General features: G+C 63.1%; 155 protein-coding genes, 1 pseudogene and 2 riboswitches (1 of these 158 running past the window's edge). Of the genes and pseudogenes, 91 read left to right on the top strand and 65 right to left on the bottom strand.

Annotated features, from left to right (window positions below; all coding sequences use genetic code 11):
- From uvrA to rfbC, 19 genes are all read left to right on the top strand, one after another.
- Positions 1-236: the 3' portion of an excinuclease ABC subunit UvrA gene (gene uvrA, locus NE850_RS16325; protein WP_310698924.1), read on the top strand. The gene continues 5650 nt to the left of window position 1, outside the view; 236 of the gene's 5886 nt are visible here — the last part of the coding sequence; its start codon lies off the left edge, out of view; its stop codon occupies positions 234-236.
- 973 nt (positions 237-1209) lie between these two features.
- A complete protein-coding gene (locus NE850_RS16330) occupies positions 1210-1920 on the top strand; it encodes an energy transducer TonB (RefSeq protein WP_007182475.1) in 711 nt (236 codons plus the stop codon).
- Positions 1921-1996: 76 nt separating this feature from the next.
- Entirely contained in the window at positions 1997-2902 is a 906-nt protein-coding gene (locus NE850_RS16335) for a MotA/TolQ/ExbB proton channel family protein (RefSeq protein ID WP_007182474.1), read from the top strand.
- A gap of 12 nt (positions 2903-2914) precedes the next feature.
- A complete protein-coding gene (locus NE850_RS16340; protein ID WP_007182473.1) occupies positions 2915-3337 on the top strand; it encodes a biopolymer transporter ExbD in 423 nt (140 codons plus the stop codon).
- A gap of 107 nt (positions 3338-3444) precedes the next feature.
- Positions 3445-3873 carry a biopolymer transporter ExbD gene (locus tag NE850_RS16345; RefSeq protein ID WP_007182472.1) on the top strand — a complete coding sequence of 143 codons (429 nt, stop codon included), beginning with the start codon at positions 3445-3447 and terminating at the stop codon, positions 3871-3873.
- A 9-nt stretch (positions 3874-3882) separates the two neighbouring features.
- Positions 3883-5067: a lipopolysaccharide assembly protein LapB gene (locus NE850_RS16350; RefSeq protein WP_165185498.1), complete on the top strand. Its 1185-nt coding sequence runs from the start codon at positions 3883-3885 to the stop codon at positions 5065-5067.
- Between the two features lie 301 nt (positions 5068-5368).
- Positions 5369-5944 carry a helix-turn-helix domain-containing protein gene (locus tag NE850_RS16355; protein WP_007182470.1) on the top strand — a complete coding sequence of 192 codons (576 nt, stop codon included), beginning with the start codon at positions 5369-5371 and terminating at the stop codon, positions 5942-5944.
- Positions 5945-6249: 305 nt separating this feature from the next.
- Positions 6250-8991 carry a TonB-dependent siderophore receptor gene (locus NE850_RS16360; RefSeq protein ID WP_007182469.1) on the top strand — a complete coding sequence of 914 codons (2742 nt, stop codon included), beginning with the start codon at positions 6250-6252 and terminating at the stop codon, positions 8989-8991.
- A gap of 276 nt (positions 8992-9267) precedes the next feature.
- Entirely contained in the window at positions 9268-11184 is a 1917-nt protein-coding gene (locus tag NE850_RS16365) for an extracellular solute-binding protein (protein ID WP_035518209.1), read from the top strand.
- Positions 11185-11192: 8 nt separating this feature from the next.
- The gene (locus NE850_RS16370; protein ID WP_007182467.1) at positions 11193-12245 is read left to right on the top strand and encodes a microcin C ABC transporter permease YejB; all 1053 of its coding nucleotides are present in this window, start codon (positions 11193-11195) and stop codon (positions 12243-12245) included.
- A complete protein-coding gene (locus NE850_RS16375; protein ID WP_007182466.1) occupies positions 12199-13314 on the top strand; it encodes an ABC transporter permease in 1116 nt (371 codons plus the stop codon). Before NE850_RS16370 ends, NE850_RS16375 begins: the two co-directional genes overlap by 47 nt.
- Positions 13311-14990, top strand: a complete 1680-nt coding sequence (locus NE850_RS16380; protein WP_310698925.1) for a dipeptide ABC transporter ATP-binding protein — start codon at positions 13311-13313, stop codon at positions 14988-14990. Before NE850_RS16375 ends, NE850_RS16380 begins: the two co-directional genes overlap by 4 nt.
- The gene (locus tag NE850_RS16385) at positions 14983-16419 is read left to right on the top strand and encodes a TldD/PmbA family protein (RefSeq protein ID WP_310698926.1); all 1437 of its coding nucleotides are present in this window, start codon (positions 14983-14985) and stop codon (positions 16417-16419) included. Before NE850_RS16380 ends, NE850_RS16385 begins: the two co-directional genes overlap by 8 nt.
- The gene (locus NE850_RS16390; protein ID WP_165187412.1) at positions 16419-17780 is read left to right on the top strand and encodes a TldD/PmbA family protein; all 1362 of its coding nucleotides are present in this window, start codon (positions 16419-16421) and stop codon (positions 17778-17780) included. The genes NE850_RS16385 and NE850_RS16390 overlap by 1 nt, the downstream gene beginning before the upstream one ends.
- Positions 17781-17784: 4 nt before the next feature.
- Positions 17785-18366 (top strand): GNAT family N-acetyltransferase, encoded by a 582-nt coding sequence (locus NE850_RS16395; RefSeq protein WP_007182462.1) that lies wholly within the window; start codon positions 17785-17787, stop codon positions 18364-18366.
- A 4-nt stretch (positions 18367-18370) separates the two neighbouring features.
- Entirely contained in the window at positions 18371-18919 is a 549-nt protein-coding gene (locus NE850_RS16400) for a GNAT family N-acetyltransferase (protein ID WP_007182461.1), read from the top strand.
- Between the two features lie 13 nt (positions 18920-18932).
- Positions 18933-22139, top strand: coding sequence for a multidrug efflux RND transporter permease subunit (locus NE850_RS16405; protein ID WP_007182460.1), 3207 nt, complete (start codon positions 18933-18935; stop codon positions 22137-22139).
- Between the two features lie 676 nt (positions 22140-22815).
- Complete coding sequence (locus NE850_RS16410) at positions 22816-23811, top strand: GlxA family transcriptional regulator (protein ID WP_007182459.1); 996 nt, start codon at positions 22816-22818, stop codon at positions 23809-23811.
- Between the two features lie 112 nt (positions 23812-23923).
- Complete coding sequence (gene rfbC / locus NE850_RS16415; protein ID WP_007182458.1) at positions 23924-24475, top strand: dTDP-4-dehydrorhamnose 3,5-epimerase; 552 nt, start codon at positions 23924-23926, stop codon at positions 24473-24475.
- Positions 24476-24538: 63 nt separating this feature from the next.
- Here the strand turns inward: rfbC and NE850_RS16420 are convergent, their stop codons facing one another.
- Positions 24539-25429: a DMT family transporter gene (locus NE850_RS16420; protein WP_007182457.1), complete on the bottom strand. Its 891-nt coding sequence runs from the start codon at positions 25427-25429 to the stop codon at positions 24539-24541.
- A 103-nt stretch (positions 25430-25532) separates the two neighbouring features.
- Here NE850_RS16420 and NE850_RS16425 point away from each other — a divergent pair, with 103 nt between their 5' ends.
- Both NE850_RS16425 and NE850_RS16430 read left to right on the top strand, forming a co-directional pair.
- Positions 25533-26447 (top strand): LysR substrate-binding domain-containing protein, encoded by a 915-nt coding sequence (locus NE850_RS16425; protein WP_007182456.1) that lies wholly within the window; start codon positions 25533-25535, stop codon positions 26445-26447.
- Positions 26448-26551: 104 nt separating this feature from the next.
- The gene (locus tag NE850_RS16430; RefSeq protein ID WP_007182455.1) at positions 26552-27181 is read left to right on the top strand and encodes a GNAT family N-acetyltransferase; all 630 of its coding nucleotides are present in this window, start codon (positions 26552-26554) and stop codon (positions 27179-27181) included.
- Between the two features lie 31 nt (positions 27182-27212).
- Here the strand turns inward: NE850_RS16430 and NE850_RS16435 are convergent, their stop codons facing one another.
- From NE850_RS16435 to NE850_RS16460, 6 genes are all read right to left on the bottom strand, one after another.
- Entirely contained in the window at positions 27213-27974 is a 762-nt protein-coding gene (locus NE850_RS16435; RefSeq protein WP_007182454.1) for an ABC transporter ATP-binding protein, read from the bottom strand.
- Positions 27971-28837, bottom strand: a complete 867-nt coding sequence (locus NE850_RS16440) for an ABC transporter permease (protein WP_165185513.1) — start codon at positions 28835-28837, stop codon at positions 27971-27973. Before NE850_RS16440 ends, NE850_RS16435 begins: the two co-directional genes overlap by 4 nt.
- Before the next feature lie 54 nt (positions 28838-28891).
- Positions 28892-29950, bottom strand: coding sequence for an aliphatic sulfonate ABC transporter substrate-binding protein (locus NE850_RS16445; RefSeq protein WP_165185516.1), 1059 nt, complete (start codon positions 29948-29950; stop codon positions 28892-28894).
- A 221-nt stretch (positions 29951-30171) separates the two neighbouring features.
- Positions 30172-30333, bottom strand: coding sequence for a DUF1328 domain-containing protein (locus NE850_RS16450; RefSeq protein ID WP_007182451.1), 162 nt, complete (start codon positions 30331-30333; stop codon positions 30172-30174).
- Between the two features lie 174 nt (positions 30334-30507).
- Positions 30508-31365, bottom strand: coding sequence for a spherulation-specific family 4 protein (locus tag NE850_RS16455; RefSeq protein WP_007182450.1), 858 nt, complete (start codon positions 31363-31365; stop codon positions 30508-30510).
- A gap of 56 nt (positions 31366-31421) precedes the next feature.
- A riboswitch (cyclic di-GMP riboswitch) is annotated at positions 31422-31501 on the bottom strand.
- 724 nt (positions 31502-32225) lie between these two features.
- Positions 32226-33251 carry an IS110 family transposase gene (locus NE850_RS16460; RefSeq protein ID WP_310698927.1) on the bottom strand — a complete coding sequence of 342 codons (1026 nt, stop codon included), beginning with the start codon at positions 33249-33251 and terminating at the stop codon, positions 32226-32228.
- Positions 33252-33570: 319 nt separating this feature from the next.
- Between NE850_RS16460 and NE850_RS16465 the strand changes: the two genes are divergently transcribed.
- The 7 genes from NE850_RS16465 (at position 33571) to pelG (ending at position 46381) form a co-directional block, all read left to right on the top strand.
- Positions 33571-36255: a sugar ABC transporter gene (locus NE850_RS16465; RefSeq protein ID WP_310698928.1), complete on the top strand. Its 2685-nt coding sequence runs from the start codon at positions 33571-33573 to the stop codon at positions 36253-36255.
- Positions 36256-36274: 19 nt separating this feature from the next.
- Positions 36275-40276 carry a tetratricopeptide repeat protein gene (locus NE850_RS16470; RefSeq protein ID WP_310698929.1) on the top strand — a complete coding sequence of 1334 codons (4002 nt, stop codon included), beginning with the start codon at positions 36275-36277 and terminating at the stop codon, positions 40274-40276.
- A gap of 37 nt (positions 40277-40313) precedes the next feature.
- Complete coding sequence (locus NE850_RS16475) at positions 40314-40865, top strand: hypothetical protein (protein WP_007182447.1); 552 nt, start codon at positions 40314-40316, stop codon at positions 40863-40865.
- A gap of 78 nt (positions 40866-40943) precedes the next feature.
- Positions 40944-42356, top strand: a complete 1413-nt coding sequence (locus NE850_RS16480; protein WP_405044846.1) for a PelD GGDEF domain-containing protein — start codon at positions 40944-40946, stop codon at positions 42354-42356.
- Entirely contained in the window at positions 42349-43359 is a 1011-nt protein-coding gene (locus NE850_RS16485; RefSeq protein WP_007182445.1) for a hypothetical protein, read from the top strand. Before NE850_RS16480 ends, NE850_RS16485 begins: the two co-directional genes overlap by 8 nt.
- Complete coding sequence (gene pelF, locus NE850_RS16490) at positions 43356-45008, top strand: GT4 family glycosyltransferase PelF (RefSeq protein WP_007182444.1); 1653 nt, start codon at positions 43356-43358, stop codon at positions 45006-45008. Before NE850_RS16485 ends, pelF begins: the two co-directional genes overlap by 4 nt.
- Complete coding sequence (gene pelG, locus NE850_RS16495; RefSeq protein ID WP_007182443.1) at positions 45008-46381, top strand: exopolysaccharide Pel transporter PelG; 1374 nt, start codon at positions 45008-45010, stop codon at positions 46379-46381. The genes pelF and pelG overlap by 1 nt, the downstream gene beginning before the upstream one ends.
- A gap of 159 nt (positions 46382-46540) precedes the next feature.
- Here pelG and NE850_RS16500 read toward each other — a convergent pair whose 3' ends face one another.
- The gene (locus tag NE850_RS16500; protein ID WP_232064129.1) at positions 46541-46813 is read right to left on the bottom strand and encodes a hypothetical protein; all 273 of its coding nucleotides are present in this window, start codon (positions 46811-46813) and stop codon (positions 46541-46543) included.
- Between NE850_RS16500 and NE850_RS16505 the strand changes: the two genes are divergently transcribed.
- The 5 genes from NE850_RS16505 (at position 46803) to NE850_RS16525 (ending at position 54068) form a co-directional block, all read left to right on the top strand.
- Positions 46803-47687: an endo alpha-1,4 polygalactosaminidase gene (locus tag NE850_RS16505; RefSeq protein WP_232064130.1), complete on the top strand. Its 885-nt coding sequence runs from the start codon at positions 46803-46805 to the stop codon at positions 47685-47687. The genes NE850_RS16500 and NE850_RS16505 overlap by 11 nt on opposite strands.
- A 38-nt stretch (positions 47688-47725) precedes the next feature.
- On the top strand, positions 47726-48643 hold the full coding sequence (locus NE850_RS16510; protein WP_165185530.1) for an endo alpha-1,4 polygalactosaminidase: 918 nt from the start codon (positions 47726-47728) through the stop codon (positions 48641-48643).
- 44 nt (positions 48644-48687) lie between these two features.
- Positions 48688-49710, top strand: a complete 1023-nt coding sequence (galE, locus tag NE850_RS16515; RefSeq protein ID WP_310698931.1) for a UDP-glucose 4-epimerase GalE — start codon at positions 48688-48690, stop codon at positions 49708-49710.
- Between the two features lie 85 nt (positions 49711-49795).
- Positions 49796-51613 carry a glutamine--fructose-6-phosphate transaminase (isomerizing) gene (gene glmS, locus NE850_RS16520; protein WP_310698932.1) on the top strand — a complete coding sequence of 606 codons (1818 nt, stop codon included), beginning with the start codon at positions 49796-49798 and terminating at the stop codon, positions 51611-51613.
- Positions 51614-51812: 199 nt separating this feature from the next.
- Positions 51813-54068 (top strand): copper-translocating P-type ATPase, encoded by a 2256-nt coding sequence (locus tag NE850_RS16525; RefSeq protein ID WP_165185534.1) that lies wholly within the window; start codon positions 51813-51815, stop codon positions 54066-54068.
- Positions 54069-54166: 98 nt separating this feature from the next.
- Here the strand turns inward: NE850_RS16525 and NE850_RS16530 are convergent, their stop codons facing one another.
- Positions 54167-54310: a hypothetical protein gene (locus tag NE850_RS16530; RefSeq protein ID WP_197740219.1), complete on the bottom strand. Its 144-nt coding sequence runs from the start codon at positions 54308-54310 to the stop codon at positions 54167-54169.
- 151 nt (positions 54311-54461) lie between these two features.
- Here NE850_RS16530 and NE850_RS16535 point away from each other — a divergent pair, with 151 nt between their 5' ends.
- Entirely contained in the window at positions 54462-55943 is a 1482-nt protein-coding gene (locus tag NE850_RS16535) for an HD domain-containing phosphohydrolase (protein WP_007182437.1), read from the top strand.
- 93 nt (positions 55944-56036) lie between these two features.
- On the opposite strand, the gene NE850_RS16540 is transcribed toward NE850_RS16535, so the two are convergent.
- A complete protein-coding gene (locus NE850_RS16540; RefSeq protein ID WP_310698933.1) occupies positions 56037-56654 on the bottom strand; it encodes a LysE/ArgO family amino acid transporter in 618 nt (205 codons plus the stop codon).
- A gap of 97 nt (positions 56655-56751) precedes the next feature.
- Between NE850_RS16540 and NE850_RS16545 the strand changes: the two genes are divergently transcribed.
- Positions 56752-57645 (top strand): LysR family transcriptional regulator ArgP, encoded by an 894-nt coding sequence (locus NE850_RS16545; protein WP_007182435.1) that lies wholly within the window; start codon positions 56752-56754, stop codon positions 57643-57645.
- A 64-nt stretch (positions 57646-57709) separates the two neighbouring features.
- Here NE850_RS16545 and NE850_RS16550 read toward each other — a convergent pair whose 3' ends face one another.
- The 4 genes from NE850_RS16550 to NE850_RS16565 form a co-directional block, all read right to left on the bottom strand.
- Positions 57710-59116: a heavy metal sensor histidine kinase gene (locus NE850_RS16550; RefSeq protein ID WP_165185538.1), complete on the bottom strand. Its 1407-nt coding sequence runs from the start codon at positions 59114-59116 to the stop codon at positions 57710-57712.
- Between the two features lie 47 nt (positions 59117-59163).
- A complete protein-coding gene (gene irlR, locus NE850_RS16555; protein WP_007182433.1) occupies positions 59164-59847 on the bottom strand; it encodes a heavy metal response regulator transcription factor IrlR in 684 nt (227 codons plus the stop codon).
- 23 nt (positions 59848-59870) lie between these two features.
- Positions 59871-60251, bottom strand: a complete 381-nt coding sequence (locus tag NE850_RS16560) for a hypothetical protein (protein WP_165185540.1) — start codon at positions 60249-60251, stop codon at positions 59871-59873.
- 222 nt (positions 60252-60473) lie between these two features.
- Positions 60474-61862, bottom strand: coding sequence for an NAD(P)/FAD-dependent oxidoreductase (locus NE850_RS16565; RefSeq protein ID WP_007182431.1), 1389 nt, complete (start codon positions 61860-61862; stop codon positions 60474-60476).
- Between the two features lie 158 nt (positions 61863-62020).
- On the opposite strand from NE850_RS16565, the gene NE850_RS16570 reads away from it, so the two are divergent.
- Positions 62021-62992, top strand: a complete 972-nt coding sequence (locus NE850_RS16570) for a LysR family transcriptional regulator (protein ID WP_007182430.1) — start codon at positions 62021-62023, stop codon at positions 62990-62992.
- Positions 62993-63038: 46 nt separating this feature from the next.
- Here the strand turns inward: NE850_RS16570 and NE850_RS16575 are convergent, their stop codons facing one another.
- Positions 63039-63989: a LysR family transcriptional regulator gene (locus NE850_RS16575; protein ID WP_007182429.1), complete on the bottom strand. Its 951-nt coding sequence runs from the start codon at positions 63987-63989 to the stop codon at positions 63039-63041.
- A gap of 118 nt (positions 63990-64107) precedes the next feature.
- Here NE850_RS16575 and NE850_RS16580 point away from each other — a divergent pair, with 118 nt between their 5' ends.
- Together NE850_RS16580 and NE850_RS16585 are read left to right on the top strand one after the other, a co-directional pair.
- The gene (locus NE850_RS16580; RefSeq protein WP_007182428.1) at positions 64108-65280 is read left to right on the top strand and encodes a M20 aminoacylase family protein; all 1173 of its coding nucleotides are present in this window, start codon (positions 64108-64110) and stop codon (positions 65278-65280) included.
- Positions 65281-65351: 71 nt separating this feature from the next.
- Positions 65352-66728 (top strand): MFS transporter, encoded by a 1377-nt coding sequence (locus NE850_RS16585; protein ID WP_007182427.1) that lies wholly within the window; start codon positions 65352-65354, stop codon positions 66726-66728.
- Positions 66729-66789: 61 nt separating this feature from the next.
- Here the strand turns inward: NE850_RS16585 and NE850_RS16590 are convergent, their stop codons facing one another.
- The gene (locus tag NE850_RS16590; RefSeq protein ID WP_007182426.1) at positions 66790-68043 is read right to left on the bottom strand and encodes an MFS transporter; all 1254 of its coding nucleotides are present in this window, start codon (positions 68041-68043) and stop codon (positions 66790-66792) included.
- Positions 68040-69029, bottom strand: a complete 990-nt coding sequence (locus NE850_RS16595; RefSeq protein ID WP_007182425.1) for a PRC-barrel domain-containing protein — start codon at positions 69027-69029, stop codon at positions 68040-68042. The genes NE850_RS16590 and NE850_RS16595 overlap by 4 nt, the downstream gene beginning before the upstream one ends.
- A 464-nt stretch (positions 69030-69493) precedes the next feature.
- On the opposite strand from NE850_RS16595, the gene NE850_RS16600 reads away from it, so the two are divergent.
- Positions 69494-70876, top strand: coding sequence for an NCS2 family permease (locus NE850_RS16600; protein ID WP_007182424.1), 1383 nt, complete (start codon positions 69494-69496; stop codon positions 70874-70876).
- A 126-nt stretch (positions 70877-71002) separates the two neighbouring features.
- Here the strand turns inward: NE850_RS16600 and NE850_RS16605 are convergent, their stop codons facing one another.
- Positions 71003-71185, bottom strand: coding sequence for a hypothetical protein (locus NE850_RS16605; protein WP_007182423.1), 183 nt, complete (start codon positions 71183-71185; stop codon positions 71003-71005).
- Positions 71186-71369: 184 nt separating this feature from the next.
- Entirely contained in the window at positions 71370-72293 is a 924-nt protein-coding gene (locus NE850_RS16610; protein ID WP_035518672.1) for an NAD-dependent epimerase/dehydratase family protein, read from the bottom strand.
- Positions 72294-72399: 106 nt separating this feature from the next.
- On the opposite strand from NE850_RS16610, the gene NE850_RS16615 reads away from it, so the two are divergent.
- The 8 genes from NE850_RS16615 (at position 72400) to hutG (ending at position 81925) form a co-directional block, all read left to right on the top strand.
- Positions 72400-73296 (top strand): LysR family transcriptional regulator, encoded by an 897-nt coding sequence (locus NE850_RS16615; protein ID WP_007182421.1) that lies wholly within the window; start codon positions 72400-72402, stop codon positions 73294-73296.
- 368 nt (positions 73297-73664) lie between these two features.
- Complete coding sequence (gene hutH / locus NE850_RS16620) at positions 73665-75188, top strand: histidine ammonia-lyase (RefSeq protein ID WP_007182420.1); 1524 nt, start codon at positions 73665-73667, stop codon at positions 75186-75188.
- A gap of 24 nt (positions 75189-75212) precedes the next feature.
- Positions 75213-75908: a histidine utilization repressor gene (gene hutC, locus NE850_RS16625; RefSeq protein WP_007182419.1), complete on the top strand. Its 696-nt coding sequence runs from the start codon at positions 75213-75215 to the stop codon at positions 75906-75908.
- Positions 75909-75970: 62 nt separating this feature from the next.
- Positions 75971-77659: a urocanate hydratase gene (hutU, locus tag NE850_RS16630; RefSeq protein WP_007182418.1), complete on the top strand. Its 1689-nt coding sequence runs from the start codon at positions 75971-75973 to the stop codon at positions 77657-77659.
- A gap of 2 nt (positions 77660-77661) precedes the next feature.
- On the top strand, positions 77662-78300 hold the full coding sequence (locus tag NE850_RS16635) for a HutD family protein (RefSeq protein ID WP_007182417.1): 639 nt from the start codon (positions 77662-77664) through the stop codon (positions 78298-78300).
- Positions 78301-78385: 85 nt separating this feature from the next.
- A complete protein-coding gene (hutI, locus tag NE850_RS16640; protein ID WP_007182416.1) occupies positions 78386-79621 on the top strand; it encodes an imidazolonepropionase in 1236 nt (411 codons plus the stop codon).
- Positions 79622-79653: 32 nt separating this feature from the next.
- Positions 79654-81042: a formimidoylglutamate deiminase gene (locus NE850_RS16645; protein WP_310698935.1), complete on the top strand. Its 1389-nt coding sequence runs from the start codon at positions 79654-79656 to the stop codon at positions 81040-81042.
- A gap of 67 nt (positions 81043-81109) precedes the next feature.
- Complete coding sequence (gene hutG / locus NE850_RS16650; protein ID WP_165185548.1) at positions 81110-81925, top strand: N-formylglutamate deformylase; 816 nt, start codon at positions 81110-81112, stop codon at positions 81923-81925.
- 276 nt (positions 81926-82201) lie between these two features.
- Here the strand turns inward: hutG and NE850_RS16655 are convergent, their stop codons facing one another.
- Positions 82202-82342 (bottom strand): hypothetical protein, encoded by a 141-nt coding sequence (locus NE850_RS16655; RefSeq protein WP_165185551.1) that lies wholly within the window; start codon positions 82340-82342, stop codon positions 82202-82204.
- 334 nt (positions 82343-82676) lie between these two features.
- Between NE850_RS16655 and NE850_RS16660 the strand changes: the two genes are divergently transcribed.
- A complete protein-coding gene (locus NE850_RS16660; RefSeq protein ID WP_007182412.1) occupies positions 82677-83342 on the top strand; it encodes a hypothetical protein in 666 nt (221 codons plus the stop codon).
- Between the two features lie 290 nt (positions 83343-83632).
- Entirely contained in the window at positions 83633-85546 is a 1914-nt protein-coding gene (locus NE850_RS16665) for a DUF3857 domain-containing protein (RefSeq protein ID WP_035518670.1), read from the top strand.
- 56 nt (positions 85547-85602) lie between these two features.
- Here the strand turns inward: NE850_RS16665 and NE850_RS16670 are convergent, their stop codons facing one another.
- The 5 genes from NE850_RS16670 to glgC form a co-directional block, all read right to left on the bottom strand.
- The gene (locus NE850_RS16670) at positions 85603-86754 is read right to left on the bottom strand and encodes a branched-chain amino acid ABC transporter substrate-binding protein (protein ID WP_310698936.1); all 1152 of its coding nucleotides are present in this window, start codon (positions 86752-86754) and stop codon (positions 85603-85605) included.
- 450 nt (positions 86755-87204) lie between these two features.
- Positions 87205-87666, bottom strand: a complete 462-nt coding sequence (locus NE850_RS16675) for a hypothetical protein (protein WP_007182409.1) — start codon at positions 87664-87666, stop codon at positions 87205-87207.
- Positions 87667-87893: 227 nt separating this feature from the next.
- Positions 87894-88760, bottom strand: coding sequence for a pyridoxal kinase PdxY (gene pdxY, locus NE850_RS16680; RefSeq protein ID WP_007182408.1), 867 nt, complete (start codon positions 88758-88760; stop codon positions 87894-87896).
- 328 nt (positions 88761-89088) lie between these two features.
- On the bottom strand, positions 89089-90549 hold the full coding sequence (gene glgA / locus NE850_RS16685; RefSeq protein WP_007182407.1) for a glycogen synthase GlgA: 1461 nt from the start codon (positions 90547-90549) through the stop codon (positions 89089-89091).
- Between the two features lie 49 nt (positions 90550-90598).
- Positions 90599-91864 carry a glucose-1-phosphate adenylyltransferase gene (glgC, locus tag NE850_RS16690; protein ID WP_007182406.1) on the bottom strand — a complete coding sequence of 422 codons (1266 nt, stop codon included), beginning with the start codon at positions 91862-91864 and terminating at the stop codon, positions 90599-90601.
- 461 nt (positions 91865-92325) lie between these two features.
- On the opposite strand from glgC, the gene NE850_RS16695 reads away from it, so the two are divergent.
- A complete protein-coding gene (locus NE850_RS16695; protein ID WP_007182404.1) occupies positions 92326-93441 on the top strand; it encodes an alpha/beta fold hydrolase in 1116 nt (371 codons plus the stop codon).
- A gap of 130 nt (positions 93442-93571) precedes the next feature.
- Here NE850_RS16695 and NE850_RS16700 read toward each other — a convergent pair whose 3' ends face one another.
- The gene (locus tag NE850_RS16700) at positions 93572-94567 is read right to left on the bottom strand and encodes an LLM class flavin-dependent oxidoreductase (protein ID WP_007182403.1); all 996 of its coding nucleotides are present in this window, start codon (positions 94565-94567) and stop codon (positions 93572-93574) included.
- A 303-nt stretch (positions 94568-94870) separates the two neighbouring features.
- Between NE850_RS16700 and NE850_RS16705 the strand changes: the two genes are divergently transcribed.
- On the top strand, positions 94871-95020 hold the full coding sequence (locus NE850_RS16705) for a hypothetical protein (RefSeq protein WP_007182402.1): 150 nt from the start codon (positions 94871-94873) through the stop codon (positions 95018-95020).
- Positions 95021-95030: 10 nt separating this feature from the next.
- Positions 95031-95864 carry a class II aldolase/adducin family protein gene (locus NE850_RS16710; protein ID WP_007182401.1) on the top strand — a complete coding sequence of 278 codons (834 nt, stop codon included), beginning with the start codon at positions 95031-95033 and terminating at the stop codon, positions 95862-95864.
- A 72-nt stretch (positions 95865-95936) separates the two neighbouring features.
- Here the strand turns inward: NE850_RS16710 and NE850_RS16715 are convergent, their stop codons facing one another.
- Positions 95937-96419, bottom strand: coding sequence for a hypothetical protein (locus NE850_RS16715; protein ID WP_232064131.1), 483 nt, complete (start codon positions 96417-96419; stop codon positions 95937-95939).
- A gap of 139 nt (positions 96420-96558) precedes the next feature.
- On the opposite strand from NE850_RS16715, the gene NE850_RS16720 reads away from it, so the two are divergent.
- The 15 genes from NE850_RS16720 to NE850_RS16790 all read left to right on the top strand — a co-directional run bounded on the left by NE850_RS16720 (position 96559) and on the right by NE850_RS16790 (position 112934).
- Positions 96559-96858 (top strand): hypothetical protein, encoded by a 300-nt coding sequence (locus NE850_RS16720; protein ID WP_051059024.1) that lies wholly within the window; start codon positions 96559-96561, stop codon positions 96856-96858.
- A 16-nt stretch (positions 96859-96874) separates the two neighbouring features.
- Complete coding sequence (locus NE850_RS16725) at positions 96875-98476, top strand: rhodanese-related sulfurtransferase (protein WP_007182399.1); 1602 nt, start codon at positions 96875-96877, stop codon at positions 98474-98476.
- A gap of 756 nt (positions 98477-99232) precedes the next feature.
- The gene (locus NE850_RS16730; protein ID WP_007182397.1) at positions 99233-99784 is read left to right on the top strand and encodes a hypothetical protein; all 552 of its coding nucleotides are present in this window, start codon (positions 99233-99235) and stop codon (positions 99782-99784) included.
- A gap of 22 nt (positions 99785-99806) precedes the next feature.
- Entirely contained in the window at positions 99807-100760 is a 954-nt protein-coding gene (locus NE850_RS16735) for a patatin-like phospholipase family protein (RefSeq protein WP_007182396.1), read from the top strand.
- A 287-nt stretch (positions 100761-101047) separates the two neighbouring features.
- Positions 101048-101737, top strand: a complete 690-nt coding sequence (locus NE850_RS16740; protein ID WP_007182395.1) for an ABC transporter permease — start codon at positions 101048-101050, stop codon at positions 101735-101737.
- Between the two features lie 4 nt (positions 101738-101741).
- Positions 101742-102455: an ABC transporter permease gene (locus tag NE850_RS16745; RefSeq protein ID WP_007182394.1), complete on the top strand. Its 714-nt coding sequence runs from the start codon at positions 101742-101744 to the stop codon at positions 102453-102455.
- A gap of 45 nt (positions 102456-102500) precedes the next feature.
- Positions 102501-103328 carry an ABC transporter ATP-binding protein gene (locus tag NE850_RS16750; RefSeq protein WP_007182393.1) on the top strand — a complete coding sequence of 276 codons (828 nt, stop codon included), beginning with the start codon at positions 102501-102503 and terminating at the stop codon, positions 103326-103328.
- 37 nt (positions 103329-103365) lie between these two features.
- Positions 103366-104415, top strand: coding sequence for a GlxA family transcriptional regulator (locus NE850_RS16755; RefSeq protein WP_007182392.1), 1050 nt, complete (start codon positions 103366-103368; stop codon positions 104413-104415).
- Positions 104416-104654: 239 nt separating this feature from the next.
- Positions 104655-105890: an aspartate aminotransferase family protein gene (locus tag NE850_RS16760; RefSeq protein WP_007182391.1), complete on the top strand. Its 1236-nt coding sequence runs from the start codon at positions 104655-104657 to the stop codon at positions 105888-105890.
- A 41-nt stretch (positions 105891-105931) separates the two neighbouring features.
- Positions 105932-106990: an arginine/ornithine succinyltransferase subunit alpha gene (aruF, locus tag NE850_RS16765; protein ID WP_007182390.1), complete on the top strand. Its 1059-nt coding sequence runs from the start codon at positions 105932-105934 to the stop codon at positions 106988-106990.
- Positions 106987-108018 (top strand): arginine N-succinyltransferase, encoded by a 1032-nt coding sequence (gene astA / locus NE850_RS16770; RefSeq protein ID WP_165185569.1) that lies wholly within the window; start codon positions 106987-106989, stop codon positions 108016-108018. Before aruF ends, astA begins: the two co-directional genes overlap by 4 nt.
- A gap of 2 nt (positions 108019-108020) precedes the next feature.
- Positions 108021-109484, top strand: coding sequence for a succinylglutamate-semialdehyde dehydrogenase (gene astD / locus NE850_RS16775; protein ID WP_007182388.1), 1464 nt, complete (start codon positions 108021-108023; stop codon positions 109482-109484).
- Between the two features lie 9 nt (positions 109485-109493).
- Positions 109494-110834, top strand: coding sequence for an N-succinylarginine dihydrolase (astB, locus tag NE850_RS16780; RefSeq protein WP_007182387.1), 1341 nt, complete (start codon positions 109494-109496; stop codon positions 110832-110834).
- Positions 110818-111870 (top strand): succinylglutamate desuccinylase, encoded by a 1053-nt coding sequence (astE, locus tag NE850_RS16785; RefSeq protein WP_232064132.1) that lies wholly within the window; start codon positions 110818-110820, stop codon positions 111868-111870. The genes astB and astE overlap by 17 nt, the downstream gene beginning before the upstream one ends.
- 269 nt (positions 111871-112139) lie before the next feature.
- Positions 112140-112934, top strand: coding sequence for an ABC transporter substrate-binding protein (locus NE850_RS16790; RefSeq protein WP_007182385.1), 795 nt, complete (start codon positions 112140-112142; stop codon positions 112932-112934).
- Between the two features lie 130 nt (positions 112935-113064).
- Here NE850_RS16790 and NE850_RS16795 read toward each other — a convergent pair whose 3' ends face one another.
- Entirely contained in the window at positions 113065-113823 is a 759-nt protein-coding gene (locus NE850_RS16795) for an acetoacetate decarboxylase (RefSeq protein WP_007182384.1), read from the bottom strand.
- Positions 113824-114086: 263 nt separating this feature from the next.
- Here NE850_RS16795 and NE850_RS16800 point away from each other — a divergent pair, with 263 nt between their 5' ends.
- Positions 114087-115463 (top strand): EAL and HDOD domain-containing protein, encoded by a 1377-nt coding sequence (locus NE850_RS16800; protein ID WP_007182383.1) that lies wholly within the window; start codon positions 114087-114089, stop codon positions 115461-115463.
- Positions 115464-115601: 138 nt separating this feature from the next.
- Here NE850_RS16800 and NE850_RS16805 read toward each other — a convergent pair whose 3' ends face one another.
- Positions 115602-117059, bottom strand: coding sequence for an HDOD domain-containing protein (locus NE850_RS16805; protein ID WP_007182382.1), 1458 nt, complete (start codon positions 117057-117059; stop codon positions 115602-115604).
- 91 nt (positions 117060-117150) lie between these two features.
- Positions 117151-118965: a sensor domain-containing phosphodiesterase gene (locus NE850_RS16810; protein ID WP_310698937.1), complete on the bottom strand. Its 1815-nt coding sequence runs from the start codon at positions 118963-118965 to the stop codon at positions 117151-117153.
- A 302-nt stretch (positions 118966-119267) separates the two neighbouring features.
- Here NE850_RS16810 and NE850_RS16815 point away from each other — a divergent pair, with 302 nt between their 5' ends.
- The 5 genes from NE850_RS16815 to NE850_RS16835 all read left to right on the top strand — a co-directional run bounded on the left by NE850_RS16815 (position 119268) and on the right by NE850_RS16835 (position 123990).
- The gene (locus NE850_RS16815) at positions 119268-120605 is read left to right on the top strand and encodes an EAL and HDOD domain-containing protein (RefSeq protein ID WP_007182380.1); all 1338 of its coding nucleotides are present in this window, start codon (positions 119268-119270) and stop codon (positions 120603-120605) included.
- 263 nt (positions 120606-120868) lie between these two features.
- Positions 120869-121432 (top strand): peroxiredoxin, encoded by a 564-nt coding sequence (locus NE850_RS16820; protein ID WP_310698939.1) that lies wholly within the window; start codon positions 120869-120871, stop codon positions 121430-121432.
- A 99-nt stretch (positions 121433-121531) separates the two neighbouring features.
- Entirely contained in the window at positions 121532-121996 is a 465-nt protein-coding gene (locus tag NE850_RS16825) for a hypothetical protein (RefSeq protein ID WP_007182378.1), read from the top strand.
- A gap of 519 nt (positions 121997-122515) precedes the next feature.
- Positions 122516-123214, top strand: coding sequence for a serine O-acetyltransferase (locus NE850_RS16830; protein ID WP_007182376.1), 699 nt, complete (start codon positions 122516-122518; stop codon positions 123212-123214).
- A gap of 5 nt (positions 123215-123219) precedes the next feature.
- On the top strand, positions 123220-123990 hold the full coding sequence (locus NE850_RS16835) for an alanyl-tRNA editing protein (RefSeq protein ID WP_007182375.1): 771 nt from the start codon (positions 123220-123222) through the stop codon (positions 123988-123990).
- 95 nt (positions 123991-124085) lie between these two features.
- On the opposite strand, the gene NE850_RS16840 is transcribed toward NE850_RS16835, so the two are convergent.
- The 4 genes from NE850_RS16840 to NE850_RS16855 form a co-directional block, all read right to left on the bottom strand.
- Positions 124086-125000, bottom strand: a complete 915-nt coding sequence (locus NE850_RS16840; RefSeq protein ID WP_310698940.1) for a PLP-dependent cysteine synthase family protein — start codon at positions 124998-125000, stop codon at positions 124086-124088.
- A gap of 22 nt (positions 125001-125022) precedes the next feature.
- A complete protein-coding gene (moeB, locus tag NE850_RS16845) occupies positions 125023-126198 on the bottom strand; it encodes a molybdopterin-synthase adenylyltransferase MoeB (protein WP_197740245.1) in 1176 nt (391 codons plus the stop codon).
- 242 nt (positions 126199-126440) lie between these two features.
- Positions 126441-126911 carry a Mov34/MPN/PAD-1 family protein gene (locus NE850_RS16850; protein WP_310698941.1) on the bottom strand — a complete coding sequence of 157 codons (471 nt, stop codon included), beginning with the start codon at positions 126909-126911 and terminating at the stop codon, positions 126441-126443.
- Between the two features lie 7 nt (positions 126912-126918).
- Entirely contained in the window at positions 126919-127875 is a 957-nt protein-coding gene (locus tag NE850_RS16855; protein ID WP_007182371.1) for a DMT family transporter, read from the bottom strand.
- 89 nt (positions 127876-127964) lie between these two features.
- On the opposite strand from NE850_RS16855, the gene NE850_RS16860 reads away from it, so the two are divergent.
- On the top strand, positions 127965-129404 hold the full coding sequence (locus NE850_RS16860) for a PLP-dependent aminotransferase family protein (protein WP_007182370.1): 1440 nt from the start codon (positions 127965-127967) through the stop codon (positions 129402-129404).
- A gap of 2 nt (positions 129405-129406) precedes the next feature.
- Here NE850_RS16860 and NE850_RS16865 read toward each other — a convergent pair whose 3' ends face one another.
- From NE850_RS16865 to NE850_RS16880, 4 genes are all read right to left on the bottom strand, one after another.
- Positions 129407-132727: an efflux RND transporter permease subunit gene (locus NE850_RS16865; protein WP_007182369.1), complete on the bottom strand. Its 3321-nt coding sequence runs from the start codon at positions 132725-132727 to the stop codon at positions 129407-129409.
- 3 nt (positions 132728-132730) lie between these two features.
- On the bottom strand, positions 132731-135853 hold the full coding sequence (locus tag NE850_RS16870) for an MdtB/MuxB family multidrug efflux RND transporter permease subunit (RefSeq protein ID WP_007182368.1): 3123 nt from the start codon (positions 135851-135853) through the stop codon (positions 132731-132733).
- Positions 135854-135871: 18 nt separating this feature from the next.
- A complete protein-coding gene (locus NE850_RS16875) occupies positions 135872-137269 on the bottom strand; it encodes an MdtA/MuxA family multidrug efflux RND transporter periplasmic adaptor subunit (protein ID WP_310698942.1) in 1398 nt (465 codons plus the stop codon).
- Positions 137270-137640: 371 nt separating this feature from the next.
- Positions 137641-138477 carry an IclR family transcriptional regulator gene (locus tag NE850_RS16880; protein ID WP_310698943.1) on the bottom strand — a complete coding sequence of 279 codons (837 nt, stop codon included), beginning with the start codon at positions 138475-138477 and terminating at the stop codon, positions 137641-137643.
- 1335 nt (positions 138478-139812) lie between these two features.
- Here NE850_RS16880 and NE850_RS16885 point away from each other — a divergent pair.
- A complete protein-coding gene (locus NE850_RS16885) occupies positions 139813-140238 on the top strand; it encodes an IclR family transcriptional regulator C-terminal domain-containing protein (protein WP_165185574.1) in 426 nt (141 codons plus the stop codon).
- 462 nt (positions 140239-140700) lie between these two features.
- Here NE850_RS16885 and NE850_RS16890 read toward each other — a convergent pair whose 3' ends face one another.
- The 13 genes from NE850_RS16890 to NE850_RS16950 all read right to left on the bottom strand — a co-directional run bounded on the left by NE850_RS16890 (position 140701) and on the right by NE850_RS16950 (position 153326).
- The gene (locus NE850_RS16890) at positions 140701-142071 is read right to left on the bottom strand and encodes an MFS transporter (protein WP_405044848.1); all 1371 of its coding nucleotides are present in this window, start codon (positions 142069-142071) and stop codon (positions 140701-140703) included.
- A gap of 46 nt (positions 142072-142117) precedes the next feature.
- Positions 142118-143824 (bottom strand): GMC family oxidoreductase N-terminal domain-containing protein, encoded by a 1707-nt coding sequence (locus NE850_RS16895; protein WP_310698945.1) that lies wholly within the window; start codon positions 143822-143824, stop codon positions 142118-142120.
- Between the two features lie 14 nt (positions 143825-143838).
- Complete coding sequence (locus NE850_RS16900) at positions 143839-144243, bottom strand: metal-sulfur cluster assembly factor (protein ID WP_007182362.1); 405 nt, start codon at positions 144241-144243, stop codon at positions 143839-143841.
- Complete coding sequence (locus tag NE850_RS16905; RefSeq protein ID WP_310698946.1) at positions 144240-145352, bottom strand: amidohydrolase family protein; 1113 nt, start codon at positions 145350-145352, stop codon at positions 144240-144242. Before NE850_RS16905 ends, NE850_RS16900 begins: the two co-directional genes overlap by 4 nt.
- Positions 145353-145397: 45 nt before the next feature.
- On the bottom strand, positions 145398-146417 hold the full coding sequence (locus NE850_RS16910; protein WP_007182360.1) for a fumarylacetoacetate hydrolase family protein: 1020 nt from the start codon (positions 146415-146417) through the stop codon (positions 145398-145400).
- Entirely contained in the window at positions 146414-146752 is a 339-nt protein-coding gene (locus tag NE850_RS16915; RefSeq protein WP_310698947.1) for a NifU family protein, read from the bottom strand. The genes NE850_RS16910 and NE850_RS16915 overlap by 4 nt, the downstream gene beginning before the upstream one ends.
- Positions 146749-147807 carry an amidohydrolase family protein gene (locus tag NE850_RS16920; protein ID WP_310698948.1) on the bottom strand — a complete coding sequence of 353 codons (1059 nt, stop codon included), beginning with the start codon at positions 147805-147807 and terminating at the stop codon, positions 146749-146751. Before NE850_RS16920 ends, NE850_RS16915 begins: the two co-directional genes overlap by 4 nt.
- Before the next feature lie 33 nt (positions 147808-147840).
- The gene (locus tag NE850_RS16925) at positions 147841-148194 is read right to left on the bottom strand and encodes an NIPSNAP family protein (RefSeq protein WP_007182357.1); all 354 of its coding nucleotides are present in this window, start codon (positions 148192-148194) and stop codon (positions 147841-147843) included.
- Positions 148191-149099 carry an NAD(P)-dependent oxidoreductase gene (locus NE850_RS16930; protein WP_310698949.1) on the bottom strand — a complete coding sequence of 303 codons (909 nt, stop codon included), beginning with the start codon at positions 149097-149099 and terminating at the stop codon, positions 148191-148193. The genes NE850_RS16925 and NE850_RS16930 overlap by 4 nt, the downstream gene beginning before the upstream one ends.
- Before the next feature lie 125 nt (positions 149100-149224).
- Positions 149225-149986 carry a prolyl oligopeptidase family serine peptidase gene (locus NE850_RS16935; RefSeq protein ID WP_310698950.1) on the bottom strand — a complete coding sequence of 254 codons (762 nt, stop codon included), beginning with the start codon at positions 149984-149986 and terminating at the stop codon, positions 149225-149227.
- Entirely contained in the window at positions 149958-151715 is a 1758-nt protein-coding gene (locus tag NE850_RS16940; RefSeq protein WP_007182354.1) for a GMC family oxidoreductase, read from the bottom strand. Before NE850_RS16940 ends, NE850_RS16935 begins: the two co-directional genes overlap by 29 nt.
- Before the next feature lie 37 nt (positions 151716-151752).
- Positions 151753-152541 carry an SDR family oxidoreductase gene (locus NE850_RS16945; protein ID WP_007182353.1) on the bottom strand — a complete coding sequence of 263 codons (789 nt, stop codon included), beginning with the start codon at positions 152539-152541 and terminating at the stop codon, positions 151753-151755.
- A gap of 86 nt (positions 152542-152627) precedes the next feature.
- A complete protein-coding gene (locus NE850_RS16950) occupies positions 152628-153326 on the bottom strand; it encodes an SDR family oxidoreductase (protein ID WP_310698951.1) in 699 nt (232 codons plus the stop codon).
- Positions 153327-153577: 251 nt separating this feature from the next.
- Between NE850_RS16950 and NE850_RS16955 the strand changes: the two genes are divergently transcribed.
- A complete protein-coding gene (locus NE850_RS16955) occupies positions 153578-154312 on the top strand; it encodes a class II aldolase/adducin family protein (RefSeq protein WP_007182351.1) in 735 nt (244 codons plus the stop codon).
- A 39-nt stretch (positions 154313-154351) separates the two neighbouring features.
- Here NE850_RS16955 and NE850_RS16960 read toward each other — a convergent pair whose 3' ends face one another.
- A complete protein-coding gene (locus NE850_RS16960; protein ID WP_007182350.1) occupies positions 154352-155005 on the bottom strand; it encodes a GntR family transcriptional regulator in 654 nt (217 codons plus the stop codon).
- 401 nt (positions 155006-155406) lie between these two features.
- Here NE850_RS16960 and NE850_RS16965 point away from each other — a divergent pair, with 401 nt between their 5' ends.
- The 3 genes from NE850_RS16965 to NE850_RS16975 all read left to right on the top strand — a co-directional run bounded on the left by NE850_RS16965 (position 155407) and on the right by NE850_RS16975 (position 158054).
- A complete protein-coding gene (locus NE850_RS16965; protein ID WP_007182349.1) occupies positions 155407-156450 on the top strand; it encodes a porin in 1044 nt (347 codons plus the stop codon).
- Positions 156451-156479: 29 nt separating this feature from the next.
- Positions 156480-156845: a BON domain-containing protein gene (locus NE850_RS16970; protein WP_007182348.1), complete on the top strand. Its 366-nt coding sequence runs from the start codon at positions 156480-156482 to the stop codon at positions 156843-156845.
- Positions 156846-157076: 231 nt separating this feature from the next.
- Positions 157077-158054, top strand: coding sequence for a helix-turn-helix domain-containing protein (locus NE850_RS16975; RefSeq protein ID WP_232064133.1), 978 nt, complete (start codon positions 157077-157079; stop codon positions 158052-158054).
- A 99-nt stretch (positions 158055-158153) separates the two neighbouring features.
- Here the strand turns inward: NE850_RS16975 and NE850_RS16980 are convergent, their stop codons facing one another.
- The 4 genes from NE850_RS16980 to NE850_RS16995 all read right to left on the bottom strand — a co-directional run bounded on the left by NE850_RS16980 (position 158154) and on the right by NE850_RS16995 (position 160778).
- A complete protein-coding gene (locus tag NE850_RS16980; RefSeq protein ID WP_007182346.1) occupies positions 158154-158951 on the bottom strand; it encodes an SDR family NAD(P)-dependent oxidoreductase in 798 nt (265 codons plus the stop codon).
- Between the two features lie 54 nt (positions 158952-159005).
- Positions 159006-159821 carry an SDR family NAD(P)-dependent oxidoreductase gene (locus tag NE850_RS16985; protein ID WP_007182345.1) on the bottom strand — a complete coding sequence of 272 codons (816 nt, stop codon included), beginning with the start codon at positions 159819-159821 and terminating at the stop codon, positions 159006-159008.
- A gap of 83 nt (positions 159822-159904) precedes the next feature.
- Entirely contained in the window at positions 159905-160261 is a 357-nt protein-coding gene (locus NE850_RS16990) for a nuclear transport factor 2 family protein (RefSeq protein WP_165185585.1), read from the bottom strand.
- A 79-nt stretch (positions 160262-160340) separates the two neighbouring features.
- On the bottom strand, positions 160341-160778 hold the full coding sequence (locus NE850_RS16995) for a 2,4'-dihydroxyacetophenone dioxygenase family protein (protein WP_007182343.1): 438 nt from the start codon (positions 160776-160778) through the stop codon (positions 160341-160343).
- A 567-nt stretch (positions 160779-161345) separates the two neighbouring features.
- Here NE850_RS16995 and NE850_RS17000 point away from each other — a divergent pair.
- Together NE850_RS17000 and NE850_RS17005 are read left to right on the top strand one after the other, a co-directional pair.
- Entirely contained in the window at positions 161346-161621 is a 276-nt protein-coding gene (locus tag NE850_RS17000) for a hypothetical protein (RefSeq protein ID WP_310698953.1), read from the top strand.
- Positions 161622-161691: 70 nt separating this feature from the next.
- Positions 161692-162024, top strand: coding sequence for a superinfection immunity protein (locus tag NE850_RS17005; RefSeq protein WP_310698954.1), 333 nt, complete (start codon positions 161692-161694; stop codon positions 162022-162024).
- A 26-nt stretch (positions 162025-162050) separates the two neighbouring features.
- Here the strand turns inward: NE850_RS17005 and NE850_RS17010 are convergent, their stop codons facing one another.
- From NE850_RS17010 to NE850_RS17030, 5 genes are all read right to left on the bottom strand, one after another.
- Positions 162051-162269: a hypothetical protein gene (locus NE850_RS17010; protein ID WP_007182340.1), complete on the bottom strand. Its 219-nt coding sequence runs from the start codon at positions 162267-162269 to the stop codon at positions 162051-162053.
- A complete protein-coding gene (locus NE850_RS17015) occupies positions 162269-162658 on the bottom strand; it encodes a hypothetical protein (RefSeq protein WP_157187837.1) in 390 nt (129 codons plus the stop codon). Before NE850_RS17015 ends, NE850_RS17010 begins: the two co-directional genes overlap by 1 nt.
- 264 nt (positions 162659-162922) lie before the next feature.
- Complete coding sequence (locus NE850_RS17020; RefSeq protein WP_310698955.1) at positions 162923-164278, bottom strand: alkaline phosphatase family protein; 1356 nt, start codon at positions 164276-164278, stop codon at positions 162923-162925.
- Positions 164279-164682: 404 nt separating this feature from the next.
- A complete protein-coding gene (gene crcB, locus NE850_RS17025; RefSeq protein WP_007182337.1) occupies positions 164683-165063 on the bottom strand; it encodes a fluoride efflux transporter CrcB in 381 nt (126 codons plus the stop codon).
- Positions 165064-165138: 75 nt separating this feature from the next.
- Positions 165139-165200: riboswitch (Fluoride riboswitch) on the bottom strand.
- A gap of 164 nt (positions 165201-165364) precedes the next feature.
- Positions 165365-166552, bottom strand: a complete 1188-nt coding sequence (locus NE850_RS17030; RefSeq protein WP_007182336.1) for an ammonium transporter — start codon at positions 166550-166552, stop codon at positions 165365-165367.
- Positions 166553-166955: 403 nt separating this feature from the next.
- Here NE850_RS17030 and NE850_RS17035 point away from each other — a divergent pair, with 403 nt between their 5' ends.
- Positions 166956-168716 carry an ATP-binding protein gene (locus NE850_RS17035; RefSeq protein WP_310698957.1) on the top strand — a complete coding sequence of 587 codons (1761 nt, stop codon included), beginning with the start codon at positions 166956-166958 and terminating at the stop codon, positions 168714-168716.
- Between the two features lie 5 nt (positions 168717-168721).
- On the opposite strand, the gene NE850_RS17040 is transcribed toward NE850_RS17035, so the two are convergent.
- Together NE850_RS17040 and NE850_RS17045 are read right to left on the bottom strand one after the other, a co-directional pair.
- The gene (locus tag NE850_RS17040) at positions 168722-169048 is read right to left on the bottom strand and encodes a hypothetical protein (protein ID WP_310698958.1); all 327 of its coding nucleotides are present in this window, start codon (positions 169046-169048) and stop codon (positions 168722-168724) included.
- Between the two features lie 143 nt (positions 169049-169191).
- Positions 169192-169773, bottom strand: a complete 582-nt coding sequence (locus NE850_RS17045) for a DJ-1/PfpI family protein (RefSeq protein ID WP_310698959.1) — start codon at positions 169771-169773, stop codon at positions 169192-169194.
- A gap of 318 nt (positions 169774-170091) precedes the next feature.
- Between NE850_RS17045 and NE850_RS17050 the strand changes: the two genes are divergently transcribed.
- The 4 genes from NE850_RS17050 to NE850_RS17065 all read left to right on the top strand — a co-directional run bounded on the left by NE850_RS17050 (position 170092) and on the right by NE850_RS17065 (position 174685).
- A complete protein-coding gene (locus tag NE850_RS17050) occupies positions 170092-170562 on the top strand; it encodes a hypothetical protein (protein ID WP_007182332.1) in 471 nt (156 codons plus the stop codon).
- Between the two features lie 87 nt (positions 170563-170649).
- A complete protein-coding gene (locus tag NE850_RS17055; protein WP_007182331.1) occupies positions 170650-171105 on the top strand; it encodes an Rrf2 family transcriptional regulator in 456 nt (151 codons plus the stop codon).
- 155 nt (positions 171106-171260) lie between these two features.
- Positions 171261-171908, top strand: coding sequence for an NAD(P)-dependent oxidoreductase (locus tag NE850_RS17060; protein WP_007182330.1), 648 nt, complete (start codon positions 171261-171263; stop codon positions 171906-171908).
- Between the two features lie 143 nt (positions 171909-172051).
- Positions 172052-174685, top strand: coding sequence for a mechanosensitive ion channel domain-containing protein (locus tag NE850_RS17065; protein ID WP_310698960.1), 2634 nt, complete (start codon positions 172052-172054; stop codon positions 174683-174685).
- On the opposite strand, the gene NE850_RS17070 is transcribed toward NE850_RS17065, so the two are convergent.
- Complete coding sequence (locus tag NE850_RS17070) at positions 174682-175257, bottom strand: cysteine dioxygenase family protein (RefSeq protein ID WP_165185601.1); 576 nt, start codon at positions 175255-175257, stop codon at positions 174682-174684. The two genes, NE850_RS17065 and NE850_RS17070, sit on opposite strands and share 4 nt — an antisense overlap.
- A 238-nt stretch (positions 175258-175495) precedes the next feature.
- Between NE850_RS17070 and NE850_RS17075 the strand changes: the two genes are divergently transcribed.
- The 5 genes from NE850_RS17075 to NE850_RS17095 all read left to right on the top strand — a co-directional run bounded on the left by NE850_RS17075 (position 175496) and on the right by NE850_RS17095 (position 187238).
- Positions 175496-175963 carry an Lrp/AsnC family transcriptional regulator gene (locus NE850_RS17075; RefSeq protein WP_011487821.1) on the top strand — a complete coding sequence of 156 codons (468 nt, stop codon included), beginning with the start codon at positions 175496-175498 and terminating at the stop codon, positions 175961-175963.
- 158 nt (positions 175964-176121) lie between these two features.
- Positions 176122-185700, top strand: a complete 9579-nt coding sequence (locus NE850_RS17080; protein WP_310698961.1) for a hemagglutinin repeat-containing protein — start codon at positions 176122-176124, stop codon at positions 185698-185700.
- Positions 185697-185966: a hypothetical protein gene (locus NE850_RS17085; protein WP_165184126.1), complete on the top strand. Its 270-nt coding sequence runs from the start codon at positions 185697-185699 to the stop codon at positions 185964-185966. The genes NE850_RS17080 and NE850_RS17085 overlap by 4 nt, the downstream gene beginning before the upstream one ends.
- Positions 185963-186340 carry a hypothetical protein gene (locus NE850_RS17090; protein WP_165185623.1) on the top strand — a complete coding sequence of 126 codons (378 nt, stop codon included), beginning with the start codon at positions 185963-185965 and terminating at the stop codon, positions 186338-186340. The genes NE850_RS17085 and NE850_RS17090 overlap by 4 nt, the downstream gene beginning before the upstream one ends.
- A complete protein-coding gene (locus tag NE850_RS17095; RefSeq protein ID WP_310698963.1) occupies positions 186327-187238 on the top strand; it encodes a hypothetical protein in 912 nt (303 codons plus the stop codon). The genes NE850_RS17090 and NE850_RS17095 overlap by 14 nt, the downstream gene beginning before the upstream one ends.
- A 383-nt stretch (positions 187239-187621) precedes the next feature.
- On the opposite strand, the pseudogene NE850_RS17100 reads toward NE850_RS17095, so the two are convergent.
- Positions 187622-187738, bottom strand: a pseudogene (locus NE850_RS17100) (IS5/IS1182 family transposase); the annotation flags it as partial.

Consider the following 187738-nt stretch of genomic DNA (forward strand, 5'->3'; position numbering starts at 1 on the left):
ACGGCGGCCATAGCGTCGTCGTCATCGAGCACGATCTGGACGTGATCGCCGAGGCGGACTGGATCATCGATCTCGGTCCGGAGGGTGGCGTGGGCGGCGGGTCGATTGTCGCCGCCACGGATCCCGAAGGACTCGCCCGCGTTGACGCAAGTCATACAGGCGCCGCGTTGCGGCCCGTTCTCGCGCGATCGCGGGACAACCACACCATCGTTGCGGGCGAAGGCACGAACGGTTGATGTAGCAGGGAGCGGCGCAATCAACGTTGCGCCGCTCCTTTCCTGTTTATTGCACCTGGCAGGTTGCGCGCTCGCCAGGCGACCGCCGACACGCGCATGCGGTCGATGAGAAGTTGTTCTGCTCCCCCTGCTAAGTCCACTCACGCTCGGCGTTATTCCGTCTGTTAGCTTTATGTAATTTAATTGAATTGTTTTGTAATTAACTATAAGACGTCATTGAGATGCGTATTTAAAGTGTCGTAAATACCGCTAAAAATATTTTCGAACGCGGTTTTCCTTCTGCTATCGTCTCGCCTTCGGCGGCGGTCTCACTCCGGCGTCCCGATCATCCCGGCACACATACTGTTGGCGGTCCGCCCGATCAAGCGGCGACCGCGCGAAAAGGCGCGCCCGACTGGCCTTCCGTTTGGTCGGGGCGTTCGGTCAGTTGAGAGTTTCGAGTGCATTCTTGCACGTCACGAGTGCAGTGAAATCCCATTCTCGTGCAGAAAAAAAGCCGAATGCTTATCTGCTCCACACACGCTTATTCTTTTAAAGCGGCGCCAATTCGGTATGAGTTAGAGTCATCTCTCTAAACTAAGTATGCCGCCATCAAAAAAAGTTTGACCGTACATTTTTTGTCCTGCTATCTTTGCGTCCCATGAAACGCATGTGACGTTCGCGCAAAAAGTTCCAGGCGCTACGACCCACATCGATCAGGTTGTCTCGATCGTGTATGCAAGGCGGAAGTGAGTGGGTCAAATTTAATCTATTAGTAGTTCTACTTAGATCGGCTACTGGGCTCGCATGACCTGCGGCCGCAGTCCTCCTGAGTCACGTCCGTGCCATCGGAACGAGGTTTGGCAGTTCTGCGTCCGTTTTGGACTACGAATCAAAAAGTGGTCGATCACCAGATGGCTGAAGTGAATGTGGTTTGCGGTATGTAAGCGCACTGCAGTTACAGAAATGAACGGTTCACGCCGGAGGAGTAAAGGTGGGTACGAAAGTCGAAGGGCAATTTCCGGCAGCAGCGGCCCGTATGGAGAGGCCAGGGCGCCCGCGTGAGTTTGGGCGCAAGCAGCAAAACCCAGTACGTCGCTTCGGCGGTATCGCAGTCGTTCTGCTCTTGCATATCGTGCTGATCTACGCACTGATCAATGGCCTCGCCACCAAGGTCGTGCAGGTCATTCAGCATCCTATCGAAACGAAGATCATCGAGCCGGTAAAGCCGCCGCCTCCGCCGCCGTTGCCCACGGTGCAATTGCCGCCGCCGAAGTTCGCGCCGCCGCCGCCGCCGTTCGTGCCGCCGCCGGAAGTGCAGGTGCAGACGCCGCCGCAGCCGACCATTACGCATCAGGCCGCACCGGTTGTGTCGGCACCCGCCGTGGCGCCGCCCGCACCACCGGCGCCGCCCGCGCCGAGCAAGCCTGTGAGCACTGAAGTCGGGGTTGTGTGCCCGAACTCGGATCAGATCCGTTCGTCGATCCGCTACCCGAAAGAAGCTCAGGAAAACAACGCAACGGGTGATGTTCTCATTGAATTCGTTGTCGACCCGCAGGGCCATATTACGAATGAACGCGTTGCCAAATCCGCAGACGACTCCTCACTGGATCGTGCTGCATTCAACGCGGTCAAGCAGTTCACGTGCGTTTCCCAAGGCCAGGCTGTCCGTGTGCAAGTTCCGTTCTCGTTTAACCTGAACTGAAGTCACCGGCTGTTCGGTACCGGTAGCGATTTATCAGTGTTAGTTTTGAAGTTGTACTAATGAACTTGGAGCAGGCATGAAGAAGCGTACTCTCGCCGCACTGGCGGCAACCATGTTGATCGCCGTAACTACGGTGGATACCTTTGTTGCACCGCAAATGGCCCATGCACAGGCCAGCGACGCTACGGCGTCGGCCGCAGCGCCTGCCACCGCTGCGCCGCAAACGGCGAGTTCCGTCGCTGACGAAGCCGTGCCGCCGCCGGCACCGGCCACGTCCGAAACCGTCAATAACCCGTACGGCCTCGGCGCACTCTGGAAGAACGGCGACTTTGTCGCGCGCTTCGTGCTGATTCTGCTGGTGCTCATGTCGATGGGCAGCTGGTACATCATGGTCACCAAGTTCGTCGAGCAGTTCCGTGCGAACCGCCGCGCGAAGAGTGCCGATGAACAACTCTGGACTGCGCCGTCGCTGGTCGAAGGCGCGAAGCTTCTCGACGAAGCGTCGCCGTTCCGCTTCATCGCGGAAACGGCGATCGAAGCTGGCGAGCATCACGAAGAAGCGCTGCTCGAAGCCGTGGACCGCAACACGTGGATCGATACCTCGGTCGAGCGTGCCATCACAAACGTATCGAATCGTCTGCAAGACGGCCTGGCGTTCCTCGGCACGGTGGGTTCGACGGCGCCGTTCGTCGGCCTGTTCGGCACGGTGTGGGGGATTTATCACGCGCTGACGGCAATCGGCATTGCCGGCCAGGCTTCGATCGATAAGGTCGCGGGTCCGGTGGGCGAGGCGCTGATCATGACCGCCATCGGTCTCGCGGTGGCCGTGCCCGCGGTGCTTGGCTACAACTTCCTGGTTCGCCGCAACAAGTCGGTGATGGAGCGTGTGCGCGCATTCGGCGCGCAGCTGCATACCGTTCTGCTGGCGGGCAGCCGCCGCCCGGCGCGCGCCGCGGCTCGCGAAGCGTCGCTGGTTCAATAAGCGGAGTCTGTCATGGCAATGAGCGTTGGGCAGGACGACAACGACGAGGTCATCTCCAGTATCAACACTACGCCGCTCGTCGACGTGATGCTGGTTCTGCTGATCATCTTTCTGATCACGATTCCGGTCGTGACGCATACGGTGCCGGTGCAATTGCCGAAGGAGACGATCCAGCCGCTGCAGACCACGCCGAAAAGTATCGTCATCGCGGTCAATCGCGACGGCGACTTCTTCTGGAACGAGAAGCAGGTCGACGCGCCGACGCTGCTGGCACGCCTGAAGACCGTGTCGGTCATGACGCCGCAGCCGGAAGTGCATGTTCGCGGCGACCAGAACGCGCGTTATGAATTTATCGGTCGGGTCATTACCGAGTGCGAACGCGCCGGTATTGCGAAGGTTTCGTTTATTACCGAGCCACCCGCGCGCGGGGGGTGACTTTGCATGGGATCAGACTAAGTGCTGAAGCACCAAGTCTGATCGACAGCTTTGCATGGGATCAGACTAAGTGCTGAAGCACCAAGTCTGATCGACAGGAGCCGATAATGGGAATGAACGTATCGTCGGGCGGCGGCAGTGAACCGGATGTGATGGTGGACATCAACACCACGCCGCTGATCGACGTGATGCTGGTGTTGTTGATCATGCTGATCATCACAATTCCGATCCAGACGCATGCCATCAAGATGAATCTGCCGGTCGGCAATCCGCCGCCGCCGATCACGCAACCTGAAATAGTGCAGATCGATATCGATTTCGACGGCACCACCACTTGGAACGGTCAGCCCGTGCCGAACCGTGCCGCGCTCGAATCCAGACTTGCTCAGGTGGCGGCTGAACCGGTTCAGGCCGAAATCCATCTGCGGCCGAACAAGCTGGTGCCGTACAAGGATGTCGCCGAGGTGATGGCGTCCGCGCAACGACTGGGCGCGACGAAAATCGGCCTGATCGGCAATGAGCAGTACATGCAATAGGGAAGGGCAATGCAAACGATTCATCAACGGTTCAAGCGTGCCGTCGTCGCGGCCGCTCTCGTGCTGCCGCTCGCCGCTCACGCCGCCGACACCCTGCGGCCGGATGTGGCGAAGCCGCTGAATGCCGCACAGGATCTGTATCGCGCGCACAAGTACAAGGACGCGCTGACGAAGATCGATCAGGCGGCGGCCGTGCCCGGCAAGACGCCGTATGAAAGTACCATGATCGAGGAGATGCGTGGCGCGGCTGCGGCGGCGGCTGGAGAATCCGGCGTGGCTGCTCAGTCCTACGAAACGTTGCTGGGTTCCGGCAAGTTGAGTGGTGCGGACGAACAGCGCACGTCGGCGGCTCTGGCCGGCATCTACTTCCAGCAAAAAAACTATGCGCAGGCCGCTAAGGTCGCGCAGCGTTATCTGAAGTCGGGCGGTAGCGATCCTGACATGCGCACGCTGCTGGTTCAGTCTTACTATCTGTCGAACGATTGCGCGAGCGTGGTGAGCCTGCTCAAGCCGGGCATCAACGCGCAAGTGCACGCCGGTCACGCGCCTGACGAGTCGCAACTGCAATTGCTCGGCACGTGCGCACAACGCGTGAAGGACGACGCTACGTATCGCAGCACGCTTGAAAAGCTGGTTGCCTATCATCCGAAACAGTCGTACTGGGACGATCTGTTCTCGGCGATTCGCAATAAACCTGGCTATTCGTCGAAACTCGATATCGACACGTATCGGTTGCGCCGTGCAACAGGCGCATTGTCCACCGCCGACGATTACATGGAAATGACCCAGCTTGCAATCGTGGCGGGCACCGCCGCCGAAGGCAAACAGGTCATCGATCAGGGTTTTGCTTCGGGCGTTCTGGGACATGATGCGCAGGCGGACCGCGAGAAGCGTCTGCAGGCACTCGCTGCAAAACGGGCGCAAGCGGCGGCCGATCCGGCGAACCCTGTCGCACCGGTCGATCTGGGCTTCAACCAGGTTTTTGCCGGGCAGGTGAAGCAGGGTTTGGCCGCGATGGATAGCGCGATCGCCAAGGGTGGTCTGGATCATCCGGACCAGGCGCAACTGCATCTCGGCGAGGCGTACTACGTGGCGGGCGATAAGGCACGCGCGGTGCAAACTTTTCGTGCCGTGAAGGGCACCGATGGCTCGGCGGATCTCGCCCGCTTGTGGGTGCTGGTGGCGTCGAAGTAAAAGCATTCTGTTCCCGTTACGTCCCATCAGACGAGGCGCGCTCGCGGTTTCCTCATGGCGGGCGCGATGGGGTGCTCGTCGCGGCGAAGGTGGACCGTTTCCAATGCCGGAGCGTGGTTGCACTCGCAACTATCGCCTGGCCTCCGGAGGAGGCGGACATCTTCCGGAAAACACATTGATCGAGTTATCCATGACGGCATCCCGACAGGCGTATCGGGGACGCTTGAGGAGGGGTGTAGCGCTAGATGAAACTTAATTTGCTTATATCAAACTATTTTTGACTACAGGATTCTGTCTTGCTATGGTTTTGCCACTCAATAACAAGGCACACGTTGCAGTCTCTATAGGAAGCAAAATCCGCGCGCTTCGCCAACGGCTCAAGCGCACGCTGGATGAAGTGGCAAAGACTGCGGGCATTTCCAAGCCCTTTCTGTCGCAGGTGGAACGGGGTCACGCAACACCTTCGATTACATCGCTAGTTGGTATTGCTCGAGCTTTAGGTGTCACGGTGCAGTACTTCGTCGACACGCCGACCGAAGACAAGTCGGTGCGTAGAGGGAGTGATCTGAAGTACTTCGGTTTTGACGGAAGCGCCAATCTGTTTGGGCGGCTCACGAATCTGTCGGTTGGCAGCAAGCTGGAAGTCATTCTCGTCAGGATGCCGGTGGGACAGAATCCGTCGGAGGTCACGACGCACGCGGGGGAAGAGTTTCTATATGTAATGAGCGGTCAGATCTCGCTCACGCTGGAAGGTACGACGTTCGTGTTGCAGGCGGGCGACACTGCGCATTACGAGTCTACCGTGCCGCACTCCTGGTCCAATACCGCACGTGAAGAAGCGGTGGTCGTGTGGGTGGGGACGCCAAGATTGTTTTAGTGCTTCAGGCCATGCTTTCGAAAAAATAGGTCAAGCCGTATTTGTAAGCATAACTTAAGTCTATTTTCAGGATTTGGGGAAATCAGGCTGGCAAATAGCGGAATCCACTTGCGTGGCGGCAGAGATGACAGCAATTGGGCAAGCGCTACGCGTTCCGATTGCAATAAATTAGTAGTCCGACACTGAGTTATTTGATGTTGCTTTAACGGAGCGCGGCGCAAGATCGCCGTATATCGAGTGGAGGGGTTCACAAGACCTCTCATCACATACTGCTGTGGCCTTACTGACGAGCGAGAAGGGGAAAAATGAAACAACGGGCATTGGCGCTGGCCATTAGAAGAATAGTCTGGGCTGAACTGGCATTGTCGGCCGCAATCGCCGTACCGGCGTTTGCGCAAAGCCAGCCGGCCGCTACCGGCACTGCGGCGGCCGCAACGACGGAAAGCGCACCGGCAACGGGCGCTGCTGCGACACCGTCCACGGATAACAATACTGCCACGGCTACCGGCAAAGGGGTTCAGCAACTCAAGAAATTTGAAGTGACCGGTTCGCTGATCCGCACGTCGGACAAGGTCGGCAACACGGAAGTCCAGACCATCACGCCCAAGGAAATCCAGCAAAGCGGTTATACGACCGTGGCCGACTTCCTGCGCGGCACGTCCGCCAACTCGGGGAGCAGCTGGGGCCAAACGACAATGAACAGCTCCGCGCAAGGCGGTGGCGGCATTGCATTGCGCGGTCTGAGCGAGAAATACACGCTGGTGCTGGTGGACGGGCAACGGGTGGCGAATTACGGCAAGGCGGTGAACTTCACCGACACGTTCTTCGACGTGAATTCGATCCCGCTCAACATGATCGACCACATCGACATCGTGAAGACCGGTGCGGTGTCGGTGTATGGTTCGGATGCAATTGCAGGCGTGGTCAACATCATCACGAAGAAGGACTTCCAGGGCCTGCAGATCGACGGCCAGCTCGGCAAGGCGCAGCATCCGGGCGACGCGCAGGGCAACTTCAGCGTGCTCGGCGGTATCGGTGATCTGAACGGCGACCGCTTCAACGTGACGGCCGCCGCGAGCTATTACCGCGACACCGGCTCGTCGCTCGGCGATCGCGACATGACCGCGAATCAGGACTTCAGCCAGTTCCCGGGCGGCCTCGCGGGCCCGCTTGGTCCGAACCAGCAGTCGTACTGGACGACGGCCGACGGCACCAACATGGCACTCAGCCCCTGTCCGCCGGGCAGCGTGTCGGCGAACGGCGCATCCACGTGTAAATCGAATCCGGCCAGCACCACCTCGCTGGTGCCGGCGATCACGCGCCTGAATGCGAAAGTGCGCGGCACTTTCAAAGTCAACGACGATGTGCAGGCTTACGCCGACCTCTGGGTGAGCCGCAACGAAACCGTGCAGAACGAAGGTCCGGCGGTGCTGAGCAGCCAGACCAACGCATTCAACCCGGCCACCGGTTCGGCGTTGCCGCTGTCGCGCACGGTCTCGGGCACCAACCCGTACAACCCGTTCGGTGTGCCCACGTTGATCAACTACACGTTCCCGAATACCGTTTCGGCGGATACGGTGTCGACGTTCTGGCGTGCCATGACCGGTGTGAAGGGTTCGTTCACCACCGCCAAGTTCGGCGATTGGGATTGGTCCGCGGATTACGGCCATTCGCAGAGCACGGTCGACACGACTTACGGCAATGCGCTGAATGTGGCTGGCGTCGAGAACATTCTGCAGAACGGCGTGTTCAATTTCTCGAATCCGTCGGCCACGCCGAACGGCTTGAACGGCGTGTTCCAGAACGACTATGAGCAGGCGATCTCCAAGCTCGACAGCGTCACTGCGAAAACCTCGACGGGCAACCTGTTCAATCTGCCTGGCGGCCCGGTCGGTGTCGGCTTCGGTACGGAATTCCGTCACGAGAGCAACCTGATCAACTCGCGCACCGATAGCGCGCTTGGGATTACGGCGCCGGCCAACGTGCAGACGGTCGACGGCGAGCGCAACGTGGCCGCCGTGTACTATCAGGTCGATATTCCGATCATCCACAACCTGACGTTCACGCAAGCGGGCCGTTACGACCACTACAGCGATTTCGGCGGCGCCTTCTCGCCGAGCTTCGCGTTGCGCTTCCAGCCGGTCAAGATGCTGACGACGTACGCATCGTACAGCCGCGGCTTCCGCGCGCCGACGCTGGTCGAGAACTCACAGGCAACGTATCTCGCCCACCAGAACCTGGTGGACCCGAACGACCCGAGCGGCACGCCGACCAAGCACTTCACGACGGAACAGGTCAACGGCAATCCGGCACTGCAGCCTGAGCATACGAAGAACTACAACATCGGCTTCGAGCTCTCGCCGGATTCGTCGACGGATATCGGCGCGGCGTTCTACAAGATTCACATCGACGGCGTGATCGGCACGAACGATCCGAACGCGGTGATGGATGCGAACAACCCGTCGAACGTGATTCGCAATCCGGACGGCACGGTGGCCTACATCAAGGAACAGTTCGTCAACCTCGGTTCGCTCGATACCGACGGCTTCGATATGAACTTCCGCAAGTCGGTCGGCACGAAGTACGGCACGTTCACGCTGGCCGGCGACTGGGCCTACGTGTGGCACTTCAAGCTGAACAGCCCGGGTGCGCCCACGCAGGATTTCGCCGGCAACAACCTCGCGCTGCTGCAGCCGTTCGGTGCATCCAATCCGCGCTGGAAGGGTAATACCAGCCTCTCGTGGGATTACCGCAAGCTGACCACCACGCTGACATGGCAGTACACTGGCCCGTACACGAACGCGGTGGCGACCGAGTTCGGCGACGGCGGCACGCTGTCGGTGGCGTCGTACAGCCAGTTCAACCTGATGGCCACGTATCGCGGCTTCAAGAACTGGACGATCTACGGCGGCATCAACAACATCTTCGATCGCAAGCCGCCGTTCGACGTCGAGTGGCAGGCCACCCCGGATATCACGGGTTACGACCAGTCGCTTTACACCAACATCGGCCGCTTCTTCCAGGTTGGCGCGTCGTACCGCTTCTGAAGTCTTTGATGTTCGTGACTTACCGGCGGTCTGTCCAGTCGGTCGGCCGCTCCGGTTTCCGTTCAACGGTATCGGGGCGGCGCAGTTTTGTTAGGGACGTACTTTGGAGTTCCCCGTGCACAATGCTCGTTCAGAAGCACCGCGAGCGAGGGCAGCCGGCCAGCGCAGCGCTAGCGGGGAAAGCTACGGGAGCGACGGCGTCACGCCGTCACTCGCGCCGATTCGACTTATCGCGCACCGGCTTGAGGCCGGCGCGCGTCCTTACGCATTCCGAAGATGAGACTTGTGAAGTTTCGCTGGCCACGCGCCGCGCGGACGGCAGCGTCCATGCCGCGGCTTCGCACCGCCGCACGAATCGCGCTGTACGCCGGTGCGTGTCTGGCATTGAGCACGGTCTGCGCGCAGGCCCGGCCCTCGATTGCGCAATACGACGAGCCTAAATATCCCGCCGATTTCACGCATTTCGAATACGCGAATCCCGACGCACCGGCCAACGGTACGCTCAGTTTCGAGAACTACAACGAACTGCAGACTTACGATTCGCTGAATCCGTTTCTGGTGCGTGGCGCGCCCGCACCGGACATTCTGAATCTGATGTTCGACACGCTGATGCAGCGGAGTTGGGACGAACTCGCGTCCGAGTATCCGTTGATTGCTAACGACGTCGAGGTCGCGTCCGACCTGAGCTCGGCGACTTTCCATATCAATCCTGCCGCGCGCTTTTCGAACGGCGATCCGATCACCGCTGCCGACGTCAAATACTCGTTCGACACATTGACGGGTCCGAAAGCGTCGCCGCTCTTCAATGCGCAGTTCTCGGTCATCAAGAATGCGATCGTGATCGACAAAAACACAATCCGCTTCGATTTCAAACACGCGGAGCGAGACGCCCCGTTGATTGCCGGTGATTTGCCGATCTTCTCGCCGAAGTGGGGCATGCAGCCCGACGGCAAACGTCCGCCATTCGACCAGATCGCAGTCGCCCCGCCGATCAGCAGCGGCGCATATCTGATCGAAGCGCGCAAGAACGACAAGGAGATCGTGTATCGCCGCAACCCGGACTACTGGGCTGCCAATTTGCCGTCGCGGCGCGGCATGTTCCGTTTCGAGCGCATCACCTTCAAACTGTATCGCGACCACTACACGCAACTGGAAGCATTCAAGGCTGGCGATGCCGATGCTGTCGTCGAATACAGCGCAACGCAGTGGGCACGCAAATACGTCGGCAAGAACTTCGACAATGGACTATTGAAGAAGGGCGAATTCGCCGACGGTCCCGCGCAGATGCAAGGCATGCTCATGAACCTGCGCAAGCCGATGTTCCAGGATCCGCGCGTGCGGCACGCGTTGACGATGGCCTTCGACTACGACTGGATGAACCGCATGATGTTCTACGGTCAATACCGTCGCACGAGCAGTTATTTCGAAGCGAGTCCGTTCGGCGCGACCGGCATGCCCGGACCGAAGGAACTGGCTTTGCTTGAACCGTTGAGAGCGAGCGTACCGCCAGAAGTGTTCGGTCCCATGCTGAAGCAGCCCGACACGATCGCACCGAACTCCTTGCGCGGCAATCTGCGAGTCGCGCGCGATCTGCTGGCGCAGGCTGGCTGGCACTATCGTGACGGCGCGCTGCGCGACGCCCACGGCACGCCCATGACGATCGAAATCATGGACGACCAGCCCGGCATGGACCGCCTGATCCTGCCGTATATGCAGGCGCTCGGCATGCTCGGCATTCAGGCGCATATGCGCGAGATCGACAGTGCGTTGTACCAGAAGCGGCTGGACAACTTCGAATACGATATGACCACCTTCATCTATCCGCCGGTCACGATTCCAGGCGCTGAATTGACGCGCCGTTTCGGCAGCGCGGCGGCGTCGGAGATCGGTTCGGAAAACTATCCGGGCATTCGTTCGAAAGCGGTCGACTCGCTCATTCATTCGGCCCTCTCTGCCGACAATCTCGACGACCTGGAAGCAGCGACGCGTGCACTGGATCGCGTGCTGATCTATTCGTTCTACCTCGTGCCGGAGTACTACGCTCCGGGGGCACGAATCGGCTACAAGTCGACGCTGGGTCATCCGGACAAAGTGCCCATGTCGTATCAATACGAAGACTGGGTGATCGACTACTGGTACAACAAGGCGCCGACCGCCCAGGGCGCATCTTCCACCACGGCTACGGCCCACTGAGGCATCGCATGCTCGCCTACATTCTCAGACGATTACTGTTGATGGTGCCGACCCTGCTCGGCGTAGTCACACTGACCTTTGTCGTCACGCAGTTCGTGCCGGGTGGGCCGGTCGAACAGGTGATGACGCAACTCCGCCACGGCGCCGGCCGTGGCGGAGAGGCGGGGGCGGGCGGCGGCGGCTATCACGGCAGCCAGGGCGTCGATCCGCAGCAGATCGAGCAGATCAAGAAGCAGTTCGGCTTCGACAAGCCACCGCTCGAACGCTATCTGCTGATGCTCAGGCGCTACGCGACGTTCGATCTCGGCCAGTCCTACTATCAGCACGACAGCGTGTGGGACGTGATCAAATCGAAGCTGCCCGTATCGATCACGCTAGGTTTATGGACGGTACTGCTCACCTATCTGATATCGGTGCCGTTGGGGATCGCGAAAGCGGTGCGCAACGGCTCGCGTTTCGATACCGTCACGAGCGTGCTGGTACTCGCCGGCTATGCAATTCCCGGCTTCGTGCTCGGCGTATTGCTGCTGATGTTATTCGGCGGCGGCACATTCTGGCAGGTGTTTCCAATGCGCGGTCTCACATCGGATAACTTCAACGATCTCAGCGCATTCGGGAAGGTACTCGACTATCTCTGGCACATCGTGCTGCCGGTCACGGCTTCGGTGGTCGGCAACTTCGCGATCGTCACGATTCTGACCAAGAACACGTTTCTGGAGGAAATCGGCCGTCAGTACGTGTTGACGGCACGCGCCAAGGGCGCACCGGAGCGCGACGTACTGTGGAAACACGTGCTGCGCAACGCTGCGATTCCATTGCTCACGGGTTTGCCGGCGGCCTTCGTCGGCGCGTTTCTGAACGGCAATCTGCTGATCGAAACGTTGTTCTCGCTCGACGGCATGGGCCAACTGTCGTACGACTCGGTGATCCGCCGTGATTATCCGGTCGTGCTCGGATCGCTCTTTCTCTTCACGCTGATCGCCCTTGTAACCAAACTCATTGCTGACGTCTGCTATGTCCTCGTCGACCCCCGCATCCAATTCAACCGCCTGGACCGCTGACGCGGCCGGCGCGGCGCACGCGGCGTCGCCGTCTCCGTGGCGGCGTACGTGGCTGCGCTTCAGGCAGCAGCGTCTGGGCTACTGGAGCCTCGTGATTTTCGTGTCGCTGTTCGCGATCAGCCTGCTCGGCGAGGTGCTGTCCAACGACCGTCCGTTGATTGTTCGTTACGACGGGCATTACTACTTTCCAATTGTGAAGGACTATCCGGAGACGCTGTTCGGCGGCGACTTTCCGGCGCGTGCGAACTACCTCGATCCGTATATCCGTTCGCGGCTCGAATCGAACGGCAACTTCGCGATCTATCCGCCGAATCATTTCCACTACGACACGATCGACTATTTCGCCGCGCACCCGTATCCTGCGCCGCCTACTACGAGTAACTGGCTCGGCACGGATCAGTTCGGGCGCGACGTGCTGGCGCGGCTGCTCTACGGGTTCCGCTTGTCGGTGTTGATGGCACTGGCGCTCACGGTGTCCGGTGTCGTGGTCGGCGTGTTGACTGGCGCGATACAGGGCTTTTATGGTGGACGTACGGATCTGATCGGCCAGCGTCTGATCGAAATCTGGAGTTCGATGCCTGACCTGTATCTGCTGATCATCTTTGCGTCGATCTTCGAGCCCACGCTCTGGCTGCTATTCATTCTGCTGTCGATGTTCGGCTGGCTCGTTCTGTCGGACTACGTGCGCGCCGAATTCCTGCGCAATCGTTCGCTTGATTACGTGAAGGCGGCGCGCACCATGGGGCTTAGCAACTGGCAGATCATGTGGCGCCACGTTCTGCCGAACAGCCTGACACCGGTGATTACCTTTCTGCCGTTCCGCATGAGCGCCGCGATCCTGTCGCTGACCAGTCTCGACTTTCTCGGCCTCGGCGTGCCGCCGCCCACACCGAGCCTCGGCGAACTGCTACAGGAAGGCAAGAACAATCTCGACGCGTGGTGGATCTCGATGTCGGCGTTTGCCGCACTGGTGATCACGCTGCTGTTGCTGACCTTCATGGGCGACGCTTTGCGCAACGCATTGGACACGCGCTCGCGTGGTTCGGCTTTCGGCGGAGGTCCGCGATGACGACTATTCAGGCGCCTACCCAGGCACCCGTCGGCCGGCCGCTACTGGAAATCGACCGTTTCTCCGTGCGTTTCGGCGACAAGGTCGCCGTGCATGAACTCAGTCTTTCCATTGCACGCGGCGAGCGCGTTGCACTGGTCGGCGAATCGGGTTCCGGCAAGAGCGTCACCGCGTTATCGATTTTGCGGCTCGTCGAGCACGCCGAATTGAGCGGCCGCATGCTGCTCGACGGCGAAGATCTGCTGCAGAAAACCGAGCAGCAGATGCGTGGCCTGCGCGGCGCGGACGTGGCGATGGTGTTTCAGGAACCGATGACCGCGCTCAATCCGCTCTTCACGATCGGCAAGCAGATTGCCGAGAGTTTGCGTCTGCATGAAGGTCTACGGCCGAATGCGGCGCGCGAGCGCGGCATCGAGTTGCTCAGGCGCACCGGTATTCCCGAACCGGAGCGGCGTATCGACAGCTTTCCGCACCAACTGTCCGGCGGCCAGCGGCAGCGCGCGATGATCGCGATGGCGCTCGCTTGCCGCCCGCGTTTGCTGCTTGCCGATGAACCTACCACGGCGCTCGACGTCACCGTTCGCCAGCAGATCGTCGATCTGTTGATCTCCTTGCAGGAGCAGGAAGCGGCCGAACGCGGCATGGCCGTGCTGCTGATCACACACGATCTGAATCTGGTGAAGCGTTTTGCGCAGCGCGTCGCGGTGATGGAAAAGGGCGTACTGGTCGAAACCAATACGACCGAGGCACTGTTCGCGAACCCGCAGCATCCATACACGCGGCGCCTGCTGGACAGCGAGCCGCAACGCGCGGTGGCGCCGGTCGAGCAGGGCGCGCGCCGGCTGCTGGAAGTGCAGGGGCTGGCTGTCGACTACCGCACGTCGGCGAAAGGCTGGCGTTCGCTGTTCGGCCGCTCGACATTCCGCGCGGTGCATGACGTCGATCTGAGCGTGCGGCGCGGCGAAACGCTCGGCATTGTGGGCGAATCCGGTTCGGGCAAATCGACGCTGGCGGCAACGGTGCTTGGTCTGCAACAGCCGGCTGCCGGCCATATCCATATCGACGGCTTGCCGCTTTCCACGCTCAAAACAGCGAAGTCGCGCCGCGCGTTGTATTCGCGCATGCAAGTCGTGTTTCAGGATCCGTTCGGCTCGCTGTCGCCGCGCATGACGGTCGAGCAGATCATCGGCGAAGGCCTTGCCGTGCATCGGCCAGAAGTGGATGCGAGGGCGCGGCGCGCGCGCGTCGGCAGCCTGCTCGAAGAGGTCGGCATGCCCGCCGATGCGATGCTGCGTTATCCGCATGAGTTCTCCGGCGGCCAGCGTCAACGCATTGCGATTGCGCGCGCGCTGGCGGTCGAACCGGAGTTGCTGGTGCTCGACGAACCGACCAGTGCGCTCGACGTCTCTATCCAGAAGCAGGTATTGAATCTGCTGACAAATCTGCAGAAAAAGTACAAGCTAAGCTATTTGTTCATTACGCACGATCTGGCGGTGATGCGAGCCATGGCGCATCGTGTGATCGTGATGAAGTCGGGACGCATAGTGGAAGCCGGCGACATACTCGACGTGTTGCATGCGCCGTCGCATCCTTACACCCAGTCGCTGCTGGCGTCGTCGCTCAATGTGCCGGAGCCGGGCGCCGCCGCGACTCATACGGGAAAAGCCAATGATTGACGAACGTTGGGCGCAGGCCGCCCGTACGCTGAAGAGCCGCGCGGCATTCTGGTCGCTGCGCATAGTCGACGAACAGATCGACGATCACGAGATCCGCAACGATATCGCGCAACCGCTGCGCACGGTGCGGGATCGCGGGGCGATGCTGATCGCCTGGGTGGGTGCGGGCGCGGGCTATGCCGCAACCGCGAATCTGTCCGCGGCGGGTTTGCAGGCGGCGCTCGACATGGCCACCGCACGCGCGGAAGCGAGCGCCGCCTTGTCGTTGATCGACCACCGCGAAGTCGCGCGTCCGGCGGCAAGCGGTGAATACGTGTCGCCGAATGCGCAACATGCGTTGCCGAGCCGCGCCGAATGGCTCGACCGTTTGAGTGCGGAATGCACTGCGGCCAATCTCGACGAAAGAATCGTGGAGCGTGTGGCGGCGGTGCAGATCACGCATACGGATCAGCTCTACATGACGGGCGACGGCGTGCGGATCGACCAGCAGTTCCGCTTCGTGATGCCGCAATTGAGCGTGGCCGCGCACGCGAACGGCGATACCCAGGTGCGCACGCTCGGTGGCAACTACGGCACGCTCGGGCAGGGCGGCATGGAAGTGCTGGCGCGTTTTGGCTTCGAAGGTTCGGGCGCGCGCGTCGCTAACGAAGCGTTGCAATTGCTGGCCGCGCCGAATTGTCCCTCGGGCAAGCGGGATCTGTTGCTGATGCCCGACCAGATGATGCTGCAGATTCACGAATCGATCGGCCATCCGCTCGAATTAGACCGCATTCTCGGCGACGAACGCAATTTCGCGGGCTGGAGCTTCGTCAAGCAGGACATGTTCGGTTCATACCGTTACGGTTCCGAATTGCTGAACGTCACCTTCGACCCGGAGTTGCGCGAGGAAGCGGCAGCCTACGCCTTCGACGACGACGGCTCCGAAGCGCACAAGCAATACCTTATTCGCAACGGCGTGCTGGAGCGTCCGCTCGGCGGCGCGCTGTCGCAGCAGCGAGCCCGCATGCCGGGCGTGGCGAATTCGCGCGCGTCGAACTGGAACCGGCCGCCGATCGACCGCATGGCGAATCTGAATATCGAGCCTGGCGAGAGTTCGCTGGAAGAGATGATCGGCAACATCGAACACGGCATTCTGATGCGCACCAATACGTCATGGTCGATCGACGATCATCGCAACAAATTCCAGTTCGGCTGCGAGTTCGGTCAACTGATCGAAAACGGCAAGCTCACGCAGATCGTCAAACAGCCGAATTATCGCGGCATTTCGGCGAATTTCTGGCGCAGCCTGAGCGCGGTGGGCAATGCGGCCACGCGTGAAGTGTATGGCACGTCCATGTGCGGCAAGGGCGAACCGGCGCAGATCATTCGCGTGGGCCATGCGTCGCCGGCCTGCGTATTCAGCCATATCGACGTATTCGGAGGCGCATGATGAGCCAGTTCATCTCTTCGCGCGCGGCCACGTCGGTGGACTGGCAACGGCATTTCACGGCGCTCGCCGATGCAATCGGGCGCCTGCAGCACGGCGGCGAAACCACGCTCAGTTCGTTTGCCGGCGAGCAGTCCGATTTCATTCGTTTCAATTCGGGCAAGGTGCGACAGACCGGCAGCGTGTCGCAAGGCAAGCTGACCTTGCGTCTGATCGACGGTGCACGTCAGGCGTATTCCACGCTGACCGTGTGCGGCGATCTGCAACAGGATCTCGACGAAGTGAGCGCCACGCTCGTCACCTTGCGAGAGGGGTTGCGCGACGCGGCGGACGATCCGCATCTGCTGTTCGACACGTCGAAATGGGAGCGGACCACGCAGCGTTCAGGCAAGCTGCCGGACCCTGACGGCCTCGCGAGTGTCGTCGCGCAATGCGCGCAAGGGCTGGATTTCGTGGGGTTTTACGCCGGCGGCACGATCGTGCGCGGCTTCGCATCCACGAGCGGCAGCCGCGGCTGGTATGAAGTGGATAACTTCAATTTCAGCTGGTCGCTGTACGACCCGAGTGGCCGCGCGATCAAAACGACCTACGCCGGCGACGACTGGAGCGACGCCGTGTTCGCGCGCAAAGTCGAGCAGGCCGCGACCCGCCTTGCCGTGCTCGCGCGCGCGCCGCGCGCGTTGGCGCCGGGACGCTACCGTTCCTATCTGGCGCCCGCGGCGTTGTCCGAACTGCTCGGCGTCACCGCGTGGAGCGGCTTTTCCGCTCGCGCGCAGGCGAGTTCACGCAGCGAGTTGTACAAGCTGCATGTGGGAGAAGTCGTAGTCGACCCGCGCGTAACGATCAGCGAAGATCTGAGTCTCGGCATCACGCCCGGCTTCAACGACGACGGCTATCTGCGCGACAGCGTCCCGTTGATCCAGGCTGGCCGCAGCGCAGAGCGGCTGACCAACGCACGCAGTGCGCGCGAATACGGCTTGACACCCAATGGTGCGCTCGCCGGCGAGTCACCGGCCGCGCTCTCGATGCAAGCAGGCGATCTGCCTGAAGAAGACGTGCTGGCGAAACTCGGTACCGGGCTCTACATCGGCAATCTCTGGTACGTGAACTTCTCGGACCGCATGAATTGCCGCCTCACCGGCATGACGCGCTTCGCGACTTTCTGGGTCGAGAACGGAGAAATCGTCGCCCCGCTCGAGGCCATGCGTTTCGACGACAGCCTGTACCGTTTGCTAGGCAGCGAACTCGAACAACTCGGCGCGCAGGCCGAACTGCTTTTGAGCGACTCGACGTGGGGCGAGCGCGCCACGGGCGGCATGCAATTGCCCGGCATTCTGGTGAAGTCATTCGAATTGACGTTATGAGCCTATGGATCGACACGAAAAAATAGAATCAAAGCCTGAGAGCTTGCCCGAGGGCCTGACGCTGCGCGCCTTGCGCGTGGCAGACACGGAACAGTTTCACGCCATGCTGCAAATGCCCGTGGCGATGAACGGCAATCCGCAGATGCCGTTTCGGACTGTTGCCAGCACACGAGAGCACCTGGAAGAATTCGAGGCCCCCGGAATTGCGATCGCTGCGACGGTGGGCGACACGCTGGTCGGGGAGGCGAGCCTCAGTCCATTCAAGGGGCGCCGCGCGCATGCCGCTTCGATCGGCATTGGTGTACACGACGCATGGCAGCGGCGCGGCATCGGACGTGCGCTGATGACCGAACTGCTCGATCTGGCCGACAACTGGCTTGGTCTGCGCCGAGTCGAGTTGCATGTCTACACCGACAACCATGCGGCACTCGCGCTCTATCGCAAGTGCGGCTTCGAGATCGAAGCGCATCAGCGCGGTGCGGTATTGCGTCGCGGCGTTTTGATCGACTGTTATTTCATGGCGCGGCTGCGCGAGCCGGCACCGTGGATGTCGCCGCTATCGGCCACCCATCTTGCAGTGGAATAAGACCATGAAAGAAACAAGGTCGCCGGACGGCGCCGTGCACGAGAAATGTATTATGGTTCGCGCGCTCGAATCGTCTGACATGGACGCGTTCGCCGAGATCATGAGCCTGCCCGGTGTGCGGCGCGGCACGCTGTCGGTCGGCTATCGCAGTCCTGAACAACTCGCGGCGTGGTATGAGCGGCGCCTAAAAAGCGGTGTGAACGTGTGCGCGATTATCGACGAACGCGTGGTCGGCCACGCCGGTCTCGAGGTTCACCGGCCGAGCCGCGCGCACTGTGCGCATATGGGGCTGGCCGTGCACGACGCGTATCATGGGCGCGGTGTCGGCTCGGCGCTTCTGCAGGGTTTGATCGACTGCGCGGACGGTTCGCTCGGTTTGCGCCGCATCGACCTGACGGTGTTTTCCGACAACGCGCCGGCCATCGCGCTGTATCGCAAGTTCGGCTTTGTCGAAGAAGGTTATTCGCGCGGTTTCGCGCTGCGCGACGGCATCCTGGCCGATGTGCTGCATATGGCCCGTCTCGTCGAAGCACCGCGCCTCCAGACAATCTGAATGGATTCTTTGAGTGCCATTTTTCTTCATCGACCGCCCGGTCTTCGCATGGATCGTCGCGCTCGCCCTTGTCGTGGCGGGCGCGCTGGCTATTCCGCAACTGCCGGTGGCGCAGTATCCGCGTCTTGCGCCGCCGCGCGTCGTGATATCCGCCACGTATCCGGGTGCTTCGACTGAAGTCGTGGACGCCAATGTCGGCAGCATCATCGAGGAGAGTCTCGATGGCGCCGACAATATGCTGTACTACGAAACGACGAGCGACAGCCTGGGCGAGCTCGAAATCGACGCGACCTTTGCACCGGGCACCAATCCCGATCTCGCGCTGGTGGATATCCAGAACCGGCTCAAGCAGGTCGAGCCGCGCTTGCCACAGCAGGTCGTGCAGCAGGGCATCAGCGTGTTCAAGGCCGCCAACACGTTCCTGATGCTGGTGGCGCTCACCTCCACCGACGGCACGCGCGACTCCGTGCAACTGAGCGATTACCTGAGCCGCTACGTGTTGCGTGAATTGAAGCGAGCGCCAGGAGTGGGCTCGGCCCAACTCTGGGACGCGGACGAAGCGCTGCGCATCTGGCTCGATCCGATGAAGCTGCGCGAATACGGCCTCGGCGCCGCCGAAGTGAACGCCGCCATTGCCGCGCAGAATGCGACCGTCACGGCCGGCACGCTGGGTGACGCGCCATTCGTGCCGGGCCAGCAACTCACCGCCTCGGTGAGTGTGAAGGGGCAATTGATCTCGCCGGCCGAATTCGGCCAGATCGTGCTGAAGGCGCGGCCGGACGGCTCGGCCGTGCGCCTGCGCGACGTCGCGCGGGTTGAAGTGGGGCGCGACAATTACTCGTTCTATTCGCGCCTGAACGGCAGGGCCGCGGCGACGGTCGGGATTCAACTCGGGCCGCGCGGCAACGCGCTCGAAACGTCGAATGCGATTCGTGCGCGGCTTGCCGAGTTGTCGAAAGGATTGCCGTCGGGCGTCTCCATCGAAATCCCGTTCGACAACGCGCATTTCGTGCAGATTGCAATTCACGAGGTGCTCGTCACACTCGCGGAAGCGGTGGTGCTGGTGTTCTTCGTCATGTGGCTGTTTCTGCGCGATCTGCGCTACACGCTGGTGCCGACCGTGGTGATTCCGGTCACGCTGATGGGCGCGTTTCTCGCCATGTACGCGTGCGGTCTGTCGATCAACGTATTCACTCTGTTCGGCCTCGTGCTCGCCATCGGGATTCTCGTCGACGACGCGATCGTGGTGGTGGAGAGCGTGCACCGCGTGATGGAAGAAGAGGGCCTGCCGCCACGCGAGGCTACGCGCAAGGCGATGTCGCAGATCGGCGGCGCGATTGTCGGCGTGACGGCGGTGTTGACGGCCGTGTTCGTACCAATGGCGTTTTTCCCCGGCGGCGTCGGCGGCATTTACCGGCAGTTCGCGGTGGCTATGATCGCGTCGATGCTGGTGTCGTCGTTCATGGCCTTGTCGTTGACGCCCGCGCTGTGCGCGAATCTCTTGAAGGCGCACACGCAATCGGTTCGTCAACGTGATGCGCGCCGCGGCGTTCTGGGTTTCGCGGCGCGCGCGGCAAGCCGCTTCACATCCGGTTTCGATCGGGCCGCGCGTGGCTATCGCGGCTTGACCGCGCGCACGCTGCACCGCATCGGCCCGATGCTGGCGGTCTACGCGGTGCTGGTCGGCGTGTGCGGTTTGCTCTACTGGCAGATGCCCGGCGGTTTTCTGCCGAGCGAAGACGAAGGCCAGTTGCAGGTGATGGTGCAATTGCCCGCGGGTGCCACGCAGGCACGCACGCTGGCCGTAGTGGAGCGGGTGGAAAAAATCCTCCACGCGGAGCCCGCCATCGCCAACGTGACGAGTGTGATCGGCTGGAGTTTTTCCGGCAGCGGCCAGAACGTGGCGATGGGGTTTGTCGAACTCAAGGACTGGGGCAAGCGTGATGTCGACGCGCTGGCTCTGCGAGACCGGCTCAATGCAAAGTTCGACAGGATTCTGGACGGCAACGTAGAGGCGCAATTACCGCCTTCGGTGCCGGGCGTCGGGCATTCGGACGGTTTCGTGTTTCGTCTGGAGGATCGCGGCGGAGTGGGGCTCGACGCGCTGAAGGCCGCGCGCGAGCAACTGTTCACGCAGGCCAAAGCGAGTCCTGTGTTGGCTTCCGTGCACTCCGAGGATCTGCCTGACGCGCCGCGCGTCGAGCTGATCGTCGACCGCGCGAAAGCGTATGCGCTCGGCGTGTCGTTCGATCGCATCGCCGACGTGCTGGGCAGCACCTTCGGCTCGACCTATATCGACGATTTCCCGGCGGGCGGCCGCATGCGCCGTGTGATGATCGCCGCCGAGGCCGCCACGCGCATGACCGAAGACGACCTGCTGGCGCTCGCGGTGCCCAACTCGACGGGCGGCATGGTGCCGCTCTCGGCTATCGCGACGCGCCAGTGGACGATCGGCCCGGTGATGCTGACACGCTACAACGGTTATCCGTCGCTCGACGTGAGCGGTCACGCGGCCCCCGGCTACAGTTCCGGCGCGGCGATGGCGGAGATGGAACGGCTCGCCGCCGCGTTGCCGGTTGGCGTCCAGTACGACTGGGTCGATGCGGCGCGCGAGGAAACCGCGGCCGCGAAACTCACGCCGCTACTGATCGGCCTTTCGTTGTTAGCGGTCTTCATGGCGCTGGCGGCGCTCTACGAAAGCTGGACGATCCCGTTAGCGGTGCTGATGGTCGTGCCGCTCGGCGTGATCGGCGCGGTCGCGGCCGTGCTGTTGCGCGGCATGCCCAATGACGTGTACTTCAAGGTCGGCATGATCACGGTGATCGGCCTCGCGGCGAAGAATGCGATTCTGATCGTGCAATTCGCCCGCGATCTGTATCAGCGTGGCCTGCCGTTGACGCGTGCCGTGACCGAAGCCGCGGGCGCGCGCTTCCGCCCGATCGTGATGACCTCGGCGGCGTTTCTGCTCGGCGTCGTGCCGCTGGTGGTGTCGAGCGGCGCGGGCGCCGAAAGCCGCCGCTCGATCGGCACCGGCGTGTTCGGCGGCGTGCTGGCTGCCACGCTGTTCGGATTGGTGTTCGCGCCGGTCGCGTTCCATGCGGTCGCGTCGCTCACGCACGGCCGGCGCCGGCTTGCGCAACTGCATCGCAAGAGGGAGGAGCGGCGGGTACGCCGTGCCACGGTCGAACGCGCGCCACTCGACGAATCGCCCACGGCCTGACGGCGTTCCGCCCGCCACCTGATTCACGCGCGCCACGGCCACGAGGCGCGCGTATTCCCCTGAAGGTTGCGCTTGCCGCACGTGAAGAAACCTTTTCAGATCAGACGTATAAATACGCGATGTTTCAATATAGAAACGTTTTCAGATGTTCGAGAAAAGCGTTTCTAAATATTTAATCGGTATCGGTTCTATAAATACTGCTTGGATGGCATTCTGGCGGATGTTAAATTCCCGGTTTGCGAATAAAGCCGCTATGGAACGGTCATTATCTGCGAGGTTTGGAGTTCAGGTTTGAAACACTTTCTTGTGCCGACGCGACACCCGCAGGTCACAAAGCAGCCGGCTCTACAGAGGCGCGAGCAGTGCGTGACGATGGCTCGGGAGCAAGGCTACAAGCCGTTCCGGCACCAAGGCGGAAAATTTCGCCGGCATGATTCGCTGCCGCGCCGGAACGGCCGGCGTGAGACATATGAAACGCGAGATAACGGTTTTCTTCATACATTCCGTATCTCGATAGTATTTGTTTTTCAAATTTACTATAGCGAGGTGTTCGGCTAACATCACGCTTAATCCGTTAAGTGGCATGGTTCGAAATCACCCTCGTCATAATCATCGCGTTCATATCGGCCGCTAACGGGATCGGGGTCCACAATGTACGACAGTCTGGGGAAATATCATGCCGCACATGCACCTTGATACTGCGAGGATCACCTGGTTGCATACGCCGACGCTGAGCGCGCGCAGTGCAACGCGGCGAATCGGCGTGTTGCTGTTCGACGGCTTCTGGCTGCTCGGGCCGGGCACGGTGGTGGAGATGTTCCAGACCGCCAACGAACTGTCGAGCTCGCGAGCCGGCGAAGAGCAGCCTTACGAAGTGCAATTCCTTTCAATGGACGGCGGCAGCGTCGCCAGTTCTTCTTCGGCCCGCATCTGGACCGACCGTATCGACGCGCGTTTCGGCAGCGGCTTCGACGTGCTGTTTATCGCCGGCGGCTACGGTGCGCATGTGGCTGCGCGCGACGAGCGGGTACTCGGCTGGCTGCGTTCGGTGCAATCGCGCACTCGCGCGATCGAAACGATCGGTGAAGGGCGACTCGTTCTGGAAGCGGCCGGCCCGTCGGATCACGACGCACCGCAGGTGAACCGCTATCTGAACGGCATCACGAGCGAGTCCGCTCTCAGCGCATCCAATGATCGTCATGACTGTGCGCGCAGCGCGCTCATGTTCATCAAACGCGACCTTGGCGCTGAACTCGCCCGCAGCGTCGCCGATCGCGTGATGCCCGGCATGGCGGCCAACTGGGTGCCGCTGCCGGCGGAAGGCGGCACACTCAGCGTGGCCGAAAAAATCCGCGCCGCAGCGCGCTGGATGGAAGCGAATTGCGACCGTCCGGTTTCGGTGGCGGACGCCGCGCAGGTCGCGGCGATGAGCGAGCGCAATTTCCTGCGGCGTTTCAAGCATGAAATGCAACTCACGCCGTCGGACTATCTGTTGCAGATACGGCTGCGCATTGCCTGCAACTTCCTCACCGAGACCGAATTGCCGGTCGACAAGATCGCGCGCCGCAGCGGAACGGGCAACGGCGATCGTCTCGCGAAGATTTTCCGCAAGCGCATGGCGCTGTCTCCAACCGAATATCGCGCCCGCAGCCGGATCACGACGCGGGCGTAGTATTCGTGGAGGCGCTCGTGCCGGCAGAAGAGGCGGCGCCTTACGAGAATTGAACGCGTCCGTCGTGGCGGCCGCGTTTTTGCCGGTCAGGATACTTACGAGTGCGGCGGCCATGGGCAACAAGGTGATCGCGACGGCATTGCCGGAGGTGAAACTCATCGAGCCCGAGGTGTTCTGCGACGAATTCGGCTTCTGCTTCGAAAGCTTCAGCGAGGACGAGTTTATCGCCGACCTCTCGCCAGCTTTCCAGTTCGTGCAGGACCGGCATTCGAGCGCGGTGCACGGCGTGTTGCGCGGGCTGCACTATCAGGTGCAGCGTCCTCAAGGGCGGCTGATGCGGGTCGTGGTGGGCGAAGTGTTCGGCGTCGCGGTGGACGTGCGGCTCAATTCGCCGAACTTCGGCAAGTGGTGCGGGGCGGATCTGAGCGCGGCCAATCACCGCCAGATCTGGGTGCCGCCAGGCTTTGCGCACGGTTTCGTGGTGCTGTCCGAGGTCGCCGAGTGTCTGTGGAAGACCACGGAGTACTGGTTTCCCGAACTGGAGCGCTGCATTCTGTGGCGCGATCCCGACATCGGCATTGAATGGCCGATCGATTTCGAGCCGATTCTCGGCACGAAGGACGCCGCGGGCCGGCGTCTTTACGAGGCGGAAAACATCGCCTGAGCGCTCGGGTGGCGTTGTGTGCCCTGACGGCCGTGCACTGCCGGTGCTGTGCTGCAACGGGAATCAGCGCGTCGCGACCACCGCGCCGACGCTTGCGGTCACCACCAGCAGCGTGCCGGCGATCTGTAAAACCCCCATCGGCTGATGCAGCACGACGAAGCCCGCCAACGCGCCGATTGCCGGTTCGACACTCATCAGGATCCCGAACGAAGCAGCCGGCATGTGGCGCAATGCCACCATTTCCAGCGCGTACGGCAGCAGCGGGACCAGCAGCGCGAGGCCTGCCGTTGCCGCGATCTGAGCGCCCGCCACGTGCAGCCCGCTTTGCGCCAGTCCGAACGGCGTGGCCGCGAGCGCAGCCGCGATTAGCGACACCGACAGTCCTTCGAGTCCCGCGAACAGGGTGCCGGTCTTTTTCATCAACACGATATAGCTGCCCCAACCGAGCGCCGCGCCGCACGCGAGCAACACGCCGAGCGGTTCGCCGATCCAGCCGGCGCGATCGCGCGAAAGCAGTATGACGCCAGCAATCGCCAGCGCGGGCCAGAGCAACGCTCGCGCGCGGCGCACCGCGAACGTGGCCACGGCGAGCGGCCCGAGAAAGTCGATCGCGACGGCAAGCCCTAACGGAATACGCTGGAGCGCTGCGAAAAAGCACAATGTCATGCCGGCCATCGCCGCGCCCAGCACGCCGGCGGCAAGCCAGTGCGAGCGCGAATAGGTCCGAAAGCGCGGGCGCACCAGCACGGCGAGCACCAAAGCCGCCCAGCACAACCGCAGCCACGTAGTGGTGAGCGAACCGTACGCGGCCATGGTCGGTGCGGAGAGCGCGGCGCCGAATTGCACGCTCGACATCGACAGGACGCACAGCAACGCCGCCCCGGCTGCGGTGCGGGCCGGTTTCACGTTGTTCTGCACGGGAGTCAGCGTAGGTTGAATGGTCGTGTCCTGCATAGGGGATTGCCTGATGCCCGATTGGAATTCGTTGACGCTATCTTATCGGTGCAGGCGGTATTAAGATAAGTTGATATTTCTTATGCCGACTTCAAAAACCCTTATGAGCCGAGATCTCGACAGCAGCTTGCTGCGGGCCTTCGTCACCGTGGCGGAGACGGGTGCGGTGGGCGTCGCGGCAACGCGGCTCGCACGCACTCAGGCCGCGGTGAGCATGCAATTGCGCCGGCTCGAGGAAGAACTCGGGCAGCGTTTGCTCGACCGCTCACCGCGCGGTGTGCAACTCACCGAAGCCGGGCATCTGCTGCTGCCCTATGCGCACACCATTCTCGGCGCGGGCGCCGATGCGCGTCGCGCGTTGAGCGCCGGGCAGGTGTCCGGCATCGTGCGGCTCGGTATGCTGGAGGACATTGCGGTCGGTCGTTTGCCGCGCGCGTTGCGGCGTTTTTCGATCGCTTATCCGCAAGTGGCGCTGGAAATCGTGGTCGACAGCAGTGTCGCGCTGTCGAACCGGCTCGCGGACGGCAGCCTCGATGTCGTGGTCGGCGATCCCGCGCTGGTCGACGCGGCGCCGCTGCTGACCTGGCGGCAGCCGCTCTTCTGGGTCGGCGCGCGCGGCTTCAGCCGCGAAGCGGAGGCGCTCTTGCCGGTGGTGGCATTCGGCGGTGCGTGTCTGTGGCAGCAGCAGGTTCTGACGGCGTTGCGGCGCGCGGGGATTGCGTGGCGCATCGTGTGCACCAGCACCAGTCTGCCGGCCGTGCAATCCGCGGTTGAAGCCGGGCTTGGCGTGTCGGTGCTGCTCGACGGCAACATCCGCTCGGAATCGATGCGCGTGCTGGGTCAAGCCGATGGTTTGCCCGACGCGCCCACCGCGGACTTCGGGCTTTTCACGCGCGAAGTGTCGGGCGCTCAGGCAGCGGCCGTGCAAACCTTGCAAACGTTCCTCTGCGAGGAATTGCATCTCGGCCTGCGCGAAGGCGAACCTTCGCTAATGCCGGTTTCGTCCGCGTTGGGATGATGCGCGGGCCGCTCCTTCTACGTGAGTTTTTACGACATTTTTTCTTGAGACGTACCCACGCGAAATCTACACTTCGGGCATCCTGATACCGCGAGGTGCTCAACGTGAAGCGACGTGCAACGACACAACAATCCGTTCGTATCGACTACGTGTGTCACGGCGTGGGCCGCGTCGAATTGCGCCGCTTCGACCCGGCTCGCGATTCGTACGTTGCGTTGACGGCATTGTTGCATCGCGCCTTCACACCGCTCGGCGCGATGGGCCTCAACTGCACATGCGTCGATCAGACCGTCGAGACGACACGGCTGCGCGCCACGCGGGGCGATTGCTATGTGGCGGCGTGCGACGGACGCATCGTCGGCACGATGACGCTCTATGCGCAGGATCGTGAATCGGCTTGCGAGCTATACCGTCGCGACGATATCGCCAGCTTGCGGCAGTTCGCGGTCGAACCGGTGTGGCAGGCGCGCGGCATCGGTACGCTGCTGCTCGCATTCGCCGACCATTGGGCCGCGACGCGAGGTTATGCCGAGCTCGCGCTCGATACGCCGCAACCGGCTGCGCATCTGATTGCGTTTTATCGCGGCCAGGGGTTTCGTATCGTCGATTTCGTGCGCTTCGACGGCAAGCGTTACGACAGCGCGATCCTGAGCAAGCCGCCGGTGGCGACGCGTACGCTCGCCAACTGGTCGCACCGATTGAGCGCGCGGGCGCCGATCGCGTGCGCGGCGTGAACAGGGTGACGGCCTGCCGATTGACGCGGATTCATTCGTCATCCTCAAGTCTGCCGTAGGCAATCCCCTCCAGCAAGACATCGCGCAGCGGGTCCAGCGCGGGATCGCGCAGGTTACGAGGCCGTGGCGCAGTAACGCGGATCTCGCGCGCGATGCGGCTCGGACGGTCGTCACCGGGCGGTGACAGCAACAGAACGCGATCGGACAGGTAAAGCGCTTCATCGAGATCATGCGTGACGAGCAGCGCGGCTGTTCCGTGGGCGCGCGTCAACGAGAGCAATACCTGTTGCAGCCGTGAGCGCGTGATGGCGTCGACGGCGCTGAACGGCTCGTCGAGCAACAGCAGGTCGGGCTCCGCGAACAGGCCGCGCGCCAGCGCAACGCGTTGCGCCATGCCGCCGGACAGCCGTTTCGGCAGCGTATCGCGGATACCCGGCAGACCGACTTCGGCGAGCAGCGCATCCACACGCGGATCGTGTCCCCGTCGCGGGCCGGCGGCGAACGCGATATTGTCGGCTACGCTTAGCCACGGCAGCAGCCGGGGCTCCTGGAAGATCACGCCGATCCTCCCGGACGGTCCGCGCTGCGGTTGATTCTCCAGCACCACTGAGCCAGCGACGTCCCGGTCGAGACCCGCAATCGCCCGCAGCAGCGTGCTTTTTCCGCATCCGCTGGGACCGACCAGACTCAGAATTTCGCCGCGCGCGAGTTCGAACGATACCTGTTCGAACACCGTGCGTTGCCCAAAGCGCCGGGTGAGCCCGCGCACTTCGAGCATGGGTGGCTGGGTCATTGTCCGTCTCCCGTCCCAACGCGTGCGTCGCGCCAGGACAGCACGCGCGTCTCGATTGCCTTGAATGCGCCGTCGCTCAGTTTGCCGAGCAGCGCCAGCAGCAGGATCGCGCCGAACACCACATCCGGCCGGCCGGTCTCGCGTCCGTCGCTCAGCAGATAGCCGAGTCCACGTGTCGCGGCGATCAGCTCCGCGGCGACCATGAACATCCACGCGAGACTCAGGCCGGTGCGCAAACCCGTGAAGATCTGCGGCATCGAAGCGGGCAGGAGGATGCGCGTGAACAGCGCGCGTTGCGTCAGCCGGTTGACCTCGCCGAACTCGATCAGCTTGCGGTCGACGCCGTGTATGCCGGCCACGACGCCGAGCTGCACCGGAAAGAATGCACCGATCGCGATCAGCGTGATTTTGGGGGCTTCGTCGATACCCATCCAGAGCAGAAGGATCGGCACCCATGCGAGCGAAGGAATCGCGCGCAGCGCCTGAAACGCGGGGTCGAGCAGTGCATCGGCGCGGCGGCTGAGTCCCATCGCGGCGCCGATCAGCAACGCGAGCGCGGAGCCCAGCGCAAAGCCTGCGCAGACCCGCGCGACGCTCGCGCCGACATGCCGTGCGAGACGTAGACCGCCGAGATCCCATAATGTTTGCGCGATGGCGCTCGGCGCGGGCACGAGATGCGCGGGCAACACGGACGCTCGGACCAGGACTTCGATCACGGCGAGAAACAGAACCGGCAGCGCAAGCCCTGCATAACGCCACGGACGCAACGGGTCGCGTATGCGCTGATTCTGCGCGGGATTGCTCGCGGCGAGCCGTTGCGAAGCGCGCCTTGCCGGCGCGAGCGTCTCTTCAGTCGCGGCCATGATTCCGGCCGCCCGTGCAGGCACTGACTGCTTGCGAAATTCGTATTGAGCGCATTATTTCGCGTTGGAGTTTGCGGACGCGATGACGGGTTGAGCGATTTTCGAATCGATCAGCGCGTCGATGACCTGATTGAGATCGGTGCCGCTTTTCACCAGTTGCTCGTCGACGAGAATCGGCGCAGCGGTTTTGAGCGCGGCGATCTGCTGCGCGCCGGGCTGCGGGTGGCTGAAATCGTTACGACTGAGTTGCAGCTTCGCGACCGCGAGCGACACCTTCGATTCTTCAGCGACGATCTTCGCCGTATCGTCGGGATGCGCGGCGATCCACGCGCGCGCTTTTTCATAGACCTTCAGCACGCGGGCCAGCGCATCCGGATGTTCGCGAATGAAGTCGTCGCGCGCGTTCAGGAAGCCCCACGTGTTGAAGTCGACGTTGCGGTACAGCAGGCGCGCGCCGTCGTCGACCTGCGCGGCGGCCATGTGCGGATCGAGACCGGCCCATGCGTCGACCTGTCCGTTCGCCAAGGCGGTGCGGCCGTCCGGATGCTGGAGGTTTACGAGTTCGACGTCGTCGCGCGACAGTCCCACCGTATGCAGCGCGCGCAACGTGAAGAGGAACGGGTCGGTGCCCTTGGTCGCGGCGATCTTCTTGCCTTTCAGATCGGCGAGACTCTTGATGGGTGAGTCCTTGCGCACGACGAGCGCGGTCCACTCGGGGCGCGAAAAGATATAGACGGCGCGGATCGGATTACCGTTCGCCTTGCCGAGCACGGCGGCGAGCCCCGCTGTCGAGCCGATATCGATCGCGCCGCTGTTCAGATACTCGAGCGCACGGTTGCTGCCGAGGCTGAGCACCCACTTGACGGGGGTGTGGTCGGCGGCGAACTCCTGTTCCAGCCAGCCGTTGCGTTTGATAACGAGGCTTTCCGGCGAGTAATACGCGTAGTCGAGCTTCAGTTCGGCGAGCGGCGCGGCCTGCGTGGTGCCGACGCCGGCGACGCACAGCGCGAGCGCGGCCGCTGCCGCCGACATGAAGTCGCGCAGAACGCGCGCGCGGCGCGCGGGCGACGTGCGTGCCCGAGCGAAGAATGCAAAGCCCCGAACCAGTGCCATTGATTGTCCTTATGGTTGCGTGTGATCTGAACGTCCAATGTAGCGAAAGCGTTCACGCATGCGAACCAATTAAAGTTCAGAATCAAAGCAGTTCTGGCGCTATTGCAGAGCAAAAAAACCGGCACCAACAGCAACAATTGCAATACCGTGTGGCAAGTATTGCAACCGCATGCCGATTTCGTGCCGGGCCTGTATGTCCAACTGAACGGTCGAAGCGCTAATCAGCGTCGCATCACGCCCATCAGCAAGGTGACGAGGAAGATCACCACGAAGATGAAGAACAGCACCTTGGCGATTTCCGTGGCGCCGGCGGCAATGCCGCCAAAGCCGAATACCGCGGCGATGATGGCGATGATGAAAAAGATTGCAGCGTATCGAAGCATGGGGCCTCCCACCGATGGATTGCTGGATTGAAGCTGGAAACGGCGACTCGTTGTGGGCACTGCGTGCTTTGACGGGTTATTTGCCGGCTAGCGCAATACAGCAATAGGTGTGCCCAGCGGCCGGCGGTCCAAGTGGCGCCGGCCGGGCAAGATGGGTGTCGACGGCTGTGCCCGTCAAGGTGCGGCGGCGTCCGCCACTTCGTCGTTCCAGTAGGGCGGCAGCGCCTTATACGGATTGCCGCCGGCAAGCGACGTGACATACACGCCGCCCGCGCCATGCGCTTTTGCGTATTGCACGACGCCTGGCAACTGCGCAGCGGTCGCGCCGTACACCATGTGCACGAAGCGGTTCTTCGGATAGCCGGCTTGCCAGCTCATCGGCTGGTATTTCGCGTAGCTCTTCGCCGTGCTTTCGAATACGACGAACTGGTCGGCCGTCGGCAGGCTTGCGTAGAGTTCGGGAATGTTGGTGCCCGGATTGGCCGTCACCGAGTAGGCGGCGTTCAGTCCTTTGATGTAGTTGTAGATCGACTGGTAGAACTGGATGTGCGACATCTGGCTGTCGGACGTCATCTCGTCGATGAAGAAGCCGTCCACCTTATACAGCGCGACATACGTGTTGATATCGGTCACGACCGCGGACAGCGAGCGCTTGCCGTACGACGTGGACACGTAGCCCAATACCTTGCCGCCTGCGGCGCGAAGCCTGGTGGCAGCCGCGGCATAGTTCGGATCTTCCTTCACGCCGGGGCCGCTGTTCGGATTCAGGATGGCGGTAGTCGGCACCTTGCGCGCCGTGGTCGTGAGACTGTTCCAGTTCGCGACGCTGCCGGTGGCATTGAAGTAGGAGGGTACGACGAGGCTGGTTGCCGTGCTGCCCGCGAAGGCCGTGCCGTCGATGCATCCCAGCAGCAGGCCCGCAATGAGTCCCGCTCGCCCCAGATACCTGCCGGTGCGGCCCGCAACGCGGGTTCCGCGCACCGATTCCGAAGCAGCAGCCGAAACCGCACCCATTCCCCGATTTTTCCGCATGTAGCCTCCTGACGCGGTTCTTCGAAACCGCTGTCGATTGGCCCGCCGTGGATACGGCGGGCAACTGGCAAACTCCCGCAAGGGAGTCCCTATAGTTTTGCGTCGCCGGATCGCTCCGGGTTTGCCCAAACTGCGCTAACGGCATCCTCTCGCATTTTCTTTAGGGAGCCAGTTTAATTTTTTTGTCGCGTTTTGAGGCGGGTGCGCTTACGGGCCTTCCCGGAATGATTTTTATTTTTCATTCCGGTATCTGTTGCCACACTCGCGGTCTTGTCCGCCCGATTTAAACCCAATCAAACTTTTTTAGAAAAACGCACGATAGTGCATTTTTATCCGATGATTATTGATCAGAAGATTGGCGCTCAGCGGAGTTTGACTCGAACTGGATGCGGCGATTTTCCAACACATTTTCGAACCGCTTGACGACTCGATTTTCCAGCCAGGGATCGGTGAGTATCGCTTGCGCTCGGGCGCGCAATCGTTTGCCTTTGAATTCAAGCGGATGCGTTTTTCACTATTTAACTGTCCGGAATCGCGCAATGGCATAACTCAGCTTGAGACCGCCCCATCTGATGTGCTATCTTCCACGGCCTTAGCAGGAAACAAACAAAATGTATGGTCAGCCCAAGTTTTGCAACCTGAATGTGTGACCTGAGATAAAAGGGCTTGCGCAAATGTATCCGGGCTCGAAATGGGCGCGGATTAATAGCGCCCGGCCCTCGATGAGGAGCCGCGCCCGACTGTCCTTTAAAAAGTCGTCAGTCTGCGAGACTGGATTGTTTGTCAGGTTTTCAGTCGGGCCGTGTGCCATTTATCTTCATCACAGATTGGTGGTCGCAAAAGCAGGCAGGTTGAGCTGATCAGGCGGGGCGCGGATGCGCTTGATATTCGCCCCCCCTGGCCAGAATTGCCCACACGATTCTGGCCATTTTGTTGGCCAGCGCGCAGGCAACGACATTGGTGTGACGGCGTCGCAGCAGGTCCTGCACCCATGCGCCGAGCGCATCGGTGCGCCTCTGGACGCAGCGCAGGACGGCACGCGCGCCCTGCACCAGCAAGCTGCGCAGATGTTTATCGCCGCGCTTGGAAATGCCCAGTAGCGTCGCGCGCCCTCCGGTCGAATGCTGTCGTGGCACCAGACCCAGCGAGGCGGCGAAATCGCGGCCTCGCCTGAATCCATGCACGTCACCGGCCATCGCAAGCAGGCTGCTCGCGGTCATCGGGCCGATACCCGGAATGGTAAGCAGTCGCTGGCCGGCTTCGTTCCCGGCCAGCTGACGTTTGAGTTCGGTTTCGAGTTCGACGATTTCGTTGCTGAGTTGGCCGAAGCGATGATACAGACGCAGCAGCAGGGCCACCATCGGCGGCGGCAGCGCATGAGCCGGATCGTCGAGTAGTATGGGCAGGCGCGTGATGGCGACAGATCCGATCGGCAGGCTCACGCCGAACTCCAGCAAAAAGGCATGAATCTGATTACCCGTCGCCGTACGCTCACGCACCAGCGCTTCGCGCATCCGGTGCAAGGCCAGCAGCGTCTGCTGCTCAGGCGTCTTGATGGCGACAAAGCGCATTGATGGACGCGAAGCGGCTTCGCAGATTGCCTCGGCGTCGGCGAAGTCAGTCTTGTTGCCCTTGACGAATGGTTTGACGAACTGGGGGGCAATCAATCTCACCTGATGGCCAAAGCCCTGGAATTTGCGAGCCAGCCAGTGTGCGCCAGCACAGGCTTCCATGGCAACGGTGCAGGCCGCGCAGTTTGCCATCAACGTATACAACTGGGTCCGTGTTGCCTTCTTGCGCCAAACCTCGTGCCCATGAGCGTCTTGCGCATGAAGGAAGAAGCAGTGTTTGCCCAGATCGATACCCACCAACGTCGCGTTTGCCATGATGGCCTCCCGGAAAAGGAAACGGCCCGATCAGCGTACGCCGATCGGGCCGTTTCGGTCAGGCTGACCATCTCATTAAGTCGGTTTCGCATCCGGCGCAACGTCGAATTTGCGCCGTGTAAATAATGCAAAATGGGCCGGCTCAAAAATCAGCTAGCGGGACATCTCTTCATACGGGATAACGCCGCTCGCGTTCAGACAGAACGGGGAAAAGATTTTGGCGATGAAGAAGCGGACCCGGGCACGCGCCGGCGGGGACTCTTGCGGGGTTGTCGAAAGGGCGAACGAACGATTTCTCACGCGTACCTTGATTGCGGTAATGCTCGGCACGGCCGGTATCGTACCGCTCGTGACGCATGCCGAGCTTGCGCCGCCGCAGTCCGCTGCCGCGGCCGCCCATTCTGCTTCCTCTCAGCCGAACCTCGCTTTCTTTTACGCGGCCAATCCGCCTGTCGGCGAATTGCAGGCCTTCGACGCCGTCGTGGTCGACCCGGCCACCGGTTTCGATCCGGCGGCTCATCCGCTGGCTCATACCACGTGGATCGCGCGCACTTACGCCGAGTCCGCTGGTTCGGCCGACGCATTCCTCTCCAGCCAGATCGAACCGCTGTGGCAGCGTGGCTATCGGGGCTTTCTGCTCGATACGCCCGCCGCCGTCGCCGCCGCCGGCCGCATTCATGACGCGCATCCGGACGCACGCCTCGTGGCGGGCGGCGCCGACGTCATGCGCAATGCGCTGCCGTATGCGAAGTCGCTCTACGCGGTGGTGGGCGAGTCGCTGGTTCGCGGTGTGGATGACAGCGGCCAGCTTCTCGACGTCCCTGAATCGTTGCGCGCACAACGCATTGACGAGGCGCGCGCGTTCACGCAGCAAAGCGGCGTGCCCGTTGTGTCCGTGGAGTATTGCGGGCGCACCGACCGGCAGTGCGCCCGCGAGACGGCCGCGCGCGTCGTGTCGGCCGGCATGCTGCCCTATGTGACGAGCAAGGCGCGCGACGTGGTCGGCATCGGCAAGATAGAAGTGCTGCCGCGCAAGATTTTGATTGTGCAGGACCGCGACACCCAGGATCCGCTCGACCTGAGCGCCGGTGTACGCGATCTGGCCATGCCGCTCAACTATATGGGCTACGACGTCGAGTATGCCGATTTCTCGTCGCGTCTGCCGGACGCCATCACGCCGGATCGCTACGCGGGCGTCGTCGCGTGGATCCAGCGCGGCGCGGTGCCCGATCCCGAGGCATGGCAGCGTTGGGTCACCGCGCGCATGGCCGATCACATTCCTGTCGCGTTTCTCGGTCAGTTCGGCTTCGACGCGGCCGGTTCGGCCGGCGCGGCGCTCGATCTGCAAGCCGTGGGCGGCACGCTGGCCGCACCGGTCACGGTAGTCAAAAGCGATCCGATGGTCGGCTTCGAAATCAGCCCGAAGCCCGAACCGCGCGATCTGCAAGGCGTGCGTGTGGGTTCGCGCAGCCAGCCGTTGCTGCGCGTGTCGGCCAATGGCGTGCTGCTCGATCAGGTCGCGCTCACGCCGTGGGGCGGCTATGCGCTCAGTCCCTACACCGTGGCCTCGCTCGACAGCATCGAGCAGGAGCGCTGGGCGATTCAGCCAATGACCTTCATGAAAGCGGCGCTGCATTTGCAGGACATGCCGTCGCCGAGCGTCACCACGGAGAACGGCCGGCGCCTGTTGATGTCGCACGTGGATGGCGACGGTTTCGCGTCGCGCGCCGAATTCCCCGGTCCCGACTATTCCGGCGAGGCGCTGTACCAGCAGATCTTCACCCGCTACCCGGTGCCGATGACGCTCTCGGTGATCGAAGGCGAGGTGGGTCCGAAGGGCCTGCATCCGGATATCTCGCCGCGTCTCGAAGAGATCGCACGCAAGATGTTCGCGCTGCCGCACGTCGAGATCGGCACGCACACCTATTCGCATCCGTTCCAGTGGGAGCAGGTGGACAGCAAGACCGGCGCACAAGTGGATCGCGGAGGCGGCGACGCGGCGTTCTCGCTGAATATTCCGGGTTATCACTTCAATATCGACCGTGAGATCACCGGTTCGATCGACTACATCAACACGCGTCTCGCGCCGGCCGGCAAGAAGACCGTGATCCTGCAATGGTCGGGCGACTGCCGGCCGCCGGGTTTCGTCGTGCGCAAGGTGTACGAGGCGGGCGTCTACAACTTCAACGGCGGCGACACGGTCATCACGAAGTCGGCCAATAGCTGGACCAATATCGCGCCGATCGGCGTGGACAAGGGGCCTGGCGCTTATCAGGTGTACGCACCGAATCAGGACGAGAACGTCTATACGAACGACTGGCAAGGCCCGTTCTATGGCTTTACCCGTGTGCTCGAGACCTTCGCAATGACCGACCGGCCGCTGCGTTTCAAGCCGATCGACATTTACTATCACATGTACAGCGGCACCAAGGTGGCCTCGTTGCGCGCGCTCGACCAGATCTTTTCGACGGTGCTCAAGCAGCCGGTGATGCCGGTCTACGTGAGCGAGTACATCCGCAAGGTGCTCGACTGGCACACGTTCGCGGTGGCGAAAGAGGTGGGTCCGCAGGCGAACGACTGGATCGTGCGCGGCAATGGCGAAGTGCGTGAGTTGCACTGGCCGCAGGCGGCGAGACCGTCGCTCGATAACGCCTCGGGCGTGACCGGTTTTGCAAACGGTCCTGACGGCACCTATATCCATATCGACGGCGGCAGCGCCCGGTTTGCGATCGGCAGCCCCGTAACAAGGGAAGCGGCGCCGTATATCGGCGAAGCCAACGGTTTCGTGCGCAACTTCCGGCGCACGCCGCAGGGCGTGCGTTTCGAATTCGCCGGTCACTACCAGCCGTTCGTCAAGCTGGCCAACGCTCAGCAGTGCAAGGTCAGCGTGAACAATCAGGCAGTAGTCACGCGTCGTGACGGCGATTTCCTGCGTTTCGACACGCCGGCCGAGGTCGGACCGAAACTGAACTACAAGTCAGTCGAGGTCGCCTGTGGCCGATAATCGCCCTCGCATCGCGCCTATGTGGCTGGTTCTGCTGCTCGCGGGCGTGGTGTTGATCACACTCTATCTCGTGCATCCGCGCGGCGGCCTGCGCAGCCGGATGACGTCCACCGACGCGCCGAGCGATCTCAGCATCGCCTATCTCGAAGCATGGTTGCGTGTGCAGCCCGACAACACGGAAATCCTCTCGGTGCTCGGCACGCAGTATGTGCGTCTGGGGCGCAACCAGGACGCGCTCCGTATGGCTGCCCGCATGGAGGCGATTCCCGGCGAACAGATGCGCCGCGCGGCGCAGTTGCTGCGTCTGACCGTCGAGACGCGCGAGACGTTCGCGCTGCCCGCCAACGACCCGGGCCGCGATGCCGCGCTCGCGCGGTTGCGCACGCAGCTCGCCAATGCGGCGGCCCTGTCCGGGGCGAATGCCGATCTGCAGATGCTGGCTGAAGCAGCCGCTTCGGTGAACGCGCAACAACTCGCCGGGCAACTCTATGCGCGCCTTGCCGCGCAGGATCCGGCGCAACAAACCCGCTGGAACCGCGAAGTGGTGCGCTTCGCCATGTACGGCGGCGACTATCGTGGCGCGGCGAACGCCTGGTTCCGCCTGCAAGCGGCCTCGGCGACGTTCGATGCGCAGCGTCAGTGCTTCATCGCAGGTATTCGGGCCTTGCAATCGGGCAATCTGCTCGACGAAGCGCTCGCTGCCGCCAACGACCACGGCGCCGCGTTTGCCCACGATCACGAGACGCTCGTCGTGCTGCTGAACCTGGCGCGCGCGGCGCATCGCCCGGATCTCGTCGACCGTTATGCGAAGGCGCTGGCCGGCTATGCGCAGGCACGGCCTGATGAAGACGGCGCGCTGCGTCTCGTCGACTTCATCCGCCAGCGTGCGCGTGAAGACGGTTCGCAGGGGCAGTACGCCTATATGGACGGCCCGCAGGCCGGAGCGGCGCTCGCGATGCGCACCCGCACGCAGGGTTGGGGCGATGTGCATCTCGTGCGTGTCGCGGCGTCCACCGCGGCATCGGCGCCTGCCGCAACGGCGTCGAATCCGGCAGCGAATACGGCGCCGGCAGCGGCATCGAGCGCCGCAGCGAATGCAGCAGCGAATGCAGCAGCGCCCGCAGCCGCATCAAACCCTACAGCCACGTCGAACGACGTGCCGAGTCTCCTCTATCAGTCGTTCCTCGAATCGAACGATCTGCCGAACGCACAGCGCGTGGCGACCGAGCAGGTCGGCAAGAATCCGGGCTCGCCGGTCTGGACCAAACGCCTCGCTCAGGTCTCCGAATGGAACCATGCGTCGCCGCTCGCCTTGCAGATGTGGCTCGCGTACGCGCAGGCCACGCACGATCCGGAAGGCTGGAAAAACGTCATGCGCCTCGCGCCCATGCTCAACGACGACAATGCCTATCTGGCGGCGTTGATCCAGGCATCGAACGCGGCGCCCGGCGACCTCAAGCTGGTCGACTCGGTGGTTGCGGCCTACGAGCGTCTCGGCCGCCCGGACGACGCGCTGGCTTTCCTGCGCAGCCGCCAACGCAATTCGCCGGCTGAAGCGATCGATACGCGTCTGGGTCAGCTCGCCGAGCGCTCCGGTCACGACGACGAAGCGCTGGCCTACTACCGCAAGCTGAATCAGCTGTATCCGTCGAACACGCAATACGCGCTGCGCACGGCGAGCCTGCTATATCGTCACGGCGACTACAAGGGCGCGCTCGACACGCTGCTCGCCGCGCGCAAGGGCGCCAAGGACGACGATGTGCTGTTCTGGCGCAATGCCGCGCAACTCGCGCGTCTTTTGCAGCGTGACGACATTGCGAACGACGCCTACAGGCATCTGCTTGCCAGCGGCAAGGCGGCGCCCGAAGATCTCGCCGCAATGACGTACTTCTACGACGCATATCCGGTCGACGCGGCCCGCACGTCCGAGTTGCAGTTCCGCCGCGACCAGTCGCAGCGCGCGCTGCAGAGTGCGATTCACTATTACACCGATGCCGAGCAATACGATCGCGTCGACGCGTTGCTGAAAAGCCTGACGCCCGAGCAACTGGCCACCGCTGAAGGCGACCCCGCGTTTCTGCGCGTGCGCGCCGAATACTATCGCCAGACCGACCGTCCGCTCGACGCGCTGCACGACTTGCAGCACGCGGTGGCGCTGCCGGGCGCGACGCTCGACTTGCGCGCCGCGCTGCTCTGGACGCTGGTGGACTACGGCAGCGAAGCGCAACTGCGCGAGGCGGTGGCCGAATGGCGCGATGCGCCCGCGCAGGCGCCGGCTTTGTGGGGGCCGCTGGCCGCCGCGCTGATGCGCCTGAACCGGCCTGAAGCCGCGCTCAAGTATCTGCGGCTGCAATCGGCGGCCATGTCGCGCGATCCGCTCTGGCAACTGACCTACGCCGAAGCGCAGGAAATGGCGGGGCGCAGCGATCTCGCGTGGTCGATCCGCCGCAACGTCTGGCGTCAGATGCAGCAGGAAGAGGCCGCCGTTCGCGCCAACAGCGCACAAGGACAGATCGTGCTGCGCACGCGCGCCTCGCAGGGCAGCGAAGTGCGTGAGCAGATGCTGGGCCGCCGCGTGACGCTCGCGTCGATCTTCGAAAACGCGGACGTGTCGAAGGCTTTCCTGATCGATCTGCTCGCCAGCGACGCCGGCCGCAACGACAACACCGAAGCGCGCCGCACGCTGCTCGGCGACGCGGCCGGCCTGCCGCCCGCGCAGCCCGTGAAGGCGCACGCTGCCGCGGCGTTGCCGGATCAGGCGCAGTTGAGTTCGTCGGTGGCGCGCGACGTGGCGCTCGCCTGGGCGATGTCGCATGAAGCGAATCCGTTGGCGAAGCGCTGGCTGGCTCGTCAGTACGCCAATGTTCTCGTGCAACCTTCGGAGCAGTTGATCGCGTTCGCGCTCGCCGACAACGACAAGCCCGCGATGGAGCGGCTGCTCGACCAGCAGGGCGCGCGCTTGCCGCTCTATAACCGTATCGATGCGTCGATCGCGGTGGATCGTCCGGGCGCGGCCGAAGACCTCGCGTTTCAGGGGCTGGAAGGCGCGCCTTACGATTCGGAACTGCATAGCCGCCTCGAGCAGACCGCTCTGACGTGGCCGCAATCGCTCGATGCGACCGTGACCAGCTACGTCGAGCATCCGCTCGATTACATCGAACAGACGCTGGCGGGCAGCATCAAGATCGCCGATCTGTATATGGTCGGCGTGAACGGTATCCAGCGCTTCCAGCACTCCACGGATCAGGGGCAACTCACCAACGTGCCGTCGGTGGATCGTTCGGTGGAATTTTTCGCGCGGCGTCAAACGTACGACACCGCGTTCATGGTCACCGTGGGACGCCGCGAAGCGCTCGACAGTTTCTACAGCGTGTCGGTGGCTGCGGAGTGGGGCAGGAATTCGCCGTTGTCGATCGCCTTGAAAGCGGGCCGCAACCAGACCGCGCGCGAGTCGCAGGCGTTGCAGGTGGGTGGCATGAAGGACAACGTGGTCGGCACGATTACGTACCGCGCGACGCAGAGTCTGTATGCCACGGGCACCGTCGAGGCCGATCGCTTCTACAGCCAGGCGCGCAGCTATCTTGGCAGCGGTGTGCTGTCGAGCGGTGAAATCGGCTATCGCATCCGCACGAACTATCCGGACTACACGCTGCGGCTGATCGGCGCGCATGGCGACTACGGCGCGAGCGGCGAGGCCGACGGCCTGATCTCGCGGCTGATTCCCGTGAGCGCCGGCCCGGTCAGCGCGTCGACGTTCATCCCGCAGACCTACTCGCAATACGGCGTTTTCTTCGGCTTCGGCAACGATCTGATCGACCAGTACACGCGTGCATGGCGGCCGTTCCTCGACGTCGGCGTGCTGCATGATTCGTTCCAGGGTTGGGGTCCGTCGCTCAGTCTGGGCCTCGCGGGCACGGTGTTCGGCGGCGATCACGCGGCGCTCTTTTTCTCGCATCAGCGCGTCTCGCGTCTCGGCACGCCGGTGACCCAGATCGGCGCTCGCTATAGCTGGTTTTATTGAACCGGATTTCGCATAGTTATCCCAAGGAGAATTCTTCATGTACGGCATTAAACGATTGGCTCGCACGAGCGCCTGGTGTGTCGCGGCAACCGCGCTGGCCCTGCTGGTGAGCGCATGCGGCACGGTGCGCCAGACCTCGGGCCCCGCGCTCGCACGCGGCGACAAAGTGGCGGTGGTGTCGATCGCCAACTACACTGAAACGCCGGATGCGGGCCATAGCGCCGAATCGATCGCGGCCAATACGCTGCGCGCGGGCGGTATCGCCGATGTGCGCATTGCCCCGGCCGATTCGAACCGCAATTCGCTGTTCGACACGACGCAGCGGGCCGACAGCGACAAGGCGCTGGAATGGGCGCGTTCGCAGAACGCCCGCTACGTCCTCTCGGGTGCGGTCGAAGAATGGCGCTACAAGACGGGTGTGGACGGCGAGCCGGTGGTCGGCGTGACCTTCGAGCTGATCGATGTGTCGAACGGCGCCGTGGTGTGGAGCGCGACGGGTACGCGCACGGGCTGGAGCCGCTCGGGTCTGTCGAGCGTGGCGACCTCGCTGATCGCCAAGGTCCTGTCGCCGTTGCAAGCGCGTCAGTAAGCTTATCCCCAAGGTTGCCGGTCGGCGCCCGAAACGCGGGCCGCGAACCGACACCCGACATGTGAAAAGGAAATGGCCGTGAATACCGCAGCCGTGGAAAACAATCCGGGCGCATCCAAGCCGCGCCACGCGCATCCGTTCGGCAATCTCGGACGTGTGCGCCGCTTTCTGGCGCCCGCGGTGGCGCGGCCGTTCGCGATCGTGGAGACTGTCGTGCTCGTGCTGGTCGTACTGGCCGTGGCGCGGTGGCTTCATCCGGAAGACCCGTTGCTGCTGCGCTCCGGTTTTCCGTGGCTATGGCTGGTGTCCTTGCTGGTGGCCTTGCGGTACGGCAGCCTGCTTGGTTTGCTGAGCGGGGCTTTCATACTCGGCGCATGGGCGCTCTTCTATCCGCATGGCGGCCCGTTCCCCGCGCTGTATTTCGCCGGCGGCCTGATCCAGACGATTCTCGCCGGGCATTTCGGCGATACCTGGGGCAGCCGCGCCGAACGCGCCTCCTCGCTGAACGATTACCTGAACGACCGTCTCGTTGCGTTGACCAACAGCCACTACCTGATGCGGCTGTCGCACGAGCGGCTCGAAAAGGATCTGCTTTCCCGGCCCACCACGCTGCGCGATTCGATTACCGAATTGCGCCGGCTGTCGGTCTCTAGCGAGACGGCGCTTGCAGTGCCGGCGGTTGCCAAAGAGGGACATCCGCTGGGCGGCGCGAGCGGCTTGCTCGAATTCGTCGCGCAGGCCTGCCAGATCGAAGTCGCGGCGCTGTATCCGGTGCGCGACAACAAGCTCGACAGCGAGGCGATCGGCCGGATCGGCGATCCGTTCGAACTCGAAATGCACGACGAACTCGTGATGCATGCGCTCAACACGCTGAGCGTCGCGCATCTGAAGAACGAAGACACGGTCGTGCCGGTCAGCCAGTACCTGGTCTGCGCGCCGCTGGTGTCGGCGGACGGTGAGCTGCGCGCGCTGCTCGTCGTCAAGCGCATGCCGTTCCTGTCGCTCAACTTCGACAACCTGCAATTGCTGCTGGTGTTGCTCGGCTATTACGCCGACGGCGTCGAGCATTCCGCCTTCGTGCAGCGCATTCTCGATAGCGTGCCGAACTGCCCGTACGAATTCGCGCTCGACCTGAGCCGTCTCGCGCGTCTTCAGCAGAAGACGGGCGTGGCGTCGTCGCTCGTCGCGCTGGCTTTTCCGCGCGACGAAGAGGGCGACTCGCTGTTCGAGCATGTGATGCGCCGCCGCCGCTCACTCGACGTGATGTGGCCGGTGCAAACGGCGAAGCAGTCGGTGCTGGTGAATCTGATGCCCGCCACCGACACGACCGGCATCGACGGCTATCTGGCACGGATCGAAGCCAGCCTGACGGCACAGTTCAACACCGACCTGGAGCGTGCGCGCGTCGGCGTTCATACGCTCCACCTGGAGGGCGACGAGCCCGGCGCGGCGCTGATGCGCCTTCTCAAACGAAGCGGCCTCGATGTCTAAGACCCTTTCTTTCATCGTCGGCGCGCTGGCGGCCGTGGTGGCCGTGATCGTGCAATACCTGGCGATCGCGAGCCTGCTGCAACCGGCCGGCGCGACCGATCCGCTGCTGCGCTTTTTCGCGCTGCAGGCATTGGCCGGACTCGCCGAAGCCGTCGCGTTCCGCTCGTGGCTGCCGCTGAATTATCGCGAGCCCCGGGCGCTCTCGTTGCTGTTCCTGTGGCTCGCCTGTACTTTCGTGCCGCTGTTCGGCGGCCTCGTGGTGCTGAGTAGCTGCATCTGGGCTGCGCTCTTTCCGGCCAGCAAGGACAGCGATCAACTCGCCGACGTGCCGCGCCCGGAATTCGTCACGTATCTGGTGTCGCGCGTTTCGCACGGCGGCGGCGCGCGGTTGCAGGCGCGGCTCGCGAATACCCAGGTATCGCCCACCGACCGGTTGTCGGCGCTCGTGGCGATCCAGAGCATGCCCACCCGCACCACCGGCACGTTGCTGCGCGAGCTGCTGGCCGATCCGCTCGAAGACATCCGCCTGATCGCTTACGGCACGCTCGACCACGCCGAAAACGAAATCATGCAGAAGATCTTCCGGACCAGCAAGGCACTGGAAGTGACCGGCAACGACACCGAGCGGCACGCGCTCAACCGCATGCTGGCCGAACTGTATTTCGAACTCGTGTACCAGAACCTCGTGCAGGGCGCGGTCTACCGCCACACGCTGCAACAGGCCGATCGCTACGCGCAGACGGCGCTCGAAACCGATCCGACCGATGCGGCGCTATGGCTGATTCGCGGCCGTCTCGCACTGGCGAATGCGTTGCCCGATGCCGCGCACGAATACATTGCGCACGCGCTCGAACTGGGCTTCCCGCGTGAGCGGCTGGTGCCGTGGCTCGCGGAAGCCGATTTCCTGCGCGGCGACTACGCTCGTGTCTCGCAGCTTCTCGCATCGCTGGGCAATGCGGCCGCGTTGCCCACACTCAAACCGGTTGTGAAGTACTGGTCATGATGAAAGAACTCCCGATCCGACGTGCCGCCGATGCCGATGTCTGCCTGCTGCTGGAAGGCACGTTCCCGTTCGTGCGTGGCGGCGTGTCGAGCTGGGTCAACGAAATGATCCGCTCGTACCCGGAGATCCGTTTCGCGATTGTCTTTATCGGCAGCCGGGAACAGGACTACGCCGGGGTTGCCTATGCGCTGCCGGAAAACGTCGTGCATCTCGAAACGCATTATCTGTACGAGCAGGCGGTCGCGGACTTTCAACCGCGTGCCGTGGATGGCGACGCCGCCGCGTTCGCGCACTCGCAGGCATTGCACGACGCGCTGCGCGATCCGCGCAACGGCCGGGACGCCGGCGAGCTGATGGCCAGCATGATCCCGATGCTCGGCGCACACGGCGCGCTGAACGAGGAACAGTTCCTGTCGAGCCGTGCGGCGTGGGACACCATTGTCGATCAGTATCAGAAGTACTGTACCGATCCGTCGTTTACCGATTACTTCTGGACCGTGCGGATCATGCACAAGCCGCTGTGGCAACTCGCGCGCGTCGCCGAGAAACTGCTGCCGGCGAAGGTTTATCACACGGTATCGACAGGTTATGGCGGCTTTCTCGGCGCCTTGATGCATTACCGCACGGGCCGCCCGCTGCTGGTTTCCGAACACGGCATCTATACGAAGGAACGCAAGATCGACTTGCTGCAGAGCCAGTGGATTCGCGACAACCGTGGTGTGTTCGAACGCGATATTTCGCGCGTCAGCTATTTCCGCGAGCTGTGGGTGCGTTTCTTCGAAGCGATCGGCAAGCTCGCTTACGACGCCGCCGACGACATCGTCGCGCTGTACGAGGCGAACCGCCAGCGCCAGATCACGGACGGCGCGCGCGCCGAGCGCACGCAATGCATACCGAACGGTATCGACGTCGACGCGCTGGGGCCGCTGGTGGCCGAGCGCAAACCGCGCTCGCACCGCGTGGTGGCGCTGATCGGGCGGGTGGTGCCGATCAAGGACATCAAGACCTTCATTCGCGCGATCTTCATTGCGTCGCGGACCATGCCGAATCTGGAAGGCTGGATCATCGGGCCGGAAGAGGAAGATCCCGCCTACGCGCTCGAATGCCGCGCGCTCGTGGAGAGTCTCGGGCTCGGCCGCAATGTGAAATTCCTCGGTTTCCAGCGCATCGACGACATGCTGCCGCAAGTGGACGTGATCGCGCTGACCTCGATCAGCGAGGCGCTGCCGCTGGTGGTGCTGGAGGGCTTCGCGGCCGGCGTGCCGGCCATCACAACGGATGTGGGCTCGTGCCGCCAGCTGATCGAAGGCATGGATGCGGAAGATCGCGCGCTCGGTTCGGCCGGCATGGTGGTTCAGCTCGCGGACCCGGCGGCGTTTGCCCAGGCGGTGCTGTCGCTGCTCGCCGACGAGACCCGCTGGCACGCCGCGCAGCAGGCCGGACTCGCGCGCGTGCGCCGCTATTACACCAGGAAGCAGATGATCGACCGCTATCGCACCCTGTATGACCGGCTTTCCGCCATGCCGGATCGCGAGCGCAACGGCACGGCCGCCGACGCGGCGCGCTGCCCGATGCACCACGCCACTCAATCCGGGGCGGAGCCGCGCGTGCAGCCGGCGCAGTCCGTTCAATCGCGGGAGACACGCTGATGGCGGGTATCGGCTTCGAATTGCGCAAGATCATGCGCCGCGACACGCTGACCGGCGTGGCGCGCGCCTATGCCTACGCGGGCCTGATCAGTTCCGGGCCGCTGATCCTGTCGATCTTCGGGATCCTGATCATCGGCCTGATCAGTCTCACCTCGGTGATCCCGACCTTCGCGATCGTGCAGTTTCAGGTGTCGGTCACCTATCTGATCGCGCTCAGCCTGATTCTCACCGGGCCGCTGCAGTTGTCGTTCACGCGGTTCATTTCCGACCGGCTGTTCGAAAAACGCGATGACCTCGTGCTGTCGAACTATAACGGCGTGGTGCTGGTGTCGTCGATTCTCGCCAGCGTGGTCGCGGTGATCGCGATGCTGGTGGGTTTCCGCGAGGAACCGCTGATCTATCGCTTGCTGATGATTACGGGCTTTGTCGTGGTCAGCAACATCTGGATCGCCGTGATCTTTCTGTCGAGCGTGAAGCAGTATCGGCAAATCCTGCTGGTGTTCGCCGTGGGCTATGCGTGCGTGGTGTGCCTCGCGCTCGCGTTGAACGGTTATGGACTTGTCGGATTGCTCGGCGGATTCGTGGCGGGGCACATCGTGCTGCTCGCCGGCTTGTCGGGTCTGATCTACCGCAATTACCGCAGCGAGCGTTTCGTTTCGTTCGAAGTGTTCGAGCGGCGCTTCGCCTATCCGAGCCTCGCGCTGGTCGGCCTGTTGTTCAACATCGGCGTGTGGCTCGACAAGTTCATGTTCTGGTATGCGCCGGGTACGGGCACCCGGGTCATCGGCCCGCTGCACGCGTCGGTGATTTACGACATTCCGATTTTTATCGCCTACGTGTGCGTGATGCCCGGCATGGCGACCTTCCTCGTGCGCATCGAGGCGGATTTCGTCGAGTACTACGACGCTTTCTACGACGCCGTGCGCAGCGGCGCGACGCTGCGCCATATCAACGAAATGCGCGACATGATGGTGGGCAGCGTGCGGGCCGGTCTGTATGAAATCATCAAGGTGCAGGCGGTGGTGCTGTTGCTGATCATCGCCTTCGGCGAGCGCGTGCTGGGCTCGCTGGGCATTTCGCCGCTCTATATGCCGCTGCTGGTGGTGGACGTGGTGTCGGCGAGTCTGCAGGTGCTGCTGCTGGGGCTGCTCAACGTGTTCTTCTATCTCGACGGGCGGCGCGTCGTGCTGCGGCTCACCGGCGCATTCGTCGTGCTGAACGGACTCTTCACCGGCATCACGCTCAGACTCGGGCCGGATTTCTACGGCTATGGATTTGCGCTGGCGCTGCTGGTCGTGGTGGTGGCGGCAGTGAAAGTGCTCGACCACAAATTCATGTCTTTGGAATACGAAACGTATATGTTGCGGGGTTGAAGCGAAAGCGTTGCTGTTTTTGATCCTGCCTCATGCGAGGCCTGCCGTTCTGTAACGGTGGTGCCTCGCGCGTGGGGAGGCGAACCGGCGCGCCCGCGCCCTCGGCCTGACACCGTTCGACTTCGGATTCCACATGCCTCAGTATGACTTTGGCCCGCTTCAGCGGGCCGCTCGCGCGCGCCTTGCTTTCAATGTCCAATGTGCCGGCCGGCTGGCGCGTCGATGGATCGGCGCGGCTGTCGCTATCGCCGCTACTGGCTCGATGGCCGCTTGCGGAGGTGGGTCGGGCGGCAGCGGGGCTAACTCCGCTAACGTTTCCAGCTCTTCCACCTCTTCTAACTCGAACAATTCGGCGAATTCGACCGGCTCGGCGAATCCCGCGACGAACGCGAACAGCAACGCGAATACCAACACGCAGCCGATGAGCCCCACGCCGGCGATCTCCGCGGCTCGCGCGTTGCCGGCCCAGCCGGTGTGGGCGGCCTATTACGGCCTGGGCAGCGCGCTCGACATCGCCCAGGCCGCGGCCACGTTCAAATTGATCGTGATCGACGCGGATCCCGGTAACGGCACGCCTGCCTTCTCCGCGGCGCAGATCGCGGCGTTGAAGGCGGATGGCGCGAAAGTGCTCAGTTATCTGAATTTCGGCGCGTGCGAGAAATCGCGCACTTACTGGAACACTGTCCCCTCGGGCTTCGTGTCGTGTGGCGCGAATACGTCGGCGCAAATCAGCAAATATCAGGGCTTCCAGGAATACTGGATGAATCCCGCCAATGCCGACTATCAGAATCTGCTCGTCAACTACGTGGCGGCGCGGCTCGCGGCAACCGGTGTCGACGGTTTCATGCTGGATAACTTCGAGATCGTCGGGCACGGCGCCGGTTCGTCCACCGCTCCGTGCGATGCGGCCTGTGCGCAAGGCGGCCTCGATCTCGTCAAGCAACTACGCGACCGCTTTCCGGACCTTGTGCTGGTGCCCAATGCCGCGCCGGTGCAGGCTATCGGCGGGACGACGGGAGGCGTATCGTTTCCGTGGCTGATCGACGGCGTGATAGCCGAGCAGGTCTTCCTGCCGTCGACGAGCACGTCGGTGGTGCAGCAGTTGAAGTCGTGGCAAAGCACCGAGCAGAACCTCGGGCGCAACGGGTTCTTCGCAGGGTCGCTCGACTATGTGTCGTCGTGCACGGCGAGTTCGACCGCGCAAACCGCGTGGACGGCCGCGCAACAGGCGGGGTTCAGTCCGTCGATCTCGATTGCGTCGCTCGATAGTATCTGCTGGTGGTCGTTCCTGCCGGTGGGCAGTTAGCACCAGCCGCCTGAAGCGGGCCGGCTGGCCTGCACAACATGAAAGAGGAGCCGGGCTTGCCTGAGCACGATCACGACCGATGTTCCACATTGCGCGCGCTGCTGCGCCGTGTGAGCCGGCTCGCGCGCATGGCCGCATTCAGCGCGCTGGCTTCGGTGGCGCATGCGCAGGGCGCGGCGGACGCTCCGGTGGGACCGTCGGTGGCGCTGTACTACGGCGCGAATCCGCCGGTAGAAGAACTGTCCGCATTCGATGTCGTGGTGGTCGATCCCGACGCGCACTTCAATCCGCGTGCTCACGCGAAAGCGCATCCCGCGTGGTTCGCCTACGTGAGCGTGGGTGAAGTGAACCCGCATCGCGCGTATTACAGCGCAATGCCGTCTGCCTGGCTGCTGACTGTCAATGAAGCGTGGGCTTCGCATGTGGTCGATCAGACGGCCGCCGATTGGCCGGCGTTTTTCGTGGACAAGGTGATCGCGCCGCTCTGGAAAAAAGGCTTTCGCGGCTTTTTCCTCGACACGCTCGATTCCTATCACCTGGTCGCCAAAACCGCTGCCACGCGAGCCGCGCAGGAAGCAGGGCTGGTGCGGGTGATCCGCGCGATCAAGACGCGCTATCCACGAGCGAAGCTGATCTTCAACCGGGGCTTCGAAGTGTTGCCGCAGGTCCATGATCTTGCCTACGTGGTCGCATTCGAATCGCTGTATCGCGGTTGGGACGCCGGCAAGCAACGCTATACGGAAGTGCCGCAGGCCGATCGCGACTGGCTGCTCGCGCAGGCGGCGACCGTCCGCGGTCAGTACAGGCTGCCGGTGCTGGCCATCGACTATTGCTCGCCCGCGGACGACGCCTGCGCAACCGAAACCACCGCGCGCATCGCGCAAGCCGGAATCATGCCTTACGTGACCGACGGCGGACTCGCGACGGTCGGCGTGGGTCTGACCGGGCGGCAATGAGCGGCGAGCCGCTCGAGTTGAATCGATAGAAAGGGGAAATTCGCATGGTCTTGAAGGGCACGATTCTGGTAACCGGCGGTGCCGGCTTTATCGGTTCGCATACCTGCGTGGAATTGCTGAACGGCGGTTACGACGTGGTCGTGGTCGACAACCTCGTCAACAGCAACCGCGAGTCGCTCAAACGCGTGGAGCAGATTACCGGCAAGCGCGTGGCGTTCTACGAAACGGATTCACGCGACGAAGCCGCGTTGCAGCACATTTTCGACGCGCACCCGGTGACCGGCGCGATTCACTTCGCGGCGTTGAAAGCGGTGGGTGAATCGGTCTCCAGGCCGATCGAGTACTACGACAACAATCTCGGCAGTCTGCTTACGCTGCTCGCGGTCATGCGCGCACGCAATGTGAAGCAGTTCGTGTTCAGTTCGTCGGCCACGGTGTATGGCCTGCCGAAGACCTCGCCGATCGACGAATCGTTTCCGTTATCGGCCACGAATCCGTACGGCCAGACGAAGCTGATCGCCGAACAGGTGCTGCGCGACCTGGAAGTGTCGGATCCGTCATGGCGTATCGCCACGCTGCGTTATTTCAATCCGGTCGGTGCGCACGAGAGCGGTCTGATCGGCGAAGACCCGGGCGGCGTTCCCAATAACCTCATGCCGTATGTCGCGCAAGTGGCGGTCGGCAAGCTGGCGAAGCTGCGCGTATTCGGTGGCGATTACGACACGCCGGACGGCACCGGCGTGCGCGATTACATCCATGTGGTGGACCTGGCGCGCGGACACCTGGCCGCGCTCGACGCGCTGGTGAGGCGCGATGCGAGCTTTGTGGTGAATCTCGGCACGGGGCAGGGCTATAGCGTGCTGGACGTGGTGCGCTCGTTCGAAAAGACATCGGCGAGGCCGGTGCCTTATGAAATCGTGGCGCGCCGTCCAGGCGACGTCGCGTCCTGTTTTGCCGATCCGTCCGCCGCTGAAAAGCTGCTCGGCTGGCGCGCGCAGTACGGCATCGAACGGATGTGCGCGGACCACTGGCGCTGGCAGTCGACCAATCCTGCCGGTTACGCCTGAGACTCAACTCGAACTCAGCTCGAACTCAGCTCGATCCGGGGCGGCTCGCCCCATCCGGTACAACATCACGTGGGAAAGCAATTTTATGTGTGGCATTGTCGGCGCGGTAGCGCAACGTAACATCGTCCCGGTTCTGATCGAAGGACTGCGTCGTCTCGAGTATCGCGGTTACGACTCGTGCGGCGTCGCCGTGCTGGCCGCCGCCGGCCCGCGCCGCGCGCGCAGCACGGCGCGGGTCGCGGATCTCGACGCGCAGGCGCGCGAGACGCATCTCGAAGGCGGCACGGGCGTCGCGCACACCCGTTGGGCGACGCACGGCGCGCCGGTCACGGACAACGCGCATCCGATCTTTTCGAAGGATGAGTTGGCGCTGGTGCATAACGGCATCATCGAAAACTACGAGCCGTTGCGCGAGATGCTGCGGGCCAAGGGCTACGTGTTCGTTTCGCAAACCGACACCGAAGTGGTCGCGCACCTCGTGCACAGCCTGTATCGCGGAGATCTGTTCGAGGCCGTTCGCGAAGCCGTGAAGCAACTGGACGGCGCGTATGCGATCGCGGTCGAACACAAGGATCATTCGCATCTCGTGGTGGGCGCACGGCAAGGCTCGCCGTTGGTGGTTGGCCTCGGCGAAGGCGAGAATTTCCTCGCCTCCGACGCGTTGGCGTTGGCCGGCGAGACCGAGCGCTTCATCTTCCTGGAAGAGGGGGACGTGTGCGAGTTGACGCTGGAGTGCGTGCGGGTCGTGAGCCGCGAGGGCGCCGACGTACAGCGCGAAGTGCGCACCGTGGCGGCGTATGGCGGCGGCGTCGAACTCGGACCATACCGCCACTTCATGCAGAAGGAAATCTTCGAGCAGCCGCGCGCTATCGCCGACACGGTGCCGCAAGGCGAGTCGCTCGACGCTTCGCTGTTCGGCGCGGGGGCAGCCGCCGTGTTCGCGGATATCGACAGCCTGTTGATTCTCGCTTGCGGCACGAGCTATTACTCGGGACTGACGGCCAAGTACTGGCTCGAATCGATCGCGAAGATTCCGACGCAGGTCGAAATCGCCAGCGAATACCGCTACCGCGATTCGGTGCCCAATCCTAAGGCGCTGGTGGTCGTGATTTCCCAATCCGGCGAAACGGCCGACACGCTCGCCGCGCTGAAGCATGCGCAGTCGCTGGGACATGCTCATACGTTGTCGGTCTGCAATGTGGCGACGAGCGCAATGGTGCGGTTGACGTCACTGTCGTTTCATACGCACGCGGGCCGCGAGATCGGCGTGGCATCGACCAAGGCGTTCACCACGCAACTGGTCGGCCTGTTCGTGCTTGCCGTGACGTTGGGGAAGATCCGCGGCACGGTGAGTGCGGAGCAGGAAGCCGATTATGTGCGCCAGTTGCGCCATCTGCCGGCCGCGTTGAACGCCGTGCTGGCGCTGGAGCCGCAGATCATCGCGTGGTCGGAGAAGTTCTCCGGCAAGGAAAGCGCGCTGTTCCTCGGGCGCGGCTCGCATTATCCGATCGCGCTGGAAGGGGCGCTCAAGCTCAAGGAGATTTCCTACATTCACGCAGAGGCTTATCCGGCCGGTGAGCTCAAGCATGGCCCACTGGCGCTCGTTACGGATGCGATGCCGGTCGTGACGGTCGCGCCGAACGACGCGCTGCTCGAAAAGCTGAAATCGAATCTTCAGGAAGTGAAGGCGCGAGGCGGCGAACTGTATGTGTTTGCCGACGCCGACACGCGGATCGGCAGTGAGCCCGGTATTCACGTGATCAGAATGCCGGAGCATTACGGCCCGTTGTCGCCGATTCTGCATGTGGTGCCGTTGCAACTGCTTGCCTATCATACAGCGTGCGCGCGCGGGACTGATGTCGACAAGCCAAGAAATCTGGCGAAGTCCGTTACAGTAGAGTAAAAGCGTAAACGCGTAAGCGCCGCTTCGTGGACTCCGGCGAAGCGCGCGCGCCTTGTGCGAGGTGCTTTTCGTCGCCGCTCGCTTTGCCCGCCGTAAATATTCGCGTCGACGCTTCTTCCTTGCGTCAGGTCAAATGGACCCGGAAGTTATCCAGCAACGATACGGCGCATGTCCAATAGCGCATCGCGGAGGGCTTTTCATGTCTGAATCGCACGGCCACGTCCACGCCCACGCTCACTCACCGGGTTCCGTAACCATCGATTCCGCTCAAGCGTCCGGGCCGCAACGCGGGGGCGAGACGGGCGTCGTCTACACTTGCCCGATGCACCCGCAGATACGGACATCGGCGCCGGGCAATTGCCCGATTTGCGGCATGACACTCGAACCCGTGACCCCGCCCGCGGTCGAGGAGCGGAACGTCGAACTCGAGTCGATGACGCACCGGTTCCGGGTTGCGCTCGCGCTGTCCGTGCCGCTGCTGGTGATGACGATGGGGCCGATGGTTTCATCTTTCGACCTCGGCGCGGTCGTGGATCAAATCGGAGCCCGCCTGGCACGGCCACACTGGATGTCTGCATCGTGGGCACAGTACGTCCAGGCAGTACTCGCCACACCGGTCGTCCTGTGGGCAGGATGGCCTTTTCTGCAGCGCGGCTGGACATCCTTCAGGACGTGGCAACTGAACATGTTCAGTCTTATCGGACTGGGCGTGGCCGCGGCGTACGGGTTCAGCCTGTTCGCGCTGTTCTTTCCCGATACGTTGCCGCAGGCGTTCCGGCGCGGCCATGAGTTGCCGCTGTATTTCGAGGCCGCATCCGTCATCGTCACGCTTATTCTGCTCGGGCAGGTGCTCGAACTTCGCGCGCGTTCACGCACGTCGAGTGCTATCAGGGATCTGCTCAAACTGGCGCCGCATACGGCGATTCGCGTTAGGTCTGACGGGACCGAGGAAGCGGTGCCGCTGGAAGATGTCGCCGTGGGCGACTTGCTGCGCGTCAAACCGGGCTCCAAGGTTCCGGTCGACGGCGTTGTCACGGACGGCAGTTCGAGCGTCGACGAATCCATGATTACCGGGGAATCCATTCCGTCGGAAAAGGGTACCGGCAGCAAGGTGACGGGCGCGACCGTCAATCAGACCGGCACGTTCCTGATGCGTGCGGAGAAGGTCGGCTCGGATACGCTGCTGGCCCGAATCGTTCAGATGGTCGCGCAGGCGGGTCGCTCCCGCGCTCCCATCCAGAAGCTGGCTGACAAGGTGTCGGGCTGGTTCGTGCTGACGGTGCTCGCAGTCGCGCTCGCTTCGTTTGTGGTGTGGGCTGCCGTCGGGCCGGCTCCTGCGCTTGCGAACGCGCTGGTCGTCGCCATCAGCGTGCTCATCATTGCGTGCCCCTGTGCGCTCGGATTGGCAACGCCTGTTTCTATCATCGTAGGAGTCGGCCGCGGCGCCAAGGAAGGAGTTCTGATCAAGGACGCGGAAGCCCTCGAACTGATGGAGAAAGTCGATACGCTGGTGGTCGACAAAACCGGCACGCTGACCGAGGGCAAACCTCGCGTGCAAACGGTCGTGGCGCTGGCGGAGCAGTCGGAGTCCGTCGTGCTGAGCTATGCGGCCAGCCTTGAAGGGCCGAGCGAGCATCCATTGGCGCAGGCCATTGTGGCCGAGGCGCGGGAGAAAAACGCGCAGACCAGGCCGGTTGAAGCATTCAATGCGATTGTCGGCAAGGGTGTGAGCGGCCGGATCGACGGTCACGGCGCAGTGCTGGGCAATACGGCGCTCATGGACGACACGAAGGTCGATTGCGCCGCCGTACGCACGGAAGTGGACCGGCTGCGCGAAGCCGGCCAGACCATCATGTACCTCGCAATCGAGGGCACGCTCGCGGGCTATATCGGCGTCGCCGACCCGGTCAAGGAAACCACCGCCGAGGCGGTCCGGTTGCTGAGGGCGTCGGGTATCCGGATCATCATGCTGACCGGCGACAACCCCGTCACCGCCAACGCAGTGGCAAAAACGCTGGCGCTCGACGGCGTCAAAGCCGGCGTGCTGCCGCAGGACAAGTACAGGCATGTTCAGGAGTTGCAGCAGCAAGGGCATATCGTTGCAATGGCGGGAGACGGTGTCAACGATGCGCCGGCTCTTGCTCAGGCCAATGTGGGCATTGCGATGGGTACCGGCACCGACGTGGCGATGAACAGCGCCCGCGTGGTGCTGGTCAAGGGCGACCTGCGAGGCATCGCGCGAGCCCGGGCCCTGAGCGTCGCGACGATGAAAAACATCCGCCAGAACCTGTTCTTCGCCTTTGCGTACAACGTGATTGGAATCCCGGTCGCCGCGGGCGTGCTGTATCCGTGGCTAGGCGTGCTGCTGAGTCCGGTTCTCGCGAGCGCCGCGATGGCATTGAGCTCGGTCTCGGTGATCGGCAACGCGCTTCGTTTGCGGGCTGTGCAAACGTAGAGACACCGATAAAGCCGCTGACAAGGCACTGACATTCAGCGCACCGGCACATCGGGCGATCGGCGCGATTACCGTGATCGCCCGACAGCCTGTCGTCCTCACTTCGCCGTGCGAGCCGCCGTGATAATGGCTGCCGCGACTTCGGCCGGCTGCGACAGCATGACGACGTGGCTCGCGTCGACCTTGACCACCGTCGCGCCGATCTGTTGCGCCATGGCTGCCTGCAAGGGCGCGGGGATCATGCGATCCTTCTCTGTCCGCACGTACCACGACGGCCTCGTGTAACTTGCGGACTGGAGGATGCGCCATTCGGGCCGCTTCCTGGAGCGGTCGAATGACCGATTCGACGCAGCCCGGCTGGACGGGCGGGTACTGACAACAAGGTCGAAAGCCATGCATGACATTTCTGCAATCCGGGTGCTGGACGCTGTCAAGGCGCTGGCGTTCATTGGCGACCTCAGCATGGGGCAGCCAACCGACCATTCGCCGCGCACCGGCTGGCTCGCGGCGCGGCTCGCGGCGGAGGCCGGTCTTGACGGCGCGCAATGCGATGTCGTCAGGGAAGTGTCCCTTCTGAGGTGGTCCGGTTGCACCGCGAACGCAACCGGTTTTTCCGACTGGCTCGGCGACGACATCGGCGGGCGTGCGGCGATGCTCGCCATGCGGCCGGACTGGGCCGGTGTCGGCGAATCACCGGCGCAAGTCGGCGCCGCGATCATGCCGCTCGCCCAGATCCACTGCGAAGTCTCCGGCGAGGTGGCTCACATGCTCGGGCTGGCTGATGCGACTCAGGAGGCGCTTCGGCGGATTTTCGAAAGTTGGGATGGCGGAGGTTTTCCGGGCCAGATGCCGGGCGGCGACGTACCGTCCGCGGTGTTCATGGTCGCGGTGGCCGGGGATCTCGAGATCCTGAGCCGGGTCTACGGTCTGGAGCGCGCGCAGATGTTGATCGCGCAGAAGGCGGGCCGGCAATATCCGGCGGAGTTGGCGCGGCTTGCCGCGGTTCGCGGAGCGGCATGGCTCGAAGAACTCGACCGTTCGGTCGCGCAACGTCGTGATGAGCCCATCTGCACGGACGCGATGCAGCTTGTCAGCGCGCCCGAGATCGTCGCCGATGTGATCGACCTGAAGCTGCCGTGGATGACCGGCTATTCGCGGCGAGTGGCCGGGACGGCCGCCGCCTGCTGCGCAAGTCTGGGCACCGGTGAGGAAACGCGGCGCCGCACGTATGTGGCGGGCCTGCTGCATGGCATGGGACGCATGGCGGTCCCCAACGCGATCTGGAACACGGCGGGCGGGCTTTCCCCTGCCGCATGGGAGAAGGTGCGCCTCGTGCCCTACTGGACCGCGCGTGCCGGCAAACAGATCGAAGGGCTGGCCCGGGAATCGGAGATCGCTTCTTTCGCGTACGAGCGCCTCGACGGTTCAGGCTATTTCCGAAGCAGTGCCGGCGATGCGATTGGACGCGAAGCGCGTATTCTCGCGGTCGCCGCCGCGTGGGTCGCGTTACGCTCGGCTCGCCCCTGGAGGCCGGCGTTCTCGCCGGATGAGGCTGCCGCTCTGCTCACTGAGCAGGCGCGGGCAGGGCGCTTCGACGCGGAAGTGGTCAAGGCAACAGTGTCCGCGGAACTCGGGGATTGCCGGGCGTCCGTTGAGGATGACCGGGCACGGAGTCCGAAAACAGGATTGCTTTCGCCACGGGAAGCCGAAGTGCTGAAACATATCAGTCTCGGTGCAAGCAACAAGGAGGTTGCCCGCGCGCTCGAGTTGAGCCCCAGTACCGTGCGAACGCATGTGGAAAGCGTCTTCCGGAAGCTCGAATGTTCCACTCGGGCAGCGGCTACATTGAAGGCATCCGCGCTTGGGTACATCTAGGCGTATGGCGGAAAACAGTGAAGAGCCGACAGCACGCTTTGCCGTCAGCGAACCAGAATGCGGTAGCCGTAACTGGCCGGAACGACGCGGCCTTCACCGCAGTTGCGTTACCGCGAGCAGCAATACCATGCTGCCGATTGCACCATCCAGCACGCGCCATGCCGTTGCCCGCTTGAAGAGCGGCGCGAGGGCGCGTGCGCCGTAACCCAGGCCGATGAACCAGATACCGCTGACCGCCATCGCGCCCAGCGCGAAGGCAACCCGCGCGCCTTCCGGCTCGCGCGCGCCGGCCGTGCCGATCAGCAGGAACGTGTCGAGATACACATGCGGATTGAGCCACGTGAAGGCGAGCGTCATCAGAATGATCGGTACGGCGCGCTGCACGGGCGCCGCGCTGCCGGCCTCGCTTTCCAGCACCGCGTGTTCCGGCCGCACTGCGCGGCGCAGCACGTTGATCCCGAACCAGGCCAGATACGCGAGCCCGACATACAGCATGGCGTGGACGAACACGGGATAACGCTCGACCAGTACCGAAGCGCCGCCGACGCCCGCGCCGATCAGAATGAAGTCCGACAGCGCGCACAGCGCGACGATCTTGCCGACGTGCGAGCGCATGATGCCCTGCCGCAACACGAAGGCGTTTTGTGCGCCGATGGTGACGATCAGAGATGCGCACAGGGCGGCGCCGTGAGAAAAAGACAGCCAGTTCATAGTCGATCCAGTAGACGGGAGAAGCGAACGGGGCTAGTCTGCGGGTTCGCTTGTCATAAGAGAAGCTAATTCACTTAATGCCGATTAAGGAAAGCTAATGCTCGACTATGCGTTGCTCGACGCGCTGGCCGCCGTGGTGCGCCACGGCTCGTTCGACCGTGCCGCCAGCGAGCTCAACGTGACGCCGTCCGCGGTGTCGCAGCGGGTCAAGCTGCTGGAAGAGCGCGTGGGGAGCGTGCTGGTGAAGCGCGGCCAACCCTGCGTCGCGACCACTTCGGGTGCGCTGCTGTGTCGCCACACCGAGCGCGTGCAATTGCTGGAAGCGGAGCTGACCGGCCGCCTGCCGGCGCTGCCCGGCGCGCTGGTCGAGCCGTGGCCGGCGCTGCGCGTGGCCGTCAACGACGACAGCGTGGGCACCTGGTTTATCGACGCGGTCGCGCAATTCTGCGTAGAACGGGAAATGCTGCTCGATCTGGTGATCGACGATCAGGACCATACCGCGCAGCGGATTCGCGACGGCAGCGTGCAAGGCGCGGTCACCACGCAGGCCGAGCCGGTGCAGGGCTGCCGCTCCACGCGTCTTGGGCGGATGCGCTATCTGGCGGTCTGTTCGCCGGACTTCCTCGCACGTCACTTTGCCGGCGGTGTTACGCGCGAGAGTTTGCGGCGCACGCCGTGCGTCGACTTCAATCCGAAAGACCAGTTGCAAAAGCGCTTCATGCGCCGCATCACGCGCGCGGAACTCGATCCGCCGTTGCACTGGATTCCGCATGTCGCCGGCTTTTTGCGCGCCTGCGTGACGGGCCTCGGCTGGGGCATGTGCCCGGAGCGCATGATCGCCCCGCATCTGGCGAGCGGGGAGCTGGTGGAAATGGCGCCCGGCAAGCCCATCGATGTCGATCTGTACTGGCAGAGCTGGCGTTTGTCGATCGGCTGGCTCGACGATTTCGGCGTGGTGCTACGCAAGCGGGCAGCGGAGTTTCTGGACTGAGAGTCCGCCATGCACGATCAGGTTGCCGCTCGATCTCTCCCATACGTGCCGGGCCGAGCTTCGCTCAACTGCCGGGCACATGCTTCGGAAACCGCAGACTGAATGTGGTGCGCCTGTGTGCCACGCTTTCCACGCTGCATTCGCCTCGATGTTCGTCCATGATCGATTTGACGATGGCGAGCCCGAGGCCCGTGCCGCTTGCCGAGTTGTGCCGCGATGGATCGACCCGGTAGAAACGGTCGAAGATGCGCTCCAGATGCGGACTGTCGATGCCCGCACCGGTGTCCGACACCGACAGCTGAGCGTAGTGCCGGTGCTCGCCGCACTGTATGTTGACGGTGCTGCCGCGCGGCGCGTGGCTCAATGCGTTCGAAATCAGATTGTTCAGCGCCCGTTGCACCAGCGGCACATCGCCTTCGAAGCACGCATTGCCCGATACGACGATCTCGACGCCGGCATCCGCGGCCATGATTTCGTAGTAGCCGGCGATCCGCATCGCTTCGCTGCGTGCATCGACGGACTGCAGCGTCAGCCGGCGGTGACCGCTGTCCGCACGCGCGAGGAACAACATGCTGTCGATCAGGCGCGCGAGCCGCTGGAATTCGTCCACACTCGATTCGATCACGCCGCGATATTCATCCGCTGAGCGCGGTTGCGACAGGGCGACCTGCGCTTCGGCGAGTAAATTGGTGAGCGGGGTGCGCATGTCGTGTGCAAGATCAGATGAAAATTGCGTGAGCCGTGTGAACGATTCATGCAGGCGTGCAAGCATCCGGTTGAAGGCGCGGCTCAGTTCCTTCAGTTCGCCGGGCATGTCGTGCTCGGGCAGCGGCTGCGCAAGGTGGCTGCTGGAGATCCGCTCGGCACGCGCTGTCAAACAGGCCAGCGGCCGCAGCCCGAGGCGGGCAATCGACCATGCAAGCAGCGCGTTCACCAGCGTCCCGGCCGTGATCACAACGAGCACGTTGAGTGCATAAGCGCGCAGCAACGCGCGTTCGCCGCGCGTGTCGTATTGCACGACCACGCGCACCTGAGTGCCGGACAAGCCGCCAAGCGGCGCCATCGCCACCAGAAAACGCAGCGGCTGTGTCCCGGCCGATACGCTCACGGGTACCAGGCCGGCGCGCACGGTCATCGTCTCCGCGTTCGGCCAATAGCCGCTAGTGCGGATGAGCGGCGCGCTTCGCGTGTCGAACAGGGCGATATCGAAGTTCTTGTGGCCGTACACCTGCTTGTGCCAGGTCTCACGATCGGCGCTGACCGCTGTAATGCTGGGCATGGTCAGGAGGCGCGTTTGCAGCGATGCGAGGATGGTGGCCATTTCACGCGCCGACGTGACCTCGAGACGCGTTTGCAAGCCGCGGTGCAGCAGGACGCCGTTGAATATCAGCAGCGTCGAGGTCGAAAGCGCGAACAGGACCGATAGCCTTGCGCGCAAAGTGCGCAGCAGGGGGCGCACGGGCTGCTTCATGGACCGGGCTTTCGCGCGCAAACGCATTGCCGTGAGCAGACTTCGCATCAAGACTGTGACAGGCCGCGCTCTTCCAGCACGTAGCCCATGCCGCGCACGGTGTGTATCAGCCTGGGTTCGTAGTTGTCGTCGACTTTCGCGCGCAGGCGCCGGATCGCGGCATCCACGACGTTCGTGTCGCTGTCGAAGTTCATGTCCCACACCTGGGAGGCGATCGTCGAGCGAGGCAGGATTTCGCCCTGACGACGCATCAGCAGCCAAAGCAGCGCGAATTCCTTGGCCGTGAGCAGGATCGTGTCGCCCTGGCGCGTGGCCTTGCGGCGCGTCAGATCGAGTACCAGGTTCGACACCTGCAGCGAGGCGGCGTCGCGGGGTTGTCCGCGTCGCAGGATGGAGCGGACACGGGCCAGCAACTCGGCAAAGTCGAACGGCTTGCCGAGATAGTCGTCGCCGCCCATTTCGAGGCCGCGCACCTTGTCGTCCACCTCGTCGCGCGCGGTGAGCAGCAGTACCGAGGTCGAATGGGTGCGGCGTAGATTTTTCAGCACTGTCCAGCCGTCCTGGCCGGGAAGCATGACGTCGAGGATGATCAGGTCGTAGTCTTCCGTCAGCGCGCGATGCTGGCCCGTCACGCCGTCCGCCACCCAGTCGACGGTAAAGCCCGCTTCGGTCAATCCCTTTCGAAGGTACGTGCCGGTTTTGATTTCGTCCTCGACGATCAGGATACGCATGGTTTTCTCTCCGGTGACGCTTTTCAGCGGCCGATACGCGTAGCGGGACTGCACGACATGGGGACGCGGGGTGCTTCGAGGCTGTGATCGTCGGCGGGCAGCTGGCTCGATGTCTGCGAGCGTGGCGATGTGCGTATGATCGCGGAAGACACTTCAAGCGATAGCAGGCCGCGTGTAAACAATGGGCCGTTCTGGCCTCCCGGCTTGCCGGAAGCCGATGCGGCTGCGGATACGGCTGCGCAGGACGGTTCGCCGCCGTCGAACAGCCCGTCAGGCTGATTCCACCAGAACGCCAGAGAGCTGATCGCAATGACAACCAGCGCGGCTGCCAGTGAGACGGGCTGTTCGATCTGAAGTCGCTCCCATTGCGCGGGGAAGCCCGTGCCCAAATGGGTGATGCGCATTGTCAGGCTTCGCATTCTTTGAAAATGCCGCATACCGTACGAGTCGAAAGTGAAACGGTTTCATCGTACGTTGACCTGATCGATATCAACATGAGAGCAAGATGACAATTTCGTCATATATGGCGCGTGCATATTTTGTTTCGGTATTCGACGCGCATGCTCGGTTTCGCATGGCTCGCTCATGCTCATGCTTAGCGAGCCGCGCGAGTGGCCATGCGTCCCTCAGTGCAGACGGATCACCGGATGCACGCGCCTGCGCAGCCAGTGGCTCGCCGTATCGAGCGCCATACGTGCGAAACCGGTCAGCGTCATGACGTGCCGGCGATAAATCAGCTTGTAGATCGCGCTAGCGAACCAGCCGTCGACGAACACCGGCTGCGTGAGCAAGCCGCTGCTGAGGTTGCCGATCGCGCCTTCACGCCCGAAGCCGACCAGCGTGCCGGCGTCGCGATACACGAACTCGGGCAGCGCTTTGCCTGTCACGCGGCACTTCAATGCACGCGCCAGAAACAGTGCCTGCTGATGCGCGACCTGCGCACGCGGCGCGAGGAAGGTGCCTGCGTCGTCGGCGGGACAGGCTGCGCAATCGCCGAGACCGAATACGTTCGCGTCGTTCGTGCATTGCAGGGTGCGATTCACGTTTATCTGTGCGTTGCGGTTTACGGCGATACCGTCCAGCGTGCGCAAAACCGGCGGCCCCGCGATACCCGCCGTCCAGATCGCGATGTCGCTGGCGAGCGGCGTACCGCCGTCGGTTAGCACGGCATCCGCTCGCACTTCGGTGACGCGCGTCGCGCTCAACACTTGCACGCCGAGGCTCTCGAGCATCTGCTCAGCGCGCGCCGAGATCGATTCGGATAGCGCGGGCAGTACGCGCCCACTGATTTCGATCAGACGGATGCGAAAATCGCGCGCGGGATCGAGCGAAAACGGACTGTAGCGATTCAGCAAACGCACCGTGTCGCGCAGCGCGGCGGCAAGTTCGACACCGGTCGCACCCGCACCGACGATGTTGATCGACACCGGTGTGTCCGCATGCGCGGTGCGTGCGCGGCGCGCGTGGCTCGCGCGCAGGCAGGCGTCGAGCAGCTTGCGGCGGAAGGCTTCCGCATGCGCGACCGATTCGAGCGGCAACGCATGTTCGGCGGCGCCGGGCACACCGAAATACTGCGTGACGCTGCCCATGGCCAGCACCAATGTATCGAAGGCGATCTGACGTGCTGGCAGGATTTCGCGGCCGTCCGCATCACGCAGCGCGCTCACGGTGATATGGCGTTGCGCGCGATCGAGCGCGGTGAGTTCGCCCTGTTCGAATTCGAAGCCGTGCCGTTGCGCTTGTACCGCGTATTGCAACTGATGCGTGGCGGGATCGAGCTGGCCCGAAGCGGCTTCATGCAACAGCGGCTTCCAGAAGTGCGTGGGCCAGCGATCGACCAGCACGATCCGCGCGAGGCCGGCACGCCCGAGCGATGCGGACAGGCGCGTGGCGAGCCCGAGTCCACCCACGCCGCCACCGACGATGACGATCCGATGCCCCGCCGTGTTTTCGTTTCGCTGCGCACGTTGCGCGCGTTGTGTCGTTGCGCCTGCCTGCTGATCGATTTGGATCATGATCGCTACCCTCCTGACGTTGTTCGCACCGGGGCCGGTGATGGCGCGGCGTGGAGCGCGCTACCGAAGATTCCCCGGCTCATCTGTCAGGCCAGTATAAAATCGGCGAAAACCGCAGCACAATTTAATGTTTATGCGGAACATATAGGTTTTCACTTATGTTAAAAGCCGCTACGTTTCGTCAGTTGAAGGCCTTGCATACGGTGGCGAAGCTCGGCAGCGTGTCGCGCGCGGCCGAAGAATTGCGGCTCACGCAGCCGGCTGTTTCGCTACAGGTGCGTTTGCTGGAAGAGGCTGCGGGTGCGCCGCTATTGCAGCGCGTAGGGCGTGGCGTGCAGTTGACCGCGGCCGGTGAGATTCTCGCCCGCTATGCGCTGGAAATCCTCGACCTGTGGAACGGCGCGGCGGACGATCTGGCCGCGTTGCACGGCGAGCAGGGCGGCACGCTGCGCATCGGCGCGATCACCACGGCCGAGTATCTGATCCCGCCGTTTCTCGTGCGTTTCACCGAATCGCGTCCGCAGGTGAAGGTGCAGTTCAAGGTCGGCAATCGCGCCGACATCATCCGTATGCTGGCTACGCATGAAATCGATCTCGCGGTAATGGGCAGCGCGCCGCGCGAATTGCGCACGGTAGCGACCGCGTTCGCCAAACATCCGATGGCGTTCGTCGCCTCACCCGCGCATGCGCTGATGAAGAAGAAGCGCCTGTCGCTCGACGATCTGCAAAGCGCCAATCTGTTCGTGCGGGAGCGCGGTTCGGGCACGCGTTCCACCGTGGAGAATCTGTTTCGCCTCGCGGGCCTCAAGCTTCATATCGGCTCCGAACTGTCGAGCAACGAGGCGATCAAGCAGTTGGTCGAGGCCGGCCTCGGCATTGCGTTTCTGTCGCTGCACGCATGTTCGCTGGAGTTTCAGGCAGGCCTGCTCGCGTTGCTGCCGCTGTCAGCCAATCCGATCGAACGCGACTGGTATGTGATGCATGTATCGGATAAACGGCTGCCGCACGTGGCCAGTCTGTTCCGCGATTTTCTGATCGAGCACGGCATGTCCGGCGCGGTGCCGGTGCCGCTGCCGACCGTCGCCGCTGCAAGGAAGCGCCGCCAGGCGCGTCAGGCAGACGGCGCGTAAGCCGTGTGAAAGGCGCGTGAATTCTCGCTATTAATCCATGCCGCAACTAAAGCAGCAATTCGATCGAATGAAACAGGCGGCGCTGCTCGGGGTCTTGCGAGCGCGCGCCTTCGTCGATCACTTCGCGCAGGCATTCGAGAAAGCACGCGGCCGCCGGACTCGTCGGCGCGCCGCGGCGTGACGTGATGCTGACGATGGTTTCATCCACTGTCTCACGCAGCGGCAGCGCCCACAATTGCTCCTTCGCGAGCGTCACTTCCACGAGCGGCCACGGAAAAATGCTGAGCATGTCCGTGTGCGCGAGCAGACCCAGCACGACCGCCAGCGAATGCGCGAGATGGATGGTGTGCGGCACCTGCATGCCGCGCTTGCGGAACACATTGTCCGAGATCGACTCGCGGCTCGCCGGATCCCAGTTCAATACCCACTCCGCGTCTTCCAGTTCGAGCAGTGTGCGGCAACCGGCTTTCGGATGATCGCGCCGCGCGACTACTGCCGAATGCGTGGAAAACAGCGGCACGTTGTGGAATTCCGATTGCGGCGATGCGGGCGGCGGCCGGCCGATCGAAAAGTCGAGGCTGCCGTCGCGCAATCGCGGCTGCACGACCGCCAGCAGTCCTTCGAAAAACTCCAGTTGCACGTCAGGCATGCGCAGCCGGAACCGTTGCACGGTGGGCGGCAGAAACGTCAACGCGACCCACGGCGTGACGCCAATCGACAGTTTGCCGGCCGCGGCGCCGCGTAACGCTTCGATCTCCGCGTGCGCGCGCTGCAATTGCCCGAGCACCACGCGCGCATGCACGACCAGCGCGCGGCCGAACTCGGTAAACGCGATGCCGCTCGCACTGCGCACCAGCAGCGGCGCTTGCAGATCGGCTTCCAGTTCGCGCATGGCCTTGGTCACCGCGGCGGGCGACAGATCCAGCGAGCGGGCGGCGGCCCGGATACTTCCAGTATCGGCAATCGCCGCCAAGGTGCTGAGCTGATGCAGTTTCATCTGACGAGGCGGAGATAAGGTGGCAACCAACGGTTGCTGCCGCAACGATTCTACGCCTGCCGCTGGAAAATCGGCGTCGTTATGCTGGGTTCACGCTTTTCATCGACGGAGACACCACGTGAACACTATGGCCATTCCGGCGGGCATCGCCGAACTCGAAGACGAAATGATCGCGCTACGGCGCCGTATTCACGCGCAGCCCGAACTGGCTTACGAAGAGTTCGCAACCGGTGATCTGGTGGCCGAACGCTTGCAGGAGTGGGGTTACAGCGTGCATCGCGGGCTAGGTCAAACGGGTGTGGTCGGGCAACTGAAAGTCGGCACCGGCACGCGCAAACTAGGGCTGCGCGCCGACATGGACGCGCTGCCGATTCACGAAACCACTGGCCTGCCGTACGCGAGCAAGGTGCCCGGCAAGATGCACGCGTGCGGCCACGACGGCCACACGGCCATGCTGCTCGCCGCAGCCAAACATCTGGCGCGGGAAAAGTGCTTCGACGGTACGTTGAATCTGATTTTCCAGCCCGCCGAAGAGGGCTTGGCCGGCGCGAAAAAAATGCTCGACGATGGTCTCTTCGACAGGTTTCCGTGCGACGCCGTGTTTGCGATGCACAACATGCCGGGTTTTCCGACCGGCAAGTTCGGTTTTTTGCCGGGCTCGTTCATGGCTTCGTCGGATACGGTGATCATCAAGGTGACCGGCCGCGGCGGTCATGGGGCGGTGCCGCACAAGGCGGTCGATCCGGTGGTGGTGTGCGCGCAGATTGTGTTGGCTCTGCAATCCATCGTCTCGCGCAACATCGCGCCGCTCGATATGGCGATCATCACCGTCGGCGCGATTCACGCGGGCGAAGCGCCGAACGTGATTCCGGAGACGGCCGAGATGCGTCTTTCGGTGCGCGCATTGAAACCCGAGGTTCGCGATTACTTGCAGGAACGCGTCACGGCAGTGGCATGCGGCCAGGCGGCCGTGTTCGGCGCGCAGGCGCATGTCGATTATCAGCGTCGCTATCCGGTTCTCGTCAACGATGCGGGCATGACCGTTCTTGCGCGGCAAGTCGCGCTCGACTGGCTCGGCGAAGGCGGCCTGATTGCCGATATGCAGCCGCTCACCGGCAGTGAAGATTTCGCGTTTCTGCTGGAGCGTTGTCCGGGCAGCTACCTGATCATCGGCAATGGCGACGGTGAAGGCGGCTGCATGGTCCACAACCCCGGCTACGACTTCAACGACGATTGCCTCGCCACCGGCGCGGCCTATTGGGTGAGACTCGCGCAGACGTTTCTGGTCTGAGGCCGGAGCTTCTGCATAAGCGGGCAGAGCAGCGCCTGCGCATCAGCAGCAAGAACATCACGGAGACACAGATGGATTATTCCGCCACATCGCGGCCCGCCGGCACTCAAGCGTTGGGCATGCAGAGCGCGTCGGCAGCACAGCCTGCAAGGCGCACGAGCCACGCCAAAGCGATTGCCGCGATTACACTCGGCAACGGCCTCGAGTTCTTCGACTTCACAATCTATAGTTTCTTCGCGACCATTATCGGCAAGCTGTATTTCCCGGTGGAAGGGCAACTCGCGCAACTGATGCTGGCGGTCGGCACATTCGGCGTCGGTTTCATCATGCGTCCGGTGGGCGGCATCGTGCTCGGTGCGTATGCCGATCGCGCGGGTCGCAAGGCCGCAATGAGCCTCACGTTGTGGCTGATGACGCTCGGCTCCGCGATCATCGCGTTCGCGCCGACTTACGCGGCGATCGGCATTGCCGCACCGCTGCTGGTGATTCTGGCGCGGCTGATTCAGGGTTTTGCGCTGGGCGGCGAGATCGGTGCGTCGACGTCGCTGTTGCTGGAGTACGGCAGCAACAAGACGCGCGGCTTCTATGGCAGCTGGCAGTTCGTGAGCCAGGGCTTGAACACGGTGTGCGGATCGCTGCTCGGTGTCGCGCTGGCGGCGGCGCTCTCGACCGCGGCACTGGAGAGTTGGGGCTGGCGCGTGCCGTTCGTGATCGGTATGGCGATGGGGCCGATCGGCATCTATATCCGGCGACATCTCGATGAGACGCTGCCGGGCGTCGAAGACGGCCCGGCGCCGCAGTCGGGCGACGGTGTGACGGCGGCTTGGCAGCCTGGTTCGCAGCCGGTGCGCACGCTATTTCGCGAGCATTCCCGCGTCATCACGACGGGCGTTTTGACGACGATCGGCGGCACGGCGGCAAACTATATCGTGCTGTTTTATCTGTCCACTTACGCGATCAGGATCTTGCATCTGCCGATGTCGTCGGCACTCTGGGCCGCGTGGACCGCCGCGATGGTGACGGTGATCTGTTCGCCTTTTGCGGGCGCGTTGTCGGATCGCGTTGGACGCAAGCGAGTGTTGTGGGTTTCTCGCGTGCTGCTGATCGTCGCCGTGTATCCGGCGTTCATGACGATCAATGCATCGCCGACAGTGCCGGTTCTGCTGTCGGTAGTTGCCGGACTGGCCGTGCTGGTTGCGTTTACCGCCGTGCCCAATATCGTCATGTTGCCGGAGATGTTTCCTCGCGAAATTCGCGCGACTGGCATGTCGATTGTCTATTGTCTCGGGGTTTCTATTTTCGGCGGGTTCGCGCAGTTTTTTGCTACCTGGCTGATTCAGGTTTCAGGGAGTCATCTCGCGCCGGCGTGGTATCTGATCGGGTGCGGGATGGTTTCTTTGTTGCCGTTGCCGTTTATGCAAGAGACTGCCGGGCGAGATATCGGGTAGTGGTTTTTTTTGCCCGCGCGGCCGTGTTCTTCCGGATGCCGCGCAGGCAAAAAGGCGGCGGTCACCGAGCCGCCGACTTTCCCCCATCTGCCACCGGCGCTTCGTCTTCAGCCGCGGCGTCCCGAGTCTCCGGCATGGCGGCCCACACCAGCAAAACCGCCAGCGCGCCGGCCGTGGCCAGACCAAAAAAGCTCACCGCATTGCCGAAATGATCGGCCACAAACCCGGCGGCGGTGGTGCTCAACGTAGCCCCGATCCCGGCTGCCAATCCGAACAGGCCGATACACAGGTTATAGCGTCCCTTGCCGCCCGCCACATCGGCGGCAATCAGCGGCAGCATCACCCCGAACACAGCAGCGCTCAAACCGTCGAGCATCTGCACCGGCACGAGCAAATAGGGGCTGCTGATTCCGGCAAACAACAACGCCCGTATCGGCAGCGCTGAAAAGCCGAGCAGCAGAATTGGCCGGCGTCCCCAACGCTCTGCCGAGCGCCCGACCCACGGCGACATGATCGCCACGATCGCCTGCGGCACGATGATGCACGCCGCGATCACGAGCTGCACGTTGTCGCCCATGCCGGCCGTCACTTCGCCGGCGGCGAGATTGAGCATCGCCGCATTCGACAGATGGAACAGCACGATGCACGCCGCGAACAGCAGCATCCGTTTGTCGCGCAACAGCTCGCGCAGACTCTCGCGCCGCTCGATCTGCTGCGGCGTCGGCGCGGCCTTCGGCAATTCGACGGTGTCCGTGCGCTGGATCATCGTCAGCGCGAACAGGGCGGGCACGGCGAGCGCGGCTGTCAGCCAGAACACCGCGCGCGGCGAATAGTACTCGCCGAACACGCCCATCAGGCCGGCTGCGACCGCGCTGCCGATCGACGCCCAGCGCGCATTGCGCCCCAGCCGGTCGCCGAGATTCGCGCGTCCCACCAGCGCGAACGAGATCGCGGCGAGCGCCGGCGTCAGCATGCAACTCGCGAAGCCGTGGAACACCTCGGCGGCGATCACCGGCAGCACCGTCGGACTGACGGCCAGCAGCACCGCGCTAAGAATGATCGCGATGATTGCCCAGGCCGCCGCGCCTTTCTTGTTGCGCAACGCATCGACAGCGGCGCCGCCGGGCACCTGGCTCACCATCGCGCTGATCGTGCCCACGGAGAGCGCCATGCCGATCTCGCCTTGGGTCCATTTATGCGAGGCGAGATAGGACGCGATGAACGGTCCAAAACCTGTTTGCACGTTGGCGACGAAAAAATTCAGCCAATCGAGCGCGCGCAAGCTGCGCGCCGTTACCAGAGTGCGGCCTGTCATCGGGCCGCCCGTGCGTTGGAAGCCGTCGTGGTCGTGGCTGCGGCGGCAGGCGCCGCGACGGCGGGCGCGGAAGCAGGGGCGGGCGCTGGCGCTGGCGCGGGAGGCGGCGCCGGCGACACCGCGCGGATCGGCTTGTCGCTGGCATAAGGAGGCGACGCGTTGATCTGCGCGTCGCTCAATTCGAGCAGCGGATGCAGCTCCTTGTCTTTCGTGACGAAGCGCAGCGCCGACCAGTTGGCGGCAATCGTGCGCCGTTCGGGGCTCACCATGCCGTTGACGTCGAGCACGACCGCCTGCGGCTGCGCGTTGGCGTCGACCAGCACGTCGATCACGCGGCCCACCTTGGCCCCGTTCGAGCGTTCGACCGTGGCGTCGATCAGCGGCAATTGCAAGGCGGCCGCGGCCGCCTTGGCCGGGTTCGCCGGAACCGCGGCGGCATTGAGTGTAATGGGAGCGGTTTTCGCGGTCGGCGTGAAGCGGAACGCGCTCCAAGGGAAGTTCACCTTGCGGTCGCCGACGCCGAGGAAACCCTGCAGATTCACGACCATCTCACGCGGCTTGCCGCCGGCGTCCGCGATCAGATCCACTGCGCGTCCGACCACCTTGCCGTCGGGCTTCTGCACTTCGCTATCGAGCAGTGCGCGCGCCTCGTTGCGCTCGATCGTGCGCAGCACGATCAGCGGCGGGGGCGGTGGAGGCGGTGGCGCAGGCGTGACGACGGGCGGCGGAGGCTCGACCTTGTGCGGCTTGACGACCGGTTTCCTCGGCTTTCTCGGCTGCTCGGGCTCGGCCGCTTCGGTCTCGACCGGTTCGGGCGCGGAGGCGGCCACCGGCGCGCTGGCGGGTTCGACGGGCATCACCGTGGCGTCGACGATCGGCGCCTGCTGCGGACCCCACAGCAGGCTGCTGCAACCGGACAGCGCGAACAGTGCGAACACGGCAAGAATCAGGTGACGCCAGGCAGGACGCGAAAAACCGCCGCTCATCAAGAAGGACTCCAAGGGCCGGTGCGGACGGGCGCAATGGGCCGCCGCGGTTAAAACGGGTACGGGCCAGAGTGTAACCCGCGACGTTGGGCGGCTGCGGTTTTGCAGGCAATCTGACAGGTGGCCCCAAGCATGGTTCATGCCGCTGCGCCGGTGTGTCGATGTGTCGGCGGGTCGCGCGCTTCATTGGCATGTGCCGAAACTCTCAAAACCCTTTCATCTCTTCGTGACGGACCGTAGGTGTAAACGCGCGGGCTGTGAGGCTGATTTGCCGTGCCTTAAACGATATAAGCGTCGCGACATGCCGGGCATGCCATTCATGCGATGGGAGACATATTTGTGTTGCCCTACATTTCGAGACAGCAAAAAAGACCCCATCCCACATTAAACCAACGCAACGAGACGAACCTGACGACGACCGTATCGACGGCCGTTTCAGCACGCTGATAAAGGAGGCACTCATCATGATGGAACCCCACGCCCAACCGATTTCTGAAGTCGGCGCCGAATCATTCGACGCAAAGGGCTTTCTCGACCGCTACTTCGAAATCTCTTCACGCGGCAGTTCTCAGCGTCAGGAAATCGTCGCGGGTATCACGACCTTTCTGGCGATGGTCTATTCCGTGTTCGTCGTGCCGGGCATGTTCGGCAAAGCGGGCTTCGACACCAGCGCGGTGTTCGTCGCCGTGTGTCTGACCACGGCCTTCGGCTCGCTGCTGATGGGCGTGTGGGCGCGTTTGCCGATTGCGATCGGCTGCGCGATTTCGCTGACGGCCTTCACGGCGTTCGGCCTCGTGCTCGGCAAGGGCCTGCATCCGAATGTCGCACTCGGCGCGGTGTTCCTGATGGGTGTCGTGTTCACCGCAATCTCGGTGACGGGCGTGCGTTCGTGGATTCTGCGCAATCTGCCGACAGGTATCGCGCACGGCACGGGCATCGGCATTGGCCTCTTCCTGCTCCTGATCGCCGCCAACGACGTGGGTCTCGTCGTGAAGAATCCCGGTGCGGGTTTGCCGGTGTCGCTCGGCAACATCACGGCGTTGCCGGCGCTGATGTCGGTGGCGGGACTCGCGGCCATCTTCGGTCTGGTGCGCCGCCGCGTGCCGGGCTCGATCCTGATCGTGATCGTGGCGATTTCGGCGATCGCGCTCACTATCGATCCGGCTGTGTCGTTTCACGGCGTGTTCGCCGTGCCGTCGCTGAGCGCGCCGGGTCATGCTTCGCTGATCGGCGCGATGGACCTCAAGGGTGCCTTGTCGATGGCGGTGCTGCCCAGCGTGCTGGCTCTCGTGATGACCGCGGTGTTCGATGCCACGGGCACGATCCGCGCCGTCGCGGGACAAGCGGGGCAACTCGATGAAAACGGCTGCATCATCAACGGTGGTCGCGCCTTGACGGCCGACTCGCTGAGTTCGATTTTCTCGGGCCTGCTCGGCGGCGCGCCGGCGGCGGCGTATATCGAATCGACGGTCGGCGTGGCGGCAGGCGCGAAGACCGGCATGGCGGCCGCGGTAGTCGGTCTGCTGTTTCTCGTGGTGATGTTCTTCTCGCCGCTCGCCGGCCTCGTGCCTTCGTATGCGACGGCTCCCGCGCTGATGTATGTTGGTCTGCTGATGCTCTCGAACGTCAGCAAGCTGCACATGGACGACATGGTCGACTCGATGTCGGGCCTGATGTGCGCGGTGTTCATTGTGCTGACCGCCAACATCGTGACGGGCATCATGCTCGGCTTCGCGACGCTGGTGATCGGCCGCGTGGTCAGCGGCGAGTATCGCAAGCTGAACGTGGGCACGGTGGCTATCGCGATCGTGCTGGTGGGTTTTTATCTCGGCGGCTGGGCGATCTGATGGTTGTGGGTAGGAAGCAGGACGTCATGCATTCCGGCGTCCCGCTTCGTAGAACAGCGCGAATAGTTCCGATTGCGAGTTGACGTTCAATTTCGCGTGCGGCGTCGAGCTCGAAGCGTCTACGCTTCAAAGCGCCATGTCGAAGGCCGGCTTGAGGAACAACTCGATCGCCATTACGGCGAGTCCCATCGCGGCCGCTGACAGCGTCAACGTGCCGTATTCGTCGTAGCGTGCATCGTAGAGACACGCCACGATGAAAAGAATCGCCAGCAGATTGGTTAGCCAATCGAAATTCAGCGCGTAAGTCATCGATCAAATCCGGGCTCATGCGCGACTCGGACTGTCGAATCGCGCGATCAGGTGAGCGCGATTCTATCGAGTTGAGCTTACGGATTCGCAACGGCTGCGCTTACATGGATTACGCTCTGGAGGGCGTCTTTGGGTGCCCGGAAGAAGCCCTCTTTGGGCCCGCTTCGACGCGAGCCCCCTTGGTTCACGCTTCGGACGAAGCACCCTTCGGCGACATCAACTCCTGCTCGATCCAGTCGATCACCGAAGTACGCCTGGGTTGCCAGCCGAGCAGCTTGCGGGCGCGCTCGCCGCGCACGCGGCTGTTCGAACCGAGCCCATACGAAGCCATTTCGTAGCCCCATTCCTTTTGTGCTTCTTCGAGCGGCCAGTCTTGCGGTTCGCCGAGCTTCATCGCGCGCGCAATCGCGGCGCTCATGTCGCGGAACGACGCCTCGCCGCTTTCGACGAAATAGAACGTGCCCGCGGGCGTTTTCTCGAGTGCGAGGCGATAGAGTTCGGCCACGTCGTCGATATGCACGTTCGACCAGATGTTGCCGCCGCTGCCCACGTGACGCACCACGCCGCTCTTCTGCGCCTGACGCACGAGGCGCGGCAATTGCACGCTCGCGCTGCCGGGGACCGCGCCGTGGCCGTAAATCAGCGTGTTGCACAGTACGGCCGAGCGGATGTTCTGCTGCGCGGCGTCGAGCACGAGTTGATCGATCGCCACGCGCGCGGCCTTGTCGGCGGTCGGCTCGGGCAACGCGTCTTCGTGATAGATGCGCGCCTGACCCGCTTCGCCGCCCGACGCATCGCCGACGATGCTCGAACCGCTCGTGTGCAGAAACGTTTTGCCGGACCCGGCGAGTCCTTCGATCAGCGCCTTCACCGCGCCTTCATGGTCGCTGCTCGCGGCATTGATGACGGCGTCGGCGGCTTTCGCTTCGGCGATCAGCAGCGCGCGGTCGTCGAGTGTGCCGATCACGGGTTCGATACCGAGCCGCTTCAGTTCGGCGCTATGTTCGGGGTTGCGAATCAGACCGCGAACGCTGTGGCCGGCACGCGCGAGATGCGCTGCAATGGATCCGCCGATAAAACCGCTTGCGCCTGTGATGAAAATCTTCAAGTCGTTCTCCTTGTTGAGAAACACGATGACATGCACGCAGTATCCGCCTTCTTGATTCTCGCAAAAAGCGTGTTAGTCTCAAATCAAACTTGATTTGAAATCAACAATGAAAACTTCGACCGACGAGTTGCTGGTGTTCGTCACGGTGATCGACAGCGGCTCGATCACCGCGGCCGCTGAGAAGCTGGGCCAAACCGTTTCCGGCGTGAGCCGCGCGCTCACACGCCTTGAAAAGAAACTCGATACCGCGCTGGTGCGGCGCACGACACGCCGTCTGCAGCTCACCGAAGAGGGCGAGACCTTCCTGCAGCGTGCCCGCGCGATTCTGCACGCGATGGAAGAAGCCGAAGAGTCCGTCACGCGAGGACGCGAGCGGCCGTCGGGGCGCCTGCGTGTCGATGCCGCGTCGCCCTTCATGCTGCATTGCGTGGCGCCGCATATGACGGCGTTTTCTGCGCTGTATCCGGAGATCAGGCTGGAATTGACCAGCAACGAACGGATCGTCGATCTGCTGGAGCAGAAGGTGGACATCGCGATTCGCATCGGCGAGTTGCAGGATTCGACCTTGCATGCGCGTGCGTTGGGCACCAGCAAGCTGCGGGTGCTCGCGAGTCCGGCGTATCTGGCCGAATATGGCGAACCCAGATCGGTGGAAGCCTTGCGCGAGCATCGGCTGATCGGCTTCACGGCGCCGGAGCATCTGAACCGCTGGCCGTTGCGGGAAGGGCGCAAGGGCGGGGCCGCAGCGCTGAAGATCGAACCGGCGATCACTGCATCGAGCGGCGAGACATTGCGGCAACTGGCGTTGTCGGGATGGGGCATCGCGTGTCTGGCCGACTTCATGAGCGCGGCCGACGTGCGCGAGAAGCGCCTCGTGCCGATTCTCGGCAATGTGCTGGTGGATGAGCGGCAACGGGTGAGCGCCGTGTATTACCAGAGCGCGTCGCTGGCGGGGCGCGTGCAGTGTTTTCTGGATTTCATCGCGGCGCGCGTGAGGCTTTAGCGGCGTTGTTCGATTCGTTCGCCCGAAACGAAGCCCGCGGCTTGCCTGAGCCCGCGGGCTTTTTTTGCGCCGTCAGCGGCCTCGCCTATAACGCTCCTATGAGCACGGAGCGGCGGCCGGTCAGAGGCGGAATTTTTTTGTCCGCGTGGCGCCTGCTATTTTGAAGGTGTATATACAAGTTAAGTCCGCCGGACGGGAAGTGCGATACGTAGCGGGCGACCGCTGGAGGTGTTGGCATTGGCAAGATCCACGCCAAGCATGCGTTGCAACTTAATGGAAACTCCCAGGCCGAATCCTCAAAAAACAAGTTGTATATACAAGGAGGCGCCGCTAGACTTCTCTCGAATTGTATAGACAGGACGACAACCATGATGAATCTGAAGCCCGGCCACCTGACTCTCCCGCAACTGCGCCAGATCGCGCGCGAACACGTCGCGTTGCAGCTCGATCCCGCCAGCCATGCCGCGATCGACGCCTGCGCGCAAGCCGTCGCCGATATCGCCGCGAAGGGCGAGCCGGCCTACGGCATCAACACGGGCTTCGGGCGCCTTGCCAGCACGCATATTCCGCACGACCAGCTCGAACTGCTGCAGCGCAATCTGGTGCTCTCGCACGCGGTCGGCGTGGGTGAGCCGATGTCGCGTCCGGTCGTGCGTCTGCTGATCGCGCTGAAGCTCTCGAGCCTCGGCCGCGGCCATTCGGGCATTCGCCGTGAGGTGATGGACGCGCTGATCACGCTGTACAACGCGGACGTGCTGCCGGTGATTCCGGTCAAGGGTTCGGTCGGGGCATCGGGCGACCTTGCGCCGCTCGCGCATATGTCGGCGGCGCTGCTCGGCGTCGGCGAAGTGTTCGCGAAGGGCGAGCGCATGCCGGCCACCGAAGGTCTCGCGCTCGTCGGCCTCAAGCCGCTCACGCTGCAAGCCAAAGAAGGGCTGGCGCTCCTGAACGGCACACAGGCTTCGACGGCGCTCGCGCTGTACAACATGTTCGCCATCGAAGACCTGTACCGCACCGCGCTGGTGTCGGGCGCGTTGTCGGTAGATGCCGCAATGGGTTCGGTCAAGCCGTTCGACGCGCGCATTCACGAATTGCGCGGCCATCAAGGTCAGATCGACGCGGCGGCGGCATACCGCTCGCTGCTGGAAGGTTCGGCAATCAACGTCTCGCACGCCGATTGCGACAAGGTGCAGGATCCGTACAGCCTGCGCTGCCAGCCGCAAGTAATGGGCGCGTGTCTGGATCAGATGCGCCACGCGGCCAACGTGCTGCTGCTCGAAGCGAACGCGGTCTCCGACAATCCGCTGATTTTCCCCGACACCGGCGAAGTGCTGTCGGGCGGCAATTTCCACGCGGAGCCGGTCGCCTTCGCGGCCGACAACCTTGCGCTCGCCGCCGCGGAAATCGGCGCGCTGGCCGAACGCCGCATCGCGTTGCTGATCGACGCGACGCTGTCGGGTCTGCCGCCGTTTCTCGTGCGCGATGGTGGTGTGAATTCGGGCTTCATGATCGCTCACGTCACGGCTGCGGCACTCGCCTCGGAAAACAAGACGCTCGCGCATCCGGCTTCGGTCGATTCACTGCCCACTTCGGCGAATCAGGAGGACCACGTGTCGATGGCGACGTTCGCCGCGCGCAAGCTCGGCGACATTGCTGAAAACACCGCGAACATTCTGTCGATCGAACTGCTGGCCGCCGCGCAAGGCGTCGATCTGCGCGCGCCGCACAAGACCAGCCCGAGCCTGCAGAAAGCGATGGACGTAGTGCGCAAGGACGTCGCGCACTATGAGCTCGACCATTACTTCGCACCGGATATCGCGGCAGTTACGCGTCTCGTGCAGAACGGCACGATCGCGAAGCTGAGCCCGTTCTCCTTCGCGTCCGAACAGTAAGTTTCAAGCACGCATATCAAGCCAATGAACGCACCGGCCTATCAGGGCATCAAGGACTTCATCCTCGCGCGCATCCATGCGGGCGAATGGGGTGAAGGCGACCAGGTGCCCTCCGAAAACGAGCTTGCGCGCGAATTCAACGTGGCGCGCATGACGGTCAACCGCGCGTTGCGCGAGCTGACCTCGGAGCAGGTTCTCACGCGCGTGCAAGGTTCGGGCACTTTCGTAGCCCGTCCCAAGTACGAATCGACGCTGGTGGCGATCCGCAGCATCTCCGACGAAATCGTCGCGCGCGGTCATCGTTATCAGGCAAAGGTGCTGCACATCGGCGCGAGCATCGCCGACGAAGCGCTCGCCGAGGAAATGCAGGTGAGCGCGGGCAGCCCGGTGTTTCATTCGCGCGTGCTGCATTTCGAAAACGACGAGCCGGTGCAGCTCGAAGAGCGGTGGGTCAATCCGGCGGTCGCGCCCGAGTACGCGCTCCAGGACTTCACCAACACCACGCCGAACCAGTATCTCGTGCGCGTCGCGCCGTTGCAGCGGGTCGAGTACCGCATCGAGGCGCTAGCCGCCGACGCCGATACGCGCGAACTGTTGACGATGGACGAGATGGAGCCGTGCCTCGTGCTGCATCGGCGCACGTGGTCGCAAAGCCAGGTCGCTTCGATCGCCAATCTCTGGCATCCCGGCAGCCGCTATCGCTTCACCGGACATTTCTGACTACGCCGTCTTTTCCGAACCCGAATCTTTTTCGACCATCTTCAAGCATTCCGAGGGCCATCATGAACAACCCGAAACACATCGACCCGCGTCTCGATCCGACCCGCACGATCCGCGCACCGCGCGGCGCGGAAAAGACCTGCAAGACCTGGATCGCGGAAGCCGCGTACCGGATGATCCAGAACAATCTGGACCCGGAAGTCGCCGAGCATCCGCATGCGCTGGTCGTGTACGGTGGCATTGGCCGTGCGGCGCGCAACTGGGATTGCTTCGATCAGATTCTCAAGTCGCTGAAGGATCTGAACGAAGACGAAACGCTGCTGATTCAATCCGGCAAGCCGGTCGGTGTGTTCCGCACGCATGCCGACGCGCCGCGCGTGCTGCTGGCGAATTCGAATCTGGTGCCGCATTGGGCGACGTGGGAACACTTCCACGAACTCGACCGCAAGGGCCTGATGATGTACGGCCAGATGACGGCGGGCAGCTGGATCTACATTGGCAGCCAGGGCATTGTGCAGGGCACCTACGAGACGTTCTTCTCGGTGGCGAACCAGCATTTCAACGGCGAGCCGAAGGGTCGCTGGATTCTGACCGGCGGCCTCGGCGGCATGGGCGGCGCGCAGCCGCTCGCGGCCACGATGGCCGGTTTCTCGATGATCGCGGTGGAATGCGACGAGACGCGCATCGACTTCCGCCTGAAGACGCGCTACGTCGATAAGAAAGCGAAGACGCTCGACGAAGCGCTCGCCATGCTCGACGAAGCGAAGCAGGCCGGCAAGCCGGTGTCGATCGGCCTGCTGGGCAATGCCGCCGACGTGTTCGCCGAGTGCGTGACGCGCGGCATCACGCCGGATTGCGTGACCGATCAGACCAGCGCGCACGATCCGATTCACGGCTACCTGCCGCAAGGCTGGCGCGTCGAAGACTGGCGTGAGCGCATGAAGACCGCGCCGGATTCGATCATCACGCCGGCCAAGCAGTCGATGGCCAACCAGGTGCAAGCCATGCTGACGCTGCAGGAACGCGGCGCCGCCACGCTCGACTACGGCAACAACATCCGTCAGATGGCGCTGGAAATGGGCGTGCAAAACGCGTTCGATTTCCCGGGTTTCGTGCCGGCGTATATCCGGCCGCTGTTCTGCGAAGGCAAGGGTCCGTTCCGCTGGGTCGCGCTGTCGGGCGATCCTGAGGATATCTACAAGACCGATGCGAAGGTCAAGGAATTGATCCCCGACGACCCGCATCTGCACAACTGGCTCGACATGGCGCGCGAACGCATCGCGTTCCAGGGGTTGCCCGCGCGGATCTGCTGGGTCGGCGTGAAGGATCGCTATCGTCTGGGTCAGGCGTTCAACGAAATGGTCAGGAACGGCGAACTGAAGGCGCCGATCGTGATCGGCCGCGATCACCTCGACACCGGTTCGGTGGCGAGCCCGAATCGCGAAACCGAATCCATGAAAGACGGCTCGGACGCAGTCAGCGACTGGCCGCTGCTCAACGCGCTGCTGAATACGGCGGGCGGCGCCTCGTGGGTGTCGCTGCATCATGGCGGCGGAGTCGGCATGGGCTTTAGCCAGCACTCGGGCGTCGTGATCGTCGCCGATGGCACGGATGCCGCAAAAGAGCGCCTCGGTCGCGTACTGTTCAACGATCCGGCTACCGGCGTGATGCGTCACGCGGATGCGGGCTATGAACTCGCGCAGCAAACGGCGCGCGAGGCAGGTCTCAATCTGCCGATGCTGGGCCGCTGATCGTGGCGCTTCACGGCACGCTCGTCGTCGGCGGGGCAACCCTCACGCTGATTCGCGGCGCCGAACTCGTGGCGGCGCCGTGGAAGAACGGCGGCGGCGTCACGCGCGAGGTGGCGGCGTTTCCCGAAGGCGCGGGGCTCGATGCTTTCGTATGGCGGGTGAGCGTGGCCGATGTCGCGCAAGCCGGGCCGTTCTCGCGCTTTGCCGGCATTGATCGCACGCTCGTGTTGTTGTCCGGCGCGGGCATGTTGCTCGACGAAGCCGGCGACGGGAGCAGCGCGCACGGCGTGAAGACCTACGCGTTGACGCAAGCGCTCGACATGGCCCATTTCACCGGCGAGGCGCGCATCGAGGCACGCCTCGTCGACGGCGCAACGCGCGACTTCAACCTGATGGTGCGTCGCGACGCGGCGCAGGGGGAAGTGCAAGTATGGCGCGGGCCAACGCAACGCACGCTTTCTGCTGACGCGGTTCTGCTGTATTGCGCGCAAGGTGCCGTGCGGGTCACGCCCGGCGACGCGCAACCGCTGCCGCTCGATACCGGCGACACGCTGCGCATCGATTCGCCGCACGCGCTGTCATGCGCGGTGGAAGGCGAGGGCGCCTTGCTCGCGATCAGCATCCGCTACGCAAAAAGATGACGACGATTCGCGTGCATACTCGCCAATGTCACGGCGCACGCACGCGAACCACCACAGACACGCAACAAGCTGCAAAGAGCACGCGATGAAGCAAACCGTCTGGCATCACCTGAAACTTTGCCCGCAGGGCGATCCCCAACACACGCTGCCCGATGCCGCGATCGCCGTTGAAAACGGCACGATCGTGTGGCTCGGCGCGGCCTCCGCATTGCCCGCCGGCTACGCCGCATGGCCGCGCGAAGATCTGCACGGCGCGTGGGTGACGCCCGGTCTCGTTGATTGCCATACGCACCTGGTGTACGGCGGGCAACGCGCGGACGAGTTCGCGCAGCGCCTCGCGGGCGTCAGCTACGAAGAAATCGCGCGGCAGGGCGGCGGTATCGTCTCCACGGTGCGCGCCACGCGTGCCGCGGACGAAGCCTCGCTGCTGCGTCAGTCGGCTGCGCGGCTCGAACCCTTGCTCGCTGAAGGCGTGACGACCGTCGAGATCAAATCCGGCTACGGCCTCGATCTCGCCAGTGAGCGCAAGATGCTGCGCGTAGCGCGTCAATTGGGCGAGCGTTATCCCGTGACGGTCTACACGACGTTTCTCGGCGCGCACGCGCTACCGCCTGAATTCGCCGGCCGCGCCGATGCGTATATCGACGAAGTCTGCAACACGATGCTGCCGACGCTCGCGGACGAAGGTCTCGTCGACGCGGTCGATGTGTTCTGCGAGCGCATCGGCTTTTCGCTGGAACAGAGCGAGCGCGTCTTCAAGGCGGCGGAGCGTTACCAACTGCCGGTGAAAATGCATGCCGAGCAGTTGTCGAACGGCGGCGGCACGGCACTCGCGACGCGTCATCATGCGCTGTCCGCCGACCACCTCGAATTTCTCGACGAAGCCGGCGTTGCCGCGATGAAGGAAGCCGGCACGGTGGCCGTGTTGCTGCCGGGCGCGTATTACTTCATCCGCGAGACGCAGTTGCCGCCGTTGGAATTGCTGCGGCGCTATCAGGTGCCGATTGCGATTTCGACCGACAGCAACCCCGGCACGTCGCCCGCCACGTCGCTGCTGCTGATGATGAATATGGCGACCACACTCTTTCGCATGACCGTACCCGAAGTGCTGCAAGGCGTGACGTCGCACGCGGCGCGCGCGCTCGGCAAGGCGGATCGGCACGGCTCGCTGGAAGCAGGGCGCGCGGCCGATTTCGCGGTGTGGTCGGTCGACTCGCTGGCCGAGCTGGCTTACTGGATTGGACGCCCGTTGTGCGCGCGAGTGGTGCGTGCGGGCGAGACCGTTTATGCGCGGCGTGAATCGAGCCAGGGCCTGAGATGACGCAATCGCAATCGCAATCGCAGAAGCAACCCATGAATCAATCGCTATTCGCCGGGCACGCGTATCTGCCGGATGGCTGGCGCCGCAACGTGCTGCTCGAGTGGGACGCAAACGGCACGCTGACGGCCGTCACGCCTGATACTTCCACGGTGCCCGCCGGCGTGCAAAAAGCCGCCGGTCCGGTATTGCCTGGCATGCCGAATCTTCATTCTCACGCGTTTCAGCGCGCGATGGCCGGCCTCACCGAATATCGCGCTGCCTCCGGCGCGGGCGCCACGGATAATTTCTGGAGCTGGCGCGATCTGATGTATCGCTTCGCCGCGCGCATCACGCCGGAGGGTCTGGCGAGCGTCGCACAGTGGCTGTACATCGAGATGCTGAAGGCGGGCTATACGTCGGTGTGCGAGTTTCACTATGTACATCACATGCCGGGGGGCGAGCGCTATGCGAATCAGGCGGAACTCGCGCAGCGTGTCGTGGATGCGGCATCAACGAGCGGGATCGGCATGACGATGCTGCCGGTGCTGTATCAGTACGGCGGCTTCGGCTCACGTGCGCCGCGTGACGATCAGCGGCGTTTCATCAACACGCCGGAGAGTTTGCTCGATCTGCTCGGCACGTTGCGCGCGGCGCGCCCTGAAAGCGCCGCGTTGCGTTATGGCGTGGCGCCGCATTCGCTGCGCGCGGTTTCCGCGGATTCATTGCGCGCGCTGCTCGGCGGTATCGACGGCACCGCGCCCGTGCATATTCATATTGCCGAACAGACCGCCGAAGTCGACGCGTGCCTCGAAACCGAAGGGGCGCGTCCGGTGCAATGGCTGCTCGATCGGTTCGATGTCGACAGCCGCTGGTGCCTCGTGCATGCCACCCATGTGGATACCAACGAAACGCTGGCGCTCGCGAAGAGCGGCGCCGTCGCCGGCTTGTGCCTGACGACCGAAGCCAATCTCGGCGACGGCATTTTTCCGGCGCAGGACTATCTCGACGCGCAAGGGCGCATTGGCGTGGGCTCGGATAGCCATATCGGCGTCGATTGGCGCGCGGAACTGCGGTTGCTCGAATACGGGCAGCGCCTCACACGGCGGCAGCGCAACGTGCTGGCGTCGGCGCAAGCGACGCATGTCGCCGACCGTCTGTACGACGCCGCGCTGGCAGGCGGCGCGCGCGCGACGGGCCGCGCGGTCGGCGCCTTGCAGCCGGGCCGCCGCGCCGATTGGCTCGTGCTCGACGCGGATCATTCGAACATCGCCGAGCATGTGCCGGACACGTGGCTCTCGGGCGTTGTATTCTGCGAGCATGGCAATACGCCGATTCGCGATGTCTATGCCGGTGGCGAGAAGGTCGTCGACAACCGCCGGCATCGCGATGAAGAGGGCGCGTACGCGCGCTATCGCGTGGCGCTTGCGGAACTGCTCAAATAAAGCGCGCGAGCGGGCCTTTGCACGATCTGCTGAACTGATTCTTCGATCCTATCGATTCCGGACTGACATGACTGCTTCGAATACACCGCCGGTTTTCTCGCTGCATCAGGGACGCCTGCCGCTCCTTGTTTCGATTCCACATCTCGGCACGCAAATTCCCGCCGACATCGCCGCGACCATGACGCCGGTCGCGCAACGCACCGACGATTGCGACTGGCATCTGGATCGTCTCTACGCGTTCGCGACACGCATGGGTGCGTCGGTTCTTTCGCCGACCTACGCGCGTTACGTGATCGACCTGAACCGTCCGCCCGACGGCGCGAACCTCTACCCGGGTCAGGACACGACTGGCCTGTTGCCGGTCGATACCTTCGACAAGGAACCGTTGTATCTCGACGGCCATCTGCCCACCGAGGCCGAAGTCGCGCGTCGTCGCGATGCTTACTGGAAACCGTATCACGAGGCGCTGCAGGGCGAGCTCGCGGCATTGAAAGCGAAACACGGCAGAGTGCTGCTGTGGGAAGCGCATTCGATCCGCTCGCACGTGCCGCGTTTCTTCGAAGGACGTCTGCCCGATTTCAACTTCGGCACGGCCAATGGTGCGAGCGCGGTGGCGGGATTGGCCGAGGAAATGGCCGCTATCGTCGAGCGGCATGACGGCGGCTATTCGGCTATCGCCAACGGCCGCTTCAAGGGCGGGTACATCACGCGCGAGTACGGGCAGCCGTCGCAAGGCGTGCATGCCTTGCAACTCGAACTGTCGCAGATCACGTATATGGAAGAGCACATGCCGTATGCGTATGACGAAACGCTGGCTGCGAAAGTCGAGCCCTTGCTGGAAGCGCTCGTCGTCAATGCATTGGAGCGCGTCGAGGCGGCGTGACGCCGGCGTTATACGTTGTAGCCTGCACTGCGGGCTCTCTCTCTTCTCTTCCACGCGGTTCACGACGCTGCGCAAGTTGCGCAACGCCGTGTCCGCGTCGGCTTACGCCGCAAAGGTGTAACAGCATGTGTCCGTGATTGCATGCTGCCGTGTTCGCGCAGAACGTATGGAACGCGTATGGCGCGTTGCTCCGTGCCCAACCTTGCCGGCGAAAAAAAGCCCCGCTTCTAGCGGGGCTTTGCAGTGTGCCGTGCCGGTCAGGGCATGGCGCCACCCTTAATGGCAGCGGTTTTCCCAGTGATGATGAACGCGTACCTTGTGGCACTCGCGATGATGATGATGCTCATACGCTTGTGCGGGAGCGATGGCGCTCAGTGCGGCGACGGCAGCCGCGATGGCGAGGACGATCTTCTTCATTACAGAATCCTTAACTCAGTGTTGGGGTACTAACGCTGCAGCACGGGGCGTACCGCAGCGGTTTGCAAGCATGCCACATTGCGCGCGTGGTGCGGAGGAACGCTGACCAGACGCACGTGTCAATTCACAACGGCGAGCGCCGCGAACCGCCTCTGGCGGTGAAGGGCGGCTGACGGTGTGCATTGGCGCGGTGGCGTGTAATTACGACAGATCGACGCTCACGCGCTGAGATGCCGGGATTGCGCGTTATGCGGTGAAGCGGCTACCCTTTCAAAACGATGACGCGCGCGAGCGCGTGATCACTACATCGGGCAAAAAGATGGAAGACCCAGCGATGGAAGATTCCGACGAATTGCTGCTCCCGGTCTGGCGAGCGAACCTGGTGCTGTTGACCCGCGAGGTCGGTGCGGCGACGCGTCTCGCGCGCATGATGACCTTTTCCGCGAGCTACCTGAAACTGATGTTGTCCGGTCAACGCGAATTCAGCGAGGAATTCGTGCGGGGGATCGAAGCGGTCACCGGATTGCCGGGTGGCTGGATGAACGTCCCGCACACCGAGCAGGACATACCGCTCAACGCACGCGAAGCGATCGACAACGAACAGCCGCTCGCGCGCTTTCGCGGTACGGCGCATCCCGTGCGAAAGAAGACGGTGCTGCGCCCGCCTGAGCCGATCTTCGGCCAGCCGGGACCGGCCAGACGTGTCGAAGAAGAAACCCTCGACGCTGAAACGCACCGGCGGCAGGCGCATTTTCGCAAGGTCCGCGACGTGGCGATTCAGGAGGTGCGGCGTTTCGAGCGGCATCTGAGTCATGCGCCGGTGGAACTGGCGTCGGTGCGCGCCAAGGTGGAAGACGTGATCGCCGCCGCCGATCTCGAGGATCCGATCCAGGCCGATCTCGCGGGGCGGCTGGAGCAGATCGAAAAACATCGCCATCTGCTGCTCAGGCACGTGGAGCGGTTGCAGGCTTTACTCGGGCAGCTCGGCGAAACGGAGTAATGGCGCGCTGCTGTCCGTTCATTATGTGTGCTTCTTCGATTCCAAGTAGTTGGATCGGGACTAGTGAAACGGGTGGAAACAACGAAAACGCGCGCCGGCTGCCAATGTGCTAAAACCACGCTACGAACTGAGCCGGGGTGCATCTTGGGGAAAATAGCCGTCACGTTGCAGCGGGCGCTCGCCGGCGTCACTGTCTCGCCATGCGTCGCGCGAACGGTGCGGCGCATGTTTCGTGTTGCATTCGCTTCGAGTCCGCGAGCCACGCGCGCGCCGGGCAGGGCGCGGTGCACATGAGGCGGTGCCCGGCGGTTTTTCTCAGGCTGGCCTTCTGGCTGACGCTTGGCGCACTGTCGCCGGCTATCGCATGGGCCGACGACAGCGCGTCCACCGTATCCGGCGACGACCTCGCGCCCTCCACAATCGAGCGCGACGTCCATCTCTTCACGATCCAGAAAGACGGCTCCATCGAGGAACACGACGACACGGTTCTGCGCGCCAACACGACGAGCGGCGTCGACGATATCGCGCAACGCTATGTGTGGTTCAACAAGGACATCGAGCAGGTGCAGTTGCTGGCCGCGGAAACGATCGATCCGGGCGGCGTCGCGCATCCCGTCGGTCCCGAGGCGATCCGCGACGTGCAGGAGCCGCGCTCCGCAGGCGCGCCGAGCTTCGAGGACGGTGTGTTGCGCACGGTGATTTTCCCCGGCGTGGAGCCGGGCTCACGCGTGCATCTGGCGTTTCGCAAGACCCGCACGAAACCGTTGCAGGCGGGCACCTTCGCGTATCTCGTCGAACCGACGCGCGACCCCGTCGAACTGCAGCGCCTGATTTTCGATCTGCCCGCCGACGTGCCGCTTTATGCCGACGCGCGCGGCTACGTCGCTGTGCCGCCGGTCACGGCCAACGGCCGTACCCGCTACGAGTTCGACTATCGGCACGGGCCGTATGCGCCGCTCGAAGCGGGGTCGGTCGGCTATGCGAACTGGGGCGACCGCCTGATGGTATCGACGGTGCCGGACTTCGCGAATTTTGCCGCGCGGTATCGCGGGCCCGCGCTCGACGCGACGATTGGCGATCCGGCGATCGTCCGCCTCGCGCAAGCGCTGACCGCCGGCGCCGCCGACCCGCGCGCGAAGGCGCAGTTGCTGTACGACTGGATGCGTTTGAATATCCGCTACGTGGCCTTGTTTCTCGGCGAGACGGCGGCGATTCCGCACAAGGCGATCGATATCCTGCGCAACCGTTATGGCGACTGCAAGGATCATGTCGCGCTCTATGGGGCATTGCTCGCGGCGGTCGGCATCCGCAGCGAGGCTGTGTTGCTCAACCTCGGGCCGTACTACAGTTTGCCCGACGTGCCCGGCTACGGCGCAAGCGCAATCAATCACGCGATTGTCTGGATTCCTGAGTTGTCGTTGTATGCGGATACGACCGCCGGCGGCACGGCATTCGGTTATCTGCCGCCGAGCGTGATGGACAGGCCGGTGCTGCTGGTGGACGAGGGCGTCCTCTCGCGAACGCCGGCCACGCAGTTGCGCGAACGCAGCGCGCGCGTGCAGATCGACGTCGATGAAAGCGGCGCGGCGCATTACGCCTACCGCGCGGAAGACGCGGGTTTTACCGCCGAAATAGAGCGCAACACGTTTCGGCGGGCGACGCGGCAACGCACGCAGCAAATCGCCGCGAACCGTTTATTACAGACGGGTCTGCACGGCACCGCGCAATTGCACACGGCGGATCTCATCGCCACAAATGGGCCGTTTGCCACGTCGATGCAGGGAAAAGTGGAGCATTTCGTCTGGACCGACGGCACCACTGCAATACCGGCGTTGACGAGTTTCTCCGGCGGCATGGGCTCGCAGGTGCAGGCGTGGCTTGCGGAGCCTCTGAGGACTCAGCCGTGGACTTGCATAGGTGGAGAATTCGACGAGACGCTGGAAATGACGCTGCCGCGCTTCGCGCGGGTGACGGATTTGCCGGCCGACACCGCGGTGCAGAGCCGCTTCGTGACGTTTTCATCCAGCTACGTGTTCGATCCCGCCGCGCGGCTCCTGCAGGTCAGGCGGCACCTGCGCGCCGCCTTTGGCCATCAGATGTGTTCTGCTAATGAATTCGCCGAAATGCACGACGACCTCGTGCGAATCGAGCGGGATCTCGATGCCGGACTGGTCGTCAAGGTTACGGATTCTAAGAACCGGTAGCGATGTTGCCGGCACGGGCGCAAACAACGAAACCCGTGCCGGAACCGGAAAGTACCTTAGCTGCCCGTCTTCGTCACGATGGGCACCCACGCTCCGCTCTTGACCTGATAGAGCGTCGATGCGCCGCTCTTCAACGCGCCGGTGCTGTCGAACGAAATCTTGCCGGTCACGCCGTCGAAATCGATGGCCTTGAGCACGGGCCGGTAGACGTTCGGCGAGGCGGATTTGGCCTGCTGCATGGCCTTGATCGCGGCCCATGCGCCGTCATAGCCGAACGGCGCGTAGGACAGGATATCCACGCCAAAACGCTTCTTGAACTTCGCGGAGAAATCCTTGCCGCCGGGCAGTTGGGCGAGCGGCCGTCCATATTCCCAGGCCATCACGCCCTCAGCCGAATCGCCGGCTAGCTTGATGAAATCCTGATCCATCACGCCGCCGCCGCCCACCAGTTGCGCGTTCATGCCCAGTTGCTTCATGCGCTTCGCGAAGCCGGCGGCCTGCGTGTCCAGTCCGCCGAAGAAAATCAGATCGGCGTTGGTCGATTTGAGCTTGGTGATCTGCGTGCTGAAATCGACTGCTTTATTGTCGGTGTACTCACGCGCGATGATGCTGCCGCCATGTGCTTTCACCGCCTTCTCGAATTCGTCGGCCTCGCCCTGGCCGAACGCGGTCCGGTCGTCGATGATCGCGATGCGTTTGGCCTTGGTCACCTGAACGGCATACACGCCCGCATTGCCGGCGTTTTGCCCGTCGGTGGAAATCACCATGAAGGTGTTCGCGAAGCCGCGTCCCGTGATGACCGGATTCGTGGCCGCCGGGTCGATCACCGGAATGCCGGCCTGCTCGTAGATCTGCGAGGCGGGAATCGTCGTGCCCGAGTTGAAGTGGCCCACCACGGCCGACACGCCCGAGTCGACCAGCTTCTGCGCGGCTTGCACGCCGATGCGCGGGTCGGCCTGGTCGTCTTCGGAAACGATCTGGAATTGCGCGACTTTGTCGCCGATCTTGATCTTCTGCGCGTTGGCTTCCTCGATCGCGAGCCGGACACCGTTCTCCAGATCCTTGCCGTAGCCGGCGTTGGCGCCCGTCAGCGGCGCGGCAAAACCGACCTTCACCGGCAGGTCGTCGGCGAACGTGGCCGGTGGCGCGACGGCGAAGATAGCGCCAACGAACAGGGCAAGCGGTTTCAGCGTATTGCGAAGACTCATGGTCTCTCCTTCCATCGACAGTTCAGGGTGTGAAAGCGGCAAGGCAGTAACGCTGGATTTCGACGCACGAGCGTGCACATTGCACGGCGCGCATCGGGAGACTCGGATGATCGGTCGCCATAAACAATAGTGGAATACGCCCGAGGGAAGCCCCCTGGGGACGCACCGGCGCGTTCATCCGTCCGTCAATCTGGCCCGAATATAGAAAGCCAATTTGCCGTCGTCTTGGCAGTTCAAGGCGTTTTGAATGAGCATTTCGGCATAGCCGACGCAGCGCATTCGCTGACAGCGTGCGGGTACGGATGCCGGCGCGGGGGTGCCGATTGCGGCACATGCTTAAGAGACCGGCGCGAATGCGCCGGCCGGGTGTCCGCGGCGCAGCGTCGGGAACGATCCCGCATGCCTGCGCCGAGGTAAAGGCGTCGTGAAGTGCGAACTAAAGCCGAGCGCTCAGTGCTCGCCTTGCTGGCGCAGCAATTCTTCACGCAGACGCAGAAGGGGCGCCTTGGTGTCGTCGTCGGCCCATGTGTCGAGATCGTCGATGGCGCGCTGGCAGCCGTCGAGCACGAGGTCGAGATCCACCGGCACGCCGTTGTTCAGCGCGAATTCGATGGTCTCGGCGAACTGCTGGCATTCGTCCTCACCGTACGAGATGTCGAGGTTGTCGGCGATCACTTCCGCGATATTGCTGCGCGCTTTGTCGTCCGGCGTCACCATGTCGACGATGCCGCGCGCCACCGCGGGCGAATAGTAGAGCGCAATGTCGAGCCACTGCGCGGGATCGAAATCGGCCTGGTCGAACTGGCTCTCGAAGAACTCGATCGCTTCCTGTTCGTGCGTCTCGTCGGCATCGACGCTGATGCACAACTGCTCAAAATATTCTTCCCGCTCGCTGCGGATATAACCGTCCATCGATGCCTCGTCTGCTGAATGCCGGGTGCCTGAAAGTGCGGCGCGGAAGGGCACGGGCCTCGTCCACGCGGCACGCATTATAGGACGGCCCGCTGACTGGCGCGGGCGCGCGGCATGAGTTACTTGCTCGTGGCGGCGGCCATTACGGATCGCTCGTGCTGGCGTATAACAGCATTTCCGCTCCCGTAGTGCGGGGATGACCTGGCGCAGGCGTGCCTGCACGCCACCTACGCCGTATCCGCCACCCATGCATCGAACCACTCGCGCGGCTGCGCGATTTCACTTTGCGCGGCGACCAGTTCGAGCTCGTAGCGTCCCGCTTGCCAGGTTGCCTTCACCACCGCATTCACGGCGGCAAGCGTGTGTTCGAAGGCGGCGCGGATCGAATCGCCGAGCAACGTACGCGCGACGAACACCGCGCTCGTCAGATCGCCCACCCCCACCGGTTGCCGTGCGAACGGGTAGAGCGGGCGCTGTCCCATCCATGCTTCGCGTTCGGTGACGACCAGCATGTTGAAGCGGTCGGCGGGGCTGTTGCGATCGAGCAGATGTTTGACCAGCACCAGCTTCGGCCCGCGCGCAATGAGCTCGCGGCACGCCGTGACGGCTTCCTCCAGCGTCTCGATCTCGCGGCCCACCAGACGCTGCAATTCGGTGTGGTTCGGCGCCATTGCGTCGGCCACTTCGGGCATGGTGCGCACGAGAAATTCCTGAATGCCCGGCTCGACCTTGCAGCCGCTCACGGCGCCCATGACCGGATCGCAGAAGTACCATGCACGCGGATTGGCGGCCTTCACCGCCTTGACGATCTCCAGCACCGACTGCGCCTGTTCGGGCGTGCCCAGATAGCCGGAAAGCACGGCGTCGCAACGCGGCAGCATGCCGATCGCGCCGATGCCGTCGACCAGATCCACCATTTGCGCGGCGTCGATCGCGCCGCCGGTCCAATGACCGTATTGCGTGTGGTTCGAGAACTGCACGGTGTTGAGCGGCCACACGTTGACGCCGAGCCGACGCATCGGAAACACGGCCGCGCTGTTGCCGGCGTGACCGAAGACGACATGTGACTGGATGCTCAGAACGTTTTTCGTCATGGTATGGCCCGCGCAAACGGGTAGGCGCGATCAATGAAAACAGGAAGGATGCGCCGCGGCGGCGATCCGGCAGGTGCGGAATGCCTGATGCGGCAGGACTGCTTCAGATGGTGCAGGAAATCGGCACACTCTGCATCGTCAGGAAACAATACATGAGTTTGCCGCGCGCGAGTTGATCCGTCCCCGAGTTGTTGCGTCGAACCATCAAACGCGCGGGCGGCGCAGGCTGGGCGGCGAGAGCGCTGGCCGCCCGGAAAAGACGGGTCAAGCCGGCTTCGGCGACTCAAGGCTCCACGCAGTTGAGGCCAGGTGGCCACGTCGGGCGAGCTCAGGCGAGCTCGCGATAGAGCGCCAGATAGCGCTCCGCCGAGGCGCCCCAGCCGAAGTCCTGGCGCATCGCGCGCCGTTGGGCCGCTTTCCATTCGGCGCGGCGTTCATGGAGCGCGAAGGCGCGGCGGATCGCGGCGCCTATGCCCTTCAGATCGAAGCGTTCGAACACGAAACCGGTGGCGAGGTCGTCGGCGAGATTTTCGAGCGACGCGTCCACCACCGTGTCTGCAAGACCGCCCACGCAATGCACGAGCGGCAGCGAGCCGTAAGCGAGCGCATACAGTTGAGTCAAGCCGCAGGGCTCGAAACGCGACGGCACCGCGATCACGTCGCTGCCCGCGACGATCGTATGCGCGAGCTTCTCGTCGAAGCCGAGTTCCACCGCGACGACTTCCGGGTGCGCATGCGCGACGCGTTTCAAACCGTTTTCCAGCGCTGGGTCGCCGGTGCCGAATACCACCAGTTGGCCGCCATGTTTGATGATTTCGGGCACGGCCTCGAGCAGCAGGTCGAGGCCTTTCTGTTCGGTCAGGCGGCTCACCACGCCGAACAGCAGCGCGTCGCTTTTCTGCGCGAGGCCGAAGCATTTTTGCAGCGCTTCCTTGCACGCCAGTTTGCCGGCGAGGCGCGTGGCGCTGTAGTGGTCTTCGAGGAGCGCGTCGCTGGCTGGATTCCAGACCGTGTAGTCGACGCCGTTCAGAATGCCGCTCAGGTCGTGCGAGCGATGGCGCAGCAGCCCGTCGAGTCCGCCGCCCTGGGCGAGCGTCTGGATTTCGCGCGCGTAGGTGGGGCTCACGGTGGTGATGCGGTCGCTGAAGTAAAGGCCGGCCTTGAGAAACGACAGTTGCCCATAGAACTCCACGCCGTGCATGCTGAAGTAGTCCGCCGGCAGGCCCAGTTGACCGAACTGGTGCGCGGGAAACACGCCTTGATACGCGAGATTGTGCACCGTGAAGACGCTGCGCGCGAAAGACCGGCCATGCTGGCGTTCGGCCGCTTTCAGATAGGCTGGCGCGAGCCCCGCATGCCAGTCGTGCGCGTGGACGATCTGTGGCGACCAGGCCGGGTCAAGCTGCTGCGCGAGTTGCGCGGCGACCCAGCCGAGCAACGCGAAACGCTGGGCGTTGTCGCCGTACGGCACGTGCTCGTCGTTCAGATAGGGATTGCCGGGCCGGTCGTACAGCGTGCTCGCGCGGATCACATAGACGATCAGGCCGTTCGACGCCAGCGTGCCCCGTTCGAGCGTGACGCCCGGTGCATCGAACCGGCGCCCCAGTTGCGCGACCGGCGCGAGATCGGTCAAACCGGCCACCACCGCCGGGAAGCCGGGCAACAGCACGCGCACATCGGCGCCGCGCTCGATCAGCGCGGGCGGCAGCGCGCCCGCGACGTCGGCGAGACCGCCCGTTTTGAGGAGGGGATACAGCTCGCTTGCGACGTGCAGGGCGCGAATCGTCATAGGCTCCGTCTCATCCTGGGTTGGTGCGGCTCGCGGCTGGCGGCCGGCCTTACTTTACCGTCTGCCGCAAGGCTTCCGGCGTGACCAGCACCACGCCGTCGTCGGTACGGTAAAAGCGCTCGGCATCGCTCACCGGATCTTCGCCGATTACCGTGCCGTCCGGTATCGCGCAGCCGCGGTCTATCACCACTTTCTGCAGCCGGCAGCTCGCGCCGACGGTAACCTGCGGCAACAAGACTGCCTCATTGATGTTACAGAACGAACTCACTTTGACGTTCGACGAGAGCACCGAGCGCGAGATCTGCGAGCCCGAGATCACGCAGCCCCCGCACACGATCAGATTATTGCCCGAGCCCTGCAGCCCCTTCATGTCGCGCACGAATTTGGCCGGCGGCAACTGTTCCTGATATGTCCAGATCGGCCAGCTGCGATCGTAGAGATCGAGCGTCGGAATGGTCGAGGCGAGGTCGAGATTGGCGGCCCAGTATGCGTCGATCGTGCCGACGTCGCGCCAGTACGGCTCCACGTTCGGGTCCGACGACACGCACGACATGCTGAACGGATGCGCGATCGCCATGCCTTGCGTGACGACGCGCGGCAGGATGTCCTTGCCGAAGTCGTGATCGGTGTCGACGGACGAGATGTTCTCCTCGAGCAGCGAATACAGGTAGTCGGCGCTGAACACGTAGATGCCCATGCTGGCGAGCGCCGTATCCGGGCGGCCGGGTATGGCGGGCGGGTCGGCGGGCTTTTCCACGAAGCCGGTCACGCGGCGGTTTTCATCCACGTGCATCACGCCGAAGGCCACCGCGTCCATGCGCGGCACCTCGATACAGCCGACCGTGCAGTCCGCGCCGCTCTCCGCGTGGTCCGCGATCATGCGCGTGTAGTCCATCTTGTAGATGTGGTCGCCGGCCAGCACCACCACGTATTTCGGCCGGATGGAACGGATGATGTCGAGGTTCTGGAACACCGCGTCCGCGGTGCCGCGATACCAGTGCGCGCCTTCCACGCGTTGTTGCGCGGGCCACAGGTCGATGAACTCGCCGAACTCGCCGCGCAGGAAGCTCCAGCCGCGCTGCAGGTGACGCAGCAGCGAGTGCGCCTTGTACTGCGTGACGACTGCGATGCGGCGGATGCCGGAGTTCAGGCAGTTGGACAGCGCGAAGTCGATGATCCGGTATTTGCCGCCGAAGTGCACGGCCGGCTTGACGCGTTTGTTGGTAAGCGGCCCGAGCCGCGTGCCCCGTCCGCCCGCCAGGACGATGGCGAGGGTGGTGCGTTGCAGATCGTTCAGCCGTGCCGGAGTGTCCATGTCTGTCTCCTTTATCGACCGGAGTGAGCGCGAAGCGCCGACTCCGGTCCCATGCAAGATGGTTGCTGGTTAGTATGCCCCGGATGGTTCGGTCGCTTGCTCTCCCTGATGATTCGTGCTGCCAGGCGGCTCCGTCTTCGCGGGCCCGTCTGCCAGTTCTATCACTGAATGGCCGCGGCCGAGTAGTCTGAATTGTGCCGATGCGGTTCGCGTGCGCACCTTGCGCACGATCAACCCTTGCATCGCGGCGCTCCGTGCGCCACGACACATAGAGGGCGAAGTCGGGCACCGCAATATGCGTGCCACGGCCGGCCGGCGGCTTGATGAGCCTGGGCCGGCGGCAGCAGAGTCCGGCGGGGCGTCGTAGAATCGTCGGCTCCCGGCCGGAGGTTCGGGCGCCGGCCTGGCCGTGCGTCTGCCTCGCATAGCTCCCCGTGCTTTTCCCTTGATAAACGACTTCGATGAGTTTTCGCCGCCTTTCTTTGCTCGCCATGTCGAGCGTTTGCGTACTGGGCGCCGCCTGCGCGCCTGCCGTTTTTGCTGCTTCTGCCGCTACGCCGGCGAGCGCCGTCACGCTCAGCGAGGCCGCTTCGGCCGCCTCAGCCGTTGCCAGTGCCGCAGGCGATGCCGGTCCGGCCTACGGCCCCGAGTTGCAGGGCTTCGACTATCCGGCGCCGGTCGGGCAGTACGATTTCACCTCTCAAGGGGTCGCGCTGCATATGGCGTACATGGACATCAAGCCGGCGCATGCGAATGGCCGCACAGCGGTGTTGCTGCACGGCAAGAACTTCTGCGCGGCAACGTGGGAGGGGACCATTCGCCAACTGAGCGATGCGGGCTTTCGCGTGATCGCGCCCGACCAGATCGGCTTTTGCAAATCGAGCAAGCCTGAGCACTATCAGTACAGCTTTCAACAGCTGGCGCGCAATACGCACGCGTTGCTGCAATCGCTCGGCGTGACCGACGCGACCGTGATCGGCCACTCCACGGGCGGCATGCTGGCGATCCGCTACGCGCTGATGTATCCGCACGAGACGCAGCAACTGGTGCTGGTCAACCCGATCGGTCTTGAGGACTGGAAGGCGAAGGGCGTGCCCTCGCTTTCCGTGGACCAGTGGTATGAGCGCGAGCTGAAGACGACCGCCGACGGCATTCGCCGCTACGAGCAGTCCACCTATTACGCGGGGCAGTGGCGTGCGGACTACGAACCGTGGGTGCAGATGCTGGCGGGCATGTACCGCGGTCCGGGCAAACAGATCGTCGCGTGGAATTCCGCGCTGCTGTACGACATGATCTACACGCAGCCCGTTGTTTATGAACTCGGTCAACTGAGCATGCCGACGCTGCTTTTGATCGGGCAGAAGGACACCACGGCGATCGGCAAGGATGCCGCGCCTCCCGCGGTGCGCGCGAAGATCGGCCATTACCCCGAACTGGGTAAGGCGGCTGCGAAGGCGATTCCGCATGCGACGCTGGTTGAATTCCCGGAACTCGGGCACGCGCCGCAGATGCAGGATCCGCAGGCGTTTCACAAGGCGTTGCTGGAGGGGCTGGCTGCGCTGCCGTCGAGCTGGTGACGTGATGAACGGCTGGGTTTCGCCGAACGACAAAAGGGGCGAACCTGTCTGAACTGCACGCCAAAGACTGGAAGGTATCCAACTTTGGGTGCGGCTCAGCGGCCGCCCCTTTCTCCATTCGTCGACGCGCTTAACTACCGGTCGCCAGATCTTCACGCACTTGCGCGCCGATCTCGAACGAGCGCAGCCGCGCCTTGTGGTCGTAAATCTGCGCGGTAAGCATCAACTCGTCCGCACCGGTTTGATCGATGATCGACTTCAACGCTTCGCGCACCGCGTCACGATCGCCCAGTGCCGTGCAGGCGAGCGAGTGCGCCACGTTGTTCAATTCCATCTCCGACGCCTCGAGCCGCTCCACCGGCGGCTGCAACTGACCCGGCGTGCCGCGCCGCAGATTGATGAACTGCTGCTGCAGCGAGGTGAATAGACGCCGCGCTTCTTCGTTGGAATCGGCGGCGAACAGATTGACGCCGACCATCGCATACGGTTTGTCGAGCGCGGCCGACGGACGGAATTGCGCGCGATACACCTGTAGCGCGGTGAGCATGTAATCCGGCGCGAAATGCGACGCGAACGCGAACGGCAGGCCGAGCGCCGCGGCGAGCTGCGCGCTGAAGAGCGACGAGCCGAGTAGCCACAATGGCACGTTCAGACCCGCGCCCGGCACCGCGCGAATCCGCTGGCCCGGCACGGGGTCGGCGAAATAACGCTGCAATTCGACCACGTCGTCGGGAAACGAGTCCGCGCTGTTTTGCAGGTCGCGGCGCAGCGCGCGAGCGGTGCTCTGATCGGTGCCGGGCGCGCGGCCGAGACCCAGGTCGATCCGGTCGGGGTAAAGCGAGGCGAGCGTGCCGAACTGTTCCGCGATCACGAGCGGCGCATGGTTCGGCAGCATGATGCCGCCCGAGCCGACGCGGATTTTTTTCGTGCCGCCCGCCACGTAGCCGATCACCACTGAGGTCGCCGCGCTGGCAATGCCCGTCATGTTGTGATGTTCCGCCAGCCAGAAGCGCCGGTAGTTCCAGTTTTCCGCATGCTGGGCCAGGTCGAGCGTATTCCTGAACGCGTCTGCCGGCGTGGCGCCCGCGGTGACCGGCGAGAGGTCGAGGACTGAAAAGGGGATCATTGTCTGTTCACTTGTTGTTTCGGGCGCTTCCGCGCGATGGGGCATTCTCGCAAAGGTTCTGCTTTTCTGCTGACGCTGCCGCGATGTCCACGTTCACGAAAGGGGGTTTGTGCGCGCGGCGCCGGGCAGGGCAAACCGCGTCGACAGCACGGACCGTTACATGCAGATCCGATATAGATATGGCCGATCAATAGTTAACATGCGCATGCCGCGCTGCTACCTTAAGCGCCTCGAAGCGAACCATGCATCCGGCCAGTCACGTTACCGCCCCGCCGGGCAGCAACCATTCAGGGAGACACGAGCGTGTCCATCGAATTCATCGGCATGATCCAGACCCGTGGGGTGTCCGAAACGTATGCGGCACAAGGTTTCGTGATCGATATCGATCACGGCCGTGAGCCGATTCCCACTACCCGCGAACGGATTGCGCGCGTCGAGCGCGTGGCGGTGTAACGGAGGCGCGATGACCGATCTTTCTCTCACCGCTATCACCACGTTCGCGAAGGAGCCGCCGGCAATCCAGCGCCACGCGCCGTTGCGCAGATTCTGGTTCGACGAGGTTCCACCGCGCGAGAGCATCGCAGCGGAACGCCGTTACCGGCAGGTGCGGCTTGCCGTCGCGTTTCGCCTGTTCGCGCGCTACGGTTTCGATCAGGGGCTCGCCGGCCATATCACTGCGCGCGATCCGGAATGGCCCGATCATTTCTGGGTGAATCCGTTCGGCAAGCATTTCAGCCGTATCCGCGTGTCCGATCTGTTGCTCGTGAACGCCGAAGGCGAGATCGTGGTCGGCGAGGGGCCGCTGAATCAGGCCGCGTTCGCGATCCACGCGGCGATTCACGAAGCGCGTCCCGACGTCGTATCCGCGGCGCACACGCATTCGCTTTATGGCAAGGCATGGTCGTCGCTGGGCCGTACGCTCGATCCGCTTACCCAGGACTCGTGCGCGTTCTACCAGGATCACGCGTTGTTCGACGATTTTCGCGGCGTCGTGCTCGATACCGATGAAGGCGCGCGCATCGCCGCCGCGCTCGGCGGACACAAGGCGGTGATTCTGAAGAATCACGGCATTCTCACGGCCGGGCCGAGCGTCGAAGCCGCGGCATGGTGGTACATCGCGCTCGACAACGCGTGTCACGCGCAACTGCTCGCTGAAGCCGCGGGTACGCCGCAGGCTATCCCGCACGATATCGCGACGCTCACGCACGAGCAGGTGGGCCGCGCGGGCGGTGCGCAGTTTGCGTTCCAGAGCCTGCTGGAAGGGCTGGTGGAAGCCGAGTCCGACGTACTCGATTAAAGCTCTGAACCATGTCGCATGACGCGCTTGCAGCGTGCCTGCGGCGCTGGCAAAGGACTAAACAGAATCAGACTATTTGATGCCGACCTTTTGCGACACGACCCACACGACGGGATCGGACATCGAGCACTCTACCGAACTGACTTCGCTCGATGTAATGACTTCAATCGCGCATCCGGTGTGTTTATAAAAGGTGATGTCGTAGACATCGCGCCAAAGGTCTTTGCCGATCTTTTCCGAGGCGATCCGCACCGCCGTGGTCATCGAGTCGTCGAGTTGGACCGGATCCGTGATACGGACGTTTTTCAGAATGAGCGGTGTTATGTTTTTCGGCCAACTCGCGCATTGCAAAGGCGAACCGGCGAAGCACAGGGCAGGAGCTGCCAGCACGGCCAAGTTCGCGGCGGCCCTCACAGCGACACCGTGATCGTATGATCGCCGCTTTCCCAGATGTGCCGGCGCGTGACGATGTTGACGATCACGCAGCCGCCGGACACCGGCAGGGATCTCGTCTTGCTCGATTCGACCTGGACTTTGGCGATAGATCCACGGCATCCGGTCACTTCATTTCCAGTTGGGGGTCGCGATATTACCGACTCCGGTGTCTAAAAATAGGATTGCCATATTTTTTACAAATAAGCATGGGCTGCTCACCTGTTTGAGCGATTGCTGGCTCTGCAGCGTCTGGGGTTTGATGGGCCTGCCGCGTGGCGCGGAAATTGCTCGGCATTCCCGTATCGCCGAAGACGGCGTGCCGCAGGAAAACCACGCGGCAAAACGGCTCGACGCCGGCAGCGTGGATGCCGTGCCTCCGGGCAGCGGCGATATTCACCGCGTGAGGAACGTTTTTGGTGACCGTACGTCGATCGGCATTCACGTGTACGGTGCAAATATCGGTGCGGTGAAACGGTCCGTCCAGGCAGGCGGCGCCGCGCGAAAACTTTTATCTCCGGCGATGCGAACGACGTGTTGCCGAATATCTGGAATGTTGTGAAGGAGTCCCCGATCTCATGAGTTTCGTTCAGGCATTTCGTACCCGATCATTCGAAGATGTGCGCTACGCGCTGCTCGAGCACGAGGAAATCGCGCTCGTCGATGTGCGCGAGGAAGATCCCCACGCCCGCAGTCATCCGCTTTTTGCAGCCAATCTGCCGCTCTCGCGGCTCGAACTCGACGCGCCGGTGCGCTTGCCGCGCCAGGCCGTGCCGATTGTGGTGTTCGACGCCGGCGAAGGGTTCGCCGAGCGCGCCGCGCGCCGTTTGAGCGAGCTGGGCTATACCGACGTCGCCCTGCTCGAAGGCGGTTTGCAAGGTTGGCGCGAGGCCGGCGGCGAGTTGTTCCAGGACGTCAACGTGCCGAGCAAGGCGTTTGGCGAACTGGTGGAAAGCGAGCGCCATACGCCGTCGCTCGCCGCGCCGCAAGTGCAGGCGCTGCTCGATCACGAAGCCGACGTGGTGGTGCTCGACGCGCGCCGCTTCGACGAATACCAGACCATGAATATTCCCGGTAGCGTCAGCGTGCCCGGCGCGGAACTGGTGCTGCGCGCGCGCCAGCTTGCGCCGGACCCGGCGACGCGGATCATCGTCAATTGCGCGGGGCGCACGCGCAGCATCGTCGGCGCGCAGTCGCTGATCAACGCGGGCGTGCCGAATCCGGTGGCGGCGCTGCGTAACGGCACGATCGGCTGGACGCTGGCCGGCCAGGCGCTCGCGCACGGCAGTTCGCGCCGCTTCGACGCGGTGGTCGACGATCAGCTGCGTCTGGCCGCTGCCGATTCCGCGCGCGCGGTGGCGGATCGCGCCAGGGTGGGCCGCACTTCGCGCGACGAAGCGCGCCGCTGGGCTGGCGAAGCGGTCCGCAGCGTGTATCGCTTCGACGTGCGCACGCCCGAAGAATACGAAGCGGGGCACGTGCCAGGCTTTCGCAGCGCGCCGGGCGGCCAGCTCGTGCAGGAAACCGACATGTTCGCGCCGGTGCGCGGCGCGCGCGTGATTCTCGCGGACAACGACGGCGTGCGCGCCAACATGACCGCGTCGTGGCTCGCGCAGATGAACGTCGACGTGTATGTGGTGGATGGTCTGACGGCTGCGGACTTTGGCGAAAAAGGCGCGGCGCCCGCCGCCCGCCATGCGCCCACGCCGCCCGACGTCGACGAAATCTCTCCGGCCGGGCTGCGCACGCTGCTGCAATCGCCGGGCACCGCCGTGCTTGATTTCAGCGACAGCGCGAACTACGTGAAGCGGCATATCCCCGGCGCGTGGTTCGTGATTCGCGGCGAACTCGAGAAGGCGTTGCTCAAGCTGCCGGATGCGCAGCGTTACGTGCTCACCGGTGGCAACAATCTGCTCGCGCGCTTCGCCGCGCCCGAGGTCGCGGCCTTGACCGGCAAGCCGGTGCAGGTGCTGGGCGGCGGCACGGCGGCGTGGATCGAAGCCGGCTTGCCGGTCGAGAGCGGCGAGACGCGCCTCGCATCACCGCGCATCGACCGTTACCGGCGTCCTTACGAGGGCACGGATAACGCGCGTGAAGCGATGAATGCGTATCTGGAATGGGAGTATGGTCTTGTTGCCCAACTCGCGCGCGACGGTACGCACGGGTTTCGCGTGATCTGACCGGCTTGGCCGAACCGGGCCGACCGATGCGACGACTCATGCTGTGTCATGTTTTCTTTCGCATTCCGATCTGTTCTGCGACATACGTTGTCCAGAACGTCTGGCGTTGCGGCGCTTGCGGCGTCAGCATTGCTGCGCGCCGAGCCTTAGATGTTGCAGGCGGCGGGGCGCTCGGCCTTCGAGTCGATTGCGCGTGAGGCGGTTGCGACGTCGGCGCCGGTCTGAAGCCGTGGCTACCACCGGCGAATCATCTGCCGATTCGGTGTAAACGCGCTCTCGTCTAAATCGGCCAATCCGTTTAGATTAGCTGCACTTGGAAGGCTTATCGAGGGACCAGGGCGGCCAATCAAGCAGCGGTTTGCCATTCCGGCGATAGCGCGAGGTGAGCAGCCAAGGTTGCTCACTGCTTCGTCCGGGACCAGACCGCTGCGCGTCGTCCGCGGTGCTTCTTTTCCAGGCGGCCAGATGGCCGCTTTCACCGACCGTATCGGCCGACCTGGCGACGCTTTGCACAGCGTCGCTTTTTTGCTTGTGGCGCCGGTTTTCACGTGGTTCGCCGCGTGGCCTCGCACCGCCTCCGCCTCCGCCGCCTCTGCCTTCGCCATCTCGGCCTTCGCTACCGCTACCGCGTTGTTCGACGGCGCACACGCCGTGCCGCGCCCGCTCGCGGTTTTGCCCGTGCGCGGTTATCCTGTAGTAGACACTACACAACGGGATGCAGGCGTTCGCGGCCTGCATCCGTAGAGGAAATTCGCTGTGAGCCTGAAATTGCTGACTGTCGCCATGCTGGCCACGTGCGTTGCGCTGACCGGTTGCGACGACCAACAGAGCGAGCGCGCCGTGCAAAAACTCAAGGAATTCTTCAATGCCGTCAAACCGGACGCTTTATTGCTCAAGGACATGACGCCGGGCGTCACGACCGAAGCGCAGATCCGCGGCCAGATGGGCAAGCCGGAAACCGAGCGCACCTTCACCGACGGCTCGAAACGCTTTGAATATCCGCGCGGCCCGCAAGGCCTGAATACATACATGGTCGACATCGATCGCGACGGTAAATTGCAGGCCATCACCCAGGTGCTGACGGCGGCCAACTTCGCGAAGATCCGCATCGGCATGAGCGAGGACGAAGTGCGCCGCCTGCTCGGCAAGCCCGGTCAGGTCGCGGTGTTTCCGCTCAAGCCGGAGACGGTGTGGAGCTGGAAGTGGCGCGAAGGCGGCGTGACCGAAGAAGGGATTTTCAACGTGCATTTCGACCAGTATCAGAAGGTGTACACGACATCGCGTTCCGACGTGAATCGTGGGCGATAGAAGATAGAAAGCGGGGAAGAAGATGATACGTCGACGTCGATACAGCCGGATCGGGCTGGTGTTGGGGGGCGGCGCCGCGCGCGGCTGGGCGCATATCGGCGCGATTCGCGCGCTGCACGATGCGGGCATCAGGCCCGACGTGGTCTGCGGCACGTCGATCGGCGCGCTGGTGGGCGCGGTTTACGCAAACGGCGACCTCGACTGGCTCGAGGAGTGGGTCTCGCGGCTCACGTGGCAGACGGTCGTGCGCCTGCTCGATCTGCGCTTTTCCGGCGGCCTGCTCGGCGGACGCAAGGTGATCCAGCTGTTCGCCGACAAGTTCGACGGCCGTTCGATCGCCCAGTTGAACATGCCGTTCGCAGCGGTCGCCACTGAACTCGATTCAGGCCGTGAAAGCTGGTTGCAGGACGGCAGCGTGGTTGAGGCGGTACGCGCCTCGATTGCGATTCCCGGCATTTTCACGCCCGTGTGGCACAACGGCGTCTGGCTGGTGGACGGCGGCCTGAGCAACCCGGTGCCGGTTTCGGTGGCGCGCGGCATGCGCGCGGACTGCGTGATCGCCGTCGATCTGAACAACGATATTCTGAACGGCCGCGATTTCGGCGGCGCGGTGGTCGATACGCCGGCCATCGATCCGGCGGCGCCGCAGGCGGTCGCGCTGCGCCGCAACGGCAAGCCCTGGCCGCGCTGGCTCGCGCCCGCCGAAGGGCGCGCCACGGACGACGTGCGCGTGCCGCCCGCGCCGAGCGCACGCGTGCCGTCCATGCTGAGTTCGATCGCGCAGAGTATCGACATCATGCAGGTGCGGATCACGCGCAGCCGTCTGGCGGGCGAACCGGCGGACATCCTGATTCAGCCGCGCCTGGGCGGCATGGGGATTTTCGACTTTCACCGCGCGGCGCCGGCCATCGAGGAAGGGCGCGCGGCGGTGGAACATATGCTGCCGGCGATTCGGGCAAGGTTGGGGGTCGATTAGGGCGTTCCGAGCGCCCGCCGTCTATCGAAAAAGCGACCCGAAACTTGCTAAAACGCGGCAGCGCTTACCGTGCGGCAGCCGCGTTGCAAACCCGATTTCCCCGCAAAACCAAGCCCTGCAAGCCGCGCACAGCGCTAAAGCACGCTCTGCTGCATCGCAGCAAAACTCCCCCGCGCCTTTGAGAATTTAATTTTCGCTTGCGAGACTCCGCGCCATGCCGGACGAGTGGGGCTGACACGAGCCGACGCCGTCCGGCACATCCTCAAACAACCTGGATGGAGACGCGCGTGTTCCTATATGGCTTTGGTCCGGTGCTGCTGGCGGGCACGATCCAGACGATCGAGCTGTCCGTCCTGTCGCTGGCGGCCGCCGTGCTGCTCGGCCTCGCGGGCGCGGCGGCGAAACTCTCGTTCAACCGCCCGCTGCGCGCAATCGCAACCGGCTATACGACGCTGATCCGCTCGGTGCCCGACCTCGTTCTGATGCTGCTGCTGTTCTACAGCATCCAGATCGCGGTCAACGATCTCACTGACGCGCTGAATCTGCCGCAGTTCGATATCGATCCGTTCGTGGCCGGCGTGCTGACACTCGGCTTCATTTATGGCGCGTACTTCACCGAGACTTTCCGCGGCGCGTTTCTGGCCGTGCCGCGCGGCCAGCTCGAAGCGGGCAGTGCGTACGGCATGAGCGGCGCTCGCGTGTTCACGCGCATCCTGTTCCCGCAGATGATGCGTTTCGCGCTGCCGGGCATCGGCAACAACTGGCAGGTGCTGGTGAAGGCCACCGCGCTGGTGTCGATCATCGGTCTCGCCGACGTGGTCAAAGCCGCGCAGGACGCCGGCAAAAGCACCTTCAACATGTTCTTCTTCATCCTGATCGCCGCGCTGATCTATCTGGCGATCACGACCGTGTCGAATCTCGTGCTGATCTGGCTGGAAAAGCGCTATTCGATCGGCGTGCGGCACGCGGAGCTCTGAGACCATGATCGATATCCTCAATCAATTCTGGCGCGCGTTCCTCTACTGGGACGGCCAGCGCATGTCGGGTCTCGCGGTCACGCTGTGGCTGCTGGTGGCGTCGGTCGGGATCGGTTTCTGCGCGGCGATTCCGCTGGCGGTGGCGCGCGTGTCGAAGAAGCGCTGGCTCTCCACGCCCGTGCGTCTTTACACTTACGTGTTTCGCGGCACGCCGCTGTACGTGCAACTGCTGCTGATCTATACGGGCATGTACAGCCTCGAATTCGTGCGCTCGCAGCAATTGCTGGACGCGTTTTTCCGCAGCGGTTTTCACTGTGCGATTCTCGCCTTCGCATTGAACACCTGTGCGTACACCACGGAGATTTTCGCCGGCGCGATCCGTTCGACCTCGCACGGCGAAGTGGAAGCGGCGCGCGCCTACGGCATGAGCTGGTTCACGATGTACCGCCGCATTGTGATACCGTCCGCGCTGCGCCGGGCCTTGCCGTTGTACAGTAACGAAGTGATCCTGATGCTGCATGCCACCACGGTCGCCTTCACGGCCACGGTGCCGGACATCCTGAAAGTGGCGCGCGACGCGAATTCGGCCACTTACCAGTCGTTCGACGCGTTTGGCCTCGCGGCGCTGATTTACCTGGTGGTGTCGTTCGCGCTGGTGGCGCTGTTTCGCCGCGCCGAGCGTCATTGGCTGGGATATCTCGCGGTGCGCACGCATTGAGACGCGCCGTGTTGGCAGTGGGCGGCGGTTTGCGCGGGCGCCGTCATGAAGATCGATCCGTATTTTCAAAGGGAGAGCATCTTGCTCCACACGACTCAAACCGAAGCTTGCAAGCTCGCCGTACAGGACATCCATAAGCGCTACGGCGACAACGAAGTGCTCAAGGGCGTGTCGCTCAACGCGAACAAGGGCGACGTGATCAGCATCATCGGCGCGAGCGGGTCGGGCAAGAGCACCTTCCTGCGCTGCATCAATTTTCTCGAACGGCCGAACGCCGGGCAGATCGTCGTGGACGGCGAAGCGGTGAAGACGAAAACCGATCGCGCCGGCAATCTCGAAGTCGCGGATCACAAGCAGTTGCAGCGCATCCGCACGAAGCTCGCGATGGTGTTCCAGCACTTCAACCTGTGGGCGCACATGAACGTGATCGAGAACATCGTCGAAGCGCCGATTCATGTGCTCGGCTTGCCGCGGCGCGAAGCGGAAGAGCGCGCGCGTGAGTACCTCGAGAAGGTCGGCCTCGCGCCGCGCCTCGAAAAGCAGTATCCGTCGCATCTGTCGGGCGGTCAGCAGCAGCGTGTGGCGATTGCCCGCGCGCTCGCCATGAACCCCGACGTCATGCTGTTCGACGAGCCGACTTCCGCGCTCGACCCCGAACTGGTCGGTGAAGTGCTGAAGGTCATGCAGAAGCTCGCCGAAGAAGGCCGCACGATGATCGTCGTCACGCACGAAATGGGTTTCGCGCGCAACGTGTCGAACCATGTGATGTTCCTGCATCAAGGCCGCACCGAAGAAGAGGGCTTGCCCGCGGAAGTCCTGAGCGCGCCGCGCAGCGAACGGCTCAAGCAGTTCCTGTCCGGCAGCCTGAAGTAACGCGCGGCTCGCGCCGTAGCGTTTGATCCCGTCAGCGATGGCCCGCACGTCCAGCCCTGCTCGCACCACGCAAGTCGCCATCGTCGCGTTGCCGCCCGTGTCCATGTCGGGCGTCGGGCCGATTGTCGATGCGCTCAATCTCGCCAATGAAATCGACGGCCGCGCGCTGTACCGCGTGCAGGTGTGTTCGTGGGACGGCCGCGCGGTGCCGCTTTCGGGCGGCGCGCACTGGGCCGCCGACGCCGCCTTCGGCGATGCGATCTCCTGCGACTGGCTGATCATCGTCAGCGAGCGGTTCCAGCAGTTCGCCGACTATCGCCTCTTTCTGGCCAGCCTGTCGCGCGTCGGCCAGCGCACGCCGCTCGTCACCGGGATTCACCACGGCGTATGGTGGCTCGCTATGGCCGGGCAGTTGTCCGGCTACCGCGTGAGCGTCAACTGGGAAACCTATCAGCAGTTCTCCGAGCAGTTCGAACGCTCCATCGTCACGCAACAGATCTTCGAAATCGACCGCGATCGCGCGACCTGCGCGGGCGGTCAGGCAACCGTCGACTTCATGCTGGCGATGATCGGCCGCGAGCACGGTCCCGAACTCGCGGATCGCATTGCCGACACGCTCGGCGTGGGCGCATTGCGCGCGGGTGAGGAGCGTCAGCGTATTCCGTTCGTGACCGCGCCGGGCGAGCGCCACCCGCGTCTGAACGACGCATTGCTGCTGATGGAAGCGAATATCGAGGATCCGCTTACCACCGATGAGATCGCGGGTCTGGTCGGCGTGTCGCGGCGGCAGTTGGAACGTCTGTTTCGCCAGTATCTCGGCTCGATGCCGTCCAAATACTACCTGGGGCTGCGGCTTTCGAAAGCGCGCACGCAATTGCAGCGCACCAGCAAATCGGTGGTGCAGATCAGTCTGGCTTGCGGGTTTTCGTCGGCGGCGCACTTTTCGAATGCGTACCGCGAACGCTTTGGTGTCACACCGCGCGAGGATCGTCGTAACTGGATCGACAGGCAGACCGGCGCGAGCGGCGCCGCGGCCAGCGAGCCGCGGCCGGGCGCGCTGATCGAGCGGCCGGATCAGGCGGATTGAGGCTTTGCCGAGGCTGCGCGGAAGCTTTGCCGAGGCGCGCTCCGAAGCACGAGATGAAGCGGCGCCGGGCAGAGGCTGATCTACGCAAAGAGGCGTGGTCGGGGGCTGGCGGCACAGCCCGCGCAAAATGCCGCCCGTTCGCGTGGAACCTCATAGAAAGCGTCGCGTATGCGCAAGACGTATTGCGCGCCGTTACCTACACTAGCTGTATCACCTCTCACCTGTAACGAGGATTTGCCATGAACGACCTGACAGTGACACGCCAGACCTTCGACGAAGTCATGGTGCCGGTGTTTTCTCCCGCCGCCTTCGTGCCGGACCGCGGTCTCGGCTCACGCGTCTGGGATACGCAGGGCCGCGACTATATCGACTTCGCCGGCGGCATCGCTGTCACCGCGCTCGGTCATGGGCATCCCGAACTGCTGAAAGTGCTGCACGAGCAGGGCGGCAAGCTGTGGCATATCGGCAATGGCTACACCAACGAGCCGGTGCTGCGTCTGGCCAAACGCCTCGAAGAGCTGACGTTCGCCGACCGCGCATTCTTCGCCAACTCGGGTGCGGAAGCGAATGAAGCCGCGTTGAAGCTGGCGCGCCGCGTCGCGTTCGATCGCCACGGCGCGGATAAATTCGAAATCGTCTCGTTTACGCAGTCGTTCCACGGCCGCACGTTTTTCACGGTGAGCGTCGGCGGGCAGCCGAAGTATTCGGAAGGCTTCGGCCCGGTGCCGGCCGGCATCACCCACTTGCCGTACAACGACATCGAAGCGGCGAAAAAAGCCATCGGCGCGCAAACCTGCGCGGTGATCGTCGAGCCGATTCAGGGCGAAGGCGGCGTGATCCCGGCGGATCCGGCGTTCCTCAAGGCGCTGCGCGAAGCCTGCGATCAGCACGGCGCACTGCTGATTTTTGACGAGGTACAAACGGGTGTGGGCCGCAGCGGCTATTTCTACGCGTACCAGGAAACCGGCGTGACCCCGGACATCCTGACCACGGCCAAGGCGCTCGGCAACGGCTTCCCGATCGGCGCGATGCTGACCACCAACGAACTGGCCGCGTATTTCAAGGTCGGCGTGCATGGCACGACATACGGCGGCAATCCGCTGGGCGCGGCGATCGCCGAAAAGGTGGTCGAGCTGATCAGTGATCCGAAGCTGCTCGAAGGCGTGGGTTCGCGCAGTGAAGCGCTGAAAGGCCATCTGGCGAAGCTGAACGAACGCTTTGGCCTGTTCACGGAAGTGCGCGGCCGTGGGCTGCTGATCGGTGCGGAACTGACCGCCGCATTCAAGGGCCGCGCGAAAGATTTCGTTACCGCCGCCGGCCAGCATGGCGTGATCATGCTGATGGCCGGTCCTGACGTGCTGCGGTTCGTGCCGTCGCTGATCATGCCGCTCGACGATATGAACGAAGGCTTCGCGCGTCTGACCAGGGCGATCGAGGGCATTGTCGGCGCGAAGGCCGAAGCGGCGTCGCACTGAGCCACAGCATTGATCACGCGTCACATTCAACAGGAACGATGATGCTCTTCGTACGCCCAGGCCGCCTCGCCGATCTCGATGCGCTCGAGCATATGGCGCGCACCGCGCAACCGGTGCTGCATTCCCTGCCGCACGACCGGCGTGCGCTCGAAGCGCGCGTCGCATTGTCGGAAGACTCGTTTCGCGCGGAGGTCGATTTTCCGGGCGAGGAGTTCTATCTGTTCGTGCTCGAAGATGCGTCAAGCGGCAAGCTGATGGGTACGGCGAGCATCGTCGCCGCAGCCGGTTACTCGGACCCGTTCTACGCGTTTCGCAACGACGCGCTGATTCACGCATCGCGCGAACTGCATGTGAATCGCAAGATTCACGCGCTGACCATGTCGCATGAGCTAACCGGCAAGAGCCGCCTCGCCGGCTATTACATCGATCCGTCGCTGCGGGGCGACGCCGCCGCGCATCTGATGTCGCGCGCACGGATGATGTATATCGCCGCCAATCGCAAGCGCTTCACGTCCGAGGTGTTTTCGCTGCTGCTCGGCGTCACCGACGAGAACGGCGTTTCGCCATTCTGGGAAGCGGTGGGGCGCAAGTTCTTCGGCCGCGACTTCGCGGACATCGAAATCGAATCGGGTGGCCGCAGCCGCACGTTTATCGCCGAAGTAATGCCCACCTATCCCATCTATGTGCCGTTGCTGCCGGAGGCGGCGCAGCGTGTGCTCGGCGAGCCGGATTCGAAGGCCTTGCTCGCGTATGACATTCATCTCGAAGAAGGCTTCGAGACCGATCGCTATGTCGACATTTTCGACGCGGGTCCGGTGCTGACCGCACAAGTGGATCGCAGCGCCTGTGTCACGCGCAACGAAACGCGCGTGGTGCATGAGAACGATGCGGCCGCTAACGGCTCGACGTATCTGATCGCGCATAACGCCGCCGACGGCGAGTTCCGCTGCGTGCTCGGCGAACTGGCGGCGGGCAAAGCGGCCGCCGCGCCGTTGCCGCACGCGGCGCGCGCCGTGCTCGGCGTAGAGGAGGGCGACACGGTGCGCTGCGTGCCGCTGCACGCGTCGCAGCAGGATGAACAATCGGGAGAGGCACGATGATCGTCGTTCGCGTTGTGCAACGAGGCGATGTGGACGCGCTGATGCGGCTCGCGCAGGAAACCGGCCCAGGCCTCACCACCTTCAAGCCTGACCGCGATGCACTCGCGGCACGCGTGGAACGCGCGCGCCGCACGATGGAAGACAAGGCCGAGCCGTATGAAGCCGGCTACTTCTTCGTGATGGAAGACACCGATACCGGCGACGTGGCCGGTGTGTGCGGAATCGAAACAGCGGTAGGCCTGCAACAGCCGTTCTACAACTATCGCGTGAGCACGGTGGTGCACGCGAGCCAGGATCTCGGGATCTGGACGCGCATGCGCGCGCTGAACATCTCGCACGACCTGACGGGTTACGCGGAAGTGTGCTCGCTGTTCCTCAGCCCGCGTTATCGCACGAGCGGCGTGGGCGGCTTGCTGTCGCGTTCGCGCTTCATGTTTCTCGCGCAGTTTCGCGAGCGCTTTCCGCAGCGTCTGTGCGCGGAATTGCGCGGCCATTTCGATGCGGAAGGCAGCTCGCCGTTCTGGCGCGCGGTCGGCTCGCATTTCTACCAGATCGATTTCAACGCGGCGGACTATCTGAGTTCGCACGGCCGCAAGGCGTTTCTCGCCGAGCTGATGCCGCGCTATCCGGTGTATGTCGAGTTGTTGCCGGAAGAGGCGCAGGACTGCGTCGGCCTCACGCATAGCGACACGATTCCGGCGCGCCGTATGCTCGAAGCAGAAGGGCTGCGCTACGAGAATCACGTCGATATCTTCGATGCGGGTCCGGTGCTCGAATGCCATATCGCCGATTTGCGCACGGTGCGCGAGAGCGTGGTGGTGCCGGTCGAAATCGGCGAATCGGGAGCGCCGCAAGATGGGCGGAAGTCGATGGTATCGAATACATCGTTGGGCGATTTTCGCGTCGGCGTGGTGGCGGGCGTGCCGCAGGACGGTGTGTTCCGCCTGAGCGCGGCCGAGGCCTCGGCACTCGACGTCAAGGCGGGCGACCTCGTGCGCGTGCTGCCGCAGAAACACAAACAGGGATGATCATGAGCGAGCTTTTCATCGGCGGCGAATGGGCCGCCGGCACAGGACCCGCATTCGCGTCGCACAACCCGGGCACGGGCGCGGCGGTGTGGGAAGGCAACAGCGCGTCGGCTGACGACGTGGACCGTGCGGTGCGCAGCGCGCGCCGTGCGTTTGCCGCCTGGTCGGCGTTGAGTCTCGACGAGCGTTGCGCGGTAGTGCGCCGCTTCGCTGCGCTCGTCACCGAACGCAAGGAGGCGCTGGCCGAAGCGATCGGCCGTGAAACCGGCAAGCCGTTGTGGGAAGCGCGCACGGAAGCCGCTTCGATGGCGGCCAAGGTCGAGATTTCGATTCAGGCCTATAACGAACGCACTGGCGAAAAGCGCTCGGCGATGGCGGACGGCACGGCCGTGTTGCGGCATCGTCCGCATGGCGTGGTGGCCGTGTTCGGGCCGTATAACTTTCCTGGACATTTGCCGAACGGCCATATCGTGCCGGCGCTGATCGCGGGCAATGCGGTCGTGTTCAAGCCGTCCGAACTCGCGCCCGGCGTGGCCGCGCTCACCGTGCAGATCTGGCGTGACGCCGGTTTGCCGGCAGGCGTGCTGAACCTCGTGCAGGGCGAGAAAGACACCGGCATTGCGTTGGCGAATCACCGGCAGATAGACGGCCTGTTCTTCACAGGTAGTTCGGATACCGGAACATTGCTGCACAAGCAGTTCGGCGGCCGCCCCGAGATCGTGCTGGCGCTGGAAATGGGCGGCAACAATCCGCTCGTGATCGGACCGGTGGCCGATGTCGATGCCGCTGTACATCACACGATCCAGTCGGCGTTTCTGTCGGCAGGCCAGCGTTGCACGTGTGCGCGCCGTATTTTCGTGCCGAACGACGCAGCCGGCGATCGTTTCATGGAGCGCTTCACCGAAGTCACCTCGCGCATCACGGTCGGCGAATATAACGCCGATCCGCAACCGTTCATGGGCGCGGTGATTTCGGCGCGCGCGGCGTCGCGTCTCGTCGCCGCGCAGGAACGCTTGCTGGCTGACGGCGCCAAAGCATTGCTGAAGATGGAGCAACGCGATCCGAAGCTCGGCTTCGTCACGCCCGCGATTCTCGACGTCACGAACGTGGCGAATCTGCCGGACGAAGAACACTTCGGTCCTTTGGCGCAGATCATCCGCTACGGCAGCTTTAACGAAGCGCTGGAACAGGCCAACGACACCGAGTTCGGCCTCTCGGCGGGCCTCCTCGCCGACGACGAAGCGCTCTGGGTGCACTTCCAGCGCACCATCCGCGCGGGCATCGTCAACTGGAACCGGCCGACCAACGGCGCCTCGTCGGGCGCGCCGTTCGGCGGTCCGGGCCGCTCGGGCAATCACCGGCCGAGCGCGTACTACGCTGCCGACTACTGCGCGTTCCCGATGGCTTCCGTCGAAAGCGCGCAACTGCAAATGCCCGCGAGCGTCTCGCCGGGCCTTCAATTCTAAGGATCGACGATGCAAGCCACTGAAGCCAATTTCGACGGCCTGGTCGGCCCGACCCACAACTACGCGGGGCTCTCGTTCGGCAACGTCGCGTCGCAGAACAACGAGAAGTCGGTTGCGAATCCGAAGGCAGCGGCCAAACAGGGCCTGCGCAAGATGAAGCAACTGGCCGATCTCGGCTTTCATCAGGGCGTGTTGCCGCCGCAGGAGCGTCCGTCGATGCGTCTGTTGCGCGAGCTCGGTTTTTCCGGCGACGACGCAACGGTGATCGCGCGCGTGGCGCGAGACGCGCCCGAGTTGCTCGCCGCGGCAAGTTCGGCTTCGGCAATGTGGACCGCGAACGCGGCGACCGTGAGTCCGTCCGCCGATACGCACGACGGCCGCGTGCATTTCACGCCGGCCAATCTGTGCAGCAAGCTGCACCGCGCGATCGAACACGAATCGACGCGCCGCACGTTGCGCACGATTTTCAACGACGCCGACCGTTTCGTGGTGCACGAGGCATTGCCCGGCACGCCCGCGCTCGGCGACGAAGGCGCGGCGAATCACACGCGCTTTTGCGAGGAATACGGCGCGCGTGGCGTCGAATTCTTCGTGTATGGCCGCAGCGAGTATCGTCGCGGACCCGAGCCGAAGCGCTTCCCGGCGCGTCAAAGCTTCGAGGCGAGCCGCGCGGTGGCGCACCGTCATGGCCTCGCCGACGCGGCCACGGTGTACGCGCAGCAGAACCCCGACGTGATCGACGCCGGTGTGTTCCACAACGACGTGATCGCGGTCGGCAATCGCAACACGCTGTTCTGTCATCAGTTTGCGTTCGTCGAACAGAACGCGGTGTACGACGAATTGCGCGCGAAACTCTCCGGCCTGAAAGCCGGCTTCAACGTGATCGAAGTGCCGGACGCTCAGGTGAGCGTTGCCGATGCGGTCAGTTCGTATCTGTTCAACAGCCAGTTGCTGACGCGGCCGGAGGGCAAGCAGGTGCTGGTGGTGCCGCAGGAATGCCGCGAAAACCCGCGCGTGGCCGCTTACCTCGACGACCTGACCGCGCGCACGGGCCCGATCGACGACGTGCTGGTGTTCGATCTGCGCGAAAGCATGAAGAACGGCGGCGGCCCGGCATGCCTGCGTCTGCGTGTGGTGCTCGACGACGCGGAACGCGCGGCGGTGACACAAGGCGTGTGGATCGACGACGCGTTGTTCGGCCGTCTGGATGCGTGGATCGAGAAACATTATCGCGACCGTCTCGCACCGGCCGATCTGACCGATCCGCATCTGCTCGCCGAGTCGCGCACCGCACTCGACGAACTGACGCAGATTCTCGGCCTGGGTTCGCTGTATGACTTCCAGCGCTGAACGCGGCATGCCGGTTTCGCTGCTCGACGATTTTCTCGCTTATACGCTGGCCGGTACGCGGCCGGCCGCGCATGAAGCACAGGGCACGTGTGCTGGCGGCGTGCGCTGGTCGTGGCTGGACGATGGCGTACTGCTGATGGAGCCCGCGGCGCCGGAAGAGGGCATACGCAGTGTGCTCGTCTCCGCCGGCGTGCATGGCGACGAAACCGCGCCGATCGAACTGCTCGCGTTTCTCGTGCGCGACATCGCGCATGGCACCGCGGCGCTGACCTGCCGCCTGCTGGTGATTCTCGGCAACGTCGACGCAATGCGCGAAGCGTGCCGTTATCGCGACGACGATCTGAACCGGCTCTTCGGCGGCCGTCATCTGCAGGTGCCGCAGAGCCGCGAGGCGCCGCGTGCGGCGGCGCTGGAGCGCGCCGCCACGCAGTTTTTCGGGGCGGCGCCGGACGATCCCGGCGCGCGCTGGCATATCGACATGCACACGGCTATCCGCGCGTCCGCCTTCGAGCAATTCGCGTTGCTGCCACATACCGGCAAGCCGTTTTCGCGCGCGATGTTCGAGTGGCTCGGCGAGGCGCGCATCAGTGCGGTGCTGTTGCACACCACCAAAGGCAACACGTATTCGCATTTCACCGCGCAGGCATGTGGCGCACAAGCGTGCACGCTGGAACTCGGCAAGGTGCGTCCGTTCGGGCAGAACGATCTGACGCGTTTCGCGGGAGCCGATCATGCGGTGCGGCACCTCGTGGCCGGCATGCGCGGCGGGGTGAGCGCGCATATGCCGAGGGCGTTTACGGTAATCGACCAGATCACCAAACAGAGCGAAGCATTCGAATTACTGGTCGCGGCCGACGTCGCGAATTTCACGCCGTTCGCAAAAGACACGGTGCTCGCGCGCGATGGCGATTATCGCTATGTCGTGCGTCACGACGAGGAGCGTCTCGTGTTTCCGAACGCGACGGTCAAGCCCGGTTTGCGCGCCGGCCTGATGGTCATCGAAACGACGCAGGACACGCTCTCGAAGCTCGTGTAGTCCACACAGGAGCCCGCGACCGTGCGCGCGGGTTTGCCTGAACGCGACATTTATTTACAGCTTCACACCTTCGGCTCACGGCGTTCGCTCCACGACGCGCCGGGCGGCGCGCCCGCAGGGGCGGCAAACGCAGCCTGTACAATCGCGGCCTCGCGGCTGTTGCGCTGCATCACGCCGGCCGCACGAGTTTGAATCGCATTTTTGGCGCGGCAATCATGCTTGCCCGGATTCGGCTCCGTCTTGTTCAATACCGTAGAGGAACACCCGTAATGAAGATGAATTGGCGAAACATGGCCGCGCTCGCGTTGTTCGCGGCGGCAACGGCCACGGCCGGCACCGCATCGGCTGCGGATATCAAGGAAGTGCATTTCGGCGTCGAGGCGTCGTATGCGCCGTTCGAATCGAAGTCGCCGTCGGGCGAACTGCAAGGTTTCGACATCGACGTCGGCAATGCCGTGTGCGCGAAGCTGAAGGCCAGATGCGTGTGGGTCGAGAACTCGTTCGACGGTCTGATCCCGGCCTTGCAGGCGCGCAAGTTCAACGCCATCAACTCGGACATGACGATCACGGATCAACGCCGCCAGGCGATCGATTTCACCGATCCGATCTACACGATCCCGAATCAGATGATCGCAAAGAAGGGCAGCGGCCTGCTGCCGACGCCAGCTTCGCTCAAGGGCAAGCATGTGGGCGTGCTGCAGGGCACGATTCAGGAAACCTATGCGAAGGCGCGCTGGGCGCCGGCGGGCGTGGACGTCGTGCCGTATCAGACGCAGGACCAGATTTACGCCGACCTCGCTTCGGGCCGTCTCGATGCCGCGTTCCAGGACGCGGAGGCCGCGTCGAAAGGCTTCCTGAAGAAGCCGCAGGGCGCCGGCTTCGACTTTGCCGGTCCGGCCGTCACCGACGAGAAGCTGCTCGGCGCGGGCGTCGGCTTCGGCGTTCGCAAGGGTGACAAGGCATTGAAAGACGCGCTGAACCAGGCGCTGAAGGAACTGAAGGCGGACGGCACGATCGACCGCTTTGCGGCCAGGTACTTCGACGTGAAGGTGGTGTTGAAGTAACGCGCGCCTCGCGCGTTTTCGCTGTATCTGATGGTGCGAATGCAAACGGCCGCGGCCGTTTGCATTCGAGGTGCGAGGCATTAGCACCAGCGTTGGCGCCAGCCAATGGCGCGGCGTGACCGCCGATCGATCAACGCGTGTTCGCTTCCGGTTGATCGAGATAGTCGAACACCACTTCGCCGAGACCGAGCGTCAGATCGGCGATCAGATGGCGCGCCTCCACGACCTCCAGCACCGGCAATGCCGCGACCGGAGCGAGCGCGTGCGGCGCCAGTTCGAGCGCGGCCGGACCGGTCCATGCGCCTTTCAGATCGATGTCCTGCAGGTAGTAGCGCACCAGTTCGCAGATGCGCGGCGTGCCGTCCACATGCGGAATCACCTTGAGCAGGAAGTTCGGCGTTTCGAGGCGTTTTTTCTGCTGCGCGAGATCGAGTTGCCGGTGCTTGTAGCCCATCGTGCCGGTGGCGATGCGCACCGGGCCGTAGTCGAGCGTGCCGACCAGCGTGTCGGTGTGGACGGCGAGCACCGGGTTCGCGAGCTTCTTCGGAAATCCCCACAATTCGCGGCCGCCGGCGATCGGCGGGTGGTCGTCCAGATACATGGCCAGCGTGTAGCCGCCCGCGACGCCCTTGTACGAGACTGGAATCACCTGGCCGCTTTCCGTGTAGTCGCCGAAGCCGGTCGAGTCCGGCATGCGAATGAATTCGTAATGGACCAGCGGCTCGCCGATTTCGAGCGGCTCAGGCACCACGGCGCGCAGTTTGTCGGGATCGGTGCGGTAGGTGATGATCAGAAATTCGCGGTCGATGAACCGGTACGGGCCCATAGGAAATGCCGGACTGGTGATCGGCATCGCGAAGGCATTTGACAGCACGCTTTTGACGTCCATGTTTTCCTCGATGGTTAAACGCGGTTGGAACGCTTCTGCACTGCACAAGAGTATCGGCGATTTCGGGCGGGATTTCTTTCGGACGCGTCTCCAATTATTTCGAGATATTGCTTCATGGACGTGTCCGCGCATGGCGGCGTGAGATAAAATCGCCAGACGCATCGCGGGCATCAGGGGCTTCACGTCTCGGGCCGCGCTGACGGCGCAGCGAAAACCAGAATACTGAAGTAAGCGCCGGGGCGGCGCTCAGCGGGGGGAGCACAATGACCAGCATCGCAATCGAGAAACCGGGCCAGAGTGGCGCCACGGACGATGCGCAATTGAATGCCAGCTTCGCACGACAGCCGATTCTGAATCGGGACGGCATGCTGTGCGGCTATGAGATCAAGGTGCGTGCACCGGAGTGGACCGCGGAGATGGTGGAAGCCGCGCGGACCGCCGCGCACGCGGACAGCGAGATGGACGCCGGGGTCTCGGCGCGCCGCGCGCCGAATCCGGCGCAACTCGTGGCGCAAGCCATCATTCGCGGTTTGCTTCAGGGCGCCGTGCGCGGTGCGCTGACCGGGCATCCGGCCTACGTCGACGTGAGCCGCGAGATGCTGTTCGACGACGCGATCCTGCGGTTGCCTGCCGAGCGCTTCATGCTCGAACTGGCGCCCACGATCGCGGTCGACGAGGCGCTGGTGGCGCGCATCGTCCAGTTGCACGGGCGCCGCTATCGCTTCGTGCTCGACGAGGTGACCCAGCCCAACGAAGCTTTCGCCAAACTGCTGCCGTACGCCGAAGTCGTCAAGATCGATTTCACGCGCGCGTCGCGCGCGCTGCTGCCCAAACTGGCGAGCGTGCTCAAGTCGGCGGGCAAACTGCTGGTCGCCTCGGGCATCGATGCACAAGCCGATTTCGAAACGGCGCACGGACTCGGCTTCGATCGCTTCCAGGGTTACTTCTTCGCGCGCGCCCAGACCTCGACCACGCGCCGCGTCAGCGCGCCGCGCCACGCATTGCTGAATCTGCTGCAACTCCTCTCGGGCGATCCGACCGTCGCGCAGCTCGAAGCTGAACTCAAGCTGAACCCGGTGCTGGTGATGCATCTGATGAAGCTCGCCAATTCGAGTGGCCTCGCCGTCGGCCACAAGGTGACGACGTTGCGCGAAGCGATCAATGCCACCGGCACCAACCGCATCGCCCGTTGGACACAACTGCTGCTCTATGCGGACGGCCGCAAGGTCGCGCTCGAAGACGATCCCTTGCTGCAACTCGCGGCGACCCGCGCGCGCTTCATGGAACTGGCGATCGAGCGCCTGCCCGAAGCCGGCCGCGATGAGGCCGACGCGGCGTTCCTGACTGGCGTGTTCTCATTCGTCGACGCCGTGTTCGGCGGCTCGCTCGAAAGCACCTTGAATGTGCTGACGTTGTCGCGTCCCATCCAGGCCGCGATCCTGCACCGAGAGGGCGTGTTGGGGCTGTTGCTGAGCACGGTCGCCGCATTGGAGCGCGGCGACTGGGATGAGATCGGTACGTTGTGCGCCCATCTCGCGCCGCTCACCGTCGAGGACGTTGCGGCAATGGGGCTGGCGGCAGGCGCATGGGCCGGTGTCGCAGACCGCAGCGCGGAAGGACTGGAAAGAATCGAGGATTGAAGCCGGCGGTCCGGCAGCGGGCCGCGGTATGCGGCGCGTGCCGGCCCCCTGGCGAGCCTGACCCGACTTCAACGTGGCGTCGGGCAAATACAGAACTGGTGAGAGTGAAGCGGCGCGATCAACGATCACGCCAGGTCTTCACATCGTCTCCATTTCCCGCATCTGCCCCAGGCCGAAAAAACGGCCTAACTCCCTCGCCAGTTCATTCAACACGCTCATTTCTTTCTGTGAGATGCGGCGTGGCTCCTGACTATGCGACCAGTCGCCGTATAAAAGCGCGACCGTGGTGTCGCTTTCGTCGACGACCGGCAGCAGCACGAAGGCGCGGGCGTCGTCGAATGAGCGGCGGAACCATTCGGGTAGCCGCGCGACCATCTTCGGATCGCGCGCGTTCTCGATGAAGATGCCCACCGAGTTGGCGATCGCCAGATGAAACACGTCGGGCTCGAAGGCGGTGTTGAAGGTTAGTTTGGGCAACGCCGCGTCGATCTTCGGACCGAGTCCGAGGCGCGCCTTGAAGGTGCCGTTGCTGTGCTTGACGAACACCACCGTGCGCGCAAAGCCCAGACCGGCCAGCAGGGTTTCGGCGGCCATCGCCAGCGCCGGCGCGAGCGGGCTGCCTTCGGGCAGGCCGCGCAGATCTTTGACCCCGACCGCGATGCGCGCCTCGGGATTGAGCGCCTCGCGCGCGATCGCGTCCGCGTTGGCGCGCAACTCGACGATTTCGCGCATCACGCCGTCGCCACCTTCCTCGCGGGCGAGCGCGACGCTCATGTCGAGCAGCACTTCGGCGTCGGTGTTCAGCGCGCCGCTATATTCCTGCGCCAGCGCGGCGATGCGTTGCTCGCGCTCCCAGTCGGGCGTGTTCTGCTGGGTGAGCACGTCGGCGACCGCCGTCGAGTAATTGGTGATGGCGCGCAGCCACTGCACCTGGCGCGGCTGCGTGACGTCCTGCGGGTCGAACTCGCCCATGCCGGAGCGGATCATGTCGGGCAGGCGCCAGCGCACGGCGGCTTCGGCGCCGATTTCGTCGAATGTCACGCCGAGCACCAGCACGCAGGCCTCGGCTTCGAGCGTGCCGCTCTCGATGTGACGGCGAATCTGATCCCATTCGGCGTCGAGATAGAACACCACCAGCAGCTTGCCGATCTGCCGCATCAGCGTGCAGACCACGGCTTCCTCGCCGGCGCGCAGATCGCCGCGCTCGGTCAACTTGCGGGCGACACAGCCCGACAGCAGCGTGCGGTTCAGTTCGAGCTTCGCGTCGATGCGGCGCGGCGCGCTGGCGTGAAAGTGATCGACGATTTTCAGGCCGACCACGAGATGGCCGACCGCGTCCATGCCGAGCACCATCAGCGCGCGCGATACGGTCGTGATGTTGCCGCCGAACGCCATGTACATGGCCGAATTGGCGAGCCGCAGCACCTTTTGCGTGAGGGCGAAGTCGGACAACACCACCTGCACGAGGCCGGTGAAGTCGAGGTCGTCATTGTTCATCGCCGCCATGGTGGAGCGCAGCGACTGCGACAGCATGGGGAAATCGCCGCGCTCGCTCATTCGCGTCCAGAGCCGGTCGAGCACTGCCGCCTTTACCATGTGAGTCCCGCAAAAGCCATACGTGTTCCAATGAGTGCCGCGCCGGCCATAAGCCGGCCTGTTCCGCTGCATGAGCGCTTTGCCTGCATCGCTATGCAGTGTGCAGGTGAAGCGTGCGCGCCTCGAACCGCTCGGCGAGTTCGTCGGAGGGCAGCGCCTTGCAGACGAGCCACCCCTGGATGTGGTCGCATCCCATCTCGGTAAGCAGGGTTCGTTGAGCTTCCGTTTCGACGCCTTCGGCTACCAGTTCGAGATCGAGTGTCTGAGCGAGGCCCACGACCGCGCTAACGATTGCCTGATCGTTTCGCGAGGTTAGCAGATTCTCGACAAAACTCCTGTCGATCTTCAGCTTGGCCAGCGGGAAGCGTTGCAGGTAAGCCAGGCTCGAATAGCCAGTACCGAAGTCGTCGACGGCGAAGCGGATGCCCATCGCCGTGAGGTCTTCGAGCAGAACCTTGGCATGCGCCGGGTCGTGCATCAGCAGGCTTTCGGTGATCTCGAACACGAGGCGGCGCGGATCGATGCCGGTCAGTTCGATCGCCTCGCGCACGGCGTCCTTGAAGCGCGGATCGCGGAACTGCTGCGGCGACACGTTCACGGCCACGTATTGGAGGCAAATGCCTTTGGCGTCCCACTGGATCAGCTGCATGCAGGCCACCTTCAATACCCAGTTGCCGAGGAAGTTGATCAGGCCGATCGATTCCGCGAGCGGGATGAACATGGACGGCGGCACCAGTCCGTGCACCGGGTGCGACCAGCGGATCAGGGCTTCCACGCCGACCACGCCGTGCGTGCGGCTGCTCGTGATCGGCTGGAAGTGCAGCGAGAACTCGCCGTTGCGCACGCCGTCGTAGAGGTCGGCTTCCAGCTTCAGGCGTTCGGCGTCGGCGGGATTGTCGTCGGGGACATAGAAGGCGAGCGTGTTGCCGCCGGCCGCCTTGGCCTGCAGGAGGGCATGGTCGGCCCAGCGCAGCAGGTGGGTGTCGTGGGCGGCGGTGTCGTTGGCATGGCGCACGTCGGGGTAGAGCGCAATGCCGATGCTGGCCGACAGATGCACCTGCTGGCCGTTGAATACATACGGCTGCTGGATCGCGGTGAGCAGGCGCCGCGCCAGGGTCTCGGCGGCGGCCGCCGCATCGGTGCGGCTGGCGGCGGGCTTCACGAGGATCGCGAATTCGTCGCTTGCCACGCGCGCCACGGTCTCGGCCGGGCTCGTCATATTCAGTATGCGGCGCGAGGTGTCGCGCAGCATTTCGTCGCCAGCGTCGTAGCCGAGCGCGCGGTTCACGCGTTGATAGTCGTCGAGGTCGAGCAGCAGCAGCGAGGCCGGCGTGCCGTGCGCGTCGGCTTGCTGCTGGGCGTCGAGCAGCACCGGAATCAGCGCCGACTGGTTGGCCAGATTGGTCAGGCGGTCCAGATGCAGTGCCTGGGTCAGACGTTCCTCGGTGGCGCGCCAGGCCGACACGTCGAAGCCGGCGATCGCATAGCCGTCGGCGCCGTCGTGGCAGCTGCGCACCACGCGCAGTTCGACGGTGATCGGGTAAGTGAGCGACTTGATGAGACCGAGCGTGGCCTTCTCGACATTGCCCGAGGCGGCGGCGCGTGTAAGCAGCGCGTCGAGGCGCGGCACGTCGGCCGGCGCCACGAGATCGTGCAGCGTGATGGTCTCGAGGTACTCGCGGTGATAACCGATGAAGCGCAGGCTGGCATCGGACACATAGAGGAAGCGCAGTTCGTCGTCGACGTGCGCCAGCAGGTCGACGGCGCCGACCACCTGTTCCAGTTGCGCAGCGCGGCTGGCAGCCGTCTGCGGTTTGCCGTGCTCGCGCCGGCCGAACGCACGAAGCCGGTCGATGACCGTGCGCAAGGAGCCCCGGCGGGGCGCGGTGATCCTGTTCGCTTCCATGTTTATCGCTGGGAACCTGTATTCGTCTGCAGGCGAGGCGGCTGTTTTTCCGCCGTGTCGGGCGGTCGAGAGGGTATCAGGCCGCCCCATCAGAACGAGATAACGGCCCGTGCCGGGAAATCTTTAGCGGGTGCTGCAAAAAACACCCGGTAAGGAAAAGCTATGCGCGGCATAGGGGTGGCGAGGGGCCGATTCAGCTAAAGTGCGGCTACCCGATGTCCGTTAATACGAGAAACCTGTTGTGCAGCGCCGGCCGTGACGCCGCTGCTGCGTAGCTTTCCGAACACTTGCACCGATGCCCTATGTCTGAACGTCATCAAGCCAGGGTCATTGCCCGGCACAGCGAGGTGCTCGACTCAACTGCCGAAGGCGCTGCGCCGCTGCCTCCCGCGCAGTTCGTCTATCTGGGCCGCCAGCCGATCCTCGATCGCGACGGTGCGCTCAATGCTTACGAATTGTTGTTCAGAGCCGGCGCGCATAACTACGCCGAAGTCACCGACGACGCCCAGGCCACGGCGCAGGTGGTGGCGCGCGCCATCGGCGGGATCGGCGTGCCGACGGTGCTGGGCCGGCATCGCGGCTTCGTCAATATCGACCGGGCGCTGCTCTTTAACGACATCGTCCATCTGATGCCGCCCGGGCGCTTCGTGCTCGAAATTCTCGAGACCGTGGAATTCGATGCGCCACTTTGCCGCCGTCTGGGCGAACTGCGTCGCGCCGGCTTTCAGGTGGCGCTCGACGACATCAGCGAACTGTCCGACGAGCTGAGCGCCGCGCTGCCGTATGCCGACATCGTCAAGATCGATTTCTTGCAGACCGACCGCGCCGTGCTGCCGAAGCTGGCGTCGGTCGTGCGCGGGCAGGGCAAGACGCTGATCGCCGAGAAGGTCGAGACACGCGAAGACTTCGCGCTCGCGCGCGAGCTCGGCTTCGATCTGTTTCAAGGCTACTTTTTCGCGCGGCCCCAGGTGCTGGCCGCGCCGCGCAACCGCTCGCCGCGGCCGGGCCTGCTGCGTCTGCTCGCCTTGCTGTCGCGCGATGCCGGCATCGCCGAGCTCGAAGCCGAACTCAAGCTGAACCCGAGCGTGGTGGTGCAACTGCTGCGCCTCGTCAATTCGAGCGCGTTCGGCCTGGGGCGCAATATTGCGTCGCTGCGCGAGGCGATCATCGCCACCGGCACGCGGCAGATCGCGCGCTGGGCGCAACTGCTGCTTTACGCCGACAGCGGCGATCTGCCGTTGCGCGCCGATCCGCTGGTGCAACTGGCGGGAACGCGCTCGCGCTTCATGGAACTGGCCGCCGCCTGGCTGCGACCGTCCGATGACGAATTCGCCGACGCCGCGTTCATGACCGGGATTTTTTCGCTGATCCATGTGGTGCTGGGCAGCTCGCCAGGCGCGGTGCTGGAGAAACTCGGCCTCGCGCCGCAGATTCGCGAGGCGATCGTGTCGCGGCGCGGCGAGCTGGGCACCTTGCTGCGCCTTGCCGAGGCGGCCGGCGAAGGGGGCGACGCGGCGTCGATTGCGCTCGGCGCCGATGCGCCGGCTGGTTTCGTGACCTTCACGCCTGAGGTGCTGGCCGAGCTGAACCTGTCGGCCGCGGCCTGGTTCGGTGCGCATATCGGCGAAGTGGCCGCCTGACGGGCGGACGGTGTTGCGGTATTTCTGCGGGTTGGCGTGAGTTGGCCTGGCAGGCGCGGTGGGGCGGTGGGCGTGGTTTGCCCGGGTTGGCCTGGACCGTGTCCGCGGCCCGCGCGGCAGCGACTCGCGCATCTTTCGGGCGGCTTCTTACGTACCTCGTGAGTACGTGGTCCAATAGCGAAGTTGGCCGGCGTTCCCGTGAACGCAATGGCCTTGGGTTCGTTGGACGAACCGCGTGCATCAACGCCTGGAGGAACAGACAGATGAAGAAGAAATTCATATCGGCGGTACTGGCCGGCGCCGTGTCGGTGGGATTCGCCATGCATTCGCTGACGGCCTCGGCGACCCTCAAGCCGGGCGACGTGGCGCCGCCGTTCACCGCACAGGCTTCGCTGGGCGGCAAGACCTACACGTATTCGCTCGCCGACGAGTTGAAGAAAGGACCGGTGGTGCTGTACTTCTATCCGGCGGCCTTCACCAAGGGCTGCACGATCGAAGCTCACGAGTTCGCCGAAGCCGTCGACGAGTACAAGAAATATGGCGCGACGGTGATCGGCGTGTCGCACGACAACATCGACACGCTGACGAAGTTTTCGGTGAGCGAATGCCGGAGCAAATTCCCGGTCGCGGCCGACGCCGACTCGAAGGTGATCGGCGAATATGATGCGGGCATGCCGATGCATGCGTCGATGGCCAATCGCGTGTCGTATGTGATCGCGCCGGACGGCAAGGTCATCTATGAATACACGAGCCTGTCGCCGGAGAAGCATGTCGAGAATACGTTGAAGGCGGTGAAAGAATGGGCCGCGACGCACAAGCAGCCGTGAAGCCGAAAACTGACATCCACGTAGTTTCCGCAGTGTTTTCTTGGGGTGCGGGGGGACAGCGCTCGTGCCAGGCTGAGTTTTTTTGCCTGTGAGTTTGCAATGCCGATTCTCGTTGCGTTGATTGCGCTGGTCGCGCTGGTGTATGGCGCGGTCCGGGCGTTTTATGCCCTGCAGGCCGCGTTCGGACTGGCCGTCGCGGTGGGTGTTGCCGTGCTGGCCGTGTTCGTGCTGGTGGCTGCTCTGGCGTACTGGTGGCGCCGCCGCAAGGAGGTGGCGCCGAATGTCCGCAATGGCGACTGGACGCACGAACTCCAGGGCACTTGGGGATCGGTCCGGCTCGCTGCCGGCAAGCGCCTGTGTGAGATTCAGGTCGGCGTGGAGCAGGGCGCCTATATCTTTGCCGATCTGCTCGAGGCCGAGGCGCAAGGCCGCGAGGCGCAAGCGCAGGTCGCCCTGAAGGTCAAGGATGCGAAGCGTGAGGTATGGGTGTTGCCCATGTCGAACGAGCGGCAGGCGAGGCAATGGCAGCGGATTTTTTTGCTTGCCAGAGACCAGAAGCTGTAGAAGAAAACGATCTGGTCATATGTATTCGAGACCGGCCCGGGGAAAGCAGTATTGGACACGGCACTGCCAATCCTTCGGCCGCAGGGCAAGCGCATGAAGCTCAAGAGTTCAGCAGGCGGGCGAGATATTGATCGTTGGCGCAGGCCTTGAGGCGGCGCATCTTCAGTTCCGCTTTGGTGTCTGGATCGCCACCCAGCTATTGGCGCCTGAGAGAATCGCACACAGCGCCACCACCGGCATCTCCGTCAGATCATGACTCGGCGTGCGCTGAGCGGCTCGTGTAAATCGCCAACGCTTCTTCGATACTGATCGCGTCTTCCCGCATCGCTTTCCCCGGCCGCAAAAAACCTGAATAAACGCGCCTTTAGAAAGGACTTATGCGCCTCTCTTGACCAGCTGTAACGATTCATACAATTGCGCTGCCTTCGGCCGTCCTGGCGGCGCGGTTTCGGACTTGTCCCATAGCCGCATGCGTCGCCCATTGGCATAACGATAGTTATCTCGAACGTGGACGTATAAATGCCAAAGCAGATCGTTCAAAACCTCCTCCATGCAGCGTTGATGGAATGCTGCTCACCCGCTCTGGTCAATAAAATCGCAACGCACGCGCAGTGCATTGCGGCAGCCACGGCGGCCGAACACGATCTGAACGCCTTCGCCGCCAAGGATCCCGCATCCCGCGGTTCGGTCGAAGAGATAGCGTTGGGATACTCGTCTTACAAAGCGGTACTTCACTACCGCCTCGCCCACGCCATTCTCCACATGGCCTCGCTTGACGGCGACCGGAATAGGGAAATCGCAAGTGTCGCCGCCCTCGTATCGGCGCGAGGCAAGTTGCTCTCAGGCGCCGAAATTCATCCGCGCTGTCATATTGGCCGGCGCCTGGTTCTGGATCACGGGTGGGGTACGGTGATCGGTGAGACGTCGCGTATCGGCGACGACTGCTACATCCTCGGCGGTGTCGTTCTCGGGGCCACGGGCATAGCCGCCAACCCGTCCGGCAAAAGACATCCAACTTTGGGAAATCGGGCCGAGATTGGTGCATTCGCGCGAATCTTCGGCGACATTGTCATTGGCGACGACGTATTCGTCTCGCCGCATTGTGTGATCACGGAGAACATTCCATCCGATTCGGTCGTGACACTCAAATCCGCACTTCAATTGACGCGGAAGCGGAAGTCCAAAGATCCTGCCAGAACCCTTTTAGACTTATCCTGAACGCCATGTTTTCATTGAACCGCAAGACCAATAAGCGCTACTACGAGGATTTCAATCTGGACCGGTGCGTTGCCACGGTCGTCAAGCTCGGTGCCGGGCATGTCGAACTCGATGCCACTGTCGCCTATCCGGAGGGAGGTGGGCAGGACGCGGACCACGGCGTTATCGTTCTACAGAATGGCGTTGAGGTTCGCTTCATTCACGCCAAAAAAATGTACGGCGATCATCTGGCAGTCGCAGATTTCCCCGACATTCAGATAGGCGGGGTGATCGAGCATATCGTTCATCCCGATGACATTGGATATCTTGCGAACGTGCGCGTAGGCGACGCAGTCGAGGTGCGAATCAACCGCTTGCGCCGGGCGCAACTTTCTCTGAGCCACACGGCGTGCCACTTTCTCCTGATCGGCGTGCAACAGATAAGGCCGGACGCGGCTGCCTGGATACTCGGATGTCATATTCGGACCGACGCCGCACGGCTCGATTTCGCCGTCGACGAGCGCATCTCCGCAGAAGAAATCCGCGAGATAGAAACCATCGCCAATGCATTTGTCCTACGCGCCAGTGATGTGCGCGTCTATCCGCATTCCGTCCATCCCGACGCCCGATATTGGGAGTGCGAGGGCAACGTGATCCCCTGCGGCGGCACTCACCTCGGCAATGCGCGGCCGATCGGGCGCATGGAGATACGCCGCAAGAGTGTGGGTGCAGGTAAAGAGCGTTTATCCTGTTCGTTCAGCGAAGCCGTATTCGCGACAGACGTCTTTCATTCGTGACGTTTCTGGGTCCGTGCACTCCACCTGCTCCGGCTGCATGGAGAGGGTTGGTTGGGTGTGAGAAGGAAAACCGAAGCAACGGGCTATCGTTGCCGCTATCCGAAAGAGGATAGGTAAGACTCGACGCCGTCGTAGATCATGGTTAGCACGACGGCCCCGCTGGGCAGTATTTTTTTCAGTTTGGAGATTGCCACGAGATTGGCCGCCGAGGAAATTCCGAGGCTGATCGAGTCGCTCTGCATGGTTTGCCGGATCCTCGACTCGCAGTCGAGCCTGGAAACCTTGATCATTCCATCAAGCACGGACAGGTTCAGAACGGCCGGAACGACGCCGATCGACAATCCCTGGATTTCATGCGGCGCATGCCGGTCGGCCAGCAGATCGCATTGCTCCGGCTCGACCCCGAATACGCGCATGCCAGGCCAATGCTGCTTGAGCGTCTCGCCAATGCCGGTGATATGTCCACCCGTGCCGATCCCCGCCACGAAACAGTCCACTTGACGGTTGCCAAAATCGCGCAGGATTTCCTGAGCGGTGGACTCTCGATGCGTTTCCGGATTGGCATGGTTGCGCTGCTGATTGAGCATTACGTAGTCAGGATGCTCGAGCTGCAATTCCATGGCACGTTGACCGTGAGAATTGTTCCCCAGGCGGCTGTCTGAGAGCACCACCTTGGCGCCATACAATCGCAGCAGTTTTTGCTTTTCCGGACTGTAGTTGTCGGGTATCACCAACACCACTTCATAGCCGAGAATATTGCCGGCGATTGCGAGTCCAATGCCCGTGTTGCCGCCGCTGGGCTCTACGATGGTTTGCTGCCTGCCTCGTACGAGCACGCCCCTGCGTTCGGCATCGAGAATCATGCCCAAGGCGATCCGTGCTTTGTGGCTACCGCCTGGATTGAAGGATTCAAGCTTCGCAAAGACATCGAGCCCAAGTTCGCCAGAGAAGGCTCCTAGGCGAACAATAGGTGTGTTGCCTATGGTTTCGAGTATCGACGGGTAGATCATCGCTTCGGCAGCCGGTCACGGATTAGTAGATGGGCATGTCGGGCTCGACATCCCGCACCCAGCGTTTCATGCCGCCTTCCAGTACTTTCACATGGGGGAACCCGACGTCCTGAAGAATGATTGCGGCGCGCTCGGCTCGCAGTCCGCCATAGCAGATCAGATAATAGGTTTCGCGAGAATCCAGTAAGGCGGTGCGCTCGCTCAACTCGTCCAAAGGGATGTGCAGCACGCCGGGCAGCCGACAGACCTCCAGTTCATTCGCGTCACGTACATCGAGCAATATAGGGTTGCTGTCGGCGCGCTCCATGATTGCCTTGAGCGCATACGGTTCGATGAAGAAATCAGGTGCCAGCGGTTGCCGGTCCGTGTTCACGCTCGAACACACTATTTGAGCGGGTTCGCAGAGCTTGCCATGACGGTTCGGGGAGCAAGACGGGCAGCCGGAACGGCGCGAGAACCGGACCTCGTTAAATCTCATGGTCAACGCGTCGAAGCGCATCAGCCGCCCGGCCAGCGATTCGCCGATATCGAGAATCAGCTTGATGGCCTCGGTGGCCTGAATGAGACCGACGACGCCGGGCAGCACGCCAATGACGCCGCCGGCAGTGCAGTTTGGTGCAAGTTCCGGAGGCGGGCTGTTGGGAAAGAGGCAACGATAGCAGGGCCCCCCGCGATAATTGAAAACGCTCATTTGCCCTTCGAAGCGATATATCGCACCGTAGACGAGAGGTTTGCCCAATTGCGCACACACGTCATTGACCAAGTAGCGTGATGCGAAGTTATCCGTGCCGTCGACTATCACGTCGTATTGCCCGATCAGATGCCGGGCGTTGTCCGCGTCGAGCGCGGCGGCATAGGTGTCGATCTCAATGTCCGCGTTCAGATCATGCAGACGCTGTTTCGCCGATTCCACCTTGAGCATGCCGAGTGTGCTGTTCCCATGCACGATCTGGCGCTGCAAATTGCTGCGCTCCACCACGTCGAAGTCGATTAGCCCGAGGGTGCCTACGCCGGCAGCGGCCAGATAAAGGCAGATTGGCGAGCCCAATCCGCCTGTGCCGATGATCAGGACTTTCGCTTTCTTGAGTCGCAGTTGGCCTGCACGCCCAACGCCTGGCAGCGTGATGTGACGGACGTAGCGGCGAATCTCGTCATTGGAAAGGTGGTCGGTGTCGAGGCCGCCGGATGTAGCCAGCATGATTTCGACTTCGCCGCCCGCCGGAACTGCGTGCTCGGGGTCCACCACTTCGCCCGAACTGGTCAGGAGAAAGTGTTCCTTGAAGGCGTCGTTTTCGTAAAACAGGTGAACACGCAGTGGTGAATGGCGCGCACAAACGTGCTCGATCACCTCCCGCACTGTGCGGCCCTCGGCTTCCATGCGATGGGATGGCAGGCGTGCGGCTCTCGCGAGGACTTCCGGGAAGATCACGACTTTCATTGTCAACTCCTGATTGGTATTGCCGGGTTTTCCTGGCCGGCGTGAATCTCTTGAACACAGGCAAAACATTTGCCGTTCCATTGGAAAAGCTTTGCCCCTTTGGCATGACCCGCGCGGACATCCACGACGAGATAGGCGACCGGGTACGCCGGCTTGCCCATGAACAGTGCCTTGTTCTCGTCTTCATGACTGAAGTAGGCGCCGACGTCTGGATGCGAGTGGTAGATGACCGTGGCGGGATTGCCGCTTTGGAAGCTTCGGTTCATTGCAAGCGTGTCGGCGACGGAGAAGGTGTACCCGTTCGCGCCGGTGCGCGTATGGATATCAGGTTGCCGGCGATTCAACTCACTCTGGATATTGACGCCATGATGGACGGTTCCGTCGGCGAAAACGAAGCCGCAGCATTCCTCCGGATAGGTGCGGCTGGCGTGGCGGTAGATGCACTGCAGATTGTCGTGATTGAGCATGTCCATAGTGGCCTCACCGAGACATCTGCCTGTTTTTTACCAGGAGTTTTTCCGCGGGCAACTTTGTGATGGCGAATCCCAGCAGTAACAGGGCTGAATAGAAGCAAAGGTCTTTTGAAATCGGCAGCCCCTCGTACCAGGAGCCGATTACGACGGCAAACACGGGGAAGATGATGAACACGAACGAGAGAATGACCGGGCTGAGCCGCTTGAGCAAAAAGAAATAGACGATGAATCCGCCGACTGACGCGGCCAATCCCAGGTAGGTCAACGCACTCCATGAACGGAGTGTGATGTTCTCGAGTCTGGGATGTTCGAGAAACGTTCCTGCGATGAACAGCATTAAGCCGGCGATGCCGATCGGCAGCGTGTTGAAGGTGATTACGCCGATATGCGCGCCCTGACGTTTGGTGATGACGTAACACAACGCATGCATGACTGCGGCGGCGAGAATGGCCAGAACCCCGAGGAGTTCGGCGTGATCCATGTGCATGCCTTGCGTTTTAACGATCATGAACAGGCTGCCGAAACCGACGGCGATGCCGATCAATTGTGAGAAATAGATTTTCTCGCGCAGAAATAATGCGGAAAATATCAAGATAAAGACCGGCATGCTGCTAAATATTAGGGCTGTTAATCCCGATGCAACATGTAGCTCGCCGTAGTTGAGAAAATAATACGGAACGCAAAAGTAGCCCAGCGTGACGAAAATAAAGAAGCCGATTTTTTCACGCGGGAAGAAAAGCGGCTCCTTGCGCACCAACGCAAAGACGAGGAACAGCGGGAAGGCGATCAGAAAGCGAAGTCCGGCGGAAGTCAGTGGCGGCGCGCTTTCAACGGCTATCTTGATGCCCAGCCAGGTGGTGCCCCAGCTCAGACAGACAATCAGAAACAGGACGGACGTCACAAACCCGGTGCGCCAATCTCTGTATGCATTGCGCGGAATATCGATAGTGGCCGTTGTCGGCATGACGTCAATGTATCCCTTATCTTAATTTAAATTACGGTGAATCAGTAGAATTGGCGCGGATCAGATCGATAATCGTATTAGGATGCCTAATGACAGTCAAACCAATTATTGACATGGTTTCAATTCTGAAGCCGTCGCTCGAGTGTGGGCGCACACCCAAATACAAGCGCCTCGCGGAGGCGCTCGCGACACGCATTCACGACGGTTCGATCGCGGGCGGAGCCAAGCTCCCACCGCACAGGCTGCTGGCCGACAAGCTCGGTGTGACCGCCGGCACGGTTAGTCGCGCGTATGCGGAACTGGAGCGCATCGGACTGGTTGTCGCGAGAGTGGGCGACGGAACCTTCGTGCGCAAACGCGGCCTGGAGCGTTCATGCGACCGCGGCTTCAAGAATTGTAGCGACGAGCCGCACCGGTGCATCGATATGAGTCGCAGCATGCATATTCCCGGGCAGGAGGCCGTGATGCTCGCACGCAGCCTCGATGAGTTGGCCGCAGATGGCGAGACCCTGCGCGAACTCATGCTCTATACACCGGACCTCGGCTCCGCACGACATCGTCAGGCGGGTGCGCAATGGTTGGGCCACGGCGACTTTGCGAGCGGACCCGATCAGATCGTGTGCGTCAACGGCGGCCAGCACGGGCTGCTCTGCGCGCTGATTGCATTGCTTCGCGCGGGAGACATCGTGGTCACCGAGCGCCTCACTTATCCTGGGCTGATCAGCGCGGCGCGGCTGCTGGGCATCAAGCTGCTCGGTATCGAGATGGACGAGGAAGGTCTCATGCCTCAAGCACTACTGGACGTATGCCGTACCCATCGCGTTTCGGCGCTGTACTGCACGCCGAGCATCCAGAATCCGACCACCGCCGTGCTGTCCGTCGAACGCCGCGAGATCGTCGCAAAAGTGTGCCGGGCCCACAATGTCCTGATTATCGAAGACGAAGCGCATGGCGTGTTAATGGCCAACCGGCCACCGCCGATCAGTCTGTTCGCGCCCGAGCGCGGCGTCGTGATCGGCAGTTTGAGCAAGGTCGTCGCGGCAGGCCTGCGTGTCGGTTATGTCCATGCGCCTTTGCCGTTGATCAGCCGCTTCGGTGCCGCGGTGAGGGCCACCTGCTGGATGGCGACGCCTCTACCGCTCGAACTCGCGAGCCGCTGGATAGAGGAAGGGGTGGCGCAGAGGCTCATGCGTCAGCAGGCAGCCGAACTCGAACGTCGGAAACATCTGGTGGAACGCCATCTGTCAGGACTGAATTACGTGACGCATCCGCAAAGTCCGCACTTCTGGATAGAGGTTCCGGCGCCGGGGCGCGCGGTGGATGTTCAGACCGTTCTGGGGCAGCAGAACTGTCTTGTCAGTGCTGCCGGACTGTTTGCGGTGGGGCAGAGCGTCGTGCCTGAATTCGTCCGCGCGAGTGTCAGTCATGCCGGTGGCGGCGACGAGCTCCTGCAATCGGGTTTCGCGGCGCTGTCAGCCACGTTGCGACAACACGCGCACGCGAAGCTCCCGCACGCGAAACCCGAATAGCATCAGGACGGCGCAACCCCCGTTCTGCGAGCCTTGCGCGACTCCCATCTGAGCCGGACCCGGTCCATGTAGAGATACACTACCGGCGTCGTATAGAGCGTGAGCATCTGACTGACAATCAGGCCGCCGACAATCGCGATCCCGAGCGGCGCGCGCAGCTCCGCGCCTTCGCCGCGGCCGAACGCGAGCGGCAACGCGCCGAGCAGTGCGGCACAGGTGGTCATCATGATCGGCCGGAAACGCAGCAGACACGCCTGAAAAATCGCATCGCGCGAAGACAGCCCGTGCCGCGATGCTTCAATCGCGAAGTCCACCATCATGATCGCGTTCTTCTTCACGATGCCGATCAGCAGAATCACGCCGATTAGCGCGATGATGCTGAACTCGGTCTTGAAGAGCAGCAACGCCAGCAGCGCGCCCACGCCTGCTGAAGGCAGCGTGGACAGAATCGTCAGCGGATGGATGTAGCTCTCGTACAGCATGCCAAGCACGATATACACGGCGGCCAGCGCGGCCAGAATCAGGATCGGCTGATCGGACATGGACTGCTGGAACGCTTGCGCCGTGCCCTGGAAGCTGCCGTGGATGGTGCCAGGCATGCCGATCTGCGCCATCGTGTCGTAGATCGCCTGGGTCGCGGTGGAAAGCGACACGCCCGGGGGCAGGTTGAACGAAATCGTCGAGGCCACGAACTGGCTCTGGTGGTTCACGGAGAGCGGCGTACTGCCTGGCCCGAAGCTCGCGATCGCCGACAGCGGCACCATCGTTTCCTTCGCGGTCGACACCGCCGCGCCCGACGAAGCGCTCGACTTGCCGCTCGCCGCGATCGAATTGATCGCCTGGTTGCGCGCGGAGTCCGCTGCGATGCTCGCCGCGCTCGATGCGGTCGTGCCCGCCGTGCCGCCCGTCGTCGCGCTGGTCGCGCTGGTCGAGGTCGTGCTTGCCGTCGTCGTCACCGTGCCCGCCGGCGCGTTGGTGGTCTGGGCGCCGCTCGCGCTGCCGCCCGAGGTGCTGATATAGATCTGCTTGAGCATGTCCGGGCTCTGCCAGTACTTCGGCGCGACTTCCATCACGACGTGATACTGGTTCAGCGGGTTGTAGATCGTCGATACCTGGCGCTGGCCGAACGCGTCGTACAAGGTGTTGTCGATCTGCGCCGGCTTGATGCCGAGGCGCGCGGCGGTGGCGCGGTCGATCGTCACCATCGCTTCGAGGCCGCCTTGCTGCTGGTCGGAGTTCACGTCGGCGAGTTCGGGGCGTGCCTGCAGCGCCTCGGTGAGCTTTGGTCCCCACAGGTAAAGGTCGGGCGTGGAATCGGCCAGCAGCGTGAATTGATATTGCGCGTTCGATTGCCGTCCGCCGACGCGAATGTCCTGCACCGCCTGCAGGAAGGTCCGCGCGCCGGCCACGTCGCCGAGCGGCGCGCGCAGTTGCTGGATCACCTGATCGGCGGAAAGCTTGCGCTCGGACTTCGGTTTCAGCGTCACGAACATGAAGCCGGAGTTGGTCTGCCGCCCGCCCGTGAAGCCGGCCACGCTGTCCACCGCCGGGTTCTTGCCGACAATCTCCATCATCTGCGCGAACTTGCCTTTCATGGCCTGGAACGAGGTGCTCTGATCGGCCTGAATGCCGCCGATCAGCCGCCCGGTGTCCTGCTGCGGAAAGAAACCCTTCGGCACGATGATGTACAGCCAGACGTTCAGGCCGATCGTCAGCAGCAGGATCGTCACGATCAGGCGCGGATGCAGCAGCGCCCAGCCGAGCGTGCGCTCGTAGCCGCGCTGCATCGACGCGAAACCGCGTTCGAGCCAGCGGCCGAAACGGCCTTCTTCCTTCTGCTCGTGCGGCTCGCGCAGGAGGCGCGAGCACATCATCGGCGTGAGCGTGAGGGAGACGATCAGCGACACGCCGATCGCGAGCGAGAGCGTCAGCGCGAATTCGCGGAACAGGCGCCCGACAATGCCGCCCATCAGCAGGATCGGCAGGAACACGGCGACCAGCGAAATACTGATGGACAGCACGGTAAAGCCGACTTCGCGCGCGCCGAGGAACGCCGCCTTCATGCGCGGCACGCCATTCTCGATATGTCTCGAGATGTTCTCCAGCACCACGATCGCGTCGTCCACCACGAAGCCGGTCGCGATGGTCAAGGCCATCAGCGAAAGGTTGTCGATCGAGAAGCCGAGTAGATACATCGCGCCGAACGTGCCGATGATCGAGATCGGCACGGCCACGCTCGGAATCAGCGTGGCGCGCCAGTTGCGCAGGAACAGGAACACCACCATCACCACCAGCGCCACCGCGATCACGAGGGTACGCTCGGTATCTTTCAGCGACGCGCGGATCGTGGTGGAACGGTCGGCGGCCGGCGCGATCTCGACGTCCGCGGGTAGCGACGCATGCAGTTGCGGCAGCATTGCCGTCACCCGGTCGATGGTGTCGATGATGTTCGCGCCCGGCTGGCGATACAGGATCACCAGCACCGAACGCTTGCCGTTGAAGAGGCCGAGATTGCGCAAATCTTCTACCGAATCGACCACCTCCGCCACGTCGGAGAGTTTCACCGCCGAGCCGTTGCGATATGCGATGACCAGATCCTTGTATTGCGACGCCTTGCTGGCCTGGTCGTTGGTGTAGATCTGCACGCGGTTCGGGCCGAATTCGATCGAGCCTTTCGGGCTGTTCGCGTTGGCGGCGGCGAGCGCCGCGCGCACGTCTTCGAGACCGATGCCGTAGTGCGAGAGCGCATTCGGCTCCAGTTCGACGCGCACGGCCGGATTGGCCGAGCCGCTCACGTCCACTTCGCCGACGCCGTCCACCTGCGACAGCGACTGTTGCAGCACGGTGGCCGCGGAGTCGTACAACTGGCCGGCAGTGAGCGTTTTCGACGTGAGCGCCAGAATCAGGATCGGCGCGTCGGCCGGATTGACCTTGTGGTAGGTCGGGTTGCTGCGCAGGCTCGCCGGCAGATCGGCGCGCGCCGCGTTGATGGCGGCCTGCACGTCGCGCGCGGCGCCGTCGATGTCGCGGTTCAGGCCGAACTGCATGGTGATGCGCGTGGAGCCGACCGAGCTCATCGAGGTCATTTCGGTGACGTCGGCGATCGAGCCGAGATGCCGTTCGAGCGGACTGGCGACGCTGGTCGCCACGGTATCCGGACTCGCGCCCGGTAACGTGGCCTGCACCGAAATGGTCGGGAAATCGACCTGCGGCAGCGGCGCCACCGGCAGCTTCGTGAACGCGAAAACGCCGGCCAGCGCAATGCCGACCGCGAGCAGCGTGGTGGCGACCGGGCGGGAGATAAACGGACGCGACAGATTCATCGCTCAGTTCCCCGCGTCGGTGACGGGCGGCGTGGACTTGCCCCGATTGAAGCGCTCACGCACGCGGCGGCCGAGCGAGTCGAACGCGAGGTAGATCACCGGCGTGGTGAAGAGCGTCAGCAACTGGCTGACGATCAACCCACCCGCAATCGCGATACCGAGAGGACGGCGCAGCTCCGAGCCGGCACCCGTGCCGAGCATCAGCGGCAGCGCGCCGAGCAGGGCGGCGAGCGTGGTCATCAGAATCGGCCGGAAGCGCAACAGACACGCCTGATAGATCGCTTCGCGCGGCGGCTTGCCTTCCTCGCGCTCGGCGTAGAGCGCGAAGTCGATCATCATGATTGCGTTCTTCTTCACGATACCGATCAGCAGCACGATACCGATGATGCCGATGATGTCCAGATCGTGCCCGGTAATGAGCAGCGCGAGCAGGGCGCCGACACCGGCCGAGGGCAGCGTGGAGAGAATCGTTATCGGATGGATGAAGCTCTCGTACAGCACGCCCAGCACGATATACATCGTGACGATCGCCGCGAGGATCAGGAACAGTTCGTTCGACAGCGACGCCTGGAACGCCAGCGCCGCGCCCTGGTAGCGCGTCTGGAACGACGCGGGCAAGCCGATGTCCTTCTGCGCCTGGTCGATCGCCTTCACCGCCGCGCCGAGCGATGAGCCCGGCGCGAGGTTGAACGACACGGTGGTGGCCGGGAACTGGCTCAGATGCGTGACCAGCAGCGGCGCGGGCTTCTCGATGAAGCGCGCGATCGACGACAGCGGCACTTGCCCGCCCGTGGACGTGGAAGAGGGCAGATAGATCGACTTCAGCGATTCGGTGTAGTGCTGCATTTCCGGCTGCGCTTCCAGAATCACGCGGTACTGGTTCGACTGGGTGAAGATGGTCGAGATGATGCGCTGGCCGAACGCGTCGTACAGCGCGCTATCCACGGTGGCCGGCGTGATGCCGTAACGCGACGCAGTGGCGCGATCGATTTCGATGTAGACCGACTGGCCGTTGTCCTGCAGATCCGTCGCCACGTCCGCCAGCTCAGGCGACTGCCGCAAGCGCTCGACGAGCTTGGGCACCCACGTGGTGAATTCGCCGATGTTCGGATCGGTCAGCATGAACTGGTACTGCGTGGGGCTCACCGTCGAGTCGATCGTCAGATCCTGCACCGGTTGCATGTACAGCGACGCGCCTGGAATATGCGCCACGTCCCGCTGCAACTGGCGGATCACTTCGCTCGCGGTGTTGCTGCGGTCGTCGCGCGGCTTCAGGTTGATCAGCATGCGGCCGCTGTTCAGCGTGATATTGCTGCCGTCCACGCCGATGAACGAGGTCAGGCTTTCCACGTCCGGATTCTTCAGGATCTGTGCGGCGAGTTCCTGCTGGCGCTCGGCCATCGACGCATACGACACCGACTGCGGCGCCTGCGTGATCGCCTGGATCACGCCGGTGTCCTGCACCGGGAAGAAGCCCTTCGGAATGTATACGTACAGCAGGCCGGTCAGCACCAGCGTGAGGAGTGCGACGACCAGCGTGGAGCGTTGCCGGTTCAGCACCCACGTGAGCGCGACCGCGTAGCGCGCGATCACCCAGTCGATCGCGCGGTGCGCCTTGGCCTCGAAGCGGTGGCTCTCGTGCGGCGGCGTGTGGCGCAGCAGTTTGGCGCACATCATCGGCACCAGCGTGAGCGACACGACCGCCGAGATGACGATCGTCACGGCGAGCGTAATGGCGAATTCGTGGAACAGGCGGCCGACCACGTCGCCCATGAAGAGCAGCGGAATCAGCACGGCGATCAGCGAGACCGTCAGCGAAATGATCGTGAAGCCGATCTGTTTCGAACCCTTCAGCGCGGCTTCGAGCGGCGACTCGCCTTCTTCCACGTAACGCGCGATGTTCTCGATCATCACGATCGCGTCGTCCACCACGAAGCCGGTCGCGATGGTCAGCGCCATCAAGGACAGGTTGTCCAGCGAGAAACCGCACAGGTACATCACGGCGAGCGTGCCGATCAGCGACAGCGGCACCGAGAGACTCGGAATGATGGTCGCGTAGATGTTGGCGAGGAACAGGTACATCACCATCACCACCAGCACGACCGACATGGCCAGTTCGAACTGCACGTCGCGCACGGAAGCGCGGATCGTGGTGGTGCGGTCGGTGACGATCTCTACGTCGAGCGCGGCGGGCAGCGCCTGCTGCAATTGCGGCAGCAGCTTCTTGATGCTGTCCACCACCTGGATCACGTTCGCGCCCGGCTGACGCTGCACGTTCAGAATGATCGCGGGCGTGCCGTCCACCCATGCGCCGAGCTTGGTGTTCTCGGCGCCCTGCACGATCGTGGCCACGTCGGTCAGCATCACCGCGCGGCCGTTCTTGTACGCGACCACCGCGCTCTTGTACGCGTCGGCGTCGGTCAACTGGTCGTTCGCGTTGATCGTGTAGTTGCGCGTGGGGCCGTCGAAATTGCCCTTCGGCGTGTTGACGTTCAGGTTCGAGATGGTGGTGCGCAGGTCGTCGAGATTCAGACCGTACGCGGCAAGCGCGCGCGGATTCGCCTGAATGCGCACGGCCGGGCGCTGGCCGCCTGACAGGCTCACCAGGCCCACGCCCGCCACCTGCGAGATTTTCTGCGCGAGACGTGTGTCGGCCAGATCCTGCACTTGCGTGAGCGGCAGCGTCTTCGAGGTGATCGCGAGCGTGATGATCGGCGCGTCGGCCGGATTGACCTTGGCGTAGATCGGCGGCGCGGGCAGGTCCGAGGGCAGCAGGTTGCCGGCCGCGTTGATGGCGGCCTGCACTTCCTGCTCGGCGATGTCGAGCGGTAGATCGAGGCTGAATTGCAGCGTGATGATCGACGAGCCGGCCGAGCTTTGCGACGACATCTGATTGAGCGACGGCATCTGCCCGAACTGGCGTTCGAGCGGTGCGGTGACCGACGACGTCATCACGTCCGGGCTCGCGCCCGGATAGAAGGTCTGCACCTGGATCGTCGGATAGTCGACCTCGGGCAGCGCGGAGAGCGGCAGGAAGCGCAGCGCGACGAGACCGACCAGCATGATCGCCGCCATCAGCAGCGCGGTGCCGACGGGACGCAGAATAAAAGCGCGGGATGGATTCATGCGATAGGTGCCGTGCCTTTATTGCGAGGCTTGCGCCGCGTGTTTGCCGTGATGCCCGCGCGTGCCGGAGGCGCCCGACGCCGCGGCTGCGCCACGCGCACCGGAAGCACCACGGGGCTTGTCGGCCGGAATCGTGATTTTCGCGCCTTCCTTGAGGCGGTCCGAACCGTCGATCACCACGCGCTCGCCGACCGCCAGGCCGGATTTGATGCTGGTGCGCTCGCCGTCCACGGGGCCGACCTTGACCGGCCGTACCGTCACCGTGTTGTCCGGCTTCACGACGTACACGAACTGGCCCATCGAGCCGTTGAGCACGGCCGGCGTCGGCACGATCACCGCGTCCTTGATCGTATCGACCAGCAGGCGGGTGTTCACGAACTGATTCGGGAACAGCAGGTTCTTGCTGTTCTGAAAGACGGCGCGCAGCTTGACCGTGCCGGTGGTGGTATCGATCTGGTTGTCCAGCGTTTCGAGCATGCCGCCTTCGAGCGACGTAGTGTTGCTGCGGTCATACGCGGTGACCGAGAGTTTCTCGCCCGCCTGGGTCTGCTGGATGATCTGCTGCAGATTGTCTTCGGAAGTGGTGAAGATCACGCTGATCGGCTGCAACTGCGTGATCACGACGATGCCGTTGGTCAGGCTCGGCGTCACGTAATTGCCCGGATCGACCTGGCGCAGACCGACGCGTCCCGACACGGGTGCAGTGATGCGCGCATAGACGAGGTCGAGCTTGAAGGTGTCGATGTTGGCCTTGTCGGACTTCACCGTGCCTTCGTATTGCCGCACCAGCGAAGCCTGCGTATCGACCTGCTGGCTGGCGATGGAGTCTTGCGAAAGCAGCGTCTGATAACGCTTCAGGTCGAGCCGGGCGGTTTGCAGCAGCGCTTCGTCGCGTGCGAGTGTGCCCTGCGCGTTGTCGAGCGAGATCTGATAGGGGCGCGGGTCGATCTGGGCCAGCACGTCGCCCTTCTTGACCATCTGGCCTTCCTTGAAATACACCTCCTGCAGCGTGCCGCTCAACTGCGGCAGCACCGTGACGTTGGCAAGCGGCGTGACCGTGCCGAGCGCGGTCAGCACCACCGGCATTTCGCCCTGCGTCGCGGCCGCCACGTGAACGGGTTGCGCCATGTTGGCCATGCCGCCGGCGCCGCCTCGGCCAGCCCGGCCGCTGCTCGCCCCGCCGGCGTCGGCCGCGCCGCTTGCTCCACCGCCGGGGCCGCCCCAAGGGTGCCAGCGCCACACCACGAACCCGAGAATGACCAGCGCCGCGATGATCAGTGCGATGTTGCGGCCGCGGTGCCGCTTCACCATGCCCGGTGCATGGTTCGGTGTGCCGGCTGGCCCGCCGCTGGAGGACGGTTGGGGAGCCGCAGGGGTGGGGCGAGAGGTTTCCGAATGCTTTTGTTGTTCGTCCATCGGTTCGGTCAGGTGACTGGCTTGGATGTGAGCCGCTCGCGCGTTCGCGCCGTTTCGACAGGCCGGCGGGCCGGCACGCGAGTGACACGGCAGGTGGTTTCGACAACGGGTGCACCGCGCTCGTTCAGCGCGATGCTACCGGAGGCGCGGGACAGGGATGTTAGCGCAATGCGGCATCCTGACAGGCGGCCGGAGCGTTATCGACAAGGAAAACAGCAAGCCGGGCGTGTGTCCCGCGACGGGAAGGCATGATCCTACGTCGCGGGCTCTGTAACAGTCCACCCGCGTATTTTTCTTTTGATTACGAAGGTTACAGAATGGCTGTAATGTTCGTGGCGGCGGGCCGGAGGGCCGGCGTGCCATTGACCGCTTCAGGTGTCCAGACGGCGCCCGGGCGTGCCGCCGATCTCCAGCACGATGCTGGCGACGCACTCGATCAGCGCGGGCGCGGCGCGCGTGATCAGCCAGTCGCGCGGGCACTGGTCGGCGGAGCCGCCGCAATTGACCGCATAGCGTTCGCCCGACGGGCCGACGAAGCCCAAGGCGATCGCATTCAGGCCGTCGTACCATTCGCCTGTCGCAATGGCGAAGCCGCGCTCCATGGTCTCCTGCAACGCACTGTCGAGCCGGTTGCCGACGTGGCCCCAGTCGTCGCCTTCGGCGGCCTGCAGGCCGATCAGCAATTTTTCCCGCTCCGGCGCTTCGAGCGCGGCCAGATACGCGCGGCCGATGGCGGTACGGCTCAGATTCATGCGCGAGCCGATCTCGAGACGCGACACCAGTACCGCCGAACGCGGCCGGATCGCGTCGATCACCACCATATCGAGGCGGTCGCGCACAGCTAGATGCACGGACAACGCGGTGCGTTCCGCGAGTTCGATCAGGAACGGCCGCGCGCGAGCGCGAATGTCGAAGTTGCGCAAAAAACCGTTGCTCAGTTCCAGCACCGACGAGGTCAGCACGAAACGCTCGCTGTCGGGCAGGCGGAACAGGAAACCCGCGCTGACCAAGGTGGCGGTGATCCGCGAAACGGTGGGCTTGGGAATGCCGGTCAGTTCCGTCAGCTCGCGGTTGCTGAGCGGCGAGTCCGCGGCGGCGACGGCGCGCAGTACGGTCAAACCGCGCGCGAGGGCCGTGACTTCCTCGCCGGAGCCGTCTTTTTCTCTGGCGGCATCCGGTGCGACTTGGGAGGGCTTGGATCGAGACATGTGGATTTTTGGAACTTTATTTCAATTTTTTGTACGCAACCGCGCTGACAATCCTCTCTCAAAGGACGCGCGGGAGCCCCGGCCTGGGGCATGCATTGGATTTTCCATCAGAAGATTCATTGTATCGGAATATTTTGCCGCAACGAATGTTGCCTCTTTAGATTTTGCTTGACTTAGTCAGCATAACCATAAAAAATGGAATCTCATTTCGAAAGACGGTTTCAGGTTCTGTATTTTGAAGTCTTCGAACCTGCCGTGGTCCGCGCAATGTCTGGTCGAGTGTCTTCCCACAGTCCACCGTAACAGCCCCTGTCGCGCACCGTATGGGCGGCGAGTCGCACACCAAACTTTCGAATACCGTCTCTCAGGTTCTAGCACGGCCCTCGGAATGGCTAGAACTTTTTAAGGCGTCACGGCAACGTGACGCCTTTTTTTTATTCTTATCGGCGCACAACAAAGTCTGCGGCATTTCTAAAACGCCCCTTTGCGTGCAACAAAGGCTGCAGGTTTCGCGCGAGGTTGTAGAACAACTGACTGAGTGGGCCAACAACGCATCGCCTTTTCTCCTATTGGTGTCGGTGGATAACACATGTCGTCTTGCCGCAGACTATCAGGATCAGCTAACACATCTGAACGACATCCATAGCCGGGAAGGCATCGCGCAGCCGCCTTCCGGCGAATTGCTCACTGCGTGTGTGTGGACAGATTGAGTTCACTCGCTATTGTCACAGCCACAGACATCGTAGTGATTTTCCGTCACGAGACTACGCAATCAGCCTACGTGCCATGGCCCGAGCTGATTAAGGAGTGCGGGCACCTGATGAAGCCTACCGAGCATCCGCCGGCCCGTTACGAGGTAAAGGCGTTTCCCGAAGAAGCGCTTTTCAAGGCATGGTGTACTCGCTTCGAGAAGGTTTGAAAAGGAAAGCACACTCCTTAAACGTCCGGGACACACGGCATAGGGACATCGAGGCTAAACCGCGGGCAAAACGGGCGGCGAGGGGGCAGAAGTCAGATGCATCGCCGGCAAGACGCAAGATGCCGAGGCCGCCAAAACCAAACCACCGCAGAAGCACCGGAACTCCAAAACGGGAGCGGCCTGGCATAGGAATGTCCGCGTGGAGGCAATGCCGAAAGGCCTTGCCGAACAGCCTTCGTTGACGGGCTGCTGTCTTCGCTGTGCATAGTGGACATGCCCATTCTGCTCGCGGAGTCCGCGCTCTTGCTCATGTTGCCAGGAACCCGGTTGTGCGGATTCGATACTGGCTCGCTGTGGTACGTTATCCTATTGCGTCTACTCTCCACGACGAGCACGACCGGAATACGAGGTTGTGCATGTTTCGTCTGGATTCGAGGCATTCCACGCTGGGCCGTGTGCGCGCCGGCGAACTTTTGCCAATGGCGCGCGGCGCAGCGGGAAAAGTCCTGAGTGCTTTTCGCAACGGCGTGACTTCCGAATCTCATGAGTCGATGATTTTCATATCGTTCGGCGAACGGGATCCTTCCTGTGCCGCATTGGCGGCTCCGGTCTTCGGACCCGAAGGTCAGATTGCTGGCGCCTTGTCGCTATCGGGCCCCCTCAAGCGCTTTACTGCGACTGCCGTGAAAAAAATGAGTGTCCCGCTGCTCGCCGCGGCGCAAACCGCCACGCAATCACTGGGTGGCCAGTCGAGCCAGCGCGTCCGCGTGCGCCGTCTGCGGGGCGCAAGCGCAAGGAACCAGCATAAAGCGCTGATTCTGAGGGAAGTTCGATCCCACTGATCCAAAAACGCCGCACGTGTGCTCTCCGTTGGAACGGCTACAGCTATCCCAAAGCAACATGCCGGTGCTGCCGGAGCGATGCGTGCTGTCTTCGTGGCCAGACGCGGCACAGTCAAGGCGAAGACACAGGCGGTCAATCAGCTGGCAGCGTTGCTCGTAAGCGCGCCTCGGGAAATGAGAGATCGCCGTCTGAAAGCAAAGACTACGGCATGCGTTGAGGGCTGCGCCCATGTTCGGCCGTTTGGGCAAAACGCCGATGCTGCAAGTGCTTACGAGCACACTGCGGTTGTTTGCGAAGCGTTAGTTGGCATTGGCTCTGGAGCTTAAAGCGCCCGACGCCATGCTCGACCGCCTGACCGGCTTGTATGGCACTCGTGCCGGAGATGCTCGCTGCAAGACTGTGCCGTCCGATCCACATTGCCTTGTCGTTCGACGAGGAGGTTGGTTGCCTCGGACTGCGGCTCAGTGGCGCGGTGGCGCCACCTGCAACTCGTGTGCGCTTTCGTTGCTCGAGGGGTGCATCGTGCGCCCAAGTCCGAACAGCGCCGCACACGCGACCAGCGCCGGAATTGCACAGAACAGGAACACGTGCGAAGGCTGTGCGCTGACGGCAATAACGGCGCCGCCTGCCAGCGGTCCTAGCAGCGAGCCGAAGCGCCCGACGCCTTGTGACCAGCCAACGCCAGTACCGCGGATCGAGGTCGGATAGTAGCCGGTGATGAACGCGGTCACGGCGAGTTGCGCGCCGATGATGAAAAAGCCGGTCAGAAAGATTGAAATCATGATCAGCACTACGTTGTGCTCAGCGAAACTGATCGACGCGACCGACACCGCACCGAGCAGGTAGGCTAATGTGAGAACGCGCAATGGCCTGCGCTTCATCGCACGCGATACCGCCAGACTGCCCACGATACCGGCGAAATTGATCATTACCGTGCCGAGCACAGCATCCTTGATCGGCAAACCGGCCTGTCTCAACAGCGACGGAATCCAGTTGATCAGGCAGTAGGTCAGCACGAGGCTTGCGAACAGCGTGATCCACAGCAGCACCGTGCCCCTTCCCAGACCGTTGGCGAACAGTTCACGCACACTTCCGCGAGTCGCACGTGGTTCAATGAGGTAAAAATCGTCGCCCGCGCGGAACGTATTGACGCCGTCGATTTTCGACAGAATGTGTGCCATGGCTGCGCGCTTGCCGCTCACATAGGTCATATAGCGCACGGATTCAGGCAGGAGAATCAACAGCACGGGCACGCAGAGCAGCGGCAACACCGCGCCGAGATAGAAAATCGACGTCCAGCCTTGATATTCGATCATGCGGCCGGCGAACGAGCCGCCGATTACCGCGCCGAGCGGGAAACCCCACATGCTGATCGTGACGATCGTGGTGCGGGAGCGGGCCGGTGCATATTCCGATGCCAGCGCCAGGAAGTTGACCAGCGCACCGCCCAGACCGACGCCGGCCCCGAGGCGGTAAATCAGCAGTTCGTCGTAGCCTGTCGCGAACGCGCAGGCGCCAGTCAGCAAACCGAACAGCGCGACCGCACCAATCACGAGCATTCGTCGACCGATCCGGTCCGCTAGCATGCCGAAACCCACCGCGCCGATGACAGTGCCAAGCAGTCCGGCCGAAAAGATCGGGCCGAAGGCTGACGGTGCGAGATGCCACGCCTTCGAAATGGCAGGCGCGACGAAAGCAATCGCCTGAGTGTCGTAGCCGTCGAGCATGATGATGATGAACAGCAGCGCAAATACTCGCCACTGAAAGGCGCTCAGCGGTGCTCCATCGATCACGCTGACCACGTCGATACGCTTGCCTGTCTCCATGTTCATTCCTTTTTATCGCAATGAATACCGCTGTTCGCGACGCGCTTGCGTGTTATCCGGCAAGCCTCGTCGTGTGGGCCCGGCCAGTCATGGCGGCGGCTATTTTCTCCGCGACCATGATGGTGGGAATATGCGTGTTGCCGCTTGGCACAGATGGCATAACCGATGCGTCGGCCACACGCAAGCCGTCTACGCCATATACCTTGCCTGTTGGCGATGTCACGGCCATTGGGTCGGCGGCATCGCCCATCCTGCACGTGCCGCATACGTGGCCGGTGCCGGTCACCGCTTTTTCGATCAGGCGGACGAGACCTTCCTCATCCGCTGTGAAGGCCGCAAGGGAACGCATGCTCGCGAACCGCTCCAGCGTGCGCATGCCGCCGCGTGGGTCGGTGTCGATCCACGTTGCGGCGACACGGGCGCGAATCGCATTCCAACGGGACACGTGGTTGTAGCGCATCAACCCCGCCACGTCTTCGAGTATGAACGGCGCGCCGCACATCGCGGAGACTTCTGGCGCGGCGAACATGTCGATCGCCATGCGCATGCCGTCGAGCAGGCGCGTCATGTCGCGCGAGTCGGACAGAAAATTGAAAGCGACTCTTGGCGCGCCATCGGGCTTCGCAGGATCGAGCGCGACTTCACCGCTTGAAAACGGGCGCATCAATACCGGCGCCAGCGACGCGAGTTGTCGTCCCAGTGCATGCCATGACAGATAGCTGCGCACATACAAACCCAGATCGCCGCGTGGACACTTCTCATGTGCGGACGACCAGCGCAAGTACGTCGATCCGGCGGGGCGCCAACCGGGTGCGTCGCGGCCGTCAGGTTGCAGCAGCGCCGTCGTGAATACGATCGGATGATTCTGGAGATTGCGTCCGACTCCTGCACGATCGGCGACCACGCGCAGGTTCATCTCGGCCAGATGTTTTGCTGGCCCGATCCCGGAGCGCAACAGCAGCGCCGGAGTTCGAAGCGCACCGGCGGTCACGATCGTTTCGTGCGCATACGCCGACATCTGGCCACCGTCCGCACGGAGCAGTTGCGCGCCCGTCACCTTGCGGCCCTCGACGATCAGCCGGGTTGCCTCCGTTTGCGCGAATATCGTGAGATTGGCGCGCTGGCGAGTATCGGCGTCGAGATAGCACAGACCGGCTGACGCGCGCGAGTTCGGGTGACGGCTGATCGGTAGCGAGCAGTGGCCGTCGCGAAAGTCGGCGTTCATGTCGTCGATCTGCGGCATGCCGAGTCTGCGCGACGCGTGCGATACCGCGCGCGCGAGCGGTTGCCATTGCGCTTCGGTCTCGCGGCGAATCGGAATCGGCCCCGTCTTGCCATGCATTGCGCCGGCGAAGTCCATGTCGTGCTCCAGGCCGACGAAATACGGCAGCACGTCGTCCCAGCCCCAGCCGCGCGCGCCTGCGTCGCGCCAGCCGTCATAGTCGCCGGGCATGCCGCGCAGTGCCCACATGCCCATGATCGCCGTGCTACCGCCCATGATCTTGCCTTGCTGCAATGGCACGGCCGGCGAGTTGTCCGCGCGGCGCCAGTGCACCCGGGTATCGCGCCACATATAGTCGTGATTGAACGCGGACAATGGGAAGATATTCGTGATGTCTGCCGGCTCCCGACCGGGCAGCAAATCCGCGCCGGCCTCGACCAGCGCAACCCTCGCCCGCGGATCGGCTGAGAGCCGGTGTGCGAGGACCGAGCCTGCGGCGCCCGCGCCGATAATCAGGTAGTCGAAAACGGTATCCATGGGTCGCATAGCGCTCAGGTGGCTCCGGCCTTGCCGCTGCACGGTGACGTGCCCGGCAGGGGCCGAATCGGAATCACGCCGCCGCGAATCCGGCGGTGATGCACCAGACGGTCCCGGTACGACTCGCTCATGTCCAGCGGATCCCAGTCGAACTGGTCGTCGAGTTTCACGTCGACGCTTGCCACGCCTGGCAACGCACTCAGTGTCCGGTACGCTTCGCTCGCGAACGGCGCGCCCATCAGGCAGCCATATTCCGTGACCGCGACCGTAACGGTGACGTGCATGCCGTGCGGGAGCGCTGCAAGCTCGACGCGCCGGACAAGGCCCATATCGTCGAGACCTGCCGCGCACCCGGCCGCGACGCTGCAAGGATCGATGATGCCGTTCAGCGCCGCACGCACCTGCGTTTCGCCGATCATGCCGCACGCTCCTGCTGCGCCGCCTGGCTCCATGGCGGCGCGAGGGCAGCGAGCCGGCCGAATTCGTCGCCCGCGAGCCGCTGCCGCAGCGCGGCGACATTCCAGCCGAGAAAGCGCGCATGGTTCAGGCCGAGAATTTGCCGCTTCATCGCTTCCGTGAGTTTCGGGTAGCCGAAGCCCTCGCACATGTCGTCCGGAATCTGAAAATCCCAGAACAATTCGATGAACGGGCGCGGATGATGGGCAACGCACCCCGTAGCCCAGAAGATCCTGTCTTCACCGCCCCATACCAGCAGCGAGCCGAGCAATTCGGCGAAGCGGCGCGGCGAGCGCTGTAGCAGATACGCGCTGCTGCCTTCGAGATTGACTGTCACGTTTGGAAAGCGCTGCATCTGCCAGGCGGTTTCCTCAAGGAACGCGATCCCGCCATGCACGACCTCGAAGGTCAGGTAGGGAAAGGCGGTGGCCGCGCCCGCCACGTCGAACGGAGCGAACGGTTCGCTCGGCACCTGCCCTTGCGGAATCGCCTTGTGCGTGGCAATCATTTTCACGCCGAGCTTGCGTGCTTTTTCCAGCAGCGGGAATGCGATTTCAGGGTCGTCGAGCCGGTAGCTCTTCACCTCGCCGTCAACCAGATCCATTGGATAAAACTTGAGGCCGACCACTTTGTCTTCTTCGACCAACTGATCGATCAGGTCGAGCGCGTCAGGCTGCCAGGGACTAACCGGCCCATACAGCGCCACGCGATCCGGGTAACGTTCGCGCATCGCGCGGCCGACCGAGAGTGGCGAGCCGCCGTCGCGATAGATGCCGTAGAGCGGCGTGCCGTGATAGATACACACGTCGGTCTGGCTTTCGGCGAACAATGCCTGTGCCATCAGATCGGGATCGGCGGCATGCCGGAAGCGCTCGCGCGACAACGCCCATTTGGGATCGCCATCGGGAATCAGCTTGCTGTGACCGGCGTAGAGCGTGTCGGACAACTGTATGGCCACACGTTCCTTGAAAATGCCGTCGACATGATTTTCCAGCGTCGTGTTATAGCCGTGTACGGTCGAGTCGATGACGAATACATCATCGAGCGGCCAGCGAGGTTGGGCGTCTTGCATAGGGTGTCTCCTCCTTTTTTTTGCGGTGGCCGTGGCCGTGGCACGTCAGCGTTCGTCGACTACCGTGTTGCGCAGGATGCCGATCCCTTCGATTTCTGCTTCGATCACGTCGCCGTGTTTCAGCAGCCGCTCCGGGAAACGCCTGTTGAATCCCGCGACGCCGCTGGTGGTACCGGTCGTCACGATGTCGCCCGGTTCGAGGGTGAGACGGGACGACCAGTAAGCGAGAATCTCGCCGCATTTGAAAATCATCTGGCGGGTGTTGTCGTGCTGCCGCGTTTCGCCGTTGACACGTAGCGCAATGTTCAGCGCGTCGGGATCGGCGAGTTCGTCGCAAGTGACGATGCAGGGGCCGAGCGGGCAGGTGGTATCGAGATTCTTGCCCTGAAACACGACGCCGGTCGGTTTTTCGACGACGATCAGATCGCGCATGCTGATGTCATTGACGATCGTGAAGCCGGCCACCGCTTCGCGCCAGTTGTCCGCACTCAGGTCGCGGCAGCGTTGGCCGATCACCATCGAGAGTTCGATCTCGTAATCGAGTTCCTCTGTGTGGCGCGAGCGCGTAATGGCTTCGTCGGGACCGATCACGGCGGACGGCATCTTCAGAAATGCGACGGGATATTGAGGCAGTTCGCGTAACACGCCGGCGTCGCGTCCTTCCTGGATGTGGCCGCTGTAGTTCGCGCCGATCGCGATGATCTTGCCGGGCCGTTGCAGCGGCGCAAGCAGCCGGACCGCGGCGAGCGGGCGCAGGATTCCGCTGCGAGCGAGAACGGTGTTATCGGGGCTTTGCGCGAGTGCGTGAACGTGCCGCAGCGCGTGGCGCGCCGCGCGCATCGAATGGCCGCCGCCTTCCAGAAAGCGCTTCATATCGGCAGGAATGCGGATGCGGGCCAGATCGTCGGCGAATGGGTCGTGCTCGACGTCTCTTCGCCATGCGGCGTACGCGAGAGAGAGATCGACCACGCTGGCGCCGGCACCGGGCAAAGCTCTGGCCGATTCGACCAGTGCGCCGACGCGGGCGCCGGGGGCGTCGGGTGTGTGGAAAGAGACCAGCTTCATGAGTCACTCCAGGCTGAGCGTTGCACGATTCGTGTGACACGGGCCTGAACGGCATAAGGCGCGAGTTCCTGCGCGAGGCGTGCCTCGGCTTCCGCGGAAATGCGCGTGCCGAGCACGACGACGTCGGTTACGCCCGCGACAGCGAGCAGTGCGGGCCGCACGGAGCTCGCCGTGGTCACGGGACGATACTGGCAACCGGCGCACATGCCGGTGTACTTCACGGTCACGACACCGTCGGCGCTGAGGTCGATCAGTTCCAGACCGCCGGCATGAGCGCGGATCATTTTCGATAGCGCGTCGACCGTCTGGTCGACCGCCTTGCGCTCGGCGCTCATGCTTTCACCGCGCCCGCAGCGGCGTGCGGATTCGTCGCCGGCAATGCAGCCAGCTCCCGTTTTTTCTCTTCGATGTTCACGCCCATCAGGCGCGCGAAGTTCTCGCCGAGAATCTTGCGGCGATCGTCGCGCGTAATCTGTGGATAGCCATAGCCCACGCGCAGATCTTCGGGTATTTCGATTTCCATGAACGCGTTCAGATAAGGAGCCGGTCCGCCTGCCAGCGCGGCCTCCGAGCCCCACAGGATCTTGTCGGAGCCGACCATCTGAAGCAGCCGGCCAAGATGATCCTGCACGAGGCGCGGTGCGATCCGGTAGAACGTCATATAACCTGCCAGCGACAGGTAGACGTTCGGAAACCGCGCAGCGATGGACAACATCTCCTCGAAATACGGAAGCGCGAGATGATGGACCACGAAATTCATGTCGGGAAAATCACGCGCCGGGCCTTGCAGATCAATCGGACTCAGATATTCCATGTTCTGCAGACCGTACGGATTGCCTTTGTGAAACTGCAACACGCGGATGCCGGTGTTGCGGGCGCGCTCGAACAAAGGGTATGCAATGCGTTCGTCGTCGCACCGCCAGCAGTCGGCGATCTTTGCATGACCGTTGTAGAACTTGAGCGACTTCGCGCCGAGCGTGCCGACCTGGAAGTCGATCTGATCCAGAGCGTCGTTCAGTCCACGGTACATCGGGTCCACACCGCCGCAGAACATGACGCGCTGCGGGTGGGCTGCGGCCATGGCGTGCTGGGTGAGGACCGGCGCGTACCAGTCTTCGAACCAGTCGAACATCGGCACGACCTGGGTCATGGCCATGTCGGTGGGGGAGCTGTTGAACACGAGATCGTACATGTCGTCGACCTCCCAGCGGCGAGCCCACTCGAAGTCGGGATCGTCGTGACGCGGCACACCCGGCCAGCGCAGTTTGTTCACGTAAGCCAGAATCCTGTCTCGTGCCGGCGCGGCGTCCGCGCGGTCGCGACGGATGTTGGGCGTCGACATGTCGTACAGGTGGATGACGTTATCGAACACGAAAATGTCGTCAATCATGATGCGCTCCAGAAGCAGGCGACGGGCGGTGATTCACGCAGCGACGCTGCGGGTATCCAGTTGTGGTGAAAAGGAGGTAGGCCGAAGGATCACGCTGCGCATGGCGAGCATCGGCGCGAGCCGATCGACTTCGCGCCGATAAACTGCCCAGCGTGGATCGCTTTCCAGTGCGGCGCGCATCTGCTCGCGGCTCGCGAGACTCTGGTGTCGCCATAAATGCGTCACTTCGTTGAGCGGGCCGATATCGGTGACGAACATACCGAGGAAGGTGCCGTCGAACGCGGCAACATGATCGAGTTGAACCGGCAGCGCGTAGTTCTCCCATACGTCGAGCCAGGCCTTCAGCTTGTGCATGTCGACCGTATAGGTGCGTTGTTCGACGATCATCCCGTGACTCCTGCGCCGCCTTCAGGCGTGGCAAGCGAACCGAACACCTCGTAGAGCGCGGCGGCGTCCTGGTCGGCGCGCTGCTGTTCCTCGGCGACGGCATAGATCTTCAACGCGGCGTCGAAAAGAGGCGTTACCGCGCGGTGGCTTGCGATGTAGTCGGCAATGATCCTGGTATCCTTGAATGGAATTGCCAGATCGGCTGCCTTGGTGGCGGGATCGTCGTAGACACCGGCGATCATCAACGGCACGCGGGCACGCCAGATGCCGGAAGCAGCGGGGCTATTGCCGATCACGTCGTGAATCAGGTTCATATCGATGCCTGCGCGCGTGGCGAACTGCATCGTTTCGGCAATCAGAACCGTCGTCGTGCTGACCAGGTGGTTCACGACGAATTTGAGTCGTGACGACATGCCGAATGCGCCCACATAGCGTTGCTGCCGCGAGATCGCCTGAAGCACCGGCTCGACTTCGCGCCAGGCGGTTTCGTCGCCGCTCACGAGTGCGCTCAGCGTGGCCTCTTTAGCCTGCACCGCGCCGCCGATCAACGGACAGTCCAGCAAACGCGCGCCGCTTGAGCGGTTCAGGGTCGCCGCCGCGCGTTCCTTGTCGTCGATAGAGAGCGTGCTCGTTTCCAGAATGACGTGGGGAGCGTGCGTCGCTGCTGCGAGTTGATCGATCACCTGATGCAGCGCGGCGCCCGAAGGCAGCGACAGAATCAGATGATCACTGTAGGCCGCGACTTCCGCGAGTCGGGTTGCGACTTCGCCGCCGATATCTGCCAGCGCCGCACGCCGCGCGGGGGCGATGTCATAGCCTTTCACTTGCCAGCCGCGTTCGAGCAGCGAGTTCGCCATTGGCAAACCCATCAATCCGATGCCGATTATTCCGACTTTGCCTGCCATCGTTCAGCTCCTCCAGGTTCCAGAATGCCTTCAAATAATTTATGATTCATATTGTATTCAAATTGAATTCAATAAGAGAGGCGTGATTTCCCTAAGGTCGATCACGTCGGCTCGTGAGGTCTTTTTTAGCGGCTCAGATGACGTCGAAGAAATTCGATGGCCGGTTGCGTAACCAGATCGAAGCCGAACGAATACGTGGGAGTGACGTCGCAATAGTGATTCATGAACGGAATCACATGAGTTTCGGCGTGCGGATTGTTATGGCGCTTCAACGCTTCGTTCATCCACTGCGTTTGTTCGACCGGTACATGCATGTCGAACGCGCCATGAATGCCGAGCACCGGTTGACGAATTTTGTGAGCATGACTGATGGGTTGCACCTCTTCATAAAACGCGCGGTGTTCGTCGGGTGCGCCGCCTAGCCACTGGCAAAGCAGTGCGTAGCGTCCGGGTGCGTATCCCGCTACGCCGCGCACATGCTGCAGCAGATCGGTCGGTGAGCCGAATGAAAGCGCGGCGCGCAGTTCGGGCCATTCGGCGGCCGCGCGCAGTGCGCTCGTGCCTCCACGCGACATGCCCATGACGGCCGTGCTGTCCGGCGCGACCGAAGGTTGGCGTTGCAACCAGTCGAATGCGATCTTGATGTCGCGGTGATCGTCGATCGGCGAGCCGGCGCGGTAGGTGACGGACAGCGTGTGAAAGCCGCCTGCCGCGAGCCGGCTCGCCAGCCAGTCGATGCTGTCGATCAGGCCAGTGCTGATGCCGCCGGGACAGACGATGACAGCCGGCGCGCGTTGGCCGTTGGCAGGCGCGTAATGGCGTGCACCGAGGGTGAGGCCGTCGCCCGTGAGCGTGACATCATGGGTGGAGTAGCTGGGGTTCGACACAATCGGTTCTCCGGATGATGGATGACTGAAACGAATCGGGATCTGTCGTCATGCGCTCGGCGGCCTTCTCGGCCAGCATGATGACGGGGATGTTCGTATTGCCGGTCACCATGGCCGGCATGATCGACGCGTCGACGACGCTCAGACCGTTCACGCCGTACACACGGCAGTCGGCGTCGACTACGGCGAGCCGGTCGGCCGGCGCGCCCAGCTTGCAGGTGCCGGCGACATGGCCAACCGGCACCGCGCGCTCGCGCGCGACCGCTTCGAGCAGCGTATCGTCGCCGCGCAAAATTTCTGCATCGATTCCGACGTAGGCGATCGCGCGCCGACGCAGTGACCCGTACATGTCGAGTGCGCTGCTGAGTAAGCGCGCTTTCACGGCATTGGTTAGCGTGGGCTGATTCAGTGCGCGAATCAGCTTGCCTTGCGTCGGGAGGCAGGCGCCGTTGAGGTGGGCCGACACAATGGGATCGGCGAGCATGTCGAGCGCGAACCGCAGACCGTCGCGCAAACGCACGCGATCGCGCTCGTCGGAAAGCAGATTGAATTCCACCTTCGGCGCTGCTTGCGGCGCGGCAGAGTCGAGCGTAACGCTGCCACGCGAAAACGATTTATAGACGGAGACGCCGACACCGCCCATCGCGCGGCCTAGCGCATGCCACGAGGTTTTGTTCAACAGCACCATGAACATATCGCTGGCGGGGCAATTCGCAATACCGGACGAGTAGCGCAGGCAGTTGCTGAAACCCGGCCGCAACGCCGCGGATTGCCGTGAATTGCGTTTCAGATGGGCCGCGATCGAGAGCATAGGATGATTCAGCAGATTGCGGCCGACGCCTGGCAGATCGGCTTGCACCTCGATGCCGAGCGCGCGCAACGCGACCGGATCGCCGACGCCCGAACGCATGAGCAGCGTGGGCGAGTAGATCGCGCCGGCCGCGACGATCACTCGCCGGGCCTGTACTTCGTGCGCCACGCCGCCGGTGGTCAGCGCGACACCCGTGACGGTACGGTCGCGAATCAACACACGATCCACGTGTGCCGACGACACGATGCGTAAATTCGGCCGCGCGCGAACCTGTGCGTCCAGATAGGCGGTGGCAGCGGAGATGCGCCGTTCGGTCGTGTTGCTCATCGGTACCGCGGCAATGCCATCGCGAAACTCGCCGTTCATGTCGCCGAGTTCGGTGAAGCCGCGCTGACGCAATGCGGCGGCGGCTGCGGCGCTGAATGGCGGCCATTGCGCGGCATGATGGCGGCGGATTGTGACAGGTCCCGTGTCGCCATGCAGCGGGCCTGCGTAATCCATGTCGCGCTCGATACGTCGAAAGTAGGGCAGCACGTCCTCCCAACTCCAGCCGCTCGCGCCGTTCTGCGCCCACTCGTCGTAGTCGGCCGGCAGACCGCGCAACGCCGCCATGCCCATCACGGACGAGCCGCCGCCGATCACTTTCGCCTGCTCGAACGGCCGGGGCGCTTCGCCTGGACGCACCTGCGCGAGCAGATCGTTCCAGAAGAATTCACGTTGTCCATACGAGCGCGGATAGCTGTCCAGCAACGTGCCGGGTTCCGTGCCGGGAGCGAAGTCGCGGCCGGCCTCGAGCAGCAGAACGGTGACGCGCGGATCCGCGGACAAACGGCTGGCCAGCACGCAGCCCGCCGAGCCTGCACCGATGATCACGACGTCGTAGGCACCCAGGCTGGCGGGCGTCGGCGTGGCGCTCATGACTTCGTACTCCGTGACGTCGAGCAGGCGCGGCGCTTCACAGCAGGCCGCCATTCACGTGAAGGATCTGACCGGTGACGCCACGCGCGGCGTCGGTGGCGACGAAGTGAACGACATCGGCGATGTCGACGGGCATGGCAATGCGACCTTTGGGCGTGGCGGCAATGACGGTTGCGCGTCGGGCTTCAGTGGTCTGCGACATCATGGTCTGGGTGGCGGTCATGCCCGGCGACACGACGTTCGCGGTAATGCGGCGCGCGGCGATTTCCCTGGCGAGCACGCGCACGTAGACTTCGGTCGCGGTCTTGGCGCCCGAGTACGAAGCCGTGCCGGGATACGGCTGGCACGCCGTACTCGAAGAAATGAACACGATGCGTCCGCCGTCGCGCACGTTGCGCGCCGCCAGTTGAAGCGCAACGAACTGGCCGCGTGCGTTCAGTGCCATGACGCGGTCGAAATCCGCTTCACTCGTGTCGATCACGCTCTTCACGACCGCGTCGCCGCCGGCATTCAACACGGCGATATCCAGACCGCCGAAAGTCGCGGCGGTCCGATCGAACAACTGCGCGATCGCTTCGGGATCGCGAACGTCGGCAAGTACTGCGCTGGCCATGCCGCCGGTTCGCTCGATGTCGTGAACTACAGTTGCGGCGTCTTCCTGATCGGCGTCGTCGCGATAGTTTACGACCACGGCCGCGCCGCCTCGTGCGAGCGTGCGTGCGATCTCGGCGCCGATGCCGCGGCTCGCACCGGTGACGAGGGCCACTTTGCCGCTCAACGGCGTAGTCGGGGTGCGCGGCGCAGTTGCGCGGGATGAATCATTCATGAGGCTGTCTCTTGCTGATCGCTTTTCTGGGGCTGCAAGCGTGGTAGCAGCGAGCGCATACCGGATGCGCTCGTACTGGACTCGTGTCAGGCGGCCGGCGCGACGCCGGTGCGAATGTGCTGTCCGGTGATCCACCGGGCTTCGGGGCTGGCCAGGAAGGCGACCACGTCGGCCGCTTCTGTCAGATCCGCAACGGGCTTGCCGCCCGGATTCGCAGTGACGACGTTGACCGTGACGCCGCGCGCGCCGATCTCCTTCGCCAGCACCCGGCAGTACAGTTCCGACGCCGCGCTCGCGCCCGCGTGGACCGCGTTGCCGATCTCCAGCGCGTGGGACTCGTCGCCCGACGTCACGACGATGCAGCCGTTGTCGCGTACGCGCCGGCCGGCCTGTTGCAGAACGAAGAAACGCGCTTTGGCGTTCAGCGCGGTGAGCCTGTCGTAGTCGGCGAGGTCGACGTCGGCCAGCGGGCAGGACGCCGGTGCGTCCGGTGCATTGCTGACAACGATGTCGATTCCGACACCTTCGACAACGCGTTCGGCCTCGTCGAACAAGGTTGCGATAGCTGCCGGATCGGTCAGGTCGCCGCAAAGCGCCGAGGCTTGGCCGCCCGCGCCACGGATGGTAGCGACCAGAGCATGCACCGCCTCAACGGACGACTCACGCAATGCATGCAGCACCACCCTTGCGCCTTGTGCCGCCAGCGCAGCGGCGACGCTCGGACCAATGCCCTGGCAGGCCGCCGTGATCAGCGCGGATTTGCCGGAAAGGGCGCCAGTTTGCATCTCGTCTCCTGTTTATTGTCAGCCGCTCGACGCATCTGTTGCGTTCGCTGAATTGAATTCAATTTGAATTCATAATAGGGGTGAGCGATATGACTGTCAACCGTCATCATCCGCTCGGGCACGAGACGAGGGTTTTCCCTCTCATTGCAATACATTGAGAGCGCGCTTTAGAATTCATAATGAATTCAATTTGAATCCTATCTTGTTCGTGGGCTCTGTCGCCCGCTTGCGCCAACCATAAGGACCGCTTTATGCCAAATCCGATCTCGGACGCCGAACGCGAAGCACGTGTCGAGCTTGCCGCGCTTTATCGACTGATCGAACAGCACGGGTGGGGCGAAGGAATCTACAACCACGTCTCGCTGCGCATTCCCGACGCGCCCGACCATTTCCTGATCAAGCGCCACGACCTGATTTATTCCGAGGTGACGGCTTCGAATCTCGTCAAGGTCCGCATCGACGGCGACCTCGACGAGACGGCCGGTGTCAACCGGCCGGGATTCGTTCTGCATGGCGGTGTGCTGTCGGACCGACCGGACATCAACTGCGCGATTCATGTTCATACGGCGGCGGGCATTGCCGTTTCCGCTGACCGCGCGCCGCTCAAAATGGTGTCGCAATATGCCGTTCGCTTTTACGGCCGCATCGGTTATCACGAATACGAGGGAATCACCGATGGCTTGAGCGAGCGCGAGTCGATTGCGCGCGATCTGTCGAGTCACACCGCGCTTTTCATGCGCAATCACGGCGTACTCGTCGTCGCCGCAAGCGCGCCCGCGGCGTTCACCCGCATCAAGGATCTGCTCGAGGCGTGCCGTATCCAGTTGATGTTGCAGGCGAGCGGCGATCGGCTCGTGGAAGTGCCGCCGGAAGTTTGCGAGAAAACGCTGCGTCAGTTCGAAAAGCACGACAACGGGCGCGGCGGTGCGGAGTGGCCAGCTTACCTGCGTATGCTGGACCGGCTGGACGCCTCGTACAAGCTTTGAGGTTTGAAACGGCCGCAGCGCGGCCGCTTTACGCCGCTATTAGCGCATGCCGCGAAAATATTTGACGACAGTCTCGGCCACGCGGTGCAGATGTTCCTCTGCCGCTTTCTGTGCCGCTGCGCCATCTCGCGCGAGCAGCGCCTTGAGGATCGTCTCGTGCTCGTCGATGACGCTGTGGGTGGGAACATGCTGCCGCACGCCTTCAATACGCGGCCGCCGTACGTGGCTGGACAGCATTGAATGCATATCCACCAGCACGGGATTGCCCGTCAATTCGATCAGTTTGCGATGGAAAGACTGATTGAGCCTGAAGTACTCCTCTGTCTCATCGGAATCGAAGTGCTGGCTGAATCGCTCATGCAGTTGGGCGAGTTCTCGAAGCTGTGCGTCCGTTGCGCGTTCGCAAACCTGGCGTGCCGCGTAGCCTTCCAGTGCGGCGAGGACATCGAGTTTGTCTTCGATGGTCTCGACGGAAATGGGGCTCACGATCGCGCCGCGATTGCGGAAAAGCTGCACCAGCCCTTCCGATGCCAGCACCTTTAACGCTTCGCGTAATGGCGTACGCGACACTTCCAGTTCCTCGCATAGCTCGCGCTCCGAGATCGGCGTGCCAGGACGAAGTACCCCGTCGACTATCTTGTTGCGCAGAATTTCGGTGACCTGGTGATGAAGCGGCTGAGTGTCTTGCGTCATGAGTAGATGGAAGGGTCGATGGTTGTGCTGCGCGGCGAACGCCAGAAAGTTGGAATCGCCCAGATTGCATTCGATTGGTATTCTGAATGTATCACAGCATTCATCGCACTGAAACTGTGCGATTGGATGCCGCGCCGACCCAGACGTGCGCATGACGAAGCGCACGCACCGGCGCCGGAAATTTCGTCAACTTGGCCCGCTTTTCCCTTGCGGCGCCGCATTCCGCCACATTGCACGCAGGCTTTCCCTCTACCGCTAGTGGAAAACGATAAATGAATTTAAATTGAATTCAATTTAAATTCAATCTGCGTGCTCGATAACAGATGCGTACGCCGAGTGCGGGCCACCAGAAAAAATTCGACAGAAGAGCCCGCGGACGACATGACAAGGAGGAGACGGAAGTGAAAAAATTTGCAGGACTAGGTTTGTTGATTGTCAGTAGTGCTGCTTTTTCACAGAGCAGCGTGACACTCTACGGACGGCTGGACGCCGGCGTGCAATATCTCAGTAATGTGGCGGGCGCCGACGGGCGGCGCTCCGCACTGTGGAGCGCCGACAGCGGCGATGATGGCGCAAGCGCTTTCGGCGTCTACGGCACGGAGGATATCGGCGGTGGCTACAAGGTGAACTTCAAGCTGCTCGACTATCTGCTCGTGACAAACGGGCTGAGTGCTACTCCATTCTGGAACAATGCCTGGGTGGGCATGTCAGGACCGTTCGGCTCGTTCCGGATGGGACGCGACGACTCAATCCTGAAAGACGGCAACTTCGACTACGACCCGTTTTCGCAGCAGCACGCCGGACTGGCTTCGCTCGTGCGTGGCGCGAACTGGCCGAACTTCAGCAATACATTCAGCTACTACACGCCGACTTTCGGCGGCTTTGACGCGGGCTTTCAATACTCGCTGAGCGGCGTGCCCGGCCAGTTCAATAGCGCGCGCGCCGACGGCGTGCAACTGAGCTATCGACTCGGCGCGTTTTCGGCACGAACGGTCTACCAGGAGGTTCGCGATCCGAACGGCAAATACAGCGATCTGTACACGGCCCAGAAGCAGTTGTTCGCCGCGGCCGCGTTTGTGGGCGGCGCATTCAAGGTGCAGGTCTCGTACACCTATATGGCCGCGCCCGACGCTCCGCTCGGCGGTCCACGATATGCCGATTTCGGCTGGTTGGGGCTGACTTACACCGCTTCGCCGTTTCTGCGCGTCACCGCTGCTGCATACCATATCCATCAACGCGATGGGCAAGGCAGTGCGACGCTGCTGGACCTTGGACAGACCTATAACCTGTCGAAGCGAACTTCTCTTTATGCGACCGTGGGCTATCTGATCAATGGGAAAAACACCAACTTCTCCGCGGTCGAACAGCCCGAGACCTCGGCCTGGAATCCCGCACCAGGCCACAATCAACTCGGCTTCTATGCAGGCGTCATGCATTACTTCTGACAGCTTACGGATCGATAAAAGGACTTCACATGAGAAAAACAATCGTGGCGCTTCTGCTAGCCGCAAGCCTTCAGACGATGGTGACCGCGCCCGTCGCGCAAGCTCAGTCGGCGAGCGGAGCGGCTTTGCCGGACGACGCCGTTGCGCATCCCAATCGTTACTTCCGGAAACAGTCGCCCGAAGACAAGCAACTCACACGGTCGGTTCGCAGACAGATCGCGAAGCTGAAAGGTGTCGATGTCAGCGACGTGTCGGTCAGTTCTCGCAATGGACTCGTGCGCCTTACCGGGACGGTACAGCGTGCCGACGAGTCGCAGCAACTCGGTCAGGCGGTGCAGGGCATGACGGGAGTGAACGCGGTCATCAATTCGCTGACGATTCGAACGCGGATGTAGGCGGACGGCGAGTCGCATCTGGAAATCAGCCGAGTGTGTCGTTCGCATGAGAAGGCGGCGCGCTCGACGTCCACGCGCTGCGCTGCCAGTCTTCGCTATTTCGCAAATAGGGTTTGAACAGGGTACATCCTATTGGTAGGGATACCCATTCGCATGTACCTTGAAAGCGTGAAGGTGCGCGCACGGAGCACGGGACAGATGCTGCGGCGCGGAGGAGACAGGAGACGCGACGTGCAGAATCCTTCGACCGAATGGTCAACCAGCGACGTTCCTTTGGGCGACCGCACCGACGCCTGGGAATCGGTACTCAGTGCGAGTTATCGCGAGTGGCAGGTTCCGCGTCGTCTTCCGGCCACGTTCTATGCCCATGTGAAGCAGCACGACTTCGCCGGGGCGGGGATTGTCGAGACAGTTTGCGACCCTTGCATGGGACAACGTACGCGCGGACACGTCCGCCACGACGATGAGCTTTACGTCGGCGTTCAATTGACGACCGCCGGCCGCGAGCGGTTCAGGATCGGAGATTCCGGTGTGGAGGTCGCCTCGGGCGATGTCGTCGTCTGGACAACCGACCAGGTTGTCGAGTTCGAGGTTCTCGAGCGCCTGCACAAGGTCACCTTGATGATTCCCTGGTCGGTGATGCGTGAGCGCTTACCGGAACGCAAACACCCGCCCACCGGCGGCAAGATCGAAAGCCGCACGGGCGTTGGCTCGCTGCTCGCCGTTCACCTGCTCGCGCTTTCAAATGAAATCGCGACGCTCGACGAGAGCGTTCAAGGCCCCGTCAACAGGTCCACACTCGAGCTGCTGGGTATCGCGCTATCAGGTCAGCAACCGTCTGCAACGTTCGACGCGAGCGCGGCCATGCTTCGGCGCGTGCAGGACTTCATTCTGCAACATCTGCACGAAGACGATCTGAATCCAACCCGAATTGCCGAAGCAAACCGCATTTCGCTGCGCTATCTGCATATGCTTTTTCAGCGCAGCGACATGACCGTCTCGGGGTGGATTCTGGACAGACGGCTGCATGCCTGCAAGCTGGCTCTGACGGATCCCGCCTACAACCGCCAGCACATCTCGGAGATCGCATTCCGCTGGGGTTTCAATTCGACCAGCCATTTTTGCCGGGCGTTCAAGGAAAAATACGGAGCCTCTCCGGGCGACGTGCGCCGGACGGTGGGGGCCGGGCCTGCAGATGAGCCGGCATGACAGGCAGACGACAGGCGGACAGGAGATGACCTGTCCGCTCAATAACGAAACTGTCTGGTAAGGCGACGCCACGCCGCGTTGCGCGTTGCGGCCAGCCAGTTACACCGAGAAGCGGCAGAGCGTCTCGCCGCCATCGATGCGAATGAGATCGCCGTGAATGTAACTCGATTCGTCCGAGGCGAGAAATACCGCGAGGTTCGCGATATCTTCGACTTCGCCCCAGCGTTTCAGCGGAATGGCGTCCGTGAACACCTTGTCGAAGTCTTTGTCGTCGAATAGCGCGCGTGTCAACGACGTTTTCGCATACGTGGGGCAGATACCGTTGACGCGAATCCTGTCGCGCCCATATTCGATTGCCAGGCAGCGTGTCAGATTAGCGGCCGCGCCCTTCGATATGTTGTAGACGGACTGCTTCGGGTGGCCTTGCAAGCCGGCAGTCGAAACGATGTTGATGATATTGCCGCCGCGCGCCTGCTTCAGAAATACCTTGATGGCTTCCTGACAGCCGAACCACGTGCCTTTCACATTCACGTCGAAGCAGACGTCGAGGTCTTCGACCGCGAACTCGTGGGCAAGCTTGCCGGCCCGATATATACCGGCGTTGTTGACCATCACGTCGAGACCGCCGTAGAGCCGGACCGTTTCCTTGACCAGGTTCGCAACCTGGTCGAGCCTCGTCACGTCGCATGCCACATACTGAGCCTTGCCGCCGGCCCCGGTAATGGCGGCTACGGTAGTCAACTGCGGGTTGCCTTCGAAGCCGCCCTGGTTCGGTGCCTCGTGGATATCGCTGACAACCACGCTGGCACCTTCCGCTGCATACGCCATTGCGATGCCGCGACCGAATCCCGAACTTGCGCCCGTGACGATGGCGACCTTTCCTTTGAGCCTTTCCATGAATCCTCCTGGGAGAAAGGATGGCCAGCCGCAACGGGTTGGCCGTTACCGCGTTCAGCGTGCCGTAAAGGCGCCGTCGACTGTGAGCATGGAACCCGTCATCCACTCCGCGTCGTCGGAAGCGAGGAATAGCGCGGCTCTCGCGACATCGTCCGCGGTGCCGACGCGCGGCCACGGCGTCAGGTCGTGAAGCAGCTTGTTGGTATCGTCGTTTTCGAGGAAGGAGCGCACCATCGCGGTTGCGAGAAACCCGGGGCAGATCGCGTTCACGTTGATGCGCTCGGGCGCGAAGTCGAGTGCGAGTTCGCGTGTCAGATTGACGACCGCTCCCTTCGACGCGCAATAAGCCGGTTCGAGCGCCAGCCCGACCAGGCCGCCGATGGACGCGATGTTGACGATCCGGCCACGGACCTGGGCGCCGGTCGACGTCGTCAGCGGTTCCTGTTTCATGAACTGCGTGATAGCGTACTTGCAACCGAGCCAAACGCCTTTTGCATTCACGTTCATCGTGAAATCGTATTGCTCTTCCGTCTCGTCGATGATGCTGTGCAGACCGGTAAACACGCCCGCGTTGTTGACGATGATGTCGAGCCGGCCGAAGGTCGAAACCGCATGGCCGATGATCTTCTGGACGTCGGCCGCTTTGCTGGCGTCCGCCGCGATGAACGTGGTCTTGCCGCCTTCCCGGGTGATGACCGCATCGGTATCGGTTTCGATATCCTTCTCGTAGCCGCCTTGCAGTGCCGACTTCTTCAGATCAGAGCAGACGACATGCGCGCCCTCGCGCGCGAGAGCTAGCGCGATTGCTCGTCCATTTCCCGAACTGGAACCGGTTACGACGGCGACGCGACTTTCAAGTTTGCGGGTCAAGATTGTCTCCTTGAGTAGTAGTACTTTCGAATGACTTCGCGTTACATGATTCGTAGACGATGCGTGACGCCCGATGTGCCCGGTCAGGCGGGAAATGCCGTGAACGTATGAACCGCAATTTTTCCGTCCTTGACGACCAGTGTGTCCGTTGCCAGGGTAACCCAGGGCTTCGCCTCCCACGCGAGGTATGCCACGTCGCGCACCGTGCTCATGCTCGTAATCCTGAACGCCGGCCAGAACGCCGGGTCCGCGCCGTCAAGGAAGGCCTTGAAGAAGCCGGTTATCTCCTCGCGGCCGCGAAAGGTCTTGTCCGGCGTGACGAGCGCGGAGTCGTCGTCATAATCCTTGAGAATCTCCGCAACGCCGTGAGCAAAGGCGCCGAGATGATGGTCGAGGATCTGCCTGGTTGCAGCTTCGGTCTGTTCAGAGGAATTTGACATGTCGAATGTCCACAGGAGGGGCGGCGGGATGTATCGGCAACGATGAGCGTGCCGATACATGACATGGAAAGCGGACTTTTCAGCCCGCGTACGCGCGCTGGGCTTCGTCCCAGGTGACCACCACGATTGGCGTGCCGTCTTCCTTGATAAAGGAAAGCGGGCCGAGGAACGTCATATAAAACTCACTGTCGACCGGGAACGAGGTTTTGTCGTGACGGGCATTGGCAGACTCGTAGCCGTATGCCGGCGCCACGACGGTGTCGCCGCCATCCTCGCTGCCGCCACGGACGTCCATGCGGCCTTTTGTCAGCAGATATTCGCCTGGCCCGACGTGAAAGTGAGAGTTAAAGGACGAGCCGGCCGGACAGTCGAAAATCGCAGTCCACGCGCCCATCTCGGGCGAGGCGTGGAGCATCTTCCAGCGAATGCCGCCTCGGGAAAGTGCGTCCGGGAAGGGCTTCCACGGAATGTCGTCGATCTGAACGGCTTCTTCGCGAACCTTCGGTTTGATTTCCATCGTCGTCTCCTGATTTCGCCGAACCAGAATCGAGTTCGGTAAGGTTTGTGGGTGAAACAACGATATCGCAGGCAACGAGACAAAGATTGCACGCTAGCGCAACTCGGGTTGCCTGACAGTGCAGTGGAGGTGTGGAGGTGTGCGGACGCCAATGCACGGCTTCGATTCCTTCGCCGCGTACCGGAAACGGAATGACTCATGCATCGGGCCACCCAATGTCTGGCGTCCATGATTTGCGCCGCACGCCGAGGGACTTCTCAGGGTGCGAAACACAGGCTCCGCTCACCGTACGTGCAATGGTGTCGCAGAGCCACTGCTGCGCCGCTGAATCCTCAGGGCGAAGCTGCCAGCAAAGGTCGACATCGAAAGACGAGACAGGAAACGGCAGTGGCAGCGGGCGCACGCAAATCCTGCACAGGCGGGCCAACGCCGATTGTTCGCCCCGTAGCAATTGTGATTTCACGCTATCGGCATAGAAAAAAGATAGGTCCCACCTAAACTGAATTCTGTCAGCGGCGCGCGTCTCACCGACTTGCACCGCTCTTGAAACCGGATTAGGGATCCATCATGAAAAACAGACTTCTTGCGATGTTGCTCGTTGCGGCCACTACCTCCATCGCTGCGCCTGCATTTGCCAGCGGCTATGGACCGGCGCCTTCCTACCGTCCTTCGGTCGGGGCTCCCGCGTCACAACGAGGCCAGAGCGCACAAACCGTCGCAGCGGAACGCAACGATGCGGTCGGCTCCGTCAATGATTCGTACGGCGGCGTGGTTGCGCAATCCGTGGTGTCTGGCAGCCGTCAACCTGACCAGTCGGCTGCTCGCCTGTACTCGCGTCATTAATTCGAAAGGCGTCTGCTGATCAAGGCTGTAGCGAGGTGTCGAAATGCTGAAGATTATTCAAGGTGCGGTCGTGATCGCTGTGCTGATGCTTTATCTGGCGCCCGCAATGATTGCCGACGCCAGAAACCGGGAAGACGCCTTTGCGGTGACGATGGTGAACATTCTGCTCGGGTGGACGGTTCTGGGCTGGTTCGCTGCGCTGATATGGGCGCGGCATCCGGTCAGCGACCGTCGATTGAAGCACTTCGCAAGACGGGCGCAACGCGCAGTTGCACGCGTTACCATCAACGCAATCGTTGCCCGATCCGAAGGTCGTGCCAGTTCAATCCCGGTGGTCAACCCTCGGCTGGTGCCGTTGGTAGCGCGCATTGCGGCAAGGAGCAATCGCTGCCCAAGGAATTGAGTTTTTTCCGCATGGCAAGGTACGGTCTACCCGTGGCTGTCGATCCATGCGCGAGCCCATTCGAGTCCAGCCTGCTGCGCGCCCTCGTCAGTATCGAAAAAGCCAAGGACACCGGACGCTTCAATCACCCTGTTGTTTTGAGTAATGGTTCCGCTGGCAGCGTAAGGTCCAGGTCGATGCGGTTCCTCATGCTGCTGTATTGCATGTCCCCAGATGTTGTAGCCGTGGTAGGTTTCCGATTCCATTAACGCGACACCCCGACATAAGCCTGGCGGGAATCGACCCGCAGGATGTTCCCCTCAGGCGTGATCTGCCGCGGGATGTCTGTCAGATCAGGTGTTGCGGTTCGCGAATCCGCCGGGATTTCACGCTGTTTCGCAATCAACTTCGGCGCGGGCGCCCGAGCGCTTCGTGCATGATATTTCACGGTCCGCGAAGCACTGTGCCGATGTATCGACTGTTTATGCGACAGTTTGGCGGGCGGTGCGTCGGCCCGCGCCTCAGGCGGATTCCAGACTTCCACATAGCGTTCGCCTGCCGACACAGTAGAAACAACTGTCAGCAGCAGTGCGCCGAGGCCCAAGAATCGAAGCATGTCTTCTCCGTATTTTTCCAGTCGTTCCAAACCTTGCACGACTCACGGTTCCTACGCATGAGGCGCCGTCGCATGCGGCCACACGGCGGTCGCGCACCCAACACCGCGACGGAAGTCCGTGCGGGATACTGTACATTCATACAGGTATTTTGGCAAACAATGACATCGTCGTTGTCGCGCTCGCCAACCCGCTAATGACCAGGTTATCGGGAATGCGGCCTCGGGAATGCGGCCACGTCACTCCTTTCTCCGCTTCACGCTGCGTGCAGCAGTAATCCAGACGGACATAGACCTTGCGTCGATTCACGACGCGCCCTTGTAGGTCGCGACAAAGCCCGCGAGGTCTCCCCAGTTCGGCGAAGACAGCAATTCCGGATGATCCTGCTGAACTTTGAGCGCGACGCTACGAAAGGCTTGTGCACATGCCGAAAGGCCAACTGGCTGCGAAACGGGAGACGGTACAGGTGAGTTTCCCGGCATTGGCACATTCAGCCTGGGCGCAGGGCCCGGCGTTTTCATTTCGGAAAGGGCGGAACTGAGCTTCGAAAGTTGTGTGCGTGCACTGACCGGGGCGGAGTACGTGCCGCCGGCGTTGAATTTATCCGCGAGAAGCTGAAGGATCGACGTATGGTCCAGGTCGCCGGAAAAGACGCCGCCCGGCGTGACATAGGGCGAGATCAGGAATGCTGGTACCCGCAGCCCGGTAGTCTGAAACCGATATCCGGCAACGTCGGTCGGGATATCGAGGGGACTGACATGATCGAAGAACCCTCCATGCTCGTCGTACGTGACGATCATCAGCGTCTCATTCCATCGCTCTGACGTGGAAATCGTTTGATAGATGTCGGCGAGGAACGCTTGCCCTGGAGCAACGCCGGTAGGCGAATGGTCGTCATTCGGAGTCCGGTGTGGCCCGTCCGTGTATTCCGGTTCGATGAAAATGACTTGAGGCATGTTCGAACCGTTCGTCCAGTCTGCCTTGAAGCGCGAATACCGCCTGAACCTGCCGCCAATGCCATCCAACGGCAAGGCGAGCGACGTCACTATTTCGGGCAACCACTTGGGCATCAGGCTGAAGAACGGGAAAAATCCTCCCGACTGGTAGACACACCAGCTTGTGGCGTGTGCGGTCAGCCAGTCATATACCAGGGACTGCTGTGGGAGAAAACCAGAAACGTTGTCGCTAATCGCACTCTCTCCCGACATGGCCATCAGGCGATTGGCCTGGGTTCCGGTCGGAAGCGGCGCAAACCAGCTATCGCAAATCGTGAAATGGTTTGCGAAGAAATCGTAAACAGGCAGCGCATCGGCGGTGTAATAGCCCATTACCATCGAGAGATCGGCTGGCGCAGGGTGTCGTGCCGCGTAGCTTGCAACGAACCCACCCAGTTCGGGGCAGCCTCCACTCGCGCACGGCGTGTTTATTTGTATCGAAATCGGCGTGCGGTCGTGCGGAGGGTCGGGGATCAGTTGGGTCGCCGGCGAGAGAGCATGGATCGCATATGTCCTGTCGTCGTAAAGATTCGCGAAATTCTGCTGCCACGCGGGGTCGGCAGAGAGTCCGTTGACGTCTTTTCCGTCGAGGCTCAGATAACCGAGAACATGGTCGAACGACCGGTTCTCCATCATGACGATGATGATGGTTTTAATGTTGTCCATTGACATGCTGCCTCCGTACAACGGCATCACAGCGACCATGTCGCCTGCCAGGTTCGCGCCCCGCAGGAAACTACGGGAGCGCGACACTGCAGACCTCCTGACGCGAACCTGTCTCCTGCATTGGCGGCTTGCAGCGCGAGCCGGGATCGGATAGCTCAAATACTCGTTGCAGAAGAGCCGCACTTTCAACGCAGGCTCTATACCAGAGTCTTGCTTCCGGCTAGACGTTAAGGCTAGTTCACGTTACATCGCCGTTCAACTTCAGTTCTCGCTGAAGGCAAGTTGTTCCCGCTTCGCTCGATCCAATAGGCCTTTGCGAACCCGACTGATGGCAAGCCGTAGGAAGTCGGGTGGATCGGAGGAGAGGAGCATCCGCGCCTGGAGTGGCGCGGCGCGTGGCGCTTTCAGCGCGACAGCAACGACACCGTTGCGATGCCGAGAATGGTCATCACGAGCGACGCACCCACATGAATCACGATCTCGCCCGCAGCCCAGCCGAGCCGGCCGTCCTGCAACCGCTGCACGACTTCCGCTGAAAAAGTCGAGAAGGTCGACAGACCGCCCATCAAGCCGGTGATGACGAAGAGCCGCCATTCCGGTGCGAGCTGCGGCGCCCGCGCAAACCCTGCGACGGCGACGCCGATGACGTAGCCGGCAATCACGTTGGCGGCGAAAGTGCCGAGCGGCAAGCCGCTGAACAGGCCGTTCAGGCGGATGCCCAGAAACCAGCGAAACAACGAACCGAGCGCGCCGCCGATTCCGACGGCGAGAATGGACCAATACATGGGAGGCCTGGCAAAACCGGGGGTGTCGACAAACCGGGCTGAGCATGGAGCGCGATGCTGCGTCCGCAATCATCCGGGCGAGCAGGCATCATCAGCCACAAGGGCGGTTAAAGGAGAATGCCATCTCCAGCGCAGGAGTCTAACACCGGCGAGGGCATGTGGGGACAGTTCGGCGTGGGCGCGGACAGCCCGCCGGCCCGCGCTGTCCGCCCGGATCCGGCATGCCCGGTGGCGAGGCGCACGTGCGGGAGCCGGAGCCGCCAGTGCGCTCATGCGAAGCAAAACCGCCGCCGAAGCTTTCTTACTCGGGTGTCGCCGAAATCTTGTGGATCGACAGGTCGGCGCCGTTGTACTCGTCTTCCTGGTCGAGCCGCAGGCCCACTGTCAGCCGGATCGCGCCGTACACGAGCGCGCCGCCGAGCGTCGCCACCACAATCCCGCCCAGCGTGCCGACCAGTTGCGCCCCGAACGACACGCCACCCATGCCGCCGAGCGCGCGCAGGCCGAAGATGCCCGCCGCGAGGCCGCCCCACGCGCCGCACAGACCGTGCAAGGGCCATACGCCCAGCACGTCGTCGATGCGCCAGCGGTTCTGCACGCAGGTGAACATATAAACGAAAAGCACGCCGGCAATGCCACCCGTCACCAGCGCGCCGAGCGGATGCATGATGTCGGAGCCGGCGCAGACCGCCACCAGTCCGGCAAGCGGCCCGTTGTAGGTGAATCCGGGGTCGTTGCGGCCGGCGAGCCACGCGGTCAGGGTGCCCCCCACCATCGCCATCAGCGAATTGACGGCGACGAGGCCGCTGATCTTGTCGACGGTCTGCGCGCTCATCACATTGAAGCCGAACCAGCCGACCGCCAGCACCCACGCGCCCAGCGCGAGGAACGGAATATTCGACGGCGGATGCGCGGCGATGCCCCCGTCGCGGTGGTAGCGCCCGTGGCGCGCGCCCAGCAACAATACCGCCGGCAGGGCGACCCAGCCGCCGAACGCATGCACGACCACCGAGCCGGCGAAGTCATGGAACTGCGCGCCGAACACCTCGGCGAGCCAGTTCTGGATGCCGAAGCGGCCGTTCCACGCGATCCCTTCGAAGAACGGGTAGATGAAGCCGACCAGCACGAACGTCGCGAAGAGTTGCGGATTGAATTTCGAGCGCTCGGCGATGCCGCCCGAGACGATCGCGGGAATCGCGGCGGCGAAGGTCAGCAGGAAGAAGAAGCGCACCAGCGCATAGCCGTTGTGTGCCGCCAGCGACTCGGCGCTGCCGAAGAACTGCACGCCGTAGGCGATCGCGTAGCCGATAAAGAAGTAGGCGATCGTCGAGACCGAGAAATCCACCAGAATCTTGACCAGTGCATTGACCTGGTTCTTTTTGCGCACCGTGCCGAGTTCGAGAAAGGCGAACCCAGCGTGCATCGCCAGCACCATGGCGGCGCCGAGTAAGAGGAAGAGGGTATCGGTGCCGGTTTTAAGACTTTCCATCGATGTGTCCTGCTGATGACAAAAAAGCGGGCAATGAATGCAAGAAGCGGGCCAAAGTTGTGCCAAAACGCGTCGATACGGTGCAGTTCGGCACCGGGATGGGATTGGTTGGGTGCTTTGTTAAATGCTGCGGACACGCCTTTGCACATTTTTGCGGCTTTAGCCGGCACAGTTAGTGTGCATAACGTCGTAACCAAGGGCGGAGCGAACCAAAAATGGGCAAAATATTCGATTTCATTTACGTTTAATTCAAAACCCTAACGTGGGGCCGACATTCATCCGGCATTCTTTTGCGGCAAATGCCTGGTCAATGGCGTGCCCTCTTTGTTTTCCTGGGTAATCGCCGACATAATGTGCCGTCCCCGAGCATGATCTGCCGGCCACCGACCTCCAGTGCGCACGCATGAGACTGACCACCAAAGGCCTGTTGCTGATCGCGATTCCGGCCGTCTTCGAACTGGCGCTGTTGTCCGGGCTGGTCAAGGCCCAGTCGGACGCGGCGCAGGCGGAGCGCTGGGCCATCCATAGCCAGGACGTGCTGCGTCAGACCACCGCGATTCTCGACCCGGTGCTGGGCGAGTCCGTGGCGCTGCGCGGGGCGGTGCTCGCCAACGACGCCCATTTCGCCACACCGGTAACGGTGTGGATGGACGTCGACCGGCGCATCGACCAACTGGCCGATCTGGTCGCCGACAATCCGGCGCAGGTCGAACGCGTGGTTCAGGTGCGCCAGGCGGTGCAGGCCTACCGGCAATGGTCCGACCGCGTTCAGGACATGCTGCATTCCGGCCGGCGGCGCGACGTGCTTGCGCGCTTTCGCGATCTCGCGCCGACCGACGTGCTCGACCGGTTTCGTCAGCAGCTCGCCGCATTCCAGGCCGAGGAGCGGCGTCTCGACACGCTCCGCTCGAATGCCGCCGACGCCGCGCGCGAGCGGCAGCAAACCCTGGTGGTCGCGGCGGTGCTCGGCTCGTTGCTGTTCGTCGCGCTGGCCGTCTGGTTGTTCACGCGCGGTGTGCGCGGCCGGCTCGCGCTCCTTGCCGATAACGCCGGGCGTCTCGCGGGCAACGAACCGCTGGCGCCGATCGGTCCGGGACGCGATGAAATCGCCCGCCTCGATCTGACCTTGCACGAGACGAGCCGCCGCCTGCTCGAAGCCGAGCGCATCCAGGCGCGCTTCCAGGCCGATCTGGCGCGCCGCACCGGCGAACTCGCGCGCATCAACGAGACCTTGCGTCAGCAGACTCAGGAAAACGAAATGTTCATTTACAGCGTGTCGCACGATCTGCGCGCGCCGCTGGTGAACCTGCAAGGCTTCTCAAAGGAGCTGATTCGCGCGTGCGACGAACTGCGCGTCGCGGTGCGCGAGTCGTCGCTCGCGGCCGGCACGCGGCAGCGCATCGAACGGGTGGTCGACGAGGATATCGGCGAAGCGCTGCACTATCTGCAGACGGCGGTGCTGCGCGCCTCGCACATCATCGACGCGCTGTTGCGGCTGTCGCGCGTGGGCCGGGTGGAGTACCGGCAGCAGAAGGTCGAGGTGCGCGATATCGTGCCGCGCGTGATCGATGCGATGCAAGGCTCGATCCGGGCGCGGCGCGCTCACGTCCACGTGCACGAATTGCCTGCGGTATGGGGCGACCCTACCGCGCTGGAACAGGTGTTCGCGAATCTGATCGGCAACGCGGTGAATTACCTGGATCCGTCACGGGAGGGCAGGATCGAGATCGGTACGACGCCGGCGCCGCCGGGCGTGCATTCGCTGCGGATCTTCTATGTGAGGGACAACGGCCTGGGCATTCCGGCGGTTGCCTTGCCGCGGCTATTCAACGCCTTTCAGCGGTTGCACGGCAATGTGGCGGCCGGCGAGGGCATCGGCCTCGCGCTCGTGCGCCGCGTGGTGGAGCGGCACGGCGGGCGCGTGTGGGCGGAGTCGAAAGAAGGCGTGGGCACGACGTTCTATCTGTCGCTGCCTGAAGCCGACGCGCGGATCGCGCAACTGGCTGCCGGTACGCAAGGGCCGCCGACGGCGCCCGGTGTTCAGGCCGCTCGCGACGCCCGCCCGGCCCTGGAGGAGCGTGATCGAAAGAGCGGCAGCAGCAGTGGCAGCAGCAGCGCCGCCGCGCATGCCGCCGATGCCAAGCCCGGCATCAGTACGCCTTAGCTCGGTTACGACGCGGTAAAGAGACGACGCGGTTTGAGCAACTGCCTGCCGCGAATCGACCAGTAGCAGCCGCAAGCGATGAGTACGGCGATACCCGCCATGAGCTGGAGGGGCGTGGGGCGCACGCCGTGTATTCCGTTCAGTGCAAAAAGGCCGCGCGCGACGAGCAGCAGCGCCGCCCACATCGACCACGCGGCCTGAACCAGCATGCGCATGCCGGCCAGACGTCGCGCGCGATTTTCACTCGACCAGTTGGCCGGCCCGCGTCCGCAGAAAAAGGCAATTGTCAGCAGCACGACGGCGAGAATCACGATCCAGTCGGTCAGTTCCATTGAAAACACTCCCAAGTCAGCCGGCGACTATAGGAAAGGCTTCCGTTGCAAACTATCGGACTAGTCTCAAATGGGATGAGTTTTGACGAGCGCGGGTTGCCGCAAGGGCAGGGCGCTCGCCGGTATGGATCAGGCAGAAGGGATCAGAGCTCGATGCGTGTACCGAGCAGCACGAGGAATTGGCGCAGCCACTCGGGATGCGCGGGCCACGCCGGGGCGGTGACGAAATTGGCGTCGGTGATCGCGGCGTCGACGGGAATGTCGGCGTATTCGCCGCCCGCCATTTTCACTTCGGGCGCGCAGGCCGGGTAGGCCGAAATGCGCTTGCCGCGGATCACGTCGGCGGCGGCCAGCATTTGCGCGGCGTGACAGATGGCGGCGATCGGCTTGCCCGCTTCGGCGAATTGCCGCACGACTTCGATTACCTTGGGATTGAGCCGCAGATATTCCGGCGCGCGGCCGCCTGCTATCGCCAGCGCGTCGTATTGGCGCGGATCGGCGTCTTCGAAGGTGGCGTTGAGCGTGAATTGATGGCCGGGTTTTTCCGTATAGGTCTGATCGCCTTCGAAATCGTGAATCGCGGTCTTGATCCGGTCACCGGCCTTCTTGTTCGGGCAGACTGCGTCGACCACATGGCCAACTGCCTGCAGCGCCTGAAACGGCACCATCGTTTCGTAATCCTCGGCGAAGTCGCCGGTCAGAAACAGAATTTTCTTTGCCGCCATCGTATGCCTCCAATTGATCAACGGAACACAGCGAATGCGTCATTGACGCACCTATAAGCTCAAGCAGTCTACTCCACTACGTTTGACAGAACCGCGACGGATCACGCAATGGATACGATCGAATGGCGCTCGCGCCCGGTGTCCCTGAACTCGACGCCCACATGGGCCTGAGCGCATAACGCGGTTTCGGGCGAGCGGGCTTCGAGGCTTCACCGATGAGCGTACCGGGAAGCTTGCTGAAGAGCGCGTGCAGCACAACGGCGTATCATTGGCGCGTTTTCGCATGCGGAAGCCGCTCGACGCGGCTCACACTGAAATATGACTTTACCTATCCATTCATCTTTGTTGCGCCGTGCCGCGTTCGTGGCCGTCGTGTTCGGCGGCCTCGCCGCCTGTCAGAAGAACGACGCGTCCGCGGGCCAGGTCGCCGGCAAGCTCAACGACGCGGCCCAGGTCGCCGGTCAGAAGCTCGATCAGGCGGCCAGCTACGTCGGCCAGCAGGTCGACGCGACCAAATCCGCCGCGCAGCAGAATCTCGAATCCGCTTCCGCGCCGTCGATCAGGATCGACCCCAGCGCGCTCGCTTCGACCGCGCAGGCGAATCTGCAGAGTGCGGCGAGCGCCACCAATGCGCAACTCGGCAAGGCCGCGTCGCTCACCGGCCAGAGCCTCGAATCGGCCGGGCGCAAGCTCCAGGAGTGGTCGGCGCAGAGCTCGGCGTCGTCGGCGAACGCGTCGGCTTCGTCCTCGGGCGAGTCGAGCGACGCGCAAAAGCAGATGGACAAGTGATATGCCGGCCGGACCGCATGGCCGTTTGACAGCCGGATTAAATGTAATTACTATGGTTACATATTGTCGTTGCCGGACGGGTTTACTGTGAACACGAGTAGCCGGTTTGCATTTGCGGTGCATGTGCTCGCGCTGCTGTCGTTGCAGGGGGGCGTGCCGCTTTCGTCGGAAATGATCGCGGGCAGCGTGAACACGAATCCCGCGCTGATCCGCCGGCTTCTGACCATGCTGGCGGAAGCGGGCCTCACCACTTCGCAACTGGGAGCGGGCGGCGGGGCGCTGCTGGCACGGGCGCCTGAACACATCTCCCTGCTCGAGGTGTATCGTGCGGTGGATGACGCGCAGTTATTCGCATTGCATCGCGAGGAGCCGAATCCGGCGTGCATGGTCGGGCGCAACATTCAGGGCGTGTTGCGCGGCATCATCGACGAAGCGCAGCAGGCTATGGAGGCTTCGCTCGGCGCGCGTACGCTGGCCGACGCCACAGCCGACGTGGTGCGCGCCGAAAAGCTGCGCGAACGCAAGAAACGCTCGCACGGGTGAGGTAGCAAAAAGGCAGCAGGAAAGCAGGAAGAAAGGGGCGCGTGCCGGTCAATCGAAACACGCGCTTCTCGACGAACGGGGGCTCATGCCCCTCTTTTTTCCCGGTTATATGTAATCAATATGGTTACATATATATCAATGAAGGAGCATTGAAAATGAGCAAACAGTTGAAGATCGCGTTGTTCGGCGCCACCGGCATGATTGGTTCGCGGGTTGCCGCGGAAGCCGCTCGCCGCGGGCATCAGGTGACGGCGCTGGCGCGCAATCCGGCGCGCGTGCCGGCCGGTGTGGCGAATCTGAAAGCGGCGCAAGCCGATCTGCTCGACGCCGCAAGCGTGGGCGCGGCGGTGCGCGGTCACGACTTGGTGGCGAGCGCCTATGCGCCGCCGCAGGACGACCTCGCGGCGCTCTGCAAGGCCACCCGTGCGCTCGTCGAAGGCGTGCGCGCGGCGGGCCTGAAGCGCCTCGTCGTGGTGGGCGGCGCGGGTTCGCTCGAAGTGGCGCCGGGCAAGCAACTAGTCGATGCGGAAGGCTTCCCGGATGCCTACAAGGCGATCGCGCTCGCGCATCGGGACGCGTTCGCTTACTACCGCGGCGTCACCGACCTCGACTGGACCTTCTTCGCCCCGGCCGCGCTGATCGCACCGGGCGAGCGCACGGGAAAATTCCGCACGGGCGCCAACACTTTGCTGACCGACGCCGAGGGCGATAGCCGCATTTCCGCGGAAGATTTCGCAATCGCTTTCGTCGATGAACTGGAGCAAGGCCATTTCGTCCGTCAGATCGCGACGGCCGCTTATTGAGCCCGAAACGAGGCTGAGTGGGGCGCGCGCGGTCTTCCATGCGGGCAGGCCGCGCAAGCGTCCTAACATTCGGTTACGCATGTCAGGTTGCTCTGGTTGAAACTGCGGCTACACTGGCGTCTCCCGTTTTCCTACGGATTGCCATGCAGTCATGCCCGTTGCGGCGTGAGTCCGGGGCTGCGCCGTTCAACGGCGGGCAGCCGGCGACTCACGCCGCCTTCCACTTTTCCCCTTGCCGTAGCGAGCGCGACGCGCGCCGCGCCGTGCGCCCGCCACTCGCGGCGCGGCTTGGCGCATGGGCCGCAGCGCTTTGCGCCGCGCTGATCCTGTGCCTTGGCGGGATGCCCGCGAATGCGCTTGCAGCCGGCGCGGCCACCGGCACGCCGGTTATTCCGGCCCTGCAGAGTCTGATCAACAGCGCGACGGTGACCGCGGCGCCCGCGTCTCCTGCTTCAGGCGCATCGGCGGCGGAGGCGGCGTCCGCGCCCTCGCCGGCGAGTCAGGCGGAGCTGGCGCGTTCGCTCGACAGCGTGATCTCCACGCTCGACAACGACCGGCAACGCACCGCGCTCGTCGCCCAGCTCAAAAAACTGCGCGACGTCTCGCAGAACGTCGCGCCGGCCGCGCCCGTGCAACCGAGTCCTGGCTTGCTCGGCGCGATCGCGTCCGGCATTGCGTCGTTCGAATCCGACGTGCATCAAGGGCGCACGCCGGTCCGCTATTGGGGCGGACGCTTCAATGCCGCCGGCAACGAGCTCTACACGATCATTTCGGGGCAGGGGCACGAGAGCTTCGGCCGCATTGTGTTCTCGATGATTGCGATGCTGGCGGGCTGGGGCGCGTGCGCCGGCGCGCTGATCTACGTGCAGCACCGGTTGTACCGGCGCTTCGGCATCGTCATGGGGCTCAATCCGAACCCCACCACGCGCGAGTTGCTGATCTTCGCGCTGCGCCGCGTCGGGCCGTGGATCATCGCCTTTCTCGCCGCGCTGCTGTTCGTGCGCGCCATGCCCGACGCGCTCGGCCGCACGCTCGGCATGGTGGTTGCCTATGCGATCGTTGCGGGTGCGGTGTTCTCGGCGATCTGTCTGATCATGTTTTCGCTGTTCGGCTCGGGGCATCGGCGGATCGCCGTGCGTCTGCTGATCGATCATGCGCGGCGCGTGCTGTTCGTGGTCGGCGTGTGCGGCGCGCTCGGCGACGCCGCCGTCAATTACGACGTCGCGCATCAGCTCGGGCCGAATCTCGCCGCATTGATTTCGACCGCGGCCAACATGACGGCCGCCGTCCTCACCGGCTACTTCGCGCTCGCGTTTCGCCGGCCGGTCGCGCACCTGATCCGCAACCGGCCCTACGAGCAGCGCACCACCCACAAGGCCGCGACCGACGCCTTCGACGTGCTCGCCGCGCTGTGGCACGTGCCCGTGCTGGTGCTCGCCACCGCGTCGGTGGTTGCCACGCTCGGCGGCTCGGGTTCGAACGAAAACGTGCTGCAGATCTCGGTGGTGACCGCGCTGCTGCTGGTGCTGGCCTTTTTCGTGTCGGCCATCGTGTTGCGCCTGACGCGTCCGCGCAGCGCGCGCACGCGGCGCCGCTCGCCGTATCTGACGCGCCTGCTGCGTTTTTTCGGCACGCTGGTCACGCTGTTTGTCTGGTTGTTTTTCTTTGAACTCGCGGCGCGTTTGTGGGGCGTCTCGCTGGCTGCGGTGGTCGAAGAAAACGTGGCGGCGCGCGGCATCGCGCATGCGGTGACGGCGATCATCGCCACCGTGTTCATTGCGTGGCTGCTGTGGATTCTGGTCGATACCGCGATCACGGAAGCGCTCAATCCGGGGGGGCCGCGCAACAAGTCGCGCGTGCCGAGCATGCGCGCCCGCACCATGCTGCCGCTGTTGCGCAACGTGCTGCTCGTCACGATCATGACCATCGCCGGCATCGTGACGGCGGCCAATCTCGGCATCAATGTCACGCCGCTGCTGGCGGGCGCCGGCGTGATCGGCCTCGCGATCGGCTTCGGCGCCCAGTCGCTCGTGACCGACCTGATCACGGGGCTGTTCATCATCATCGAAGACACGATTTCGGTGGGCGACTGGATCGACGTGGACGGCGGCCACGCGGGCACGGTCGAGCATCTGTCGATCCGCACAGTGCGGCTGCGCGACGGGCAAGGCGCGATTCACGCGATTCCGTTCTCGCAGATCAAGATCGTCAAGAACCTGTCGCGCGATTTCGCGTATGCGGTGTTCGAGGTGCGCATGTCGTTCTCTACCGACGTCGATGAGATCACGCAGTTGATCCGTGAGGTCGGCGCCGATCTGATGGCCGATTTCCGTTACCGGCGCGAGATGCTCGGACCGATCGAGGTGTGGGGACTGGACCGTTTCGATCCGAACTGGATGGTCGTGAAAGGACAGATCAAGACGCGGCCGCTGCAGCAATGGAGCGTGGCGCGCGCGTTCAATCTGCGTCTCAAGCGCAAGATGGACGAAGCGGGCATCGAGATTCCGGTGCCGCAGATGCGCGTGTATACGTCGTCGAAGGATAGCGAAGGGCAGCCTTTGCAGGACGACGAGATGTCGGGGTTGGGCCCGCGTGGACATGCCGAGAGTCAGCCGGGGACGTCGGCGTCCGCATCGGCGGCGCGGGCCGTGCATCCGCCGCTTGCGGTGGCGCGCGACGTGTCGCACGAACCACGGCCGGCGCCGCCGCCGACCGGGCAGACAGCGCCGGTTCCACCGCAGATTCCTACAGCCGGCGAGGCGGGCGGGAAGACCTAGCTGCGGGCGTCGTGACCACAGTCGGCAACGCGCACCACGTCGTTGACGTGCGTCGCGATCTGCGCACCCGCGACGCCGTAAATATGCAGCGAGACGGCAGGCTCGTCGCTGCGATTGCCCAGTTGATGAATCCCGCCACGGCCGCCTCGCACGAACGACACGGCGCCCCGATTGCGTGCTTGTGTGCGCGTGGCGCTCGCGCAGTGCCGTGCGCCGTTCCACTCGAATACCGTTTCGCTCAGCGTGCCTTCCATCACCGCGTAGCCGCACCATGTGTGATGCGCGTGCACGGGGCTTGCCTGCTGCGGCAGCCACACCAGCGCGGCGATCGCATAGCGGCCGTACGGGTCCGCAGCCAGCAGATGACGCCGGTACTTCTCCGCCGAGCCTTCGCGCTGCGCTGCCGTGAGCAGGTCGGGATTCGCCGCCGCGTCCGCGAGCGCAATGCGCATGCTGCGCGCGAAGAAGGCTGACTCAGACGGTTCCGGAGATGGCCCGCAGGCTTCGAACATCGCATCCAGGGCATCGCACAGGCGCGCGAGGGGCGCGTTGCGCGCGCCGTACAACAGCATGTCGGCCCGATCGCGCGAGGCGGTCTGAGGCGCTCTGGCGGACTGCGACTGTTGGACTGGGAAACGCGTCGGTGACGCTGTGTGAAAGTCTTGGCTCATGGTCGTTGGGCGGTCGCCGGGGCTGCTTGTCGGTTATTTTCGGATAGCGATATTTATACCGGTTTGCCCAGAGAAAGAGTTTCCATATAATTCCCCCTGGAATCGGAAAAGTAGAATAATTTCCTATGGGGGTGTCAGGATGGGAATGGATATCATCGACCGGAAGCTGCTGGAGTTGCTGCAAGCGGACGCGACCATGCCGATCGCCGAGCTGGCGCAACGCGTGAACCTGTCGCAAACGCCTTGCTGGAAGCGGCTGCAGCGTCTGAAAGAGGCGGGCGTGATCCGCGCGCAGGTCGCGCTTTGCGACGCGCGCAAGCTCGGCGTGGGCACGACCGTGTTCGTCGCGGTGCGCACCAATCAGCACACGGAGGAATGGGCGCAGACGTTCACGCGTGCGGTGCGGGACATTCCGGAAGTCGTGGAGGTGTACCGGATGAGCGGCGAAACCGATTACCTGCTGCGCGTGGTGGTGTCCGATATCGACGACTACGACCGCGTCTACAAGCTGCTGATCGCGGCCGTGCCGCTATACGACGTGAGTTCGAGCTTCGCGATGGAGCAGATCAAATATTCGACGGCTTTGCCGGTGCGCTATACGGTGTAGGCCCTGCATTGGCGAGCCCGATGCGATTTGGGTCAGGAGTGTCAATATTCAGTTAACATTGTTCATAACTGGCGATTTTTTTACCAGTCCTTGATATAAATGGACTGACTCTGGTGTATGTTACGAAAAGTTTCAGTTTCGTCGTAACAATACCCATAATGAATAAAAAGACCTACAGGCTGATCTTCAGGCGGCTTCGGGGCATGCTGGTCGCGGTATCGGAAACCGCCACGGCGGCAGGTAACACAGTATCGGGAGAAACCGGATCGGCGCGGCAGGCCGCGCGCCAGACGGTGTTGCGCCGGTCGCTTTCGTGCTTGGCGCTGCGTCATGCCGCGCTTGGCGCGATGACGCTCGCCGGCGCGCTCGTCATCTCCACGCCCGAGGCGCACGCGCAGATCGTGCCGGGCGGCGCGCACGCGCCGTCGGTGATCCAGACGCAGAGCGGGATTCCCCAGGTGAACGTGAACCGGCCGTCCGCTGCCGGCGTTTCGGTCAACACGTACGGCCAGTTCGACGTCCAACGCCCCGGCGCGATCCTGAACAATTCACCGACGATCGTGAATACGCAGCAGGCAGGCTATATCAACGGTAATCCTAACTACCTGCCGGGGCAGTCCGCGTCGATCATCGTCAATCAGGTCAACAGCAATAATCCCTCGCAATTGCGCGGGTACGTCGAGGTGGCGGGCCGGCGCGCGGAGGTGGTGATTGCAAATTCGTCCGGTCTGATTCTGGACGGCGGCGGTTTTATCAACACCTCGCGGGCGATTCTCACCACCGGCAATCCGACCTATGGCGGGAACGGCGCCCTGACCGGTTTCGATGTCACGGCGGGGCGGATCACGGTCCAGGGCGCGGGGCTGAACGCATCGAACGTCGACCAGGTGGACCTGATTGCGCGAGCCGTAGCGGCGAACGCGGCGATCTACGGCAACACGCTGAATGTCGTCGCCGGCGCGAATCACGTCGATCACGATACGCTGGCTGCCACGCCTATTGCGGGCAGCGGATCATTGCCGGCCGTTTCGATCGACGTGAGCCAGTTGGGCGGCATGTATGCGAACAGGATTTTTCTGGCGAGCAACGAGTACGGCGTGGGCGTCTCGAATGCAGGCGTGCTCGCCGCGCAGGCGGGCGACCTGACGCTGCAATCGAACGGCCAGCTCGTGCTTGCCGGCAAGACCACGGCAAGCGGCAATCTCGCCGCCACGGCGGCCAGTATCCAGAACAGCGGCTCGACATACGCGCAGCAGTCAGCGGCGGTCAATACGTCGGGCGCGCTGTCCAACACCGGCACGCTCGCCGCGCAGCAGAACACGAACATCAGCGCTGCGAGCCTCAGTTCGAGCGGCACGCTCGGCGCGGGCATCAACGGCGACGGGTCGATCGGTCATGCAGGCGATCTGACGGTCGCGACTTCGGGCGCGCTGGGTGCGACGGGACACACTGCCGCAGGCGGCAATGCGACGCTGACCGGCGCGGCGCTGAGCCTCGGCGGTAGCCAGACTTCAGCCAACGGCAACCTCACGTTGCTGGCCAGCATTGGCGACATGAGTCTCGCGGGCGCGAGCGTCGCTGCGGGCGGTGCGATCAATGCCACCGCGCGGGGGACGCTGACGAACGATAACGGCGCGCTTTCCTCCGCCGGTGCGCAAACGGTTGCGGCGGGCGCGCTGTCGAATCAGGGCGGCCAGATCATCTCGCAGTCGACGCTGAACATCGGTACCGGCGGTGCGTTGAACAACCGTCAGGGCATCATCCAGTCTTCCGGAAACCAGACGCTTGGCGCGGCCTCGATCGACAATACCGCAGGGCGCGTGGTGATGCTCGGCAACGGCGCTCAGAGCGTCACGGCGACCGGCGCGCTGGTCAATGCGCCGGGTATCACTGCAACGGGCGCGGCAGGCGGCGTGATCGGCAGCAACGGCGCGCTCGGCGTGTCGGTCGGATCGATTGCGAACCAGGGGCAGTTCAACGCGCTAGGCGACGCATCGCTTCACGCCCAGTCGATCGACAATCATGCGGGCAGCGTCACGGCGGGCGGCAATCTCAGCGCGAGCAGCACGGGCGCGCTCAATAACCGCGACGGTACGCTCTCAGGAACGGCGACGACCGTGAGCGGCGCGTCGGTCGACAATTCCAGCGGCACGGTCGAAGGCAATACGCTGACGCTGTCCAGTAGCGGCAACCTGACCAATCGCGGCGGCCATATCAGCCAGTCCGGCAATGCGGCGCAGCGCATTTTCGCAGGTGGCGCATTCGACAACACCGGGGGTTCGATTGCATCGAACGCGACGGACCTCGACGTCTCGGCGCAATCGCTTACGAACGATGCCGGTTCGATCCAGCACGCGGGTAGCGGCACGCTGGCCGTGACTACCACGGGAAATCTGTCGAACAGCGCAGGCAAGCTGGTGACCAATGGCACGCTCGACGTGACCGGCGCGGCCGTATCGAATCAGGGCAGTCTGAGCGCGAAGGGTGATGCGACCGTGCGGGCGCAGACGCTCGATAACCACGCGGGCAGCATCGTCGCCGGCGGCGCGCTGGTCGCGTCAGGCATTGGCGTCGTCGACAACCGGAACGGCACGCTTTCAGGTGCGGCTACGACCGTGAGCGGCGCGTCCGTCGACAACTCGAACGGCACGATCGAAGGCGACACGCTGGCGCTGTCCAGCAGCGGCAACCTGAGCAATCGCGGCGGCCGCCTCACCCAGTACGGCAGCGCGGACCAGACGCTTTCGGCCGGCGGCACGCTCGACAACACCGGCGGCACGCTTGCCACCAATGCGACCAACCTGACCGTGTCAGGCCAGTCGATCACGAACGACGCCGGTTCGATCCAGCACGCCGGCACCGGCACGCTGAATGTGACGACGCCTGGCGCGCTGTCGGATGTGGCCGGGCAGATCGCGGCCAACGGCGCACTCATCGCCCGCTCGGCCAGTCTCGATAATTCGAACGGCGCCGTGTCCGCCCAGGGCTCGGCACAGGTCGATGCGAACACGAGCCTGACGAACCGCGGCGGCACGCTGTACGGTAAAGCCGGCCTGACGGCGACCACCCAGGGCGCGTTCGACAACACTCAAGGGTCCGTGCAGACCGATGGCAATCTGTCGGTGAACGCAGGCGGGGCGCTTTCGAATACGAGCGGGACGATTTCGGTGAACGGCGCGTCCGGCAATGCCGCGACCGCCACCGTGTCGGCCTCGTCCATCGACAACACCTCGGGCAAGCTCACGAATAGCGGCAGCGGCGCGACCACCATTACGGCCGCGACCGGCATCACCAACAGCGCCGGCACGATGGGCGGCAATGGCGACGTGACGCTCGGCGCGCAGACGCTCACCAACACCGCCAGCGCAAAATTTGTTGCCGCGCGCGTGGCCAGCCTGAACGTCACGAACCGGGTGAACAATTCGGGCGGGACGATCTACGGCGGTACGGCGCTGAACCTCAACCAGTCCGGTGCGAGCGTGATCAACGACAGTGGCCGCCTCGAAGGCGGCCAGGACGTGTCGGTGCGGGTGGCGTCGCTCGCGAATTCGGCGGGCGCGCTCAGGGCAAATCGCGACATCACGGCTAGCGGCATGGTCAGCGGCGATGGCACCATGACGGCCGGCCGGAATCTGGGGCTCGCCGTCACGGGCGACTACACCAACGGCGCGTCGAACAGCCTGCGTGCGGACGGCAACATGACGGTGTCGGCCACCGGCACGCTGACGAACGCCGGCACGCTCGCGGCGAGCGGTGCGTTGAGCGCAAGCGGCGCGAACGTGGTCAATGCGGCCGGCGCGGACATCAACTCGGCGTCGACCACGGTCAATGCGACGGGCACGCTCACCAATGCCGGAAGGATCGAGGGCGATTCGGTCACGACCCGCAGTGCGACGCTCGCGAACACCGGCACGCTGATCGGCAACACCGTGCAGGTCAACGCGGCGGACGTGCAGAATACCGGCGCGGCCGCGGCGATTGCGGCCGCTCAGAGTCTGAACATCTATGCGTCGAACTCGGTCACGAATTCGGACGGCGCGCTGATCTATAGCGGCGGCAGTCTCGCGATCGCGAAGGATGGCGCGCGCGACGGCTCGGGCATGCTCGCGAACCAGACGGGGACGCTCACGAACAGCGCCGCGACAATCGAGGCGGTGGGTGACGTGGATATCGCCGCTCACACGGTCAACAACCTGCGCACGGGGGTTCAGACGCAGGCGGGCACGCCGCAGAACACCGGGACGAACACGCTGACGCTGTGGACCGGAGGCCTCTCCGGTGATGACCTCGGCTTTTACGACAGTTCGGTCTATCCGCAGTGGAACTGGCGGGGCGGAGCGATTGGCACGGCGACCATCGGTGCGCTGATGCATCCGATCACGGTCACGGTCCCGAAATCGCAGGTCGCCAGCCTCGATGCCAACGCGCAGACATTGTCGTTTACGCAGCCGCTGACCGATACGTATATCAGTACCTCGACCCCGCTGGTCGAGGTCTGCAACACCCACGATTTCTGCAGCCAGCAGCATGTCTCGCAGACGCGCACCATCACGAACAACGCAACCCAGTACTACAACGGCATCACCGACAACGGCAGCACCTACACGATCACGCTGTGGCCGGACTACAACCCCGCCACGAACATCCGGCCCGACAACGTGACCGTGCGCACCGATCTCGGTTCGGACAATCACGACTACGTCGAGATGAAGCGCGTATCGACCAGCACCACATCGACTGACCAGCTGCTGAGCGCCGGCACGCCCGCGCTTCTGCAGGCGCAGGGTTCGATCCGGATCAATTCGGACGGTGGCGCGATCAACAACCAATCGTCGACCATGACCGCGGGCGGGAATCTCATTCGCCGCGCCGTGGGCGGCAGCGTGAACGACTCAGGCACGGTGCTGCAGCAGACCGTGACCGCCGACACACAGTCCACCTATTACTGGCATCAGAAGACCGGCGGCAGTGACGACACGAAGATCGTCGAAGACGGTATCACGCAGAGCACGACCACGGTCGCGGCGCTGCCCGCGATTGCGACCGCCAACGGCGCGGTGCAGACGAGCGGCCAGACCATCAGCGTCGCCAGTGTGAACCGGGTCGGCCAGACAGTCGTGGGTTCCGGCGTGACGGGCGGCAACGCGACGGGCACGCAACTCGGCGGCGTGAACGGACAGGCCGCGGACGCGGGCACGGCAGGCGGCGTGACTGGCCAGACGGCGAGCGCGAACATTGCCACAGGCGTGAGCGGCCTCACCGTACGCCCACAGACACTCGGTGGCGCGGCAGGCGGCATCCCGAACCTGAAGCTGCCGGTGAACAGCCTGTACACGTATCAGACCGCGCCAGGGGCGACGTATCTGGTCGCAACCGATCCACGCCTGACGACTTACACGAAATTCATCTCCAGCGACTATTTGCTGGGCGCGCTGGGACTGAACCCGCAGACCACGGAGAAACGCCTCGGCGACGGGGCTTATGAGCAGCAACTCGTGATGAACCAGGTCACGCAGTTGACCGGCCGAACGTTCCTCGCCGGCTATTCGGACAATCTGGATGAGTACACCGCGCTGATGAACAGCGGCGTCACGTATGCGAAGTCGTTCGGACTCACGCCGGGCATCGGCCTGACCGACGCGCAGATGAAGCAGCTGACAACCGACCTGGTGTGGCTCGTGTCGCAGACCGTGACGCTGCCCGACGGCACCCAGCAGACCGTGCTCGTGCCGAAGCTGTATCTGGCACAGGCCAACACGGTCGATCTGCAGGACAGCGGCGCGCTGGTCGCCGGTAACGCGGTGAGCCTGAACGCGACCGGCGACGTGAGCAACAGCGGTCATATTGTGGGGGACATGGCCACTGCGGTGCTCGGCAACAACATCGTCAATAGCGGTGTGATCGGCAGCGGCGGCACGACGGTGGTGTCGGCCGTGCAGGACGTGCGCAACACGAGCGGGCGCATCGGCGGGGTGCAGACGGTGGTTCAGGCCGGGCGTGATGTGATCAACGAAACGGCGACCGCGAGTGTGTCGAACACACTGCAACAGGCCGGTTTCACGTCCAGCGCTTCTTCGCAAAACATACTGGCCACCGGCACGATTTCGGCGTCGGAGAATGCGGTGGTGCTGGCGCAGCGCGATGTGAATCTCGCCGGCGCCGCCATCGAGTCGGGCAACAGTGCCTTTGTGGGCGCGGGCCGCAATATCAACGTCGGCACGACGACGCTTGGCGCGACGCAGGATGCGGGTACTAACGACGGGCTCAACGGCGGGCATACCACCACGACACAGAACGTCGGCAGCACGATCACGACGGGCGGCAACCTGACCACGGTGTCGGGCGGCAATACGACGCTCACCAATGCGACCGTCAGGACGGGTGGCGATGCAGCGATGATTGCCGCCAACAATCTGACGCTGACCGCCGCGACCGACACGCGTTCGCACAACGAGCAATCGCTCGGCGGCCCGCAGTCGAAGCACACCGGTTCGAGCTACGACGAGACGGCGCAGGGTAGCAACCTGAACGCCGCCAGAGATCTGACGCTCGGGGCCGGGCAGACGGCAGCGGCGGCTGCGCTGCTGTCGGAGCATGGCCTCGTCGCGGCGGCGGACGCGCCTATCGGCGCAGGCAATCTCACGGTGCTGGGGTCGAGCGCGACCACCGGGTCGAGTGCCGCAGACGGTAGCGTGAGCGGAGGCGCCGCCACGCTGGCGGCGACCGGCAATGTGACGATCGGCGCGGTGACCGAAACGCACGACTCGCAGAGCTGTTCGCACAATGAACGCTCGGGCTTCATGTCGAGCGACAAGACGACCGACCAGACATCGTCGCATCAGGTGATCTCCGTTGGCTCGACGGTCTCGGGTGATACGGTGAGTGCGAATGCCGGTCACGATCTGACGATTGCGGGCTCGACAGTCGCCTCGACGAACGACATGTCGCTGTCGGCCGGGCATGATCTGACGGTGACGACGACGCAGGACACCAGTCAGAGCAGCCGTTTTCACCAGGAACAGAAGTTGGGTCTGGGCGGCACGGGCGGCGCCGGCATTTCGTACGGCACGAGCGACCGGAAGGAAACGACGAACGATAACTCGGTCACGCAGAACGGCAGTCTGGTGGGCAGCACGGACGGCAGCGTGACGATGACGGCGGGCAACGGTTTGCATATCACGGGCAGCGATGTGATCGCGGCGCGGGATGTGACGGGCAAGGCGGCGAGCGTCACGATCGATGCGGCGACGGGTACGAATCACCATGACGAGACGCAGGAGACGAAGACGAGCGGCTTCACGCTTGGGCTGGGCGGTAGTGTGGGGGATGCGATCAATAACGCGATCCAGCAGTCGCAGGCGGCGGGTAGCAGTCAGGATGGACGGGCCAAGGCCCTGCACACGATTGCCGCGGTCGGCAACGCCGGCAGCGCGGTCGGGTCGCTGGTGGGTGGCGGCGCTCCGGATATCAGCGTGCAGTTGAGCTACGGCACGAGCAGGACGAAGAACACTTTCACGGAAGACCAGACCACGCAGACCGGCTCGACCGTCAAGGCCGGTAGCATGGCATCATTCACCGCGAGCGGTGGCGGTGATGGGGCAGCGTCGTCGAATAATGGCAACGTGACGGTCGCCGGTTCGAGTGTCAGTGGCAACGATGTCATGCTGAGCGCGAAGAACGATGTGAATCTCCTGAACACGACGAACACCGATTCGACGCGCAGCACCAACGAATCGAGCAGTGCGAGCGTGGGCGTTTCGTACGGCACCAAAGGTTTTGGTGTGTCGGCGTCGATGAGCAAGGCGCACGGCGATGCGAATTCGGATGCGGCGATGCAGAACAACACGCATGTGAGCGCGGCCAACAACGTATCGATCAGTTCCGGCGGCGATACGAACATCGTCGGCTCGAATGTAAAGGGCAATCACGTTGCTGCGGATGTGGGCGGGAACCTGAACATTGCCTCGGTGCAGGATACGACGGTGAGTAGCGCGCATCAGCAAAGCTCGGGCGGTGGTTTCAGCATCAGCCAGGGCGGGGGCGGCGCGACCTTCAGCAGCCAGCACGGCAGCGCGAACGGCAACTATGCCGCAGTGAACGGGCAGGCCGGGATTCAGGCAGGCTCCGGTGGTTTTGATGTGAACGTGAAAGGCAATACGGATCTGAAGGGCGCGTACATTGCCAGCGATGCGGACCCGTCGAAGAACACCCTTGCCACGGGTACGCTGACGTACTCGGACATGCAGAATCATTCGGACTACAGCGCGTCGACAAGCGGCTTCAGTGCGGGCACGCAGGGCGTCATGCCGATGCTGGGTCAGTCGGCAAGCGGCAGTTCCAGTGCGACGACGAAGAGCGGCGTGAGCGCGGGCACGATTACCATTACCGATTCCGCGAATCAGAAGCAGGAAGTGGCGAGCCTGAACCGGGATACGTCGAACCTGAACGGTACGGTGTCGAAGCTGCCTGACGTGAACACGGTGCTTGGCAATCAGGCTGATGTGATGAACGCGGCCAATGCGGCAGGGGAAGCGGTGGCGAAGGACATCGGCACGTACGCGGACTACAAGCAGAAAGCGGCGCTTGATGGAGCGAAGGCGGCGAACGCGCTCGGTGAAACCGGCACGGCGGCGCAATACGGGCAGGATGCGGCGGACTGGGGAGAAGGGGGCGCGGATCGCGTCGGTATGCACATTGTGGCGGGCGCGGTGCTTGGCGGGCTGGGTGGTGGCAACTTTGGCAGCGCGCTCGGCGGGGCGGCAGGTGCGGGGGTTTCGGCTGGACTCGCGCCGAGGTTGAATGAGTTGAGTAATTCGATTGCCAATGCGGATCCGACTGGCAATGCGACGGCTGACAGGATGCTCGGGCAGGTTGTGTCGAATCTGGTGGCGGGGGCGGCGGGAGCGGCTGTAGGGGGTGGTGCAGGTGCTTTTGCTGCGTCGAATGCGGATCGCTTCAATAGACAACTACACCCTGAAGAAAAGACGTTGGCGAAGCAGATCGCGGACAAGAGCGGCGGCACGTACACGCAGGCACAGGTCGAAGACCAGCTTCGTATCATGGGTGTAAGCGTGAATGGGACAAGTGAATCTGGCGCGCCGACTACACTTATTGGTCAAATGCCGACGGACCCGGGCGCACAATGGATATCGGGCGGGACGACGGCAGACGGCAAACCGATTCTGACGCAAGTCACGGCGCAGGCCGATCCGCAGTTGCAGTCGTATATTCTGGCCAACTACAACAGCGCTTCGGCGGGTGGAGTGCCGAGCCAGTTCACGTATCAACAGACTGGAAGCGGCTCGATTAATATCACCGGTCCGTTCACGAAGTTCGATAAGTCGGACGCGGACTTCATGCGGAATACGAGCGCCGACACGGCCTCAATGGTTTCTAACACTGCCGGATGGATCAGTTCTGCTGCGGCCACCGGCGCAGTATCACCGTCTCCATTGGCCCCTGCTTTCGGTGAAATTGCCTTTGGTGCTACGGTAGTAGGCATTGCCGCAGACGGGGTATCGCAACTGGTTCGGCCTAACGTCGGACAGTACACATATCAAGGCGTAGTAGCACTAGCAGGCCAGATCGCAGCGGACCGCGCTCCGACAGCATCGTTGGTGGTCAATGGAGCCGCAACGGCACTAAACAACGCTCCATATTCGACACAAATCCAAGATTGGATAACTCGTCAATCCAATTCGATATTCAATGTAAATGCGAATGGGACAAGGAAATGAAATTTGTTGAGGCGGGAAATTTCTCTGGCTGGGTACGCATTACGTTGTTCGTGGTAGGCCTTACCGCATTTGGAATGAGCCTCGCGCTCGATTGGTTGCCGCGCGTGCCCAGGATGGCGGCTTTCCTGTTGGGCTTTGGGCTAATGGCTTTAGGCGGAATTTCTAGTCGCGCCCACATGCTTAACATCAAACCCTTCGACAACAGCTACAAAAAGGCGCGCGAGAGCTACAAAACCGAAGACGATAAGCACGATGAACCGAAATGAAGCGAACGAAATTCGGCGTCGCACAGTTGATACTCCACCTGTCCTCGATCCTGCAGGTGGTGGCTGCGCTTATGGCGGCAACCTTAGTGGTTCCCCTTGGTTTCGCCCCGCAAGCCCCGACAACGCAGCGCGTCTCGACGACCAATAATGGGATCACCAAGATACTTTATTTTACTGTCGAGTACGCCTTGCTGGCTCGGTGCCTGAATCGCTGTACAGGCCTAGTCTGGCGCATTGCTTCGGGCATATTCCTCATCAACACGGGCGTTGCTGCGCTAGCGACAGCTGCGCGACCCAACCTACATCCGGTATTGACGTGCGGCGTTGCCATCGCTGGCACAATTTCGGTGTGGAATGGTCGTGAGTTGGTCTGAAACGATGCAGGTGCAGCTGCGGGAAACAGACATGTACAACCGGCAACTACATCAGCCCGAAAAAACGAAGGCACAGCAGATTGCAGCGGCGGCAAAGGATCAAGGGCTGATGAACCCTGATGGTTCGCCGATCACGGCGGCACAGATCGAAAACGCCATGCGTGGGGCGAACAATAGCCAATATGGTGAGATCGCTGCGACGGGCGTCGTTGTGCCGTTGAACGCGGGTACGCCTGCGGGTGCGGTTTATGACACGGCCGGGATGAAGCTGGTGGCGGACAGCACGGGGAGTTATCTGGTGCAAGATCCGTCGATGTTGGCGACACCATCAAAAGCGCTGCAAGACTTGATTACCCAGAACACGGGCGGCTCAAATTCGCCGTATAGCTGGAATGCGCCATCTACCCAAAATGCAGCCGGGCCAAGGATCGATGCTACTGGGCCGTTCACTCCGGCGGCAAATGGCTGCATTACGGCTGAATGTGCGGCCGGCATGCCCAACTCAGATCCACGCAGCAATCCCGACGTTACCGTGCAGGCGGGCTTTCACGTGCCGGTCTCTCCAGGAATTGCTGTCGGGCCGAATTTCTCGTACACGCCGAGCGATGATTCGGCTTCGCTTAAGCCGGACGTCACAATCGGTAGTTTGGGGGATTTCGGAGCGAGCATCAATTTTTCGGGCGATTCGCGTTATTCAGGTCCAACGTCGGTCGGGGTGGGCATTGGCAAATACTTTGGCGTCCAAGTAGTCCCGAGTAATGTAACGGCGTGGCAGGAAAAATCCTGGTATGACGCGACGCGCTACATAAATGGTGTTTCAGTCGGTATCGGCGCGGGCTTCAGTACACCTGTCAACGCTTCGGTCGATCCGACCTATCAATCTCCGGTGAAGCGATGAAACCATTCTTTCAGACAACGCTTAGCCCTTCAGCAGGGGCGGTCGTGATTGGATTGCTGATTGTCGGCGTAATTGTGGTCTTTGTTCTACTGCCCGCAATTTCGCGAATAGCTGATAGAAGCGCCGGCCAGCTTATTGCGCAAGCGCGCGTCATCGCATCGTTCGGTCAGTCGGCTTTCCGTTCAGGGGGCGCGTTTTATAGATTCAGCGTTTACGAGCAGCATCTTGTTGTGTGTTTTATAACTGCGCGGTCGTATTCCTACAAAGACGTTCGGCTGGTACAGGAGAAGTATGTGCAACGGGGGAAATTGACGGTAGATCTAGAGGGTATTCGCGTTGTCCTGTGGGGCAATGCCGAGAGTCTTGAACGCTTAGAGACCGTTTCAAAAAGACTGCTCCGTACGTCTGAAGATGTTCCAGCAGACGAGGGAGCAACCGAGTTTGAGGAATGCTTCGTGAATGTCGGCGCGACGCTCAAAGCGAATGCGAAGACGACGAAA

The organism is Paraburkholderia sp. USG1 (assembly GCF_031570135.1).
Taxonomy (GTDB): domain Bacteria; phylum Pseudomonadota; class Gammaproteobacteria; order Burkholderiales; family Burkholderiaceae; genus Paraburkholderia; species Paraburkholderia dioscoreae.

What these genes read in the sequence shown, in the direction of transcription:
- NE850_RS16595 (WP_007182425.1), bottom strand. Translation starts at nt 69,029, where the DNA reads ATGAGCGGCGGTTTTTCGCGTCCTGCCTGGCGTCACCTGATTCTTGCC.
- NE850_RS17070 (WP_165185601.1), bottom strand. Translation starts at nt 175,257, where the DNA reads ATGCTGTTGTACGGCGCGCGCAACGCGCCCCTCGCGCGCCTGTGCGAT.
- NE850_RS16895 (WP_310698945.1), bottom strand. Translation starts at nt 143,824, where the DNA reads ATGGATACCGTTTTCGACTACCTGATTATCGGCGCGGGCGCCGCAGGC.
- NE850_RS16600 (WP_007182424.1), top strand. Translation starts at nt 69,494, where the DNA reads ATGATGGAACCCCACGCCCAACCGATTTCTGAAGTCGGCGCCGAATCA.
- NE850_RS16790 (WP_007182385.1), top strand. Translation starts at nt 112,140, where the DNA reads ATGAAGATGAATTGGCGAAACATGGCCGCGCTCGCGTTGTTCGCGGCG.
- NE850_RS16380 (WP_310698925.1), top strand. Translation starts at nt 13,311, where the DNA reads ATGACGACTATTCAGGCGCCTACCCAGGCACCCGTCGGCCGGCCGCTA.
- NE850_RS16540 (WP_310698933.1), bottom strand. Translation starts at nt 56,654, where the DNA reads ATGAACTGGCTGTCTTTTTCTCACGGCGCCGCCCTGTGCGCATCTCTG.
- astA (WP_165185569.1), top strand. Translation starts at nt 106,987, where the DNA reads ATGATCGTCGTTCGCGTTGTGCAACGAGGCGATGTGGACGCGCTGATG.
- NE850_RS16750 (WP_007182393.1), top strand. Translation starts at nt 102,501, where the DNA reads ATGAAGATCGATCCGTATTTTCAAAGGGAGAGCATCTTGCTCCACACG.
- NE850_RS16815 (WP_007182380.1), top strand. Translation starts at nt 119,268, where the DNA reads ATGTCTGAACGTCATCAAGCCAGGGTCATTGCCCGGCACAGCGAGGTG.
- NE850_RS16550 (WP_165185538.1), bottom strand. Translation starts at nt 59,116, where the DNA reads ATGAAGCAGCCCGTGCGCCCCCTGCTGCGCACTTTGCGCGCAAGGCTA.
- NE850_RS16700 (WP_007182403.1), bottom strand. Translation starts at nt 94,567, where the DNA reads ATGATCCCCTTTTCAGTCCTCGACCTCTCGCCGGTCACCGCGGGCGCC.
- NE850_RS16570 (WP_007182430.1), top strand. Translation starts at nt 62,021, where the DNA reads ATGTTAAAAGCCGCTACGTTTCGTCAGTTGAAGGCCTTGCATACGGTG.
- pelG (WP_007182443.1), top strand. Translation starts at nt 45,008, where the DNA reads ATGGCGGGTATCGGCTTCGAATTGCGCAAGATCATGCGCCGCGACACG.
- NE850_RS16810 (WP_310698937.1), bottom strand. Translation starts at nt 118,965, where the DNA reads ATGGAAGCGAACAGGATCACCGCGCCCCGCCGGGGCTCCTTGCGCACG.
- NE850_RS16665 (WP_035518670.1), top strand. Translation starts at nt 83,633, where the DNA reads ATGAGGCGGTGCCCGGCGGTTTTTCTCAGGCTGGCCTTCTGGCTGACG.
- NE850_RS16885 (WP_165185574.1), top strand. Translation starts at nt 139,813, where the DNA reads ATGTTTCGTCTGGATTCGAGGCATTCCACGCTGGGCCGTGTGCGCGCC.
- NE850_RS16385 (WP_310698926.1), top strand. Translation starts at nt 14,983, where the DNA reads ATGATTGACGAACGTTGGGCGCAGGCCGCCCGTACGCTGAAGAGCCGC.
- pelF (WP_007182444.1), top strand. Translation starts at nt 43,356, where the DNA reads ATGATGAAAGAACTCCCGATCCGACGTGCCGCCGATGCCGATGTCTGC.
- NE850_RS16695 (WP_007182404.1), top strand. Translation starts at nt 92,326, where the DNA reads ATGAGTTTTCGCCGCCTTTCTTTGCTCGCCATGTCGAGCGTTTGCGTA.
- NE850_RS16995 (WP_007182343.1), bottom strand. Translation starts at nt 160,778, where the DNA reads ATGGAAATCAAACCGAAGGTTCGCGAAGAAGCCGTTCAGATCGACGAC.
- NE850_RS16455 (WP_007182450.1), bottom strand. Translation starts at nt 31,365, where the DNA reads ATGCGGAAAAATCGGGGAATGGGTGCGGTTTCGGCTGCTGCTTCGGAA.
- NE850_RS16590 (WP_007182426.1), bottom strand. Translation starts at nt 68,043, where the DNA reads ATGACAGGCCGCACTCTGGTAACGGCGCGCAGCTTGCGCGCGCTCGAT.
- NE850_RS16930 (WP_310698949.1), bottom strand. Translation starts at nt 149,099, where the DNA reads ATGGCAGGCAAAGTCGGAATAATCGGCATCGGATTGATGGGTTTGCCA.
- NE850_RS16960 (WP_007182350.1), bottom strand. Translation starts at nt 155,005, where the DNA reads ATGACGCAAGACACTCAGCCGCTTCATCACCAGGTCACCGAAATTCTG.
- hutC (WP_007182419.1), top strand. Translation starts at nt 75,213, where the DNA reads ATGAACGCACCGGCCTATCAGGGCATCAAGGACTTCATCCTCGCGCGC.
- NE850_RS17040 (WP_310698958.1), bottom strand. Translation starts at nt 169,048, where the DNA reads ATGGAACTGACCGACTGGATCGTGATTCTCGCCGTCGTGCTGCTGACA.
- NE850_RS16510 (WP_165185530.1), top strand. Translation starts at nt 47,726, where the DNA reads ATGAAAGAGGAGCCGGGCTTGCCTGAGCACGATCACGACCGATGTTCC.
- NE850_RS16420 (WP_007182457.1), bottom strand. Translation starts at nt 25,429, where the DNA reads ATGCAGGACACGACCATTCAACCTACGCTGACTCCCGTGCAGAACAAC.
- NE850_RS16675 (WP_007182409.1), bottom strand. Translation starts at nt 87,666, where the DNA reads ATGGACGGTTATATCCGCAGCGAGCGGGAAGAATATTTTGAGCAGTTG.
- NE850_RS16925 (WP_007182357.1), bottom strand. Translation starts at nt 148,194, where the DNA reads ATGATCGTCGAACAACGCACCTATACGGTCGACATGCACAAGCTGAAG.
- NE850_RS16745 (WP_007182394.1), top strand. Translation starts at nt 101,742, where the DNA reads ATGATCGATATCCTCAATCAATTCTGGCGCGCGTTCCTCTACTGGGAC.
- NE850_RS16945 (WP_007182353.1), bottom strand. Translation starts at nt 152,541, where the DNA reads ATGAATGATTCATCCCGCGCAACTGCGCCGCGCACCCCGACTACGCCG.
- NE850_RS16400 (WP_007182461.1), top strand. Translation starts at nt 18,371, where the DNA reads ATGAAAGAAACAAGGTCGCCGGACGGCGCCGTGCACGAGAAATGTATT.
- NE850_RS16450 (WP_007182451.1), bottom strand. Translation starts at nt 30,333, where the DNA reads ATGCTTCGATACGCTGCAATCTTTTTCATCATCGCCATCATCGCCGCG.
- NE850_RS16645 (WP_310698935.1), top strand. Translation starts at nt 79,654, where the DNA reads ATGAATCAATCGCTATTCGCCGGGCACGCGTATCTGCCGGATGGCTGG.
- NE850_RS17030 (WP_007182336.1), bottom strand. Translation starts at nt 166,552, where the DNA reads ATGGAAAGTCTTAAAACCGGCACCGATACCCTCTTCCTCTTACTCGGC.
- NE850_RS16980 (WP_007182346.1), bottom strand. Translation starts at nt 158,951, where the DNA reads ATGGAAAGGCTCAAAGGAAAGGTCGCCATCGTCACGGGCGCAAGTTCG.
- NE850_RS17075 (WP_011487821.1), top strand. Translation starts at nt 175,496, where the DNA reads ATGGGAATGGATATCATCGACCGGAAGCTGCTGGAGTTGCTGCAAGCG.
- NE850_RS16585 (WP_007182427.1), top strand. Translation starts at nt 65,352, where the DNA reads ATGGATTATTCCGCCACATCGCGGCCCGCCGGCACTCAAGCGTTGGGC.
- NE850_RS17090 (WP_165185623.1), top strand. Translation starts at nt 185,963, where the DNA reads ATGAAGCGAACGAAATTCGGCGTCGCACAGTTGATACTCCACCTGTCC.
- NE850_RS16835 (WP_007182375.1), top strand. Translation starts at nt 123,220, where the DNA reads ATGTTTTCATTGAACCGCAAGACCAATAAGCGCTACTACGAGGATTTC.
- NE850_RS16940 (WP_007182354.1), bottom strand. Translation starts at nt 151,715, where the DNA reads ATGAGCGCCACGCCGACGCCCGCCAGCCTGGGTGCCTACGACGTCGTG.
- NE850_RS16865 (WP_007182369.1), bottom strand. Translation starts at nt 132,727, where the DNA reads ATGAATCTGTCGCGTCCGTTTATCTCCCGCCCGGTCGCCACCACGCTG.
- NE850_RS16370 (WP_007182467.1), top strand. Translation starts at nt 11,193, where the DNA reads ATGCTCGCCTACATTCTCAGACGATTACTGTTGATGGTGCCGACCCTG.
- NE850_RS16485 (WP_007182445.1), top strand. Translation starts at nt 42,349, where the DNA reads ATGTCTAAGACCCTTTCTTTCATCGTCGGCGCGCTGGCGGCCGTGGTG.
- NE850_RS16410 (WP_007182459.1), top strand. Translation starts at nt 22,816, where the DNA reads ATGCCGCACATGCACCTTGATACTGCGAGGATCACCTGGTTGCATACG.
- NE850_RS16445 (WP_165185516.1), bottom strand. Translation starts at nt 29,950, where the DNA reads ATGGCACTGGTTCGGGGCTTTGCATTCTTCGCTCGGGCACGCACGTCG.
- NE850_RS16880 (WP_310698943.1), bottom strand. Translation starts at nt 138,477, where the DNA reads ATGTCTCGATCCAAGCCCTCCCAAGTCGCACCGGATGCCGCCAGAGAA.
- NE850_RS16795 (WP_007182384.1), bottom strand. Translation starts at nt 113,823, where the DNA reads ATGGACGTCAAAAGCGTGCTGTCAAATGCCTTCGCGATGCCGATCACC.
- NE850_RS16840 (WP_310698940.1), bottom strand. Translation starts at nt 125,000, where the DNA reads ATGATCTACCCGTCGATACTCGAAACCATAGGCAACACACCTATTGTT.
- NE850_RS16825 (WP_007182378.1), top strand. Translation starts at nt 121,532, where the DNA reads ATGCCGATTCTCGTTGCGTTGATTGCGCTGGTCGCGCTGGTGTATGGC.
- glgA (WP_007182407.1), bottom strand. Translation starts at nt 90,549, where the DNA reads ATGACGATTCGCGCCCTGCACGTCGCAAGCGAGCTGTATCCCCTCCTC.
- NE850_RS16375 (WP_007182466.1), top strand. Translation starts at nt 12,199, where the DNA reads ATGTCCTCGTCGACCCCCGCATCCAATTCAACCGCCTGGACCGCTGAC.
- NE850_RS16800 (WP_007182383.1), top strand. Translation starts at nt 114,087, where the DNA reads ATGACCAGCATCGCAATCGAGAAACCGGGCCAGAGTGGCGCCACGGAC.
- NE850_RS16525 (WP_165185534.1), top strand. Translation starts at nt 51,813, where the DNA reads ATGTCTGAATCGCACGGCCACGTCCACGCCCACGCTCACTCACCGGGT.
- NE850_RS16890 (WP_405044848.1), bottom strand. Translation starts at nt 142,071, where the DNA reads ATGAACATGGAGACAGGCAAGCGTATCGACGTGGTCAGCGTGATCGAT.
- NE850_RS16615 (WP_007182421.1), top strand. Translation starts at nt 72,400, where the DNA reads ATGAAAACTTCGACCGACGAGTTGCTGGTGTTCGTCACGGTGATCGAC.
- NE850_RS17080 (WP_310698961.1), top strand. Translation starts at nt 176,122, where the DNA reads ATGAATAAAAAGACCTACAGGCTGATCTTCAGGCGGCTTCGGGGCATG.
- NE850_RS16920 (WP_310698948.1), bottom strand. Translation starts at nt 147,807, where the DNA reads ATGATTGACGACATTTTCGTGTTCGATAACGTCATCCACCTGTACGAC.
- NE850_RS16720 (WP_051059024.1), top strand. Translation starts at nt 96,559, where the DNA reads ATGGGCCTGCCGCGTGGCGCGGAAATTGCTCGGCATTCCCGTATCGCC.
- NE850_RS16365 (WP_035518209.1), top strand. Translation starts at nt 9,268, where the DNA reads ATGAGACTTGTGAAGTTTCGCTGGCCACGCGCCGCGCGGACGGCAGCG.
- NE850_RS16850 (WP_310698941.1), bottom strand. Translation starts at nt 126,911, where the DNA reads ATGGACATGCTCAATCACGACAATCTGCAGTGCATCTACCGCCACGCC.
- NE850_RS17085 (WP_165184126.1), top strand. Translation starts at nt 185,697, where the DNA reads ATGAAATTTGTTGAGGCGGGAAATTTCTCTGGCTGGGTACGCATTACG.
- NE850_RS16830 (WP_007182376.1), top strand. Translation starts at nt 122,516, where the DNA reads ATGCCAAAGCAGATCGTTCAAAACCTCCTCCATGCAGCGTTGATGGAA.
- NE850_RS16505 (WP_232064130.1), top strand. Translation starts at nt 46,803, where the DNA reads ATGAGCCCCACGCCGGCGATCTCCGCGGCTCGCGCGTTGCCGGCCCAG.
- NE850_RS16725 (WP_007182399.1), top strand. Translation starts at nt 96,875, where the DNA reads ATGAGTTTCGTTCAGGCATTTCGTACCCGATCATTCGAAGATGTGCGC.
- aruF (WP_007182390.1), top strand. Translation starts at nt 105,932, where the DNA reads ATGCTCTTCGTACGCCCAGGCCGCCTCGCCGATCTCGATGCGCTCGAG.
- NE850_RS16655 (WP_165185551.1), bottom strand. Translation starts at nt 82,342, where the DNA reads ATGAAGAAGATCGTCCTCGCCATCGCGGCTGCCGTCGCCGCACTGAGC.
- NE850_RS16820 (WP_310698939.1), top strand. Translation starts at nt 120,869, where the DNA reads ATGAAGAAGAAATTCATATCGGCGGTACTGGCCGGCGCCGTGTCGGTG.
- NE850_RS17035 (WP_310698957.1), top strand. Translation starts at nt 166,956, where the DNA reads ATGAGACTGACCACCAAAGGCCTGTTGCTGATCGCGATTCCGGCCGTC.
- moeB (WP_197740245.1), bottom strand. Translation starts at nt 126,198, where the DNA reads ATGCTGGCTACATCCGGCGGCCTCGACACCGACCACCTTTCCAATGAC.
- NE850_RS16955 (WP_007182351.1), top strand. Translation starts at nt 153,578, where the DNA reads ATGCCAAATCCGATCTCGGACGCCGAACGCGAAGCACGTGTCGAGCTT.
- astB (WP_007182387.1), top strand. Translation starts at nt 109,494, where the DNA reads ATGCAAGCCACTGAAGCCAATTTCGACGGCCTGGTCGGCCCGACCCAC.
- NE850_RS16435 (WP_007182454.1), bottom strand. Translation starts at nt 27,974, where the DNA reads ATGACCCAGCCACCCATGCTCGAAGTGCGCGGGCTCACCCGGCGCTTT.
- hutG (WP_165185548.1), top strand. Translation starts at nt 81,110, where the DNA reads ATGACTGCTTCGAATACACCGCCGGTTTTCTCGCTGCATCAGGGACGC.
- NE850_RS16915 (WP_310698947.1), bottom strand. Translation starts at nt 146,752, where the DNA reads ATGAGCGCCGAGCGCAAGGCGGTCGACCAGACGGTCGACGCGCTATCG.
- NE850_RS16735 (WP_007182396.1), top strand. Translation starts at nt 99,807, where the DNA reads ATGATACGTCGACGTCGATACAGCCGGATCGGGCTGGTGTTGGGGGGC.
- NE850_RS17020 (WP_310698955.1), bottom strand. Translation starts at nt 164,278, where the DNA reads ATGGACAACATTAAAACCATCATCATCGTCATGATGGAGAACCGGTCG.
- NE850_RS16395 (WP_007182462.1), top strand. Translation starts at nt 17,785, where the DNA reads ATGGATCGACACGAAAAAATAGAATCAAAGCCTGAGAGCTTGCCCGAG.
- NE850_RS16460 (WP_310698927.1), bottom strand. Translation starts at nt 33,251, where the DNA reads ATGGCAAACGCGACGTTGGTGGGTATCGATCTGGGCAAACACTGCTTC.
- NE850_RS16755 (WP_007182392.1), top strand. Translation starts at nt 103,366, where the DNA reads ATGGCCCGCACGTCCAGCCCTGCTCGCACCACGCAAGTCGCCATCGTC.
- NE850_RS16335 (WP_007182474.1), top strand. Translation starts at nt 1,997, where the DNA reads ATGAAGAAGCGTACTCTCGCCGCACTGGCGGCAACCATGTTGATCGCC.
- hutI (WP_007182416.1), top strand. Translation starts at nt 78,386, where the DNA reads ATGAAGCAAACCGTCTGGCATCACCTGAAACTTTGCCCGCAGGGCGAT.
- NE850_RS16670 (WP_310698936.1), bottom strand. Translation starts at nt 86,754, where the DNA reads ATGAGTCTTCGCAATACGCTGAAACCGCTTGCCCTGTTCGTTGGCGCT.
- NE850_RS16390 (WP_165187412.1), top strand. Translation starts at nt 16,419, where the DNA reads ATGAGCCAGTTCATCTCTTCGCGCGCGGCCACGTCGGTGGACTGGCAA.
- hutH (WP_007182420.1), top strand. Translation starts at nt 73,665, where the DNA reads ATGATGAATCTGAAGCCCGGCCACCTGACTCTCCCGCAACTGCGCCAG.
- NE850_RS16855 (WP_007182371.1), bottom strand. Translation starts at nt 127,875, where the DNA reads ATGCCGACAACGGCCACTATCGATATTCCGCGCAATGCATACAGAGAT.
- crcB (WP_007182337.1), bottom strand. Translation starts at nt 165,063, where the DNA reads ATGTATTGGTCCATTCTCGCCGTCGGAATCGGCGGCGCGCTCGGTTCG.
- NE850_RS16470 (WP_310698929.1), top strand. Translation starts at nt 36,275, where the DNA reads ATGTGGCTGGTTCTGCTGCTCGCGGGCGTGGTGTTGATCACACTCTAT.
- pdxY (WP_007182408.1), bottom strand. Translation starts at nt 88,760, where the DNA reads ATGACGAAAAACGTTCTGAGCATCCAGTCACATGTCGTCTTCGGTCAC.
- NE850_RS17050 (WP_007182332.1), top strand. Translation starts at nt 170,092, where the DNA reads ATGACTTTACCTATCCATTCATCTTTGTTGCGCCGTGCCGCGTTCGTG.
- NE850_RS16360 (WP_007182469.1), top strand. Translation starts at nt 6,250, where the DNA reads ATGAAACAACGGGCATTGGCGCTGGCCATTAGAAGAATAGTCTGGGCT.
- NE850_RS17060 (WP_007182330.1), top strand. Translation starts at nt 171,261, where the DNA reads ATGAGCAAACAGTTGAAGATCGCGTTGTTCGGCGCCACCGGCATGATT.
- NE850_RS16860 (WP_007182370.1), top strand. Translation starts at nt 127,965, where the DNA reads ATGACAGTCAAACCAATTATTGACATGGTTTCAATTCTGAAGCCGTCG.
- NE850_RS16760 (WP_007182391.1), top strand. Translation starts at nt 104,655, where the DNA reads ATGAACGACCTGACAGTGACACGCCAGACCTTCGACGAAGTCATGGTG.
- astE (WP_232064132.1), top strand. Translation starts at nt 110,818, where the DNA reads ATGACTTCCAGCGCTGAACGCGGCATGCCGGTTTCGCTGCTCGACGAT.
- NE850_RS16970 (WP_007182348.1), top strand. Translation starts at nt 156,480, where the DNA reads ATGAGAAAAACAATCGTGGCGCTTCTGCTAGCCGCAAGCCTTCAGACG.
- NE850_RS17065 (WP_310698960.1), top strand. Translation starts at nt 172,052, where the DNA reads ATGCAGTCATGCCCGTTGCGGCGTGAGTCCGGGGCTGCGCCGTTCAAC.
- NE850_RS16900 (WP_007182362.1), bottom strand. Translation starts at nt 144,243, where the DNA reads ATGATCGGCGAAACGCAGGTGCGTGCGGCGCTGAACGGCATCATCGAT.
- NE850_RS17000 (WP_310698953.1), top strand. Translation starts at nt 161,346, where the DNA reads ATGAAAAACAGACTTCTTGCGATGTTGCTCGTTGCGGCCACTACCTCC.
- NE850_RS16990 (WP_165185585.1), bottom strand. Translation starts at nt 160,261, where the DNA reads ATGTCAAATTCCTCTGAACAGACCGAAGCTGCAACCAGGCAGATCCTC.
- NE850_RS16345 (WP_007182472.1), top strand. Translation starts at nt 3,445, where the DNA reads ATGGGAATGAACGTATCGTCGGGCGGCGGCAGTGAACCGGATGTGATG.
- NE850_RS16710 (WP_007182401.1), top strand. Translation starts at nt 95,031, where the DNA reads ATGACCGATCTTTCTCTCACCGCTATCACCACGTTCGCGAAGGAGCCG.
- galE (WP_310698931.1), top strand. Translation starts at nt 48,688, where the DNA reads ATGGTCTTGAAGGGCACGATTCTGGTAACCGGCGGTGCCGGCTTTATC.
- NE850_RS16905 (WP_310698946.1), bottom strand. Translation starts at nt 145,352, where the DNA reads ATGCAAGACGCCCAACCTCGCTGGCCGCTCGATGATGTATTCGTCATC.
- NE850_RS16715 (WP_232064131.1), bottom strand. Translation starts at nt 96,419, where the DNA reads ATGCCGTGGATCTATCGCCAAAGTCCAGGTCGAATCGAGCAAGACGAG.
- NE850_RS16660 (WP_007182412.1), top strand. Translation starts at nt 82,677, where the DNA reads ATGGAAGATTCCGACGAATTGCTGCTCCCGGTCTGGCGAGCGAACCTG.
- NE850_RS16605 (WP_007182423.1), bottom strand. Translation starts at nt 71,185, where the DNA reads ATGACTTACGCGCTGAATTTCGATTGGCTAACCAATCTGCTGGCGATT.
- NE850_RS16805 (WP_007182382.1), bottom strand. Translation starts at nt 117,059, where the DNA reads ATGGTAAAGGCGGCAGTGCTCGACCGGCTCTGGACGCGAATGAGCGAG.
- NE850_RS16560 (WP_165185540.1), bottom strand. Translation starts at nt 60,251, where the DNA reads ATGCGCATCACCCATTTGGGCACGGGCTTCCCCGCGCAATGGGAGCGA.
- NE850_RS16530 (WP_197740219.1), bottom strand. Translation starts at nt 54,310, where the DNA reads ATGATCCCCGCGCCCTTGCAGGCAGCCATGGCGCAACAGATCGGCGCG.
- astD (WP_007182388.1), top strand. Translation starts at nt 108,021, where the DNA reads ATGAGCGAGCTTTTCATCGGCGGCGAATGGGCCGCCGGCACAGGACCC.
- glmS (WP_310698932.1), top strand. Translation starts at nt 49,796, where the DNA reads ATGTGTGGCATTGTCGGCGCGGTAGCGCAACGTAACATCGTCCCGGTT.
- NE850_RS16545 (WP_007182435.1), top strand. Translation starts at nt 56,752, where the DNA reads ATGCTCGACTATGCGTTGCTCGACGCGCTGGCCGCCGTGGTGCGCCAC.
- NE850_RS16575 (WP_007182429.1), bottom strand. Translation starts at nt 63,989, where the DNA reads ATGAAACTGCATCAGCTCAGCACCTTGGCGGCGATTGCCGATACTGGA.
- NE850_RS16340 (WP_007182473.1), top strand. Translation starts at nt 2,915, where the DNA reads ATGGCAATGAGCGTTGGGCAGGACGACAACGACGAGGTCATCTCCAGT.
- NE850_RS16440 (WP_165185513.1), bottom strand. Translation starts at nt 28,837, where the DNA reads ATGGCCGCGACTGAAGAGACGCTCGCGCCGGCAAGGCGCGCTTCGCAA.
- NE850_RS16565 (WP_007182431.1), bottom strand. Translation starts at nt 61,862, where the DNA reads ATGATCCAAATCGATCAGCAGGCAGGCGCAACGACACAACGCGCGCAA.
- hutU (WP_007182418.1), top strand. Translation starts at nt 75,971, where the DNA reads ATGAACAACCCGAAACACATCGACCCGCGTCTCGATCCGACCCGCACG.
- NE850_RS16870 (WP_007182368.1), bottom strand. Translation starts at nt 135,853, where the DNA reads ATGAATCCATCCCGCGCTTTTATTCTGCGTCCCGTCGGCACCGCGCTG.
- NE850_RS16910 (WP_007182360.1), bottom strand. Translation starts at nt 146,417, where the DNA reads ATGAAGCTGGTCTCTTTCCACACACCCGACGCCCCCGGCGCCCGCGTC.
- NE850_RS17010 (WP_007182340.1), bottom strand. Translation starts at nt 162,269, where the DNA reads ATGGAATCGGAAACCTACCACGGCTACAACATCTGGGGACATGCAATA.
- NE850_RS16475 (WP_007182447.1), top strand. Translation starts at nt 40,314, where the DNA reads ATGTACGGCATTAAACGATTGGCTCGCACGAGCGCCTGGTGTGTCGCG.
- NE850_RS16350 (WP_165185498.1), top strand. Translation starts at nt 3,883, where the DNA reads ATGCAAACGATTCATCAACGGTTCAAGCGTGCCGTCGTCGCGGCCGCT.
- NE850_RS16355 (WP_007182470.1), top strand. Translation starts at nt 5,369, where the DNA reads ATGGTTTTGCCACTCAATAACAAGGCACACGTTGCAGTCTCTATAGGA.
- NE850_RS16950 (WP_310698951.1), bottom strand. Translation starts at nt 153,326, where the DNA reads ATGCAAACTGGCGCCCTTTCCGGCAAATCCGCGCTGATCACGGCGGCC.
- NE850_RS16425 (WP_007182456.1), top strand. Translation starts at nt 25,533, where the DNA reads ATGAGCCGAGATCTCGACAGCAGCTTGCTGCGGGCCTTCGTCACCGTG.
- NE850_RS17045 (WP_310698959.1), bottom strand. Translation starts at nt 169,773, where the DNA reads ATGGCGGCAAAGAAAATTCTGTTTCTGACCGGCGACTTCGCCGAGGAT.
- NE850_RS16535 (WP_007182437.1), top strand. Translation starts at nt 54,462, where the DNA reads ATGCATGACATTTCTGCAATCCGGGTGCTGGACGCTGTCAAGGCGCTG.
- rfbC (WP_007182458.1), top strand. Translation starts at nt 23,924, where the DNA reads ATGGGCAACAAGGTGATCGCGACGGCATTGCCGGAGGTGAAACTCATC.
- NE850_RS16465 (WP_310698928.1), top strand. Translation starts at nt 33,571, where the DNA reads ATGCTCGGCACGGCCGGTATCGTACCGCTCGTGACGCATGCCGAGCTT.
- glgC (WP_007182406.1), bottom strand. Translation starts at nt 91,864, where the DNA reads ATGGACACTCCGGCACGGCTGAACGATCTGCAACGCACCACCCTCGCC.
- NE850_RS16875 (WP_310698942.1), bottom strand. Translation starts at nt 137,269, where the DNA reads ATGGACGAACAACAAAAGCATTCGGAAACCTCTCGCCCCACCCCTGCG.
- irlR (WP_007182433.1), bottom strand. Translation starts at nt 59,847, where the DNA reads ATGCGTATCCTGATCGTCGAGGACGAAATCAAAACCGGCACGTACCTT.